Origin of the sequence: Microbaculum mangrovi, from assembly GCF_051390635.1 — a bacterium.
Lineage (GTDB): Bacteria > Pseudomonadota > Alphaproteobacteria > Rhizobiales > Tepidamorphaceae > Microbaculum.
Map to the genome: position 1 here is coordinate 460,719 of NZ_JBPODT010000001.1, position 222,467 is coordinate 683,185.

The 222,467-nt window shown below is 67.5% G+C and carries 211 protein-coding genes, 1 other RNA gene, 1 pseudogene and 1 riboswitch (2 of these 214 cut by a window edge); of the genes and pseudogenes, 88 read left to right on the forward strand and 125 right to left on the reverse strand.

Features of this window, described 5'->3' with window-relative positions; all coding sequences use genetic code 11:
• The 4 genes from ACSF9G_RS02190 to rpsD all read left to right on the forward strand — a co-directional run.
• Positions 1-414: the 3' portion of an RNA methyltransferase gene (locus tag ACSF9G_RS02190; RefSeq protein WP_436637843.1), read on the forward strand. It extends 339 nt beyond the left edge of the window; the window shows 414 of its 753 coding nt (coding positions 340-753); the start codon falls outside the window, past its left edge; the stop codon is at positions 412-414.
• Positions 415-417: 3 nt separating this feature from the next.
• The gene (gene murI / locus ACSF9G_RS02195; RefSeq protein ID WP_436637846.1) at positions 418-1,218 is read left to right on the forward strand and encodes a glutamate racemase; all 801 of its coding nucleotides are present in this window, start codon (positions 418-420) and stop codon (positions 1,216-1,218) included.
• 396 nt (positions 1,219-1,614) lie between these two features.
• The gene (locus ACSF9G_RS02200) at positions 1,615-2,466 is read left to right on the forward strand and encodes a sulfotransferase family 2 domain-containing protein (RefSeq protein ID WP_436637848.1); all 852 of its coding nucleotides are present in this window, start codon (positions 1,615-1,617) and stop codon (positions 2,464-2,466) included.
• 197 nt (positions 2,467-2,663) lie between these two features.
• Complete coding sequence (rpsD, locus tag ACSF9G_RS02205) at positions 2,664-3,281, forward strand: 30S ribosomal protein S4 (RefSeq protein WP_436637850.1); 618 nt, start codon at positions 2,664-2,666, stop codon at positions 3,279-3,281.
• 56 nt (positions 3,282-3,337) lie between these two features.
• On the opposite strand, the gene ACSF9G_RS02210 is transcribed toward rpsD, so the two are convergent.
• The gene (locus ACSF9G_RS02210) at positions 3,338-3,844 is read right to left on the reverse strand and encodes a paraquat-inducible protein A (RefSeq protein WP_436637852.1); all 507 of its coding nucleotides are present in this window, start codon (positions 3,842-3,844) and stop codon (positions 3,338-3,340) included.
• Between the two features lie 119 nt (positions 3,845-3,963).
• Between ACSF9G_RS02210 and ACSF9G_RS02215 the strand changes: the two genes are divergently transcribed.
• On the forward strand, positions 3,964-4,818 hold the full coding sequence (locus ACSF9G_RS02215) for a 50S ribosomal protein L11 methyltransferase (RefSeq protein ID WP_436639640.1): 855 nt from the start codon (positions 3,964-3,966) through the stop codon (positions 4,816-4,818).
• 99 nt (positions 4,819-4,917) lie between these two features.
• On the opposite strand, the gene ACSF9G_RS02220 is transcribed toward ACSF9G_RS02215, so the two are convergent.
• Positions 4,918-5,136, reverse strand: a complete 219-nt coding sequence (locus ACSF9G_RS02220; protein ID WP_261616178.1) for a hypothetical protein — start codon at positions 5,134-5,136, stop codon at positions 4,918-4,920.
• Between the two features lie 237 nt (positions 5,137-5,373).
• On the opposite strand from ACSF9G_RS02220, the gene ACSF9G_RS02225 reads away from it, so the two are divergent.
• Positions 5,374-7,188: an aminopeptidase P family protein gene (locus tag ACSF9G_RS02225; protein WP_436637855.1), complete on the forward strand. Its 1,815-nt coding sequence runs from the start codon at positions 5,374-5,376 to the stop codon at positions 7,186-7,188.
• 73 nt (positions 7,189-7,261) lie between these two features.
• On the opposite strand, the gene trxC is transcribed toward ACSF9G_RS02225, so the two are convergent.
• From trxC to mraZ, 27 genes are all read right to left on the reverse strand, one after another.
• Positions 7,262-7,699 carry a thioredoxin TrxC gene (gene trxC, locus ACSF9G_RS02230; RefSeq protein WP_436637857.1) on the reverse strand — a complete coding sequence of 146 codons (438 nt, stop codon included), beginning with the start codon at positions 7,697-7,699 and terminating at the stop codon, positions 7,262-7,264.
• A complete protein-coding gene (locus ACSF9G_RS02235; RefSeq protein ID WP_436637859.1) occupies positions 7,696-8,973 on the reverse strand; it encodes an NAD(P)/FAD-dependent oxidoreductase in 1,278 nt (425 codons plus the stop codon). The genes trxC and ACSF9G_RS02235 overlap by 4 nt, the downstream gene beginning before the upstream one ends.
• Positions 8,974-9,258: 285 nt before the next feature.
• Positions 9,259-9,576 carry an AzlD family protein gene (locus tag ACSF9G_RS02240; RefSeq protein ID WP_436637861.1) on the reverse strand — a complete coding sequence of 106 codons (318 nt, stop codon included), beginning with the start codon at positions 9,574-9,576 and terminating at the stop codon, positions 9,259-9,261.
• Positions 9,573-10,259: an AzlC family ABC transporter permease gene (locus ACSF9G_RS02245; RefSeq protein ID WP_436637863.1), complete on the reverse strand. Its 687-nt coding sequence runs from the start codon at positions 10,257-10,259 to the stop codon at positions 9,573-9,575. The genes ACSF9G_RS02240 and ACSF9G_RS02245 overlap by 4 nt, the downstream gene beginning before the upstream one ends.
• A 61-nt stretch (positions 10,260-10,320) precedes the next feature.
• Entirely contained in the window at positions 10,321-11,187 is an 867-nt protein-coding gene (locus ACSF9G_RS02250) for a helix-turn-helix domain-containing protein (RefSeq protein WP_436637865.1), read from the reverse strand.
• Positions 11,188-11,297: 110 nt separating this feature from the next.
• Positions 11,298-11,777 carry a DUF3828 domain-containing protein gene (locus ACSF9G_RS02255; protein ID WP_436637867.1) on the reverse strand — a complete coding sequence of 160 codons (480 nt, stop codon included), beginning with the start codon at positions 11,775-11,777 and terminating at the stop codon, positions 11,298-11,300.
• Positions 11,778-11,903: 126 nt separating this feature from the next.
• Positions 11,904-14,024, reverse strand: coding sequence for an NAD-dependent DNA ligase LigA (gene ligA, locus ACSF9G_RS02260; RefSeq protein ID WP_436637869.1), 2,121 nt, complete (start codon positions 14,022-14,024; stop codon positions 11,904-11,906).
• Between the two features lie 2 nt (positions 14,025-14,026).
• Positions 14,027-15,697: a DNA repair protein RecN gene (gene recN / locus ACSF9G_RS02265; RefSeq protein WP_436637871.1), complete on the reverse strand. Its 1,671-nt coding sequence runs from the start codon at positions 15,695-15,697 to the stop codon at positions 14,027-14,029.
• Positions 15,698-15,704: 7 nt separating this feature from the next.
• Positions 15,705-16,583 (reverse strand): outer membrane protein assembly factor BamD, encoded by an 879-nt coding sequence (locus ACSF9G_RS02270; RefSeq protein WP_436639642.1) that lies wholly within the window; start codon positions 16,581-16,583, stop codon positions 15,705-15,707.
• A 223-nt stretch (positions 16,584-16,806) separates the two neighbouring features.
• Positions 16,807-16,947, reverse strand: coding sequence for a hypothetical protein (locus tag ACSF9G_RS02275; RefSeq protein WP_436637873.1), 141 nt, complete (start codon positions 16,945-16,947; stop codon positions 16,807-16,809).
• Positions 16,948-17,091: 144 nt separating this feature from the next.
• Positions 17,092-18,036, reverse strand: a complete 945-nt coding sequence (lpxC, locus tag ACSF9G_RS02280) for a UDP-3-O-acyl-N-acetylglucosamine deacetylase (RefSeq protein WP_436637875.1) — start codon at positions 18,034-18,036, stop codon at positions 17,092-17,094.
• A gap of 317 nt (positions 18,037-18,353) precedes the next feature.
• Positions 18,354-20,087: a cell division protein FtsZ gene (ftsZ, locus tag ACSF9G_RS02285; RefSeq protein ID WP_436637877.1), complete on the reverse strand. Its 1,734-nt coding sequence runs from the start codon at positions 20,085-20,087 to the stop codon at positions 18,354-18,356.
• Positions 20,088-20,177: 90 nt separating this feature from the next.
• Entirely contained in the window at positions 20,178-21,503 is a 1,326-nt protein-coding gene (ftsA, locus tag ACSF9G_RS02290; RefSeq protein ID WP_436637879.1) for a cell division protein FtsA, read from the reverse strand.
• The gene (locus tag ACSF9G_RS02295) at positions 21,500-22,441 is read right to left on the reverse strand and encodes a cell division protein FtsQ/DivIB (protein WP_436637881.1); all 942 of its coding nucleotides are present in this window, start codon (positions 22,439-22,441) and stop codon (positions 21,500-21,502) included. Before ACSF9G_RS02295 ends, ftsA begins: the two co-directional genes overlap by 4 nt.
• Positions 22,442-22,461: 20 nt before the next feature.
• On the reverse strand, positions 22,462-23,382 hold the full coding sequence (locus ACSF9G_RS02300; RefSeq protein ID WP_436637883.1) for a D-alanine--D-alanine ligase: 921 nt from the start codon (positions 23,380-23,382) through the stop codon (positions 22,462-22,464).
• Between the two features lie 244 nt (positions 23,383-23,626).
• Positions 23,627-24,547 (reverse strand): UDP-N-acetylmuramate dehydrogenase, encoded by a 921-nt coding sequence (gene murB, locus ACSF9G_RS02305; protein ID WP_436637885.1) that lies wholly within the window; start codon positions 24,545-24,547, stop codon positions 23,627-23,629.
• Positions 24,544-25,992 (reverse strand): UDP-N-acetylmuramate--L-alanine ligase, encoded by a 1,449-nt coding sequence (gene murC / locus ACSF9G_RS02310; RefSeq protein WP_436637887.1) that lies wholly within the window; start codon positions 25,990-25,992, stop codon positions 24,544-24,546. Before murC ends, murB begins: the two co-directional genes overlap by 4 nt.
• Positions 25,989-27,125, reverse strand: coding sequence for an undecaprenyldiphospho-muramoylpentapeptide beta-N-acetylglucosaminyltransferase (gene murG / locus ACSF9G_RS02315; RefSeq protein WP_436637889.1), 1,137 nt, complete (start codon positions 27,123-27,125; stop codon positions 25,989-25,991). The genes murC and murG overlap by 4 nt, the downstream gene beginning before the upstream one ends.
• The gene (ftsW, locus tag ACSF9G_RS02320) at positions 27,122-28,300 is read right to left on the reverse strand and encodes a putative lipid II flippase FtsW (RefSeq protein WP_436637890.1); all 1,179 of its coding nucleotides are present in this window, start codon (positions 28,298-28,300) and stop codon (positions 27,122-27,124) included. The genes murG and ftsW overlap by 4 nt, the downstream gene beginning before the upstream one ends.
• Complete coding sequence (gene murD, locus ACSF9G_RS02325) at positions 28,300-29,709, reverse strand: UDP-N-acetylmuramoyl-L-alanine--D-glutamate ligase (protein WP_436637892.1); 1,410 nt, start codon at positions 29,707-29,709, stop codon at positions 28,300-28,302. The genes ftsW and murD overlap by 1 nt, the downstream gene beginning before the upstream one ends.
• A gap of 5 nt (positions 29,710-29,714) precedes the next feature.
• Positions 29,715-30,800, reverse strand: a complete 1,086-nt coding sequence (gene mraY, locus ACSF9G_RS02330) for a phospho-N-acetylmuramoyl-pentapeptide-transferase (RefSeq protein WP_436637894.1) — start codon at positions 30,798-30,800, stop codon at positions 29,715-29,717.
• A 26-nt stretch (positions 30,801-30,826) separates the two neighbouring features.
• Positions 30,827-32,263 carry a UDP-N-acetylmuramoylalanyl-D-glutamyl-2,6-diaminopimelate--D-alanyl-D-alanine ligase gene (locus ACSF9G_RS02335; protein WP_436637896.1) on the reverse strand — a complete coding sequence of 479 codons (1,437 nt, stop codon included), beginning with the start codon at positions 32,261-32,263 and terminating at the stop codon, positions 30,827-30,829.
• Positions 32,260-33,714, reverse strand: coding sequence for a UDP-N-acetylmuramoyl-L-alanyl-D-glutamate--2,6-diaminopimelate ligase (locus tag ACSF9G_RS02340; protein WP_436637898.1), 1,455 nt, complete (start codon positions 33,712-33,714; stop codon positions 32,260-32,262). The genes ACSF9G_RS02335 and ACSF9G_RS02340 overlap by 4 nt, the downstream gene beginning before the upstream one ends.
• Before the next feature lie 70 nt (positions 33,715-33,784).
• Positions 33,785-35,515, reverse strand: coding sequence for a peptidoglycan D,D-transpeptidase FtsI family protein (locus ACSF9G_RS02345; protein WP_436637900.1), 1,731 nt, complete (start codon positions 35,513-35,515; stop codon positions 33,785-33,787).
• Positions 35,515-35,865 (reverse strand): cell division protein FtsL, encoded by a 351-nt coding sequence (ftsL, locus tag ACSF9G_RS02350; RefSeq protein ID WP_436637902.1) that lies wholly within the window; start codon positions 35,863-35,865, stop codon positions 35,515-35,517. The genes ACSF9G_RS02345 and ftsL overlap by 1 nt, the downstream gene beginning before the upstream one ends.
• Entirely contained in the window at positions 35,865-36,914 is a 1,050-nt protein-coding gene (rsmH, locus tag ACSF9G_RS02355; protein WP_436637904.1) for a 16S rRNA (cytosine(1402)-N(4))-methyltransferase RsmH, read from the reverse strand. Before rsmH ends, ftsL begins: the two co-directional genes overlap by 1 nt.
• Positions 36,911-37,405, reverse strand: a complete 495-nt coding sequence (gene mraZ / locus ACSF9G_RS02360; RefSeq protein WP_436637906.1) for a division/cell wall cluster transcriptional repressor MraZ — start codon at positions 37,403-37,405, stop codon at positions 36,911-36,913. The genes rsmH and mraZ overlap by 4 nt, the downstream gene beginning before the upstream one ends.
• A gap of 620 nt (positions 37,406-38,025) precedes the next feature.
• Here mraZ and ACSF9G_RS02365 point away from each other — a divergent pair.
• The gene (locus ACSF9G_RS02365; protein WP_436637908.1) at positions 38,026-38,619 is read left to right on the forward strand and encodes a hypothetical protein; all 594 of its coding nucleotides are present in this window, start codon (positions 38,026-38,028) and stop codon (positions 38,617-38,619) included.
• 38 nt (positions 38,620-38,657) lie between these two features.
• Here ACSF9G_RS02365 and rnpB read toward each other — a convergent pair.
• From rnpB to ACSF9G_RS02385, 4 genes are all read right to left on the reverse strand, one after another.
• An RNA gene (rnpB, locus tag ACSF9G_RS02370) (RNase P RNA component class A) lies at positions 38,658-39,053 on the reverse strand.
• A gap of 114 nt (positions 39,054-39,167) precedes the next feature.
• A complete protein-coding gene (locus ACSF9G_RS02375) occupies positions 39,168-39,674 on the reverse strand; it encodes a DUF3124 domain-containing protein (protein ID WP_436637910.1) in 507 nt (168 codons plus the stop codon).
• 151 nt (positions 39,675-39,825) lie between these two features.
• Positions 39,826-40,293, reverse strand: coding sequence for a Crp/Fnr family transcriptional regulator (locus ACSF9G_RS02380; RefSeq protein ID WP_436637912.1), 468 nt, complete (start codon positions 40,291-40,293; stop codon positions 39,826-39,828).
• 147 nt (positions 40,294-40,440) lie between these two features.
• Entirely contained in the window at positions 40,441-41,037 is a 597-nt protein-coding gene (locus ACSF9G_RS02385; protein ID WP_436637914.1) for a winged helix DNA-binding protein, read from the reverse strand.
• Positions 41,038-41,155: 118 nt separating this feature from the next.
• Between ACSF9G_RS02385 and ACSF9G_RS02390 the strand changes: the two genes are divergently transcribed.
• The 3 genes from ACSF9G_RS02390 to ACSF9G_RS02400 all read left to right on the forward strand — a co-directional run bounded on the left by ACSF9G_RS02390 (position 41,156) and on the right by ACSF9G_RS02400 (position 43,979).
• Complete coding sequence (locus ACSF9G_RS02390) at positions 41,156-42,253, forward strand: LLM class flavin-dependent oxidoreductase (protein WP_436637916.1); 1,098 nt, start codon at positions 41,156-41,158, stop codon at positions 42,251-42,253.
• 101 nt (positions 42,254-42,354) lie between these two features.
• Entirely contained in the window at positions 42,355-42,894 is a 540-nt protein-coding gene (locus ACSF9G_RS02395; protein ID WP_436637918.1) for a flavin reductase family protein, read from the forward strand.
• A complete protein-coding gene (locus ACSF9G_RS02400) occupies positions 42,891-43,979 on the forward strand; it encodes an alkene reductase (RefSeq protein ID WP_436637920.1) in 1,089 nt (362 codons plus the stop codon). The genes ACSF9G_RS02395 and ACSF9G_RS02400 overlap by 4 nt, the downstream gene beginning before the upstream one ends.
• 87 nt (positions 43,980-44,066) lie before the next feature.
• Here the strand turns inward: ACSF9G_RS02400 and ACSF9G_RS02405 are convergent, their stop codons facing one another.
• The 4 genes from ACSF9G_RS02405 to ACSF9G_RS02420 form a co-directional block, all read right to left on the reverse strand.
• Positions 44,067-44,777: a lytic transglycosylase domain-containing protein gene (locus tag ACSF9G_RS02405; RefSeq protein ID WP_436637922.1), complete on the reverse strand. Its 711-nt coding sequence runs from the start codon at positions 44,775-44,777 to the stop codon at positions 44,067-44,069.
• 354 nt (positions 44,778-45,131) lie between these two features.
• Positions 45,132-45,884 carry an N-acetylmuramoyl-L-alanine amidase gene (locus tag ACSF9G_RS02410; protein WP_436637924.1) on the reverse strand — a complete coding sequence of 251 codons (753 nt, stop codon included), beginning with the start codon at positions 45,882-45,884 and terminating at the stop codon, positions 45,132-45,134.
• A 16-nt stretch (positions 45,885-45,900) separates the two neighbouring features.
• A complete protein-coding gene (locus tag ACSF9G_RS02415; protein WP_436637926.1) occupies positions 45,901-46,845 on the reverse strand; it encodes a DMT family transporter in 945 nt (314 codons plus the stop codon).
• On the reverse strand, positions 46,842-47,567 hold the full coding sequence (locus ACSF9G_RS02420; protein ID WP_436637928.1) for a TerB family tellurite resistance protein: 726 nt from the start codon (positions 47,565-47,567) through the stop codon (positions 46,842-46,844). Before ACSF9G_RS02420 ends, ACSF9G_RS02415 begins: the two co-directional genes overlap by 4 nt.
• Positions 47,568-47,711: 144 nt before the next feature.
• Between ACSF9G_RS02420 and ACSF9G_RS02425 the strand changes: the two genes are divergently transcribed.
• On the forward strand, positions 47,712-48,866 hold the full coding sequence (locus ACSF9G_RS02425) for a calcium:cation antiporter (protein ID WP_436637930.1): 1,155 nt from the start codon (positions 47,712-47,714) through the stop codon (positions 48,864-48,866).
• Here the strand turns inward: ACSF9G_RS02425 and ACSF9G_RS02430 are convergent.
• Both ACSF9G_RS02430 and ACSF9G_RS02435 read right to left on the reverse strand, forming a co-directional pair.
• Positions 48,863-49,150 carry a hypothetical protein gene (locus tag ACSF9G_RS02430; protein WP_436637932.1) on the reverse strand — a complete coding sequence of 96 codons (288 nt, stop codon included), beginning with the start codon at positions 49,148-49,150 and terminating at the stop codon, positions 48,863-48,865. The two genes, ACSF9G_RS02425 and ACSF9G_RS02430, sit on opposite strands and share 4 nt — an antisense overlap.
• Before the next feature lie 38 nt (positions 49,151-49,188).
• Positions 49,189-49,419 (reverse strand): hypothetical protein, encoded by a 231-nt coding sequence (locus ACSF9G_RS02435; RefSeq protein WP_436637934.1) that lies wholly within the window; start codon positions 49,417-49,419, stop codon positions 49,189-49,191.
• Here ACSF9G_RS02435 and ACSF9G_RS02440 point away from each other — a divergent pair.
• Both ACSF9G_RS02440 and ACSF9G_RS02445 read left to right on the forward strand, forming a co-directional pair.
• Positions 49,418-50,311: a DMT family transporter gene (locus ACSF9G_RS02440; RefSeq protein WP_436637936.1), complete on the forward strand. Its 894-nt coding sequence runs from the start codon at positions 49,418-49,420 to the stop codon at positions 50,309-50,311. The two genes, ACSF9G_RS02435 and ACSF9G_RS02440, sit on opposite strands and share 2 nt — an antisense overlap.
• A 144-nt stretch (positions 50,312-50,455) precedes the next feature.
• Positions 50,456-50,770, forward strand: coding sequence for a bacteriophage holin (locus ACSF9G_RS02445; RefSeq protein ID WP_436637937.1), 315 nt, complete (start codon positions 50,456-50,458; stop codon positions 50,768-50,770).
• Positions 50,771-50,899: 129 nt separating this feature from the next.
• On the opposite strand, the gene ACSF9G_RS02450 is transcribed toward ACSF9G_RS02445, so the two are convergent.
• Entirely contained in the window at positions 50,900-51,535 is a 636-nt protein-coding gene (locus ACSF9G_RS02450) for a winged helix DNA-binding protein (RefSeq protein WP_436637938.1), read from the reverse strand.
• 250 nt (positions 51,536-51,785) lie between these two features.
• Between ACSF9G_RS02450 and ACSF9G_RS02455 the strand changes: the two genes are divergently transcribed.
• Positions 51,786-55,556 carry a hydantoinase B/oxoprolinase family protein gene (locus ACSF9G_RS02455; RefSeq protein ID WP_436637940.1) on the forward strand — a complete coding sequence of 1,257 codons (3,771 nt, stop codon included), beginning with the start codon at positions 51,786-51,788 and terminating at the stop codon, positions 55,554-55,556.
• Positions 55,557-55,634: 78 nt separating this feature from the next.
• Here the strand turns inward: ACSF9G_RS02455 and ACSF9G_RS02460 are convergent, their stop codons facing one another.
• The 4 genes from ACSF9G_RS02460 to speB form a co-directional block, all read right to left on the reverse strand.
• Entirely contained in the window at positions 55,635-55,868 is a 234-nt protein-coding gene (locus ACSF9G_RS02460) for a hypothetical protein (protein WP_436637942.1), read from the reverse strand.
• Positions 55,869-56,015: 147 nt separating this feature from the next.
• Positions 56,016-56,696 (reverse strand): amino acid ABC transporter permease, encoded by a 681-nt coding sequence (locus tag ACSF9G_RS02465; RefSeq protein ID WP_436637944.1) that lies wholly within the window; start codon positions 56,694-56,696, stop codon positions 56,016-56,018.
• Between the two features lie 42 nt (positions 56,697-56,738).
• Entirely contained in the window at positions 56,739-57,572 is an 834-nt protein-coding gene (locus tag ACSF9G_RS02470) for a transporter substrate-binding domain-containing protein (protein WP_436637946.1), read from the reverse strand.
• 45 nt (positions 57,573-57,617) lie between these two features.
• Positions 57,618-58,634 carry an agmatinase gene (gene speB / locus ACSF9G_RS02475; RefSeq protein WP_436637948.1) on the reverse strand — a complete coding sequence of 339 codons (1,017 nt, stop codon included), beginning with the start codon at positions 58,632-58,634 and terminating at the stop codon, positions 57,618-57,620.
• A 116-nt stretch (positions 58,635-58,750) separates the two neighbouring features.
• Here speB and ACSF9G_RS02480 point away from each other — a divergent pair, with 116 nt between their 5' ends.
• Positions 58,751-59,662: a LysR family transcriptional regulator gene (locus ACSF9G_RS02480; RefSeq protein ID WP_436637950.1), complete on the forward strand. Its 912-nt coding sequence runs from the start codon at positions 58,751-58,753 to the stop codon at positions 59,660-59,662.
• Here ACSF9G_RS02480 and ACSF9G_RS02485 read toward each other — a convergent pair.
• Positions 59,659-60,381, reverse strand: a complete 723-nt coding sequence (locus ACSF9G_RS02485; RefSeq protein ID WP_436637952.1) for a TetR/AcrR family transcriptional regulator — start codon at positions 60,379-60,381, stop codon at positions 59,659-59,661. The genes ACSF9G_RS02480 and ACSF9G_RS02485 overlap by 4 nt on opposite strands.
• Positions 60,382-60,473: 92 nt before the next feature.
• Between ACSF9G_RS02485 and ACSF9G_RS02490 the strand changes: the two genes are divergently transcribed.
• Positions 60,474-61,778 carry a phenylacetate--CoA ligase family protein gene (locus tag ACSF9G_RS02490; protein WP_436637954.1) on the forward strand — a complete coding sequence of 435 codons (1,305 nt, stop codon included), beginning with the start codon at positions 60,474-60,476 and terminating at the stop codon, positions 61,776-61,778.
• A complete protein-coding gene (locus ACSF9G_RS02495; RefSeq protein ID WP_436637956.1) occupies positions 61,775-62,545 on the forward strand; it encodes an enoyl-CoA hydratase/isomerase family protein in 771 nt (256 codons plus the stop codon). Before ACSF9G_RS02490 ends, ACSF9G_RS02495 begins: the two co-directional genes overlap by 4 nt.
• 16 nt (positions 62,546-62,561) lie before the next feature.
• Here ACSF9G_RS02495 and ACSF9G_RS02500 read toward each other — a convergent pair whose 3' ends face one another.
• The 3 genes from ACSF9G_RS02500 to ACSF9G_RS02510 are packed head-to-tail and all read right to left on the reverse strand — an operon-like array spanning position 62,562 to position 65,897.
• Positions 62,562-63,506, reverse strand: coding sequence for an HlyD family secretion protein (locus tag ACSF9G_RS02500; RefSeq protein WP_436637958.1), 945 nt, complete (start codon positions 63,504-63,506; stop codon positions 62,562-62,564).
• Positions 63,503-63,940 (reverse strand): DUF3302 domain-containing protein, encoded by a 438-nt coding sequence (locus ACSF9G_RS02505; RefSeq protein ID WP_436637960.1) that lies wholly within the window; start codon positions 63,938-63,940, stop codon positions 63,503-63,505. Before ACSF9G_RS02505 ends, ACSF9G_RS02500 begins: the two co-directional genes overlap by 4 nt.
• A 37-nt stretch (positions 63,941-63,977) precedes the next feature.
• The gene (locus ACSF9G_RS02510) at positions 63,978-65,897 is read right to left on the reverse strand and encodes a DUF3604 domain-containing protein (protein WP_436637962.1); all 1,920 of its coding nucleotides are present in this window, start codon (positions 65,895-65,897) and stop codon (positions 63,978-63,980) included.
• A 232-nt stretch (positions 65,898-66,129) separates the two neighbouring features.
• On the opposite strand from ACSF9G_RS02510, the gene ACSF9G_RS02515 reads away from it, so the two are divergent.
• Positions 66,130-66,504: a hypothetical protein gene (locus ACSF9G_RS02515; RefSeq protein WP_436637964.1), complete on the forward strand. Its 375-nt coding sequence runs from the start codon at positions 66,130-66,132 to the stop codon at positions 66,502-66,504.
• A 58-nt stretch (positions 66,505-66,562) separates the two neighbouring features.
• Here ACSF9G_RS02515 and ACSF9G_RS02520 read toward each other — a convergent pair whose 3' ends face one another.
• The 3 genes from ACSF9G_RS02520 to ACSF9G_RS02530 form a co-directional block, all read right to left on the reverse strand.
• Positions 66,563-67,900, reverse strand: coding sequence for an MFS transporter (locus tag ACSF9G_RS02520; protein ID WP_436637966.1), 1,338 nt, complete (start codon positions 67,898-67,900; stop codon positions 66,563-66,565).
• Positions 67,901-67,992: 92 nt separating this feature from the next.
• Positions 67,993-69,327, reverse strand: coding sequence for an MFS transporter (locus tag ACSF9G_RS02525; RefSeq protein WP_436637968.1), 1,335 nt, complete (start codon positions 69,325-69,327; stop codon positions 67,993-67,995).
• A 170-nt stretch (positions 69,328-69,497) separates the two neighbouring features.
• A complete protein-coding gene (locus tag ACSF9G_RS02530) occupies positions 69,498-70,484 on the reverse strand; it encodes an AraC family transcriptional regulator (protein WP_436637970.1) in 987 nt (328 codons plus the stop codon).
• A gap of 288 nt (positions 70,485-70,772) precedes the next feature.
• On the opposite strand from ACSF9G_RS02530, the gene ACSF9G_RS02535 reads away from it, so the two are divergent.
• Together ACSF9G_RS02535 and ACSF9G_RS02540 are read left to right on the forward strand one after the other, a co-directional pair.
• Positions 70,773-71,030, forward strand: coding sequence for a hypothetical protein (locus tag ACSF9G_RS02535; RefSeq protein WP_436637972.1), 258 nt, complete (start codon positions 70,773-70,775; stop codon positions 71,028-71,030).
• A gap of 311 nt (positions 71,031-71,341) precedes the next feature.
• Positions 71,342-73,807: an arylsulfatase gene (locus tag ACSF9G_RS02540; protein ID WP_436637973.1), complete on the forward strand. Its 2,466-nt coding sequence runs from the start codon at positions 71,342-71,344 to the stop codon at positions 73,805-73,807.
• Between the two features lie 64 nt (positions 73,808-73,871).
• Here the strand turns inward: ACSF9G_RS02540 and ACSF9G_RS02545 are convergent, their stop codons facing one another.
• From ACSF9G_RS02545 to ACSF9G_RS02565, 5 genes are all read right to left on the reverse strand, one after another.
• Positions 73,872-75,374, reverse strand: coding sequence for a DUF992 domain-containing protein (locus ACSF9G_RS02545; RefSeq protein WP_436637975.1), 1,503 nt, complete (start codon positions 75,372-75,374; stop codon positions 73,872-73,874).
• Positions 75,375-75,482: 108 nt separating this feature from the next.
• The gene (locus ACSF9G_RS02550; RefSeq protein ID WP_436637977.1) at positions 75,483-75,821 is read right to left on the reverse strand and encodes a hypothetical protein; all 339 of its coding nucleotides are present in this window, start codon (positions 75,819-75,821) and stop codon (positions 75,483-75,485) included.
• 58 nt (positions 75,822-75,879) lie between these two features.
• Positions 75,880-76,857: a L,D-transpeptidase gene (locus tag ACSF9G_RS02555; RefSeq protein ID WP_436637979.1), complete on the reverse strand. Its 978-nt coding sequence runs from the start codon at positions 76,855-76,857 to the stop codon at positions 75,880-75,882.
• A 31-nt stretch (positions 76,858-76,888) separates the two neighbouring features.
• The gene (locus ACSF9G_RS02560) at positions 76,889-77,299 is read right to left on the reverse strand and encodes a hypothetical protein (RefSeq protein ID WP_436637981.1); all 411 of its coding nucleotides are present in this window, start codon (positions 77,297-77,299) and stop codon (positions 76,889-76,891) included.
• A 343-nt stretch (positions 77,300-77,642) separates the two neighbouring features.
• Positions 77,643-78,296, reverse strand: coding sequence for an extensin-like domain-containing protein (locus tag ACSF9G_RS02565; RefSeq protein WP_436637983.1), 654 nt, complete (start codon positions 78,294-78,296; stop codon positions 77,643-77,645).
• Between the two features lie 168 nt (positions 78,297-78,464).
• Here ACSF9G_RS02565 and ACSF9G_RS02570 point away from each other — a divergent pair, with 168 nt between their 5' ends.
• Positions 78,465-79,085 carry a CGNR zinc finger domain-containing protein gene (locus ACSF9G_RS02570; RefSeq protein ID WP_436637985.1) on the forward strand — a complete coding sequence of 207 codons (621 nt, stop codon included), beginning with the start codon at positions 78,465-78,467 and terminating at the stop codon, positions 79,083-79,085.
• Between the two features lie 55 nt (positions 79,086-79,140).
• Entirely contained in the window at positions 79,141-79,596 is a 456-nt protein-coding gene (locus ACSF9G_RS02575; RefSeq protein ID WP_436637987.1) for a hypothetical protein, read from the forward strand.
• Between the two features lie 21 nt (positions 79,597-79,617).
• On the opposite strand, the gene ACSF9G_RS02580 is transcribed toward ACSF9G_RS02575, so the two are convergent.
• The 4 genes from ACSF9G_RS02580 to ACSF9G_RS02595 all read right to left on the reverse strand — a co-directional run bounded on the left by ACSF9G_RS02580 (position 79,618) and on the right by ACSF9G_RS02595 (position 86,787).
• Positions 79,618-80,784 carry an extensin-like domain-containing protein gene (locus ACSF9G_RS02580; RefSeq protein WP_436637988.1) on the reverse strand — a complete coding sequence of 389 codons (1,167 nt, stop codon included), beginning with the start codon at positions 80,782-80,784 and terminating at the stop codon, positions 79,618-79,620.
• A 335-nt stretch (positions 80,785-81,119) separates the two neighbouring features.
• Positions 81,120-84,848 carry a methionine synthase gene (metH, locus tag ACSF9G_RS02585; RefSeq protein ID WP_436637990.1) on the reverse strand — a complete coding sequence of 1,243 codons (3,729 nt, stop codon included), beginning with the start codon at positions 84,846-84,848 and terminating at the stop codon, positions 81,120-81,122.
• A 35-nt stretch (positions 84,849-84,883) separates the two neighbouring features.
• Complete coding sequence (metF, locus tag ACSF9G_RS02590) at positions 84,884-85,783, reverse strand: methylenetetrahydrofolate reductase [NAD(P)H] (RefSeq protein WP_436637993.1); 900 nt, start codon at positions 85,781-85,783, stop codon at positions 84,884-84,886.
• Positions 85,783-86,787, reverse strand: coding sequence for an ArsR/SmtB family transcription factor (locus ACSF9G_RS02595; protein WP_436637995.1), 1,005 nt, complete (start codon positions 86,785-86,787; stop codon positions 85,783-85,785). The genes metF and ACSF9G_RS02595 overlap by 1 nt, the downstream gene beginning before the upstream one ends.
• 172 nt (positions 86,788-86,959) lie before the next feature.
• Between ACSF9G_RS02595 and tsaA the strand changes: the two genes are divergently transcribed.
• Complete coding sequence (tsaA, locus tag ACSF9G_RS02600; RefSeq protein ID WP_436637997.1) at positions 86,960-87,433, forward strand: tRNA (N6-threonylcarbamoyladenosine(37)-N6)-methyltransferase TrmO; 474 nt, start codon at positions 86,960-86,962, stop codon at positions 87,431-87,433.
• Positions 87,434-87,468: 35 nt separating this feature from the next.
• Here tsaA and ACSF9G_RS02605 read toward each other — a convergent pair whose 3' ends face one another.
• The 7 genes from ACSF9G_RS02605 to ACSF9G_RS02635 all read right to left on the reverse strand — a co-directional run bounded on the left by ACSF9G_RS02605 (position 87,469) and on the right by ACSF9G_RS02635 (position 92,048).
• Positions 87,469-88,245, reverse strand: coding sequence for an enoyl-CoA hydratase/isomerase family protein (locus tag ACSF9G_RS02605; protein ID WP_436637999.1), 777 nt, complete (start codon positions 88,243-88,245; stop codon positions 87,469-87,471).
• 8 nt (positions 88,246-88,253) lie between these two features.
• Positions 88,254-88,970, reverse strand: coding sequence for a B3/B4 domain-containing protein (locus ACSF9G_RS02610; protein ID WP_436638001.1), 717 nt, complete (start codon positions 88,968-88,970; stop codon positions 88,254-88,256).
• An 87-nt stretch (positions 88,971-89,057) separates the two neighbouring features.
• Positions 89,058-89,699, reverse strand: a complete 642-nt coding sequence (locus ACSF9G_RS02615; protein WP_436638003.1) for a DNA-3-methyladenine glycosylase I — start codon at positions 89,697-89,699, stop codon at positions 89,058-89,060.
• A gap of 54 nt (positions 89,700-89,753) precedes the next feature.
• Positions 89,754-90,386, reverse strand: a complete 633-nt coding sequence (locus ACSF9G_RS02620) for a LysE family translocator (RefSeq protein WP_436638005.1) — start codon at positions 90,384-90,386, stop codon at positions 89,754-89,756.
• 110 nt (positions 90,387-90,496) lie between these two features.
• Positions 90,497-91,396, reverse strand: a complete 900-nt coding sequence (locus ACSF9G_RS02625; RefSeq protein ID WP_436638007.1) for a dienelactone hydrolase family protein — start codon at positions 91,394-91,396, stop codon at positions 90,497-90,499.
• 103 nt (positions 91,397-91,499) lie between these two features.
• The gene (locus ACSF9G_RS02630) at positions 91,500-91,883 is read right to left on the reverse strand and encodes a DUF423 domain-containing protein (protein WP_436638009.1); all 384 of its coding nucleotides are present in this window, start codon (positions 91,881-91,883) and stop codon (positions 91,500-91,502) included.
• A 39-nt stretch (positions 91,884-91,922) separates the two neighbouring features.
• Positions 91,923-92,048 (reverse strand): hypothetical protein, encoded by a 126-nt coding sequence (locus tag ACSF9G_RS02635; protein ID WP_436638011.1) that lies wholly within the window; start codon positions 92,046-92,048, stop codon positions 91,923-91,925.
• Between the two features lie 144 nt (positions 92,049-92,192).
• Between ACSF9G_RS02635 and ACSF9G_RS02640 the strand changes: the two genes are divergently transcribed.
• On the forward strand, positions 92,193-92,858 hold the full coding sequence (locus tag ACSF9G_RS02640) for a hypothetical protein (protein WP_436638013.1): 666 nt from the start codon (positions 92,193-92,195) through the stop codon (positions 92,856-92,858).
• Between the two features lie 132 nt (positions 92,859-92,990).
• Here the strand turns inward: ACSF9G_RS02640 and cls are convergent, their stop codons facing one another.
• From cls to ACSF9G_RS02665, 5 genes are all read right to left on the reverse strand, one after another.
• Positions 92,991-94,472, reverse strand: a complete 1,482-nt coding sequence (gene cls, locus ACSF9G_RS02645) for a cardiolipin synthase (RefSeq protein ID WP_436638016.1) — start codon at positions 94,470-94,472, stop codon at positions 92,991-92,993.
• Positions 94,473-94,633: 161 nt separating this feature from the next.
• Positions 94,634-95,437: a COG3904 family protein gene (locus ACSF9G_RS02650; RefSeq protein WP_436638018.1), complete on the reverse strand. Its 804-nt coding sequence runs from the start codon at positions 95,435-95,437 to the stop codon at positions 94,634-94,636.
• Positions 95,434-96,768: a hypothetical protein gene (locus tag ACSF9G_RS02655; RefSeq protein WP_436638020.1), complete on the reverse strand. Its 1,335-nt coding sequence runs from the start codon at positions 96,766-96,768 to the stop codon at positions 95,434-95,436. Before ACSF9G_RS02655 ends, ACSF9G_RS02650 begins: the two co-directional genes overlap by 4 nt.
• 126 nt (positions 96,769-96,894) lie before the next feature.
• Entirely contained in the window at positions 96,895-98,190 is a 1,296-nt protein-coding gene (locus ACSF9G_RS02660) for an NnrS family protein (protein WP_436638022.1), read from the reverse strand.
• Positions 98,191-98,280: 90 nt separating this feature from the next.
• The gene (locus tag ACSF9G_RS02665) at positions 98,281-99,048 is read right to left on the reverse strand and encodes a hypothetical protein (RefSeq protein ID WP_436638024.1); all 768 of its coding nucleotides are present in this window, start codon (positions 99,046-99,048) and stop codon (positions 98,281-98,283) included.
• Between the two features lie 368 nt (positions 99,049-99,416).
• On the opposite strand from ACSF9G_RS02665, the gene ACSF9G_RS02670 reads away from it, so the two are divergent.
• Complete coding sequence (locus ACSF9G_RS02670; RefSeq protein WP_436638026.1) at positions 99,417-100,448, forward strand: cell wall hydrolase; 1,032 nt, start codon at positions 99,417-99,419, stop codon at positions 100,446-100,448.
• A 40-nt stretch (positions 100,449-100,488) separates the two neighbouring features.
• On the opposite strand, the gene ACSF9G_RS02675 is transcribed toward ACSF9G_RS02670, so the two are convergent.
• Positions 100,489-100,992: a DUF302 domain-containing protein gene (locus ACSF9G_RS02675; protein ID WP_436638028.1), complete on the reverse strand. Its 504-nt coding sequence runs from the start codon at positions 100,990-100,992 to the stop codon at positions 100,489-100,491.
• Between the two features lie 370 nt (positions 100,993-101,362).
• Here ACSF9G_RS02675 and ACSF9G_RS02680 point away from each other — a divergent pair, with 370 nt between their 5' ends.
• Complete coding sequence (locus tag ACSF9G_RS02680) at positions 101,363-102,382, forward strand: hypothetical protein (RefSeq protein ID WP_436638030.1); 1,020 nt, start codon at positions 101,363-101,365, stop codon at positions 102,380-102,382.
• Between the two features lie 63 nt (positions 102,383-102,445).
• On the opposite strand, the gene ACSF9G_RS02685 is transcribed toward ACSF9G_RS02680, so the two are convergent.
• Positions 102,446-104,230, reverse strand: a complete 1,785-nt coding sequence (locus ACSF9G_RS02685; protein WP_436638032.1) for an adenylate/guanylate cyclase domain-containing protein — start codon at positions 104,228-104,230, stop codon at positions 102,446-102,448.
• A gap of 262 nt (positions 104,231-104,492) precedes the next feature.
• Between ACSF9G_RS02685 and ACSF9G_RS02690 the strand changes: the two genes are divergently transcribed.
• Positions 104,493-104,882, forward strand: coding sequence for a hypothetical protein (locus ACSF9G_RS02690; RefSeq protein WP_436638034.1), 390 nt, complete (start codon positions 104,493-104,495; stop codon positions 104,880-104,882).
• Between the two features lie 233 nt (positions 104,883-105,115).
• Here the strand turns inward: ACSF9G_RS02690 and leuD are convergent, their stop codons facing one another.
• From leuD to katG, 3 genes are all read right to left on the reverse strand, one after another.
• Positions 105,116-105,721 (reverse strand): 3-isopropylmalate dehydratase small subunit, encoded by a 606-nt coding sequence (gene leuD / locus ACSF9G_RS02695; RefSeq protein ID WP_436638036.1) that lies wholly within the window; start codon positions 105,719-105,721, stop codon positions 105,116-105,118.
• A gap of 249 nt (positions 105,722-105,970) precedes the next feature.
• Positions 105,971-106,501, reverse strand: a complete 531-nt coding sequence (locus tag ACSF9G_RS02700; RefSeq protein WP_436638038.1) for a hypothetical protein — start codon at positions 106,499-106,501, stop codon at positions 105,971-105,973.
• Positions 106,502-106,773: 272 nt separating this feature from the next.
• Positions 106,774-108,945, reverse strand: a complete 2,172-nt coding sequence (gene katG, locus ACSF9G_RS02705) for a catalase/peroxidase HPI (RefSeq protein WP_436638040.1) — start codon at positions 108,943-108,945, stop codon at positions 106,774-106,776.
• A gap of 227 nt (positions 108,946-109,172) precedes the next feature.
• On the opposite strand from katG, the gene ACSF9G_RS02710 reads away from it, so the two are divergent.
• Positions 109,173-110,066 carry a hydrogen peroxide-inducible genes activator gene (locus tag ACSF9G_RS02710; RefSeq protein ID WP_436638042.1) on the forward strand — a complete coding sequence of 298 codons (894 nt, stop codon included), beginning with the start codon at positions 109,173-109,175 and terminating at the stop codon, positions 110,064-110,066.
• Between the two features lie 2 nt (positions 110,067-110,068).
• Here the strand turns inward: ACSF9G_RS02710 and ACSF9G_RS02715 are convergent, their stop codons facing one another.
• From ACSF9G_RS02715 to ACSF9G_RS02745, 7 genes are all read right to left on the reverse strand, one after another.
• Positions 110,069-110,857, reverse strand: a complete 789-nt coding sequence (locus ACSF9G_RS02715; protein WP_436638044.1) for an SDR family NAD(P)-dependent oxidoreductase — start codon at positions 110,855-110,857, stop codon at positions 110,069-110,071.
• A gap of 28 nt (positions 110,858-110,885) precedes the next feature.
• Positions 110,886-111,902 (reverse strand): cytochrome d ubiquinol oxidase subunit II, encoded by a 1,017-nt coding sequence (gene cydB / locus ACSF9G_RS02720; protein ID WP_436638046.1) that lies wholly within the window; start codon positions 111,900-111,902, stop codon positions 110,886-110,888.
• Complete coding sequence (locus ACSF9G_RS02725) at positions 111,903-113,309, reverse strand: cytochrome ubiquinol oxidase subunit I (RefSeq protein WP_436638048.1); 1,407 nt, start codon at positions 113,307-113,309, stop codon at positions 111,903-111,905.
• Between the two features lie 92 nt (positions 113,310-113,401).
• Entirely contained in the window at positions 113,402-113,992 is a 591-nt protein-coding gene (locus tag ACSF9G_RS02730; protein WP_436638050.1) for an ABC-type transport auxiliary lipoprotein family protein, read from the reverse strand.
• A gap of 52 nt (positions 113,993-114,044) precedes the next feature.
• Positions 114,045-115,373: an MlaD family protein gene (locus tag ACSF9G_RS02735; protein ID WP_436638052.1), complete on the reverse strand. Its 1,329-nt coding sequence runs from the start codon at positions 115,371-115,373 to the stop codon at positions 114,045-114,047.
• Between the two features lie 8 nt (positions 115,374-115,381).
• A complete protein-coding gene (locus ACSF9G_RS02740) occupies positions 115,382-116,188 on the reverse strand; it encodes an ABC transporter ATP-binding protein (protein WP_436638054.1) in 807 nt (268 codons plus the stop codon).
• 17 nt (positions 116,189-116,205) lie between these two features.
• Entirely contained in the window at positions 116,206-117,342 is a 1,137-nt protein-coding gene (locus ACSF9G_RS02745; protein WP_436638056.1) for an ABC transporter permease, read from the reverse strand.
• 157 nt (positions 117,343-117,499) lie between these two features.
• Here ACSF9G_RS02745 and dgcN point away from each other — a divergent pair, with 157 nt between their 5' ends.
• The 3 genes from dgcN (at position 117,500) to ACSF9G_RS02760 (ending at position 121,226) form a co-directional block, all read left to right on the forward strand.
• A complete protein-coding gene (gene dgcN / locus ACSF9G_RS02750; protein WP_436638058.1) occupies positions 117,500-118,513 on the forward strand; it encodes an N-acetyltransferase DgcN in 1,014 nt (337 codons plus the stop codon).
• The gene (gene dgcA, locus ACSF9G_RS02755; protein ID WP_436638060.1) at positions 118,510-119,493 is read left to right on the forward strand and encodes an N-acetyl-D-Glu racemase DgcA; all 984 of its coding nucleotides are present in this window, start codon (positions 118,510-118,512) and stop codon (positions 119,491-119,493) included. The genes dgcN and dgcA overlap by 4 nt, the downstream gene beginning before the upstream one ends.
• 542 nt (positions 119,494-120,035) lie before the next feature.
• Positions 120,036-121,226, forward strand: a complete 1,191-nt coding sequence (locus tag ACSF9G_RS02760) for a hypothetical protein (protein WP_436638062.1) — start codon at positions 120,036-120,038, stop codon at positions 121,224-121,226.
• 25 nt (positions 121,227-121,251) lie between these two features.
• On the opposite strand, the gene ACSF9G_RS02765 is transcribed toward ACSF9G_RS02760, so the two are convergent.
• The 3 genes from ACSF9G_RS02765 to ACSF9G_RS02775 form a co-directional block, all read right to left on the reverse strand.
• On the reverse strand, positions 121,252-122,244 hold the full coding sequence (locus tag ACSF9G_RS02765) for a threonine ammonia-lyase (RefSeq protein ID WP_436638064.1): 993 nt from the start codon (positions 122,242-122,244) through the stop codon (positions 121,252-121,254).
• Positions 122,245-122,360: 116 nt separating this feature from the next.
• A complete protein-coding gene (locus ACSF9G_RS02770) occupies positions 122,361-123,383 on the reverse strand; it encodes a glycosyltransferase family 4 protein (protein ID WP_436638066.1) in 1,023 nt (340 codons plus the stop codon).
• A 27-nt stretch (positions 123,384-123,410) separates the two neighbouring features.
• Positions 123,411-124,211, reverse strand: coding sequence for a UDP-2,3-diacylglucosamine diphosphatase (locus ACSF9G_RS02775; protein ID WP_436638068.1), 801 nt, complete (start codon positions 124,209-124,211; stop codon positions 123,411-123,413).
• Positions 124,212-124,418: 207 nt separating this feature from the next.
• Here ACSF9G_RS02775 and ACSF9G_RS02780 point away from each other — a divergent pair, with 207 nt between their 5' ends.
• Positions 124,419-125,198, forward strand: a complete 780-nt coding sequence (locus tag ACSF9G_RS02780) for an SDR family oxidoreductase (protein ID WP_436638070.1) — start codon at positions 124,419-124,421, stop codon at positions 125,196-125,198.
• Positions 125,199-125,223: 25 nt separating this feature from the next.
• Here ACSF9G_RS02780 and ACSF9G_RS02785 read toward each other — a convergent pair whose 3' ends face one another.
• A complete protein-coding gene (locus ACSF9G_RS02785) occupies positions 125,224-125,826 on the reverse strand; it encodes a manganese efflux pump MntP (RefSeq protein WP_436638072.1) in 603 nt (200 codons plus the stop codon).
• Between the two features lie 290 nt (positions 125,827-126,116).
• Between ACSF9G_RS02785 and ACSF9G_RS02790 the strand changes: the two genes are divergently transcribed.
• Positions 126,117-127,679 carry an oleate hydratase gene (locus ACSF9G_RS02790; protein ID WP_436638074.1) on the forward strand — a complete coding sequence of 521 codons (1,563 nt, stop codon included), beginning with the start codon at positions 126,117-126,119 and terminating at the stop codon, positions 127,677-127,679.
• Positions 127,680-127,831: 152 nt separating this feature from the next.
• On the forward strand, positions 127,832-128,674 hold the full coding sequence (locus ACSF9G_RS02795) for a fumarylacetoacetate hydrolase family protein (RefSeq protein ID WP_436638076.1): 843 nt from the start codon (positions 127,832-127,834) through the stop codon (positions 128,672-128,674).
• A gap of 215 nt (positions 128,675-128,889) precedes the next feature.
• Here the strand turns inward: ACSF9G_RS02795 and ACSF9G_RS02800 are convergent, their stop codons facing one another.
• The 4 genes from ACSF9G_RS02800 to thiM are packed head-to-tail and all read right to left on the reverse strand — an operon-like array spanning position 128,890 to position 132,270.
• Entirely contained in the window at positions 128,890-129,996 is a 1,107-nt protein-coding gene (locus ACSF9G_RS02800) for a TRAP transporter substrate-binding protein (protein WP_436638078.1), read from the reverse strand.
• The gene (gene thiD / locus ACSF9G_RS02805) at positions 129,993-130,814 is read right to left on the reverse strand and encodes a bifunctional hydroxymethylpyrimidine kinase/phosphomethylpyrimidine kinase (protein ID WP_436638080.1); all 822 of its coding nucleotides are present in this window, start codon (positions 130,812-130,814) and stop codon (positions 129,993-129,995) included. The genes ACSF9G_RS02800 and thiD overlap by 4 nt, the downstream gene beginning before the upstream one ends.
• A complete protein-coding gene (thiE, locus tag ACSF9G_RS02810) occupies positions 130,811-131,476 on the reverse strand; it encodes a thiamine phosphate synthase (RefSeq protein ID WP_436638082.1) in 666 nt (221 codons plus the stop codon). The genes thiD and thiE overlap by 4 nt, the downstream gene beginning before the upstream one ends.
• Positions 131,473-132,270, reverse strand: a complete 798-nt coding sequence (thiM, locus tag ACSF9G_RS02815) for a hydroxyethylthiazole kinase (RefSeq protein WP_436638084.1) — start codon at positions 132,268-132,270, stop codon at positions 131,473-131,475. Before thiM ends, thiE begins: the two co-directional genes overlap by 4 nt.
• A gap of 116 nt (positions 132,271-132,386) precedes the next feature.
• Positions 132,387-132,488, reverse strand: a riboswitch (TPP riboswitch).
• A gap of 88 nt (positions 132,489-132,576) precedes the next feature.
• On the opposite strand from thiM, the gene ACSF9G_RS02820 reads away from it, so the two are divergent.
• Together ACSF9G_RS02820 and ACSF9G_RS02825 are read left to right on the forward strand one after the other, a co-directional pair.
• Complete coding sequence (locus ACSF9G_RS02820; protein WP_436638086.1) at positions 132,577-133,395, forward strand: alpha/beta hydrolase; 819 nt, start codon at positions 132,577-132,579, stop codon at positions 133,393-133,395.
• A gap of 64 nt (positions 133,396-133,459) precedes the next feature.
• Positions 133,460-133,696: an Lrp/AsnC ligand binding domain-containing protein gene (locus ACSF9G_RS02825; RefSeq protein ID WP_261618480.1), complete on the forward strand. Its 237-nt coding sequence runs from the start codon at positions 133,460-133,462 to the stop codon at positions 133,694-133,696.
• 8 nt (positions 133,697-133,704) lie between these two features.
• Here the strand turns inward: ACSF9G_RS02825 and ACSF9G_RS02830 are convergent, their stop codons facing one another.
• Positions 133,705-134,652 (reverse strand): DMT family transporter, encoded by a 948-nt coding sequence (locus ACSF9G_RS02830; protein ID WP_436638088.1) that lies wholly within the window; start codon positions 134,650-134,652, stop codon positions 133,705-133,707.
• A gap of 137 nt (positions 134,653-134,789) precedes the next feature.
• Between ACSF9G_RS02830 and ACSF9G_RS02835 the strand changes: the two genes are divergently transcribed.
• From ACSF9G_RS02835 to ACSF9G_RS02845, 3 genes are all read left to right on the forward strand, one after another.
• A complete protein-coding gene (locus tag ACSF9G_RS02835) occupies positions 134,790-134,945 on the forward strand; it encodes a DUF5993 family protein (protein WP_261618481.1) in 156 nt (51 codons plus the stop codon).
• Between the two features lie 9 nt (positions 134,946-134,954).
• Positions 134,955-135,524 carry a disulfide bond formation protein B gene (locus ACSF9G_RS02840; RefSeq protein ID WP_436638090.1) on the forward strand — a complete coding sequence of 190 codons (570 nt, stop codon included), beginning with the start codon at positions 134,955-134,957 and terminating at the stop codon, positions 135,522-135,524.
• Positions 135,525-135,638: 114 nt separating this feature from the next.
• Complete coding sequence (locus ACSF9G_RS02845; protein WP_436638092.1) at positions 135,639-136,235, forward strand: hemerythrin domain-containing protein; 597 nt, start codon at positions 135,639-135,641, stop codon at positions 136,233-136,235.
• 108 nt (positions 136,236-136,343) lie between these two features.
• Here the strand turns inward: ACSF9G_RS02845 and ACSF9G_RS02850 are convergent, their stop codons facing one another.
• From ACSF9G_RS02850 to dctP, 4 genes are all read right to left on the reverse strand, one after another.
• Complete coding sequence (locus ACSF9G_RS02850; RefSeq protein WP_436638094.1) at positions 136,344-137,861, reverse strand: malonate--CoA ligase; 1,518 nt, start codon at positions 137,859-137,861, stop codon at positions 136,344-136,346.
• Positions 137,862-137,915: 54 nt separating this feature from the next.
• The gene (locus tag ACSF9G_RS02855) at positions 137,916-139,232 is read right to left on the reverse strand and encodes a TRAP transporter large permease (protein ID WP_436638096.1); all 1,317 of its coding nucleotides are present in this window, start codon (positions 139,230-139,232) and stop codon (positions 137,916-137,918) included.
• The gene (locus ACSF9G_RS02860; RefSeq protein ID WP_436638098.1) at positions 139,229-139,729 is read right to left on the reverse strand and encodes a TRAP transporter small permease subunit; all 501 of its coding nucleotides are present in this window, start codon (positions 139,727-139,729) and stop codon (positions 139,229-139,231) included. Before ACSF9G_RS02860 ends, ACSF9G_RS02855 begins: the two co-directional genes overlap by 4 nt.
• Before the next feature lie 90 nt (positions 139,730-139,819).
• Complete coding sequence (gene dctP / locus ACSF9G_RS02865) at positions 139,820-140,821, reverse strand: TRAP transporter substrate-binding protein DctP (protein ID WP_436638100.1); 1,002 nt, start codon at positions 140,819-140,821, stop codon at positions 139,820-139,822.
• A gap of 113 nt (positions 140,822-140,934) precedes the next feature.
• Here dctP and ACSF9G_RS02870 point away from each other — a divergent pair, with 113 nt between their 5' ends.
• Positions 140,935-141,609, forward strand: coding sequence for a GntR family transcriptional regulator (locus ACSF9G_RS02870; RefSeq protein ID WP_436638102.1), 675 nt, complete (start codon positions 140,935-140,937; stop codon positions 141,607-141,609).
• Between the two features lie 169 nt (positions 141,610-141,778).
• Here the strand turns inward: ACSF9G_RS02870 and tam are convergent, their stop codons facing one another.
• Both tam and ettA read right to left on the reverse strand, forming a co-directional pair.
• Complete coding sequence (tam, locus tag ACSF9G_RS02875; RefSeq protein WP_436638104.1) at positions 141,779-142,552, reverse strand: trans-aconitate 2-methyltransferase; 774 nt, start codon at positions 142,550-142,552, stop codon at positions 141,779-141,781.
• 925 nt (positions 142,553-143,477) lie between these two features.
• Positions 143,478-145,136 (reverse strand): energy-dependent translational throttle protein EttA, encoded by a 1,659-nt coding sequence (gene ettA, locus ACSF9G_RS02880; protein WP_436638106.1) that lies wholly within the window; start codon positions 145,134-145,136, stop codon positions 143,478-143,480.
• 182 nt (positions 145,137-145,318) lie between these two features.
• On the opposite strand from ettA, the gene ACSF9G_RS02885 reads away from it, so the two are divergent.
• The 8 genes from ACSF9G_RS02885 (at position 145,319) to ACSF9G_RS02920 (ending at position 152,232) form a co-directional block, all read left to right on the forward strand.
• Positions 145,319-145,681, forward strand: coding sequence for an ArsR/SmtB family transcription factor (locus ACSF9G_RS02885; RefSeq protein ID WP_436638108.1), 363 nt, complete (start codon positions 145,319-145,321; stop codon positions 145,679-145,681).
• On the forward strand, positions 145,678-146,211 hold the full coding sequence (locus tag ACSF9G_RS02890; RefSeq protein ID WP_436638110.1) for an arsenate reductase ArsC: 534 nt from the start codon (positions 145,678-145,680) through the stop codon (positions 146,209-146,211). The genes ACSF9G_RS02885 and ACSF9G_RS02890 overlap by 4 nt, the downstream gene beginning before the upstream one ends.
• A gap of 85 nt (positions 146,212-146,296) precedes the next feature.
• Positions 146,297-147,328 carry an ACR3 family arsenite efflux transporter gene (gene arsB / locus ACSF9G_RS02895; RefSeq protein ID WP_436638112.1) on the forward strand — a complete coding sequence of 344 codons (1,032 nt, stop codon included), beginning with the start codon at positions 146,297-146,299 and terminating at the stop codon, positions 147,326-147,328.
• Positions 147,329-147,544: 216 nt separating this feature from the next.
• Positions 147,545-148,300, forward strand: coding sequence for an ABC transporter ATP-binding protein (locus ACSF9G_RS02900; protein WP_436638114.1), 756 nt, complete (start codon positions 147,545-147,547; stop codon positions 148,298-148,300).
• Positions 148,293-149,039 carry an ABC transporter ATP-binding protein gene (locus ACSF9G_RS02905; RefSeq protein WP_436638116.1) on the forward strand — a complete coding sequence of 249 codons (747 nt, stop codon included), beginning with the start codon at positions 148,293-148,295 and terminating at the stop codon, positions 149,037-149,039. The genes ACSF9G_RS02900 and ACSF9G_RS02905 overlap by 8 nt, the downstream gene beginning before the upstream one ends.
• 46 nt (positions 149,040-149,085) lie before the next feature.
• On the forward strand, positions 149,086-150,279 hold the full coding sequence (locus ACSF9G_RS02910; RefSeq protein ID WP_436638119.1) for an ABC transporter substrate-binding protein: 1,194 nt from the start codon (positions 149,086-149,088) through the stop codon (positions 150,277-150,279).
• 76 nt (positions 150,280-150,355) lie between these two features.
• Complete coding sequence (locus tag ACSF9G_RS02915) at positions 150,356-151,243, forward strand: branched-chain amino acid ABC transporter permease (RefSeq protein WP_436638121.1); 888 nt, start codon at positions 150,356-150,358, stop codon at positions 151,241-151,243.
• The gene (locus ACSF9G_RS02920) at positions 151,243-152,232 is read left to right on the forward strand and encodes a branched-chain amino acid ABC transporter permease (RefSeq protein ID WP_436638123.1); all 990 of its coding nucleotides are present in this window, start codon (positions 151,243-151,245) and stop codon (positions 152,230-152,232) included. Before ACSF9G_RS02915 ends, ACSF9G_RS02920 begins: the two co-directional genes overlap by 1 nt.
• A 60-nt stretch (positions 152,233-152,292) precedes the next feature.
• Here the strand turns inward: ACSF9G_RS02920 and ACSF9G_RS02925 are convergent, their stop codons facing one another.
• Complete coding sequence (locus ACSF9G_RS02925; RefSeq protein ID WP_436638125.1) at positions 152,293-153,462, reverse strand: DUF3095 domain-containing protein; 1,170 nt, start codon at positions 153,460-153,462, stop codon at positions 152,293-152,295.
• Positions 153,463-153,644: 182 nt separating this feature from the next.
• On the reverse strand, positions 153,645-153,896 hold the full coding sequence (locus ACSF9G_RS02930) for a DUF6455 family protein (protein ID WP_436638127.1): 252 nt from the start codon (positions 153,894-153,896) through the stop codon (positions 153,645-153,647).
• A 232-nt stretch (positions 153,897-154,128) separates the two neighbouring features.
• On the opposite strand from ACSF9G_RS02930, the gene ACSF9G_RS02935 reads away from it, so the two are divergent.
• The gene (locus tag ACSF9G_RS02935) at positions 154,129-154,392 is read left to right on the forward strand and encodes a helix-turn-helix domain-containing protein (RefSeq protein ID WP_436639644.1); all 264 of its coding nucleotides are present in this window, start codon (positions 154,129-154,131) and stop codon (positions 154,390-154,392) included.
• 23 nt (positions 154,393-154,415) lie between these two features.
• Complete coding sequence (locus tag ACSF9G_RS02940; RefSeq protein ID WP_436638129.1) at positions 154,416-156,167, forward strand: SulP family inorganic anion transporter; 1,752 nt, start codon at positions 154,416-154,418, stop codon at positions 156,165-156,167.
• Positions 156,168-156,176: 9 nt separating this feature from the next.
• Here ACSF9G_RS02940 and ACSF9G_RS02945 read toward each other — a convergent pair whose 3' ends face one another.
• From ACSF9G_RS02945 to ACSF9G_RS02960, 4 genes are all read right to left on the reverse strand, one after another.
• Positions 156,177-157,457, reverse strand: coding sequence for an FAD-dependent oxidoreductase (locus ACSF9G_RS02945; protein WP_436638131.1), 1,281 nt, complete (start codon positions 157,455-157,457; stop codon positions 156,177-156,179).
• Positions 157,458-157,635: 178 nt separating this feature from the next.
• Complete coding sequence (locus ACSF9G_RS02950) at positions 157,636-159,267, reverse strand: FG-GAP-like repeat-containing protein (RefSeq protein ID WP_436638133.1); 1,632 nt, start codon at positions 159,265-159,267, stop codon at positions 157,636-157,638.
• A gap of 177 nt (positions 159,268-159,444) precedes the next feature.
• A complete protein-coding gene (locus ACSF9G_RS02955) occupies positions 159,445-160,347 on the reverse strand; it encodes a hypothetical protein (protein ID WP_436638135.1) in 903 nt (300 codons plus the stop codon).
• Positions 160,344-162,749: a Lon protease family protein gene (locus tag ACSF9G_RS02960; RefSeq protein ID WP_436638137.1), complete on the reverse strand. Its 2,406-nt coding sequence runs from the start codon at positions 162,747-162,749 to the stop codon at positions 160,344-160,346. Before ACSF9G_RS02960 ends, ACSF9G_RS02955 begins: the two co-directional genes overlap by 4 nt.
• 247 nt (positions 162,750-162,996) lie before the next feature.
• Here ACSF9G_RS02960 and pdhA point away from each other — a divergent pair, with 247 nt between their 5' ends.
• The 4 genes from pdhA (at position 162,997) to ACSF9G_RS02980 (ending at position 167,389) form a co-directional block, all read left to right on the forward strand.
• Positions 162,997-164,064, forward strand: coding sequence for a pyruvate dehydrogenase (acetyl-transferring) E1 component subunit alpha (gene pdhA, locus ACSF9G_RS02965; protein ID WP_436638139.1), 1,068 nt, complete (start codon positions 162,997-162,999; stop codon positions 164,062-164,064).
• Complete coding sequence (locus tag ACSF9G_RS02970; RefSeq protein WP_436638141.1) at positions 164,061-165,053, forward strand: alpha-ketoacid dehydrogenase subunit beta; 993 nt, start codon at positions 164,061-164,063, stop codon at positions 165,051-165,053. Before pdhA ends, ACSF9G_RS02970 begins: the two co-directional genes overlap by 4 nt.
• A complete protein-coding gene (locus tag ACSF9G_RS02975; protein WP_436638143.1) occupies positions 165,050-166,108 on the forward strand; it encodes a dihydrolipoamide acetyltransferase family protein in 1,059 nt (352 codons plus the stop codon). The genes ACSF9G_RS02970 and ACSF9G_RS02975 overlap by 4 nt, the downstream gene beginning before the upstream one ends.
• A gap of 174 nt (positions 166,109-166,282) precedes the next feature.
• Complete coding sequence (locus ACSF9G_RS02980) at positions 166,283-167,389, forward strand: Glu/Leu/Phe/Val family dehydrogenase (protein WP_436638144.1); 1,107 nt, start codon at positions 166,283-166,285, stop codon at positions 167,387-167,389.
• Positions 167,390-168,264: 875 nt separating this feature from the next.
• Here the strand turns inward: ACSF9G_RS02980 and phnF are convergent.
• The gene (phnF, locus tag ACSF9G_RS02985) at positions 168,265-169,083 is read right to left on the reverse strand and encodes a phosphonate metabolism transcriptional regulator PhnF (protein WP_436638146.1); all 819 of its coding nucleotides are present in this window, start codon (positions 169,081-169,083) and stop codon (positions 168,265-168,267) included.
• Positions 169,084-169,220: 137 nt separating this feature from the next.
• Here phnF and phnG point away from each other — a divergent pair, with 137 nt between their 5' ends.
• The 7 genes from phnG to ACSF9G_RS03020 are packed head-to-tail and all read left to right on the forward strand — an operon-like array spanning position 169,221 to position 174,441.
• A complete protein-coding gene (phnG, locus tag ACSF9G_RS02990; RefSeq protein WP_436638148.1) occupies positions 169,221-169,700 on the forward strand; it encodes a phosphonate C-P lyase system protein PhnG in 480 nt (159 codons plus the stop codon).
• Positions 169,697-170,311 carry a phosphonate C-P lyase system protein PhnH gene (gene phnH / locus ACSF9G_RS02995; protein WP_436638150.1) on the forward strand — a complete coding sequence of 205 codons (615 nt, stop codon included), beginning with the start codon at positions 169,697-169,699 and terminating at the stop codon, positions 170,309-170,311. The genes phnG and phnH overlap by 4 nt, the downstream gene beginning before the upstream one ends.
• Positions 170,312-170,314: 3 nt before the next feature.
• Positions 170,315-171,436 (forward strand): carbon-phosphorus lyase complex subunit, encoded by a 1,122-nt coding sequence (locus ACSF9G_RS03000; protein ID WP_436638152.1) that lies wholly within the window; start codon positions 170,315-170,317, stop codon positions 171,434-171,436.
• Complete coding sequence (locus tag ACSF9G_RS03005; RefSeq protein ID WP_436638154.1) at positions 171,433-172,299, forward strand: alpha-D-ribose 1-methylphosphonate 5-phosphate C-P-lyase PhnJ; 867 nt, start codon at positions 171,433-171,435, stop codon at positions 172,297-172,299. The genes ACSF9G_RS03000 and ACSF9G_RS03005 overlap by 4 nt, the downstream gene beginning before the upstream one ends.
• Position 172,300: 1 nt before the next feature.
• Positions 172,301-173,098, forward strand: a complete 798-nt coding sequence (phnK, locus tag ACSF9G_RS03010; protein WP_436638156.1) for a phosphonate C-P lyase system protein PhnK — start codon at positions 172,301-172,303, stop codon at positions 173,096-173,098.
• A 10-nt stretch (positions 173,099-173,108) separates the two neighbouring features.
• Positions 173,109-173,798, forward strand: coding sequence for a phosphonate C-P lyase system protein PhnL (gene phnL, locus ACSF9G_RS03015; protein ID WP_436638158.1), 690 nt, complete (start codon positions 173,109-173,111; stop codon positions 173,796-173,798).
• Positions 173,799-173,808: 10 nt separating this feature from the next.
• Complete coding sequence (locus ACSF9G_RS03020) at positions 173,809-174,441, forward strand: DapH/DapD/GlmU-related protein (RefSeq protein ID WP_436638160.1); 633 nt, start codon at positions 173,809-173,811, stop codon at positions 174,439-174,441.
• Here the strand turns inward: ACSF9G_RS03020 and ACSF9G_RS03025 are convergent.
• A complete protein-coding gene (locus tag ACSF9G_RS03025) occupies positions 174,438-175,202 on the reverse strand; it encodes a Stf0 family sulfotransferase (RefSeq protein ID WP_436638162.1) in 765 nt (254 codons plus the stop codon). The genes ACSF9G_RS03020 and ACSF9G_RS03025 overlap by 4 nt on opposite strands.
• Before the next feature lie 41 nt (positions 175,203-175,243).
• A complete protein-coding gene (locus tag ACSF9G_RS03030) occupies positions 175,244-176,596 on the reverse strand; it encodes an NAD(P)/FAD-dependent oxidoreductase (protein WP_436638164.1) in 1,353 nt (450 codons plus the stop codon).
• 238 nt (positions 176,597-176,834) lie between these two features.
• Here ACSF9G_RS03030 and phnC point away from each other — a divergent pair, with 238 nt between their 5' ends.
• The 7 genes from phnC (at position 176,835) to ACSF9G_RS03065 (ending at position 183,480) form a co-directional block, all read left to right on the forward strand.
• Positions 176,835-177,680, forward strand: a complete 846-nt coding sequence (gene phnC, locus ACSF9G_RS03035; protein ID WP_436638166.1) for a phosphonate ABC transporter ATP-binding protein — start codon at positions 176,835-176,837, stop codon at positions 177,678-177,680.
• 50 nt (positions 177,681-177,730) lie between these two features.
• Entirely contained in the window at positions 177,731-178,729 is a 999-nt protein-coding gene (gene phnD / locus ACSF9G_RS03040; protein WP_436638168.1) for a phosphonate ABC transporter substrate-binding protein, read from the forward strand.
• Positions 178,730-178,812: 83 nt separating this feature from the next.
• Complete coding sequence (phnE, locus tag ACSF9G_RS03045; protein WP_436638170.1) at positions 178,813-179,658, forward strand: phosphonate ABC transporter, permease protein PhnE; 846 nt, start codon at positions 178,813-178,815, stop codon at positions 179,656-179,658.
• Positions 179,659-179,665: 7 nt separating this feature from the next.
• The gene (locus tag ACSF9G_RS03050) at positions 179,666-180,808 is read left to right on the forward strand and encodes an alpha-D-ribose 1-methylphosphonate 5-triphosphate diphosphatase (RefSeq protein WP_436638172.1); all 1,143 of its coding nucleotides are present in this window, start codon (positions 179,666-179,668) and stop codon (positions 180,806-180,808) included.
• Positions 180,805-181,401 carry a phosphonate metabolism protein/1,5-bisphosphokinase (PRPP-forming) PhnN gene (gene phnN, locus ACSF9G_RS03055; protein ID WP_436638174.1) on the forward strand — a complete coding sequence of 199 codons (597 nt, stop codon included), beginning with the start codon at positions 180,805-180,807 and terminating at the stop codon, positions 181,399-181,401. The genes ACSF9G_RS03050 and phnN overlap by 4 nt, the downstream gene beginning before the upstream one ends.
• Before the next feature lie 191 nt (positions 181,402-181,592).
• Positions 181,593-182,480, forward strand: coding sequence for a DMT family transporter (locus tag ACSF9G_RS03060; RefSeq protein ID WP_436638176.1), 888 nt, complete (start codon positions 181,593-181,595; stop codon positions 182,478-182,480).
• Between the two features lie 118 nt (positions 182,481-182,598).
• Entirely contained in the window at positions 182,599-183,480 is an 882-nt protein-coding gene (locus ACSF9G_RS03065; protein WP_436638178.1) for an NAD(P)-dependent oxidoreductase, read from the forward strand.
• 3 nt (positions 183,481-183,483) lie between these two features.
• On the opposite strand, the gene ACSF9G_RS03070 is transcribed toward ACSF9G_RS03065, so the two are convergent.
• From ACSF9G_RS03070 to ACSF9G_RS03085, 4 genes are all read right to left on the reverse strand, one after another.
• Entirely contained in the window at positions 183,484-184,542 is a 1,059-nt protein-coding gene (locus tag ACSF9G_RS03070; RefSeq protein WP_436638180.1) for a 4-oxalomesaconate tautomerase, read from the reverse strand.
• An 8-nt stretch (positions 184,543-184,550) separates the two neighbouring features.
• On the reverse strand, positions 184,551-185,225 hold the full coding sequence (locus ACSF9G_RS03075) for a 4-carboxy-4-hydroxy-2-oxoadipate aldolase/oxaloacetate decarboxylase (protein ID WP_436638182.1): 675 nt from the start codon (positions 185,223-185,225) through the stop codon (positions 184,551-184,553).
• Positions 185,225-185,956 (reverse strand): PIG-L deacetylase family protein, encoded by a 732-nt coding sequence (locus ACSF9G_RS03080; protein ID WP_436638184.1) that lies wholly within the window; start codon positions 185,954-185,956, stop codon positions 185,225-185,227. Before ACSF9G_RS03080 ends, ACSF9G_RS03075 begins: the two co-directional genes overlap by 1 nt.
• A 109-nt stretch (positions 185,957-186,065) precedes the next feature.
• On the reverse strand, positions 186,066-187,028 hold the full coding sequence (locus ACSF9G_RS03085; RefSeq protein ID WP_436638186.1) for a catechol 2,3-dioxygenase: 963 nt from the start codon (positions 187,026-187,028) through the stop codon (positions 186,066-186,068).
• Positions 187,029-187,208: 180 nt separating this feature from the next.
• Between ACSF9G_RS03085 and ACSF9G_RS03090 the strand changes: the two genes are divergently transcribed.
• Entirely contained in the window at positions 187,209-187,676 is a 468-nt protein-coding gene (locus ACSF9G_RS03090) for a MarR family winged helix-turn-helix transcriptional regulator (RefSeq protein WP_436638188.1), read from the forward strand.
• A 61-nt stretch (positions 187,677-187,737) separates the two neighbouring features.
• Here ACSF9G_RS03090 and ACSF9G_RS03095 read toward each other — a convergent pair whose 3' ends face one another.
• Positions 187,738-188,913 (reverse strand): fumarylacetoacetate hydrolase family protein, encoded by a 1,176-nt coding sequence (locus tag ACSF9G_RS03095; protein ID WP_436638190.1) that lies wholly within the window; start codon positions 188,911-188,913, stop codon positions 187,738-187,740.
• A 186-nt stretch (positions 188,914-189,099) separates the two neighbouring features.
• Here ACSF9G_RS03095 and ACSF9G_RS03100 point away from each other — a divergent pair, with 186 nt between their 5' ends.
• Positions 189,100-190,443 (forward strand): alpha/beta hydrolase, encoded by a 1,344-nt coding sequence (locus tag ACSF9G_RS03100; protein WP_436638192.1) that lies wholly within the window; start codon positions 189,100-189,102, stop codon positions 190,441-190,443.
• Positions 190,444-190,449: 6 nt separating this feature from the next.
• Here the strand turns inward: ACSF9G_RS03100 and ACSF9G_RS03105 are convergent, their stop codons facing one another.
• Positions 190,450-191,352, reverse strand: a complete 903-nt coding sequence (locus ACSF9G_RS03105; RefSeq protein WP_436638194.1) for a helix-turn-helix transcriptional regulator — start codon at positions 191,350-191,352, stop codon at positions 190,450-190,452.
• 254 nt (positions 191,353-191,606) lie between these two features.
• On the opposite strand from ACSF9G_RS03105, the gene ACSF9G_RS03110 reads away from it, so the two are divergent.
• The 9 genes and pseudogenes from ACSF9G_RS03110 (at position 191,607) to ACSF9G_RS03150 (ending at position 201,750) form a co-directional block, all read left to right on the forward strand.
• The gene (locus tag ACSF9G_RS03110; RefSeq protein WP_436638196.1) at positions 191,607-193,058 is read left to right on the forward strand and encodes an aldehyde dehydrogenase; all 1,452 of its coding nucleotides are present in this window, start codon (positions 191,607-191,609) and stop codon (positions 193,056-193,058) included.
• Positions 193,059-193,113: 55 nt separating this feature from the next.
• Positions 193,114-194,313, forward strand: coding sequence for an amino acid ABC transporter substrate-binding protein (locus ACSF9G_RS03115; protein ID WP_436638198.1), 1,200 nt, complete (start codon positions 193,114-193,116; stop codon positions 194,311-194,313).
• A gap of 70 nt (positions 194,314-194,383) precedes the next feature.
• Positions 194,384-195,250: a branched-chain amino acid ABC transporter permease gene (locus tag ACSF9G_RS03120; protein ID WP_436638200.1), complete on the forward strand. Its 867-nt coding sequence runs from the start codon at positions 194,384-194,386 to the stop codon at positions 195,248-195,250.
• Positions 195,247-196,215 carry a branched-chain amino acid ABC transporter permease gene (locus tag ACSF9G_RS03125; protein WP_436638217.1) on the forward strand — a complete coding sequence of 323 codons (969 nt, stop codon included), beginning with the start codon at positions 195,247-195,249 and terminating at the stop codon, positions 196,213-196,215. Before ACSF9G_RS03120 ends, ACSF9G_RS03125 begins: the two co-directional genes overlap by 4 nt.
• Complete coding sequence (locus tag ACSF9G_RS03130; protein WP_436639646.1) at positions 196,212-197,000, forward strand: ABC transporter ATP-binding protein; 789 nt, start codon at positions 196,212-196,214, stop codon at positions 196,998-197,000. The genes ACSF9G_RS03125 and ACSF9G_RS03130 overlap by 4 nt, the downstream gene beginning before the upstream one ends.
• Positions 196,993-197,709 (forward strand): annotated as a pseudogene (locus tag ACSF9G_RS03135) (ABC transporter ATP-binding protein); the annotation flags it as partial. The gene ACSF9G_RS03130 and the pseudogene ACSF9G_RS03135, both read left to right, overlap by 8 nt.
• Positions 197,710-198,330: 621 nt before the next feature.
• Positions 198,331-199,791: an aldehyde dehydrogenase family protein gene (locus ACSF9G_RS03140; RefSeq protein ID WP_436638222.1), complete on the forward strand. Its 1,461-nt coding sequence runs from the start codon at positions 198,331-198,333 to the stop codon at positions 199,789-199,791.
• 163 nt (positions 199,792-199,954) lie between these two features.
• On the forward strand, positions 199,955-200,884 hold the full coding sequence (locus tag ACSF9G_RS03145) for a methylenetetrahydrofolate reductase (protein WP_436638224.1): 930 nt from the start codon (positions 199,955-199,957) through the stop codon (positions 200,882-200,884).
• Positions 200,885-201,021: 137 nt separating this feature from the next.
• Positions 201,022-201,750: an SIMPL domain-containing protein gene (locus ACSF9G_RS03150; RefSeq protein ID WP_436638226.1), complete on the forward strand. Its 729-nt coding sequence runs from the start codon at positions 201,022-201,024 to the stop codon at positions 201,748-201,750.
• 9 nt (positions 201,751-201,759) lie between these two features.
• On the opposite strand, the gene ACSF9G_RS03155 is transcribed toward ACSF9G_RS03150, so the two are convergent.
• From ACSF9G_RS03155 to ACSF9G_RS03175, 5 genes are all read right to left on the reverse strand, one after another.
• Positions 201,760-202,347: a GNAT family N-acetyltransferase gene (locus ACSF9G_RS03155; RefSeq protein ID WP_436638228.1), complete on the reverse strand. Its 588-nt coding sequence runs from the start codon at positions 202,345-202,347 to the stop codon at positions 201,760-201,762.
• A complete protein-coding gene (locus tag ACSF9G_RS03160; protein ID WP_436638230.1) occupies positions 202,348-202,764 on the reverse strand; it encodes a ketosteroid isomerase-related protein in 417 nt (138 codons plus the stop codon). It abuts the gene before it with no gap.
• Between the two features lie 78 nt (positions 202,765-202,842).
• Positions 202,843-204,066, reverse strand: a complete 1,224-nt coding sequence (locus ACSF9G_RS03165; RefSeq protein ID WP_436638232.1) for a hypothetical protein — start codon at positions 204,064-204,066, stop codon at positions 202,843-202,845.
• 465 nt (positions 204,067-204,531) lie between these two features.
• Complete coding sequence (locus ACSF9G_RS03170; protein WP_436638234.1) at positions 204,532-205,014, reverse strand: YtoQ family protein; 483 nt, start codon at positions 205,012-205,014, stop codon at positions 204,532-204,534.
• Positions 205,015-205,159: 145 nt separating this feature from the next.
• Complete coding sequence (locus tag ACSF9G_RS03175) at positions 205,160-205,768, reverse strand: TetR/AcrR family transcriptional regulator (protein ID WP_436638236.1); 609 nt, start codon at positions 205,766-205,768, stop codon at positions 205,160-205,162.
• Between the two features lie 223 nt (positions 205,769-205,991).
• On the opposite strand from ACSF9G_RS03175, the gene ACSF9G_RS03180 reads away from it, so the two are divergent.
• The 4 genes from ACSF9G_RS03180 to ACSF9G_RS03195 all read left to right on the forward strand — a co-directional run bounded on the left by ACSF9G_RS03180 (position 205,992) and on the right by ACSF9G_RS03195 (position 208,206).
• Positions 205,992-206,708 (forward strand): PspA/IM30 family protein, encoded by a 717-nt coding sequence (locus ACSF9G_RS03180; protein WP_436638238.1) that lies wholly within the window; start codon positions 205,992-205,994, stop codon positions 206,706-206,708.
• Positions 206,709-206,750: 42 nt separating this feature from the next.
• Entirely contained in the window at positions 206,751-207,011 is a 261-nt protein-coding gene (locus tag ACSF9G_RS03185; RefSeq protein WP_436638240.1) for a hypothetical protein, read from the forward strand.
• A gap of 226 nt (positions 207,012-207,237) precedes the next feature.
• Positions 207,238-207,501, forward strand: coding sequence for a YiaA/YiaB family inner membrane protein (locus ACSF9G_RS03190; RefSeq protein WP_436638242.1), 264 nt, complete (start codon positions 207,238-207,240; stop codon positions 207,499-207,501).
• A 102-nt stretch (positions 207,502-207,603) separates the two neighbouring features.
• Positions 207,604-208,206, forward strand: a complete 603-nt coding sequence (locus tag ACSF9G_RS03195; RefSeq protein WP_436638244.1) for a nucleoside deaminase — start codon at positions 207,604-207,606, stop codon at positions 208,204-208,206.
• 62 nt (positions 208,207-208,268) lie between these two features.
• On the opposite strand, the gene rpoD is transcribed toward ACSF9G_RS03195, so the two are convergent.
• The 3 genes from rpoD to ACSF9G_RS03210 all read right to left on the reverse strand — a co-directional run bounded on the left by rpoD (position 208,269) and on the right by ACSF9G_RS03210 (position 213,064).
• Positions 208,269-210,293, reverse strand: coding sequence for an RNA polymerase sigma factor RpoD (rpoD, locus tag ACSF9G_RS03200; protein ID WP_436638246.1), 2,025 nt, complete (start codon positions 210,291-210,293; stop codon positions 208,269-208,271).
• A 190-nt stretch (positions 210,294-210,483) separates the two neighbouring features.
• Positions 210,484-212,466: a DNA primase gene (dnaG, locus tag ACSF9G_RS03205; protein ID WP_436638248.1), complete on the reverse strand. Its 1,983-nt coding sequence runs from the start codon at positions 212,464-212,466 to the stop codon at positions 210,484-210,486.
• 145 nt (positions 212,467-212,611) lie between these two features.
• A complete protein-coding gene (locus ACSF9G_RS03210; protein WP_436638250.1) occupies positions 212,612-213,064 on the reverse strand; it encodes a GatB/YqeY domain-containing protein in 453 nt (150 codons plus the stop codon).
• Positions 213,065-213,306: 242 nt separating this feature from the next.
• Here ACSF9G_RS03210 and carA point away from each other — a divergent pair, with 242 nt between their 5' ends.
• Positions 213,307-214,539: a glutamine-hydrolyzing carbamoyl-phosphate synthase small subunit gene (carA, locus tag ACSF9G_RS03215; protein WP_436638252.1), complete on the forward strand. Its 1,233-nt coding sequence runs from the start codon at positions 213,307-213,309 to the stop codon at positions 214,537-214,539.
• Between the two features lie 130 nt (positions 214,540-214,669).
• Here the strand turns inward: carA and ACSF9G_RS03220 are convergent, their stop codons facing one another.
• Both ACSF9G_RS03220 and ACSF9G_RS03225 read right to left on the reverse strand, forming a co-directional pair.
• Positions 214,670-215,137: a ricin-type beta-trefoil lectin domain protein gene (locus ACSF9G_RS03220; protein ID WP_436638254.1), complete on the reverse strand. Its 468-nt coding sequence runs from the start codon at positions 215,135-215,137 to the stop codon at positions 214,670-214,672.
• A 158-nt stretch (positions 215,138-215,295) separates the two neighbouring features.
• Positions 215,296-215,820, reverse strand: a complete 525-nt coding sequence (locus ACSF9G_RS03225; protein WP_436638256.1) for a hypothetical protein — start codon at positions 215,818-215,820, stop codon at positions 215,296-215,298.
• A 394-nt stretch (positions 215,821-216,214) separates the two neighbouring features.
• On the opposite strand from ACSF9G_RS03225, the gene ACSF9G_RS03230 reads away from it, so the two are divergent.
• Together ACSF9G_RS03230 and rnk are read left to right on the forward strand one after the other, a co-directional pair.
• Complete coding sequence (locus ACSF9G_RS03230) at positions 216,215-216,748, forward strand: GreA/GreB family elongation factor (protein ID WP_436638257.1); 534 nt, start codon at positions 216,215-216,217, stop codon at positions 216,746-216,748.
• Between the two features lie 140 nt (positions 216,749-216,888).
• Complete coding sequence (gene rnk, locus ACSF9G_RS03235) at positions 216,889-217,305, forward strand: nucleoside diphosphate kinase regulator (protein WP_436638259.1); 417 nt, start codon at positions 216,889-216,891, stop codon at positions 217,303-217,305.
• Between the two features lie 18 nt (positions 217,306-217,323).
• Here the strand turns inward: rnk and ypfJ are convergent, their stop codons facing one another.
• Positions 217,324-218,229, reverse strand: a complete 906-nt coding sequence (gene ypfJ, locus ACSF9G_RS03240) for a KPN_02809 family neutral zinc metallopeptidase (RefSeq protein ID WP_436638261.1) — start codon at positions 218,227-218,229, stop codon at positions 217,324-217,326.
• A 482-nt stretch (positions 218,230-218,711) separates the two neighbouring features.
• Here ypfJ and ACSF9G_RS03245 point away from each other — a divergent pair, with 482 nt between their 5' ends.
• A complete protein-coding gene (locus tag ACSF9G_RS03245) occupies positions 218,712-218,987 on the forward strand; it encodes a helix-turn-helix domain-containing protein (RefSeq protein WP_436638263.1) in 276 nt (91 codons plus the stop codon).
• Positions 218,988-219,181: 194 nt separating this feature from the next.
• Positions 219,182-222,467 carry the 5' portion of a carbamoyl-phosphate synthase large subunit gene (carB, locus tag ACSF9G_RS03250; protein ID WP_436638265.1) on the forward strand. It continues 59 nt past the right edge of the window, so 3,286 of the gene's 3,345 nt are visible here — the first part of the coding sequence; its start codon is at positions 219,182-219,184; its stop codon lies beyond the right edge, outside the window.

Here is a 222,467-nt window from a genome sequence, read left to right on the forward strand (position 1 = left end):
GGCATCCTGTTCGGCGGCGAGCGCGCCGGGCTCGACAACGACGACGTGGCACTCGCCGACGCCGTCATCACCTTCCCCACCGCTCCGGAGTTCGCCTCCCTGAACCTCGCCCAGTCGGTGCTGCTGACGGGCTACGAATGGTTCCGCACGCGCGGGCTGGAAGGCGGCCGGCCGCGCCAGGCCGTTCCGCCGCTGGCGCCCAAGGCCGACATGCAGCGCCTGTTCGAGCATCTGGAAGGTGAGCTCGACGCCGCCGGTTTCCTGTTTCCGCCCGAAAAACGCCCCACCATGGTGCGCAACCTGCGCACGATCTTCCTCAAGGCCGATCTCACCGACCAGGAGGTCCGCTCCCTGCGCGGGGTCATCAGGGCGCTGAGCGAGCTGAAGAAACGGCGCGGAACCGATACGAACTAGGCCATGACGCACATCGTCGTCTTCGATTCCGGCCTCGGTGGCCTGTCTGTCCTGAAGGAGGTGCGCCGCGCCCGCCCCGGCGCAGACATCACCTATGTCGCCGATACCGGCGGCTTTCCCTATGGCGCCCTGTCGGAACAGGACGTGGTCCGCCGCGTGCTGGCCACGTTCGCAGGGGTCGCCGCGCGCCGCGCGCCGGATCTCGCGGTCATCGCCTGCAACACCGCCTCGACGCTGGTGCTGCCGTTCCTGCGCGCCAGCCACCCGTTTCCCTTCGTCGGCACGGTGCCGGCGATCAAGCCCGCCGCCGCGAGCACGAAAACCGGCCTCGTCAGTGTCCTGGCGACGCCGGGCACGGTGAAACGCGACTATACCCAGGCCCTGATCGCCACCTACGCCGCCGATATCGACGTCACGCTGGTCGGCGCCACCGGCCTTGCCACGCTGGCCGAGGCGGCCATGCGCGGCGAACCGGTCGACGAACAGGCGATCCGCGCCGAGATCGCCCCCGCCTTCGTCGAAAAGGGCGGTGAACGGACCGACACGGTGGTCCTCGCCTGCACCCACTATCCGCTCGTCCTGAACCACCTCGAGCGCCTGGCGCCCTGGCCGGTCGCCTGGATCGACCCGGCGCCGGCGATCGCCCGGCGGGTCGCCAGCCTGCTCGCCGATCGCCCGGACCAGCCGACAGCCGGCCAGACCGTCGTGCTGTTCACCGCGATGCCCGGCAACGCGGAAGCGATGACGACGCTCCTGAACCGCTTCGCGCTCTCATCGCCCGAAGCGCTGGCCCTACGGGTCTGATCGCCACGGGTCTGATCGCCGGGTCCGGTCGCCGGGTCCGGTCGCCGGGTCTGGTCGCGGGGCCCGGTCGCCAGCACGGCCCCGTCGCGCCCGCCCTCGGCGATTCCTTGACTCCGGGCCCGATGGTGCTAGGAGATTACGAGCAAACGGCGCCCGGCCCTCAAAATAGAACAATGCTTATCCGGCCGATATTCCAATAGATCCGCAAGCATATCTGGAACCAATACAGCGACCCGCACAATGAATTGGACAGAAGAAAGAAGAACCGGATGCAATGCGGCACGACATCGTGCCGCAGCCCAGTGCCGTGTCTGTCCCGATCGCCGTCCCCCCAGCAAGAGCCGTCCCCTCCGCAAGAGCGCCCGCCCGTCCGGGCCGCGGACCTAGGCTTTCGCGATGCGCAGGCTCCTGTCGCGGCTGGTCCGCACCAAGACGCCCGGGAAGCAAGAGAAGTCACCCCCGCCCGCACACCTGCGGGCGACGGTCCGGCGACACCTGACCTTCTATCCGGACCTGAACGTCGTCTATTTCCGGAACGCCAAATGCGGGACGTCGACCTTCCTCAAGACGCTCTGGACCGCGACTGACCGCAGGCTTGGAACCACCACGTTCGTGGAGGATGTCCGCGACCACGAAAACGCGCCGGCGCAAACCATTCGACAGGGCAACCTGCGGGTCCCGGATCCCGACGTCGTCCTGAACGCGGCGCACTTCACGGTGGTCCGTCATCCGCTGGTGCGGCTGGTGTCCGGCTACATCGAGAAGGTCAACCGGCCGCCGAAGCACGTCTGGCAGCTGTTCTGCGCCCGCCACGGGCTGCCGCTTGACGCGCAGATATCGTTTCCCGAGTTCGTCGAGCTGATCGCCGCCGATGACCCGCAGATGGTCGACAGGCACTTCCGGCCCCAGTCGATCAACATCGCGTGGGGCTATGTCCCCTATTCCCATATCGGCCAGCTCGAGGCCCTGGACCAGACGGCCCGGTTCCTGGCGGCGCACGACGTGCCCTCCGTTCTCGCCCACCGCCCCCACGCGACCGGCGCCGCGGAGCGCCTGCGCGGCTATCTCGGCGACCCGACGGTCCTGAAACGGGCGGTCGATTTCTTCGAGGCGGACTTCGAGACGCTCAACTATGCCCCGAGCCTCGAAAACCTTCTTCCCCTCAGCCCGATCGAGCCCCCCGAGGCGGACATCGGGCCGCTGCGCGCCATCCTCGCCATGGATGCGCGCCAATCGGCACCGGTGTGACCGCCGGCCGCCGTTTGACACAGGCCCCGCACACCTATATTTAACGGCGCGCGCGGGCTGTTGGGTCCGCGTATTTCTTTCCGCTTCCGTGGTTTCGGGGATTTCCTCCGGTGCCTGTCAGCCGTGCGAGCGGCAGAGGAGGAGCGGTTCATACTCGAACTGAACGCCCTTTCGAAGATACAGAGGTTACAAACACGATGTCGAAGCGCATCCAGGCAAAGCACAAGATCGATCGCCGCATGGGCGAGAACATCTGGGGCCGCCCGAAAAGCCCGGTCAACCGGCGCGAATATGGCCCCGGCGAACACGGCCAGCGCCGCCGTGGCAAGACGTCCGACTACGGCCTGCAGCTCAAGGCCAAGCAGAAGCTCAAGGGCTACTACGCCAACATTTCCGAGAAGCAGTTCCGCCGCATCTACGACGAAGCCCAGCGGCTGCGGGGCGACTCCTCCGAGAACCTGATCGGCCTGCTCGAGCGCCGTCTCGACGCGGTGGTCTACCGCGCCAAGTTCGTGCCGACCGTGTTCGCGGCCCGTCAGTTCATCAGCCACGGCCACGTCAAGGTCAACGGCCGCCGCGCCAACATCCCGTCCATGCGCCTGAAGGTCGGCGACGTGGTCGAGGTGCGCGACAAGTCGAAGCAGCTCGCCCTGGTCCTCGAGGCCATCGACAGCCCCGAGCGCGACATTCCGGAATATCTCGACGTCGATCACAAGAAGCTGACGGCGTCGATCTCCCGTGTGCCGGCCCTCTCCGAGGTGCCCTATCCGGTGATGATGGAACCGAACCTGGTCATCGAGTTCTACTCGCGCTGATCGTTCGGTCCTTAACCGAATCGCAGGGCCGCCCCATCGGGGCGGCCTTATGCGTTTCAGGACACCTTGTGGACGTCCAGAAGCCGCGCGGCGACGATCGACAGCACAGCCGATATGGCGAAGAACCAGATGCCCGGCAGCGCCGCGGCATCGGCCAGTCCCGAGCGCTTGACCGCGAAGACGACGAGCGCGAGCAGCACCACGTCGAGCATCGACCAGCGCCCGAAGATCCCGGCAAGGCGCGCCGCCCCCGCCCAGCCGTTCCGGCCGAGCGCGCGTCCGACTGCGATGCGTGCGAGCACGAGCAGCTTCAGCCCAGGAAACACAACGGAAAAGGCGCCGATCACGACGCCGAGGAAGTACTCGCCCTCGTCGAGCAGCGCGACCGTGACGCCGAGCAGCGAATGCTCCTCGGACAGGAAGAAGAACCGGTAGAACTGCAGGCTCGGCAGGGTCAGCCCGAGCACCAGGCAGACGGCCGCGGCCGCGACGACGCCGAGCGGCAGCCAGCGTCGCAGGTTTCCGCCTTCGCCGGCGGTTTCGTCAGGCAGTGTCCCGGCCATCGCTGCTCATCGTCGATTGAACGCCCCTATCCGCGCGAGCGGCATAGCAGTATGAGAGGCGGATTCCTATTCGCTGGCTCGCCGGTTCAGGTTGGAGGTTCGCCATTTACAGGGTCCGCATACCGGTCAGAAACGAGGCCGAGGCCGCAGTCCTCACGGATGCGCTCAGCTACGCGCTGGAGCCCGAGACCAACGCCGTCTCCATGATGGAGGCCGAAAAGGGCTGGCTCGGCGAGGCCTACTACACGGACACGCCGGACGAGGCGACGCTGCGCACCGTGATGGTCAATGCGCTCGGCAAGGGCGCGGCCAAATACAAGATCACGATCGAGGCGCTCGCCGACCGCAACTGGGTCAAGGAGAGCCTGGAGGCCCTCCCCCCGATCCGTGCCGGCCGCTTCGCCGTGTTCGGCAATCACGACCGCCACCGCATTCCTGCGAACGCCATCCCCATCGAAATCGAGGCCGGCCAGGCCTTCGGCACCGGCCATCACGGCACCACGCTCGGCTGCCTGATGGCGCTGGACCGGCTGTTGAAGCGGCGGCGCTTCTTTCGGCCCCTCGATATCGGCACCGGAACCGGCATCCTCGCGATCGCGCATGCCAAGGCCGCGCGCATCGCCGTGATGGCGACCGACATCGACCCGCTGGCGGTCACGGTGACGAAGGAGAACGCGGTCAAGAACGGCGTCGGCGGGCTGATCAAGGCGTTCACCGCCAACGGCGTCGACACCGCCGCCGTGCGCCAGGGCGCGCCTTACGATTTGGTTTTCGCCAACATCCTGGCCAAGCCGCTGGTCAAGCTCGCGCCGCAGGTCCGGCCGCTGGTCGCGCCCGGCGGCATCGTCATCCTGTCGGGTCTGCTGGTCGGCCAGCGCCGCGAGGTGGAAGCGGCCTGGCGGGCGCAGGGCTGCGTGCCGCTGTTCCGCATCGCCCGCGACGGCTGGGCGACCCTGGCGCTGGAGGCGCGGTAGCGCCCGGCCTGATCGGGGACCTTCCGGATAAAGAAATCCCCGGTCCGGGGACGCCGGACCGGGGATCGCAAGGTCAGGAGGAAATCTGCTGTCGACCGGTCAGTCGGTCGCGCCCGAATGCCAGCGGGCGAGTTCTTCGCGGGTAAGCCCCATGTTCTTCAGCGACTCGTCGCTGTAGGACCAGAGCGCACGCGCCGTCAGGCGCCGCGCCTCGGCCTCGCGGGCCTTCACCATGTGGTCGAACATGCGCCGGAGCACACTGCGGCGCTGCCGCGGCTCTACAGCGATGTGAGTGGGGGCAAAAATCGTCGTGGCCATCACAACCTCCTCGGCTGGAACTGAATTCGGTGCCGTTTCGAGAAGGAAGGTAAGCTACCCTGACCTTTTTAGAAGCCCGATCGCTACATGACAGGCCTGCATATTTCGCATGCGCAAAAATTTTGCTGCACTGCAAAATACTCAGGCATCCGGACGCCGAAAACGCGCACATTGTGCGCATATCGTCGTCCGAGAATCGCGATTGATCCGCCGATCCTCACCAATTAGTTAAGAGCGATGTTCCAGACCTTCGACGATGGTGCCGATCCAAGCCACGGTGCAGAGCGTCTGGCCCGACTCAGGGCCGAGCTCGAGCGGCGCGGCCTCGACGGCTTTCTGATCCCCCGTTCCGACGAGCATCAGGGCGAGTACGTGCCGCCCGGCGCCGAGCGGCTGAAATGGCTCACCGGCTTCTCCGGCTCCGCCGGCCTGGCCGTGGTGCTGAAGCACGCCGCGGCGATCTTCGTCGACGGCCGCTACACCCTGCAGGTCCGCGACCAGGTCGACACCGGCGCCTTCGAGCCGCTGCACCTGATCGATCCGGGCTGGCACGCCTGGCTGGAGGAGCAGCTGCAGGCCGGCGCGACGCTCGGTTACGACCCCTGGCTGCATACCGTCGCCGGTATCCGCAGGCTCGAGAAGATCGCCGAGAAGACCGGCGCCACGCTGGTGCCGACACCGGACAATCCGGTCGACGCCATCTGGACCGACCGGCCGGGCCCGCCGCTTGGCCAGGTCGTCGTGCACCCGCTCGACGTCGCCGGCCGTTCCGCCGCCGACAAGCTCGCCGATGTCCAGAAGACGCTGGCGAAGGCGCGGGCCGGCGCGACCGTGCTGACCCAGCCCGATTCGATCGCCTGGCTCCTCAACATCCGCGGCTCCGACGTGCAGCACACGCCGCTGCCGCTGTCCTTCGCCGTCGTTCCCGCCGAGGGACGGCCGACGCTGCTGATCGATTCGCGCAAGCTCACCAACACCTCGCGCGCCCATATCGAGGACGTCGCCGACATCGCCGAGCCGTCGGAATTCGGACCGGCGCTCGACGAGGCGGCGGGCGGCCAGGGCGCCATTCGCCTCGACCCGGCGACCACGGCGCGCTGGATCGCCGACCGGATCGAGGCGGCGGGCGGGCGCACAGTCGACGGCGACGATCCCTGCACCCTGCCCAAGGCGACCAAGAACGCGGCCGAGATCGCCGGCGCGCGCGCCGCCCACCTGCGCGACGGCGCCGCCGTCAGCCGCTTCCTCGCCTGGCTCGACCGCGAGGCGGCATCCGGCGGCGTCGACGAGATCGCCGCGGCCACGGCGCTGGAAGGCTTCCGCGCGGCCACGGGCCAGCTCAAGGAAATCTCCTTCGACACCATCTCGGGGGCCGGCCCCAACGGCGCCATCGTCCACTATCGCGTCACCACCGACACCAACCGGCCGCTGGAGCCGAATTCGCTCTATCTGGTCGATTCCGGCGCGCAATATGTCGACGGCACCACCGACATCACCCGCACGGTGGCGATCGGGGCGCCGACAGCCGACATGCGCCGCCATTTCACGCTGGTGCTCAAGGGCCACATCGCCATCGCCACGGCGCGGTTTCCTGAGGGCACGAGCGGCGCACAGATCGACACGCTCGCCCGCTACCCGCTGTGGCAGGCCGGCCTCGACTTCGACCACGGCACGGGCCACGGCGTCGGCAGCTTCCTGTCGGTGCACGAGGGCCCGCAGCGCATCGCCAAGACCGGCACCGTACCGTTCCGCCCCGGCATGATCGTGTCCAACGAGCCCGGTTACTACCGCACCGGCCACTACGGCATCCGCATCGAGAACCTGGAGCTGGTGAAGCCGCCCGAGCCGGTGCCCGGCGGCGAGAAGGCGCTTCTGTCCTTCGAGACGCTGACGCTCGCCCCGATCGACCGGCGGCTGGTCGACGTCGCGTTGCTGAGCGAGGCGGAAAAGGCGTGGCTGAACGCCTACCACGCCCGCGTCCGGGCCGAGATCGGGCCGCAGCTCGACGGCGACGACAGGGCATGGCTGGAGGCCGCGACGGCACCGCTCTGAGCCCCTCCGTCAGTGCCCGTTGCCCCGGTGGTCATGCCCGGAATACGGCCGGGTCGCGGGCGCTGAGCGCCGTTCACCCCAGGTTCTGCCGGGTCCAGTCGACGATGGTCTTGGCCGGCATGGCGCCGGCGGTGCGGGCGACCGGCCGGCCGCCGCGGAACAGGATCAGCGCGGGAATGCCGCTGACGCCGAGCTGGCGGGCGATCTCGCCTTCCTCGTCGGCGTTGAGCTTCAACAGCCGCACGTCGGGCTCCAGCTCTGCCGCCGCCGCCTCGAAGTTCGGCGCCATCGACCGGCACGGGCCGCACCACGGCGCCCACACGTCGACAAGCACCGCGATGTCGTTGGACGCGATGTGGCGCTGGAAGGCGGCACCGTCGACGTTGAGCGGCTTTGCGGCGAACAGCGGCGCCTTGCAGGAGCCGCAGCGCGCCGCCTTGGCCGGCTTGTCCTCGGGAAGGCGGTTGGTCGCCCCGCAGCCGGGGCAGACCACATGACGGCTGGCGCTCACTTGACCTCCTTGAGCTTGGTGATGTTCAGGCGCTCGAGCATGAACTTCTCGTAGAACGGCTCGGCGGTGCCGCGCCGGATCTTGTGCAGGAAGAACTTCTCGAACGCGATCTTGGCGAAGTGCACCCACTTGCCCTTCGACGCCCAGTTGACGTTGCGCGGCGGGATCTGCGGCTGGGCGACGAAGGCGACGCCGGAATCGCCGAAATCGGCCAGGCACACCGCGTTCCACGTCGCCTGCGTCTCCGGCGCCTGGCCCTTGAGCAGCGCGCCGATATTGTGCGCCGTCGCCGTCACCATGGATTCGATCATGAAGCCGGTCTTCGGCACGCCGCAGGGCACCGGCGTCGGCCCCGTCGGCGGGATCGCCACGCAGACGCCGACGCTGAAGATGTTGGGATAGGCCGGATTGCGCTGGTGCTCGTCGACCAGGATGAAGCCGCGCGGATTGGTGAGGCCCTCGATGTCCTTCACCGCCGGCACGCCGCGGAAGGCCGGCAGCATCATCGCATAGCCGAAGGGCAGCTCGTGGGTGGCCTTCGGCGAACCGTCCTCGTTGACCTCCTCGACGACCATCTTGCCGTCCTCGACCGTCTTCACCTTGGCGTTGGTGATCCACTTGATGTGGTGCTCGCGCATCTCGCTTTCGAGCAGGCCCTTGGTGTCGCCGACGCCGTCGAGGCCGAGATGGCCGATATAGGGCTCGGAGGTGACGAAGGTCATCGGCACCTTGTCGCGGATCTTGCGGCGGCGCAGCTCGGTGTCGAGGATGAAGGCGAACTCGTAGGCCGGGCCGAAGCAGGAGGCGCCCTGCACCGCGCCAACCACGATCGGCGCCGGGGCCTCCACGAAGGCCTGGAACGCGTCATAGGCCCTGGAGGCGTGATCGACGTGGCAGATCGACTGGGTGTTGCCCTCCGGTCCCAGCCCCTCGATCTCGTCGAACGCCAGGTCCGGACCGGTTGCGATGACGAGATAGTCGTAGGTGACCGAGTTGCCGTCCTCGAGCTCGATCCGGTTTTCCTTTGGATGCACCCGTTTCGCGCCCGCCCCGACATACTCGATCTTCTTGCGCTGCATGATGTCGGGCAGGCTGATCTCGATGTCCGACTGCTTGCGCCACCCCACGGCCACCCAGGGGTTGGAGGGCACGAAGTGATAGGTCGGCCCCTGCCCGATCAGGATGACCTTGTCTTCCTGCCGCATCTGGGGGATCAGCTCGTAGGCCATCAGCACGCCGCTGAGGCCCGCACCGAGAACGACTACGTTTGCCATCTGCCTGTTTCCTGCCTTTGGCGGCCGTCCTCCCAGCGTCACCGGACGCTCCGGCCGACTGCCCCACGATTATGCTCTCGAATAAACATATTCCAAATCTTGAATATATACAATTGCGACAAAAGTGCTTGGCCGCCTCATCACTACTAGCGCGGGCCAGGCCGGGCGCGCATTGCGAAATGGCAATGTCTCGAGAGCCCTTCGGCTCCGGACGGCATTAGCGGTGTCGGGACGTTTCAGGCCGGCGCCGGCCCCGGGGGCATCAGGCGGCATCCGGCGCGCGGGTCAGTACAGCACGGCCCGGAGGATCACCACGGAGACGACGCCGATGACGATCGCCGCGAGCTGCGGCAGCCGGAGCGCGGCGACGACCGTGATCGCCGCGGCGGCCGTCTCCGCCGGCCCTGTGGCCAGTATGGCGGGGGTGATCACGGCGGCGAGCACCGCGCCGGGCACCGCTTCCAGCGCAGCCCGCGCCCGGCCGGACACGACCAGCCGGCGGATCACCAGCCAGCCGCCGATCCGGCTCCCGTAGGTGACGAACGCCATGCCCGCGATCGCGGCAAGCGCCAGCGGATCGATCTGAAGCGCGTCCAGCGTCATTCGACCGTCTCCGTCACCGCTTCGTCCGCGGGGCCGATGACAGCGCCGGCGAGCGCCCCGGCAACGCCGCCGGCGGCAATGAACCAGGGGCCTTCGAAGCTCAGGTACACGAGCGCGGCGACAATCGCGCTGGCGGCTATGGCGACGCCGGTGCGCGGCCCCTGCCAGAGGCCGACCAGCAGGGTCAGGAAGATCGCCGGAAACGCGAAATCGGCGCCGTATCGCGCCGGGTCGCCGATAAGGCCGCCGAGCGCCGCGCCGAGCCCGGTCCAGCCGATCCAGTTGACGTAGAGGATCAGGCCCATGGTCAGGAAATAGGTCGCGGACAGTTTCGTGCGGGCGGCCCGGCGCTCGGCCAGCGCCCAGGTCTCGTCGACCATGGTGAACAGCGCGATCAGGCTCGTGCCGGTGCCGAAGTGCCCGATCTTTCCGGCGAGCGAGGCCCCCATCAGCAGATGCCGCAGATTGATCATCAGCGCGGTGACGGTGAGCAGCAGCCACGGCACCGGCTCGCGCCAGATGTCGACGGCGACGAACTGGGCGCTGCCGGCGAACACCGTCGCGCTCATCAGCACCATCTCGGGCACGCTGATGCCCTTCTGCGCCGCGAGCGCGCCGAGCAGGAGCGCGAAGGGAACGACGGCGACGGCGGCCGGCAGGACGTCGATCGCGCCGTCGCGCATTTCCGCCAAGGTCTCAGGCCCGGTCTCAGGCCCGGTCTCAGGCCCGGTCTCAGGTCGGGTCTCAGGCCGCATCCTTGCCCGCGATATCCAGGGCCGCGGCGCGGAATCGGGCGGGCGTCACCCCGACGCGCGCCTTGAACGCCCGTGTCAGATGGCTCTGGTCCGCGAAGCCGCAGTCGAGCGCGACCGCGCCCGGCGTCCGGCCGCCGGCGAGCAGACCGCGCGCCGCCTTGATGCGCCGGTCGGCGAGCCAGGCATAGGGCGTCAGGCCGGTTTCCTTGCGGAACGCGCGGATCAGGTGGAAGCGGCTGACGCCGGCGACGCCGGCAAGCGTCGGCAGGTCGATCGACTCGGCATAATGGGCGTCGAGATAGTCCTGCGCCCGCCGCACCGGCCCCCGCTCCGTGCCGACCGGGGCGGGATCGCCGAGGCGGGCGTGGCGCGACAGGATCATCGCCATTACCGAGACGAAGCGTTCGTCGCTGTAGAGCAGATCGCTGCCGCCCAGCCCCTTGTGGGCGGCCACGAAGCGCGCCGTCCCGTCGGGGTCGTTGACGACCGGCTCGGGGAAGAACGGCGTCGCGCACGTCTCGCGGCCGGTCAGCTCGCGGGCGATCTCGCGGAGAAGGTCGACGCTCGGATAGGACATTCGGTAGGCATATCCGTCTCCGTACGGCTCTCCGTCGTGCACATCGCCGGGATGGACGAAGCACAGGTCGCCGGGGCGGCCGTAGCGGCGCTCGCCGCGCAGCACGAAGGTCTCGCAGCCCGCCACGATCGCGCCGACGACATAGGTGTCGTGCGTGTGCGGGGCATAGCGGTGGGAAAAGAACCGGGCGGCCAGGCATTCCAGGCCGCCGTAGCGGGGCGCACGCCAGTAGCGTGCGCTGTCGCCCGCGTCGAGACCGCGCTCGGACAGCGCCGTCATCTGGTCTTTCACGTCCATGGCACGGAGACTAGCAGCCCCGCGCCTGTGCGTCTTGAACGAGATTGCGCCCCTTCGAGGGGGGCGCGGAGCGGTGGAACGGGCGCCGGACCTCAGTTCCCCGCCAGCAGCACCGACAGCGTCCAGGGCATGTCGTCGCTGACCGCGACGATATCGTCGATCCGCCAGGCGCCATCCTCCATGACGAGCAGGTAGCGGAACTGACGCAGCTGGCCGAAATTCAGAAGGCCCACCGCCACCTCGGCCTTGGCTCCGGAAATCTCGGGCGTGCCGATTTCGATGCCGGTGATATCGAAATCCTGCGCATCGACGAAGACGTCGAAATCGAGGTTGCCGATGCCGTCGCGGTCGATACGGGCGTCCTCCTCGGCAAGCAGCGCCCGCAGCCGCGCGGAGAAGCGCTCGCGCAGTGCCGGGTCGGAGGGCGAGATGCCGAGGCCGCCGTCTTCATAGCTGGAGTAGATCTCGCCGACGACGGCGTCCGGCCCCTGTTGCGCGAACGCCGAAGGCGCGGCGACCAGGATCGCGATGCACAGGAAGACTTGAGCGAATACTTGAGAGAAACTGCGCATGACACCCCCAGAAGCAGCAGAACCAAAGCAACACAGCCTATACGACCACCACTGTTGCACGGGAGTGGAGGCGCGAACAGCCGTTCTTGCCGATCCAGTGAACAAAGCCTTGAGGGAAAAACAAAATTAACCGGCTTCGACCAGATCGAACCAGGCGTTCTCGTCGATGACCTCGATGTCCAGTTCGGCGGCCTTCTTCAGCTTGGACCCGGCGCCCGGCCCGGCGACGACGAGATCGGTCTTTGCCGAGACCGAGCTGGCCACCTTGGCGCCGTAGCGCTCGGCCATCGCCTTGGCCTCGTCCCGGGTGAGCCGCTCCAGCGAACCGGTGAACACAACGGTCTTGCCGGCTACGGGAGACTCGGTCGCCTGCGGTACCTGCGCCTCCTTCGGCGTCACCTCGGCCAGCAGCGCGTCGATCTGGTCCTCGTTGCGCGGCTCGGCGAAGAACTCGACCAGCGCGTCGGCCACCGTCTCGCCGATCCCCTCGATCGACAGGAGATACTGGTAGGCCTCGCTGTCCGCCCCCTCGCCCGCCGCCTTCATCGCTTGTCGGAACGCCTCGAAGGTTCCGTAGTGACGGGCAAGCAGCTTGGCCGTCGTCTCGCCGACATGGCGGATGCCGAGCGCGTAGATGAACCGGTGCAGGTCGATGTCGCGGCGCGTGTCGATTGCCGCGAACAGGTTGCGGACCGACGTCGACCCCCAGCCCTCGCGATCCTTCAACCGCTTCAGCGACTGCGCGTCGCGCGCCTGCAGCGTGAAGATGTCGGCCGGCTTCTCGACCAGCCCGTCCTCGAAGAACGCGGCGACCTGCTTCGCCCCCAGTCCCTCGATGTCGAAGGCGTTGCGCGAGACGAAATGGATCAGCTTCTCGACCGCCTGCGCCGGACAGACCAGCGAGCCGGTGCAGCGCCGGATCACGTCCTCCTTGCCGGTGCGCGGGTTGACCTCGCGCACCGCGTGGCTGCCGCAGACCGGGCAGGTGTGCGGAAACGCGTAGGGCTCGGCGTCCTTGGGCCGTTTCTCGAAGACAACGCCGAGGATCTGCGGAATCACGTCTCCGGCTCGCTGCAGGATTACCGTGTCGCCGATGCGCACGTCCTTGCGGGCGATCTCGTCCTCGTTGTGCAGGGTGGCGTTGCGCACCACCACGCCGCCGACCGTGACCGGCGTCAGCTTGGCGACGGGGGTCAGCGCACCGGTGCGGCCAACCTGGATCTCGATATCCTCGAGCACCGTCATCGCCTTCTCGGCGGGAAACTTGTGCGCGATCGCCCAGCGCGGGCTGCGCGAGACGAAGCCGAGCCGGCGCTGCCAGTCGAGCCGGTCGACCTTGTAGACCACGCCGTCGATGTCGTAGCCGAGGCCCGCCCGGGTCTCCTCGATCTCGCGATAGAACGCCATGATCTCGGCGACCGAGTTCACCTGGCGCATCAGCGGATTGGTCGGCAGGCCCCAGTCGCGGAACGATTGATAGACGCCCCACTGGCTGTCGGACGGCAGCGCGCCGGCCTCGCCCCAGGCATAGGCGAAGAACTTCAGCGGCCGCGCGGCGGTGACGCGCGGGTCGAGCTGGCGCAGCGACCCGGCCGCCGCGTTGCGCGGATTGGCGAACACCGGCTTGCCGTCCGCCTCCTGGCGCGCGTTCAGCGCCTCGAAGTCGGCATGGCTCATATAGACCTCGCCGCGCACCTCGAAGACGTCGCCGAAGCCGTCGCCCTTCAGCCGCCTGGGGATGTCGGGAATGGTGGCGACGTTGGCGGTGACGTCCTCGCCCTCCTCGCCATCGCCGCGCGTGGCGGCCTGTACGAAGACGCCGTTCTCGTAGCGCAGCGACGCCGACAGGCCGTCGATCTTCGGCTCCGCGGTGAAGGCGATCGCCGTGTCGCCATCGAGCTTGAGGAACCGGCGGATGCGATCGACGAACCCGGCCACGTCCTCCTCGTCGAAGGCGTTGTCGAGCGACAGCATCGGCACCTTGTGCCGGACCTTGGCGAATTTCTCCGACGGCGCGGCGCCAACCCGCAGCGACGGACTGTCGGGTCGGACGAGCGTGGGGAACGCGGCCTCGATGGCGGCATTGCGCTGGCGCAGCGCGTCATAGGCGGCATCCGAGATCGACGGCTGGTCGTCCTGGTAGTACCGCCGGTCGTGCTCGCCGATTTCCTTGGCCAGGCGCTCGAGTTCCGCGGCCGCGTCCTCGGCCGTCAGGTCCGAAACCGGCGTCTTCTCCAGCCCAGCCATGCTCACTCCGTTCCCGCCAGAAGACGGCCCGCGGCCGCCCGTGCCTCCTCGGTGACCGTCGCCCCGGCCAGCATCCGCGCGATCTCCTCGCGCCGGTGCGGCGGATCGAGCGGTTCGACCCGGGTGACGACGTCGGTGCCCCGTTTCGGCGATTCCTTGCGGATCAGCAAATGCCGGTGCGCGCGGGCGGCGACCTGCGGCGCGTGGGTGACGGTCAGTACCTGAACCCGGTCGGCGAGCCGCTGCAGCCGCACCCCGATCGCATCCGACACGGCCCCGCCGACGGCGGTGTCGATCTCGTCGAAGACCAGCGTCGGCGCGCTGCCCTTGTCGGCGAGCGCGACCTTCAGGGCGAGCAGGAAGCGCGACAGTTCGCCGCCCGAGGCAACCTTCAGAAGCGGCCCCGGATGCGTGCCCGGATTGGTCTGCACCCAGAATTCGACGCGGTCGCGCCCGTCCGGACCGCCCCCATCGTCGTCGGTCTCGATACGGGTTTCGAAGGCGGCCCGCTCCAGCTTCAGCGGCGCCAGCTCGGCCATCACCGCCTTGTCGAGCGCCTTGGCCGCCTTCAGCCGTTTCTCCGTCAGTTTCGCCGCCGCCTTGTCATAGGCGTCACCGGCCGCTCTCGCCGCCGCTTCGAGCGCGCCCAGGCGCTCCTCGCCGGTCTCCATGTCGGATAACGCGGCACGCATGCGCTCGCGCAGGCCCGGCAGGTCGTCGACGCCGCACTGGTGCTTGCGTGCCGCCGCCCGGAGCGCGAACAGGCGCTCCTCGGTGGTCTCGAGCTCGCGCGGATCGAAGGCGATCGCGTGTTGCGCCTGCTCGACCGCCGCGCGCGCCTCCTCGATCGACTCGATGGCCGCCGTCATCGCCGCGACCACCGGATCGAGCAGGTCCGGCAGGTCGCCGGCGCGCCGTTCGAGCCGCCTCAGCGCCGCCGACATCAGCGGCACCGGCGAGGTGTGGCCCGCGACCGCCTCGCTCGCCTCCGTCAATTCGTCGGCGAGCTTCTCGGCCTGCATCATCACCTGCCGGCGTTCGGCCAGATGCGCCTCCTCGCCGGTCTCCGGCGCCAGCATATCGAGCTCTTCCAGCGCGTGGGCGAGATAGTCGCGCTCCGACGTCGACTTCTCCAGCGCCGCGCGCGCGTCCCTGAGCGCCGCCTCCGCCGCCCGCCAGGCGCCGTGGGCTCTCGCCGTCGCCGTGACCTCGGCTTCGAGGTCGCCAAAGCTGTCGAGCAGTTGCCGGTGGACCGAGGGATCGACCAGGGCCCGGTCGTCGTGCTGGCCGTGGATCTCGACGAGGCACGCCCCGACCGATTTCAGCAGTTGCACGCCCGCGGGCTGGTCGTTGATGAAGGCGCGGGTACGGCCGTCTGCGGCCTGCTGCCGGCGCAATATGATGTCGCCGTCCGCCTCGATGCCGTGGTCGGCGAGGATCTCGCGGGCGGGGTGGCGCGGCCCCGCGTCGAAAACGGCCGTGACCTGTCCCCGTTCGGCGCCGCGGCGCACGAGCGCGGCGTCGCCGCGCCCGCCGAGCGCCAGGGACAGGGAATCCAGAAGGATCGACTTGCCGGCGCCGGTCTCGCCGGTGAGCGCGCTCAGCCCCGCGTCGAACGTGATGTCGAGCTTGTCGATGATGACGATGTCGCGGATCGAGAGGGCGACGAGCATCGCCCGCTCACAGCGTACCGGAGGCCTTGCGGAACACCTGGCTCAACCACGACCCCTCGTTCTCCTGCGGCTGGTAGCCGCCCTTCGAAAGGAGCGCGTAGGAATCCTTGTACCAGGAGCTGTCCGGGTAGTTGTGGCCGAGGATGGCCGCCGCCGTCTGCGCCTCGGAAATCAGCCCGAGCGCGTAATAGGATTCGGTCAGCCGGTGCAGCGCTTCTTCCACGTGCCGTGTCGTCTGGTAGTCGGATACGACCGTCTTGAAACGGTTGATCGAGGCCAGGTATTGACGCTTGGACAGATAGTAGCGGCCGACGTCCATCTCCTTGCCGGCGAGCTGGTCGCGCGCCACCTCGAGCTTGCCGCGCGCCTCCACCGCATATTCGGATTCGGGATACTTCTCGATCAGCTCGCGATAGGCCACGGCGGCCTTCTCCGAGCGCGCCTGGTCGCGGCCGATGTCGACGATCTGGTTGTAGTAGGATTCGGCGACCAGATACTGGGCGTACGCCGCGTCATCGCTGCCCGGATAGAGAGTGACATAGCGCTTCGCCGCGGTGATCGCATCGGTATAGCGCTTCGCTTCGTAATTCGTGTAGGCCGACATGATCAGCGACTTGCGGGCCCACTCCGAATAGGGATGGATCCGCTCGACCTCGGAGAACTTTTCCGCCGCCGCCCTGAACGAGCCGGAATTGGAAAGCACCAGCCCCTCGTTGTAGAGGGACTCCGCCGGCTCCTCTTCGATGACGGCGAACTCGTCCTCGTCCTTGCCGAACAGGCTCTGGCAGGCGGTAACCGACAGGCCGAGGACTACCAGCGCGGCAAACCGCAGCGCCCTAGACCTCGTCGTCGTGTTCCCGGTGTCGCGCGTCGCGCGGAATGTCATGTCAGGCAAACGCTTACTCGTCATAGGATCGATCATAGCAATGCGCATCGGACGCCCGACGCACTCGGCGGCGGACTTTAGCCCAACGCCGTTTCCCAAGCCAGTTTGGCTGACCTCCGAATTGAGCGAATTTGTGGCGGCACCGGTAGCGAGGCGGTATCGGCGCAAAACCGCGTCCGGTTTCCGGCCGGAAGTCGGTAGGCGGGGACGGCCCGAACGGGCCTCAGCGCATCGGCTGGGCGGGGGCGTGATTCGGCAGGCAGGCCATACGGCACGCCTGCCCGTCCTGCGCCCGGGCCTCGAGCACGGCGGACAGGCTGGCGATGAACGCGGCGACCAGCACGATACGGAACAGGAACAACATGTCGCACCTCTGGCGGCGGACTATGGGTGCGGCGCGCAGGCGCCGCAAGCGCCGGAATGGGGCGATCACACAACGTCGTTACCCGCCGATTAGAAAAACCCGGCGAGTACCGATGCCGCTGTAAACCGGTAGGAAATCGGGCCGTCAGGAGACGTCAGGGCCGAACGCGGCGGCCGGGACCATGGCGCCCACCTGTGCCTGGCCGGCATCGCGGCGCACGGTGGCGGTCGACCATTCCCAGGCGCTGTCGTCGGACAGCAGGGCCTCGACCATGGCGGAGTTCAGCTTGTGACCACCGCGATAGCTGCGGTAGTGGCCGAGGATCGGCGCGCCGGCCAGCGTCAGGTCGCCGATGGCGTCCAGCACCTTGTGGCGCACGAATTCATCGGCGAAGCGCAGGCCTTCGGGGTTGACCACCTGGTCGTCGCCGATCACCACGGTGTTCTCCAGCGACGCGCCCAGCGCGTAGCCGTTGGCCCAGAGCTGCTCGACGCTCGACATGAAGCCAAAGGTGCGGGCGCGGGCCAGATCGCGGGCGAAGTCGCCCGAATCGGCGTCATAGACATAGGCCTGACGGCCGATCACGGTGTCGGCGAAGTCGATCTCGACCTCGACGCGACGACGGTCGCTCGGCAGGAACTCGCCGATGGCGTCGCCGATCCGCACCGTCACCGGCTTGAGAACCTTGATGTAGCGGCGCTGTGCCGACTGCTTGCGCAGGCCGGCCTGCTTGATGGCTTCGCAGAAGGCTTCCGCGCTGCCGTCCATGATCGGCACTTCGTCGCCGTCGATCTCGACGATCACGTTGTCGATGCCCAGGCCGCTCAGCGACGCCAGCAGATGCTCGACGGTGCCGATGGAGCCGGCCGTCTCGCTGCCGAGCACCGTGCTCAGCGCCGTGCCGACGACATAACGGTGCGACGCCGGCACTTCGATGTCGGCGGTGCCTTCGCTCGAATTCTTGAGGAAGATGATTCCGGTATCGGGCCCTGCGGGATGAAAGGTTACCGTGGAGCCGGCTCCGCTGTGTACACCGACTCCACTAAGCGATACGCGCTCTTTTATCGTCGTCTGCGACTGAGCTTTCATAGTCCCGCGCTTTACTGGCCCGAATGCGCCGCCCCCGCGACTGCTGTCATTCAGGCATTACGTCCAACACTGCAGGATCGCTTGTCTCGCTGTCCCGGCGGCACGAACATGTCGTCCGGCTACGGGCCGCGCATTGCGATGTCCTGCTGGCTGAACCCCCTATGTCCGCCCACATTTGTACCGGCGCGCCCCCGGCGGGCCAAATCACGCTTTTTTACCGTCTGTTACGCGAATAGCTCGCTTTGTAACAAAAAGGTGCCCGGCAGCTCGCGCCGCCGGGCCCTCAGCATCGTTGCAATCCCGTTCAACTGGCCCGCTCAGTTGGCCTGGCGGCGCAGAAATGCTGGGATTTCGTACTGATCGTCGTCGATCGAGGACGGCCGCCGCGGCGCGTTGGCGACCTGGGGAGCGTGCTTGGGCTGCTCCGGATGCGCCGGCCGCTGGGGCCGCCGGGCATATTCCGAAACCGGCTCCTCGTCCGCGTGCGGAACAACCATCGGCTGCTGGACCGTTCCGGATTCCTCCGAATCCTCGCGACGGCCGAGGCCGACGGAGGCGAGTCGCTGCAGCAGGCCCGGACGACGGCTCTCGTGTGCGCCATGATCGCCGGACCCCGATTTCGCCCGCATTTCCTTCTGGGCGATCAGCGGGAAGTCCTCGATGCGCGGCATCCGCGGCTGACGGCGCTCGGGATGCGAGGCGACCGGCGGAACGAACGGATCGCCGTACCCGGCATGGGTGTCTTCGGCGACAGGCGCCTCGACGGGCTGCATCGCCGGTGCCGCGGGCGGCTCCATACGGCTGATCTGCACGCCGGGATCGCGCGCCGCCATCGGGGCCGGCGCGGGCGCCGGTGCGGGAGCGGGCTGGTACACTGCCTCCTGCGCTTCGGGAGCCAGGGCGGCCTGCACCGCGGCCTCAGCGGCTTCCGTCGCCGCCGCGACCTGCTCGTGGGCCGGGGCCGGAGCCGGGATCTGGGCCTGAGCCGGAACCTGGGCCGGCGCGGCCTCCTGCGCCTTGCGGGCCCGCAGCCGCTCGGTGAGCGCGGTGATCGTGTCCTCTGCGGTACGCTCCATGACGGTGCCGACCTGATCGATGCCCGTCGCCACGACCGAAACCCGGATGATGCCCTCGAGGCTCTCGTCGAAGGTGGCGCCGAGGATGATGTTGGCGTCCGGGTCGACCTCCTCGCGGATGCGGGTCGCCGCCTCGTCGACTTCGAACAGCGTCAGGTCGTTGCCGCCGGTGATCGAGATCAGCAGGCCGCGCGCGCCCCGCATCGAGCTCTCGTCGAGCAGCGGATTGGCGATCGCGGCTTCGGCGGCCTGGATCGCCCGCTGATCGCCGGAGGCCTCGCCCGTGCCCATCATCGCCTTGCCCATGGCGCGCATGACGGCGCGCACGTCGGCGAAGTCGAGGTTGATGAGGCCTTCCTTGACCATCAGGTCGGTGATGCAGGCAACGCCCGAATACAGCACCTCGTCGGCCATGCCGAAGGCTTCGGAGAACGTCGTCCGCTCGTTGGCGATGCGGAACAGGTTCTGGTTCGGGATGACGATCAGGGTGTCGACGTGCTGCTGCAGCGACTCGATGCCGGCGTTGGCGACGGCCATGCGGCGCTTGCCCTCGAAGTCGAACGGCTTGGTGACGACGCCGACGGTAAGGATGCCCATGTCGCGGGCCGCCTGGGCGATGACCGGCGCCGCGCCCGTGCCGGTGCCGCCGCCCATGCCGGCGGTGATGAACACCATGTGCGAGCCGCCGAGATGGTCGTTTATCTCGTCGATCGTCTCTTCCGCCGCCGCGCGGCCGACTTCCGGCTGCGACCCGGCGCCGAGGCCCTCGGTGATCGCCACGCCCATCTGCACGATACGCTCGGCCGACGACATGGTCAGCGCCTGCGAGTCGGTGTTGGCGACGACGAACTCGACCCCCTTGAGGCCGGATTCGATCATGTTGTTGACGGCGTTGCCGCCGGCGCCTCCGACACCGAAAACGGTGATCTTCGGCTTCAGTTCGGTAAGATCCGGCATCTTGAGGTTGATCGTCATGGAACCCTCGCGTCCTTTACTAGTGTCCGTTGCGCCCGACCCCCGGGCAACTCAATCCACGCCTGCCGCCCCGCGGCCCCAGGTACGTCTCTAGAAACTTTCCCTGATCCAGTTTCCCACCCGGGCGAAATATCCGTCGCCGGCCGTGGCCGCGCCGAGCCGCCCGCCCGAGCGGTCGTGTCGTTCGATTCCCGCAAGCTGCGGATAGACCAGCAGGCCCACGGTCGTGGCAAACGCCGGGCCGCGGCCCGATTCCGGCAGGCCCGAGACCCCCAGCGGCCGGCCCATGCGCACCTGCAGGCCGGTGATCCGCTCGGCCAGGTCCGTGACGCCGGGCAACTGGCTGGCGCCGCCCGTCAGCACCGCGCGCTGGCCGGCGAGCGCGCTGAACGGGGTGGCCCGCAGCCTGTCTCGCACCAGCTCGAGGATCTCCTCGACGCGCGGCCGGATGATTTCCGTGACGACCGACCGCGGCACTTGGTTGGCGCCGGGATAGTCGCCCTCGCCCACCATCGGCACCGAGATCATGTCGCGGTGGTCGAGGCCGGAGCCGATGGCCGAGCCGTACAGCGTCTTGATGCGCTCCGCCGCCTCGATCGAGGTCGACAGGCCGCGCGCCAGATCCATGGTCACGTGATGGCCGCCGATGGCGATGGCGTCGGCGCAGACGAAACGGCCATAGGCGAACACGCCGAAGGTGGTGGTGCCGCCGCCCATGTCGATGCAGGCGGAGCCCAGCTCCAGCTCGTCGGCGGTCAGCGCCGCCAGGCCCGCGGCGTAGGGGCTCGCCACGACGGCCTCGACGTGCAGATGGCTGCGCTCCACGCACAGGACGAGGTTGCGCACGGGCGCGGCCTGCGCGGTGACCAGATGCATGTCGATGCCCAGTTCGCGGCCAACCATGCCGCGCGGATCGGAAATCCCCCCGGCCTGATCGAGCGAGAAGGCGATCGGTAGCGAATGCAAGACGACGCGGTCCGGCTGCACGGTGTGGGTCCGGCCCGCCTCGAGGACGCGGTGGATATCGGTGTCGCTGACGGAGTCGCCCGATACGGTGACGCGGGCGGCGTAGTGATCGCTTTCGAGCCGGCCGGACGAGACGTTGACGAGAACGCTCTCGACCGTCACGCCGGCCATGCGCTCGGCGGCATCGACGGCGAGGCGCACCGCGCGCTCGGCCTGCTCCATGTCGGTGATGGCGCCGCGCTTCACGCCGGTAGCGCGCTGGTGGCCGACGCCGACCACCTCGATCGAGTGGGTGCGGCCGGCAAGCTCGGATTCGGGACGCTGCGGACGCAGCCGCGCGATCAGGCAGCAGATCTTGCACGAGCCGATGTCGAGGATGGCGATCGTCTGTCCGCGGCCCGGCGGCAACGGACGGGCGCGCGGCAGCCAGTGGTTGCTACGTCCGCTCACGTGTCCTGCCCTTTCCGGCGTCCCGATGCGCCCTTTGATTTCGTGGCCGCCTTGCGCTGCACCGCCGCCTGGTCGGACAGCCTGACGACGACGCGATCGGCGAGGCGCAGGTCGACCAGCACGATGTCGCGGGCCATCAGCCCCTGCTTGGCGGTCAGGGTGTCGAGTTCGCTCAGCGCCGCGTCGGCGTTCTTTTCCGGCAGGCGGACCTCGACGCCGTTGTCGAGCATCAGGTTCCAGCGCCGGTCGGCGACGCGCACCGCGGCGCGCAGGCGCGTGGCGACGGAAGGATGCGGCGCCACCAGCGCCATCAGCTCGCCGGCCCGCTTGTTGGCGCCGGCGCCGACGACGAGCGGAAGGCTGGCGAAACGCTCGTCGGCAAGTTCGCCGATAACCTCGCCGTCGCGGTCGATCAGCGAGACGATGCCGGTGAGCTGCCACAGCGCGTAGGGCTCGCGCTCGACCAGATCGATACGCAGCGTGCCGGGGAACAGCTTCTGGACGGTCGCGCTCTTCACCCAGGCGATATCCGACAGGCGCTTGCGCGCCCAGTGGGCGTTGAACGTGAGCAGCGAGGTCGCGTCGCCGATCTCCAGCGCCCGCAGGACGTCGCCCTCGCCGACTTCCCTGTGGCCGGTGATGACGACGGACTGGATGCCGAAACCGGCCTTCGCGGTGACGTAGTCGGCGGCAACAAAGACGCTGCGCCGGACATCGCCCATATGGTCGCCGGCGATGGCGCCGAAGGCACCGGTCGCCGCGAACAGGGCGGCGACGCCGTAGAGGCCGGCCCGGCTGGGGATGCGGATGTCGTCGAGCGGGCCGATCAGGCGCGCGAACGCACCCGTGCGTGCGCGGCGGCGCGGCACCGTCTCGTGCAGGCGGGATTCGACGCTCCGCCGCCGGCCGTCCGGGCCGCCGCGGGACTGTCTTCCCATCAGATGTCGCAGGCTGTCGCCTAGCGATTGCACGATGCGTCCTCCACCATCCAACGCACGAGATCTCCAAAAGAGTGGCCCGCATGGGCCGCCATTTCAGGCACAAGGGACGTCTCGGTCATGCCCGGCTGGGTGTTGACCTCGAGACACACGAGGCCCGTCGTACCCTCGGCCCGGTCGTCGTAGCGAAAGTCCGCCCGGCTCACGCCGCGACAGCCGAGCGCCCTATGCGCCTTCAACGCCAGCTTCTGCACTTCTTGGTAAACATTCGGTTTAATTTCGGCCGGCAGCACATGTTTCGACCCGCCCGGAACGTACTTCGCGGCGTAGTCGTAGAAGCCCTGGGTGGGCACCACGTCGATGACGCCGAGGGCCACGTTCCCCATGACGGCGCAGGTTAATTCCTTGCCCGCGACGTAGCGTTCGGCGAGCACGTGGTCGCCGTATTTCCAGTCGGAAGAAAAAAGTTCCTGCGGCGGGTGCGCCTGGTCCTCGCGGACGATGAAAACGCCGACGCTGGAGCCCTCGGCCTCCGGTTTCAGCACGTAGGGCGGCGGGAACACATGTGATTCGGCCGCCGTCAGCCGGTGCACCACCTTGCCGTCGGCGATCGGAATGCCGGCGGCCTTGAAGATCGTGCGCGAGTGCGCCTTGTGCATGGCAAGGGCCGAGGCGAGCACGCCGGAATGGGTATAGGGGAGCCCCATGATCTCGAGCATCCCCTGCACCGTGCCGTCCTCGCCGTAGGGCCCGTGCAGGGCGTTGAAGACGACGTCCGGCTTCACCTCGGCGAGCCGGATCGCGAGATCGCGGTCCACGTCGATATAGGTGACCTTGTAGCCTTCGCCTTCGAGGGCCGCGCCGCACGCCTTGCCCGAGGCGAGGCTGACCTCGCGCTCCGCCGACCATCCCCCCAACAGAACCGCGACATGCTTGGTCATACTCGATTTCCCCTGTGCCGGTTCGTCGAAGTCCGGTTGTTTCCTACCACCAGGACCACCGCTGTATTCGGCCTCGTGCCCCGGACTAGATCCGGGCCCCAATCGGACGTCGCCGCCTGCGGCAACGTTCGGGAAAAACGTGCCTTCGGCAGATCGTCACGCTGGGTTCCGGATCGCATTCCGCTCACGGGCGTTCGCTGCATTTGTCCGCAACACGCGGTCCGTGAAACGGCACGTTGCTGCATCACGCCGGCACTCCGATCCGCTTGATTTCCCACTGGAGCTCGACGCCGCTCGTTTCCTTGACCCGCGCGCGCACTGTCTCGCCGAGCGTCTCGATGTCGGCGGCGGTGGCGTCGCCCGTGTTGATCAGGAAGTTGCAGTGCTTCTCCGAGACCTGCGCGCCGCCGACCGTGAGGCCGCGGCAGCCGGCCGCGTCGATCAGTTCCCACGACTTTCCGCCCGGCGGGTTCTTGAAGGTCGAGCCGCCGGTGCGGCTCTTGATCGGCTGCGAGGCCTCGCGCCGCTCGGTGATCGAGTCCATCTCGGCGGCGATCTCCTCGGGATCGCCGTCGCGGCCTTGGAACAGGGCTTCGGTGAAAATCCAGTTTCCGGGCGCGCCGGAATGGCGGTAGGTCATGCCCAGATCCCTGGCCGGCACCACATGGATGGTGCCCTGCCTGTCGACGGCGCGGACCTCGATCAGCACGTCGACGGTCTCGCCGCCATAGGCACCGCCGTTCATCCGCAACGCGCCGCCGATCGAGCCCGGGATGCCCCGGAAAAAGGCGAGGCCGGCAATGCCGGCGTCGGCAGCCGCGCGGGCGACCTTCACGTCCGGAACCGCGGTCCCCGCCCGCACGCGGAACCCGTCCTCGACGGTGATGCGGGAAAAGCCCCGGCCGAGCCGGATGACGACGCCCGGCACGCCGCCGTCGCGCACGATCATGTTGGAGCACAGCCCGATCACCGTGACCGGCAGGTCGGGATCGACGTGCTTCAGGAAATAGGCGAGATCGGCCTCGTCCTCGGGCGTGAACAGCACCTGCGCCGGCCCGCCGACGCGGAACCATGTGATCGGCGCGAGCTCCGCATTGGCGGTCAGCCGGCCGCGCAGCTCCGGCAGACGGGCGCGCAGGTCGGCCGTGATGTCCGCGAAACTCATGCGGAAACTCCTTCGGGATTGGTCTTGAGTTGCTGCGGCAGCGCATGCGCCCACTGGGTGATCGAGCCGGCGCCGAGGAAGATCACCAGGTCGCCCGGCCGGGCGATCGCCGCGATCTCCGCCGCCAGCACGTCCGGCCCGGCGAGTGCCCGCGCGTCGGTGTGGCCGCGCGCCCGGATCGCGGCGACCAGCGCATCGCGGTCCGCGCCTTCGATCGGGTCCTCGCCGGCGGCGTAGACGTCGGCGACATAGAGGGTGTCGGCCTCGCCGAAGCAGCCGGCGAACTGGTCGAACAGGTCGGACAGCCGCGTGTAGCGGTGCGGCTGCATGATCGCGATGACGCGGCCAGGTTTTTTGGATTCTGGCCCGGTCGAGTCCTCGACGGCCCCGCGCGCGGCCTTCAGCACCGCCGCGATCTCGACGGGATGATGGCCGTAGTCGTCGTAGATGCGCACGCCGTTCCACTCGCCGGTGAAGGTGAAGCGGCGCTTCACGCCCTCGAAGCCGGCGAGCGCCGCGACGATCGCCTCGCCGGCGATGCCGATGCGCCGCGCGATGGCGATGGCCCCGGTGGCGTTGAGCGCATTGTGATGGCCGGGCATCGGCAGGCGGATATCGCTGATCCGGTCGATCGCGCCGGAGACGCGGTCCGTTATCTCCACCGAGAACCGCGTCCCGCCGCTGTCATGGCTGAAATCGACCAGCCGCGCGTCGGCGTCCGCGCTCTCGCCATAGGTGACGACGGTGCGGTCGGTGATGCCGCCGGCGACCGCGCGCACGGTCGGGTGGTCGATGCACAGTGCCGCAAAGCCGTAGAACGGCAGGTTCATCACGAAGTCGCGGAAGCCCTGCTTCAGCGCGTCGAAGCTGTGCCAGTGGTCCAGGTGCTCGGCGTCGATATTGGAGACGAGCGCGATCTCGTTCGGGTACTTCAGAAACGTCCCGTCGGACTCGTCCGCCTCGATGATGAACCAGTCGCTCTGGCCCAGCCTGGCGTTGGTGCCCCAGGCGTTGATGATGCCGCCGTTGACGACGGTCGGATCGTAGCCGGCGCCCTCGAGCAGCGTCGCCATGATCGTCGTCGTCGTGGTCTTGCCGTGCGTGCCGGCAAGCGAGATACCGCGTTTGCCGCGCATCAGCTCGGCCAGCATCTCGGCGCGGCGGATCACCGGGATGTGCCGCGCCCGCGCCGCGACCAGCTCCGGATTGTCCGGCTTCACCGCCGTCGAGATCACCACGACCGCCGCCGGGCCAACGTTCTCGGCCGCATGGCCGACCGTGACGGTGACGCCCCTGGACCGCAGCCGTTCGACATTGGCGGACTCGGCCTGGTCACTGCCCTGCACCGTGTAGCCGAGATCGGCCAGCAGCTCGGCGATGCCGCTCATGCCGATGCCGCCGATGCCGACGAAATGGATGGGGCCGGTCTCGCGCGGCGGTCTCATGCGGTCGCTCCCTTGAGCTCCGGCGGGACCGCCCGGCCCTCCGCCAGCGCCTCGACGACGTCGGCCAGCGTGTCGGCGGCGTGCGGATTGCCGACCTTCCTGGCGGCGTCGGCGGCGACGGCGAGCATCTCCGGATGGTCCATGCGGCTCGTCAGCTCCTCGGCGAACCGGTGCGGCGTGAACGCCGGCTGCGGCATCAGCCAGCCGCCCTTGGCCTGCGCCAGCGCGGTGGCGTTGAGAAGCTGGTCGTTGTCGATGGCGTGCGGCAGCGGCACCAGCATGCCCGGCCGGCCGATGACGGCGAGCTCGGCCACCGTGCTGGCGCCGGAGCGCGACACGACGAGATGGGCATCGGCGATGCGCCTGGGCAGATCGGGAAAGAACGGCGCCAGTTCCGCGGTCACGCCGATCGCCTCGTAGCCGAAGCGCACCCGCTCCATGTCCTCCTCGCGGCACTGCTGAACCAGCCTGAGCCGGCTGCGGTGCGCCTCGTCGAGGCGGGCGATGGCGCCGGGCACCACGTCGGAGAAGATGCGCGCGCCCTGGCTGCCGCCGAACACGAGCAGGCGGAACTCGCCGCCCGCCTCGGGCGGATCGTAGGGCGTCGCCGCCTCGACCACGGCCGCGCGCACCGGCGCGCCGGTGCGGACCGCCTTGTGGGCGTTCTTCTCGCCCAGCATGTGCACCTTCGGGAAGCTGGTCGCGACAGCGTCGACCCGGTCGGCGAGCATCCGGTTGGCCCGGCCCATCACCGCGTTCTGGTCGTGGATGATGGTCCGCACCCCGCGCAGCGACGCGGCGATCACCGGGCTCACGGTCGGGTAGCCGCCGAAGCCGACGACGACGCGGGGCTTGAGCCTGCTGATCAGGAACCACGCCCGCATCACGCCGATGCCGAGCACGAATGCCGTCTTCGCGTAGGTCAGGATATTGCCGCCGCGCACCGTGGTGGCGGGGATGATGTGCATTTTCTGCGCCGGGAACTTGCCGCCGTAGCGGTCGCCGCGCTCGTCGGTGACGAGATCGACCCGCCAGCCGCGCGAAATCAGCACTTCCGCCAGCGCCTGCGCCGGGAACAGGTGGCCGCCGGTGCCGCCGGCCGAGAGCAGGATCAGGCCCTTTTCGCCACTCATGCCGGCCGCGCCCCCGCGTGCATCCCGGGATGCCGCTGATGCGGCGCGGGCAGGTCGTAGAGCACCGGTTCGGTCTGCGGCCGCCGGCGGGTCAGGCCGAGCACCATGCCCATGCCGTAGGCCAGCGACAGGATCGAGGAGCCGCCATAGGAGACGAACGGCAGCGTCATTCCCTTGGCCGGCATCAGTTGCAGGTTGACCGCCATGTTGATCACCGACTGCAGCCCGAACAGCACGATCAGGCCGGTGACCGCGAGCTTCACGAACGGATCGCTCTCCTTGAGCGCCTGCGTCAGTCCGCGCAGCACGATGAAGGCGAAGGCGGCGACGATGATCAGGCAGACGAGGATGCCGAATTCCTCCGCCGTCACCGCAAAGATGAAGTCGGTATGGGAGTCCGGCAGGCTCTGCTTCACCGTGCCCTCGCCCGGCCCGCGCCCGAGCCAGCCGCCGCGCACGAAGGACTCGATCGCCGTGTCGATCTGGAAGGTGTCGCCGGATTCGGGATCGAGGAACCGGTCGATGCGCCCGCGCACGTGCGGCACGAAGGTATAGGCGGTGACGAGGCCGCCGACGCCGAGGCCGCCCAGCGTCACGATCCACAGCCACGACATGCCGGCGGCGAAGAACAGCGCGCCCCAGACCAGCACCGCGAGCATGGTCTGGCCGAAGTCGGGCTGCGGCACCAGCAGGCCGACGAAGGCGGAGAGCAGCAGGATGGCCATCAGGTTGCCGGGCATGTCGGGTCGTTTCATCCGCTCGGAGAACGCCCAGGCGACCAGCACGACGAAGGCCGGCTTGACGAATTCGGACGGTTGCAGGGCGATGCCGCCGATCGAGATCCAGCGCCGCGCGCCCTTCACCTCCGGCCCGATCCACAGCGTCAGCGCCATCAGGACGATACCGACCGCGAAGACGACGAGTGCCGAGCGCCGGATCCGGCGCGGGCTCATCATCGACACGCCGATCATCACCGCGATCGCCGGCACCACGAACATGGCGTGGCGCTTGACGAAGTGGAAATAGTCGAGGCCCAGCCGCTGGGCGACGGGCGGGCTCGCCGCCAGGGACAGCACGAGGCCGCCGAGGATCAGCGCCAGGATCGCGCCAAGCAGCACCCGGTCGACGGTCCACCACCAGCGCGCGATCAGGCGCTCGTCGGTACGCGAGAACATCAGGCGGCCTCCCTTGATTTCAGCGTCACCCCGTCGAGCCCGGCGACGAGCCTGCGGAACGCATCGCCGCGCGCCTCGAAGTCGGCGAACTGGTCGAACGAGGCACAGGCCGGCGCGAGCAGCACCACGGGCTCGGCGGCATTGGACGTATCGTTCGCGGCGGCCTCGGCGGCGGCGGCGACGGCGGTCGCAAGATCGCCGCTCAGCTCGTGCGGCACCTGGTTGCCGAGCGTCACGGCGAAGTCTTCGGCGGCTTCCCCGATCAGGAACGCGCGCTTAACCCGTGGAAACAGCTCCTTCAGCGGCGCGATGCCGCCGGATTTCGCCCGTCCGCCGGCGATCCAGTAGATAGACTCGAAGCTTGCCAGCGCCCGCGCGGCGGCATCCGCGTTGGTCGCCTTGGAATCGTTGACGAACAGCACCTTGCCGCGCCGGCCGATCTCCTCCATGCGGTGGACGAGGCCGGGGAAGCTTTCGAGCCCCTCTCCGATCTGCGCCGGGTCGAGCCCGACGGCGAGCGCGGCGGCGACGGCGGCGACAGCGTTCTGCGCGTTGTGCTCGCCGCGCAGCGCGCCGATGCCCGAAAGATCGGCGATCGCGGTTTCGGCGCTGCCCGAGGCCGACAGGATCGTCGTGCCGCGCACGAAGACGCCGACGCCCAGCTTCTCGCGCGCAGAGACCCGGACCACCCGGTCGCCGTTGGCGTCCGCCGCATCGGCGATGCCGCGCGTCCAGTCGTCGTCGACCGCGATGACGACCGTCTCCGCCTTCTCGGCGATCCGCGCCTTCACGGCGGCGTAGTGTTCGAGTGTGCCGTGCCGGTCGAGATGGTCGGGCGTGACGTTCAGGAGGATGCCGACGGTCGGCGCCAGCGTCGGCGTCAGGTCGATCTGATAGGACGACAGTTCCAGCACATAGGCGCGATCGTCACCGAACGGCTCGAGCCCGAGCACGGCGGTGCCGATATTGCCGCCGACCGAGACCGCGCGCCCGGCGCTGCCAATCAGGTGTCCGACCAGCGCCGTCGTCGTCGACTTGCCGTTGGTGCCGGTGATCGCGACGACCGCGGACGCCGGATCGCGGGCGGCCCGCTCGCGGAAGAAAAGCTCGGTGTCGCCGATGATCTCGACGCCGGCCGCCCTGGCCTTCTCCACCGTCCAGTGGGGAACCGGATGGGTCAGCGGCACGCCGGGCGACAGCACCAGCGCATCGAAGCCGCGCCAGTCCATCTCCCGGAGGTCGCGCACCGGGAACCCCTGCTCGCGCGCCTGGTCGACGCGCGGCGCGGCATCGTCCCACGCCGCCACCCGCGCCCCGCCCGCCATCAGCGCGCGCACGGCGTCGAGACCCGACCGCGCCAGTCCGAAGACGGCGACGCTGCGACCCTCGAATGTGGTGACCGGAATCATGCCTCCTACCTCAGCTTGAGCGTCGACAGCCCGATCAGGGCCAGCACGAAGGCGATGATCCAGAAGCGCACGACGACCTGCGGCTCCTTCCAGCCGAGCTGTTCGAAATGGTGATGGATCGGCGCCATGCGGAAGACCCGCCGCCCGGTGAGCTTGAACGACACCACCTGGACGATGACCGACACGGCCTCGAGCACGAACAGGCCGCCGACGATCGCCAGCACGATCTCGTGCTTGATGGCGACCGAAACCGATCCGAGCATGCCGCCGAGCGCCAGCGATCCGGTGTCGCCCATGAAGATCGAGGCCGGCGGCGCGTTGAACCAAAGGAACCCGAGCCCCGCGCCGATCAGCGCGCCGCACAGCACCGCCAGTTCGCCGGTGCCGGGCACGAAATGAATCTGCAGGTAGTCGGAAAAGACCGCGTTACCAATGAGATACGAGAAGACGCCGAAGGTGCCCGCGGCGATCATCACCGGCACGATGGCAAGCCCGTCGAGGCCGTCGGTCAGGTTCACCGCATTGCCGGCGCCGACGATGATGAAGGCGCCGAAGGGAACGAAGAACCAGCCGAGATTGATGACGAAGTCCTTGAAGAACGGGAAGGCGAGCGAGGTCGAGAACGGCTGCGCGCCGATGCGCGACACCGCGTAGACGGCCAGTCCCGCGATGATGAATTCGAGCGCCAGCCGCTGCCGTCCGCCAAAGCCGGAGGCAGACGACCGCGTCACCTTGAGATAGTCGTCGTAGAGCCCGATCAGGCCGAAGCAGACGGTGACGAACAGCACCGTCCAGACATAGGGGTTGGTGAGGCTGCCCCACAAGAGCGTCGCCACCAGGAACCCGGTCATGATCATCAGGCCGCCCATGGTCGGCGTGCCCTGCTTGGCGATCAGGTGCGATTGCGGCCCGTCCTCGCGGATCGGCTGTCCCCGCCCCTGGCGCACGCGCAGGGAGCGGATGATCGCCGGCCCGAACAGGAACACGAAGATCAGCGCCGTCATCATCGCCGCCCCGGTGCGGAACGTGATGTAGCGGAAAACGTTGAACAGCGGCACCGTGTCGCCGTAGTTGGCCAGAAGCTCGAACATCTGTCAGTCCGTCCCCCTCGTGCGCGTCACGCGTCCGCCGCTTCGGCGGGCGCGAAATGCTCGCGCAGGGCTTCGACCACCGGTCCCATCCGGCTGCCCAAGGACCCCTTCACCATCACCACGTCGCCGGCCCGGACCTCGTCCGTGAGCGCGGCGACCAATCCCGTCGATTCCCGTGCGTAGCGACCGTGCCGCACGTCCGGCACCGCCTCGTACAACGCCTTCATGTGCGGTCCGGAGGCGAACAGGAGGTCGACCGAGGCATCTGCCAGCGGACCGGCGAGCTCCCGATGCAGCGCTTCGGACGCCTCTCCGAGCTCCAGCATGTCGCCGAGAACGGCGATGCGCCGGCCGCGGAACCCCGGCTCGGTCTGCGCCAGCAGCCCCAGCGCGGCCCGCATCGAGGCCGGATTGGCGTTGTAGCTTTCGTCGATCACGGTGATATCGCCGTCCTTGTCATGAAGCTGGAAGCGCGCGCCCCGTCCCTTCGGCGCCCGCATGTCGGCGAGCGACAGCGCGGCGAGCGCCAGGTCGCCGCCGGCGAGCTTCACCGCGCCGAGCACCGCCAGGCTGTTGCCGACCAGATGCCGGCCCGGCGCGCCGAACTTGTAGGTGACCTCGGACCCGAGGACGTTGGCGGACACGCAGGAGCACTCGGCATGCAGCGCGACGCGCTGCAGATGCACGTCGCAGCCGGCCTTCTCGCCGAACGACACGATGCGGATGCCCGCTGTCCGCGCCTTCCCGGCGAGCCGGTCGAACTGGGCATTGTCGGCGTTGAGCAGGACGCAGCCGTCCGGCTCGATGCCTTCGACGATCTCGCCCTTGGCGTCGGCGATCTTCTCGATCGCGCCGAAGAACTCCAGATGCACCGGCTCGACGGTGGTGACGATGGCGATCTGCGGGCGCACCTGACGCACCAGCGCGGCGATCTCGCCGGGTGCGTTCATGCCCAGTTCGAAGACGCCGAATTCGGTGTCCGCCGGCATGCGCGCGAGCGTCAGCGGCACGCCCCAGTGGTTGTTGTAGGAGGCAGCCGAGGCGTGGGTGCGGCCCGAGCGCGACAGCGCCAGCCTGAGCGCCTCCTTGGTGCCGGTCTTGCCGACGCTGCCGGTGATGGCGATGATTCGGGCGGTGGAGCGCGCCCGCGCCGCCTGGCCAAGCCTGCGCAGCGCCTCGAGCACGTCCGGCACGATCACCAGCGGTCCCGCCGCCGGATCGAACCGTGGCGCGTGCGCCTCGTCGATCACCGCGACGGCAGCGCCCTTCGCAAGCGCGCCGGCGACGAAATCGTGACCGTCGCGGCTGTCGCCGAGAATGGCGAAGAACGCATCGCCCGGCTCCAGCGTGCGGCTGTCGATGGAGATGCCGGTGACGGCACCGAAACCGGCGCCGGCGCTGCCATCAGCGGGCCGCCCGCCGGTGCCCGCGAGAAAATCGTCAGCGGTCCAAAGAACGCTCATGCCACCGCCTCCCGGGCGAGCGCGCTCGCCACCACCTCGTGATCGGAAAACGGCAAGATCGTCGATCCGACTGTCTGGCCGGTCTCATGGCCCTTGCCGGCGACAAGCAGGATGTCGCCCGGCTCCAGCGCGTGCACGGCGGTCTCGATGGCCTTGCGGCGGTCGCCGATCTCGATTGCGCCCGGTGCCTGCGCCAGGATGGCGGCACGGATGGCCGCGGGGTCTTCCGAGCGCGGATTGTCGTCGGTGACGTAGACCGTGTCCGCGTTGTCGACCGAAGCCTGGCCCATCAGCGGCCTCTTGCCGACGTCGCGGTCGCCGCCGGCGCCCACGACGATCGCGAGCCGGCCCGTGGCAAAGGGCCGTAACGCCTGCAGCGCGTTGACGATGGCGTCGGGCTTGTGGGCGTAGTCGATGAAGATCAGCGCCCCGGCCCGTGTCTGTCCGGCGAGTTCGAGACGTCCCTTGGCGCCCTCCAGCGTTTCCAGCGCCCCGAGCGCCGTATCGGCCGGCGTGCCGGTCGCGATCGCCAGTCCCGCCGAGACGAGCGCGTTGGAGACCTGGAAGCCGCCGACGAGGGGCAGCAGCACCTCGCGCTCGCCGCTTCCCGCGTCGAGCCTGAGTCGCTGGCGGAAGCCCTCGGGCGTCGCCGAGATCAAGCGGATCGCATCGCCCGCCGCGCCGACGCCAAGCACGTCGAGCCCGCACCGCCTGGCGACCGCGACGACGCGCGCCGATTCCGGCCGGTCTGCATCGACCACCGCCGCCGCGCCGGCCGGCAGCAGCTCGTCGAACAGCCGCAGCTTGGCGGCGAAATACGCCTCGACCGTGGGGTGATAGTCCATGTGGTCGCGGCCGAGATTGGTGAAGGCGCCGGCGGCGAAGCGCACGCCGTCGAGGCGGCGCTGATCGAGGCCGTGGCTGGAGGCTTCGAGCGCCAGATGGGTGACGCCGTCGCGCGCGAGCTCGGCCAGCAGCGCATGCAGCGCCACCGGGTCCGGTGTCGTCAGCGAGCCGTATTCGGTCTTCTTCGGCGAGACGACGCCGATGGTGCCCAGGCTCGCCGCCTGCCGGCCGGCGGCAGCGAAGATCTGCCGCGTGAACGAGGCGACCGAGGTCTTGCCGCTGGTGCCGGTCACCGCGACCACCGTCTCCGGCTGGGCGCCGGACAGGCGCGCGGCGGCAAGCGCCAGCGCCCGGCGCGGATCGGCCGCCCGGATCACGGGAATATCGACGTCGAGCACGGCGTCGCGCGCGGCCACGACCGCGACGGCACCGGCCCCCGCGGCGTCGCGGGCGAAGCGCGCGCCATCCGTCCGGCTGCCGGAAAGCGCCGCGAACACATAGCCGGGCCGCACCGTCCGGCTGTCGGCGGTGAGCCCGGTTGTCTCGATGGCGCGCCAGGCGTCCGGGTAACTGTCGACGTCGGCTAGAAGGGCATGAAGCTCCATGAAATCGGCCGGTTTCTGGTCATGTGCGAAGTCGTGTGCGTAGTCGTTTTCATTGTTGATGCGCGTCTTCTCAATAGGACACGCTGAGCAGTTCGTTCGGGTCGGCCGGCGCCATGTCCGGGACGACGCCGAGGATGGGGGCGATCCGGGCGATGATGTTTCGCGCCGTCGGCGCGACGTTCCAGCCCGAGGTACGGTAGCCGTGGGTTTCCTTGATGCCTTGCGGTTCGTCCAGCATGACGAAGACAAGGTATTTCGGATCGGTCGTCGGGAAGGTGCTGAGGAAAGTCGTCAAAACCTTGTTGCCCGAATAGCGTCCGTTGACGACCTTTTCCGCCGTCCCGGTCTTGCCGCCGACGTGATAGCCGGGCACGTCCGCCTTCTTCGCCGTGCCTTCTACCACGTTGAGGCGCATCAGGTAGCGCATCTTGTCGCTGGTCTGCGGCTCGATCACCCGGCGCGCCAGCTTGCGCGCGTCCGCCGCCGAACGCGGCAGGAAGGTCGGCGGGATCAGCTGTCCGCCGTTGACGAGCGCCGCGCCCGCCTCCACCGCCTGCAGCGGCGCGATCGACATGCCGTGCCCGAAGGCGATCGTCATGGTGTTCACCTCTTTCCAGCGTTGCGGGATGATGGGAGCGCCGGATTCGGGCAGTTCGGTGGTCAGACGTTCGAAAAAGCCGAGTTTCTTCAGGAATGCCTGGTGGCCGGGCACGCCGACGGCGAGCGCCATCCGCGCCGTGCCGATGTTGGAGGAATGAATATAGATGTCCTCCACGGTCATGATGCGGTTCTGGGCGTGGTAGTCGCCGATGGTGTTCCTGCCGACCCGGATCGGGGAGCGCGCGTCGAAGGTCGTGTTGACGCCGATCCGGCCGGTATCGAGCGCCATCGCGGTGGTGAACGCCTTGAACGCCGAGCCCAGCTCGTAGACGCCGGTCGTCATGCGGTTGATACGGTCGGGCTGCAGCGCCTCGGCCGGCCGCTCCGGATCGAAATCGGGCAGCGACACCAGCGCCACCAGCTCGCCGGTATGCACGTCCATGATCGCCCCGGCCGCCGCCGTGGCCTTGAACTTGTCCATTGACGCCAGCAGTTCGTCGCGCATGGCGTGCTGGGCGCGCAGGTCGATCGTCAGCTTCACCGGCTCCAGCGCGGCGTTGCGGGCCAGCCCCGCCTCATGCAGCGCGCCGAGCCAGCTGGAATCGAGATACTTCTCGAAGCCGGCGATGCCCTGGTTGTCGATGTTGACGTATCCGAGCACGTGCGAGGTGATGGCGCCGGCCGGATAGACGCGCTTGTTCTCCTCCAGGAACCCGACACCGGCGATGCCGAGGCCGAACAGGCTGGATTTCTGCGTCGGGGTGATCTCGCGCTTGACCCAGACGAACTGCTTGCCGCTGGTCAGCTTGGCGCGCAGGTCGCCGGCGTCGAGCTCCGGGAACACCGAGGTGATGTCCTCGATCGTCTCGTCGACATCGATGATCTTCGTCGGTTCCGCATAGACCGACGGCACGTTGATGTCGGTCGCCAGAACGTTGCCGGCCCGGTCGAGAATGTCGGGGCGGGCGTGGCTCACCTGCTGGCCGGGATCGAGATAGACCACCCGCGACTCCGGCGTCATCGTGGCCAGCATCATCAGCCGCCCGCCGATCACCAGGTAGATCGCGGAGAACGCGACCATCGCCAGCATCAGGCGGTTGCGCATCTGCCTGTCGCCCGCCTGTCTGTCGCGCCCGGCGGGCTTCGCCGCCTCGAAGCGCTGCTCCGCGGGTCTGGACCGGAAAAGACGCGGCATACGCATTACTGGACCGTCCTGTCGTCACCGCCGGCGAAACCGCCGATCGTGTTGTTGGCACCCGAGGGATCGATATCGAGCGGCCGCATCGGCAGGTGCTCGACAATGGAGATCTGCTCGACGTCGAGCCGGTTGAGGTCGAGATAGCGGTCCGACAGCTCCTGGATCCGGCTCGGCTGGTCGAGATAGTTCCACTCCGCCCGCAGCACCGAGATCATCTCGCGCTCGTCGTCGATATCCGCGCGCAGCTCGGAAATCTGGCGGGCAAGCTGCTGGGACTCGCCCTTGAAGCGATAGAGCCCGACGGCGGCGGCGACGATCAGCAGGACGGCCAACAGACTGACTAACCGGGTCATCACGCCCTTCCTCCATGTCCCTGGCCCCGGGACGGGTCCGCCAGGCGCGGCACGCCGAGGGCGGCGGGATCGATCGGCCGCGCCGGCGCGCCGGTACGTTCCGCCCCGCGCAACCGCGCCGACCGCGCCCGCGGATTGGCGGCGATCTCCTCTTCCGACGCGCCCACCGGGTGGCGCGTGATCAGCTTGAACGTCGGCGCCTCGGCGCGGACCTCCGGCATGTGCCGCGAGCCGCGCTGAACCTGGCTGCGCTCGGCCAGGAACCGCTTGACGATGCGGTCTTCCAGCGAATGGAAGCTGACCACCGCCAGGCGCCCGCCCTCCTTCAGTATCCGCTCGGCGGCGGCAAGCCCTTCGGCCAGTTCCGAGAGTTCGCCGTTCACATGGATCCGCAGGGCCTGGAAGGTGCGCGTGGCCGGATGCTTGCCGTCGCGCAACGGTCCCACCGCGCGGGCGACGATCTCGGCCAGTTCGCCGGTCGTCGCGATCGGCGTGTCGGCCCGCGCCCGGCCGATGGCGCGCGCCACCGCCCGAGACTTGCGCTCCTCGCCGAGCGTGAAGATCAGCCGGGCGAGATCGCCCTCCGCCATCGTGTTGACGATATCCGCCGCGCTCGGGCCATCGCCGCCCATGCGCATGTCGAGCGGACCGTCCTGTATGAACGAGAAGCCGCGCTCGGGCGTGTCGATCTGCATCGAGGAGACGCCGACGTCGAGCGCGACGCCGTCCGCGGCCTCCACGCCCGCGCCCGCCGCGAGCCGGTCGAGCTCGGAGAACCGCCCCTCGACGAGGCCGAGCCGGCCGCGATAGTCCGCCACCATCGCCTGCCCGGCCCGGATGGCGCTCGGATCGCGGTCGATGGCGATGACGCGGCAGTCGGCGGCGTCGAGAATGCCGCGCGTATAGCCGCCGGCGCCGAAGGTACCGTCGATATAGATGCCGCCCGGCTTCGGGGCGATCACATCGAGAACATCGGAAAGGAGAACCGGAATGTGGCGGGCCGGTCCGCCAGCGGTATCCTCAGAAGGTCCACCGCGACCCGCCATCATTCCGTCACTCCACTCGGGCCGCTCCCCGACATTGGGCCTCTCGGGGGCATGCCACTCAGCAATTGCTTCAACTCGCGCACTTTGGACCTGGCCTCTTCCTGGCGCGCGGCGAAGCGTTCCGGCTCCCAGAGCTGGAACTTGTGCCCGAGCCCCACGAACGCGACACGGTCTTCGATCTGTGCCCAGTCCTTGAGGCGTTCGGAGAGAACGATACGGCCTTCCGCGTCGAGCTTGAGGGTCTCGCTGTCGCCGTACAGAGACGTCGACAGGAGATCGTGCTCGTCGGAGTACCGGGGCATGCTGTCGAGCAGCCCGTTGATCTCCTCCACCAGCCGGCTCCCCCCGGCGTCGAGCGCCGACAATCCGAGAGCCGGATAGACATAGACACCGTCGAAACCGTCCCGCGCGAGTGTCGCCCGGAAGGTTGCCGGAACCGAGACGCGCCCCTTGGAGTCGATCCTGTTCGTGAAGGATGACACGAACCGGTCCATGGAGCTTCCCGCCTCCCGGCTTTACGCAAAAAAGACCCGCCCGACATTGGGCACCGACCCGGGCCTGAAACCGCTGCTGGGGCTGACGCAGCCATTCCCGGAAAACCACCCCGCGGCGCCGCCACGCCACAAGTCGGACGGACTTGCTGGAGCTTGTTCCGTGAGCCGTGCCGCGCCCCTGCGGCCTGGGTATCCCGAACCACTGGCTTGGGATGATTTGGGATACCATGGGCAGACATGGGGGTCAATTCACAAACCCGGTTCTAGGGCGATCGAATCGTTAACCTTGCCGGAGTGTTACCGACACGCATTAAGAACCGGTTGATTCAGCCGGATAATTTATTAATCGATTGAATATGAAGGGAATTCTTGGCTAACAGGAACCGGGGAACGACGCGGAAACCGCGCCTCTCACTCCGGCTGTCGTTGTCGGCCCCGTTCCGGCGATCCATGGCCACCGCCCGTGCGACGCGAGCGGCGGCTGGGGATATGGGTGCCCGGAACACGTCCGGGCATTAAAGACGAGCATGTCGCCCGCCCCATACCACTTAAAAAGTGTGCGATGCGGCCAAACGCAATCTATAAGAGAGCGACGTAACCTCTACACATTGGGGACCGCCATGACACTCCGCGAATTTGCACGCTCGATGCGGGAGACAATTCAACAAATCAAGGACCGCGGCCACCCTACCATCGAGGTCGATCATTTGATCGACTATCTGAACAAGATCGAGCGGTCAGACGATGCAGAACCAAGCGCAACCGAATTGAAACGTTATGACGCTGTCCTCCAGCAGCATGTCGAAGACCAGAAGCATGCGAATGCTCAATCTCTGGAGATGTTCAGGTCAGTGATTGTAGCCGGCCAGAACGCGAACCGGAGCATGGTTCTCATCAACGGCGGCGCCTCTGTCGCAATACTTGCCTTCTTAGGTCACCTTGCCCAAATCGGATCCACCGACATACCGAAATTCGCCAACGGTCTAGCATTTTTTGTCGGCGGCACCTTGCTCGCCGGTCTGGTATCCGGCGGCACGTATCTTTCGCAATGGCTCTTCGGACACAATAAGATCCGTACCGGAAATTTGATCAATTGGATCGTTATCATAATGGGTATCGGTGCGTACGTTACCTTCGCGGGCGGAGCCTGGATTACGTACGACGGTTTTATTGTGAACCCGCCTAGCGCAGGCCCGGCCCGATTGAACGATTAGGGTCTGCCCGAAAACGCACCGTCTCCGGAGAAGGGAAATTTGCCAGCTGGCCTGTAAGCCGGGTTCTGTACGACGGACCTGGGCCCGTGTGACGACCATTCATCTGGGACGCCCGTTGCCGGACGCCTCGTGCAACCAACCCGGACGGCGGCGCGGAGAACGCCTGGCCCGTATCCGAAGACACGCGCCGTGCCATCCCTATTCGGTCTTGCTCCCGGTGGGGTTTGCCGTGCCGCTTCCGTTGCCGGCCGCGCGGTGCGCTCTTACCGCACCCTTTCACCCTTACCGCTCGCCCGTCTCCGGGCGGATCAGCGGCGGTCTGCTCTCTGTGGCACTTTCCCTAGGGTCGCCCCCGCCGGGCGTTACCCGGCACCGTTTCTCCATGGAGCCCGGACTTTCCTCCCCCTTGCGGGAGCGGCCGTCCGGCCAGCTGGCAATGGGCAAGATAAGGGGGTTGCGAGGCAAAAGGTCAAGGGCGCGATGACGACAACCGCCGGCCCCCGGCCATAGGCCGTCGGCCATGCGGGCGGGGCGAAACGAATGCCGCCCTAGTCCAGCACCACGCCGCGGCTGGTGAAGGCGAAGGCCTGCGTCCCGCGCGCGCCCACCATGACGGCCTCGAACAGCGGCGGCGTCACCGCCGTCTCGGACGACCACTCGACGACGACGTTGGCGCCGACGTCGCCGCTGAAATCCTGCTGCCGGATCAGGATCTGCGCCGAGCCGAACGGCCCCAGCGTCGTCGGGCCGTCGAGCAGGTCCCGGATCTGCTTGCCGTCGCTGTCGTAGTAGACGGACGACCTGATCGTGATCGGCGCCGCCTGATCGAGATTGCGGAAGCTCAGTGTCACCGCGACGTCGAACCGCTCGGTCGAGACGAAGCCGATCGCCGAATAGACCGGCACGTAGACGGTCTGCCCGGTCGACGTCGCCTCCTGCGCGCTCGCCGTGCCCCCTGTCAGGACTGCGGCGGCGAATGCCGCCAGGAGCAATGACGACACCAGGGACGACACCACGGACGACAGGCGAACAAAAGATCGATTGAACCAGGACATTTCGCCGTTTCTCCGTCGCGCTTCACGCTCGGGCGCACTTTCACCGGAGTCGCCCGCCAGGCGCAAACGATTTGAGGCGGCGCAAACGGTTTGCGGCACCGGGCGGCGCCCCCTATCCGGGTCGCGGCGGGCCTTCCGCCGCCCCTCGCGTTCACAACGTCCGCAAGACGGCGTTGCGATAGGCCTCGTCGATCCGTTTGCGGGCGAGCCGCAGGCAAACCATGTCCTCGTCGAGGGATTTGAGGCGCGACTCCGCCCGGCGCAGGAGCCTGATCGACAGCATCGGAAATTCGTTGAGCAAGGCGACGAACGTCGCCCGATCGATCTCCGCGATCACGCAGGGCGTTAGCGTGCGCACGCTCGCCGTCCCCGGCACGCCGTGAAGCGCCGCGAATTCGCCGAAGCAGGAGACCGCTTCGAGGCGCCGCAGAGAGATGATCTCGCCCGAGCCGTCGCGCCGATGCACGTCGACCTCGCCTTCCGCCAGCACAAACACCCCGTGCAATGCCCCGCACTCCGCGTCGATCACCAACGTGTCGGCCTCGACGCGGTCCCAGCGGCACACGGCATCAAGACGCGCAGCCACGTCGCGCGGAAAGTCGTGAAAAGGATCGATCATCTCAAAGGTCCGGGTTATCAGGTCACCGCCGCGGATGGCTGTCACCAGCGGGTCGGTTCAAGGGGCCACGCTCCGGAGTCCTCGCCGAAGCCGATGACAGTTTTATGACCTTTATGACGCGAAACCGTGGCGAACGTCGCTACGGAGTCAGGTCGCCCAGCCGTCGCGCGGCCGCCGGTGCGTGGCCGCGACGCGCGAGACCTCCTCGTAGATGCCGGTGAGCAGGTTCAGGGTCCGCGTCGCATCCGCCAGCCGATCCGCGAAACCGGGCACGCTCTCGATCGCGGCGATCAGCAGCGCCCGGCGGATCTCGGCGAACGTCTCGGTCACCTCGTGGCCGAGCGGCGTCACCGAATAGCTGACCCCGGTGCGCGCCGTGCCGGATCGCTCGACGAGGCCGGCGGCGATCAGCTTGCGCAGGCTGTACTGGATATTGGGGATGTCGTCGCGGTTCATCAGCCGCGCCAGCTCCTTCACGCTCTTCGGCCGGTCGTTCATGCGGATGACATGCAGAAGCGCGTTTTCTGGGCCGCTCGCGGCGAAATCGATGCAGCCGGCCAGGCACTCCGACTGCCAGCGCCCGAAGGACTCGAAGGTCCGCATCACCGCGAACTCGAGCTCGGTCATATCCACCTCGGCCGGCGTCTCGGCGAGATGCCAGCGCCGGTCGAAGCCCGCCTGCTCGGCCGCGGCCTGCTTGCCCGTCATCTCGCGTTTGCCTGAGGTCTCGCGCTTGCGCGCCATGGTCTGCCGCCTCCCCTGATCGTGTCGCAAGACGATAGCGATCGGGACGCTTGTCACCAAATCGATTTTTAAATAGACTTTTTATTTGAAAATTAAACTGAATAAATCGAGGAAACCCATGTCGACCAGAACCAATCCGATGTTCGCCGAGAAACGCTTCAAGCTCGGCACCTTTTCCTCCAACTGCTCGAGCGGCATGAGCGTCACCAAGGTGCCGGAGCGCTGGGACAATTCTTTCGACAACAACATCAAGCTCGCCAAGCTGCTCGACGACGCCGGCATCGACTTCATGCTGCCGATCGCCCGCTGGATCGGCTATGGCGGCGAGACCGATTTCCACGGCAGCGTGCTCGAGACCATGACCTGGGCCGCCGGCCTGCTCGCCAAGACCGAGAACATCGCCGTCTTCGCCACCATCCACACCGCCGCCAACAATCCCGTCGTCGTCGCCAAGCAGATCGCCACCATCGACCAGCTCAGCCACGGCCGCGCCGGCCTGAACATCGTCGCCGGCTGGAACAAGCCGGAATACGACGCCCTCGGCCTCACCCTGCCCGACGACCACGAGACCCGTTACGGCTATGCCCAGGAATGGTTCGACATCGTCCAGAAGCTGTGGACCTCGACCGAGCGCTTCGACTGGAACGGCGACTACTTCAAGCTCAAGGGCGTCAAGGGCGATCCCCGCCCGGTCGACGGCCGCCCGCCGATCATCAACGCCGCCGGCTCGCCGCAGGGCCGCGACTTCGCCACCGAGAACGCCAACTTCCTGTTCACGCCGGCGATCGATCTCGACCGCTCGAAGGAGGAGATCGGCGAACTCAAGACCCAGGCGGACGCAAAAGGGCGCGAGGTCGACGTGCTGACCTTCTCGCACGTCGTCTGCCGCCCGACCGAGGAAGAAGCGAAGACCTACGCCGAATACTTCGCCCGCGAGAACGCCGACTGGGATGCCGTCGACAACCTGGTGAACCTCCAGTTCGCCCACGCCCACTCCTTCCCGCACGATCTGCTGGCGCTGATCCGCGACCGCATGGCGATGGGCCACGGCGGCTTCCCGCTGATCGGCACGCCGGAGCAGGTCGCCAACGGCATCCTGCAGCTCGTCGACGCGGGCTTCGGCGGCACCACCCTGTCCTTCGTCGACTATGTCGAGGAGTTCCCCTACTTCCGCGACACGGTCCTGCCGATCCTGAAGGAAAAGGGCATCCGCTGACGCCCGCGAACCGGGGCGGCCGGATATCCCGCCGCCCCGCCCGTTCCAAGACGCCAGCCTGTTCTGAAACGCCAGCCTGTTCCGAAACGACGGAGGTGCCCATGCATGCCGTCCTGCCCCGCGCGGCGGATCTGTCCGATCCGCTCGCCGAGGATTTCCGCCTTGCCATGCGCCGGCTCGCCGGCCATGTCGCGATCGTCGCGGCCGGCGCCGGCGACACGCTCACCGGCATGACGGTGACCTCGGTCGCCTCGCTGTCGGTCACGCCGCCGGCCGTCACCGTCTCGGTCGCCAAGACCGCCTCGCTGCACGCTCTGCTTGGCGAGGGCAGCCATTTCGGCGTCAGCGGCCTGACACACAGCCATCGCGACCTTGCCGACCGCTTCGCCGGACGGCACGGGCTGAGCGGGCCCCAGCGCTTCGCCGCCGGCAACTGGCGCGGTCTCGACGGGGGCGCGCCGACGCTGGCCGACGCGGCCTTCGCGCTACGATGCACCATCGAACGGATCGTCGACTGGCACACCCATTCGATCGTCGTCGGCCGGGTCGACGGCGTTGCCGTGGGCCCCGGCGACGGGGCCGACTGCGGCGGGCTCGTCTACCGCAATGGCAGCTACGCCGTGACCGATATCCTCGCATGAGCGACGATCCCCGCCCCCTGTTCGAGCCGGTGGCGTTCGGCGACCTGACCCTGCCGAACCGCGTCGTCATGGCGCCGATGACCCGCAATCGCGCCGGGCCCGGCAACGCGCCCGGCCCGCTGACGGCGACCTACTACGCCCAGCGCGCCTCGGCCGGCCTCATCGTCACCGAGGCGACGCAGGTGAGCCCGCACGGCCAGAGCTATCCGGCGACGCCCGGCCTGCACGCGCAAGACCAGATCGAGGGCTGGCGCGCCGTGGTCGACGCGGTGCATGCGGCCGGCGGCCGGATCGTCGCGCAGCTCTGCCATGGCGGGCGCATCTCCCACCCCGCCTTCCAGCCGGGCGGCGCCCGCCCGGTCGCCCCGTCGGCCATCGCGCCGGCCGGACACATCTACGGGCCGGACTGGAGCAAGCGCGCCTACGAGGTTCCGGTGGCGCTCGACCGCCTCGGCATCGAGGCGATCGTGCGCGACTTCGCCACCGCCGCCGCGAACGCGCGCGCGGCCGGCTTCGACGGCATCGAGATCCACGCCGGCAACGGCTATCTGGTCGACCAGTTCCTGCGCGACGGTTCGAACCGCCGCGACGACGCCTATGGCGGCCCGCCGGAGCGGCGCGCGCGGTTCCTGGCCGAGGTGGTGGAGGCCGTCGCGGACCGTGTCGGCGGGGCCCGCCTGGGCGTCCGCTTCTCGCCCTGGAACGGCTACAACGACATGGCCGACAGCGCGCCCGAGCGGCTATTCCCGATCGCCGGCAAGTCGGTCGCGCCGTTCGGCCTCGCCTATGTCCACGTGGTCGAGCCGGTCGGCACGGCCACGTCGATCGCCCGCAGGATCGCCGATGCGGCGGCAACGAAGCTGATCGTCAACGGCGGCTACGACGCGGCGACGGCGGCCTGTGCCGTCGGATCGGGGGACGCGGACGCGGTGGCCTTCGCCAAGCCCTTCATCGCCAATCCCGACCTGGCCGCGCGCATCGCCGCCGGCCGGCCGTTTGCCGAGGCCGACAAGGCGACGATCTACGGCGGCGGCGCCAGGGGCTACACCGACTATCCCGACTATCCCGGCGACGACGGCGCATAGCACCGGACGCAGCAAGACAAATGAAAAACGGGGCCCAAAGGCCCCGTTCCGGTCGTCACCATCGGTGAAACGACGTGGCCGCGGGCGTCAGGCCCACTTGCCGGCCATGTGGCGCTTCACCTTGGCGCAATAGCCGACCGCGACCCGCGACATGCGCTTGGCGTAGTGGCCGCCCTGGTAGCGCATGATCGTGCCGCAGGTGTCGCCGCCGGCCCGCTTGTAGGCGCCGGCCAGGTACTTCATGCCCCAGCGCAGATTGGTCTCGGGATCGTAGAGCGCCTTGGTGGAGCCTGAGAAGCCCATGCCGCGCGCGGTCTGCGGCTTGATCTGCATCAGGCCGACCTCGCCGGCACGGCCGCGTGCGCCCGGCCTGTAGTTGGACTCCACCCGCACGACCGCCAGTGCCAGCGCCACGGGCACGCCGTTGGCCTTAGCATGCTTCGCGATCTGCGCGTGATAGGGACGCGCCGACGTGGCCGCGGCCGCTTTCGCTTCCGGCTCCGTCTTGCCGGCGGACGGCGAGCCGGCCCCGACCGGCGTCGACGCCGCGTCGGCACGGCCATAGCGCGCGCCGGCCGCATTCGTCGACAGCCGGAAGGTCTTCGTTCCGGTCGAACCGGTGAAGCCCATAGCGGTGGTTTTCTTCGTCGTCGTGCCCGCGACCTTGCCGGCACGAATCTCGGTGGCATCGTCGTACCCGGCGAACGACTCGGCGCTGGCGAGACCCGGGGCCATGCCCACGCTCACCGCGATGCCAAGTCCGGCCAGTCCGCTTGCCAAACGGATATATTTTGTCATGCGTGTAATCCCCGCACTTGTTTCAATGTTCAACGCCCCAGCGCCGCAGACGCCGCTAAAGGGCGAATACGGCAAGAACCGGCGTCAAATACGGCAATTACGGGGAGTTTTTACGATCTTACACTTATTTACATTAATGACCAAAAGGCTGATCACGGATTATTACAAAAGGTTACATGAAGCGAGTCTACCCGAAAGGGCGTAACCAAATCGAAGGGTATACAAGAAAAAACTGCTTAACATGAATCGGGAGGCCAATGAATTGCTTACGGCTACTTAATCGATTCGGCAACAATATAGCGCTATTTCTACGCGGAAACCAAAGGCGCCAACAGGTTCAAACGCCGCTGCGGATCACCCCGTCGGCAGCGCGGCACGCAATCTGGCCAGCGTCTCGCGCGTCGAGGGATCGGCAACGCCGTCGACCAGGGCCGGCCGGAAATGGCGCTGGAACGCCGCCACGACGGTTTCCGTCTCGCCGTCATAGGCCTCCCCCGGTGCGAGCCCGTAGCCATAGGCCGACAGGTTGTGCCGCAGCGCCGCGACGGCATCCCCCGCATCCCCCGGCCCGAGCGATGGCCCAAGCGCCGGCCCGGATGTCACGGGCGCCGGCTCGACCCAGTGGCCGATGCCGGCTGCATGCAGGCGCCGCCAGGGAAAGCGCTCGCCGGGATCGGTCTTGCGATCCGGCGCCACGTCGGAATGGCCGAGCACGCGGTACGCCGGGATCGGGTGGCGCGACAGGATGTCGGCGCACAGCGCGATCACCGCGGCGATCTGGACGTCGGGAAAGTCGCGGTAGCCGAACTCGTGCCCCGGATTGACGATCTCGATGCCGACTGAGCGGGCGTTGATGTCGCGCGCGCCCGCCCAGCACGCCACGCCGGCATGCCAGGCCCGCCGCGCCTCGGGCACCAGGCGCACGATCCGCCCGTCCTCGTCGACCACCCAATGGCAGCTCACCTTCGCGGTGCGGTCGCACAGCCGCTCCAGCGCCGCCTCGGCCGTCCGCATCCCGGTGTAGTGCAGCAGCAGGATATCGACCCGCCCCCCCGCCGGGCGGGCGTCATGGTTGGGGCTCTCGCGGGTTTCGAACGCCACGGTCATCGCCGGATCCTACGGCTCACAGGCCCCGCTCGGCCAGCTCCGGGGCGCGTCGCCCGCGGCCCTCGCGCACGGTGATGATCAGCACACCCGCGAGCGTCATCGCGCCGCCGAGCACCATCCGCCAGGTGATGACGTCGCCGAGGAAGTAGGCGCCGCCCGCCGCGCCGAGGATCGGGGCGAGCAGCATGAACGGCGCCGTCAGCCCCACCTCGTGCCGCTGCATGATCCAGTAGTAGGCGGCATGGCCGATCAGGCTGGTGCCGAACACCACCCAAGCGAGGCCGGCGATCACGCCCCAGCCGAAATCGACGGTCGTGACAATGCCGAGCGGCGCGCCTTCGAGGATGAACGAGGCGGCCATCAGCGGCGGCCAGGCGAACAGCGCGATCCAGGCCTGCATCGAATAGACCGGCACCCCGCGCACGCGCCGCATGAAGATCGTGCCGACCGCCATCATGAAGGCGGCGAAGATGACCATCATCAGCGCGTCGCCATACTGGAACACGGCCGGGTCGAGCCCGACGACGAGCACGCCGGCGAACGAGATGGCGAGCGCCGCGATGCGCCAGACGCCCAGCCGCTCGTGCAGGACCAGGACGGACAGCAGCGTCGCGAACGGCGCGCCGAGCTGGACGGCGATCGCGACCGGGGCGACGTCGGCGGCCATCGCCAGCCCCTGGATCATGAACCCGAAGTTCAGCGACCCGGTGAACAGCGAGATCAGCAGGACATTCAGCATCTGGCCCTTGTGCCAGCGCAGGAACCGGATCAGCAGGATCGAGACGATCAGGAAGCGCAGCCCCATGAACAGCAGCGGCGGGATCTCGGCCACCGCGATCTTGCTGATGACGAAGCTGCCGCCCCACGCGATCTGCATCGCCAGCAGCACGATAATGTCGACCATCGACAGGCCGGGGGCGGGCGCGGCGACGCTGTCGCGATGCCCCGTTTCGGCCGTCACCGGCCGCGCTCCCGCTGGATCGCCTCGTAGGCGCCGTTGATCTTGGCCAGCTTGTCGGTGGCTATCCTGACGAATTCCTCGGGCAGGCCGCGCGAGATCGCCCGGTCGGGATGGTGCTCGGCGACGAGCTTGCGATAGGCGGCCTTCACTTCCGCGTCGCTGGCGGAGCGCTCGAGGCCGAGGACGACATAGGGGTCCTCGCCGTCCGGGCGGATGTGGCGGGCGCTGATGCGGGCGAAGTCGGCCTCGCTGAAGCCGAAGATCGCCGCGACGTTCTGGAGATACTCCAGCTCGCGCTCGTGCACCGCCCCGTCCGCCGTGGCGACGTGGAACAGGCCGTCGACCACGTCCTCCAGAATGTCGGGCTGGTTGGCGAACAGGCCGGCGAGCTGGCGGGCATAGGCCTGGTAGCCGTCCACCGAGCGGTTCGCCAGGTCGAAGACGCGGGCGACGTTGCCGGCCTCATCCTCCGGCACGTCGAAGACCTGCCGGAAGGCGCGCACCTCTTCCTCGGTGACCACGCCGTCGGCCTTGGCCATCTTGGCGGCGAGCGCGATGACGCCGATCGTGAAGGCGAGCTGCGCCTGCTGCGGCGACGGCGCCGACCGGCCGCGGTCGAACATCATGTGCCCGGCGACCGCCCCGATCAGCGCGCCAAGGGGACCCCCGAGCGCCAGCCCCGCGGCCGCACCGCCGATTTTCCCCCATATGCTCATGGCCATGACTTTAAGGCAGTCGTCACGCCGAAGCGATGCCCGGTTTCGGGCAACTCGGTCTTGAGCCCCGCGCGCAACGCATGCCATACCGGGCGGGCTCCCGCCGGGGGAAGATCATGGATACGAGCAAACCGAAGGGATGCGAACCGTATGCCGGGTACGCTGAGAAAGGAAATCCAGCTCGTCGTCGGCTGGGCATCGGTCGTTCTGGTCCTGATGTTCGGCAGCACCATGATGGCGCAGGAGGCGTTGGCGGTCCGGGTCGGCCTCTTCGTCTGGCTGTTCGGCGTGATCATGTGGGGCGCGTTCACCGTCGTCCGCCACGCCGAGGAACTAGCCCACAGGGTCGGTGAGCCCTATGGCACGCTGGTGCTGACCATGTCGGTCACCATCATCGAGGTCTCGTTCATCGTCGTGGTGATGCTGTCGAGCGACGCGGATTCGACGCTGGCCCGCGACACGATCTTCGCCGTCGTCATGATCACCCTGAACGGCATCGCCGGCCTGTGCATCCTGCTCGGCGGCCTGCGCCACAACGAGCAAACCTACAACCTCAATGGCGCCCGCGCGTTTCTCTCGGTCATCATGCCTTTGTCGGTGATCGTCCTGATCCTGCCCAACTTCACGACCTCGACCAGCGGGCCGACGCTCTCGACCGTGCAGGCGATCATTTTCGGCACCCTGACGCTGCTGCTCTATGGCATCTTCCTGGCGATCCAGACCATACGACACACCAGTTTCTTCACCGATCAGCCCGCCACGACCTCACCTCCCCAGGCGGTCGCCGACTCCGAAACCGTGGACGAACCGGCCTTCGTGCCGGAGGTCGAGGAACAGGCCCACGGAGACCGGACCTCGGCGCTCTATCACGCCGTCCTGTTGCTCGCCGCGCTGCTGCCCGTTGTCTTCCTGACCGAGGAACTGGCCCACCTCGTCGAGGACGGCATCGCCGCCGCCGGCCTGCCGGCCGCCGTCGCGGGCGTGCTCGTCGCCATCCTGGTGCTGTCGCCGGAAGCCATGGGCGCCTTGCGCTCCGCCGTCTCCAACCAGCTGCAGCGCGCGGTCAACATCGCGCTCGGCTCGGCGCTGGCGACCATCGGCCTCACGGTGCCGGCGGTCCTCCTGATCGGCACCCTGTCGGACCGGCACATCGTGTTCGGCCTGCCGGCGGAAGAGATGGTGTTGCTGACGCTGACGCTGGTCGTCGCCTCGCTCACCTTCAACGGCCCGCGCACCAACATCCTGCAGGGCGCCGTTCACCTTGTGATGTTCGTCGTCTACGCGGTGCTGCTGTTCAATCCCTAAGCGGGTTCGCCCCGAATGGGTTCGCCCCCAACCGGCTCACTTTGAGCGGGTTTGCAATAGGCAGGTTCTTGCGCCGCGTCCTCGCCGGTGTCCGTCGAGTCGATGAGCTGCTTCAGCCGCTGGATCTCCACGCTCTGTTCGGCGGCGATCTCCACGTACTGGCGCAGCCAGTCGGCCAGTGTCCGGCATGTTCTGATCAACTCGGCACGGTCGCGCCGTGCGACCGATTCGGAATCGACCAACGCCGAGACTGTGGACAATACGGCCCTGTGCTGACTTTCCATTCGTTCCGCTCCACGGTCCAGCCCCGAGAAGCCACAAATCAATAATACGGCCGGACGGAAATAAATTCGACGGCAAAGTGTTTCGAGGCGAAAATCGCTTCTAAATCAATCCCGATCGCCGCCGGCTTCGGTGCAGGATCGCCCCCCGAGACGCGGGGAATCAGAATTATTGATTCGCCAAAACGGCGTTTCGACGCTGTGATACTCCCTCTCGCAACGGACCCGTCCAGGTTCGGACCAGCCACGCAGTTCGCGGAGCGACCGGTCATGCCGATCTCCAGGGCATTGCTGGGCTATGCCCTCGGTTTTATCGGCGTCATCATCTTCGGCGCGACCCTGCCGGTGACGCGGCTGGCGGTCGAATCGCTCGACCCCTGGTTCGTCACCACCGCCCGGGCCATGTTCGCCGGCCTGCTCGCCGCGGCCATCCTGCTCGTGCTGCGCCGGCGATTTCCCGGCCGTCATCTGGCCGCCCTTTTGACCATCGCCGTCTTCGTCGTGTTCGGCTTTCCGCTGACGATGGCGCTCGCCATGCAACTGGTTCCCGCGGCGCATGGCGGCGTCGTACTTGGCATCCTGCCGCTGGCGACCGCCGCCTCCGCGACCCTGATCGCCGGCGAACGCCCCTCCCCCGCCTTCTGGATGTGGAGCACGATCGGCGCGGCGATCGTCGTCGTCTTCGCCCTGCGCGACGGCGGCCTGGCGCTCCAGGGCGGCGACCTGCTGCTGCTCGCCGCCACCGTCTGCGCCGCCATCGGCTACACCGTGTCCGCGCGCCTCGCCCGCATCATGCCGGGCTGGGAAGTGATCTCCTGGGTCGTCGTGCTGTCGTTGCCGGTCACGATCGTCGCGACCTGGTGGCTGTGGCCCGCGGATACCGCGGCCGTGCCGATCGACGCCTGGATCGCCCTCGGCTATCTCGCCGCCTTCAGCCAGTTCCTCGGCTTCTTCGCCTGGAATGTCGGGCTGGCGATCGGCGGCATCTCCCGGGTCGGCCAGGTGCAGCTGCTGCAGACCTTCGTAACCCTGATCATCGCCGCGCTCCTGCTCGGCGAGCACATCGACCTCGCCACGATCCTGTTCGCCGTGGCCGTCGTCGTGGTGGTTGCCCTGGGAGGGCACGCGAGGATCGGCACGCGCAACGAAGCCGGCGCGACCTGAGGGCCCGGTGCCGGGCCAAGCATGCCTTGCCTGGCATGCCGGGCATGCCGGTCCAGGCATACTGTCACACCCCCTTTAATTTCGGATGCGGCGACCTACGTCTCCTGCGTGTCCCACCGCAACAACAGGAGCGGGGATACTGCCATGAAAAACTCGCATCCCCTGGCCCTCGGCATAGCGATAGGCGTGCTGTGGGCCATCTATGTCTTCGTGGTCGGCATTACGGCGATATACGGCTGGGGCGATGTCCTGGTCGGGGTTCTGGCCTCGCTTTACATCGGCTACGGCCCGTCGCTCGCAGGCGCGATCATCGGGGCGATCTGGGCGTTCGTCGACGGCTTCATCGCCGGCATCGTCATCGCCTGGGTGTACAACTTCGTGGCTTCCGGACGCTTTGCCCCCGAGGGTCACGGACCCGAGGGTCACGGGACCGCCACGTCGCATCCCTCCGGCGCCTGAGAGCGCCTGAGGCCCCGCCGCAGGTCGGCACCGCCGAAACCGCGGCACTGCGCCGTCGCCCCTCCCGCCGCGGCGGCGCCATTCTTTGCCTGAATCCTGTATTCTTTGCCTGGCCCCTGTCCGCGCGTCCTATAGCGACGCCGCCGAACGGGCCGCCTGATCGTAGTGGCCCGACAAGACGCGCAGGAGCGCGGCGTTGTCGCTCAGGAGATCGGGCGCGAAGCCGACCCCCTTCACCGCCCGCACCAGCAGCGCCTCGCGGACCTCGTGATAGCGCTGCACCGCGCCCTCGCCCTTGGCGGTGATCTCGACGGTCTTCTCCTTACCGGCCCGTCCGCTTTTGACGAGCCCCTGCGCCTCGAGCTTGCGCACCGCGTAGGTGACGAGGTGGGTGTCCTCGACATTGAGCACCAGGCAGATGTCGGCGAGCTTCTTCGACCGGGCGCGATGGGCGACCGAATGCAGCACCATCACGTCGAGTGCCGACAGCCCGCTGATGCCGGCCGCCTCGATGCAACGCACCATCCACCGATGGAAGGCATGGGACGCGAGAATGAGGCCGAATTCGAACTCCGACAGACTCGCCATGCCCCCGGCGGCCAGATGCGCCGAGGAGACGATCGGTCCGGGTTCCCAGGTGGATGTCTGCTCGGCTTCCTGGCCGGATTTCGGGCCTGATTTCGTTGGCGATTTGGGCGGGGACTTCGGAGCCGGCTCCCGAGCGGCCGCCTGCTTCACCGTTCTCGACTTGCCGCGACCGGCCATGACCATTCCCTCGGAGCGTGGATTTCATCGACAATTTATCGACAAATCGTTGACGTTGGCAAGGGGCGGAGGGTATTGAATTGGAAAGGGAGCCGATGTCCGATCCCTGTCATGCCCGCGCAGGCGGGCATCCAGTATCCGCCCGGCAAAGCGATCCGCGTCAGATCGCCACCGGCACGGGATACCGGATCATCCGCCTTCGCGGATGATGACGCCGGGGGAACGAGGACGAGGAAGAGGACCAGACACCATGTCGGGCAAGTGGGATTTCTGGATCGACCGCGGCGGCACCTTCACCGATATCGTCGCCCGCGCCCCGGATGGCGCGATCGTCGCCCACAAGCTTCTGTCTGAAAATCCGGAGGCCTATCGCGACGCCGCGATCCAGGGCATCCGCGACCTGCTGGCCGTCGACGCGGGCGCCCCGATCCCGTCCGATCGGATCAACGCGGTGAAGATGGGAACGACGGTCGCGACCAATGCGCTGCTCGAGCGCAAGGGCGATCGCACGGCACTGGTCATCACCCGGGGCTTCCGCGACGCGCTGGAGATCGGCTACCAGGCCCGGCCCCGGCTGTTCGACCGGCACATCGTCAAACCTGAACTGCTTTATGAAGCCGTCGTGGAACTGGACGAGCGGATTTCCGTCAACGGGGACAAGCTCTTGCCGCTCGACCTTGAATCGGCCCGGCAGGCACTTGAATCGGTTTATCAGGACGGAATCCGCGCCTGCGCCATCGTGCTGATGCACGGCTACCGCTACCACGAGCACGAGCGGCAGGTGGCCGCGCTGGCCCGCGAGATCGGCTTCACCCAGGTGTCGGTGTCGCACGAGGTCTCGCCGCTGATGAAGCTCGTCGGCCGCGGCGACACCACCGTCGTCGACGCCTATCTCTCGCCGATCCTGCGCCGGTATGTGAACCAGGTGGCGGGAGAGCTGTCCGGGGCCGACGGCGCTGCGACCGCGCCCTTCGAGACGCACCCTGCGGGCGCTCCCCGGGACGAGGTCGAAGCCGGGACCTCCACCCCTCATCCTGAGGAGGCGCGAAGCGCCGTCTCGAAGGATGGCCACCCACACGCCCCGCGACTGATGTTCATGCAGTCGCATGGCGGCCTCACCGCCGCCGACCTGTTCCAGGGCAAGGACGCGATCCTGTCGGGCCCCGCCGGTGGCGTGGTCGGCGCCGTCGAGACGAGCCGCATGGCCGGCTTCGACCGGATCATCGGCTTCGACATGGGCGGCACCTCGACGGACGTCTCGCACTATGACGGCGCGTTCGAGCGCACCTTCGAGACCGAGGTGGCGGGCGTGCGGATGCGCGCGCCGATGATGCGCATCCATACGGTGGCCGCCGGCGGCGGCTCGATCCTCCACTACGACGGATCGCGCTTCCGCGTCGGCCCGGATTCGGCCGGCGCCAATCCCGGCCCGGCGTGCTACCGGCGCGGCGGCCCGCTGGCGGTGACCGACGCCAACGTCATGCTCGGAAAGATCAGCCCGGACTTCTTTCCGGCGATCTTCGGCCCCGGCCGCGACCGGCCGCTCGACGTCGAGGCGGTGCGCGCGGCCTTCGCCGAGCTTGCCGCCAAGATCGGCGACGGCCGCTCGCCCGAGGAGGTGGCCGAGGGCTTCCTGCGCATCGCCGTCGAGAACATGGCGAACGCCATCAAGAAGATCTCGGTCGAGCGCGGCTACGACGTCACCGAATACGCCCTGACCTGCTTCGGCGGCGCCGGCGGCCAGCACGCCTGCCTGATCGCCGACACGCTCGGCATGAAGACGGTGCTGATCCATCCCCTCGCCGGCATCCTGTCGGCCTACGGCATGGGGCTCGCCGACATCCGCGCCAACCGCCAGCAGGCGATCGAACGGCCGCTCGGCGACGAGGCCATGGCCGAGGTGCGCGCCGTCGCCGGCCGGCTGACACTGGAGAACGTCGCGGAACTGGAGTCCCAGGGCATCCCCGAGCCCGAAACCAGGACCTTCGCCCGCGCCCATCTGCGCTATGCCGGCACCGATACGCCGCTCGTCGTCGATCTCGATTTACCGGCCGCGATGACCGCCGCCTTCGAGGCCGCCCACCGCCAGCAGTTCGGCTTCGTGACGCCACAGAAGGCGATCATGGTCGAGGCGGTGGAAGTGGAGACCGCCGGCGGCGGCGCCCGTCGCGACGAACCCGACCATCCAACGACCGAGACGACGCCCGAGACGACGCCCGAGCCGATCGCCGGGACCCGCCTGTTTTCGCACGGTGACTGGCACGACGCCCCCGTCTACCGGCGCGAAACCTTGCAGCCCGGCCAGACCGTCGACGGCCCGGCCCTGATCGTCGAGGCCCACAACACCACCGTCCTCGAGCCCGGCTGGCAGGCCGAGATCACGCCGAAGCTGCATCTGGTCATGCGCCGCGTCGTCGCCCTGCCCCGGCGCGTCGCCATCGGCACCGACGCCGATCCGGTGATGCTCGAGGTGTTCAACAACCTGTTCATGTCGATCGCCGAGCAGATGGGCGTGACGCTGGAGAAGACCGCCTATTCGGTCAACATCAAGGAACGCCTGGACTTTTCCTGCGCGGTCTTCGCCGCGGACGGCTCGCTGATCGCCAACGCGCCGCACATGCCGGTGCACCTGGGCTCGATGGATCGCTCGGTGATGGCGGTGATCGAGCAGAACCCCGACATCGCGCCCGGCGACGTCTTCGTGCTCAACGCGCCCTACAACGGCGGCACGCACCTGCCCGACATCACGGTTGTCACGCCCGTGTTCGATGTCGGGGAGACCTCTCCCTCGTCATCCCGGACGGCCGAACGTGGGGGAGGCGAGATCCTCTTCTGGATCGCCTCGCGCGGCCATCATGCCGATGTCGGCGGCAAGGCGCCCGGCTCGATGACGCCGCGCGCCACCTCGATCGAGGAGGAAGGCGTCGTCATCGACAACTTCAAGCTGGTCGACCGCGGCACCTTCCGGGAAGACGCGCTGCGCGCGCTTCTGACCTCCGGTCCGTGGCCCTGCCGCAACCCGGACCAGAACGTCGCCGACCTGCGCGCCCAGATCGCCGCCAACGAGAAGGGCGTCGCCGAGCTTCGGAAGATGGTCGCCCATTTCGGCCTCGACGTGGTGCACGCCTACATGCAGCACGTGCAGGACAATGCCGAGGAAAGCGTGCGCCGGGTGATCGACGCCCTGCACGACTGCGAATTCGCATACGAGATGGACCAGGGCACGATGATCAGGGTCGCGATTACCGTCGACAAGGCGAAGCGCGAGGCGACCGTCGACTTCACCGGCACCTCGCCGCAGCAGCCGACCAATTTCAACGCGCCGCACCCGGTGACGCGCGCCGCGGTGCTCTATGTCTTCCGCTGCATGGTCGACGACGAGATCCCGATGAACGCGGGTTGCCTGAAGCCGATCAACATCGTCATCCCCGACGATTGCATGCTGGCGCCGAAGTTTCCCGCCGCCGTCGTCGCCGGCAATGTCGAGGTGAGCCAGGCCGTCACCGACACGCTGTTCGGCGCGCTCGGGGCGCAGGCGGCCGCGCAGGGGACAATGAACAACTTCAACTTCGGCAACGCGACGTACCAGTACTACGAGACGATCTGCGGCGGCTCAGGCGCCGGCCCCGGCTTCGACGGCACCTCGGCCGTCCACACCCACATGACCAACACCCGCCTCACCGACCCGGAGATCCTCGAGTTCCGCTATCCGGTGATCCTGGAGGATTTCCACGTCCGCCGCGGCTCGGGCGGCCGGGGCAAGTGGACCGGCGGCGACGGCACCCTGCGCACGATCCGCTTCCTGGAGACGATGGACGTCTCGCTGCTGACCGGTCACCGCCGGGTTCCGCCCTTCGGCCTGGAAGGCGGCGCGCCCGGCGAGTGCGGCGAGAACCTGGTGCGCCGCCTCGACGGCACGCTGGAGACGCTGGAAGGCTGCGACCAGACCGTCTGCGAGGCCGGCGAGGCGATCGTCATCAAGACGCCGAGCGGCGGTGGTTATGGCAAACCGACGGATTGAGCGTGCCAGACGACGATGCTGTGGCGCGGCGCTGCGGTACAGCCTCGTGGCCTTCGCAGCCCCGAGAACCCAGGCGTCCTAGCGCCGCGGGAACAGGCTGCTCGCGGTCATCAAGACGAGGGTGATCAGGACCATGAACGCCGCGGCGATGGCCGGGATGATGATGCCCGGATAGCCGAACACAACGCCTGCGAAGATCCACAGCATGATCATGTTGAGCATGAACCAGACGCGCGACTCGTCCGTGCCCTGCACGGCGTCGCGGAGCATCCAGCCCAAAAGCGGAATCGCGTAGATCATTCGAAGCAGCATCGCGTCGTAGCCTTCCTCTTGCACTGTCGCGACGGGATGGCCTCGTTGCGGACCGTTGACTTGGGTCCCGTCGCGTTGCCGTACATAGATAGGCACGCGCCGCGTCAGGGAACGCGGCAGAAGGTCACGGCAGCGGCTATAACCGGGCTACCGGCCGATCCAGGACATCCGACGCTCGTAGAAGGCCTGCACCACCATGAGCAGCAGCACCATGGCGACGTAGTAGATCAGCGCGGCGAGGTAGAACTCGGCGTACTTGTAGGTGAAGGCGACCGCCTGCTGCGTCACGGTCATCAGCTCGCGCAGCGAGATCACCGAAGCGATCGACGTCGCCTTCAGCAGCGTGATGAACTCGTTGACGGTCGGCGGCAGGGCGACACGCATCGCCTGGGGAACCTGGATCAGGAAGAAGATCTGCAGCCGGTTGAAGCCGAGCGCCTTGCCGGCGTCGACCTGGCCGTGGTGGACGGCGCCGAGCGCGGCGCGGTTGATCTCCACCTGATAGGCCGCCTCGGTGAGCGCGAGCCCGATCAACGCCGCCAGGAACGGCGTGAACCACTGTTCGCGGAAGATGGGGCTTAGCTGCGGAAGCCCGTTCCAGATGATCAGCAGCAGCAGCAGGATCGGCACGGCGCGGAACAGGGTCACGTAGACCTTGGTCGCGGCCTTGAGCGTCCTGTTCGTGCCGCGCAGCGCGATCGCCATCGGCAGGGACAGCGCGATGGCGACCGCGTGGGCCAGGACCGTGAGGGCGAGCGCGATAGCCGCCCCCTTGAAAAGCGAGGCCGAGAAAAGCGCCGAGACGAAGGCGGACCAGTCGAAAGCCATTTCGTTTCGCTCCCGGCGCTTCGGCTCGCCCGGCCTGACCGGTTACTGGCCGATCCCGTCCAGCGCGTCGGCGGGAATCCGCCACGTCTCCGCGATCGCCTTCAGACGGCCCGAAGATACAAGCTCGGCCACCGCCGCCTCAACGGCCGCCTGATCGCTCGCCGGCTCCTTGCGGAAATAGGCCGCGTACTGCTCCTTGTTGGGATCGGAGAAGATGACCTTCAGTTCGCCCGGCTTCTGCAGGTCGCGGAAGGCGAACTCGGAGTCAAGCGTGATGCCGCCCGTTACGCGTCCGAGCAACACCTGCTGGACCACGTCGGTGCCCTTCGGATAGGCCTGCACGTCGATCTCCGCCTTGCCGGCCGTTTTCAGCGCCGCGTTCACGTCGGCGACGATCTTCTCGTAGATCGAGCCGGACTGGTAGGACAGTGTCTTGCCGCTGAAGTCCTCGTAGCTGGAGAACGCGCCGTCCGCGTCCGACCGGCCGACGACCACGCTGCCGGTCTTCAGATACGGCACGCCGTTGAAGCTCTCCAGCCGTTCCGGCTTCAGCGTAGCACCACTGATCATCATGTCGCAGCGCTTGGCATCGAGCGCCGGCAGCAGGCCGGAGAAATCCAGGGTGACGATCTGCGGCTCCACCTTCCACGTCTCGGCGAGCGCGGTGATCACGTCGACGTCGAAGCCGACCGGCTGATTGGCGTCGGCGTTTTCCATGTACTCCATCGGCGGAAACGTCGGATCGAGACATACGAGCAGTTTTCCGCCCGAGACGAAGCTCGGCGCCGTCTCTGCCCCCGCCCCTGCAGGCGCCGCCGTGGCGAGCGCGGACAGTGCCACAAGTCCGATGAGGATATTCAGTCCATTCCTGCGCATATTACCAACCTCTGGATCGTTGTTATGGATGCGGTTTGGAAACGGTCAGGTCCACTCCTCCGGAAGGTCGGAGCGGAACGTGGAAGGGGCCGGCGCCTCGCGGTACTCGACGCCGGGCAGGACGCACAGCATCTCGAACAGGAGGTTGGCCGCGATCAGCGCCGTATTGCCGGAGGTGTCGTACATCGGCGCGACCTCTACGAGATCGCACCCGACGATGTCGAGACCGCGCAGACCGCGAATGATCTCAAGCGCTTGGATGAGACTGAGCCCGCCCGGTTCGACCGCGCCGGTACCGGGCCCGAACGCGGGGTCGAGGCTGTCGATGTCGAAGGACAGGTAGACCGGCTTGCCGGCGAGCCGCTTGCGGATCTCCTCCATCAGCGGCTCCAGCGAGCGGTGCCAGCAGCGCTCCGCGGGAACCACCCAGAAGCCCTGTTTGCGCGCCCAGTCGAGGTCGTCGGCGTGATAGCCGCTGCCGCGCAGGCCGATCTGCACCACGCTGCGGTTGTCGAAAAGCCCCTCTTCGGTGGCGCGGCGGAACTGCGAGCCGTGCGATATGCGCTCGCCGAACATCAGATCGTTCATGTCGGCGTGGGCATCCACATGGACGAACGCGACCGGCCCGTAGCGCTTAGCCATCGCCCTGAGGATCGGCAGCGACAGCGTATGGTCGCCGCCCATCGCCAGCGGTCGGCAGCCGGCCTGGACGATGCCGTCGAAATGCGCCTCGATATTCCCGACCGCGCGTTCGAGGCTGTAGGGGTTGGTCGCGACGTCACCGAGGTCCGCGACCGACAGGGAATCGAAGGGTGCCGCCCGTGTGGCCAGATTATAGGGGCGAACCATCACGCTCTCGTTGCGGATCTGCCGCGGTCCGAACCGGGTTCCGGACCGGTTCGACGTACCGATATCGAGCGGCACGCCGACGAAGCCGGCGTCGAGGCCCGACGGATCGGGGATCAGCGGCAGACGCATCATCGTGGTGACGCCGCAGAACCGCGGCATGTCGTTGCCGCTCAGAGGCTGATGATGCTGCTTGGTAGTGGTGGCTTCGCCCATGCGTTTCTCCTTATGCGGAAAGACTGATGAGACGGCTGTGCTCTATCCATAGCGGTCTGAAAAATGTTACTTTCAAATTCACAAATGTGATTGCACTTACATTGGGCTAGACGGGCGTGAATATAGCCGATGTCGATCTGCGCCTGCTGCGCGTGTTCATGACCATCGTCCGGTCCGGCGGCTTCACGCAGGCCCAGGCGGTGCTGAACCTCAGCCAGTCGACGATCTCCAACCACGTGAAGTCGCTGGAGGCGCGTCTCGGCGTCCGCCTGTGCGACCGCGGCCGCACCGGCTTCCGGCTCACCCGCGAGGGGCGCAGGATCTTCGAGGCGGCGGAACGGCTGCTGCATTCCATCGAGGCGTTCCGTACCGAAGCCCTCGCCCTCAAGGGCGAGCTCGCCGGCGAGATCCGCATCGGCATCGTCGACAGCACGATCGGCGACCAGTCCTCGCCGATCGTCAGGACCCTGTCGCGCTTCGTCGCGCTGGGTCCCGATATCCGGCCGTACCTGACGATTTCCGATCCGCCGAGCCTGGGCATGGAAGTGGCCCGCGACGGGCTCGACGTCGCGATCGGCGTATTCCCCAGCCCGATCGCCTCGCTGACGCGCCAGCCCTTCTACGACGAGCCGCAGGGCTTCTATTGCGGCGAGGGCCATCCGTTTTTTGACAGGCCCGAGGCCGTGACCATCGAGGAGATCCGCGCCGCCCCCGTGATCAGCCGGTCCTACTGGCAACTCGCCGATCTGGAGCGGCTGGAGATGCACGAGTTCGGCGCCATGGCGAATACGATGGAGGCGGCGCTGGCGCTGATCCTGACCGGCGGCTTCGTCGGGTTTCTGCCCAATCATCTCGCCGACCCGTTCGAGCGGCGCGGTGCCCTGCGGCGGCTGCTCTCGGAGCGGCTGAGCTATGACGCCAACATCGTCGTCATCAGCCGCAAGGGCCACGAGAAACAGCCCCTGCTCCAAGCCTTTCTCGAGTGCTGCGCGGCGGAAAACCGCGCGCGGGCCACCGCCGCCCGCTAGGCCCTGATCTCCCCGTACGCCCCGAGGCACCAGAGCTCGGTCAGCAGGTCGGCGACGGCGGCCTCGTCGTCGGCGAAATCGTCCAGCGCCGGGTCCTTGCGCAGGTAGAGCTGGGTCAGGAATTCATCGATCATGCCGCCCAATGCATAGGCGACAGGCAACAGCTCGGCCGGGGGCTGCGCACGCCCACCGAAACCGCCCGCCCGGCGCTTGGCGATCGAGGCGGCCATGCGCATGTTCCACTGCCAGTTCAATTCCTGCAGCGATTTGCTGACCGCGGTTTCCTCGCCACCCAGATCGAACAGGCAGCGCATCAACGGGGCGTTGGCGCGGAACACCCGGGTATAGATCAGCGTCGCCCCGCGCACCCGTTCCCGCGACCCCGGGTCACCCTCCCGCGCGCCTTCCAGCCGGTCTCGCACGAACGCGGCGAAGGCCTCGATTAGCGCTTCGGTCGCAGCCCGGATATCGGCGAAGTAGCGATAGAAGGTGCCGTGCGCGACGCCGGCGTTGGCGGTGACGACCGCGACCTTCAGCGCACTGCGCGCCACGCCCGACTGCAGCTCGGCCGCCACGCTTGCCAGGAGCTTCAGCCGCGTCCGCTCCGGCTTGCGCAGGTCCTCGGCCTGCGCCCTGGCCAGCAGGACCGCGGTGAAGTCCTGCATCGCCTCGTCGTCCGCGCCCCCCTTGGAATAGGCCGGGGCATAGGGCGTTTTCATCCCGGAACCCTCAAAATATCCGCCATTGACTCCAGCCTTCCATCGATCAAAAATGATACTGATATCACTATCGCTAATTGAGGCGAAAATCAATGCTGGTCGACCGCGCGGACTTCGCCGATCTCTCCGATCTCGCCGCTCACCGCCAGCGGCTGTGGGAAGTCCAGCGCGACTACGTCGCTGCGCAATCGCCGCTGCATCGGCGTGCCTGGGGCAAGACGTTCCCGCCGAAATCGCTCGACGGCCTGGCCGACCTGCCGTTCACGACCAAGGAGATGCTGCGCGCCAGCCAGCGCGATCATCCCCCCTTCGGCGACTACCTCGCCGGCGACGAGACGATGGTCGCCCGGGTCCACCGCACCTCCGGCACGACGGGCACGGCGATGAACCTGGCGCTGTCCCGGCGCGACGCGCACGAAACCGCCGTGGTCGGCGGCCGCGCGCAGGCGGCAAGCGGCCTCGGCCCGGGCCACCGCGTCGTCCACTGCCTGAACTACCGGCTCTGGATGGGCGGCTTCACCGACCACACCACCCTGGAGGAGACCGGCGCCACCGTCGTCCCCTTCGGCGTCGGCGAGACGCAGCTGCTGATCCGCACCATCCGCGACCTAGGCATCACCGCGATCTCCTGCACGCCCTCCTACCCGGCCGTGCTCGAACGGGTGATCGCCGAGCACTTCCCGGAGCTGAAGCCTCGCGACCTCGGGCTCAAGCTCGGCCTGTTCGGCGGCGAAGCCGGCCTCGACAACGCCGATTTCCGCGACCGCCTGGAGAAGACGTGGGGCTTTAGGGTACGCAACGCCAATTACGGCGTCTCCGACGTGTTCTGCAATTTCGCCGGCCAGACCGAGCGCGACACCGACCTGCATTTCATGGCGCTCGACATCCTCCACCCCGAGCTTGTGGAGCCGGCGACCGGAGATTCCCTGCCCTGGGCCGACGGTACGCGGGGCGAACTGGTGCTCACCCACGTGAGCCGGCAGTGCCAGCCGCTGGTGCGCTTCCGCACCGGCGACATCGTCGTGCTGACGGGAACGGACACGGCCGCCTGCGGGCGCACCGCGCCGCGCTTCCGCGTCGTCGGCCGGTCAGATGACATGGTGGTGGTGCGCGGCATCAACGCCTTCCCCACCCAGGTCGCAGCCGTCATCAACCAGTTCGCCGACCTGTCGGGCGAATACCGGATCGTCCTCGATGGCCCCGGTCCCTACGACGTGCTGCCGGTGGAAGCCGAGGTCGCGGACGGCGGCACGATCGAGGCCGCGCTGGCCTTATCGCTCGAACAGCGCATCAAGCAGGCGCTCGGCATCACCGCCAGGGTCGCCCTTCTTCCCTTCCATGCCCTGCCCCGCACCGAGGGCAAGACGCGCCGCGTCATTCGAAAGGACACGCCATGAGCCTCGCCACCGCGAACGGCACCGTGCTCGCCGAAGATATCGGCGACGGCGTTCGCCGGATATCGCTTAACCGGCCGGACCGCCTCAACGCCATCGTGCCGGACTTGCTCGACGATCTGGTCGAGGCGGTCACCGCTGCCGACGCCGACGAGGCCATCCGCGCCATCGTGCTGACCGGCGAGGGCCGCGCCTTCTGCTCCGGCGACGACCTCAAGGACTTCGACGCCCAGGTCTCCGACGTGCCCGGCACCACCGCCTATATCGAGCGCATCCAGGATGTGACACGCGCGATGGTGCTCGGAAACACGCCCGTCATCGGCGCGATCCGCGGCTGGGCCGTCGGCGGCGGCCTCGAATGGGTTATCAACTGCGATTTCGCCGTTGCCGCGGAGGGCACGCGCTTCTTCTTCCCGGAGATATCCTGGGGCGTCTTCGTCACCGGCGGCATCACCGACATCCTGCCGCGCATGGTCGGCCTGCAGAAGGCGCGCGAAATGATCCTGTTCGGCGAGAAGTTCGACGCGACCCAGGCGAAGGACTGGGGCATGCTGCGCGACGTCGTGCCGGACGACCAGCTGATGCCGCGCGCGTTGGACCTGGCGAGACGGATCGCGGCCCTGCCCGCCGGGCCCGTCCGCGACCTGCGCCGCAGCCTCGCCCGCCCGGACGGCGCCGGCCTGCGTCAGGCCCTGAAGGCGGAGACGGAGGCGACGGTTCGCGGCTTCCTCGATCCCGAGACGGCGAAGCGCGTCGCCGGATTCGGATGAGCCGACCGCCCGGCCGCTAAAGCACCGGATTCAGGTAGTTCAGGATCGCCTGCATCCGCAGCATCACCTTGCGGATGACATGGGTGGCGTTGGCGCTATCGGTGTAGATCGCCGCCGTACCGACCGCGCCGGGCCGCAACCGCGCCAGCGCCTCGGGATCGTCGAAGGCGATACGGACATAGAACGGCTCGGCCGAAACCTGCGTGGGTGTCGGGATCGTTCCGCCGATGACGGCCTGGCCCTGCGAGGCCACCTCGATGATCGCGTCGACCGTGCCGGTGACGATCTCGCCCGGCAGCGTCTTGAACGCGATCTCGACCGGCTGCCCGACCTTCACGTGCCGAAGGTATATCTGGTTGATCTGCGTCACGACGCGCTTCGTCGTGGTGTCGATGAACACCATGGCCGGCTGGAACGGCGCGCTGGTGACCCTCTGTCCGGGACGCAGCGCCAGAAATGTCACGTAGCCGTCGGACGGCGCGCGGACCGTCGTTTCGTCGAGATTCCATTCCGCCGCCTGCAATTCGGCCCTGAGCAGATCGACCTCGGTCTGGGTCTGCTCGACCTGGAACCGCGTGCCCGCATCGCGGGAGGCAAGCTGGCGGTATTGCTGCAACCGCAAGGTCTGGAACGACAGTTGCGCCCGTTTCGCGTCGGCGGTGGCCTGAAAGACCGTCGGATCGAGCTGGAACAGCACGTCCCCTTGCTTGAGCGGCACGTTCGGCTCCACCGGCACCTCCGTCACCACGCCGCTCACGTTCGGGATGATCTGCACCGAGTAGGTCATCGTCCGCGCCGGGCCGGCCGGCGCCCCCCATTGCATGGGAATGAACAGGACGACGAACAGCAGAACGATCCAGACGATCGTCGAAAGCCAGGTGCCGGGCTTGTTCGGCAGGACCTTCAGCTTCACCAGAATGGCAAGCAGCGCGACATAGACGAGCGTGAGAAAGGCGATCATTGGTCGGCCTCCGCCGTCTTGCCCGTTGGCGGCTTACCCGCCGCTTTCTTTCGTGCCGCTGTCTTGCCTGCCGATGTCTTGCCCGCCGATGACTTTTCCGCCGCAGTCTTGCCTGCTGGCGGCTTGGCCGCCGCAGTCATGCCTGCCGACGTACTGTCTGCTGGCGGCTCAGCCACTACCGCCTTGTCGGCTTCCGGCGTGCCGCCGACCTGCGCCGGCTCGGACCTGTAGAACGCCCAAACGAGGGCCAGCGGCCAGAAGATGCCGCCGAACAACGCCCCCAGCCAGCCGGCCACGTTCACCGCATCGGCCTGCGGATGCTGGCGCGCCCGCGCGATCCGACCGGGCAGCATGGCCAGCACGAACCAGATCACGAGTGCCGCGATCAACAGCACGCCCAGCACGATCCAGGCAAAGATGTCGAGACCGCTCATGCCCCCTCGCGAAACTGTCCCCTCGGCGAAGCCGGTCCTACGGAGTGTACCAGATCGGCGAGGTGTAGGCTCGCTCCTGACCGGTCGTTTCGGCCCCCTCGGGGATCTCTACCCCGAAGCGGAACGCATCGTAGACCACCCAGCGCGGCGTCGGGATCTCGAGAACCCGCGCGTAGTAGAAGGCCGATTGCGCCGGATCGAAATCGGGGTCGGTCCACACCGTTCCCAGTTCGGACGCGCCGATCGTGTTGGTCCAGTTCGCCGCCGCGATATCGACCGTGTTGCCCACCGCCGGCAATACGCCGTTCGCGTCGGGCTCGCGCCCCGGCGACCAGGCGACGTCATAGACCCGCTCGTGGGTTTCGCCGTCGGCGTCGATCCAGCCCTTGACGATCTGGATGCGGTCGAGATTGGCGCCGATCGGGTCGCGCAGCGCATAGACCATGAACGTCGGGGCGCCATCGCCGTCGCGCGGGCGAAGGTCCTCGCCCATCGGCACGCCCTTCTCGTAGCCGCGGAAGGCCGGCTGGCGGCTGTTCATGTCGGCGTCCTCGAAGTTCCACCCGCCGAAGAAGCGCACGATCATGCGCGGTCCCGTCGTCGCGTAGACCTCCTTGCGCGCCATCGCATCCCAGATCGCGGTGCGCGTATTCTCCGTCGCCCACACCCCGGTATAGCCCGAGGCGACGAGCTGATAGTCCTCGTAGACGCCAAGGTCGGTCTCGATGAAGGCATGCCCCATGCGCTGCGGCGACGGCTCCACGTTGGTCGCCTTGCCGAAGAAGTTGTCCTCCTCGATCGCGGTCAGCGATGTATGGGCATCGGTCGAGCCGACCGCCCCGAACTTGTAGGGATTGGTCCCGAGCGTCTGCTTCAGCGCCAGGCCGTTCTTCAGTGCCTCGCGGGCATACTCGAACTGAAGCATGTCCTGGGTCTTGGCCTGGGTCAGGTCGAGGTTGCCGACATCCCAGGTCTCGTAGTCGGCGAAGGTGTCGTCGGGCGACAGGAACGGGTGCGCCTCGCCATCGCCCTTGATCTGGGTCCATTCGTAGAGCGGCTCCCACTTGCCGCGCGCCTCGACATAGGCCGCGTCGATGGCCCGGCCGGTGTACTGGGCGTCGACCGGGAACATCAGGCCGTTCGACAGGTTGCCGTTATGAGCGATCGCCAGCGCCGATCCCCCAGTATTCTCCTCGTAGGTCTCGAGCCACTTGTAAAGCTCCAGCGGGTCGGTCGAGCCGACCGGCGGCTGCGTGACCATGGGCACGACCTGTAGCGCGCGATTGGCATTGTCGCGCAGCAGTACGTTGCGGTGCAGGTTGTTGCCGGCCACCAGTGACGTCCACTCGAAGCCGATGATCGTCGTGAACCGGCCCGGCTCGTTGTAGCGCTCGGCGGCATCCACCACCCGCTCCCAGACGGACGCATAGGTCTTCGCGCCGGGCGAGTAGTGATCGAGCATGCCTTCCGGCATGGTTCCCTGCGAAAAATTGGTGATCAGGTCGATCGCGGCCGCGGCGGCGGTCTGTCCACCGGTCTGCAGGGCCTCGTACCACTCCTTGCCCTTGTCGTAGGCGAGAATATTCGGCGCGCCCTCGGCGAGGTCCTCGGCAAAGCCCATCGCGTCGGAATGATCGGCGATCACCAGCCAGTCGAGCGGTCGCGACAGTTTCGCCGGCTGGCCCGAGGAGGCCGTCACCTGTTCGCCGCGGGCGAACCGGTAGGCCTCGTCCAGTCCGAGGATATTGCCGAACAGCCCCGCATCCGCGGACAGCCGGGTGTGCAGGTGCGTATCGCCCCAGAAAACCTGATCCGGAAAGCTGCGCTCCGCGTAGGGAGAGTAGGCTTTTCCGGGATAGAGACCGGATAGGGACTCTTCGGAAGGGATGATCTGGGCCGTTGCCGGAACGGCAAAACCCAATGCGATCAACGCGCTGAAGACAAGGTGGCGCTTCATGGTGATCTCCTCCCTTAGTGGGGTCGCTCCAACGCCAAAATAGTTTTGCTTCAAATTCGCCGACTACACTTATTAGACATCGACCGGCGGAAAGCTTCAACTCGCAAAAGGGTTTTATTTGCTCGGATCTGCCCACTGCATCGACTTGCGTCGCCCTGTCGGCGCCCTATAGCTGAAGCCGGATTCCTGACCGCAAACTGTCTGACACGCTGTTGTTACGAGGAGAGGATCCATGAAATATTTCGCACTCGCGGCGCTCGCCCTGGCCCTCGTGCTTCCCGACCTTGCCCTGGCGCAGGGGCCTGGCAGCTACGCCCGCCGCACCGGTCCCTACGGCGGGGCCATCCAGCTGACCGCGAACTATGTGGCACGCGACACCTGTCAGGCGGCCCTGTCCGCCCGGCGCGGCGCGCCGGCCGGCCAGACCGTCGAGACGTTCACGATTCCCGTCACCATCATTATCGGCCCGAATCCCAAGGGCTGCGGCGACAGCCGCGTGGTGACGCGGATCATGACCGTCGGCGGACCGGGCGATCGTCCGCTGATCCAGATCTTCTTCGTCGATCCCTCCGGGCGGATTCTGAAGGTCGAAAAGGTCGCGAGTTGAGGCCCGGCGCGCCGCCAACGCGTATGGCAAAAAATAAGACGCGCCATGCGCCCGGACGTCAGCGCGTAACCGGCCAGGACGTGTGCAGATCGTCGATCACGTAGAGATGCGCGTGGCGGCGCCCGCTTCCCTGATATTCGCGCAGATGCGGATGATCCGGATCGAGCTCGGCATGCGTGTGCTCGATCTCGTCGGGGTCGTGCGCCGGCCATAGCACGACCGAAAGACCGGCGCCGAGAAGCGTCAGGACGCCGAGTACGGTCAGGGTGACGGGCGCGCCGGCAATCACGCCCAGCCAGCCGGCGATCGGATAGGTCACGAGCCAGCAGGCATGCGACAGCGCGAACTGGGCGGCGAACACCGCGGGCCGATCGGCGGGCTGCGCCGAGCGGCGCAAAAGGCGCCCCGTCGGCGTCAGGACCGCGGAATAGGCGAGCCCGGCCACCGCCCAGACCGCCAGAAGAACCGGCCACATGCCGGTATCGACCGTCGTAATGATCCACGCGAACCCGAGCAGGAGCGCGCCCAGAAACACCGCCGCCGGCACCATCACCGCCCGGTCCGGCGTCCGGTCGAGCACCCTCGGCAAGGCCAGGGCCGCAATCATCGAGCCGCCGCCGAAACACGCCATCGCCAATGCCACGTCGTCGTCCGTGCGGCCCAGCCAGCCGCGCACCAGCACGACCGTGTTGACGATCACCATGGCGCCGGCGGCCGCCGCCGACAGGTTGAGGGCGAGAAGCCCGCGCAGCCGCGGCGTCGCGAGATAGATCCGGATGCCGCGCGTGATGGTGTCGTAGAGTCCCTTGCCGCTGTCCGTCGGAAGCGGCTGCGGCAGCCGCACCGAGATCACCAGCACCGCCGCGGCGAGGAACCCGAAGACCGTTCCGCCGAACAGCCAGTGAAAGTCGATCACGGTCAGAAGCACGGCCGCGAGCATCGGGCTCAGCAGGTTTTCCAGGTCATAGGCGAGGCGCGACAGCGACAGCGCCCGCGTATAGTCCTTCTCCGCCGGCAGAACGTCGGGAATGGTCGCCTGGAAGGTCGGTGTGAAGGCCGCGGACGCCGACTGGAGGAAGAAGATCAGCACATAGATGTGCCAGATCTCGGAAACGAAGGGCAGCAGCAACGCCACGCCAGCGCGCGCCAGGCTCATCGCGACCAGAAAGGCGCGCCGCGGCAGCCGGCTGGCATAGGCACCGACGATCGGCGAGACGCCGACATAGGCGATCATCTTGATGGCCAGCGCCGTCCCCAGCACCGCCCCGGCCTCCTCGCCCGCCAGATCGTAGGCGAGCAGCGCCAGCGCGACCGTGAGCAGGCCGGTGCCGATGAGGGCGATGACCTGGGCGGCGAAGAGGTGGCGGTAGGTGCGATCGGCGAGGACGGTGAGCATGGCCGGACGCTACCACGCAGCCTTCCGTGGCTTAAGGCGACAAAACGCCCATAGGCCCTAGCGATGAACGAAGATGGCCTCGGTGAGCGCGGCTAGGCGGTGGATTCAGCGATCCGCGCGCGCCTGGCTGCCTGACCGGCGACGAGGCGGACCCGGCGCGGGGCGGCCGCCCAGATGCAGGCGGCCGAGACCAGGCTCATCGCCAGGCACAGCAGGAAGGCCGGGTTGTAGGACCCGGTGGCATCGTAGATCACCCCGGTGATCCACGGGCCGACGCCCGCGCCGATGTTTCCGCACACGGTCATCACCGAGAAGATCGTGGCGAACCGCCTGCCGGCGAAGATCTCCGCCGGCACCGCGCCGAACAGGGACGCCAGCCCGTAGCCCGCGAGCCCCTGCCCCGCGACCATCACGTAGACGAGCCAGTGCGTCGGGCTCTCGCCGAGCGCGATCAGCGCGACGTAGGACACGGCGAAGCCGAGACAGGCGATCGTCCAGCCCCACTCCCGCCCGATCCGGTCCGACAGCGCGCCGACGCCGATCTGCCCGCCGATGCCGAACAGGCCGACAAGGCCGAGCGCGAAGGCCGCCTCGGTCGCCCCGAAGCCGATGTCCAGCAGATAGCGGGTCTGATGCACCTGCACCGAATACCAGGCGAACAGGCCGGCGAAATAGCCCGCCGAGATCCACCAGAACCGCCCCGTGGCGAGTGCCTTGGGCAGGGTCCATTCGGTCTCGGCCCAGGCCCGATCCACCACGGTGTCGACGGGTTTCGCGGTGGTCCCGTCCTTGAGCCGCTGCGCGCCGCCATCCGGCTCGAGCCCGACATCGCCGGGGGCGCGGCGCTGCAACAATGCGTTCAGTGGAATGATGACGACGGCGATCGCGATGGCGATCGCCAGGCAGGCCGCGCGCCAACCCGCCGTTTCGATGTAGCCCTGCGTCAACGGCAGCAACACGATCGCCCCCACGCCGACGCCGGCAAAGGCGATGCCGATCGCGAGGCCCCGTCTGCGCACGAACCAGTTGGGCAGGAACATCGAGTGGCCGATATAGCTCATGCCGACCGAGGCCCCGACCACCATAAGCCCGAGGCTGAGATAGAGCATGACCGGCGTCGCGATCCACGTCGCCGCGACGAAGCCGGCGGCCACGATCGTCGCCCCCACCGGGATGACGACGCGCGGTCCGGCCCGGTCCATCAACACGCCGAACAGCGGGGCGAACCCGGTCGCGGCCAGAAAGCCGATTGTAAAGGCGCCCGCCGTCTCGCCGCGCTGCCAGCCGAACTCGTCGAGGATCGGCGGATACAGCAGCGAGAATGCCGTGCGGGCGTTGACCGAAATCGCCATCGTCACGAAGGCGACGGCGACGACCACCCAGCCATAGAAGAACGGTACGCGCAGTGGCGGTGAGGACGACGACATTGCGACCGAACTTGAAGGCCCCGGAGCGCGAAGTCTCGACGATTATCGCGGGCGGGGCAAGCATCTGCGCGGCGATCGTGCAACCCGGGGGCGGGCGGCAAGCGCGGGCCCTGCCGGGTGCGCGTTATGGGCCAACGCGGCATCCGAGTTATCGGAGGCCCCGACCCTCGCTACGACAGGGATCGTGTCACGACGCGGGAATACTCTCGCGGCGCCATTCCGGTCCATCGGCGGAACGCCCGGGTAAAGTGCGCCGCATCCGAGTAGCCGAGCAGGAATGCGATCTCGATCGCGCTGTGCTCACGAGAGCGGACGAGTTTCAAGGCCTCTGTTCGGCGCGTGTCATCGAGGATTTCCTCGAAAGCAAACCCCCAGTTCCGCAGTCTTCTCTGCAGGGTCCGCTTGCTGACATTCAGCTTAGCCGCAACGGTCGGGAGATTGGCGCGCTCGTATGGCAGAAGCTTTCGGATGAGCGCCCCCACCTGTTCGGCGGTTTCCGGGGGCTCGTCCGCCCCCCGACCATTCGGCTCGGCCGGGACGTCGAGGCGCATGCCGAGCAATTCCCGATCGACGACGATGGCATCGGTGTCGCAGCCGAACGTCAGACGCTCCCCATGCGTTTCCTCGAGGCAATCCGCCCCGATCGAGTACGGTATCGAGAAATGCACCCCGACCGCTTCGGGCACGTTCGCCAGAAGCGCGATTTTTCGGAGAACAGCGAGCGTTCCCATCAGGTGTTGGCGCGGATCGGCCTCAAGGCGTCCGCGATAGGCGAACCTGAGTTGCGCCTCATCGCGAGAAACCAGCACCTGGAGGTTCGAGCCCCGGTGCAAAAGCCCCACGCCCTTGATCGCAACGGAGAAGGCGTCGGCGACGGTTTCCGCACCTTCGATGGTCTGGCCCCAGACGCCGAATTCGGCGAGTTGGAACGATTTGCCTATCCTCGAAGCGAAGAACGGATCGCCGGAAACCGCGGCGACCTCCTGACTGAGCGCAAAGCAGAGGGCCCGCGGAATCCAACGATCCCCGTCCAGAAGCCTCGCTGGCGAGAGGCCTGCGCGCCTGAAAATCTCGACGGGCGAGATGCCGCACTTTCGGAGTTCCGCAGCAATATGCAGCAAGGTTCTGGGATTGTGCGCGAACTCGTCGTTCGACATCGATCAACCGTCCATTGGCACCAAATGGCAAGAAAGGCGGCTTTTCAGTTGATAATATTTATTCGATCGAAAAGAGTCCAAGATGATCCGGCCTCGCCCCCGGCAGGGCGCGCGTGCCCGCTTCGCCTGACGCGAGAGGAGCAAACGACGAAAGAGATGCGCACGGGTCGACTGCCGTCCCTTTCGAAGAAGATCGACGAACCATCGAAGCGGACCAGACGCCGGTATGGAACAGAAAGCACCGTGACGTGAGCACGCTGCTCAACGCAATCCACAAGGGAGAGCACCATGAGAATTCTTCGCCGGACCAGCCTTCTGGTCTTCACTCTCGTCGTCCTCGCGCTTCCCGCCGCTCCGTCCTACGCGCAGGATTGCAACGCGATGGTCGCTCAGATCGACGAACTGCTGAAGACCGTCGAGCTGACGGATGCCGAGAAGGAACAGGTCTACCGGCTCCGTGATCAGGGAATGGAACACAGCTCCCAAGCGGACACGGACTGCAGCGAGCCGCTGAGCGAGGCCCTGCAGATCCTCCAGAGCAAATAGCCCCCGAGCAAACAGGCGGCCCGGAGCAGATTCGCGGTCCACAGCAAATGCGCGACATAGAGGAGAACCGACGAATTCTCTGATCGATCCGCTTCGGATCGTGTTGTCGATCGCTGGCCCGCCGGCACGGCGACGGCGGGCCATTCTGGTGGACGGCCGGCGAATAGCAACAACCGACGCCCAAACCGACAGAGAAGCGACAGCGAACGGCCGAACGGATAAGCTGCCGCTAACATCGGATACTGGAGATTACGATGCGACCGTATTGGACGAGCTTGCTGGGTTCGATCCCAGTTGTTGTTTGCCTTTCCATGGCGACTCCGGTTCTTGCCGCCGAACAGCAGTCCTATACAGATTTCGGCGCGCCGGACGCGACGATGTCGATCGACGGATTGCAGCTTCCGCCGCCGGACCTGCCGTTCGGGGGCGTCATCAAGGACGACGCCCTGCAATCGACGCCGTGGTGGTCGCCACGCGTGATGCCGCCGAAAGGTGCGCCGAACGTCCTGCTAATCATCACCGACGATGCCGGGTTCGCCGTGCCGAGCACGTTCGGTGGCGTCATCCCGACACCCGCTCTCGACCGCATCGCCAACGAGGGACTGCGCTACACGCGCATGTTCTCCACGGCGCTGTGTTCGCCCACGCGCGCGGCCCTGATCACCGGCCGCAACCATCACTCGGCCGGCTTCGGCGTCATCTCAGAGCAGTCGACGGGCTTCTCCGGCTACAACAGCATTATCGACAAGGACAAGGCGACGATCGGCCGGATCCTGCTCGACAACGGCTACAACACATCGTGGTTCGGAAAGGATCACAATACGCCCGCGTTCGAGGCGAGCCAATCGGGTCCCTTCGACCAGTGGCCGACCGGAATGGGCTTTGAGTATTTCTACGGCTTCGTCGGCGGCGACGCCAACCAGTGGCAGCCGAACCTGTTCCGCAACACCACTCAGATCTATCCCTTCAAGGGCAAGGAAGGCGAATGGAACCTGGTCACCGCGATGGCCGACGACGCCATCGACTGGATGACGCGGATGCACCAGACCGATCCGAGCAAGCCGTTCTTCATCAAGTACGCCCCCGGCGCGACCCACGCGCCGCATCATCCGACCAAGGAGTGGGTCGACAAGATCCACGACATGCACCTGTTCGACGACGGCTGGAACACGCTGCGCGAGACGATCTTCGCCAACCAGAAGCGGCTCGGCGTGATTCCCGAGGACGCCCAGCTGTCGGCTTGGCCGGACAAGGTTCTGAAGAAGTGGGACGATCTGACGGCCGAGGAAAAGAAGCTCTTCATCCGCCAGGTCGAGGTCTTCGCCGCCTACGCCGCCTACAGCGACCACGAGATCGGGCGCGTCATCCAGGCCGTCGAGGACCTGGGCGTTCTCGACAACACCCTCATCATCTACATCAACGGCGATAACGGAACCAGCGCCGAAGGCGGTCCGCTCGGCACGCCCAACGAGGTCGCTTTCTTCAACGGCATCAACATGATGCCGGTCGAGACCCAGATGAAATGGTATGACGTGTGGGGCACCGAGGAGACCTACAACCACATGTCGGCCGGCTGGTCCTGGGCCTTCGACACGCCGTTCTCCTGGTTCAAGCAGAACGCCTCCAAGCTTGGCGGCATCAACCAGAACATGGCCGTCTCCTGGCCGGCGCGCATCAAGGACAAGGGCGGCATCCGGCATCAGTTCACGCATGTCATCGACGTGATGCCGACCATCCTCGAGGTCGCCGGCATCCCGGCTCCGGCGGTGGTGGACGGCATTCCGCAGAAGCCGGTCGAAGGCACCAGCTTCGCCTACACCTTCGACGAGGCGAACGCCGACGTCCCGTCCCGTCATCAAACCCAGTACTTCGAGATGATGGGTCAGTGGGCGCTGTACAACGACGGCTGGTTCCTCTCGACCGAGGTCAACCGGGCGCCCTGGGAGGCATTCGGACCGGCGAACCCGGATCCGCTCAACAACCAGGTGCTCGAGCTCTACAATCTAGACTCGGACTTTTCCCAGACCGCCAACGTCGCCGACCAGCATCCCGACAAGGTGAAGGAGCTGAAGGCGATGTTCATCGCGGAGGCCCAGAAATACCAGGTGTTCCCGATGGACGCCTCGGTCGCCGCCCGCATCGTCGCGCCGCGCCCGAACATCACCGCCGGGCGGACGGAGTTCGTCTACACCAGACCGATGATCGGCCTGCCGCAAGGCGACTCGCCGTTGCTGCTGAACACCTCCTACACCGTCACCGCCGAGATCGAGGTGCCCGAGGGCGGCGCCGAGGGCATGATCCTGACCTCCGGCGGCCGCTTCGCGGGCTACGGATTCTACCTCTTGAAGGGCAAGCCGGTGTTCCTCTGGAACCTGGTCGATCTCGAACGGATCAAGTGGGAAGGCCAGGAGGCGCTCACGCCTGGCAAGCACACGGTGGAGTTCGACTTCCAGTATGACGGACTCGGTACCGGGACGCTCGCCTACAACGACTTCAGCGGCGTCGGCCGATCCGGAACCGGCACGCTGAAGGTCGACGGAAAGGCGGTCGATACCAAGAAGATGGAGAAGACCTTGCCCATGATCCTCCAATGGGACGAGAGCTTCGACGTCGGATCCGACACGCTCACCGGCGTGAACGACGCGGACTACACGCCGCCGTTTGCGTTGACCGCCAAGCTCGACAAGCTGACGATCAAAATGGACCGTCCGGTACTGACCGAGGACGACAGGAAAAAGCTCGAAGCGGCGATGAAACGCGCCTCGGACGCGAACTAGTCCCGTCGGCGTAGCAAGCTAAACGGACGGGAGCCCGCCGGGTCGCCGCGTTTCATCGAGCGGGCTATCGTGCCGGCGGCGGTATCGTTCGTCCCGGCATCGGCGCGCCGGCGTCTCGCACGCCGGCGCTGTCATCGCCCGCGAACGACAGGTCTGTCACCACGCCGTCGTTGGACGCCACACAGCGCCAGGGCGCGCGCCGCGGGCCGACGCCGACCATCACCGTCGAATCGGCCTGCGAGACCGCGTTGCCGAGAACGGCGATGGCGCGGTGCCCACCGGCCTGCCGGCGAACCGCATCCATGCAGGCCCGCTCCACCAGACTGCCGGAGTTGGAACCGGCACCGGAGGCCGAGCTCGGGGGCGAGCTGGTCACGCGCACCGGGATCATCCGCCGGGTGCCGCGCACGGTATAGGCGCGATCGACCTCGCAGGCCGCCCGGGTGCCGTCGGCATAGAGATAAACGAGCGCATCGCCGGTGCGCCCGACATCACGACTGGTCACCCGTACCCGATCCCTGTCAATTCCGAGCGTTTCGGCCAGTTCGTCGGCGCAGGCCTGTTCCTGCCCCGGCGTGCCCCTGGTTTGACGCGTCCGAGACATGATCCGCGCCGGACCGATCTCGGCGAACTGCAGGTCGCGCGCCACGGGTTCGAGCAGAATTTCGTTCGCCACATAACGCACCGGCGGGGCCAGGGGCGGCGCCACCCTCGCCGGGACGACCATGACCTGGCCGGGCCGCACCGTCGCCATGTCCCGCACGGACGGATTGGATAGGAACAGGGCGTGCTGGGTGATGCCGCACCGCCACGCGAGGTCGTCGAGCGCCTCGTTCTCACGCACGATCGCCCGATTGCCGCAAGGACTCGCGGCAGAGAGGCCCACATGGGTCGGCAAATGGATCAATGCGCCAGTGCCGATGTCGCCGCCGTTGGTGATCTGCGGGTTGGCGTCGAGCAAGGCCTCGACCGTCACGCGGCACGCGCGGGCAAGTCCGTCGATCGTCTGGCCTTGCATCAGGTGGGTATAGGACCCGCAGCCGGAGTGCGGAGCCTGCCGCGCGGACGGCACCAGGTCATAGCGATGGCCGCCGGCCGGCACCCGGGTCGGCGCGGTACGGGCCGTGGTCTCGGACAGCGGATGCAGCTCCATCGCGGCGATACCGACCGCCAGGTTCAGTCCGGAATTGCCGCCGACGCGCAACGGCTGCAGCGTTACAGCACGGCGCGGACCGCCGACGAGGCCGCGCCCCTCGCCGTCCTCCTCCATGGTGGCGCCGGATTCCGCTCGCGCGTAGATTCCGGTCAGCGCACCGGATGGCCCGTCGGTTCTGTCCGCGACCACGCTCCAGGCGATCACGCCGGCGCCGGTGGCGCCCAGATTGCGCCCCACCGCGCGCAGGCGACCGCCATAGGCTTCCGTCAGGCCGTTCGCCTTATGAAACACGCAATACAGGTCGCGCGGCGAACTGAGGATCAGCGAGAATCCGCCGCTGTCCTCGCAGGTCAGCATGCCGGCCTCCACCCACGCCTCCGCTTGCTGTGGCGGTCCGATCAGACCGGCCACAGCGATGGCGGCGAAGATGGTTCTCTTCGAGAATGAGAGCATCCGTTTCCCTGACGTGTCGCTGGGGTCGAAACGGCTCCCCCGAGACCTCGAGTACGCTTCAGGGCCTTACGAGCGTCCTTCGCTGCCCGTGTAGATGACCTCGGTCACCCGGCCGCCGGAGACCAGGCAACGCCACGGCGCCTGCGCCGCCGGGAACCCGACCATGACCTGCGTCGCCGCCTGCGAGAATTCGCTATTGATGACCCCGACGCCCGACGCGTTGGTCTGCTGCTGCACCGCCTTGACGCAAAGGTCTTCCGCGACCGCGTTCGGTCCGCTCGGCGCGCGCGTCGGCCCGTTCGCGGTCATCGCGGCGCTCGACGCCGTCGGCGCCGTTGACGGATCGGAATTGCACCCGGCGAGTGCCAGAACGACCGGCACCGCGGCCACTAAGAACTTTCTCATTTCACCTTCCTCTTGTCGGTCCTGGTTCCAACACCCCTGAAGCGCCCCTCAGGCGAGGTCAAGACATGATAACGAAATCCTGCCCGGATCGCGTGTCGGGATGTAGCGGCGCCTCTGTCAGGATCATGACGAGGCCCGGATGCATCCGCTTGCGCATCCGGGCGACGAATTCGTCGCTCGTGCGCAGCCGCGTAATCGCCGTTTCCTCCGCCGAGACCGGCCCGTCGCCGGGCTGATGGCTGATCGCCTGCCAATGCAGCCCCCGCGCCCCACTGTCCGGGCCGCGCAGCACGAACACGTGGTTGCCGATCGCACGGCTCCCATCGATCGAGAGTTCGCCTTCCATCAGGACGTTTCCGTTTTCCAGCAGCATGATCCGCCGTTCGCGCGACGACGCGATGACCGAGGTGATGGGCGCGGTCTCTGATTCGATCCAGTCCTTTGGATGCTTCTTGTCCTCCAGCGCGGCTTCCACGTTCTCGAACTCGTGTTCGGCATAGCCGCTCAGCACCATGCCCGGGTGCTTCAGCTCCCACGGATCGGTGCTCTTGCCGGAGATGATGACCGGCGTGCCGAGATGGGTGACCTCGAAAAGGTTCTCGGAGAACGCCAGTGGCAGCCGCACGCAGCCGTGCGACGCGGGATATCCGGGCAGATTGCCGGCATGCAGCGCGATGCCAGACCACGTCAGCCGGTTCATGTTGGGCATCGGCGCGTTGTTGTAGGTCGACGAGCGGTGGTGCTTGTCTTTTTGCAGCACCACGAACACGCCGGTCGGCGTCGAATGGCCGGGCTTTCCGGTGGAGCAGGTCGAGACGGCGATGCGCACGCCGTTGCGATAGACATGGACGAGCTGCTCGGGAATCGAGACGACCACGGCAACCGGCCCGGTCGGCTGCCGGTCCGGATGCCAGGTGAAGTCGCCGGGCTTCAGCTCGCTGATGTCCTTGAGCTGCTCCGCAAAAACCTCGAACCCCAGCGCGGACATGCCCGCGACGCCGGCGCCGAGGACGAAATGACGTCGGTCGATCGTCATCATCGCCTGTCTCCCGGTCCTTCAGCGGCAATCACATGATGGCCATCGAGACCATGAACGGCACGGTCTCGTTGCTGTCGCGGGCATTGCCCATCAGATAGACGCGGATCGTGTAGTCACCGTCGGATGTCAGCTTGATGCTGGCGTTCTCGCCGTCGATCGAACCGTTGTAGATCGCCACCCCGTCGCTGCCCGGCGGCAGGATGTTGAAGTAGGCGTTGCCCTCCGTGATCAGCGAGACCGACATGGTCTGCCCGGCGCGCGCGCCGAGTACGTAGTCCTTGTATTCGTCGCCTGTGACCGTGCCTTCGACGGCGGCATTGTCGTTGCCGGGCGAAAACCGCACCTCCTCCCGCGATTGCGCCGCGGCAGGCCCTGCAAGGCTCGCCGCGAGAACGAGGAACGCGAAAACGGCCACGGCACGAGAGAAAACACGCATCATGATCACCCCTCCATCGAATTCGACGGCACAGCCCGGGTCCGGGCCGATCATGTCCGCCAACGGATCGGAAACGATCCCGTCGACGTTTACGCCCCCGTCCCGCGACCGGATCACGCTGACGGCTGGAAGCCGGCGGCGCCAGCCGGTGTACGGTCCGTCTTTTTAATTGCCGGAGGTTTCCGGTCCAGCGGAATTTTTAGGCAACGAACAATTCCGGACCCGCCTTCGGCCGCATCCAGCGGCGGCAATCCTCACCAGTCGGCGCCAGGACCATTGGCTGGCCCAATGCCGGCGCAACCGCCCGCCGCAGCCGCCGAAATTAGGGCCGACAACCGTGCCCCCGCTATTTGCAGTAGCGATAGCTGTTGTCGGCGTTGTGCCGGGCCAGATCGAGATGGAAGTGATCGTAATGTTGCCGGTCCCCGTTCGGGCCGATCACGGTGGTGAACGTCTTGCAGGCGCCGGAATGGGCTTCCCGCAGGAATACGCGATCCTGCGGGCTTCCGCGCCAGCCGTCCTCGACGGTGACGGTGCGCCCGTCGGAGAGCTTGAAGGCGGCGATGTCGATGGCGTTGCCGAAGGAATGCTCGGAGACCTTGCCATAGGCCTTGCTGTTGCGCGTGCGGCAGGAATAGGACGAGAGCACCTGGATTTCGCGCACATAGGCGCCGTAGGTGCGCGCCGCCGCCGGTTCCACCACGTGATAGAGCCAGCCGTCGAGGGCCGACGTCAGCGGGCAGTTGAGCGTCGCGCTGCTCGATAAGCCGACATAGCCCGACAGTGCCGCCGACACCTTCAGCGGATACCAGACGCCGCAGGCGCCCTTGTCGTTGATCCGGTTCAGGCGCTGGACGAACGCGCTCGGCTCGTAGCCGCCCTTGGCCAGGCAGATGGCCTCGGCGTCCTTGCGCCAGGCCTGGTCGCGCCACGAATAGAGCGACCGGTCGGCGCAGCCGAACAGGAAAACGAGCGAAAACACGAATAAGACGGCGGTCATGCGATTCATGCCGCCGATCATTCGAATTTGAGGCAAATGCCACGTAAACAGACACGGTTAATTTGGCCTTAACCGGCCCGGCCCGCGCTGCGCCTGCGGCAAGGGGACTTGCGGGCCCGCAGCCCGCACGGTATCTAACTGCCTTATTCTGCTACACAGGTTAGTTCTATGACATTTTCCTGGACGCAGCGACAGTTCGTCGGCGGCGCCTTGTGCCTCGATTTCGCGAATACGGTCTTCTACGCCAACGACGCCGAGCGCCGTGGCGATCGCCTGCGTCACGCAAGCGACATCGCGAGCTGGCTGGAGGCGGCCTGTCGGTTCGGCGCGGCCGGTTGCTACGCGCCGATGCTGGCGGTTGCCGCTGATGCGTTCGACGTCGCCGCGGTCGCCGACATGCTGACACTGCGCCAAGCAGTTGACGATTTGTTCCGCGCCGTCGCAATCGAGCATGCGCCATCGTCGCTCGCCATGCGGCGCGTGCTTTTCGAACTTGGCAGCGCCCTGTCGCAGACGGAAATCGCCACCGGCCCGGACGGCCTGTTTCCGACCCTTGCGGCGTCCCGACCGCAGACACCGGTCACCGCGCGCGCCGCGATCGCCCATTCGGCCATCGCGCTATCCGCCTCTCCTCTGTCCGGCCGATTGAAGACCTGCCCGAACTGCAGCTGGATCTTCGTCGATCGCTCGCGGAACGCCAGCCGCCTGTGGTGCGACATGCTCACCTGCGGCAACCGGGCCAAGGCCCGCCGCTACCACGAGGTGCATCGCGAGCCCGCGAAGACCTGACTCGCAAAACCGATTTTGACGGTTATAATACACGGCCTCGTGTCCGGATGGCCCCATGCTTCGACGTCTCGCAATCCTGATCGGTCTGGCGGTTTCGCTCGCTGCCTGCGAGGAGACGACCGGCGACTATGTGACGGTCACCGGCGGCGGCTTCCTGTTCAACTACCGGCTGGCCGAGGCGACCTACGGCCTCGTCGCCACCGCCCGCCGCACCGTGCCACCGGGGACCGTGTTCATCGCCGATTTCGAGAACCCGGAGGGAGGCCCGCCGCTGACCGTGGAACTGGTCTCCCGCGAGAAACAACGCCGCTTCGCCCTGAATTCGCCACCGATCAAGAACGTCGTCGCCGACACGCCATACACCGTGACGCTGACGCTCAAGACGCCCGAGGGCGCGGTCATCGAGACCCACGAGACGACCTACACCTCCAAGATCGGCTCCAGTGTCCTGCCGGAAAAGCCGCTCACGATCGGCCCGGGCTACACCAAGAACCCGGACCTGAAGGAGTAGGCGAACGCCCGCTGCCCCCGCCTACTGGCAGAAGGTCGTCTGTCCGCCCTTGCCGCGCGGCTGAAGATCCAGGTGAAAATGGTCGCGATGATACTCGTCGCCGTCGGGACCGATCACGGTCGTGAACGGCCCGCAGGCCTTCTCGTGCACCGCGCGCAGGAACTCTCCGTCCGGCCCCTCGTCGGCCCAGCTTTCCGCCACGGAGATCGACCGCCCGTCGGCGAGCACGAAAGCGGCAATGTCGACGGCGTTGGCGAAACCGTGCTCGCTCTGCTTGGCGCCGTCCAGGCCGTTGCGCGGCCGGCAGACATAGGACCCGGCGATGCGCAAACCCACGATATCGCTGTCGAGGGTATCCTTCGCCGCTGGCTCGATGACCTCCTCGACGAACGTATCGAGCCGGTCGACCATGGCGCAGTTGAGTTCGGCTTCCGGCGTCAGCTCTACCGCGCGCTCGCTGCCCACCGAGGAGACCGCATAGATGGCCCGCACGAGGCAACCGGAAAGATCCTCGACCGGCTTGAGCGGCCGCCCGGAGACGCGCCCCTCCTCGATCGCCGCGCAGGCGGGCGACATCGCGTCGCCGGCGAAGACAGGTGGCCCCTGCGGCGGCCCAGTCCGGACAGGTGGTGGCGGGGGTGGCGGCGGGGCCGCGTCGACAGCCTCGCCTTCCGTCGTCGCCGAGGTCGGCTCTTTCTTGTCATCGCCGGAGACGTTGGCGTCGCCCGTGGCCGGCGTCACGGCCGAAGCAGCCGGTTTCTCGGCGGGAACTGGCACCTCCGCGCCCGTGGGCTCGGCCTCGGGAGCCGCTTCCGGCTTTGCCTCGGGCAACGGAACGCCTGGCGAGGCGGCTGATTCGGCGGCCGCTGGCTTCTGCCGCGGCTGTGGCGTCGGCGGCGGTTTCGGCGCCTCGGCCTCCGGCTCGGCGGCGGCAAGACGCGGCTTCTCGCGCGGCAGCGGAACCCCGGCCTCGGCCGGCTTGGTCTCGGCAGGCTTTGTCTCGGCAGGCTTTGTCTCGGCAGGCTTTGTCTCGGCAGGCTTTGCCTCCGGGAGGGGCGTCGCGACCGTCTCCGGCCTCTGCCTCGGCAACGGCACCAAATCGCCCGTTTCCGTTGCTGCCGTAACGGCAGTAACGGCGCCGAATATCAGCGCCGAGGCAACAATTGGCTCGAGTACGCGAAGTTTCATGGCATATGTGCCGTCGCCGATTTGCCTTGCGTGCTAAGAGGATGCCCGTATTCCTCCACAGCTTCTAGCGAAATCGACAGGCGATATTGCAGCGCAGCGACGAAACCGCTTCGTGGATCGGCCCGCTCAGGCTAATATTTTGGTACTGGGGGAAGCCAAGGGAGCGGGACCATGACCATTGCAAGGCAGGTTCAATTGGTCGTCGCAGGCGCGGCGTTCCTGTTCGTAGCGGCGATCGTGTTCGGGGCGATTTGACACCCGACCCCTTTCTCACTGGTATTGCGTAGAGACGCCTGAATGGAAGCCGGCCCCTCTCGTATTCGAGGGGCCGGGTATCAGGCCGCTTTTGCTTTCGCTTTCGGCTGATACGCAAGCACCGGCGCCAGCCAGCGCTCGGTCTCCTCGACGCTCCAGTTCTTGCGCACCGCGTAATCCTCCACCTGATCGCGCTCGATCTTGCCGAGGCCGAAATAGCGCGCATCCGGGTGCGAGAAGTAGATTCCGGACACCGACGAGGCGGGCAGCATCGCGCACGACTCCGTCAGTTCGACGCCCGTCGCCGCCTCCGCATCGAGAAGGTGGAACAGCGTGCGCTTCTCGGTGTGATCGGGCTGGGCGGGATAGCCCGGCGCCGGGCGGATGCCGCGGTAGTTCTCCGAGATCAGCTCCTCGTTGGTCAGCGTCTCGTCGGGCGCATAGCCCCAGAATTCTTTGCGTACCCGCGCGTGCATGTGCTCGGCGAAGGCCTCGGCGAGACGGTCCGACAACGCCTGGAACAGGATCTTCGAGTAGTCGTCGTTGGCCCGCTCGAACCGCTGCACCGTCGCATCCTGCTTGTGGCCGGCGGTGACGATGAAGCCGCCGACATGGTCGGCAAGGCCGGTGCCGCGCGGCGCGACGAAATCGGAAAGCGCCACGTTCGCCCGGTCCGAGCTGCGCCGCGACATCTGCTGGCGCAGCGTATGCAGCGTGGCCAGCGGCGTCTGCCGCGTCTCGTCGGTGAACAGGGCGATGTCGTCGCCCTCGGCGTTCGCCGGCCAGAAGCCGATGACGGCACGCGCCTCCAGGAGGTCTTCCTCGATGATCTTGCGCAGCATCGCCTGCGCGTCGTCAAAGAGCTGGCGCGCGGCCTCGCCCTGGCGCGGATCGTCGAGGATTTCCGGATACCGCCCGGACAGTTCCCAGGTCTGGAAGAACGGCGTCCAGTCGATGCACGCGGCGAGCGTCTCCAGGTCGTAGGCCGTGAACGACTTGGTGCCGAGAAAACCGGGCTTCGGCGGCTGGTAGTCCGACCAGTCGATCGCCAGCCTGTTGGCGCGCGCGTCTTCAAGCGAGAGCCGAACCTTGTTGTCCTGGGCGCGCGAGTGCCCCTCGGCGATCCTGGCGTAGTCGGCGCGCGTCTCCGCGTAGAGCCGCGCCCTGCTCTCCGGCGACAGCAGCGTCGAGACGACTCCGACGGCGCGGCTCGCATCGGTGACGTAGATCGCCTGGCCGGTATGGTAGTGCGGGTTCACCTTGACTGCGGTATGCACCTTGCTGGTCGTCGCCCCGCCGATCAGCAGCGGCAGATCGAAGCCCTGGCGCTCCATCTCGGCAGCCACGTTGCACATCTCGTCGAGCGACGGCGTGATCAGGCCCGACAGCCCGATCAGGTCCGCGCCCTCGGCGCGCGCCGTCTCCAGGATCTTCTGCGCCGGCACCATCACGCCCAGGTCGACCACCTGGTAGTTGTTGCACTGGAGCACGACGCCGACGATGTTCTTGCCGATGTCGTGGACGTCGCCCTTCACCGTCGCCATGACGATCTTGCCGGCCGGCGGACGGCTGCCGCCCGCCTCCTTCTCCTCTTCCATGAACGGCTCGAGATAGGCGACCGCCCGTTTCATCACCCGCGCCGATTTCACCACCTGCGGCAGGAACATCCGGCCCGAGCCGAACAGGTCGCCGACGACGTTCATGCCGGACATCAGCGGGCCCTCGATCACCTCGAGCGGACGGCTGGCGGCCTGTCGGGCCTCCTCCACGTCCTCTTCGATGAAGTCGGCGATGCCGGCGACGAGACCGTGCTCGATGCGCTTGTCGACCGGCAGCGAGCGCCATTCGAGCGTCTTTTCCTCCCGCGCCTCGCTACCGTTGCCCAGCCACCTGGACGCCGAGTCCACCAGGCGCTCGGTCGCATCCGGGCGCCGGTTCAGCACCACGTCCTCGCAGAGCTCGCGCAGCTCCGGATCGATCTCGTCGTAGACGCCGAGCTGCCCGGCATTGACGATCGACATGCCCAGCCCCGCCTTGATGGCGTGGTAGAGGAACACCGAGTGCATCGCCTCGCGGACCGGCTCGTTGCCGCGGAACGAGAACGACAGGTTCGACAGGCCGCCGGAGACCTGCGCGTGCGGCAGGTTCGAGCGGATCCACCGCGTCGCCTCGATGAAATCGACGCCGTAGTTGTCGTGCTCGGCGATGCCGGTGGCGACCGCGAAGATGTTCGGGTCGATGATGATGTCTTCCGGATCGAAACCCGCCTTCTCGACCAGCAGCCGGTAGGAGCGCTCGGCGATCTCCGTCTTGCGCGCCAGCGTGTCGGCCTGGCCGGCATCGTCGAAGGCCATCACCACCACGGCGGCGCCGTAGCGGCGCACCTTCTCGGCGTGCTCCAGAAAGGCGGCCTCACCCTCTTTCAGCGAGATCGAATTGACCACCGGCTTGCCCTGCACGCATTTCAGGCCGGCCTCGATCACCGACCATTTCGACGAGTCGATCATGATCGGCACGCGGGCGATATCCGGTTCGGCGGCGACCAGATTGAGGAACGTCGTCATCGCCTCTTCTGATTCCAGAAGCCCCTCGTCCATGTTGACGTCGATGATCTGCGCGCCGTTCTCGACCTGCTGGCGGGCGACTTCGAGGGCCGTGGCGTAGTCGTCCTCCTTGATCAGCTTGCGGAAGCGCGCCGACCCGGTGACGTTTGTGCGCTCGCCGATGTTCACGAAATTGGTCTCGGTGGTGAGCGTGAACGGCTCCAGCCCCGACAGCTTCATGAACGGATTGGCTTCCGCGATGCGCCGCGGCGGATGGCTCGACACCGCCTCGCGGATCTCGGCGATGTGCTCCGGCGTCGTGCCGCAGCAGCCGCCGACGACGTTGAGCAGGCCGGCCTCGGCGAACTCGCCGAGCAGCGCGGCGGTTTCCTTCGGCCCCTCGTCATAGCCGCCGAAGGCGTTCGGCAGGCCGGCGTTCGGATAGGCGCAGACGAGCGTATCGGCCACGCGCGATATCTCGGCCAGATGCGGGCGCAGTTCCTTGGCGCCGAGGGCGCAGTTGAGACCGATGGTGAAGGGCCGCGCATGGCGCACCGAATACCAGAACGCCGTCGGCGTTTGCCCGGACAGGGTACGGCCGGAAAGATCGGTGATCGTGCCGGAAATCAGGATCGGCAGCCGGCGCCCGATCTCGGCAAACACCGTTTCCAGCGCAAAGATAGCGGCCTTGGCGTTCAGCGTGTCGAATATCGTCTCGATCAGGATCAGGTCCGATCCGCCCTCGATCAGCGCCCGCGTCGCCTCGGCATAGACCTCGGCGAGCTGGTCGAAGGTGACGGCGCGATACCCCGGATCGGCGACGTCGGGCGAGATCGAAGCGGTCCGGTTGGTCGGGCCCAGCGTGCCCGCCACGTAGCGCGGCCGGCCGTCCTTCCGCGCCGCCTGGTCGGCGGCCGCGCGGGCAAGCCGCGCGCCGTCCCGGTTGATCTCGGCAACCAGGCTCTCCGCGCCGTAGTCGGCCTGCGCGATCGCGTTGGCGTTGAACGTATTGGTCGAGACGATGTCGCTGCCGGCCTCGAAATAGGCCTGGTGGATGTCGCGGATCGCCTCAGGCTGCGACAGGTTCAGGATGTCGTTGTTGCCCGCCAGCGGCTTGGTCCAGCCGGCCAGCCGCTTGCCGCGGAATCCGGCCTCGTCGAGCTCGAGCGTCTGGATCTGCGTGCCCATCGCCCCATCGAGCAGGAGGATTCGGTCGGCGGCGAGACGGCGCAACGCGCGCTCGGTCTCGGACTGGTACTCTGACATTACTGGCCTCTTGCTTTGGTTCGGTCGGACGGCGCTCAGGCCGCCTCTTTTGTCAAGGGACGCATGCCGAGCATGTGGCACGTCGCGTAGACGAGCTCGGCCCGGTTGAGCGTGTAGAAATGAAAATCGGTGACCCCGTTTGCCGTGAGGTCGAGCACCTGATCGGCGACGACGGAGGCGGCGACCAGCCGGCGCGTGTCCGGATCCTCGTCGAGCCCGTCGAAATGGGCCGCGAACCAGTCCGGGATCTCCGCGCCGCACTGCCCGGCGAAACGGGCCGCCTGGGCGAACTTGGTGACCGGCAGGATGCCGGGGATCACCGGGATGTCGACGCCGCGTTTCTGGAGCCGGTCGCGGTAGCGGTAGAAATGCGCGTTATCGAAGAAGAACTGGGTAATCGCCCGGGTCGCTCCGGCATCGACCTTGGCCTTCAGCACGTCGATATCGGCGTCGAAGTCGCGCGATTCCGGATGCTTCTCCGGGTAGGCGGCGACGGAAACCTCGAAGTCGCCGGCCCGCCTGATCGCCGCGACCAGACCGGCCGTCGTCTGAAACCCCTGGGGATGCGGCACGTAGGCCCCGCCGACGCCGTCCACCGGATCGCCACGCAGGGCCACGATGTGGCGCACGCCGATGTTCTGGTAGGCGAAGATCACATCCTCCAGGGCGGCCCGGCTCGCGTCGACGCAGGTCAGGTGCGCCGCCGGCTCCACATTGGACTCACGGCGAATGCGGCCGACGATCTGATGCGTGCGATCGCGCGTCGAGCCGCCGGCGCCGTAGGTCACCGACACGAATTTCGGCCCGAACGGCACCAGCCGCTGGAACGTGTTCCACAGGGAGGCCTCCATCTCCGCCGACTTCGGCGGAAAGAATTCGAAGGACACCGACAGGCTTGGTGAAACCTGTCGCGTTGGGGGTAACGACACAGCCATCAGGCCGCCTCCTCGGAAACGCCGCGGCGGACGCGGCTGTCGGTGTCCTTGCCCAGCCATATCGAAACCGTGAGCCGGCCGACCTCGGCGATGTCGACGTCGTCCGGTGGGAAATCGATGTGACTGGCAAGCTCGATGCCCGCCGCCTTCATCCACTCGGCGATCTGCTCGCGCGAGAATCCGAGGCGGCGGTGCGCCTGATCGGCGCGCAGAAACTCAAGCCCGTGCGGGGCAAAATCTATGATCAGCAGCCGGCCGCCGGGCTTCAGCAGATAGGTTGCCTCCTCGATCGCCCGATCGGGGTCGTCGAGATAGTGCAGCACCTGATGGATGATCACGAGATCGGCCGAACCGTCCTCGATCGGCGGGCTGTATATGTCGCCCTGGCGCACCTGGCAGTTGCGCAGGCCCTCGCGTTCGAGCCGCGAGCGGGCGTAGGACAGCATGTCGTGCGAGACGTCGATGCCGATGCCGCTCTCGATATGCGGCGCCAGCAGCTCGAGCATGCGGCCCGTGCCGGTGCCCAGATCGACCACGAGGTCGAGCGGCGTGTCGCCGACAAGCTTCAGCACGCCCGCCTCGATCTCCCGCTCGTTGGCATGCAGCGAGCGGATCTGGTCCCAGTGGCCGGCGTGTTGCCGAAAATAGGCGGTCGCCTCCTCGAGGCGCGCGCGGCGCACGGCCTCGAGCCGCGTCCGGTCGCGGACCATGACCGGATCGGACCGGTTCAGCCGATCGACGAGATCGCGCGACAATTCGGCCGCCGGACTGGAATCGGCGAGCCGGAAGAAGGCCCACGCCCCCTCCGCATAGCGCCGCACGAGACCGGCTTCGACGAGGAGCTTGAGATGCCGGCTGATGCGCGGCTGGCTCTGGCCGAGGATGTCGGTCAGATCCTTCACGCTGCGCTCACCCTCCGCCAACAGCGCCAGGATGCGCAGCCGGGTCGGTTCTCCGGCGGCGCGCAGGGCGGTCAGCATGTTCTCGGCCGAGATCGGCAGCATCGGGCTCTCCATTCGGCGAATAGCGATATAAAGATATCTTTATACTGTCAACTCCTTATGAAGACAGCAAGTACCGTACGATCCGCACATGATCCGCCCTGTGTCGAAAACCGCTCGGCCAGCAAAAACTTTGCTGGAAACCGCCGCGAGCATCGCTAAAACGGCAAGCACCATGCCCGAGCTCACCTATATCGGCCGGATTCGCACGCCTTGGACACGCGCGGAGGATTGCCCGCGCAACGCCATGGAAACCGACGTGGTCTGCCGGGTGGAGGTCGACGCCCCCTATCGGGCCGGTCTCGCCTCGCTCAAGACCTGCACCCACGCCATCCTGCTCTACTGGCTCGACCGCGCCCCGCGCGACGTGGTGACCCTCACGCCGCCGAGCGACACCGTCACCCACGGCGTCTTCGCCCTGCGCGCGCCCGGCCGTCCGAACCCGATCGGCCTGGCCGTCGTCGATATCGTCGCGGTCGAGGAAGACGGACTGACGGTACGCCATGTCGACTGCTTCGACGGCACGCCGCTGCTCGACATCAAGCCCTATTTCGCCTCGGTCGACTCCAAGCCCGACGCCCGCGTCGGCTGGCACGAGACGCGGGCAAAGCCGCTGCCCCCGCAGGGCGGGCGATCGAAAGAAAGCTGACGACCGGAAACGAACCGGCGGCGACGCCGGCCGCGTCACCCTCCCCGCTTGCCGAACCGCTCCAGCGCCGCGCGGAAATCCTCCGACAGCCAGGTCAGCGCGTGCTGGTCCATGTCGGTGGCGCTCGCCATGAGATCGAGGCCGTGGGCGGTGGCATCGATCTGGCGCTTGACCATCCGCGTCGCCGTGGCCGGCCGGCTAGCCAGCGTCGCCGCTATCTCCAACGCCGCGTCGAGCGCGTCCCCGTCTCCGGCGATTTGGTCGGCGAAACCGAGGCGCAGCGCCTCCCCGGCGTTCCATTCCTCGCCGATCAGCAGCAGCCGCCGCGTCGCCTGCGCCCCGACGAGCGCGACCAGGCGCGGAACCGAATGCCAGCCCATGTTGACGCCGACGGCGACCTCCGGCGCGCCGAACCGGGCGCCCTTTCCCGCCACGCGGAAATCGCACATCGCGGCCAGCGCCATCCCGCCGCCCAGGCACGGGCCCTCGACCGCCGCGACGGTCGGGACCTCGATCCCGGCCCAGGCCCGCGCCATGCGCGGCCCGTGCCCGGCGAACGCCCGCAGCTCCGCAAGCCCCATGTCGTCGAGGCGGGCGAAGGCCGGATCGCGCAGGTCCATGCCGGCGGAGAAGACATCCGCCGAGCCTGTCAGGATCACCGCGGCGAGGTCCGTGTCGGTCTCCAAGCTGCGCGCCGCCTCGGTCAGCGCGTCCATGATGGCGAAGGACAGCGCGTTGGCACGGCCCTTCCGGTCGAATTTGACGATGGCGACCCGGTCGCGGCGTTCGACGGAAACGGCGTCATGCGGCATGGCGGTCCTCAGGGCATGGCGAGATCGACAGCGGGAGCAGCCGCCGACGCGAGCGTCACGGTCGTCTTCGCCGAACAGAAACGGCCCAGCAGATCGGTGAGATCGGTGACGGCCGCATCGAGATCGCCCCAGCCGTTGGCCTGAACGGTGACGACGGCACGGCTCGTCTCGGGCGAGACCAGCGAGCGCTGGTCCTGGCGCCAGTTCCAGCGCCGGCACAGCACCTTTTCGGCGTCGGCGTAGACGACCTCGCCGGGCTTCGGCGGATCGTTCATCTGACCTCCGGCGTCGTCCGCGCCCATGTCGAGGAAGCTGTCGTCCGGTCGCGAATAGCGGAAGGCGAGATCGCCGGCGACCCTGTCCAGATCGTCGGCGCCGAGCGGAAAGACATGGGCCAGAGACACGGTGTTGTAGCAGTCGACGAACGGGTTGATCGCCGGCAGCGGCCGGTCCGCCATCGCGTTCTTGACGAGGCGCTCGACGGCGGAGCGATAGCTTGTCTTCTTGATGCCGAAGGCCCGATAGGCCTTGCGCCAGGCAGTGACGCCGGGGATTTCGGACAGCTCCAGCCCCGCCCAGCGGGCGCGCACTGCTGCCTCCCGCTCGCCGATCAGCGCGTCCAGCGCCGAAGGCCGGCTAGCGGGAATGGCGAGATCCGTCGCCACCACGGCGGCGACACGGAAATCGGGAAAGTCGGCGGCGATGTCCGAGATGTCGAGGCGCATGGCGCCGTGATGCCGGATTTCGGCCCGATTGTCACGGGCCGGCGCGCGAGGGACGTCCGGAGCGCGCCCCGTCAATCCCGCACCTGCTCACGCCGGCCGTGCGAACCGCTGCCGTGCCTCCTCGACCCGCTCGCGGCAATGACAGCCCTCGAGGTGATCGTTGACCAGGCCCATTGCCTGCATGAACGAGTAGACCGTCGTCGGCCCGACAAAGCTCCAGCCGCGCCGCTTCAGTTCTTTCGACAGGGCGGTCGATTCCGCCGTCTTCGCCATCTTCGACAGCGTCGCGTGATCGCATGTCTCCGGCCGATCCTTCGCAGCCGGCTCGAAGCGCCAGACGAAGCCGGCGATGGAGCCCGCCTCCGCCCTCAGGTCCAGCGCCCGCCGGGCGTTGTTGATGACGGATTCGATCTTGCCGCGATGGCGCACGATGCCGGCGTCGCCGAGCAGCCGCGCCACGTCGTCCTCGCCGAAGCCGGCGACCGTCTCGATGTCGAAATCCGCGAAGGCTTTGCGGAAGTTCTCCCGCTTGCGCAGGATCGTGATCCACGACAGCCCCGACTGGAAGCCCTCCAGGCACAGCTTTTCGAACAGCAGCCGGTCGTCGGCGGCGGGCCGCCCCCACTCGCGGTCGTGGTAGTCGACATAAAGCGGATCGGCGCCGGGCCACCAGCACGACACCACCCCGTCCTCGCGGCGCATCAGGCCGGCTGCAACAGCGTTTTCCATGATGCGATAGGACCGGATATCCGCCCCGGCGTCAAGAACAAAATGAGAACATTATCATGCCGTCTCCGGCCGCCGCGCGAGCGCCAGCAAGACGCCCGCGCCGATCAGCGCCGTCCCGGAGACGCGGTTCACCCAGCGCATCCGTGCCGCCGTCCCGGCCAGCCGGCCCACATGGCCGCCGGCAAACGCATAGACCCCGATCGAGATCGCCTCGAAGGCGATGAAGGCCGCGCCCATCAGCGCGATCTGGGTGATGTAGTCGCCGCCCGGCGTCAGGAACTGCGGGAAGAAGGCGGTGAAGGTGACGATCGCCTTCGGGTTCGTCGCCGCCACCAGGAATTCGCGGCCGGCCAGGCGCCCGACCGGCTCGCGTGCGGCGGCATTGGCCAGCGCGGCGATGTCGACGGGCGCACGCACCATCTTGACGCCGAGCCAGACGAGGTAGGCGGCGCCGACCCATTTCAGCGCGGAGAAGAAGATTTCAGAGGCCGACAGCACCACGCCGAGGCCGACGGCCACCAGCGCGATCATCAGCGCAAAGGCCGGCAGCCGTCCCAGCGCGGCGACGAAGGCATGGCCGAAGCCGAAGCGCGCCGCGTTACCCAGCGCCACCATGTTGTTGGGGCCGGGATAGATGTTGATCGCGAAGCAGGCGGGCACGAACAGGAGCCAGATATCGAGCGGCATGGCGGATCCTCCAGGGACCCGGCATGACTAACGTGGCGCGCGGCGGCTCCGCAATCCGGTTTCCCGCGCCCCGGCCATGCTCGCGCGCGTCCCCTGGCCGAGTATCCGCCCTAGCCGAGTGTCTCCTTGAAGAAATCGATGGTCCGCTGCCAGGCGAGCGCGGCCGCCGCCTCGTCGTAGCGCGCCGCCGAGGTGTCGTTGTTGAAGGCGTGGTTGACGCCCTCGTAGGTATACATCGCGTAGTCGACGCCGGCCGCGTCCAGCGCCGCCCGGAAGTCCGGGATACCCGCGTTGATTCGGTCGTCCAGCCCGGCATAGTGCAGGAGCAGCCGCACCTTGATCCTCGGCACGTCGGCGGCGTCGGGCACACGCCCGTAATAGGCGACGGCGGCGGCCAGGTCCGGCGCATTGACCGCAAGCTCGTTGACCATGGCGCCGCCCCAGCAGAAGCCCACCGCGCCGACCTTGCCGTTGGTCTCGGAACTGCCGGCGAGGTAGCGGACCGCGCCGAGGCCGATGTCGAGCACGGTCGTACCGGTCAGGCCGGATATCATCGACCGCGCCTGGTCCTCGTCGGACGGCGTGCCGCCGCTGGTCGACAGGAAATCGGGCGCCAGCGCCACGAAACCGGCCAGCGCGGCGCGCCGCGCCACGTCGCGGATATGCTCGTTCTGGCCCCGGTTCTCGTGCACCACGACGATGCCCGGCAGCGGCCCTGCCTTGTCCGCCGGCATCGCCAGATAGCCGCTCGCCTGCCCGGCCGCGGTCTCGAACGTGACAGTCCGCGTTGTCAGCCGCTCGTCATCGGCCGCGACGATCGCCGCCTTCGCCGAATTCGCCGCCAGCATCGGCGCGATCGCGGCCGCCGCAGCCGACGATCCGGCGAGTTTCGTCAGCTTTTCCATGAAGCCGCGCCGGTCGAGCGTCAGGTGTGTGTACTCGTCATAGGCCGCGATCATTGCCCGGTTGATCGGAGTCGTGCTCGTTGGCGTCGTCCCGTCTTCGTTCATCGCATATCCTCCCTGCCGGTTCGCGGCGTCCTCCACTCTTGAGCTACCTAGCGCGCGCTGTCCGTCCGGCCACGGCGCCGGTTCGGTCCGCTTGTCACCGGCGCTACGGGTTCGCCGCCGGCCGCCGCATCGTGACGGCGGACAGGGCGACGGCCAGCCAGCCGGCCAGCATGACGACCCCGCCGGCCGGTGCCGCCATGAAGAAGAGCCGCCCGTAGGCGAGCGCCCGCATTCCGACATCGGTGGAAAACAGCGCCGCGCCGGCAAACAGCAGCAACGCGGCCACACGCAGCACGACGTGGCGCGGCGCGAACAGCGCGAGCGCCAGCAGCGCCGGCGCATGGGCCAGGCAGATCGTCGCGACCGCATCCAGCATCCGGGGGTCGCTGCCCACATGCGAACTCGCCGCGGCCGCCGTGACACCGGCAAAGCCGAGAATTCCGGCACCAACCAGGGCCGACCTGTTCACGCCAACCTGTTCCGTCATGGGTGTTCCCCCGTACCCGATGCGCCCCGGCGGCGTCCGTCAGGATGCCGCGTCGATCGTGGCCGGCAATGCCGTCCCGCTGTTCAATGACTGATACACCACGCAGTCGCGTTCGGTAAGCGACACAAGCTGATCCATCGTGTCCGGCGGAACGACGACGCTCATCAATCCCGCCGAACCCACACAGGCAATTCCGTCCTGTACGGGTCACCCCACGGAATAGCGCCGACTTACAAAATTTGATAAGCTGATTAAGTTCGAACCGCGTCCACAAGGAGGGCGCTAGCGCTAGCAAGGGAATTTTCAGTCATGACAAAGATTATTGGCACGACCGGCCTTTTGGCCGCCGCGATGGTAATGACCGGCGGATTTGCCTTACCTTTCGCGCTACCCGGAGACGCCTCCGCCCAGACCGCCACCAATCTTGTATGCCGGGGCTGCGTCGACACCCGAGACATCCGCAACAAGGCGGTAACGTCCAAGAAAATCAGGAACGGGCAGGTCAAACCGATCGACCTTCACAGAAGTGCGAAGCCCGCGGCGGCCAACTTCAGCAGCGTCAACGGTGAAGACGCCGGCACTCTTCCGACGACCGATACCGTCGTTGCCCAGGTCACCATGGAGCTTCCGGCCCCCGGCGTCGTTATCGCGAATGCCGGCGGCTGGGCCGTATTCAACGACAACCCTTCAAGCATTCTGTGCGCGATCAGTAAAACGCCTACGACCTCTGGCCAACCCTTTATCATCGCGCAGAACCACAACGAGGCGAACGCGCGCCGGATGCCGACGCCCGTGACACGTGGCTTCGTGGAGGACACCGCCGGCAGCCACACCTACTATTTCGTCTGCCGCACGCATCTGGGAAGCTCGGGCCATAACGATGCTATGCTGACGACTGTTTACGTTCCGCAGCTTTCCGGCCCTGTTCCCGCATCGGCGTCGGCCGAAGGGGCGGCAGGCAGCTCTGTGGACTGACGTCCGTCCGCCCGGATTTCTCCGGCGGAGCAATGCATCAGTGATATCGACCGGTTCGCCGGTTCGGATCGCAACAAGGGCCAGGTCTCGACAACCTGGCCCTTTGTTCTTGGGTCACGCCGGACCAACGCCTCACAGCAGCGGGCTGACAAGCCGGAACGTGTTGTCGATGAAGCGCTCGCGGAACGGGCGCGCGGCCCAGGCGTCGGCGTCCAGCGGGTCGGAATCGGCGATGTACTGATGCTGCAGGTGGCGTAGCCGCTCGGTGAACTCGCTGCCATAGACGAACAGCGATACCTCGAAGTTCAGCCACAGGCTGCGCATGTCGAGATTGACGGTGCCGAACATCGCGATCTCGCCGTCGACCGTGATCGACTTTGTGTGCAGCAGACCGTCCCGGTAGAAGCGGATTTCCACGCCCATGCCGAAAAGCTCGTCGAAGTAGGTGCGGCTGGCGTGGCGCGACAGGAAGGAGTCGATCTTCTCCGGCAGGACGAGGACGACCTTCACCCCCCGCCCGGCCGCCCCGCGCAGCGCCCGCAGCAAAGCCTCGTCGGGCACGAAATAGGGCGTCGTCAGGACCAGTTCCTTCCGCGCCGCGTTGATCAGCGCGAGCAGCATCAGAAGCAGTCCGTCGTCTGTCTCGCCCGGGCCCGAGGCGATTACCTGGATGTCGGTGTCGCCCTTCGGCGCCGCGAGGTCCAGCTTGGAATCGCGGATCAGGTCGTCGATGGAGGCCGCAACCTCCATCGCCCAGTCGCCGACCACGACGGCCGCCAGCAGCGTCACCGCCCGGCCCTCGACCCGCACCATCGCGTCGATCCACTCGCCGACGCCCGCGTCCTGCTTGAAAAAGCGCGGATCGACGAGGTTCATGCTGCCGGTCCAGCCGACCTTGCCGTCGATCACGACGATCTTGCGATGCAGCCTGAGATCGGTGCGCCCGAAGATCGCCCGCCAGGGGCCGACGGGCAGTGCCGGCAGCACCTCGATGCCGGCCGCCGTCATCTCCGTGGGCTGACGCCCCTTCCACCACGGCCGCCCGCCGAGCGCGTCGACCAGGACGCGGCAGGTCACGCCGCGCGCCACCGCCCGCTTCAGCGCCTCCAGGACGAGATCGGCGTCCCCGCCCTGGTTCCAGATGTAGAACTCCATCAGCACGCTCGTCTCGGCCGCGTCGATGTCGGCGGCGATCGCGTGCAGGATCTCGTTCGGTTTGGAATGAAGCGTCAGCTCGGAACCGGCGATCGCCGAAGCCCCGGCGATCGACTGGCCGAGCCGATGGATACCGGCGGCTTTCGGGTCGTGGCGCGACCAGTCGACCGCGGCTCTGCCGTCGCGCACCAGCCGCTCGCTCAGGCGATGCATGTCGGCGCGCAGATGGCCGAGCTCGGCCGCGCGCCGGCCGCCCGTGCGCCGCTCCCCGATCAGCAGATAGATCGCCGCGCCGCCGAACGGCACGGCGAACACCAGGAAGAGCCAGGCGAGCGCTACGCCGGTCGCCGGCCGCTTCATGATCACGCGCACGGCGATCACCGCCACCAGCGTCATGTGCAGGATGGCCGTGTAGGTCAGCGACTGGGCGAGGAAAGCGACGGTCGACTGGGCGATCATCGCCGGCGCGCTCCGCAGCCGGTATGGGGAAAGGATTCGCTCACGGCGCACAGATTCCGTCGCCGACGGCACTTATGCAAGGCCGAATGCGGCGCTGAAGAGCCGTAAGGGTCACGCCCCGCCGCCAGGCATCCGATCCGCCACCACACCGATGGACGCCCCTAGCCCGCCTTGTCGATCCGGGTGGCCAGCTTCAGCTCGATGAGCTCGTCGGGCGTGAAATAGAACAATTCGTCCTTCGGTGTTTCCATCGCATGGATCCAAACGCGCGGATCGACGCCCATCTCCATGAGGAACCGCTGGCACTCGGCCGAGACGGCCTGCGCGTTATCCATGCCCGAGGCCGGGGTACCGGCCGCCTCGTCGGCGGCGAACACGCGGTGCACGCCGATCGAGGCGGTCGGTGCGGCCACCCGTTCCCTGCCGCCGGCGAAAACCAGCGGGCAGGACGAGGCGCAATAGCTGCCGGGCCCGATCTCGGTGTTGAAGCCCGCCTCGCGGATCAGCGTGGCGATTACCAGCGCATCGGCGACCGAGCCGCCCGGCGAATTGAGTACCACGGTGTCGATATAGCCGCCGCGTCTCTCGATTTCCTCGGCGAAACGGCGGGCCGAGCCCGGCTCTATCGCGCCGTCGAACAGGAGCTTGCCGCCGTCGACCAGCTCGAACGTCGCCGGGTTGCGCAGCGTCGCCGCCGTCTTCGGGTCGGTGACGACCGGCCCGGTCTTGCCCTCGCGGATCGACGGCAGATAAGGCACGTCGTCGGGGGCCATGAGCCCCGGAAACACCGGATCTGCGTCCGTCGGGATCTGCTTCTGCAGGTCGGCGAGATCGAGGCCGAGCACCACGAACGTGGCGACCAGAAGCCCGCGGAACGACCACAGCAGGACGTGCTCGTCCGGCCGGCCGTTCAGCCAGCGCCGGAATCGGCCCTCGGGCTCGCGGATATGCGCGTTCTCACTCAATCCTTCTTCTCCGGCCGCCCCCCGAACGGCGTGGTGGTGAACGGCGTGACCACACCGACGGGCACCGGCGTGTCGGCGTCCCAGCCTTTCGCCGGCGGGGCCAGCGGCAGCTCCGGCTCGTCCACTCTCTCCGGCACGCCCTGCGGCACCGCCTTCGCCTTGCGGCCCTCGTCCTCCACCTCGCGCAGGATGCGCATGGCGGTCAGCAGGTCGGCGGCCGACATGGTGGAGGCGCCGGCGGCCGGCTCGCCCTCGCGGCGAATGCCGGCATGGACGACACACAGGATCAGCACCAGCACCGCCGGCAGCAGGTCGATGGAGATGGCCCCTGCCCAGCTCGGTAGGAAGTCGGGGGCGTAGCGCAGCACCGCTTCCGCCGTCGTCAGCGGCTCGAAGCGCTCCGGCCGCACCGGCTGCGTCGACAGGATCTGCTCGGCGGCGGCGGCAAGCTGTTCGGACTGCGCCGCGACGGCGGCCTCGACATTGCCGACGACCACGCTCTGGCGCTCGGCGAGATCGGCGCTACCGCCGTCGGCGATCGGGGCGATGAAGCCGCGGGCGAGATCCTCCGCCGCCCGCTTCACCGCCGGCGCGACCGAGGTCTGTTGCAGCGACGCGATGACGCCCATCAGGGCCATGGATTCGCCGGCGAAGGCGTCCGCGCGCGGATTGATCGGCCCGCGCGCCGAAACCAGTTCGCGCATGCGCGCGATGTGCTTGCCCCCCTGCTCGTAGAGCTGGTTCACGCGGCCCGCCGACGCTTCCACCTCATCGCCGAGCTGGTCGATCTGCCGCGACATCTGGGTCAGGAGCTGCACCACGGTGCCGGACCCGGAAGTGCCGGTCAGCGAGCCCTGCCGCCGCTCGTCCTCGGCGAGCTGGGCGAAGCGCAGCGAGGCCATCTGGATGTCGGGCAGCAGGCTCTGTGCCGACAACGCGTTGGTATGGGCCTGGTCGAGATCGGTGACGAAGGTCTCGAGCTTGTTGGCGAGATGCTGCTCCAGTGCCGCCGAGCCCGCCAGCGCCGCCGCATTCAGCCACGACGACATGGCCACGATCATCACCGATCCGAGCCCCATGGCGATAAACAGCAACAGCCGGCTCACGCCGTCTCGCACATGCGGCATGAAGCGCATCAGGAACGACCAGAACGCGTAGATGCCGACCGAGACGGCCGCCGAATAGATGATTGCGGCGAAAAACACGAGCATCGCCGAGCCGTCGAGCAGCTCGCGCACGCCCAGATAGGTGTAGACTCCGCTCGCCAGCGCCAGGACGGCGAGCGTCAGTCTGGTGGTTAGATCAAGACTGGAGACTGCCTGACGCAGCATGACGGCCAACCCCTCGCCCGCAAGAACGGGTTTCCCTCCGACGCCGCATCATTAACAGAGGTTAATGGTGCCAGATTGTGGCGGCCCGCGCGAGGGAGGCGTCACGGCATGGTTAACTGTGGAAAGTTAGGTTCCGGGCCCGGCCCCAGGCCCCTCCGGTGAACCTGCCCCAGGACCTGCAGTACGGGCCCGTCCGGCGCGCGAAACCAGCGGGCCGTAGCGTAAGACAAAGCCGCAGAACGCCAGGATCCAGACTGCCGCTGCGGCGATCAGCAGTTCGGATCTGGCGGCGTCGATCATCCCCGCCAGGACACGCAGGATCGCGGCCGCCGCCACGCCGGCGTAGATCGCCACGGTCGCCCGATCGGCGACGAGCGCCAGGCCCGCATGGCCGAGCGCTCCGCGCGTCATCACCGCCAGCGTCATCAGGCCAATTGCCCCCGTCATCCACAGATGCACCGCGGTACCGGTCGCCAGGACGTCGGGCCTCAGGATCGAGATTCCGACCGCCAGGAACCCCATCGGCACGAAGGCATAGGCCGCGTGCAGCACAAACAGCAGCGGCTCCGCCCGTGTCCGCAGCCCGGCCCAGCGCGACAGGCGCACGGTGTGGGCGAGGCCCGCGACACCCAGTGCCGCCCCGCTCGCCGCCGCCGCCGGCGCGACGACCCAGGCGCCGAGCGCACCGGCGGTGAGAAGCAGCGTCGCGGTGTCGAACCGGCCGTAGGGCGCCGGCCCGGGACCGGTCCCGAGGGCCGCGAGCCAGTCGCGCGTGAAGCGCGGCACGATACGCCCGCCGATCATCGCGATGAGACCGACCACCGCCGCCAGCCCGAGACGCAGGAACCGGTCGGGCGCACCGGTCGCGATCGCCTCCGCGTGGAAGCCGGCATTGGCGACCGCGATCACCGCCACCAGTCCGACCGTCTTGAGGTTACGCCAGTTCCGCCCCATTACGATCTCGCGCAGGATTACAAATCCAAGGGCAACCAGGAACAGGCTGTCGGTCGCCGCCGCCGCGGTGGCGCCGGTCGTCCCGCCACCGGCGGCGAGCGCCAGGCGGCCGGCGAGCCACAAGGCGAACAGCGCGACCAGCACCGGCTCCGCGACGGGCGGACGGGACGCCCAGTTCGGAACCGCCGTCAGCAGGAAACCGGCGACGACGGCGCCGACATAGCCGAACAGCATCTCGTGGGCATGCCAGGAGACCGGCCCGTGGAGCGGGCCGTGGCTGCCTGCGAGCATCGCGGAACCGAGGCCGGCGTCAAAATTCAGGGGACCGCCGGCATCCGCCAGCGCACCGACCGAGAGCGCCATCGCCAGCGCCGCCCATGCCGCCCCGCCAAGGAAAAACAGACGATCCGCCGGCCGCCGACCGGCGCTGAAGAAGGATGTTCTGTCCGGCGACGTCCTGTCGGCCATGCGATTGTCCCGCCTCGCGCGGGATCAATACAGCCGGCGGCCTGTCGTCCAATGCGACCAATGGTCTGTGCTGCAATCCGCAGCGGGCAATCACTCCCCCGCGAGGAACCGTGCGTGCAGCGCCTCAGCCTCGTCCGCCCGCGCCCGTAGCGCCGTATCCTTGTCGAGCGACGCCACCAGCGCCGCCGCAATCTCCCGCTTGACGGTGTCGCGCAGGGGATTGGGCATCGACCGGAAGCCGAACCGGCGTTTGCGCGATCGCGTCGTCTCCGCGCTCTGGAAGTCCGTGCCGAAACGCGCGTTCACCGCCTCGATGACGTCGGCAATGTCGCCCGTGGCCTGTTCGAACGGGACGACGACCATCGCTCCACGAAGGGGCAGCAGCGGGCGATAGAACCCGGTCCACCAGCGCAGGGCGCCCTCGAAATCCGGCCCGTTCTCGATCAGCACACCGCCCGCGATCCCCGCGCCCTCGCGCTGCGCACCGCCGGCCGGGTCGGCCTCGCCCGCGGCCCGCCGTTGGCGCGCCTCCTCCAGCATGGCCAGCAGCGAGACGACGGCATCGCGCGGCGGGCGGACGAGCGCGACCGCCGGAATGCCCCAGTCGGCGGCGCGGATGAGCTGGGCGGCGTGGTGCTTGTGATGGGCGATGGCGACCGGCCGGCTCTGGCGCAGCCGGAAATGGGTCACGGTGGTGGAATTGGCCGAGCGCGGAAAGCCCTCGATGACGATGTCGGTGTCGCGGCCGACGCAGAGCCGGTCGTGGGTGCCGGTCAGCCGGCGCAGGCCGAAATAGAGTCTTGGCCGCGCCGAGGCCGCCAGGACCGCGCGATGACGCAGCCGTCCGAACCCGCTCATCGGCTCACCATCCCTCTCGATACACCCGACGATACGGCCGACTGGATAGCCGTGCGGAAAACCGGGCGCAAGGAAGCGGGCACCGGCCCCCGCCACATCCGTTCATGCATCTGCCGGTCCGGCATGGTGAATACCGGCCACCCCGTCCGCACGTAGAGCCGCCACGATCGAAGGCGCGGCCGAAATCCTCTGGTCATTACTTGAATTGCGCGACGTCGACAAGCCAAACCTCGGAATCCCCAAGGATCAGATTAGTTAAAAACCTAGTCTTTCGCCTCACGAAATCCACAGACCTTCCGGGTTACTCATCGCCCCGCCGGATAATGGCAGGCCAACCTGCCGCGTACCGGACAGAGGGAAGGTTAGTCATGTTCGCGTATGCCCATCTCTTGATGGCGTGCGTCGGCGGCTTTCTACTTCTCGCCGCCACGAACGCCACCCCGGCGTGGGCCTCGACGACGATCATCGTCTGCAAGGGCTGCGTCATTGTCCCGGATCCGGACGAGTGCCTCGGCTGCGTCGTCGTCTCCGATCCGCCGACCATAACCGAGACCTGTCGCGGCTGCCGGTGGGCCGAGACGGTTGCCCGGCGGCCACGGCCGATCCGCGCGGCCCCCGCCCCCGACGAAAAGGCGCCCCACGAAGCCGCAGCCAATGATACGGCGCCCGACGAGACATCGTCCGACGGCGCGCGCGCCTATGGCCCGTTCGCGTCCGGCCCCCACGCGGAGGCCTGGCGTGCGGCGGCGATCCCCAGTCCGGCGGCGTCCGGCACGGAACCCGCCCCGGCGACCGTTCTCGCGGCGCTGGCCGTCCCGTCAGGCGACAGCCCACCCAGCGACCGCCCGCCTGATCTCGGCCCGTCTGATCTCGCCCCACCAGGTCTTGTTCCGGCCGACCTCGGTCCGTTCGCCGACAGCCCCTATGCCGGCGCCCGGCCGGCGGTGGCCGCCGCGCTCGCCGCCATGCGGCTCGATCGGGACATCGCGCGCGAGCGCCGGTGCCTTGCGACAGCGATCTATTTCGAGGCGCGCGGCGAACCGGCCAGCGGCCAGCGCGCGGTCGCCCAGGTCGTGCTCAACCGGGTGTCGGACCGCCGCTATCCCGCGACCGTATGCGACGTGGTGTTCCAGAACCAGGAGCGGCAGAACCGCTGCCAGTTCTCCTTCGCCTGCGACGGTCGGCCGGAAGATATCGTCGACCAGCGCGCCTGGAGGCGCGCCCTGCTGCTCGCAGGCGAGGCGCTGATGGGGCGCTATTTCGACGGCGCGATCGGCGCGGCGACGCACTATCACGCGACGAGCGTCGAGCCGACCTGGAGCCGCCACCTCTTCCGGATCGCCCGGATCGGCGCGCACGTGTTCTACCAGACCGGACAGCGCAGCCAGCAAACGCATTGACAGGCCGGGGCTCGTGCCCGGCCGCCCGAATGGCGCGCCGCTAGCGTGTGGCTTCGGCGACGATTTCGGTCAGCAGCGTGTCGACGGCGGAAAGCGCCTTCATCGAGGCTTCCGACACCGCCGTCCCGGGCCGGCGGTAGCCGACATGGATCGTGCCCGGCGATGCGGCAAGCTCGTAGACGACGATCGAATAGGGGCAATAGCCGACGTTTCGCGGATCGGCGGCGATCATCGCCTGCGACAGGCGGGCGGAGCAGAACTGGAACCATTCCGCCTGGGCCAGCACCGTCGCGCCGCCCGTGGCCTCCGACGTGCGCTCCAGCATCTTGGACAGGAAGCCGTGGTAGTCGACCACCAGCCCGCGGTTGACGATGGCGTCCTCGACCGCGAGCGTGACGTCGCCGAAGTCGCCCTGGACCGTCTGGTAGACAAGATCGCCGGCATCTTCAGCCATAACCGGCGCATCCGAACCCCGCGCACCGAGGCCGGCGACCATCACCGCGCCAACGACCAGCGCCGCGGCAAATCCGTTCCTGAACGTCATGGCGTCTCTCCCTTTGGCTTTGCCATCCCTGCCGGGCCTGGCCCGGCGCGCCTCTTGCCAAGGGTCTCTCGAAGCCCGCGATCTGCTCCCGCTCGCGGCCTGAAACGGCCCGCGCGGTTCCGGCTACCGCGAAATTAAAGCCCGGCGCGGTGTCCGCGGCATTGCGGTGTGTCAAGCCGTGTCACTGACCACGGCATGTCGCCCCCGGTGACCGGTTGCCCCAGAGAACGGGTGCCTTTGAGCGAAGGGGTCACTTGGGGCGACGGGTTGACCCGGGGCCGGATGGTCGTCAGGGTCCGGACACATGTCCCAGGATACGTCGAATGCGCCGCAACAGCGGCCGGCCAACCGGCCGGAAGCCCCTGTGCGGATGAACGGCGGGCGCGTCCGCCCGCGCCTCGCCTTCGTTTTCGTCGCCGTGGCGCTGGCCGCACTGGCCCTGGCACCCGATCTCAAGGCGTTCCGCTACGCCTCCAAGTACAAGGCCTATGCGGCGTCGGTCTTCTGCCGCGACGGAGACCTCGATGTTCTCTTCCTCGGGTCCTCGCGCATGGCCCGCGCGGTCAACGCGCCGGAGATCGCCGATGCCTACACGGACCTGACCGGCGAGCCCATCTCGATCGCCGACATGGCCAGGCCCGGATTGTCGGCCTTCGTCTGGAACCGGCTGCTCGCCGATCAGCTCGAACGGCGCGACGTCGGGCTGGTGATCGCCGAACTCAGCCGGTCGATGAAACCGCCGACGGCGAGAAACCTGGGAAAGCTCGGCAACGTCCTGCCGAACGAAGACTATGTCCGCACGGCGCTGCGCAACGAGCGGGCGGGCTTTCCCCTGAACCTTCTGCTGGCCGCCGAGGCGCGCCTCGGATCCCTCGAAGCCGGCCTCGGAAATTTGTGGATGGGATGCGGAGCCGCCCGGGCAAGTGCGCTCCACGACACGACCGTGGCCCGCCGGACGAAGGCGAGCGACGCCCTGCGACCAGGCAGGATCGGTCCCGCGCGGACCAACCGCGTCGACCGCGAGATCGATACCGAGGCGTTCGCCTATATGGCCGAGATCGCCCGCGATCTGGTCGCCCAGGCCCACCGCCACGACACCCGTATCGTCTTTGTGAACCTCAACAGCCTCCTGGAAAAGCCGGTTGGCGCACAGGCACGCAAGACGTTCAGGAACCGCGTCGGCGCCGAGCTGAAACCCCTGCCGCCGAAACTGAACCAGGCGCTCCGGGCGGACATGATGTACGCCGACACCCAGCATCTCGACGAGACCGGCGCCGCCCTCCTCGCCCCGTGGCTCGCGGCGATCATAGACGAGCAGCTTTCGGCCGCCCCCCAAGGACAGGGAAGCGGACAGGGCCGCGGACAGGCCCAAGAACAGGGGCAGGGATAGGACCGGGACAGGTGCCTGTGTCGCTCGCCGGCGAAAGCCGCGTCGGCGGATTGCCTGCCGCGGTCAGTCCGCCAGGCCGGCCTGGCGCAGGCTCTCCACGATGTGGCCGAGCACGGCTCGATCCTTGTAGGGCTGGCTTTGCGCGTACCGGTCTATCGAGAATGCCGGGTCTGCGGCGAGGATCTGCCCGGCGGCCGCCCGGGCCGCCTTCGGCATCGCGCAATAGCCGTAGTCGCAACACAGGGTCACCAGCACGTCGATATTGTCCGGGAACAACCGCGCGGCCTCGTTGGCGACGGAAATCGACGCCTTGACCTGATCGTTGTCGCGCAGCGACGCGGCCAGGTTGTCGATCATCCAGGGCGGGAAGGTCCTGGCGAGCTTCATCGCCTCCTTCATGCGCGCGATCGAGCCGCCCGGATTGCCGCAATAGCGCAGGACCTCGGCAAGCAGGCCGTTCGACAACGGGCAACTCGGCCGCCGCGAGAGCGCCTCCACGCACAGGGCCATCGCCGCCTCGTGCCGGCGCCGATGCAGCTCGACATAGCCCAGGACGACGTGCCCGAGACCCTCCGAATCGCCCAACTCCACGGCCCGGCGGGCATAGTCCGCCGCCTTTTCCAGCGACGCCTGCGGGTCGGCGGACCATCCGAACCGGGCGTCCCGCCAGTGCGTCATCGCGATCATGCCCACGCAGGTCGCCAGATCCGGCTCCACGCGCTCCACGGTCTCGAGCAGTTGCCGCGCTTTCGAGGTGTTGTCCCTGTCACCCCGATAGAGATGGCTGACGCCGCGGTGCAGATACTCCCGCACCGACGGGTCCGAGGTCGCCTCGAAGAGGATCCGCCCCACGTCGCCAGCGCGCAGCGTGACATCCAGCGCATTCACGATCTCGCGGGCGATTTCGTCCTGCAGGCGGAACACATCGTCGAGGACGCGATCGTAGGTCTCGCCCCACACCACTTCGCGCGCCCGGGTATCGGTCAGTTCGACGATGACGCGGACGCGGTCACCCGCGCGCTGGACGGCCGCGCCGACCACGTATCGCACGTCGATCTGGTGGCCCACGTCGACGGCGGAATAGGCCTGCCCCCGATAGTCCTCCACGGCGCCCGTATGCAGCAGGAAGAAGCCGGGCAGCTTGATCAGTACGGAATGCAGGCTGAGCCGCAGCCCCTCCGCCAGCGCGCCCTCCTCCGCGCCACCAAGGTCGCGAAACGGCATCACCACGATGGAAAGCCGCTTGAACTTGTCGAAATCGAACGCGGCGCCGGCTTCCTTCGACGAGACCGCCGCGGCCCTGCCATTCGGATGCGCCTCGGCATCGTCCAGCAGCGCATAGGCGCGAACCGGCCGCTCGATGTTCTTCAGCCTGAGCTCGCCCAGGTCGACGAAATCGAGCGCCAGCTTGCCGGCGATCTGATCGTGCACCGCCGCGCTGACGCAGAGGCTGCCCGGTTCGGCCGTGGCCTCCAGCCTGGCTGCCACGTTGACGCCATCGCCGAGCAGGTCGTCGCCCTGAACGACGACATCGCCGACATTGATGCCGATGCGGAACTCGAGACGGCGATCGGTCGGCACGTCGGCATTGCGGGCGGCGATCTCCCGCTGCATCGCGGCGGCGCAGCGCACCGCGTCGACCGCGCTGGCGAACTCGATCAGAAGGCTGTCGCCGGCGGTGTTGGCGATCCGCCCGCCATGCCGGCGAAGCAGCGGCTCGATGATCCCGGCACGATAGGTCCGCAGGGTCGCGATGGTGCCGTCTTCGTCCGCCCCGACAAGCCGCGCGTATCCCACGACGTCGGCGGACACGATGGCCGCCAGCCTGCGTCCCGTGCTCTTCGACATGCCGTCATTTTAGACGGTTTACAATCGACGAGCCACACGATTGCGGATGCCGGCGCTCGGCGACTGGCGGATGGTACGCGGCAATCGGCGGAGAACCGGCGCGGCCCCACGCGACCTCAGAGCACCAAGCAAGGCCACAACCGGCCTCCGCCACGCCCCGCAATCATAAGTTGAATAAATCGCATGACGACGTAGAGGGCACTTTATGTTGCAACCACGGAACGATACGTGCTCTGATTGTGCATATGCTTGGGGGGACAGCATGCGATCAGTAGTATTTATTGTCGCCGCCGGTGCGGTGCTATCAGCGACAGGCTGTGCGAAACGTGCCGACCAGATCTCGGCATCATATGTGTCGCCAATCGCCTACCAAAACTACACCTGCGAGCAGATCGCTCAGGAGTCGCTTCGCATTTCAGCGCGAGCACAACAGGTAGCCGGCACACAGGACAAGAAGGCGAGCCGGGATGCCGTGGCGATGGGCGTCGGAATTGTGATTTTTTGGCCGGCCCTTTTCGCAATCAACGGTGACGATCAACAAACGGCGGAACTCGCGCGCCTGAGAGGCGAAATGGAGGCTCTGGAACAGGCCTCAATCCAGAAGAACTGCAATATAACCTTCGAATCCGAGCCAGCCGACCGGACTAGCTAATCAGCAGAACAGCGCACTCAAGCGCGGGCCGCACTTTCTCGCAGGAACGCAAGGTTGGAGCGGAAAGGCCTTTCGTGGCTCCGAGGGGCCGGCGCCGAAGATCACGAAACCCGGTCTACTCCAACCTCCGCCACGTCCTTGCCGGCCTTGCCCTGGCAATCCCCGGGCGTACAAAACGAAATGCCCGGGTCGGGCCCGGGCATGACGTCGAAACACAAGTGTTCAGCGAAAGGTCACAACCACGGCCGCTGCTCGGCTTCCTGCGTCTCGAAGCGGCCGATCTTGGCTTCCTTCTCCAGCGTCAGGCCGATGTCGTCGAGGCCGTTGAGCAGGCAGTGCTTGCGGAAGGGATCGACGTCGAAATTGATCGTGCCGCCATCGGGGCCGGTGATGGTCTGGCTCTCCAGATCGACCGTGATGGTGGCGTTGGCGCCGCGGCTGGCGTCGTCGAGGAGCTTGTCGATCTCCTCCTGCGGCAGCTTGATCAGGAGCATGCCGTTCTTGAATGAGTTGTTGAAGAAGATATCGCCGAAGGACGGCGCGATGACGCAGCGGATGCCGAAATCCTGCAGCGCCCAGGGGGCGTGCTCGCGGCTCGAGCCGCAGCCGAAATTATCGCCGGCGATCAGGATCTTGGCGTTGCGATAGGCCGGCTTGTTGAGCACGAAGTCCGGGTTCTCGCTGCCGTCCTCGTTGAAGCGGCGCTCGGAGAACAGCCCCTTGCCGAGCCCCGTGCGCTCGATCGTCTTCAGATACTGCTTCGGGATGATCAAGTCGGTGTCGACATTGACGATCGGCAGCGGCGCGGCGACGCCGGTGAGCGTGGTGAACTTGTCCATGGGGCCTTTAAAGCGTCCGTTCGCTTGAAGTCTGATGAAGGTTCGCCCTGTTTTGGGGCGGCGCGACCGGGAAATCAAGCCCCGTGCCCGCGTTTGCCCGTTGCCCGGTGACCGGCCTGCCCCTCCTGCATCATTGCCGGGCCCGACCCGGCAATCTGGGGACGGCGACCCGAGACGCCCGAATCCGATCCGGGAATGACCGGGACGCGCGGCAAGGACGAGGAAGTAACCGGAGCGCCGCCCGGCCGCCTAGCGCATCGTGCGCTGGGTGTTGCCGCTGCCCGAGCCCGAGCCCGACACCTGGATCGGCGACGACTTCGGCGCGGTCGAACCGGCATAGCAGGCCTTGATCGCGGCGCAGCGGTCGGTCCGGTCGGCGTGGTCGGGGCTCTTCGACTTGTGCGGGAAGATGCGGCACACCTGCTCGATGTCGGCGGGCCGGAGCCAGCCCTCCGCCTTGCCGCGCTTGGCGGCATAGCAGTCGGCGCGAGCCTCGCCCGGGCCGTAGAGCTGGTGGGAGCATTCGTGGGTATAGACGAACAGGCGGGTGGCCGCCGACAGCCGGTCTAGCCGGACCGGGTTGAGCACGATGAACGCGCCGATCGAGGCGCCGTAGTCGCCGAGATCCGCGGTGAGGATGGTACGGGTGCGCCCGCAGGCCGGAACCCGGCCGCCAAGCTCGTAGTCGCCGGCCTCGTAGAGCGTGCCGCGCAGGACGATCTCGTCGCCCGCGCCATCGCTGTCGTCGGCATGGGCAGGCGCGATGCCGGTTGCCGCCATCGCAAGTCCCGCAACCACAAATCCCGCAACCAGTCCGAACAAGCGCCGCATCGCGTTCTTATTACCCTAATTCGGGTGGCCCGGGCGGACCCGGACCGTGCCTCCACGCCACGACCATAGCAACCCGTCGGCGCCGGTTGGAAGTGGAATCACGGTCTCTCAAGCCGAAAATTTGGGCAGCGCCGCGCCGGGCGACGGCAAGCCGCGGAAACGCAAACGGGCCGGGGATTTCTCCCCGGCCCATCGCGATTCTTACGCTGAAATGACCGAAATCAGGCCAGATCGAAGCGGTCGGCGTTCATCACCTTGGCCCAGGCCGCCACGAAGTCGTTGATGAACTTCTCCTTGGCGTCGTCCTGTGCGTAGACCTCGGCATAGGCGCGCAGGATCGAGTTGGACCCGAACACGAGATCCAGGCGCGTCGCGGTCCACTTGACCGCGTCGGTCTTGCGGTCGCGGATCTCGTAGATGCCGTTGTCCGCCGGAACCCACTTGCTGGCCATGTCGGTCAGGTTGACGAAGAAGTCGTTCGTCAGGGCGCCTTCGCGATCGGTGAACACGCCGTGCTTGGTGCCGCCATGGTTGGTGCCCAGAACGCGCATGCCGCCGACCAGAACGGTCATTTCCGGCGCGGTCAGGCCCATGAGCTGGGTGCGGTCGAGCATCAGCTCTTCCGCGCTGACGACATAGTCCTTCTTCAGCCAATTGCGGTAGCCATCGTGGATCGGCTCCAGCACATCGAAGGATTCCGCGTCGGTCATCTCGTCGGTGGCATCGCCACGGCCCGGAGAGAACGGCACGGTGACGGCGTGGCCGGCGGCCTTCGCGGCCTGCTCGACGCCGACATTGCCAGCGAGCACGATGACGTCGGCGATGCTGGCGCCGGCTTCCTTCGCGATTGGCTCGAGAACCGACAGCACCTTGGACAGGCGCGCCGGCTCGTTGCCTTCCCAGTCCTTCTGCGGGGCCAGGCGGATGCGGGCACCATTCGCGCCGCCGCGCATGTCGGACCCGCGATAGGTGCGGGCGCTGTCCCAGGCGGTGGCGACCATCTCGGCGACGCTCAGGCCGCTCGCGGCGATCTTCGCCTTCACCGCGTCCACGTCATAGTCGGTGGCGCCGGCCGGGATCGGATCCTGCCAGACCAGATCTTCCGCCGGAACGTCCGGGCCGACATAGCGCGCCTTCGGCCCCATGTCGCGGTGGGTCAGCTTGAACCAGGCGCGGGCGAAGGTGTCCTTGAAGTACTCGGGATCCGCCATGAACTTTTCGCAGATCGCCTTGTAGGCCGGATCGAACCGCATCGCCATGTCGGCATCGGTCATGATCGGGTTGTGGCGGATCGAGGGATCGCTGGCATCGACCGGCTTATCCTCTTCCTTGATGCCGATCGGCTCCCACTGCCAGGCGCCGGCGGGGGATTTCTGCAGCCACCAGTCATAGCCGAACAGCAGCTTGAAGTAGCCCATGTCGAACTGGGTCGGATGGGTCGTCCAGGCGCCCTCGATGCCGGAGCTCACCGCGCGGCTTGCCAGCCCGTTCTGCTCGGCGTTGGCCCAGCCCAGGCCCTGCATCTCGGGGCCGGCGGCCTCCGGAACCGGGCCAAGGGCCGCCGCATCGCCGTTGCCGTGGGTCTTGCCGACCGTGTGGCCACCGGCGGTGAGAGCGGCGGTTTCCTCGTCGTTCATCGCCATGCGCGCGAAGGTCTCGCGCACCTGGGCGGCGGTCTTCAGCGGGTCGGGCTTGCCGTTCACCCCTTCCGGGTTCACGTAGATCAGGCCCATCTGCACGGCCGCCAGCGGGTTTTCCATCGTCGCGGGATCGTCGACGCTGCTATAGCGTTCGTCGCTCGGCGCCAGCCATTCCTTCTCGGCGCCCCAGTAGGTGTCCTTCTCGGGGTGCCAGATGTCCTCGCGGCCGAAACCGAAGCCGAAGGTCTTCAGGCCCATGGATTCGTAGGCGACGTTGCCGGCCAGGATGATCAGATCGGCCCAGGAGATCCGGTTGCCGTATTTCTTCTTGATCGGCCACAGCAGACGGCGGGCCTTGTCGAGGCTGACGTTGTCCGGCCAGGAGTTCAGGGGCGCGAAGCGCTGGTTGCCGGTGCCGCCGCCGCCACGGCCGTCGGCCAGGCGGTAGGAGCCGGCCGCGTGCCAGGCCATGCGGATCATCAGGCCGCCGTAGTGGCCCCAGTCGGCCGGCCACCACTCCTGGCTGTCGGTCATCAGCGCGTGCATGTCCTTCTTCAGCGCCTCGACGTCCAGTTTCTTCAGCTCTTCGCGGTAGTCGAAGTCCTTGCCCAGCGGATTGGTCTTGGTGTCGTGCTGGTGCAGGATGTCCAGATTGAGCGCATTCGGCCACCAGTCCACGTTCGACTGTCCGACCTCGGTAATCGCGCCGTGCATTACCGGGCAGCCGCCCTTCTTTTCGACCTTCGCATCCATGTCTCTCTCCGTGTTCTGCGATCTTATTCGCGTTGATCCGTATCGAACGATTGTGACGCCCGGGCGTCGCCGCCGACGAAATCCCGGGTCCCTCGCCTCCAACCGCCAGGATCGAATCCCGGCGATCAGCGTCCGCATCGATTTTGAAGCGTTCTAAACTGATATTGACCCACGAGGCCAATCAGCGCAAATTAGTTTTGCATTCGATTTCATAAGGCAGGCTTATATTGCCGACCCTGAAGCAGCTCAAGTACCTCGACGCGCTGGCCCGCGAGCGGAACTATGCCCGCGCCGCGTCATCCTGCCACATCAGCCAGCCGGCGTTGTCGATGCAGATCAAGGAGCTCGAAGCCGAGCTCGGCCTCGTCCTGGTCGAGCGCGGCCGCGGCACCTTCGCCATGACCGAGGCCGGCGAGGAAATCGTCCGACGCGCCCGGTCGATCCTGCGGGCGACCGACGACCTGGTCGACTATGCCCGCCATGCCGACCGGCCGCTGTCGGGCACCTTGCGATTCGGCGTCATTCCCACGATCGCGCCCTACCTGCTGCCACGCGCGTTGCCGCTGATCCGGGCGCGCTTCCCGGACATCGCGCTCGAACTGCGCGAGGCCCAGACCGCAGACGTTGTGGACGACCTGTCGCGCGGCGTGCTCGATCTCGTGCTGCTGTCGCCGCCGATCGACGCACCGGATATCGAGACCTTCCACATGTTCGACGACCGCTTCCTGCTCGTCACCCAGGCCGACGCCACGCTGGACGAGCGAAAGCGCATCGACATATCGAGTATCAGCGGGCGCCGCCTGCTCCTGCTGTCTGAAGGCCATTGCCTGCGCGAGCAGGCGCTGAGCGTCTGCCGCACGGCCGACCGGGACACACTCGGCGAGCTCGGCGCGACCAGCCTGACGACCATCGTCCAGATGGTCGCCAACGGCTTCGGCGCCACGCTGCTGCCGGAAATGGCCATCGAGGCGGAAATACGCGACGATCGGACCGCGCTTTTGCGGTTCCGCGACCCGGAACCGAGCCGGAAGATCGGGCTGGCCTGGCGGCGTACCTCGGCCCGCAAGCAGGACTTTGTCGCGATCGGCGAGGCATTGAGCGAACTCGCCCCGGCCGCCTGACCTCACTCGGCGAAGGCAAGCGTCGGCAGGTCCACGACGGTGGCGCCGCCATCCACGGTGACGATCGAGCCGTTCATCATCGCCGCCTCGTCGCTGGCGATGAAGCAGATGACGTTGGACACCTCGTCCGGGGTCGCCGGCCGGCCAAGCGGCACGTCCCGGGTCACCAGGCGATAGGCCTCCTCCACCGAGGACAGTCCGCGCTCGCTGACCAGCATCTGCATTTCCTCGCTTGCCATGGCGGTGGCGACCCAGCCCGGGCAGACGGTGTTGGTGCGCACCCCCTTGCGGCCGTAGTCGCGGGCAAGCGATTTCCCCAGCCCGATGACCGCGTGCTTCATCGTCACGTAGCCGGCGGCGTCCGGAGCGGCGAAAAGCCCCGCGATCGACGAGACGATGACGATGTTGCCCTGCCTGTCGGTCAGGTCGGGCAGGCATTCGCGGGCGCAAACGAAGGCGGTATCGAGATTGGCCCGAGCCGCGTCCGCCCAGATTTCGTCGGTCATCGTCACGGTCGGGCCGATGCCATGACCGCCAGCATTGGCGACCAGGATGTCGATCGGCCCGTGGCTGTCGCGGATGCGCGAGATCGCGGCACGAACGCTTTGCGTGTCGGCGGCATCGCCGGCAACGACCAGGCCGCCGACCTGATCGGCGACCGCCTCGAGCGGCTCGCGCCGCCGCCCCATCAGCGCAACCCGCGCGCCTTCGGATGCCATCCTGCGCGCAACAGCCGCGCCGATGCCCGTGCCCCCGCCGGTGATCAGAACCGATTTCCCTGAAAAGCGCATCGGTTCCCTCCCATTCGGCGTGACGACGTCAGTGGTAGCCTTCGCCGGGTCGCACCTTGCCGCGGAACGTCCAGTACACGAACGCCGTGTACGCGAGGATGATCGGCAGCATGAAGAGCGTCCCGATCAGCGTGAAGATCTGACTCGCCGGCACGGCCGCCGCCTGCCAGACGGTGACGCTCGGCGGCACCATCAGCGGGAAGGTCGAGATCGCAAGGCCGAGATACGACAGCAGGAACAGGCCGAGCGTCGCCAGGAACGGCGTCGCCGTGTGGTTGCGCTCGAGCGCGGTCCACAGCAGCAGCGCCAGCCCGGCCGTCACGAGTGGCACCGGCCACAGATAGTAGATGTTCGGCGTGGAGAACCAGCGCTCGCCGATCCGGTCGATGGCATACGGCGTCCACAGGCTCACGAGCGCGATGAACGCCAGCACGATCAGCAGAATCGTGCGCGCCTGGCGCCGGCCGCGCTCGGCGACCTCGCCCTCGGTGCGCATGATCAGCCATGTCGCGCCCAGCAGCGCGTAGCCGCAGACCAGGCCGACGCCGCACATCAGCGAGAACGGGGTCAGCCAGTCGAACGGACCACCGGCGAAGGCGCCGTTCTCGACCTTGATGCCCTGGATCAGCCCGCCGAGGATCAGCCCCTGGCAGAAGGCCGCCACCGTGGAGCCGGCCGCGAACGCGAAGTCCCAATGCCCGTGCCTGGGCTTGGCCACGAAGCGGAATTCGAACGACACGCCCCGAAATATCAACGCCAGGAGCATGATGATGACCGGCAGGTAGAGCGCCGGCATGATGATGGAATAGGCCTTGGGGAACGCGACCCAAAGGCCGCCGCCGCCGAGAATCAGCCAGGTCTCGTTGCCGTCCCAGAATGGCGCGACGGAATTCATCATCTGGTCACGCTCGGCTTCCTTGCGGGCGAAGGGAAACAGGATGCCGATCCCCAGGTCGAATCCGTCGAGAATGACGTACATGGCCACGGCGGTGGCGATCAGGCCGGCCCAGACCACCGGAAGATAGAAGTCCAAGGTCAGGTCCATCTAGGGTCTCCCGCCGCCATAGGCTTCGCGGCCGCCGGGGCCGACCGCCGCCAGCGTCCGGCTTGGCCCGGCCTCCTCGTCCTCCCGCGACACGTCGACGGGACCGCGCACCAGCAGCCGGTTCATGTAGTAGATGCCGTACGAGAACACGACACCGTAGACCACCACGAACAGGATCAGGCTGGTCAGCACCACGCCCGCGGAGACCGGAGACGCCGCGTCCGCCGTCCTAAGGATTCCGGTGGCCACCCACGGCTGGCGGCCCACCTCGGTGACGATCCATCCCGCCAGCACCGCGATGAAGCCCGCCGGCCACATCCACGAGGCGATCCTGAGGAACGCCCGGTTGGTCTCAAGCCGGCCCCGCAACCACAGGATTCCGCCCGTCCAGGCGACGAAGATCATCAGGAACCCGAGGCCGACCATGATCCGGAACCCGAAGAACGGGCCCCACAGCGGCGGCCGGTCCTCGGGCGGGAATGCCTTGAGGCCCGGATAGGAGCCCGTCAGCGAATGGGTGACGATCAGGCTGCCGAGATAGGGGACGGCAATCTCGTAGTCGTTCTTCTCCCCCGCCTCGTCGGGCCAGGCGAACAGGACCAGCGGCACCGGCCCGGGGGCATTGGCATCCCAATGCGCTTCGATCGCGGCGAGCTTGGCCGGCTGGTGTTCGCGCACCGACAGGCCGCTCATGTCGCCGATGACCGCCTGCAGCGGCGCCAGTACGATCGCCATGCCGAGCCCCATCTTCAGCATGATGCCGGCATAGGGCTTGTGCTTGCCCATCAGCATGTAGCGCGCCCCGATCGCCAGCACCACGAACGAGGTGGTGAGGTAGGCGGCGGTCAGCATGTGGGCCAGGCGCAACGGGAATGTCGGCGAGAAGATGATCTTCAGCCAGTCATCGGGATAGGCGATGCCGTCGCGGATGACGTGACCGGTGGGAACCTGCATCCAGCTGTTGGCCGACAGGATCCAGAAGGCCGAGATCGAGGTTCCCACGGCGACGCACACGGCGGCGAAGACATGCAACCAGGGCGGCACGCGGTTCCAGCCGAACAGCATGATCCCGAGGAAGGTCGCTTCCAGGAAGAAGGCGGTCAGCACCTCGTAGCCGATCAGCGGCGCGACGACGTTGCCGACGACGTCCGAGAACCGGCTCCAGTTGGTGCCGAACTGGTAGGACAGCACCAGCCCGGAGACGACGCCCATGGCGAACGAGACCGCGAACACCTTGGTCCAGAACCGGGCGAGTTCGCGATAGCGTTCTTCGCCGGTGCGCCGCCACACCACCAGCAGCGTGGCGATCCAGGCCGAAAGCCCGATCGTGAAGCTCGGGAAAATGATGTGGAATGCGACGGTGAACCCGAACTGGATCCGCGCGAGCAAGACCGGGTCGAAATCCATTGCGGAGTACCTCGCGGAGCTTTCGGCGATTCGGTCGAAAGCTTAGCACGCGACCGGGTGATTTTCAGATGACGGCGGCGCGGTCTGCCGCGTCAGATCTTCGCAAGTGTCCACACGACGATTTCGGTGGCGACAGTTTCGAACGCGCCGTTCATGGCCGCGACCATGCTTTCCACCGAACCGTCGGCGACCGGCTGGCGCGCCTCGAAGGTCTTCGAGGCGACGACGCGGCCCGACTGGTCCCCGACGATCCGCACGTTGATCGCCACGATCGCCGTGTTGGTTTCGGCGTCGACGTGGAAATCGCGCAGATCGGTGACCAGGCCGACATCGCTGACCACGGCGCTGCCGGGAACGCCGACCGAGCGGACCCTGTCGGTGTTCTGGAAGGCGTCGATCAGCCGCGCCTGGACGAGCTTCGGCGCCCGGTCGCTCCATTGCGCCTTACCCAGATAGGTGATTTGCGTCGGCGCCGGCCTGACGACGATCCGCTCGCTGTCCAGCGCCCCCACGACGGTCGGCTCGGTGACCGCGAACTGCACCGCCGTCGACCCGATATTGGCGGGAAAGCGGGTCGGCGCGGTAAGATCGTAGGTGGCCGGCGCGGGTTTCGCCGCGAGCGCGCAGCCGCCGACCAAGGCAGCCAGCGCCAGTACGACACCTTGTCGCCACGCACTCAGCACGAAATCCCCCTGCCCCCTGCTTCCCTGTCCAACTGCTTTGTCGGATCAAACACTAGAAACGCCGGCCCGGATTGTATTCGGGCACCGCCGAACGTCCAGTCAGAAAACCCGCCGGATTCTGCTCGAGATTGGACAATGCGCGATCGATATTCGACATCGTCCGCCGTCCCTCGGACATGAAAGCCTGGAAATCCTTCAGGCCACCGACGCCATAGCGCTGCACGTCCGCGGTAATCGTGTCGAGCCGCGAATTGAGGTTGTCGGCAAGCTCGCGGAACGATTTCGCCGCCTCGTTGATGTTGCCGATCATGCTCTGGCCCTTCTCGTCGCCGAGCATGCCGTCGACCTTCGCCATCAGCCCGTCGAGCCGCGCCGAGGCCTTGCGGAACTCCGCCGCCGTGGCGGTGGCGTCGTCGATGAACTGGGAGATTTCCTGGTCCTTGCCGGCGATCGTTGCCGTGACCTTGTCGAAATTCTCGACCGTGCGCGAGATCGCCGCCGGATCGACCGCGGCAACCACCTTCTTCACGTCCTCGGCGACGCCGCTGAGCTGCTCGGTGAACTTGTTGATTCGCTCCGCCGCCTGGCCCGCATTCTCCGCGAGCACGGTCACCTTGTCGGAATTGGCCGCAAGCGCGTCGGCGAACGTGCGCACGTCGCCGACGATCGCCCGCACCTCGTCCGGCTTGATCGCCTCGACCACCGTGTTGAGGTTGTCGGCCAGGACCTCGATACGGGCGCCGACCTCGTTGATCCGTTTGGCCGCCCCGCTGGCGTCCTCGATGAAGCTCGCGACCTTGTCCGAGTTCTGCGCCAGTGCGTGCGAGAACGTCTGGATGTTGCTGACCGTGTTGGTAATGGCCGTCTCGTTGTTGGCGATCAGCGAATTGATGCGGGTCGCCACCGAATCGACCTTGGTCAGAAGCGACTTCGCCCCTTCCAGCAGGTCCTGGAAGGTCGATTTCTCGGCATAGATGATCGGCGGTTCCTCGGATGCGCCCCAGGCATCCCTGAGCGGGCGCGCGTCGGCCTTGCTGGTCTTGAGCTGGACGAAACCGACACCGGTGATGCCGGTGAACTGCAGCTGCGCGGTGGTGTCGACGTTGATCGGATAGCTCGGGTCGATCTGGATCAGCGCCACGACCTGCGCCGGATCGTCGGCTGCCACCGAAAGGCTGACCACGTCACCGGCCTTGATGCCGTTGTAGAGGACGGAGCTGCCCTTGTTCAGGCCGGTCACCTCGTCGGAGAAGACGACGCGGTACTGGACCCGGCCCGATGAATCGCCATAGGCCCCGATCCAGTAGATGAATCCGAACGCGCCCGCGATCACCGCGAGCGTGAAAAAACCGACGATAAGTGGGCTGGATCGGATTTCCATACCCGCCGCTAACTCCGACTTATCCTGGCGGCAACGCCGCGTGCCCGCTTGCCGCGGAAATACTCCTGAATCCAGGGATCCGGGTTCTCGATCACCGTCTTCAGATCCCCCGCCACAAGAATGCGCTTGTTGCCGAGGGCCGCAACCCGATCGCAAATCGAAAACAGGCTATCGAGGTCGTGGGTTACCATGAAAACCGTCAGACCTAAAGTGTCGCGCAGTTTCGAGATCAGATCGTCGAATTCCGCCGCGCCGATCGGATCGAGACCCGATGTCGGCTCGTCAAGGAAGACGAGATCGGGATCAAGCGCAAGGGCGCGGGCGAGCGCGGCGCGCTTGATCATGCCGCCGGACAGCTCTGAGGGATACTTGTCGGCCGCGTCAGGCCGCAGGCCCACCATGCCGATCTTCAGCTCGGCGAGCTCGTCCATCAGCGATTGCGGCAGGTGCAGATGCTCGCGCATCGGCACCTGGATGTTCTGCTTCACCGTCAGCGACGAGAACAGCGCGCCCTGCTGGAACAGGATGCCCCAGCGCCGCTCGACGGCGCGACGCTCCTCCCGGCTCGCCGTGTCGATGTCCACGCCAAACATCTCGACGGAGCCGGCGCGGCGCGGCAGAAGCCCGATCAGCGTGCGCAACAGCACCGACTTGCCGGTGCCCGATCCGCCGACCACGCCGAGGACCTCGCCGCGATAGATGTCGATGTCGAGGCCGTCCAGGATGTTGGCCTCGCTGAAGCCGACGGTGATCCCGCGCGCGCGGATGATCACGTCGGCGGGTTTCCCGGGTCCGTCGGCGACAGGCCGTTCCATTTGTCCCACCTCGGCCATCAGTAGTCGATCGCCGCGAAGAACATGGCGAACATGCCATCGAGCACGATGACCATGAAGATCGCCTTCACCACCGAAGCGGTCGTCTGGCGACCCAGTGATTCGGCGCTGCCCTTCACCTGCAGGCCCTCCAGGCAGGCGATCATGCCGATCACCAGCGCCATGAACGGCGCCTTGATCAGGCCGACCATGAAGGTGTTTATCTCCACCGCGCTGCGCAGGTACGGGATGAAGCTGGCCGGCGGCATGTCGATATAGATCCAGGCGACCAGCCCCGCCCCCGTCAGCGCCGAGATGTCGGCGACGAAGGTCAGGAGCGGCAGCGCCATCACCAGCGCGATCAGGCGCGGCACGATCAGCACCTCGACGGGATCGAGGGCCAGCGTTTTCAGTGCGTCGATTTCCTCGCGCATCTTCATGGAGCCTATTTCGGCCGTGATCGCGCTGCCCGACCGGCCCGCCACCATGATCGCGGTGAGCAGCAGGCCGATCTCGCGCAACACCAGGATACCGGCCAGATCGATCGACAGGATCTCGGCGCCGAACTGGCGCAGCTGATAGGCGCCCTGCTGTTCGATGATGCCGCCGATCAGGAACGAGATCAGCGCGATGATCGGCACCGCGCGCACGCACATGTATTCCAGATGATAGGTGATCGAGGTCAGCCGGAACCGCCAGGGGCGGACCAGGAAACCCAGCATGATCACCATGGAGGCGCCGAGCAGCTCCGTCAGCCGGGTGAGATCGCGCCCCGATTCGATCACCGCCTCGCCGGTGTCGCGGACCAGCTGCAGCACCATCGGCGACCGTTCGCGTGGCGGCACCGGCTTGTGCTCGGCCTTCTCCACCTCCCCGATCAGGATCTCGCGCGCCGGCCCGACGCCGGTGTAGGCGACCTCGATGCCGGCGCCCATCAGGCTGCGGGCGGTGCGGTGGATAAGCCACGCGCCGGCGGTGTCGAACCGGTCGATTCCGGACAGGTCGATCGAAACCCGGCGCACGCCGGCGGGCAGTTTCGCCGCCTGGCTGATCTCACCGTCGAGCCTCTCCGACTCGACGACGGTCCAGTTCCCCGCCGCGGAAAAAACGAGCGAATCGCCGGAACCCGTAACGATTATCGCCGGACGCTGGTCCATATCGTCAGATTGCCCACCCTCTGCGAGCGGACGCTTGCGTCAGCCCGCTGGCCTTCCATAATACGGCGCATCTTGATGGCCGCTGACCTTGGCAGCAACCCCCCGGCAGCGATCCCCGTAAGCGAAACGACTCTTCACCCTTCAGGATCTAGATAGCATGGAAATCGCGCGTCCCTACCTGCTGTTCCTCGGCGACGTCCACGACGATCTGGCCGCCAAAACCGCCTATGGCATCGTCGACTGGCGCCGCGACTGGTGCGTCGGCCAATTGCGCCTGCCCGGCTGCAACGCGGATGCGGAGCTGCCGGAGACCGACATCCAGGGCGCCGTCGAAGCCGGCGCGAAGACCATGATCGTCGGCGTCGTCAACCCCGGCGGCGTCCTTCCCGACCACTGGGTCGAGACGATCGTCGCCGCGCTCGATGCCGGCATGGACGTGGCCAGCGGCCTGCACATGCGGCTCGGCGAGGTCGAGGCCATCGCCGAAGCGGCCGCGCGCAACGGCCGCCAGCTCTTCGACGTGCGCCACAGCTCCCAGCGTTTCGCCACGGGCAAGGGCACCAAACGCCAGGGGCTGCGGCTCCTGACGGTTGGAACCGACTGCTCGGTCGGCAAGAAATACGCCGCGCTGGCGCTCGAGAAGGGCATGCGCGGTCGCGGCCTCAACGCCGACTTCCGCGCCACCGGCCAGACCGGCATCTTCATCTCGGGTCGCGGCGTTTCCGTCGACGCGGTGGTGGCCGACTTCATCTCCGGCGCCGCCGAATGGCTGACGCCCGCCAACGAGCCCGATCACTGGGACGTCGTCGAGGGCCAGGGCTCGCTGTTCCACCCCTCTTTCGCCGGTGTCAGCCTCGGCCTGCTGCATGGCGCCCAGCCGGATGCCTTCGTCGTCTGCCACGAGCCGACCCGCACCCAGATGCGCAACGTCCAGCACCCGATCCCGATGATCCGCGAGGTCATCGACGCCACCGTCTATTGCGGCAAGCTGACCAACCCCGCGATCATCTGCGTCGGCATCGCGGTCAACACCGAGAAGCTCGACGAGGCCGAGGCCAAGGCCCTGTGCAAGGAGATCGCGATCGAACACGGCGTTCCCACGACCGATCCCGTGCGATTCGGCGTCGAGGGCATCGTCGAACGCATGATCAGGGAGTTCCACGCGCAATGAAGGGCGATCTCACGGTCTCAGTCGAATCCTGGCCGATCGCCGGCGGCTTCACGATTTCCCGCGGCACCAAGACCGAGGCGACCGTCGTGGTCGCCGAGATACGGACGGGCGCCCATCTCGGCCGCGGCGAATGCCTTCCCTATGCCCGCTACGGCGAAACCGTCGAGGGCATCCGTGACGAGATCGCCGGCCTCGCCCACACGGTCGCCCACGGTCTGAGCCGCGAGGAACTGGCGGAAATCCTGCCGGCCGGGGCGGCGCGCAACGCGCTCGATTGCGCCCTCTGGGACCTGGAAGCCAAGGAAAAGGGCAAGAGCGTTCGCGAACTCGCGGGCCTTACAGAGCCGAAACCGCTGGTGACCGCCTATACGCTGAGCCTCGGAACGCCGGACTCGATGCGCGAGGCCGCGCGGAAGGCCGCCCACCGCGAGCTTCTGAAGGTCAAGCTGGGTGGCGACGGCGATGCCGAACGGATCGCTGCCGTGCGCGAGGGGGCGCCGGACTCGCGCCTGATCGTCGACGCCAACGAGGGCTGGTCTCCGGCCGATATCGAGTCGCTGCTGGCGGCCTGCGCCGACGCCCGCGTCGAGTTGGTCGAACAGCCGCTTCCCGCCGATGCGGACGAGGTCCTGGCCGATATCGACCGGCCGATTACGGTCTGCGCCGACGAAAGCATTCATGACCGCGCCAGCCTTACCGGACTGTCGACGCGCTATGATGCGATCAACATCAAGCTCGACAAGACCGGCGGCCTGACGGAGGCGCTCGCCCTGTCGAATGCCGCCCGCCAGGCGGGCATGAAGGTCATGGTTGGGTGTATGCTGGCGACCTCGCTTGCCATGGCCCCGGCGATGCTCGTCGCCCAGGGCGCCGAATGGGTCGATCTCGACGGCCCGCTCCTGCTCGCCCGCGACCGCCAGCCCGGCCTGCGCTACGAGGACAGCCTGGTCTTCCCCCCCGAACCGGGGCTGTGGGGGTGAGGGACGATCCGCGCTAGCGGATGAAACGCATTGCGTTTCAAGTCCCGAGCGCGCGAGGCCCAAAGCCGAGCGCCGGAAAGGCGATCCGTCGCTAGCGGATGAAACGCATCGCGTTTCAAGTCCCGAACGCGCGAGGCCCAAAGCCGAGCGCCGGAAAGGCGATCCGCGCTAGCGGATGAAACGCATTGCGTTTCAAGTCCCGAACGCGCGAGGCCCAAAGCCGAGCGCCGGAAAGGCGATCCGCGCTAGTGGATGAAACGCATTGCGTTTCAAGTCCCGAATGCGCGAGGCCCAAAGCCGAGCGCCGGAAAGGCGATCCGCGCTGGCTGGCAACGTCGTCACCGGCATCGCTCCGAGACGAACGACCATGGAAATCGCGAGAATCACGCTAGTCTGCGTGGCGGAAAGGCCGCGAGATTCGATCCACGGCGGTCGATAGGGACGTTACAGGCCGAGTATCAGAATCAGGGTCGTGCAGTAGAGCGACAGGCTCCAGATGAAGCGCTTCCGGTCCATGACAACGACACCGCGGGCAGCCATCCATGACGACATCCGATGACAAGCCGGACGTGCCGGACAAGCCGTCCGTGCCGGCCACCAGATCGGGCGCGGGACGGGAAATAGCCCACGTCCTGGATCCGGACTACGAGGCAATTCTCGCCGCGGTGACGGAAACCGCGCGCGGTCGCTGGTTCCTCGACGAATATGCCCGCCGCAACCGCACCGCCGACACCCGCGCGCTGCTCTCCGCGCTGCAACGCCTGGAAAAATCGATCGCCCGTCCGGCGGCACAAGCGCCCGCGCCAGAGCTGGACGCGATTGCGCGGGAGCTCGAAGGCCTCAGGGACATCGTCGGCCGCGCCCGCGTCGAGATCGCGGCGGTGCCTCGCTACAACGAAGACGGCGCGCTGCGCCGCAGCGCCGACGGCGTCGACTTCGTGAGCGAGTCCGAATGCGGCAAGTCGGCTGCCCTTCAGGCGCACGAGGCCGCCGAGCGCATCCAGGAGACCGTCTGGAGCCTTCGCGAAAGGCAGGTTTCCGCCGAGCTTTGCGACATGATCGACCGCCACGCGGTCGATATCCAGGCCGCTTGCCGGGACGTCACCGTCGCGTTCAAGGGCATGGACACGATGGGCCGCGCCCTGCGCCAGCTCGACATCGGGATCGCCGGCCTCCTCGATACGGTCTCCCTGCAAGCCGAACCGCAGGCGGAGCCGGACACGCCCGACATCTTCGCCGAGGACCCGGCCGTCGGCCGCTTCCTGGAAGACGTCGAGGATATCGAGATCGTCGATGTGACCGAGGTCGAATGGCACGCCGACGACGGCCTGGACGAGCCCGCGCAGCCGCCGCCCGAACGTCCTGGCGGCACCATGGCCGCTCAAGCCGGCGACCTGGCGTTCGACGACGCCGATCCGGCCGCGCCGGCAGGCAGCACGGACCACGGCGAACATGCCGACCTGGAGGCCCCCGCCCCGGAGGGGCCCGCCGCCCCGGAAGTACCCGCCGCCCTGGAAGTACCCGGCGCCCCGGAGGGGCCCGCGGCCCCCATCGCGGAAGACCCCGCTTTGTCGGAACCGGCCGAAGGCGGACACGGCGCGTCACCTGGGACGGGCGTCGGCAACGTCCAGACGATACCCGCTCAGCCCGGCCCGAAGGCGCACGGGCGCACCGACCCGCCGGCCGATCTGACCGGACTGACCTTCGATCAGAAGATGATCCTCTTCAGCTAGGGCCCGGGGCCCGCCGGCCGGATGCTCACGAGACGCCGACGGCGCGGGCGAACACGGTCGGATCGGCGTTGCCGCCGGACAGCACGACCGCGATCGTCCTGCCCTTCGTCTCGACCTTGCCCGACAGGACGGCGGCGAGCGCCACCGCGCCGCCCGGCTCCACCACCAGCTTCAGTTCGCGCCAGGCGAAGGCCACCGCCGCCAGCGCCTCGTCGTCGCTGACCGCGAGGCCGCCGGCAACGCGCGACCGGTTGACCTCGAAGGTCAGCGCGCCGGGCTGGTTGGCGAGCAGCGAATCGCAGATCGAGCCGGATTTCTCCGGGTTGCGTTCGCGATGGCCCGACCGGAACGAGCGGGCGTGGTCGTCGAACCCTTCCGGCTCCACGGTGATCACGGACGTCGACGGCGACAGGCTCTTCACCGCCAGCGACACGCCCGCCGTCAGGCCGCCGCCGCCGCAGGGGACAAGGACGGTGTCCGGCTCGAAGCCCATCTCGCCGGCCTGGCCGACGATCTCGATGCCGGTGGTCCCCTGCCCGCAGATCACGCCGGCGTCGTCATAGGGCGCGACGAACACGCCGCCGGTCTCCGCCACGACGTCGGCGGCGATCGCGTCGCGGTCGCCCGTCGCCCGGTCGTAGGGCACGACGCGCGCGCCGTAGGACTCGGTGCGCTCGCGTTTCAGGCGCGGCGCGTCCTCCGGCATGATGATCGTCGCCGGCACCCCGAACAGGGCGGCCGCGGCGGCGACGCCCTGCGCGTGGTTGCCCGACGAGCACGTGACGATGCCCTGCTCGCGCTGCGCGCTGTCGAGGCCGGCAATGGCGTTATAGGCGCCGCGGAACTTGAACGATCCCGTCCGCTGCAGCGTTTCCGGCTTCAGCAGCACCGTTCCGCCGGTCAGTGCGTCGAGCACCGGCGAGCGGATCAGCGGCGTCTTGATGGCAACGCCCGCAAGCCGCTCGGCGGCGGTCTGGAGATCGTCGAAGGACGGTATCGATGTGATGCCCGGGTTCATGGCCGATGGCTCCGTGCAGGCCCCGACCGGGAGCCTACACCAACGCGCTCGGGCGGCAAGCCGCCCCTGTAGCCCTCTCGGCAAGCCGCCTCGGTGGGCCGCCTCAGCAAGCCCCCTCAACAAGCCTCGGCCAGCGATCCGTTGGCGGCCTCGATCCGGTCGACGAAGGCCGCCGCGCTCTTACTCCAGTTGAAGTCGAGCGCGCGGGCGCGGCAGGCCTCGCGCGGGATGTCGAGCGCGGCAAGGGCGGCGGCCCTGAGATCCTCGTCCAGGACCCCGGCCCCGGACTCGCCGATCACGTCGATCGGCCCCAGAACCGGGAAGGCGGCGACCGGCACGCCGCACCCCATCGCCTCGATGGAGACGAGGCCGAGCGTATCGGTGCGGCTCGGGAACACGAACACGTCGGCGGCCCGGTAGAGCTTCACCAGGTCCTCGCCGAGATGCACGCCGAGGAATTTCGCGTCCGGGTAGCGCCGTTCCAGCTCGGCGCGCTGCGGCCCGTCGCCGACAACCACCTTGGTCCCCGGAAGATCGAGCGCCAGGAACCTGTCGATGGTCTTCTCCACCGCGATACGGCCGACATACAGGAAGATCGGTCCGGGGAACCCGAGCCGCGCCGGCTCGCCGGGGCAGAAGACGTCGGTGTCGATGGCGCGCGGCCAGATCGCCGTCTTGGTGAAGCCGCGCCGCTTGAGCTCGTCGGCCAGCCGCGGCGTGGAGACCAGCGTCGCCCGGCCGGCGTTGTGGAAGCGGCGCAGCCACGCATAGGCGAGATCGGGCGACACCGGCAGGCGCCGCGCCAGATATTCGGGGAACCGCGTGTGGAAGCTCGTCGTGAAGCCGATGCCCTCGCGCCGGCACCAGCGCCGCGCCGCCATGCCGATCGGCCCTTCGGTGGGAATATGGACGTAGTCGGCATCCGCCGCCGCGATCCGGCGGCCGACCTCGCCGGGCGCGCACAACGCCAGCTTGATCTCGCTGTAGGTCGGCAGCGGCAAGGTCGGGAAGCCCTCCGGCGAAACGACCGCGATCTCCAGCCCGAAGGCCGGCGTTTCCCGGCGCAGCCGATCGAGCACCCGGACCACGCCGTTGACCTGCGGATGCCAGGCATCGGTGGCGAGAACGAGACGTTTCATGGATGACGCCGCAGCATGGACCATACCTCAGGCCGCCGCCTGCTCGGTGCCGATCTCGGCGGCGGTCATGGTGCCGAGGACGACCGGCCAGTGGATGATCTCCAGGGTGCCGTCCTCGCGCTCGGCGAGCGCCGTGCAGCTTTCCACCCAGTCGCCGCAGTTGAGGTAGCGCACGCCGTCCATCATGCGGTCGGCGGGATGATGGATGTGGCCGCAGACGACGCCGTGGACGTCGATGCTCGCGGCTTCCGCCGCCAGCGCCTGCTCGAACTCGCCGATGAAGTTGACGGCGTTCTTCACCTTCAGCTTCAGCCAGGCCGACAGCGACCAGTACGGGAAGCCGAGTTTCCGCCGCACGTAATTGAAGTGGGTGTTGCAGGTCAGCGCGAAGGCGTAGCCGACATCGCCGAGCATCGCCAGCCAGCGGGCATAGCGGACCACCACGTCGAATTCGTCGCCATGGATGACCAGCAGCTTCTCGTCGTTGGCGGTCGTGTGGATGGCCCGGCGCATCACCTCGATGCCGCCGAAACGGGTGCCGATATATTCGCGCAGGAATTCGTCGTGGTTGCCGGGCACATAGATCAGCCGGGTGCCCTTGCGCCCCTTGCGCAGCAGCTTCTGAATGACGTCGTTGTGCTGCTGCGGCCAGTACCAGGTGCGCTTCAGGCGCCAGAAGTCGATGATGTCGCCGACCAGATAGATCGTCTCGGCGTCATGGTGCTTGAGGAAGTCGAGGAACAGTTCTGCCTGGAAACCCTTGGTTCCCAGGTGCAGATCAGAGATGAATAGGCTCCGGTAGGTCCTGGCCTTGAGCTGCCGGCTCACGGTAACACTCGCCCCGTTCTCGTCGCCCCACTAGCTTGCCGCACCAATAATATGATTCACTTGGCATGATTATGACGGGGCGTCACCGTATCGCAATATAGCGGAAATCCGGAGTTCGTGAAATCCGCAGCTCCCCGCATACCCCCTTGCGACCGGTTCCGACATGGCCGAAAACCCCCGGGAACGAAAAACAGGAAGGATTGCGGCATGGATTTGGGTATTGCGGGCAAGCGCGCCATCGTCTGCGCCTCGAGCCGGGGACTCGGACGCGCCTGCGCCGAGGCGCTGGCGGAAGCGGGATGCGAGGTCGTCATAAACGGTGTCGATCGCGAACGTCTGGAGCGCGTCGCCGGCGAAATCGCGCAAGCCACGGGCGCCACGGTGGTCCCGGTGGCCGGCGACGTCAGCCTGCCCGAAACCCAGGCAGCCCTGCTCGCCGCCTGCGCGGATCCCGACATCCTGGTCAACAACAATGGCGGCCCGCCCCTGAAGGATTTCCGCGAGCTCGACCGCGAGGCGATGCTGAAGGGCACGGTCATGAACATGGTCACGCCGATCGAGCTGATTCAGAAGGTGATCGATCCGATGGCCGAGCGCGGCTTCGGGCGCATCGTCAACATCACCTCGTCCTCGGTGCTGGCCCCGATTCCCGGCCTCGATCTGTCGAGCGGCGCCCGCGCCGGCCTCACCGCCTTCGTCTCCGGCGTCGCCCGCAAGGTCGCCGACCGCGGCGTCACCATCAACAACCTGCTGCCGGGCATGTTCGACACCGACCGGCTGCGCTCAACCCACGGCCCGCGCGCCACCGCGGCGGGCAAGTCCGTCGACGAGATCGCCGCCCAGCGCATGGCGACGATTCCCGCCGGCCGCTTCGGCGATCCCGCCGAGTTCGGACAGACCTGCGCGTTCCTGTGCTCGGTCCACGCCGGCTACATGACCGGCCGCAACATCCTGCTCGACGGTGGCTATTTCGACGGAACGTGGTAGCGGCGCAGGTCCTGCCTTGCTCCGCTCAGGCCGCGAGATGATCCATCAGGATCATCCCACCGAGCCCGACCAGGGCGATGCCGCCGACGACCTCGGCGGCTCTGCCGACGCGCTGGCCGAGGAATCCGCCCGCATAGGTGCCGATGGCGGTCATCGCCATCGTCGTCAGGCCGACGGCGATCACCACGACGACGATCTGCACGTCCAGTAGGGCCAGCGAAACGCCCACCGCCATCGCGTCGATGGAGGTGCCGACGGCGGTGGCGAACACGGTCCATCCGGTCCGCCGCGAGGCGCCGGACGGCCCGGCGCCTGGCCCAGCGCTTGGCGCAGTGGCCGGCCGCGCGAGCGCGTGGAACACCATCCGCCCGCCCACGCCGGCGAGCAGGCCGAACGCGATCCAGTGATCGATGGCGCTGATGTATCGGTGGGCGACCAGGCCGAGGCCCCAGCCGATCAGCGGCGCGACCGCTTCCACGCCGCCGAAGATCGCGCTGGTGCGCAGAACGCGCGTCCAGCCGGACCGGGCGCCCGGCAACGCGCCCGGCGTCGCCCCCTGCCCGAGGCTCGCGACGAAGGCGTCGATGGACATCCCGATGGCGAGTATGCCGATGGAGATCGGGGACATGGAAGGCTCCGGACGGTGGTGGAAGGCTGGCGGCGGGAACTGCCCCCGCCGACATAGGGAAATTCTCAAAAACGTCAACAAAAACAATGCGCTAGCTATTGATACTTATTATCATTCAAACGGCGACCGCCGATCGGAACCGCGCCATCGGGATCGCGGCACGTCCCGCCGCTTGCGCACCGTCGCTCCGGTGCTACTGTTTAACCGATTGAATAACGCCGGGCGGCGCTTTCCCGACCGTCGTCGCGGCGATGGCCGCGTCCATCCGGCGGACCGATGGGAGGGCGACGATGAAGGCGCATCTGGTCGGCAGCGGCATCGCCTCGCTCGCCGCGGCCGCCTATCTCATCAAGGACGGCGGCTGCCTCGCCAACAACATCACCGTCTACGAAGCGGGCCCGTCGCTGGGCGGCGCAATGGCGATGTCCGGCGGGCCGGACACGGGCTACGTGCTGCCGACCGGCCGCGTCTTCGAACGGGAATACCGCTGCGCCTTCGAGCTGTTCTCCCTCGTCCCCTCCGCCAGCGACCCGCAGCGGTCCATCCAGGACGAGATCCTGGAGTTCAACGAACGCTACGGATACGACGACCGCCTGCGCATCGTCGACCGCGACGGGGCCGTCGTTCATTCCGACCGCTTCGGCCTCAGCGTCCGCAACCGGGCCGACATGCTCAAGCTCGCACTGACGCCCGAGCCGTTCCTGGACGGCAAGTCGGTCTCTGATTTCTTCACCGACGACTTCTTCGAGACCGAGTTCTGGATCCTCTGGACCACCCTGATGAACGCGCTGCCGCAGCACAGCGCTATCGAGTTCAGACGGTTCATGTACCGGTTCCTGCACATCCTGCCGGAACTGTCGACGATGAAGACGATCCTGCGGACGCGGTACAACCAGTACGACGCGATCATAGGTCCGATCACCGACTGGCTGCGGAAGCAGGGCGTGACCTTTCTCACCGGCGCGACGGTGACGGACGTCGAGTTCAAGTCGTCGCCGGCCGAGATCACCGCCAACTGGCTGGAATACCGCTACGACGGCAAGGATCTGAAGGTCGAGATCGGCGAGCAGGACGTGGTCCTGGTGACCAACGGCTCCCAGGTCTCCGACATGGCCGTCGGCTCCATGTCGCGACCGCCCGAACTGGCGCTCGCCGACAACTACTGGGCGCTGTGGAAACGGCTGGCGCTCGGCCGACCGGAGTTCGGCCGGCCGCAGACCTTCTTCGGCGCCGCGCACGTGCCCGACACCAAGTGGTTCACCTACACGGTCACCACCAGGGACGCGACGTTCTTCGAGCTGATGACGGCGCTGACCGGCAGCGAGCCCGGGCGCGGCGGCCTGCTGACGTTCAAGGACTCCAACTGGCTGATCACGGTGGCGATCTTCCACCAGCCCGAATTCCTGAACCAGCCCGCCGACGTCATGGCCTGGTGGGGCTACGCGCTCTACCCGGACAGGGTCGGCAATTTCGTCGAGAAGCCGATGACGGCCTGCAACGGCGCGGAGATCCTGGAGGAGACGCTTCGCCACGCCGGCTTCGGCGATCACGTCGAGACGATCGTCGGCACCTCGACCTGCATTCCCTGCCTCCTGCCCTACGCCGGCAGCGTCTGGATGGCGCGCACGCATGGCGACCGGCCGGCGGTCGTTCCAGAGGGATCGACGAATTTCGGCTTCATCGGGCAGTTCTGCGAGATCCCCGACGAGGCCGCCTTCACCATGGAATACGCGGTACGCTCCGCCAGGCTCGCGGTCGCGACCCTGCTGCGTCTCGACGACAGGCCGCCGCCGATCTACCAGGCCCATCACGACCCGGCCGTGCTCGAACGGGTGATCGGCGTTCTGTCCTGACGCCGCCTGTACCGGCAGCGAAAAGCACATTTTCCGACGCAAGGGCACGTTAGCGGGCCGGAACGCCGACCTGCTGCTTGCGGCGGGCGGGCCGATCACCGATGATCCGGCCCGATTTTCACAAAAGACCACGTCTTAAGAGGAATACACCTATGAAACTCGTCCGCTTCGGCCCCTCGGGCAGCGAAAAGCCCGGTATCGTCGCCGCCGACGGCTCGATCCGCGACCTGTCTTCGGTGGTCGACGACATTTCCGGCGCCGTGCTGTCGCCGGCCGGGCTCGACCGCCTGCGCGCTGTCGACCCGACGACGCTGCCCGCCGCGCCCGCCGGCGCGCGCTTCGGTTCCTGCGTGCCGATGCCCCACAACTTCCTCGCCGTCGGCCTGAACTATGCCGACCATGCCGCCGAATCCGGCATGCCGATCCCCAAGGAACCGATCCTGTTCAACAAGGCGCCGACCTCGATCTGCGGCCCCGACGACGACGTCGTGCTGCTGAAGGATTCGGCCAAGTCGGACTGGGAGGTCGAGCTCGCCTTCGTCATCGGCACCGAGGCCTTCAACGTGCCGGCCGAGAAGGCGCTCGACCACGTCGCCGGCTACTGCATCTGCAACGACGTCTCCGAACGCTTCTGGCAGCTCGAGAGCACCGGCCAGTGGGTCAAGGGCAAGAGCGGCCCGACCTACGGTCCGGTCGGCCCCTGGCTGGTGACCGGCGACGAGATCGCCGACCCGCAGGCGCTGGCGATGACCCTCGACCTCAACGGCAATCGCATGCAGACCGGCTCGACCGAGACCATGATCTTCGGCGTCGTCGAGCTGATCGCCTACATTTCGCGCTTCATGAAGCTGGTGCCCGGCGACATCGTCACCACCGGCACCCCGCCCGGCGTCGGCATGGGCATGAAGCCGCCGGTCTTCCTGAAGGCCGGCGACGAGATGGTTCTCACCGTCGAGGGCCTCGGCCAGCAGCGCCAGAAGGTTGTTGCCGCCTAACCGACGGCCTCCGGCCCCTCCACGTCATGCCCGGGCTCGACCCGGGCATCTCGTGCCATACGCCCGGGATCGCCGGGTCACGCCCGGCAATGACGAGACGGGGCAGGCCAGCGGCTCCGCCGTGCCGCTTCCGCCGTGCCGCCCAGGAAAGCGGGTCTCCGGGCCCCGCCCCTGGCATTAGTCCGCGGCGCGGGGTGGCGAGCGGGACGTGTCCCCTACGCCACCCGGCCCGTCAGATACGGCCCGGTCGACAGTTCCGACCAACCGCCGAGCTGCGTCACAGCCGACGCATAGGACTCGGCGATCTTCGCGGTCTGCGGCGATTGCGCGGCCAGATCGGCGACGACGGCCGTGGCCGCCTTCTTCGCCGCCTCGATCACCACGGGCGGCCAGCGCGTGAACGTGACGTGGTCGGTCTTGCGCAGTTTCCGGACCGCGGCGCCGTTCATCCAGTCGGCTTCCGCCAGCCCCGCCGACGCCTCCGCCGCGCAGGCCGTGGCGACGATCGCGCGCAGGTCCGGATCGAGCCTATCGAGCGCCGCCGTCGACACCAGCGCCTCGCCCGTGCCGTTCGGCTTGTTGAAGCTCGGCCACAGGTAGTACGGCGCGACCCGGTCGAAGCCGAGCGCGACATCGGAGAACGGGCCGAGGAACTCGACCGCGTCGACGACGCCCGATTCCAGCGCGCCGAAGATCTCGCCGGGCGGGATCGCCACCGCGTTCATCTTCAGTCGCCGGAACACCTCGCCCCCGAGGCCGGCCGACCGGATGTTGAGACCGGCGAGATCGTTGAGCGTCTTCACCGGCCGCTTGAACCAGCCGCCCATCTGGAACCCGGTGTTGCCGGCCATGAACGGCTTAACCCCAAACGGCGCGTAGAGCTCGTCCCACAGCGCCTGCCCGCCGCCATGGTCGACCCAGGCGACGTGCTCCGGCGGCGTCAGGCCGAACGGCACGGTGGTGAAGAACACCGCGCCGGGCACCTTGCCCTGCCAGAAGAACGCGGCGGTGTGGCCCATCTCGGCGACGCCCTGCGACACCGCGTCGAACACGCCGAAGGCCGGCACCAGCTCGCCCGCGGCGAAGAGGTCGACGGTCAGTCGCCCGCCGCTCAGGCTCGCGATCCGCTCGGCAAGGCGCGCCGCGCTGACGCCCGGCCCCGGCAGGTTCGCCGGCCAGGAGGTCGCCATCTTCCATTTGACGAGCCCCTGCGAGAGGGCGGGTGTCGAAAGCGTGACGGCGGCGCCGGCGGTGGCCGCCCCGGCCGCGACCACGCCCGCGGCGCCGAGCGCCTGGCGGCGCGTGAAGGTCTGTTTCGTCATGGTTGCACTCCAGTCCTGGCGCCCCACACGGCATGGAAGTGGTGGACCGGCCCGTGGCCGTGGCCGATGGAAATCCGGTCCGCCGCCTTGAGCGCGTCCGTGAGATAGGCCTTTGCCCCCTCGACGGCGTGTTCCAGCGTCAGACCGCGCGCGAGGCCGGCGGCGATGGCCGACGACAGCGTGCAGCCCGTGCCGTGCGTGTTCTCGGTGGCAATCCGCGGCGCGGCCAGGCGCGTGACGCCCTCGCCCGTCACCAGCAGGTCGACCGACTCCGCGCCGGTGCCGTGCCCGCCCTTCATCAGCACGGCCTTCGGTCCGAGCCCGAGCAGGCGCTCGCCCTGGTCGCGCATCTCATCCTCGGTGGCCGCCTCTTCGCAGTCGAGGAGCCGGGCCGCCTCGGGCAGGTTGGGCGTGATGACGAGCGCCATCGGGATCAGGTCCGCGCGCAGGACGGCGATCGCCTCCTCGCGCAACAGCACGTCGCCGCTCTGGGCAACCATCACCGGATCAAGCACGATGGTCTCGACTTTGTGGGCGGCAAGGCCGTCGGCGACGGCGCGGATCGTGTCGGGCAGGCTCAGCATGCCGATCTTCACCGCGTCGACGGCGAGGTCGGAGAACACCGCGTCGATCTGCGCGCGCACGAACTCCGGCGGCACATCGTGGATGCCCGTCACCCCGCGGGTGTTCTGCGCGGTCAGCGCCGCGATCACCGAGGCGCCGTAGACGCCGAGCGCCGAGAAGGTCTTGAGATCGGCCTGGATGCCGGCGCCGCCGCCGGAATCCGAGCCCGCGATGGTGACCGCGATCGCCGTCATCTGGATTGCCCCGCTGAAACCGCCGTATCGACCGTGGCCCTCAGGGCGCGCGCGGCCGCTTCCGGATCGTCGGCCATGAAGATCGCCGAGATGATAGCCACGCCGTCCGCGCCGGCCCCGATCACCGGGGGAACGCGCTCTTCGGTGATGCCGGCGATGGCGCACACCGGCATGTCGGCCTTGCGGGCGCGCACGCGCGCCACGAGCGCCGTGAGCCCGTCGATGCCGACCGGCGGATCGGGATTGTCCTTGCTCTCGGTCTCGAACACGCCGCCGATGGCGACGTAGTCGATCGCCCCGATCGGCGCGGCGTCGACATGCGCCGCGTTCTTGATCGTCAGCCCGATGATCGCATTGGGGCCGAGCTGGCGGCGGGCATCGCGCGCGTCCATGTCGTCCTGGCCCAGATGCACGCCTTCGGCTTCGGCCGCCAGCGCCACGTCGACCCGGTCGTTGATCAGCAGCGGAACGCCGGTGCCGCGCAGGGCGGCGTGGATCGCCCGCGCCTCGGTCACGAAATCCCGTGTCGATCCGGTCTTGTCGCGAAGCTGGATCAGCGTCGTGCCGCCCCTGGCCGCGGCGGCGGCCAGGCCGGCGAGATCGCGGCCGGCCGCGCGGGCGGGATCGACGAGGCCGTAGAGTCTGAGATCGAGCGGTATCATGAAATCCTCGTAGAAGCGCCGATGTCCTCCGGCGTCAGCCGGTTCAGCGCGTCGATGAACAAAGGTGAGAAGGTGCCCGGTCCGGCCGCATCGGCGCCGGCCCGCTCGGCGGCGGCGGAGACCAAGGCGAGGCAGGCGGCCGCCGCGACGACGGCATCGTGTTCCACGGCGAGGAACCCGGCCATCAGCGCCCCGGTGGCGCAGCCGGTGGCGGTCACCAGCGTCGTCAGCGGATGCCCTCCGGCAACGCGGACCGCCCTGCTCCCGTCGGTGACGTAATCGACGTCGCCCGTGCGCGCGACGGTCGACAGCGACGACAGCGCGTAGGCATCGGCGCTCGCCTCGTCCCCGGCGGTAGCGTCCCCGGCGATATCGTCTGCACCAGTTCCGGTAAGGGCGGCGAGCTCGGGCCGGTTCAGGCGGATTACCGTCGGTTCGGCCGCGGCGAGCCGCCTGGCCAGCGCGAGCCGGACCGGCGACCGCTCGACGAACACCGGATCGAGCACCCATGGCGTGCCGGCCTCCGTCGCCACCTCGACGGCCGCGTCGATCGCCGCCTGGCGCTGCGGGTCGAGCGTACCCAGGTTGACGAGCAGCGCATCGGCGCCGGCGACGAAATCGGGCACCTCTTCCGGGTTCACCGTCATCGAGGGAACGGCGCCGGCGGCGAGCAGCACGTTGGCGGTGAGCGTCACCGCCGCCGCGTTGGTGATGCAATGGACGCGCGGCCGGCGCGCGCGCAGCCGCGAGACAGCGCCGACGATGCCGTTCGGATCGATGGAGAAAGCCGTCATCGCAGGTGTCCCCGAAGCAGGCAACCCTGAAGCAGGCAACCCTGAAGCAGGCGTCCCTGAAACAGGCGTCCCTGAAAGCGCCGCGCGGCAATGACGAATGAGGAGAAAAGATCTGCGTTCGGCTTCATCCCATATCCCTCCGCCGGCATAATCCGGATCAGGTTCAATGGGTTGGCGAACCGCCTCTCAGTCCCCTAGGGACACCCCAATGAGATCGTGCTAGTCACGTAGCGGACATACGGGGCACTTTCAAGAGCCGACATAGGGGCCAGGGCTCGCATCAGGGGCCAACACCAGGGAATACGCATGAGCGGGATCGACTACGAGGCGGAATACAACAACCGGGCACGGGTCCCCGGGCATCCGGCGATCATCGAGGGCTGGGCGGCCGACGCGGCGGCCTTCCGCGAGGCCGCGGCGATGGAGGCCGATTTCGCCTACGGGCCCGCCGCCCGCAACCGCATCGACCTGTTCTTCCCCGCCGACGAAAGCCGGGTCGAGCGCCTGGTGATGTTCATCCATGGCGGCTACTGGCAGGGCCTCGACAAGAGCTTCTTCAGCCACTTGGCCGCCGGCGCCGTCGCCCACGGCGTCGCCGTGGCGGTTCCCGGCTACACCCTGTGTCCGGACGTCGGCATCGGCGACATCGTCGAGGAGATGCGGCTGGCGACCCGCGTGCTGTTCGACCGCTTCCGCGTGCCCGTGGCGGTTTCCGGCCACTCGGCCGGCGGACACCTCGCCGCCGCCCTGCTGGCGACCGACTGGGGCGCCAGCGGGCCGGCCGTGCCCGGCGCCCAGCCGATCTCGGGCCTGTTCGAGCTCGAACCGCTCATCCACACGAATCTGAACGCGGCGCTCCGGCTCGACGCGGCGGAAGCCGCCCGCCAGAGCCCGCTGTTCTGGCCGGCGCCCGCTGGCCGCCGCCTGCACGCCTGGGTCGGCGGCGAGGAAAGCGGCGAGTTCCTGCGCCAGAGCCGGGTGATCGCCGAGGAATGGGCGGCCGCCGGCGTCGAAACCGCCTGGCACGCCGTCGACGGCGCCAACCACTTCACCGTCATCGCCCCGCTCGCCGATCCCGACAGCGCGATGACGCGCGATCTGGTCGACCTGGCCACCCCGGCATAGTCGCGCGGGCTTGCCGCCGGCCCGCGCTTCTGGTCACATCCATCCGACTCATCCGGAGATGCCAATGATCCCCTTCTTCGTCCAGATCAAATGCCACCTCGGCCGTTCCTACGAGGTCGCCAACCAGATCGCCGACGCGGAGATCGCCTCGGAAATCTATTCGACCGCGGGCGACTACGACCTGTTGGTGAAGTTCTATGTCGACGCCGGAACCGACATCGGCCATTTCGTCAACGAAAAGGTCCAGTGCTTCGAAGGCATCCGCGACACCTACACGATCATCACCTTCAAGGCGTTCTGAGGCAGGCTCTAGACCGGCGGCGGTGCAGCCTTGCGTTGGCGCTCCCGCTTGATGCCGAGCTGGTGCTCGCGCCAGATGACGAACAGCCCGGCGCCGATGACGACCGCGGAGCCGACCAGGACGATCGGATAGGGCACCTCGCCGAACACCAGGAAGCCGATCAGCAGCGACCAGATCATCGCGGTGTAGTCGAACGGCGCGATCACCGAGACCGGGGCGTAGCGATAGGCGAGCGTGAGCAGGATCTGGCCGACGCCGCCCACGGTCCCGATCGCCACCAGCAGAAGCGCCGTGCGGCCGTCGGGAACGACCCAGCCGAACGGCAGCGTGAGCAGGGAGAACAGCGTGGCGGTGACGCTGAAGTAGAAGACGATCGCCGCCGTCGTCTCGGTTCCCGTCAGTTGCCGCACCTGGATCATCGCCAGCGCCGTCAGCGCCGCCCCGGCGAACCCGATCACCGCCCCGATCGCCGCGTCGTCGGCGGCCGAGAGCCCGCTGCCGAGATGCGGCGACAGGATCAGGATCACGCCGAGGAAGCCGATCCCGACGGCCGACCAGCGCAACAGCCCGACCGTCTCGCCGAGCATCACGGTGGCCAGCGCCAGCGTCAGCAGCGGCGCCACGAACCAGATCGCGGTCATGTCCGGCAGCGGCAGATAGCTCAGGCCGACGAAATACCCGGCCATCGCGGCCGCCCCGAACGCGCCGCGCAGCATGTGGCCCTTGAACCGGCGCGTCTTGAGCGCAAACGGGAACTCGCGCCGGAACGCCATCCAGACCACCAGCGGCGGCAGCGCGAAGAAGCTGCGCGCGAACATGAGCTCGCCGATCGGAACGGAGGTGGTGAGATATTTCACCATCGCCGCCATGACGACGAGGACCATCGCAGACGCGATGCGAAAGCCGATTCCGATGAGATGTTGCAGGGCGCCCTCCGATCTCCAACGGAGAACCACGAAACGCCGCCCGGCACAATCGCCTAAATCGCAGAGGAGCGTTGCTTCGGCTACCCGGGCGGCAGCTTTCCTGTAGGCTGCGCCACGTCCGTCGCGATTCGCGTCGAACAGACGACACGATGTGTGGAGACCCGACGATGATGGCCCTGCCCTTTCTTGTTCCCTTTCTGGCGCTTCTGGCCGCCTGGCGGGGCTGGCGCGGCGCCGCTACGGGCCTGTGGGCGCTTTCCGTCGTGGTGTTGCTGGTGCTGTTCAGGCTGCACGCTTCCGACGCCATCAACATCGATCTGTGAGGCATCGCGATGACCCCGTCCCTTGCCCGCGCCCTGAACGCGCTCGGTCTGCTCGCGATCTCCGCCGCCCTGCTGATGGCCTTCGCCGATCAGTTCCTGAAACATGACCTGCCCTGCCCCCTGTGCCTGCTGCAGCGCGCCGGCATGGTGATCGCCGGTGTCGGCATCGCCATGAACGTCGCCATCGGCCCGCGCCCGGCGCATTACGCCATGGCGATCATCTCGGCGGTCGTCGGCGCGGCGGTCGCCCTGCGCCAGATCGCCCTGCACGTCGTGCCCGGCACCGGCGGCTATGGCGATCCCTTCCTGGGCCTGCACTTCTACACCTGGGCCTTCGTGGTGTTCGCGCTGATCATCCTCGGATCGGCGGCCATGCTGTTCTTCGAGGGCCAGTTCGAAGCCGAAGCCGAACCTGCGCCCCGCCGCCTCGCCGGCCTGTCACTCGCCGCTTTCGCCCTGTTCGCGCTGCTCGCGCTGGGCAATACGGTCTCGACCGTCGCCGAATGCGAGCTCGGCCCGTGCCCCGACGATCCGACGACCTACCAGCTGTTCGACAAGGCCGCGCCGACGCCGCAGTGACGCCAGAGTGACGCCGGAGTGACGCCGGAGTGACGTCGCGGCGGCTTGCGTCCGGGATCCGGCGTCCCAGATAGTGGGGCTCACCGAACCGCGGACCCCGAGCAATAGCCACCCATGACCGACGCCGACGGACCTGACGCTGCCCTGGACCTGGACCGCCGCACCGGCTGGCCGGACGACCTGCGCCTGCTGATCGCGCGCTATCCGCGCGAGGTCTGGCCGACCCATCCCAATCTTGGTGAGCTATCGAAGTTCTGGCTCGGCCGCCATGACATGTTCCGCGAGCTTAACGGCGCGCTGCTGTCGGCCTCCGACCAGCTCAAGGCCGGCACCGTCCCGGCCGAGGCGTTCCGCCAGTGGTTCCTGCCGCGCATCCGGTTCTTTCTCCAGCAGCTCGAAAGTCATCACATGATCGAGGACCACGAGTACTTCCCGCTGCTGACCCGGACCGAGCCGAGGCTCGCGCGCGGATTCGACATCCTGGAGAACGACCATGAGGCGATCCACGCCGGCCTGCTGGCGCTGCAGGAGGCCGGCGGCGGCCTCGCGCAGGCGCTCGCCGGCCCGCCCGACCGCATCGGCTTCGCCGCCGAGGCGATGTCGGACACGCTGTCGGGTTTCCTGACGCGCCTCCACCGCCACCTCGACGACGAGGAGGACCTGATCATCCCGATCCTGCTCGATCGCGGCGAGATGGCGCTGGGGGGATAGCCCCCTCGCGCTCCGCTCATTCCCGCGAAAGCGGGAATCGCCCTGCCGCTTATCAGGCTCGCCTTTGGCGAACCCGTTTCCCGCCTCCACGAGAACCAGCGGACGCCCCTAGCCCTCGTAGGTCTTGGCGTAGGTATCGCGCAGGACGTTCTTCTGCACCTTGCCCATGGTGTTGCGCGGCAGCGCGTCGACGAAGAACACCCGCTTGGGCAGCTTGTAGGCGGCGAGCCGCTGCTTCAGCTGCGCCTGCACGTGCTCCTCGGCGATCACGGCGCCGCTCTCCAGCACGACGACGGCGGTGACGCCCTCGCCGAAATCGCGGTGCGGCAGGCCGATGACTGCGGATTCGAGGACGCCCTCCATGGCGTCGATCTCGCTCTCGACTTCCTTGGGATAGACGTTGAAGCCGCCCGAGATGATCAGGTCCTTGGCGCGGCCGACGATGTGGACGTAGCCGTCGGCGTCCACCATCGCCACGTCGCCGGTGATGAAGAAGCCGTCGGGGCGGAACTCCGCCTGCGTCTTCTCCGGCATCCGCCAGTAGCCCTTGAAGACGTTCGGTCCCTTCACCTCGATGATACCGATCTCGCCCTGCGGCAAGTCCGCCCCACTGTCCGGATCGACGATGCGCAGGTCCACGCCCGGCAGCGGGAAGCCGACCGTGCCTGCGCGTCGCTCCCCGTCATAGGGGTTCGAGGTGTTCATGTTGGTCTCGGTCATGCCGTAGCGCTCGAGAATGCGGTGGCCGGTGCGCTCCTCGAAGGCGCGGTGCGTCTCCGCCAGGAGCGGCGCCGATCCGGAGGTGAACAGCCGCATGGTCTTCGTGACCTCGCGGGTCAGCCCCGGATGGTCGATGAGGCGCGTGTAGAAGGTCGGCACGCCCATCATCGCGGTCGCCCGCGGCATCAGCGCCAGCACCGTGTCGGCGTCGAACTTCGGCAGGAACAGCATCGTGCCGCCGGCCATCAGCAGCGTGTTGGTGGCCACGAACAGCCCGTGGGTGTGATAGATCGGCAGCGCGTGGATCAGCACGTCGTCGGCGGTGAAGCGCCAGGCGTCGACCAGCACCTCGGCGTTGGAGGCCAGGTTGTCCTGGGTCAGCATGGCGCCCTTGGAGCGCCCGGTCGTGCCCGAGGTGTAGAGGATCGCGGCGAGGTCGTCGCCGGCACGGTCGACGTCGGCGAACGTGTCCAACTGGCCCGCCGCCTTGTCGGCCATCGTGCCCCGCCCCGCGCTGTCCAGCGTCTCGACCGCGGCGACACCCTTCGCCTCGGGCAGCGCGGCCACCGCCTCGCGCACGGCCGGATCGCAGACGACGACGGTCGGTTCGGCATCGCCGATGAAGTAGCCGAGCTCGGCCAGCGTGTAGGCGGTGTTGAGCGGCAGGTAGACCGCGCCGGCGCGCAGGCAGCCGAGATAGAGCAGCAGCGCCTCGGCCGATTTCCGCACCTGCACCGCCACCCGGTCGCCGGGCTTTACGCCCAGCTTCATCAGCGCGCCGGCCATGCGCGCGCTCTCGGCGTCGAGGTCGCCATAGGTGATCGTGCGGCCGTCGTGCGTCTCCAGGAAAACCTTCGAGGGATCGGGAAAACGCGCGGCGAGCCGGGCGTAAAGCGAAGTTGTCATGGTTCAGGCGTCTTTTCTTTGGTTGGCAGGTCTTCGGTTGGCAGGCATCGGCATCTAGCCCCCCGGCCCCATCAGCGCGGTAGGCAGCCAGGTGACAATCTCGGGGAAGATGCACAAGATGACGATCCCGACAACCATGCACAGCACATAAGGCAGCGAACCGCGCAGAATCGTCTGCAGCGGGATGTCCGGCGCGATCCCGTTGATGACGTAGAGATTCAGCCCCACCGGCGGCGTGATCAGGCCGATTTCCATGTTGATCGTCAGGATCACCGCGAACCAGTAGGGGTCGAACCCGGCCTGCGTGATGATCGGCAGCAGGATCGGCGCCGTCATCAGGATCACCGCGACCGGCGGCAGGAAGAAGCCGGCGACCAGCAGGAACACGTTGATCAGCGCCATCAGCACCCAGCGGTTCACGTCCAGGTCGCCGATCCAGCCGGCGATCGACTGGGTGATAAACATCGACGACAGCGTGAAGGCGAACAGCTCCGAGGCGCCGATGATCATCATGATCATCACCGATTCCTTGAGCGAGGAGCGGAAAACCTCGATCAGCGGGCCGGGCCTGAAGATCCGGTAGATGACGATGACCAGGACGATGCAGAACAGCGCGCCGGCACCGGCGGCCTCCGACGGCGTGGCGACGCCGCCGTAGAGGACATAGAGGATTCCGGCGATGATCAGCAGGAACGGCAGCACCCGCGGCAGCGCCTGGAAGCGCTCCTTGAAGGTGAAGCGCTGCGCCATCTGCTCGAAGCTGTAGCCCGCGAGCCGGCAGGAGATCAGCGTCCAGGTCATGAACAGCACGGTCAGCAGCAGGCCCGGCAGCAGCCCGGCGATGAACAGCCGGCCGATCGACGTCTCCGTGGCGATACCGTAGACGATCATCGTCACCGACGGCGGGATCAGGATGCCGAGGGTGCCGCCGGCGGCGATCGAGCCCGCCGCGATCGATTTGGGATAGCCCCGGTTCACCATCTCCGGGATGCCCATCTTGCCGATGGCCGCGCAGGTCGCCGGCGACGACCCCGACAGCGCGGCGAAGATGGAACAGGCGCCGAGATTGGACAGCACCAGCCCGCCGGGCACCCGGTTCAGCCAGCGGTCCAGCGCGATGTAGAGGTCCTTGCCGGCGGGGCTCGAGGCGACCGCCGATCCCATCAGGATGAACATCGGGATCGACACCAGCGCGAAGCTGTCGAGCCCGCCGAAGAAGGTCTCGCCGATAATGCCGAGCGCGCCGAAGCCGTCGGTCAGGATCAGCGCGCCGATCGAGACGAAACCGAGCGCGAAGGCGATCGGCATCCCGGTCGCCAGCAGGCCGAGGAGCACGCCCAGTACCATAAGTCCCATGGTGAGCGTCGTCATGCCGGCCTCTCGCCCAGTCCGGGATTGGTGAGCTTCATCAGCTCGGCGACATATTGCAGGCACAACAGGCCGATGCCGACGGGCATCGGCAGCAGCGGGATCCACAGCGGCAGCGCCCAGACCGTCGCCGTCTTCCAGCCGCGCGTCAGGGCCTCGTGGAAATAGATCCAGCCCGACCACGCAAGCACGGCGCAGAACACCAGGCTGGCAACGCCGGCGATGATTTGCAGCACCAGCCGGCCGCGGCCGTGCATCGCCTCCGGCAGCAGGTCCACGCCGACATGGCCGCGATCGATCAGCACGGCGGGCGAGCCGAGCAGCGTCGCGGCGATGATCGAGTAGATCACGAACTCCGTCTGCCAGATGGTGGAGCCGTTGAGGACGTAGCGCACGAAGATCATCTGCGAGACGACCAGCACGGCGGCGGCGAGCAACAGCATCGAGAAAATGCCGAACGCGCGGGAGACGGAGCTCACGACGCGGATATAGGTCTGCATGGCTTACGCTCCCCCCGGACCGGGCCCCACGCTACAGGGAAGCGGACGGCGCCGGGCGTGTCCCTCCGGCGCCGCCGCGAACCGACGGACTTACTCGACGGCGAGCGCCTTCTCGATCAGCTCCTTGCCGCCGGGAACGTCCTTTTCGAAGTTCGCATAGGACGACTTCTTGGCGACCTCGAGCCACGCATTGTAGTCGTCGCCCGACATCTCGACCACCTCGACGCCGTTCTCCTTGAACGTGTCGATCATCTTCTGGTCGATCTTCTTGGCTTCCTCGAAGAAGTAGTCCTCGGCCTTCTGGCCGGCGGCCATCACGGCGTCCTGCTGCTCCTTGCTGAGCCCTTCCCAGGTCTTCTTCGACATCAGGATCGGCTCGTACATGAACCACAGCGCGTTGGCGCCCGGCGCGGTCAGGCACTTCACCTGCTCGTAGAGCCGGTACGACACGAACGAGCCGGACGAGGTATTGGTGGCGTCGAGCACGCCGGTCTGCATCGCCGAGTAGATCTCGGAGGACGGCATGGAGGCGATCGAGGCCCCGGCGTCGGCCAGCATCTGCTCGAAGGCCGGGCCGGCGGCGCGCGTCACCTGGCCCTTGATGGACTCGGGATTGGTGATGCAGTTCTGCTTCGAGGCGAAGGCGCCTGCGAGCCAGGCGTCGGAAACGACGACCACGTCGTTTTCCTCGATCAGCGCCTTGATGTCGGCCATGAAATCGGAATCGTTCATCCGCTTGGCGCGGTCATGGTTGCGCACCAGACCCGGCATCAGCGTCGCCGAAAACTGCGGCACGCGGCCGGACGCGTAGTCGAGCGGGAAGGCGGCGATATCGAGCTGCCCCTTCGACAGCGCGCCCCACTGGTCGCGTGGCTTGAACAGCGAGGCGCCCGGATAGACCTGCACCTCCAGCCCGACACCGGCGTTGCCGATCTCGCGGGCGATGATCTGCACCATCTCGTCGCGCACGTCGCCCTTGCCGCCCGGCCACTGATGCGAGGCCTTCAGCGTCTTTTCGGCGGCGCCGGCGCCACCCGTCAGCGCGATCGCCAGCCCGATCGCGGCCACACCGCTCTTCAGCATCTTGCTCATGCCTGTAGTCCTCCCTTGGTTTGTTTCGCTTTGTATTTCCCCCAGCGCATCATGGAATAAGTGGCGCGTCAACTTTGTTGTATACAATCGATCAATCCTTGTACGCTGACGGAATGAGTGAACGAACCGCCTCCCGTCTGCGCGACACGCTCGAGCAGGACATCGCCACCGGCGCTCTGGCGCCCGGCACCCGGCTGGACGAAACCGCGCTGGCCGAACGGTTCGGCGTGTCGCGCACGCCGATCCGCGAGGCGCTGCTGGAGCTGGCCGGGTCCGGCCTCGTCGAGCACAGGCCCCGCCGCGGCGCGGTGGTCGCGCGGATCGGCGCCGGCCGCCTGTTCGAGATGTTCGAGGTCATGGCGGAGCTGGAAGGCATGTGCGGCCGCCTCGCCGCCCGCCGCATCACCGACCGCCAGCGCGCCGACCTTGCCGACGCCGGCAAAGCCTGCGCCGAGGCCGCCTCCGGCGGCGACACCGATGCCTACTATTACGAGAACGAGCAGTTCCACTATGCGATCTACGCGGCCTGCGGCAACGGCTTCCTCGCCGAGGAGGCCCGCCGCCTGCACAGGCGGCTGAAGCCCTATCGCCGCCTGCAGCTTCGCGTGCACGACCGCATGAAGACGTCCCTGGCCGAGCACGAGGCGATCGTCGAGGCGATCCTGTCCGGCGACCCGGACCGCGCCGAGGCGCTGCTCAAGGCGCATGTGGTCGTCCAGGGCGAACGCTTCAGCGATCTCGTCGCCAGCCTGAACCTGTTCGAGGAAACCGCCGCCACCGCGCGCTAGGCGACCCGGCCCCCGCTGCCCCGGACCGCTCATCCCCCGCGGCCCCAAACCGCTCACCCCCGCGAAAGCGGGGATCGCCCTGATGGGGCCACGACCGCGTATCCTGGCAGCCGGCGTCCCGACTTCGCGCGACTGAGCCGACGGGCATCGGCCGGAAGAGAGCCGTCCGCTAGGCCTTCACCGCGACGATGAACAGCCGCGGGAACCACAGCAGCACCTTGCCGTCGGCGCGCGCCGGATAGGCATTGGCGATCCGCGCCGTATAGGCGTCGAGATAGCCCGCGCGCTCCGCCGCGTCGAGCGGGTCGAGATAGGGCCGCAGGCCGGTGCCCTTCAGCCATTCGACGATGCCCTCGGGGCCGGCCTGCGGATGGGTGTAGATCGTGTGCCAGATATCGAAGCTCCGCGACATGGGCGCCAGCCGGTCGTAGTAGACGGGCTTCGCCGGCAGCGGATCGCGGGCGAGGCCGGCCGAGGCGAGCTTTCCGGCCCACGGCCCCGCGCCCGCCGCCGCGTCCATCGCCACGTGGCTCGGCTCGCCCAGGTTGTCGGGCATCTGCACCGCCAGCACGCCGCCGGGCTTCAGCGCACCGAACAGCCTGACGAGCACGTCGAGATGGTCCGGCACCCACTGGAACGTGGCGTTCGAGTAGATCAGGTCGGCATCGGCGTCCGGCATCCAGCGCGCCGCGTCGGCCTTGAAGAATTCGGTCTCCGGCAGCCGCTTGCGCGCCGCCTCCAGCATGGTGTCGGCGGTGTCGAACCCGGCGACCGCCGCCGCCGGCCAGCGCCGGACGAGCAGTTCGGTCGAATTGCCCGGCCCGCAACCGATGTCGACGATTCGCCCCGGCGCCTCAAGCGGCACCCGCGCGACCAGCTCCGCCGCCGGGCGCGTGCGCTCGTCCTCGAACTTCAGATACTGCGAGGCTGACCAGGTCGGCATGGATCACCCCTGTTTTTGACTCGCGGGCAGACCGCGCCGGCGTCGACACTCCTACTGTCATTGCCGGCTGTCATTGCCGGGCCTGTCCTGGCAATCCATGGCCACCATACGCCCGGGGTGTTCATGGATGCCAGCAACGAGTCCGGGCATGACACCGCAGGAATAACACAGACTCTTCCAAGCCCTCGTCAGCCGCTTGTACCGGATCCGCACGGATCACCGCATCGGGACTTCAAGCGGCACCCGCGCGACCAGCTTCGCATGGAGCGTGGCTCTCGCGGTGCGTTCGCCCGAGGGAATCGATGCAATGGCCGGCGACCGTCGCACTCGCCGAATGGGCCCTGGATCAAGTCCAGGGCACGAGGCTGTTCGGGTGGCACGGCTATACGCCAAACAGAAACCGCGTGTCCCGGCCGTGATCCGGGACCCATGGGCGGCAGGCAAGACGGCGACGATGTCACCCCGGCCCTCGACCGTATGCACGACGCCGCGATCAGGTTCAGCCGGTTCTTCACCTCGCGCAGATGACGCAAGAGGGCTCTGCTCCGGCGCCTCAAGCGGTAGCCGCGCGACCAGCTTCGCATGGAGCGTGGCTCTCGCGGTGCGTTCGCCCGAGGGAATCGATGCAATGGCCGGCGACCGTCGCACTCGCCGAATGGGCCCTGGATCAAGTCCAGGGCACGAGGCTGTTCGGGTGGCACGGCTATACGCCAAACAGAAACCGCGTGTCCCGGCCGTGATCCGGGACCCACGGGCGGCAGGCAAGACGGCGCCCCGGCCCTCTACCGTATGAACGACGCCGCGATCAGGTTCAGCCGGTTCTCGATACGCTCCACGCGCATATCCTGACGCACGAGGGTCTCCGCTTCGGTCATCGGCATAAAGACGACCCGGATAGGCCGATCCGTCCAGCCGCTGACCGCGTCTACGCCCGCGTCAGCCGCTTGTACTTGATCCGCTTGGGCATCACCGAGTCGGGGCCGAGGCGGCGCTTCTTGTCCTCCTCGTAGTCCTCGAAGTTGCCCTCAAACCATTCGACATGGCTGTCGCCCTCGAAGGCGAGGATGTGGGTGGCGAGGCGGTCGAGGAACATGCGGTCATGGCTGATCACGACGGCGCAGCCGGCGAAATCCTCCAGCGCGTCCTCGAGCGCGGCCAGCGTCTCGGTGTCGAGGTCGTTGGTCGGTTCGTCGAGCAACAGCACGTTGGCGCCGGACTTCAGCACCTTGGCCAGATGCACCCGGTTGCGCTGGCCGCCCGACAGCGAGCCGACCTTCTGCTGCTGGTCGCCGCCCTTGAAGTTGAACGCCGAGGTATAGGCGCGCGAGTTCACCTCCCGCTTGCCCAGTTCCAGCACCTCGCTGCCGCCGGAGATTTCCTCCCACACGGTCTTGTTGGGATCGAGCGCGTCGCGGCTCTGGTCGACATAGCCGAGCTTCACCGTATCGCCGAGGGCGATCTCGCCGGAATCCGGGGTTTCCTGTTCGGTGATCATGCGGAACAGCGTCGACTTGCCGGCGCCGTTGGGGCCGATCACGCCGACGATGCCGCCGGGCGGCAGATTGAACGAGAGATCGTCGATCAGCAGCCGGTCGCCGTAGCCCTTCGTCAGGTGCTCGACATTGATGACGACGTCGCCGAGGCGCGGCCCGGGCGGGATCACGATCTGCGCGGCGCTCGACTTCATCCGCTCGTCGTTCTTCTTGAGCAGGTCGTCATAGGCCTGGATGCGCGCCTTCGACTTGGCCTGGCGGGCGCGCGGCGACGCGGCCATCCATTCGCGCTCGCGCGACAGCGCGCGCTCGCGTGCATCGTCCTCGCGGCCCTCCTGCGCCAGCCGCTTGGCCTTCTTCTCCAGATAGCCCGAGTAGTTGCCCTCGTAGGGAATGCCGCGGCCGCGGTCGAGCTCCAGGATCCAGCCCGTGACGTTGTCCAGGAAGTAGCGGTCATGGGTGACGATCAGGATGGCGCCGGGATATTCGCGCAGGTGGTTTTCCAGCCAGTGCACGGTCTCGGCGTCGAGATGGTTGGTCGGTTCGTCGAGCAGCAGCAGGTCGGGCTGCTCGAGAAGCAGCCGGCACAGCGCCACGCGGCGGCGCTCGCCGCCCGACAGCTTGGAGACCTCGGAGTCCGGCGGCGGGCAGCGCAGCGCGTCCATCGCCTGCTCCACCTGCGAATCGAGATCCCACAGGTTCAGCCGGTCGATGTCGTCCTGCAGCTTGGATGCCTCCTCCGCCGTTTCGTCGGAGTAGTTCATCATCAGTTCGTTGTAGCGGTCGAGGATCGCCTGCTTCTCGGCGACGCCATCCATGACGTTGCCGCGCACGTCCTTGGTCTCGTCGAGCTGCGGCTCCTGCGGCAGGTACCCGCAGGTCGCCCCGTCCGCGAGCCAGGCCTCCCCGGAGTACTCGGTATCGAGCCCGGCCATGAGGCGCAGCAGCGTCGACTTGCCCGAGCCGTTCGGGCCCAGCACGCCGATTTTGGCGTCCGGGTAGAAGCTCAGGTTGATGTTTTCCAGGACCTTCTTGCCACCCGTGTAGGTCTTTGTCAGGCCCTGCATGTGATAGATGAACTGGCGCGCCATATCCGCCCTTAACCCGTTCTGAGATTTCGGAGAATTCGCCGCCTATCTAGGCGAACGGGGCAAGGGGCGCAATGGGGAGGCGGGCGGCATTGTGTCCCGTGGCCCCGCCCTGCTCGACCGCGGCGGTACCGAGCGGCGCTGTTGGCCCATTGACATTTCAACAATTCTTGTATCATTGAACTATGGATCACGAACGCGCCGTCACCCGCCTCGCCGCGCTGGGACAGACCCACCGCCTCGCCCTGTTCCGCACGCTCATGCGGGCCGGCCCGTCGGGCATGCCCGCGGGCGCGCTCGCCCGGGCCTGCGACCTGCGGCCCTCGGCCTTCACCTTCCACGTCGCCCAGCTCGAGCAGGCCGGCCTCGTCACGAGTTGGCGGCGCGGCCGCAACATCTTCTACGCGGTGGCGATCGAGGAGATGCGGCGGCTGATGGTGCATCTGACCGAGGACTGCTGCGGCGGCCATCCCGAGATCTGCGGCGGCCTGTCCGACGCGATCGCCCAAAGCTGCGCCGACGCCCCCGCCTGCGAGGTATCCGAATGAGCACCGATCGCTACACCGTGCTGTTCCTGTGCACCGGCAATTCCGCCCGCTCCGTCATCGCCGAGGCGATCCTGAACCGGATCGGCAACCCGCGCTTCACCGCCCTGTCCGCCGGCAGCCATCCCAAGGGCGCCGTCCACCCCTACACGATCGATCTGTTGAAGGGCCTGAACCATCCCGTCGACGACCTGCGGTCGAAATCGTGGGACGAGTTCGCCGGCCCTGGCCCTGGCACTGGTACCGGCGCGCTGCGGCTCGATTTCGTCTTTACCGTCTGCGACGACGCGGCGGGCGAAGCCTGCCCCATCTGGCCCGGCCAGCCGATGTCGGCGCATTGGGGCCTGCCCGATCCGGCCGCGGCCACCGGCAGCGAAGCCGTCAGGCGCGCGGCGTTCGCGGAGACCTACCGGATGCTGCACCAGCGCATCTCGATCTTCGTCAACCTGCCGTTTTCCTCGCTCGACCGGCTGACTCTCCAGAAGCACCTGCACGACATCGGCAAGCCGGGCGCCGACGAAACGGCAGCCTGAACCGCCCCCCGAACGACGATCGCCCGAAAAGACCATCGCCCTACCGACCATCGCCCGCTCGAACATTCCACCGGACGCAGCCGCCATGACGCTCTTCGAACGCTACCTGACCCTCTGGGTCGCCCTGTGCATCGTCGCCGGCGTTGCGCTCGGCCACGTCTTTCCCGATTTCGCGCGGGCGCTCGGATCGATGGAGATCGCGCACGTCAACCTGCCGGTGGCCGCGCTGATCTGGCTGATGATCATCCCGATGCTGGTGAAGATCGACTTCGCTGCCCTGTCCGGGGTCGCCGAGCACTGGCGCGGCATCGGCGTCACGCTGTTCATGAACTGGGCGGTGAAGCCGTTCACGATGGCCCTGCTGGGATGGCTGTTCATCGGCTGGCTGTTTCGCCCGCTCCTGCCCGCGCATCAGGTCGACAGCTACATCGCCGGGCTCATCCTGCTCGGGGCGGCTCCCTGCACGGCGATGGTCTTCGTCTGGAGCAACCTGACCAGGGGCGAGCCGCATTTCACCCTGTCCCAGGTCGCGCTGAACGACACGATCATGGTGTTCGCCTTCGCGCCAATCGTCGCGCTGCTGCTCGGGCTGTCGGCGATCATCGTGCCGTGGGACACGCTGGTTCTCTCGGTGGTCCTCTATATCGTCGTGCCGGTGATCATCGCCCAGGTGCTGCGCCGTGCCGTCCTGCGCCGCGGCGAGGCCGCCTTCGCCGCGTTCCTGGCCCGGCTTCAGCCGGTGTCCGTGATCGCCCTGCTGGCGACGCTGGTGCTGCTGTTCGCCTTCCAGGGCGAGCAGATCCTGGCGCAGCCCTTCATCATCGTGCTGCTCGCCGTGCCGATCCTGCTGCAGACCTATCTCATCTTCGGCCTCGGCTACTTTCTCAATCGCGTCACCGGCGAGGTCCACTGCATCGCCGCCCCCTCCGCCCTGATCGGCGCCAGCAACTTCTTCGAGCTGGCGGTCGCCGCCGCCATCAGCCTGTTCGGCTTCGGCTCCGGCGCCGCGCTCGCCACCGTCGTCGGCGTGCTGATCGAGGTGCCGGTGATGCTGTCGCTGGTCGCCTTCGTCAACCGGACCGCGCACTGGTTCCCCCAGCGGCAGATGTCGACCTGACGCCTTGGAATAGATCGCCGGTTAAATTAATCAGCCCAACGGGTTGCCGATGCCGGCCGCGTCTTTCTGCGGCCTTGCATAAGCCACCCGCTCATGCATTCATTCAGTCAATAAATGCGCTTGGACCAAGGTGCGGCACGAAGGGTGGGCCGTAAGTCGGCCTGAATAAGCCTGTGCCTCTCCGCAACCGGAGCGTTGAGGAGGAACGGCATTCGCATGACAGATGCCATTATTCTGTCGGCGCGCGACCTGACGAAGGAGTTCAAGGGCTTCTTCGCGGTGGACGGCGTCGACCTGAGCGTGAGACGGGGCACGATCCACGCGCTCATCGGGCCGAACGGGGCGGGCAAGACCACCTGCTTCAATCTTCTGACCAAGTTCCTGTCGCCGACCCGCGGGACGATCACCTACAAGGGTGAGGATATCACCGCGATGTCGCCGGCCGACATCGCCCGCATGGGCCTCGTGCGGTCCTTCCAGATCTCGGCCGTCTTCCCCAACCTCACCGCGCTGGAGAACGTGCGCATCGCGCTGCAGCGCAAGCGCGGCGATTCCTACGATTTCTGGCGCTCCGAGCGGGTGCTGAGCAGCTTCGGCGCCCGTGCCTTGGATCTGCTCGGCGAGGTCGGCCTGTCCGAATTCGCCGACGTCCATGCCGGCGAGCTGTCCTACGGCCGCAAGCGCGCGCTGGAGATCGCCACCACGCTGGCGCTCGATCCGGAAATGCTGCTGCTCGACGAGCCGATGGCCGGCATGAGCCACGAGGACGTCGACCGCATCTCCGCGCTGATCAAGCGCGTCGCCGCCAACCGTACGGTGCTGATGGTCGAGCACAACCTTTCGGTCGTCTCCTCGCTGTCCGACACGATCACCGTGCTGGCGCGCGGCCGGGTGCTCGCCGAGGGCGACTACGCCAGCGTCTCGAAGGATCCCGACGTCGTCGAAGCCTATATCGGAGCCGGCCATGGCTGATGCTGAACGCGCCGCCCGGCCGCAGGCGCGCCCGGCGCAGGCGCCGCTTTTGTCCGTGCGCGATCTCAACGCCTGGTACGACGAAAGCCACGCGCTGCACGGCGTCACCTTCGACGTGCACGAGGGCGAGGTCGTGACGCTGCTCGGCCGCAACGGCGCCGGCAAGACGACCACGCTGAAGGCGATCATGGGCATCCTAGCCAAGCGCACCGGATCGGTGACCTTCGAGGACAGGGAAACGATCGGCCTGCCGGCGCGCGCCATCGCCCGGGCCGGCATCGCATATTGTCCCGAGGAGCGCGGCATCTTCTCCTCGCTGTCGGTCGAGGAGAATCTAATGCTGCCGCCGCAGGTCAAATCCGGCGGCATGGCCATCGAGCGCATCTTCGAGCTCTTTCCGAACCTGCAGGAGCGGCTGTCAAGCCAGGGCACGAAGCTGTCCGGCGGCGAACAGCAGATGCTGGCCATCGGCCGCATCCTGCGCACCGGCGCCAAGACCCTGCTGCTCGACGAGCCGACCGAGGGCCTGGCGCCCGTCATCATCCAGCAGATCGGCAGGACGATCGAGCGGCTCAAGGCGGAAGGTTTCACGATCGTCCTGGTGGAGCAGAATTTCCGCTTCGCCGCCACCGTCGCCGACCGCCACTACGTCGTCGAGCAGGGCAAGGTCGTCGACCAGATCCTGAACGACGAACTCGATGCCAACATCGAGAAACTGCACGCCTATCTGGGCGTCTGAATCAAGAAAGGCGTTTCACGCGCCGCACCAAGGAGGAGTGAAAGACATGACGTACAAGGGGATACTTCTGGGCGCCGTTGCCGTCGCCGCATTCGCTATTCCGGCCTATGCGGTGGACGTCAAGATCGGTGTCCTCAACGACCGCTCGGGCATCTACGCCGATGTCGCCGGCGAGGGATCGGCGGTGGCCGCGCGCATGGCGGTTGAAGACTTCGACCCGGCGGCCAACGGCCTCACTGTCGAGATCGTCTCGGCCGACCATCAGAACAAGCCGGACGTCGGCTCGACCATCGCGCGGCAGTGGTACGACACCGAGAATGTCGACGTCATCGTCGACGTGCCGACCTCGTCGGTGGCGCTCGCCATCAACGATATCACCCGCGAGGCCAACAAGGTCTTCCTGAACTCCGGCGCCGCCACCTCCGACCTGACCGGCACCGCCTGCTCGCCCAACACGATTCACTGGACCTACGACACCTGGCAGCTCGCCAACGGCACCGGTCGCGCGGTCGTGGAAAGCGGCGGCGACACCTGGTTCTTCATGACCGCGGACTACGCCTTCGGCCATGCGCTCGAGCGCGATACCTCGGCCGTCGTCGAGGCCAGCGGCGGCAAGGTCGTCGGTTCCGTGCGCACGCCCTTCCCCGGCACCGACTTCTCGTCCTTCCTGCTCCAGGGCCAGGCGTCGGGTGCCAAGGTCATCGGCCTGGCCAATGCCGGCGGCGACACCATCAACTCGATCAAGCAGGCCTCCGAGTTCGGCATCACCCAGGCCGGCCAGTCGCTCGCCGGCCTGCTGGTCTTCATCAGCGACATCCATGCCCTCGGCCTCGACCAGGCGCAGGGCCTGCTGCTGACCTCCAGCTTCTACTGGGACCTCAACGACGACACGCGCGCATGGTCGGCGCGCTTCGAGGAACAGACCGGCAAGAAGCCGACCATGATCCAGGCCGGCGTCTATTCGAGCGTCCTTCACTACCTGAAGGCCGTCGCCGCGCTCGGCGACAAGGACGCCGGGGCCGTCATCGCGAAGATGAAGGAAATGCCGAGCAGCGATCCCGTGTTCGGCGAGGGTCAGGTGCGCCCCGACGGCCGCCACATCCACAACTCCTATCTGTTCCGCGTGAAGACCCCGGCGGAATCGAAAGGTCCGTGGGACTACTACGAGACCGTTTCCACGACGCCGGCGGAACAGGCGTTCCGTCCGCTCGAGGAAGGCGGCTGCCCGCTCGTCAAGTAAAGGCGGAACCGGCCGGGGCGCGGCGGCGCGCCGCGCCCCGGCTGCAACCAGGCGTTCGCGACCGGGAAGACATGTCATGTTCGAGCTCCTAGGCATCCCGCCACAAGCCCTCTTCGGCCAGCTCCTGCTCGGCCTCATCAACGGCTCGTTCTATGCGATGCTGTCCCTGGGCCTGGCCATCATCTTCGGCCTGCTCAACATCATCAACTTCACCCACGGCGCGCAGTACATGCTCGGCGCGTTCGTCGCCTGGATGCTGCTCAACTTTCTCGGCATCGGCTATTGGTGGGCGCTGCTCCTGGCGCCGCTCATCGTCGGCGCCACCGGCATCGTCATCGAACGGCTGCTGATCTCGCGGCTCTATCACCTCGACCATCTCTACGGGCTGCTCCTGACCTTCGGCCTGGCGCTGATCCTGCAGGGCGTGCTGCGCAACGAATACGGTATTTCCGGCCTGCCCTACGGCATGCCGTCGGCGCTCTCCGGCGGGCAGAACCTCGGTTTCATGTTCCTGCCGAACTATCGCGGCTGGATCATCGTCGCCTCGCTCGTCGTGTGCCTCGGCACCTGGTTCGTCATCGAGAAGACGCGGCTGGGCGCCTATCTGCGCGCCGCCACCGAGAACCCGACCCTGGTCGGCGCCTTCGGCATCAACGTGCCGCTGATGATCACGCTGACCTACGGTTTCGGCGTGGCGCTGGCCGGCTTCGCCGGGGTGCTGGCGGCCCCCATCTACTCGGTCAATCCCAACATGGGCGCCGACCTCATCATCGTCGTCTTCGCCGTGGTGGTGATCGGCGGCATGGGTTCGATCATGGGCTCGATCGTCACCGGGTTCGGCCTCGGGCTGATCGAGGGCCTGACGCGGGTGTTCTACCCGGAGGGCTCCGCGGTCGTCATCTTCGTCATCATGGCCATCGTGCTGATGATCAAGCCCGCCGGCCTGTTCGGGAGGACCGCCTGATGGTTTCCGTCACCGACAATCAGCCCGCCCCGGCCGGTGCCGGCGCCGCGGCCAGGTTGATGGGCATGCCCGCCTACCACATGGTGATATTCGCCCTGCTCCTGGTCGCCGGCATCGCCGCGCCCTTCCTGCTCTACCCCGTCTTCGTGATGAAGGTCCTGTGCTTCGCGCTGTTCGCCTGCGCCTTCAACCTTCTGCTGGGCTTCGGCGGCCTGCTGTCCTTCGGCCATGCCGCCTATTTCGGCTCGGCGAGCTACGTCTCCGCCTATGCCGCCAAGGCGTGGGGCCTGTCGCCCGAGCTGGCGATCCTGGCCGGGACGGCGACCGCCGCCGTGCTGGGGCTCGCCTTCGGCTCGCTGGCGATCCGGCGGCAGGGCATCTACTTCGCCATGGTCACGCTCGCCTTCGCGCAGATGGTCTTCTTCTTCTCGCTGCAGGTGCCGTTCACCGGCGGCGAGGACGGCATCCAGGGCGTGCCGCGCAACGATCTGTTCGGCTTCGTGCCGATCGACGACCACCTCGCCACCTACTGGATGGTGCTGGCGATCTTCTTCGCGGGCATCCTGTTCATCTACCGCGTGGTCCATTCGCCCTTCGGCCAGGTCCTCAAGGCGATCCGCGAGAACGAGCCGCGCGCGATCTCGCTCGGCTACCGCGTCAATCGCTACAAGCTGACCGTCTTCGTGCTGTCGGCGACGCTCGCCGGGCTGGCCGGCGCCACCAAGACCTTCGTCTTCCAGCTCGCCTCGCTGACCGACGTGCACTGGACGATGTCGGGCGAGGTGGTGCTGATGACGCTGCTCGGCGGCATGGGCACCGTCTTCGGGCCGATCGCGGGCGCGGCGGTGATCGTCACCATGCAGAACTATCTGGCCACCTTCGGCGCCTGGGTCACGATCATCCAGGGCACGATCTTCGTCATCGCCGTGATGCTGTTCCGCGAAGGCATCGTCGGCGTCATTCAGAAATGGGTGAAGAAGCCGCTCTGAGCCGGTCCCGGCATCGGTTCGGTCCGGTCCGGCCCAACGGCACCCGCCTGATCGGCTGGCTCACGCGGCCTCGGCGCGCGCGGCGATCCGCCCCTTGAGCGCGACGGCTGCCTGCGCGTAGCCACCGGCCGCCCCGTCGATGAAATGCATGTGGTCGTCGGTCAGCGCCGAGGGCACCAGGCAGGTCATCAGCGCGGCGTCCTGGGTATGGATGCCGTAGTCGGCGATCCCGTCGGCTTGCGCCGCGTCCAGCGCCTGGCGGATCCTGGCTTCCACGTCTGCATTGCAGTCGAGCGTCATGCGCAGGCCGTCGTCGAACTTGCGGAAGTCCGAGTTCACGACGCTCATGTCCTTGTAGGCGTCGGGATCGAAGCCGCCGAAGCGCCAGTGGTTGCGGAACAGCACCCAGACGAAGGCGGAGAACGCCGCCAGCTTGAGATAGGCGAGCGCCGTTCGGATCGACCCGCGGGCGATCCGCGCCTCGATCGCCAGGCCCGACGAGAACACCTTCGGCACCATTTTCTCCGCCGAAACCGGCACGGCCCGGTCCGGCGCCGCCTCGGCGATCTCGGAAATGCGCGTCACCAGGGCCGCGAAATCGGCCTCGCGCGCGCCGGGCGCCGGCACCGCGATCAGCGACAGGATGCGGCCGTTGCGCGCCGCGATCGGCTCCCAGCGGCACGACAGGCCCGCGAGGTCCGGCCAGGCCTCGTCCGCCGCCTCCGGCAGCGCGATCCGGCCGGCCTTCAGCTCCTGCTCGGCCCAGTGCACGCCGCCGCCGGAGAACAGCGCGAACGAGAGATGCGGCGACACGCCGAGCCGGGCGACGCGGACGTCGTGCCCGGCCGCGCGGATGGCCTCGACCGACAGCAGTGCGACCCGCAACTCGAGATCGAGCGATTCCCTGGCGAACCGGCGCACGCGGGCCAGCGCGTCCGCCGCCGTTTCGGCCGCCTCCGGCGGCACCGCGATCGCCGCGCCGTCGCCGCCGAAGGCGAAGGGATAGTCGCGTGTCTTCAGCGCGTTCATCGTCGCCGCGATCACCGCGGCGCCGACCATGTTGACCGCCTTGTAGCCCCCCGCCGCGATCGCGCGGGTCGAGTTCTCCACGTCGGCGACGCCGACATGCCAGCCGTCGGGCAGCGGCACATAGCGCGCCGTGTCGCCGACGGTCTCGAACCGGTCGATGAGCGGGATGCGGTCGTAGAAGGCGTGAAGGGCTTCGGCCATCGGATCGTCCGGCGTTTCAGCAGCGGCATATTGGCATAATCTGCCGATATCTGCTTGCTGCCTACGCGGCGGGCAAGATGGCGGACGTGATCCGGCCGGTCACGATTGCGTGCGCGGCGCGCGCACCGGCGGGCGGATCGTGGCCGCCCGCGGCGTATGGTTCGTGGCGATCCGCCGTCCGGTCAGGCGGCCAAGTCGGCGAACAGACGGACATTGGGGCAGAACGCGTCGGCGCCCTCCGTGCCCGAGGTCGTCGCCATCCAATGCTCGCATTCCTCGAGCGAACGGCATCCCATGCAGCGGCGCGCGGCGCCCTCCAGGGCAAATGCGTCGTTCATGCTGAGGGCGTCGCCCTCCAGCGCCCCGAAGCGGCGCATCATCTCGCCCATCAGCTTGGCGTGACGGTCCTGGTTCCTGATCAGGCGTTCGAACATGGCGTCCTCCGTTTCGCGGCGCCGCCCCACGCGGGTTCGGAGCGTCTGCCGCCTCGGGACAAGTGTCTCAACCGGCGAAACCAGTTTCAATTGCAACTAATACGGATCGTATTTCTACGTACGCGGCGGGATTAAACGGCATAGATGATGGTTTAGACATCAATATAGCTAGACAGAAGCCAATTATTATGGTTCCATGCAGCATCGAAAATCGCACCTCCGGCTCAACCGCATGATCTCCTCCGGCCAACTGCGCGCCGCCAGGGCGCTTCTGGGCATCGACCAGAGGACGCTGGCCGAGCGCTCCGGCGTCTCGCTCGCCACGATCCAGCGCATGGAGACGAGCGGCAATGTCGTGCGCGGCGTCGTCGACACCCTGACCAAGGTGGTCGCGGCGCTGGAGGACTCGGGGATCGAGTTGATCGGCGAGAACGCCCAGAGCCCGGCCGGCGGCCGCGGCGTCCGCCTCAGGCCGAAGCACCCGGAGGCCGGCTGACGCCCGCAACCAACCGTTCCGCCATGATCGACAACGCTGCCCGTGGATTGCGCCACCTCGACTGGCGCCTGTTCGTGCCCAAGCTGGTGACGACCCTGCGCGAGGGCTACGACCTCGTCGCCTTCCGCCACGATGCCGTCGCCGGCCTGACCGTCGCCATCGTCGCCCTGCCGCTCGCCATGGCGCTGGCGATCGCGTCCGGGGCCTCGCCGGCGCAGGGACTGATCACCGCGGTCGTCGCCGGTTTCCTGATTTCCGCCCTCGGCGGCAGCCGCTTCCAGATCGGCGGGCCGACCGGCGCCTTCGTGGTCGTCGTCTACGGCGTCATCGACCAGCACGGCTACGACGGCCTGCTGCTGGCCACCCTGATGGCCGGCGTCATGCTGATCGTCGCCGGCCTCGCCCGCTTCGGCACCTGGATCAAGTACATCCCCGACGCGGTGGTGACCGGCTTCACCTCCGGCATCGCCGTCATCATCTTCTCCAGCCAGATCAAGGACATCTTCGGCCTGCAGATGGCCGACGTGCCCGCCGAGTTCCTCGACAAGTGGCACGCCATGTGGGCCGCCCGCGCCACCGTCGATCCGGCCACCGTGGCGATCGCCGCCGGCGCACTGGCGCTGATCCTGGCCCTGCGCCGCTACGCGCCCAGGGCGCCGGGCTTCCTGGTCGCGGTGGTGCTCGCCTCCTTCGTCGTCGCGCTGGCCGGCCTGCCGGTCGACACGATCGGCTCGCGCTTCGGCGGCATTCCCAGCGAGATCCCGATGCCGCGGATGCCCGAGCTCGGCCTGGCGCGGATGGCCGAGCTTCTGCCCAGCGCCTTCACCATAGCCTTCCTCGCCGGCGTCGAGTCGCTGCTCTCCGCCATGGTCGCCGACGGCATGACCGGCCGCCGCCACCGCTCCAACTGCGAGCTGGTGGCCCAGGGCGTCGCCAACACCGCGTCGGCCTTCTTCGGCGGCCTGCCGGCGACCGGCGCCATCGCCCGCACCGCCACCAACATCCGCTCCGGCGCGCGGTCGCCGGTTGCCGGCATTCTGCACGCCGCTTTCCTGCTGCTGTTCATGCTGGTCGCCGCGCCGCTCGCCGCCTTCATTCCGCTGGCCAGCCTCGCCGCCGTGCTGGTCGTCGTCGCCTGGAACATGAGCGAGGTCGAGCGCTTCCGCCAACTCCTGTCCGCCCCGCTCGGCGACCGGCTGGTGCTGCTCGTCACCTTCGGGCTGACGGTGCTGGTCGATCTCACCGTCGCCATCGAGGTCGGCGTGGTGCTCGCCGCCGTCCTGTTCATGCACCGCATGAGCGAGGTCGTGGCGATCGGCCGCCCCGGCACGACGATCATCGAGCGCGACGAGGACGACGAAACCGTGCACGCCCACCGCCGGGGACTGGTCGATCTCGACGCCCTGCCCCCCGAGATCCAGGTGCTGCAGATGCGCGGCCCGCTGTTCTTCGGCGTCGCCAACCGCCTCGCCGACGTCGTCGACCGCATCGGCACGCCGCCGCGCGTCTACATCATGCGCATGCGCGAGGTGCCGATCATCGATTCCAGCGGGGCGTCGCGGCTGCGCGAATTCCTCAACCGGGCCAGGCGCCACCACGCCACGGTGATCCTGTCGGGCCTGCAGCGCGAGCCGAAGCGCACGCTGATCGCCATGCGCATCCTGCATCCCGGAGACGGGGTCCGGCTGGCGCCGGATTTCGCCACCGCCATCGCGCTCGCCGGCACCCTGATCCCCGACAAGTCGATGACCACAAAGCCGCCGGCGGCCGAATAGCCGGACGGCTCAAGCCGCCGCCGACGCACCCCCGCCGCGCGCCGCCCCAATGCGTGCTGCCCCGACGCGCGCTGCCGGGTCCTCGGCGGTCTCGATGTGCTCCGGCCGCACCCCGACGCCGATCAGCCGGGCGGGAAGCCGCCGCAGCATCGGCACCCGGTCGGCCAGCCGCACCGGCAGCGGCGGCTTCAGCGCACCGCGCTTGCCCAGCAGCGGGCGGATGACGTGGTCCTGGATCATCAGCTGCATCTTCTGCGTCACCCGCACCGGAAATTCGCGGCGCTGCTGGACGGCGGCGAGATCCTCTTCCCTCACCGCGCCGGCGCGCAAGGGCCCGGCCAGGATGTTGGCCGCGGCGACCGCGTCCTGGATCGCCAGGTTCACGCCGACACCGCCGATCGGCGACATCGCATGCGCGGCATCGCCGATCAGAAGCAGGCCCGGCCTGTGCCAGCGCCCGAGCCGGTCGACCTGGACGGACAGGAGCTTGACGTCGTCCCAGTTGGCGAGTTCCGAGGTCCGGTCGGCGAGGAACGGGGCGATACGCAAGAGCTCGGCGAAGAACGGGTCGGTGCCGCGCGCCCTGATCCGGTCGAAGCCGCCCTTCGGGATGATGTAGGCGACCTGCCAGTAGTCGCCCCGGTCGAGCAGGATGACGACGTGGCCGGCCTCGAAGAAGAACGTCGTCGTCTCCGGATCGTCGGGCTTGTGCGGGAGCCGGAACCACAGGACGTCCATCGGCGCGCCAAGTTCCTCGACATGGAGGCCGCTGGCGTCGCGGATCGTCGAGTGGCGCCCGTCGGCGGCTACCACCAGGTCGGCGCGGATCTCGACGTCGCCCTCCGGCGTCCGCGCCGTGACGCCGGTCACCTTGCCGCCCTCCTCGATCAGGCCCGTCGCCTCGGTCTCCATGCGCAGGTCGAAGGTGCGGTAGCGCCTGCCGAATGCGGCGATGAAGTTCAGGAAGTCCCACTGCGGCATCATCGCGATGAACCTGCACTGGGTAGACAGGTGCGTGAAATCGGCGACCGTCGCCTCGTAGTCGCCGAACCGCGCGTTGATCTTCGGGGTCTTCTGGTGCGGCAGCGCGAGGAAATCCTCCAGCACGCCGAGCTCGTGCATCAGCTCCAGCGTCGATGGATGGATGGTGTCGCCGCGGAAATCGCGGAAGAAGTCCGCATGCTTCTCCAGCACCACGACCTCGATGCCGGCGCGCGCCAGCAACAGGCCGTGCATGACGCCGGCCGGACCGCCGCCGACGACGCAGACCTGCGTGCGAACCGATTGCATTGTTCCGCCGCCTCCCTGCCGTTTGCCGGTTTCCACCGACATCTGGGCAGACGGCTTACCACGGCAACCGTTTCCGCCCCGTCAACGGGCCCGGGTCATCGCGACAGGGTCATCGGGACAGGGTCACCGGGATCGGGTCACGCGGGCCGGCGAACGGACCGTCGTCCGGGTCGGATCGCTATCGCACCCGCACCCGGACCGAACGGCTCGCCACCGTACCGGTGTCGTTGCTGACGGTGACCCGGTAGACGCCGGCATGCCGCTTCTTCGGACGCTTGATCGTCAGCACCGGGCCGTCGGACGCCACCGGATTGCCGTTGTGCGTCCACGCGTAGGACAGCGGACGGCCGCCCGTCGCGGCGATGGAAAGCCGGACCGTCTTCCTGTCCGTCCGCTTCACCGTCGCCCTGCGCGGCTGGCGCACGATCGTCGGCACCGTCTGCGCACCGGTCGGACCGGTGTTGAGGTAGGTGGCGGTGCCGAAATCGCCCCCGCCGAACGACATGTTGATGATGTCGCTCAGTCCGTCGCCGTTGACGTCGGCGGGCAGCGCCATGCCGTGATAGAGGTAGTCGTCCTCTGGCGGCATGAACAGGCCCTTGTCATGGCGGGCGAAGAACCCGGCGCCGTCGTTGATGTAGAAGACCGGCGGCGCGCCGTCGCCGACGCCGCCGAAGGTGACGAAGTCGGGATGGCCGTCGCCGAAGAAGTCGGCCGGCATAACGTGGTTGAGGAACTGCCCGTCGCTGTCCTTGATGGGACCGCCGAACCGCTTTTTCGTCTCGTCCCGGAACCGGCCGTTGCCGCGATTGATCAGGACCTGGATGCCGTAGCCGTGGAACGTCGGCACGTTGCCGTGCTGGGCCATGATCAGGTCGGTGAAGCCGTCGCCGTTGATGTCGGCGGTACGGATGTCGACGGTGTTGGTGCCGTCGCCGTAACGCCCGCGCGGCAGGACGACGTCCGGCGTGTCGGACCGGAAGATCGTCTTCCGGCCCGTGTTGAAATAGATCACGTTGCGCTGCAGCCGGTCGCGCTTGCCGTTGCCGTTGGTTCCCAGGATCAGGTCGTCGCGGCCGTCGCCGTTGACGTCGGCCAGCGCCGCCGACGAATAGTAGGTGTCGGGGCCGAGCACGTCGTCGGCGAGCTTGCGCGAGACGCCGACGGCGTTGCCGCGTCTGCCAAGCAGCAGATAGGGCCGCGACTTGGGCGACTTGCCGAAGCCGTTGCCGACGAAGACGTCGCCGCGCCGGTCGCCGTTGACGTCGCCGAGCGCGGCGCCGTGGGTGAAGTCCTTGAACTTCGGGAAGCCCCTGGTCACCTTGGTGTGCTTGCCGCCGGCGTTCGACATCAGCAGTGCGTTGCGCTCGCCCGGGAACGGGTCGGTGTCGTAGCCGTGCCCGGCGATGAACACGTCGGCGCGTCCGTCCCGGTTCAGATCCTTCATCTGGATCGAGCGCGGATGGGTGAAGGACGGGGGTGCACCGACCAGGTCCGTCGTCCGCTCGACCAGCACGCCGTTGGCGTCGGGCGAGAGCACAACGATCCGCTCGCTGCGGTTCGTCTGCGGCGGATAGTGGCCGAGCCCCACCACCAGTTCGTCCCGGCCGTCGCCGTCCATGTCGCCGACGGCCTGGGCCAGGATGCCGGCGTCGTCGGGCCGCGCCGGCTGCGCGCCCGGGATGATCGGGCCGAAGCCGGGTCGGTCGCCGGTCGCCGCGACCTCCGGGGCCTGCTGGGCATGGGCCATGCCGCTCGTGATCGTGGCGAAAACGACGGCGAAACCAGCCAATACGCGCCTGGCCTTCATGGACATCTCCGAATGCGTGCTGTCTGGGGACGAATCGTCCCGCGGAAGTGGAACCCGCGGCATATTACGTATCGTCAGGGAGGTCGGGAAGCGGTGCTTTTCGACGGGCTATTTCGTGCTTAACGCAGGGAAGTCTCGCGATGCGCGATCCCCATGACGCGACGCAAACGGGAACCGCTACGCCGTCTTCGTCTCCGTCTCTGGCTCCGGCGCTGGCCCCAGCCCCGGTTCGCTCGCCGGCTCGCCGGCCGGCTCGACCAGAAGCACCGGCACGGATTGCAGCGCGGCCAGCTCGGCGGGCCTGTCGCCGTCGCCCGCGCCGACGGCGCCGCGGGTCACCACGATCATCCGTTCGTGGAGGCCCCCGATCGCCGAGGACAACGACCGGATGTCGCCGAGCGCGGACCGCGCCACGCTCAGCCGCGCGGCCGGGATGCCGGCCGCGCCGGCGATGCCCGGCGCCGCCTCGTCCTCGCGCTTGAAGGACTCGATCACGATCAGGCTTTCCTGCGCCGCGGCGGCGATCGACTCGGCGATGGCAAGGCTGGGGTCGTCGGGGGACGTCGCGATCGCCACCACCGGCCCGCGCACCCGGGCGATGCGGCGCGGCAGATAGAGGACCGTGGCCGCCGACTCGAAGGCCGCCTTCACCAGTTGCGGAAACGGCGCGATGGCACGCTCGGCCGGATTGCGTGGCTCGGCGATGATGACGATGTCGCTTGCCTGCGAGACCGCCGTCATCGCCTCGCGGAGCGCCGCCCGCACCACCTCGAAGCGGCTCGGCACGCCCAGCGTCTTCGCCGTCTCGTCCAGCATGCGCCGCGCCGACAGCGCGCACAGCTCGATGTCGCGCGTCAGGTTCGCGGATTCGAGCGGCCGCCAGCGCCGGCCCAGAAGCTGGAACTCGCGCGCGCCCGCGCGCTGCGCCGGCGCGAACATCCCGGGGTCCTCGATGAACAGGCCCATGAGATCGAGGCGCAACAGACCGGCGAACTCCGCCGCGAGCCGCACGGTCGCCCGGTCCGGGGTGCTCTGGTGCAGCCCCATCACCACCCGCTTGTAGGCGATGCGCGCCGTCATGGCTTCGTCTCCGCCCCGCCCTCGCCCCCGCGCCCGAAGCTGCGCCGGATCTCGGCGAACCGCTGCAGGCGGTCCTCGACGGCCCGGTAGACGCTGCCGTCGGGATAGCGCCCGTCGGCGCCGCGCGTGCCCGCCGGCCTGCCGGTCAGCAGCGCGATCCCCTGGTCGATGCTGGCGATCGGATAGACCGCGAACCGGCCCGCCTTGCAGGCCTCGACCACGTCGTCGCGCAGCATCAGGTGGCGCACGTTGGATTCCGGGATCAGCACGCCCTGGTTTCCGGTCAGCCCGCGCGCGTTGCAGATGTCGAAGAAGCCCTCGATCTTGTCGTTGGCCCCGCCGATCGCCTGCACGTCGCCGTGCTGGTTGACAGAGCCGGTCACCGCCAGGTCCTGGCGCAGCGGGATCTCCGCGATCGCCGACAACAGCGTGTACAGCTCCGCCGAGGAGGCGGAATCGCCCTCCACCCCGCCATAGGACTGTTCGAACACGAGGCTGGCCGACAGCGACATCGGGATATCGAGGGCGAAGCGCCCGGACAGGAAGCCCGCCAGGATCAGCACGCCCTTGGAATGGATCGGCCCGCCGAGCTCGACCTCGCGCTCGATGTCGACGACCTTGCCGCTGCCCGGCGTCACCTGGCAGGTGATGCGCGACGGCCGCCCGAACGCGAAGCCGCCGAGCGACAGCACGCTGAGCCCGTTGAGCTGGCCGACGCGCGCGCCGTCGGTGTCGATCAGCGCCACCTTGTCCAGGATCATCTCCTGGCTGCGGTCGCGCAGGCGCGCGGCCCGGCGGATGCGCTCGTCCAGCGCCTTACGCACGTCCGCGCGCGCGATGATCTCGCGCGTCTCCGCCTTGGCCCAGTAGTCGGCCTCGGTGAGGATGTCGCGGATCTCGTCGACCATCAGCGTCAGCTTGCCGGCGTTCTCGGCCAGCCGGGAGGCGTGCTCCAGCACCAGCGCCACGGCATCGCGGTCCAGCGCCTTCAGCTCCTCGCGAGCGAGGATCGAGGCGACGAAGCGGGCGAGGATCGCCTCGTTCTCCGGCGAGCGGTCGAAATCGTCCTCGAAGTCGGCGACCACCTTGAAGTGCTCGCCGATTTCCGGGTCGATCGACGACAGCATGTAGTAGAGGACGCGGTCGCCGAACAGCACCACCTTGACGTCGAGCGGGATCGGATCGGGCTCCAGCGAGATCGTGCTGCTCATCCCCACCAGCCGGCTCACGTCCTCGATGACGATCTTCTTCTGCCTGAGGGCGCGCTTCAGCGCCTGATAGCTGAACGCCTCTGAGAGCAGGCTGCGCGCGTCCAGCATCAGGTAGCCGCCGTTCGCCATGTGCAGCGCGCCCGGCTTGATCAGCCGGAAGTTGGTGATGAGCATGCCCTGTCGGGCGATATGCTCGATGCGGCCGGTCAGGTTGGGCAGGGTGGGATGCAGTTCCTCGATCACCGGCGCCTGGCCGTCGCCGGCGGCCTCGCTGACCAGCACGTTGACCTCGTAGCGGTCGAACGCGCCGCCGATCGTGTCGCCGGACTCCGACTGCTCGCCGCCGCCGGCCTGGCCGACGAAGATGCTGATGTTCTCGATCAGGTCCGCCTGCACCGCCTTGAGATGCTCGGCGACGCGGTCGATATCGCCCATCTTCTGCACCGCCTCGGCGATCGGCTGCTCGACGGCGACCTGCGCCGTCTCGGTGTTGACCCGGCGGATCTCGTCGCGCCGCTCCTTCTCCCATTGCGGGATCTGGTGGATGATGTGCTCGAGGTCCTTCTCCAGGGTCTCGATGATCGCCTGGATCCTGTCGCGTTCCTCCTCGGGCAGCGCGTTGAACTCGTTGGGCGGGATCACCTCGCCCTCGTGCGCCGGCATCAGCGTGAAGCCGAGCGGCGTGCGCACGATGACGATGCTCTGCGCCGCCGCCTTCTTCTGCAGTTCGGCGAAGGCTTCCGACTGCTGCTTCTGGAACGCCTCGTCGATGGAGCCGCGCCGGGTCTGGTATTCCTCGCTCTGGAACACCGCCGGGATCGCCGTCTTCAGGGCCTCGATCAGCTCGCGCATGGCGTCGCGGAACTGCACCGCGCGGCCGGCCGGCAGGGCGATCGCGATCGGCTTCTGCGGCTCCTTGAAGTTGTTGACGTAAACCCAGTCGCTCGGCGCCGGCCGGTCCTCTGCGGCCTCCTTGAGGACCTGTTCCACCGCCTTCCGGGTGAGCGCGCCTGCCGGACCGATGGCGAACAGGTTGAAGCCCTGCCTGACGATGCCGGTGCCCACCGTGATCGCGTCGAGCGCCCGGCTCTGGCCGATCAGCCCTTCGACCGGCTCCAGATCGGCGGTCGTCTTAAAGTCCAGTTTCGACAGATCCGCCGCCCTGTAGAGCCGTTCTACGGCGAGTGGCATCGCGTTTTCGCCGGTTTCGGGCACGTTATCCGCCATTTCCAGATCCAGTCCCTGCCGTTCGGGTGGGTGTGCGTGCATTCTGGCAAAGCCGCCCGGCCCCGTCGATAGCCGTACACGGCCCGCGACAAGCCGTCCTACCGCGACATCGCGCTAAAACTGTGTCGCAGCGCCATCGCCCCCGTTCCCGTGGTATAGGAGATCAAATCCGCAGGAGCGTCGACCAGGGGCATCGGCCAGGAGCATCGGCATGACGACAATCGCCGAGTTCAGCATCGACTCGACCCGCATCCTCGATCCGTCGGGCGCGGTCGTCGGCGACCTTCCGGAATTCGCCAGCGACAGGGACGACCTCGTCGCGCTCTACCGCGCGATGGTGCTGACGCGCGCCTTCGACGCCAAGGCGATCGCCCTGCAGCGCACCGGCCGGCTCGGCACCTACGCCTCCTCGCTCGGCCAGGAGGCGGTGCCGGTCGGCCTCGCCGCCGCCATGCGCCCCGACGACGTGCTGGTGCCGAGCTTCCGCGAGCACGGCGCCCAGCTCTGGCGCGGCGTCACGCTGGAAGAGCTGTTCCTGTTCTGGGGCGGCGACGAGCGCGGCAACGACTTCGCCGGCCCGCGGGAGGATTTCCCCACCTGCGTCCCGGTGGGTACCCACGCGCCCCATGCGGTCGGCGTCGCGCTGGCCATGAAGCTCAGGCAAGAGCCGCGCGCCGCCGTCTGCGTCTTCGGCGACGGGGCGACGTCGAAGGGCGACGTGCTGGAGGCCCTCAACATGGCCGGCGTCTGGCAGGCCCCCGCCGTCTTCGTCGTCAACAACAACGGCTGGGCGATCTCGGTGCCGCGCGCGCGCCAGAGCGCCGCCGAGACGCTGGCGCAGAAGGCGATCGGCGCCGGCATTCCCGGCGAGCAGGTCGACGGCAACGACGTCATCGCCATGCGCCATGTCACCGACCGCGCGCTGGCGCGTGCCCGTTCCGGCGGCGGCCCGACGCTGATCGAGGCGGTCACCTACCGGCTGTCCGACCACACCACCGCCGACGACGCCAGCCGCTACCGCGACGACACCGACGTCAGCCCGCACTGGAAGCGGGAGCCGCTCGTCCGCCTGCGCACCTACCTGACCGCCGCGCACGGCTGGACCAAGGCGGACGAGGAGGCGCTGCTGCGCGCCTGCGACGACGCGGTCGACACCGCCGCCGAGACCTATCTGGCGACGCCGCCGATGCCGCCCGACGCGATGTTCGCCCACACCTTCGCCGCGCTTCCTGCCGACCTCGAGGCCCAGAAGGCCGCGATGACCGGAGGCGACGAATGAGCGGGACCGGCGCGGAAACCAGCCTCGTCGGCGCCGTCAACCTGGCGCTCAGGCGCGCCATGGCCGACGATCCCGCGGTGCTCGTGCTCGGCGAGGATGTCGGCATCGACGGCGGCGTGTTCCGCGCCACCGAGGGCCTCTGGCAGCTTTACGGCGAGACCCGGGTGCTCGACACCCCGCTCGCCGAGGTCTCGATAGCCGGCGTCGCCATCGGCCTCGCCGCCCAGCGCTTCCGGCCGGTCGCCGAGATCCAGTTCACCGGCTTCGGCTATTCCTGCGTCGACCAGATGATCAATCACGCAAGCCGCCTGCGCACCCGCACGCAAGGCCGCCTCTCCTGCCCGATGGTGCTGCGCTCGCCCGGCGGCGGCGGCATCCGCGCCATCGAGCACCACAGCGAAAGCCCGGAAGCGATCTTCGCCCACATGCCCGGCCTGCGCGTGGTGATGCCATCCTCGCCCGCGCGCGCCTACGGCCTGCTGCTGTCGGCGATCCGCGACCCCGATCCGGTGGTGTTCATCGAGCCGACCCGGCTCTACCGCGCCGCCCGCGAGGCCGTGGCCGATACCGGCGAGGGCCTGCCGCTCGACACCTGCTTCGTCCTGCGCGAGGGCCGCGACCTGACGCTGGTCAGCTGGGGCGCCATGCTGAAAGAGACGCTGGAGGCAGCCGATTTGCTTGCCGATCAGGGCATCGCGGCCGAGGTGATCGACGTCGCCACGCTGAAACCCCTGGACGCGAAGACGATCCTGGACTCGGTCGCCCGCACCGGCCGCGTCGTCGTCGTCCAGGAGGCGCCGATCACCTGCGGCTACGGCGCCGAGATCGCCGCCCGCGTCGCTACCGGCGCGCTGACGAGCCTGCTGGCTCCCGTCGAGCGCGTCGCCGGCTACGACACGGTGATGCCCTATCCGCGCACCGAGCAACACTACATGCCGTCGGCGGCACGCATCGTCGCCGCGGCGAACCGCGTGATGGCCTACGCATGAAGACCTTCAACCTGCCCGATCTCGGCGAGGGACTGCAGGAGGCGGAAATCGTCACCTGGCACGTCCACGAGGGCGACCATGTCGTCGCCGAGCAGCCGCTCGTGTCGGTGGAGACCGAGAAGGCGGTGGTCGAGATCCCCTCGCCGCAGTCCGGCCACATCGATAAGCTCCGTGCCGAGGAAGGCGCGATCGTCGCCGTCGGCGCGCCGCTGGTCGATTTCGCCGAGGGACCGCGCGCCGATACCGGCGCCGTGGTCGGCGAGCTGGAGGAAGCGGCGCCGGAGAAACCCAAGCCCCCCGCCGCAAAGCCGCCGGCAGCGGCGCCCGGACACGTCCGCGCCGCCCCCGCCGTGCGGGCGGCGGCACGCGAACGCGGCATCGATCTTTCCGCCGTTACCGGCACCGGCCCGGACGGCGCGATCACCCTCGCCGATCTCGGCCCACCCCAAACAGGCGTGCCCCTACGCGGCGCGCGCCGCGCGATGGCGCTCAACATGGCCAGGGCCTGGGCCGAGGTCGCCCACGCGACGATCCACGACGCCGTCGATATCGATCCGTGGCCGGCCGCTCCCGACGTCACCGGCCGCATGATCCGCGCGCTGGCGACGGCGTGCCGGGCGGTGCCGTCGCTGAACGCCCGGTTCGATCCGCGCGGCCCGAGCCTGCAGCCGATGGAGACGATCGACATCGGCATCGCCATCGACAGCCCGGACGGCCTGTTCGTTCCGGTTCTGCGCGACGCGGCACGCCTGAGCCCCGCCGATATCCGCGAGAAAATCGAAGCCTTCAAGGACGGCGTCGCCCGGCGCACCCTGCCGCCGGACGCCTTCCGCGACCCGACCATCACGCTGTCGAATTTCGGCACCATCGCCGGCCACCACGCCGCGCTGATCGTCATGCCGCCGCAGGTCGCGATCCTCGGCGTCGGCCGCATGATCACGCGGCCGGTCCGCGCCCTGCCCCTGTCGCTGTCCTTCGACCACCGCGCCGTCACTGGCGGCGAGGCGGCCCGCTTCCTGCGCGCCGCCATGGACGACCTCGAGAAACCGACGTGAGGGCGTCGAAATGGAATGCCAGCGTTCCCGGCCCATCCTGCGAGACGGGGTCCCGGCCCCGCCTCGGGATGAGGTCTGGAATCGGTGCACCATGCGCCTCATGCTGAGGCGCGCTCGTCAGGGCGCGTCCCGAAGCATGGGCAACACCGCAGACCCAGAAGACCAGGAAACCCGATGCAGGACATGTTCCGCTTCGCCGATGCCTACGGCCCGGCCAAGATCATCCACATCTACCGGCCGAAGCTCGGCCTCAAGGCGATCCTCGTCGTCGACAACGTCGCCGCCGGCCCGTCGATTGGCGGGGTGCGCATGGCCCCCGACGTCTCCGTCGAGGAATGCTTCCGGCTGGCCCGCGCGATGACCTGGAAGAACGCCGCCGCCGGCCTGCCGCATGGCGGTGGCAAGTCCGTGATCTTCGCCGACCCGCACATGGACGAGGCCGCGAAGGAAAACCTCATCCGCGCCTTCGCCGTCGCCATCGGCGAGGTCACCGACTACATCGCCGGGCCCGACATGGGCACCAACGAGCAGTGCATGGGCTGGGTCAGGGACGAGATCGGCCGCGCCGTCGGATTGCCTTCGGTGATCGGCGGCATCCCGCTCGACGAGATCGGCGCGACCGGGTTCGGCGTCGCCGCGGCCACCGAGGTCGCCGCCCCGTTCGCCGGCGTGCAACTGGACGGCGCCCGCGTCGTGGTGCAGGGCTTCGGCGCTGTTGGCAAGCATTCGGCCCGGTTCCTGGCCGAGAAGGGCGCGATCCTGGTCGCCGCCAGCGACAGCCGCGGCACCGTGTCCGATCCCGACGGCCTGGACATCGAAGCGCTGATCGCGCTGAAGCAGTCCGGCGGACACCTCACCGACTTTTGCGCGGGCGAAAAGGGCGACACCGACGCGGTGCTCGACGTGCCCTGCGACATCTGGATCCCCGCCGCGCGGCCCGACGTGGTGCGCGCCGACAATGTCGGCCGGCTGAACTGCAAGCTGGTGCCGCAGGGCGCCAACATCCCGTTCACGAAGGAGGCCGAGTCGATCCTGCACGAGCGCGGCGTCGTCGTGATCCCGGATTTCGTCGCCAATGCCGGCGGCGTCATCTGCGCCTCGGTCGAATATCACGGCGGCAACGAGCGCTCCGCCTTCGACGTGATCGACATCCGCATCCGCAACAACACCCGCCTCGTCATGGAGGAGATGCGCGACGACGCCATCGCCCCGCGCGCCGCCGCCCTCAACCTCGCCCGCCGCCGCGTCGAGGCCGCAATGACGACGCGGCGCTGGGGCTAGGCGCCACCCGCCTTGCGTCGGGACAGGGGTGGTTTGGGCAGCCCGGCCCTCCTACGTCATTGCCAGTGGGCCTTTAGCCCCCGGACGTGTTCCGGGGGTCGGACCCGGCAATCCCGGGCGTGTGCCACGCGATGCCCGGGTGACGCCCGGGCACGACGTGAATGGAGGGGAACGGCGATACGGCCAAGGCCCCTGGGCTCCGGATCAAGTCCGGAGCACGCGGCCGTGCTGTTGGACACGGCCATGCCCCCCTGAACAGCCGCGTGTCCCGGACCTGATCCGGGACCCATGCAGCCCATCGGCGCGGGTGCTGCGGTGGATGTTGCGATCCGGGTTCGACGAGCGCCTTATCGGCCTCGCCCCTTCGACATCATTGCCGGGCGTGTGGCACGCGATGCCCGGGTCACGCCCGGGCATGACGTGAATGGAGGGGAACGGCGATACGGCCAAGGCCCCTGGGCTCCGGATCAAGTCCGGAGCACGCGGCCGTGCTGTTGGACACGGCCATGCCCCCCGAACAGTCTCGTGTCCCGGACCTGATCCGGGACCCATGCAGCCGAACCGGCGGGTACTGCGACGGATATCGCGAACTGACGGCCGGCAAACGCCCGAACGGCCTCACCCCCCTACATCATTGCCGGGCCTGACCCGGCAATCCCGGGCGTGTGCCACGCGATGCCCGGGTGACGCCCGGGCACGACGTGAATGGAGGGGAACGGCGATACGGCCAAGGCCCCTGGGCTCCGGATCAAGTCCGGGACACGCGGCCGTGCTGTTGGACACGGCCATGCCCCCCTGAACAGCCGCGTGTCCCGGACCTGATCCGGGACCCATGCAGCCCATCGGCGCGGTGATGTCGCGGGACCGGTGCCCGCTCAGCTCTCGACCACGATCTGCACCCGGTCGGCGGCGAAGCGGGCGAGCGAAAACTGGATCGGCTTGCCGTCCGGATCGGTGTTGACGCTTTCGGTGGCGAGCAAGGCGCTGCCCGGCGGCAGTTGCAGCGCCAGCGCGTCGTCGGGATCGGCGATCCGCGCCGTCACCCGCGTCTCCCGGCGCCGGTAGTCGGAAATGCCGCAGCGCCGCAGCGCCTTGGTGATCGACCCGGTTTCGGCGTAGTGCGCGACGAAGCCGGGCAGCCGGTCGGCGGGGAACCAGCTCGTCGCCACGTTGAGCGGCACCCCGTCGGCAGCGCTCAGGGTGTCGAGCCGCAGCACGCGCGCGCCGCGTGGCAGGTCAAGCGCGGCGGCGACCTCCACATCGGCTTCGGTCTCGCTCGCCGAGACCAGCCGCCCCGACGGCGCCCGCGCCTGCCCCGAGACGATTTCCGAAAACCGCGTCCGCGCGCCGATGGGATAGTCGATGGGCCGGCTGGTGACGATGGTGCCGCGCCCGCGCTCGGCCTTCACCAGCCCGTCCTGCGCCAGCGCCGCGATCGCCTGGCGCACGGTGTGGCGGTTGACGCCGAAGCGGTCGGCCAGCGTGGCCTCGGAGGGGATGCGCTGTCCTGGCGGATGGGCGCCGGCGGCGATCTCGCGACGCAGCACGTCGGCGATCCGGCGCCACAGCGCGATGCCCTCGCCGCGCGGCGCCGCCCCGATGCCGGCACTGGTGCCGGCACTGGTGCCGGAGCTGGGGCCGGCCCCGGAACCGTGCCCCGAACCGGTCGTTGCGGCTGTCGTCGCGCCTGTCATCGGGATGTCACCTGCCGTGTCTATAAGGTTATGCAGTTGTCTAGATTAATAGACAACTTTGCACCCCGGGTCCAGCCGAAACAACGGAGGGCCCGCGAGCGGGCCCGAAGACGACGCGAGGCGACTTGAGAACGACCATGACGACGGCCGAGACGACCGAGAACAGACCATCCGAGGAGGCCCGGCGCAGGGCGATGGACGCCGTCGCGTCCGCCGACCGCGCCGTCCTCGAAGCCGCCTGGAACCGCCTCGAGTCACGCCCCGACTGGGGCTGGCTGCGCAAGCCCGAAGCCGGGCTCGTCATGGTCCGCGGCCGCATCGGCGGCGGCGGCGCGCCCTTCAACCTCGGCGAGGTCACCGTCACCCGCTGCGCGGTTTCGCTCGACAGCGGCGAGGCCGGGTTCGCCTGGATCATGGGCCGGGACGTCGAGAAGGCCCGGTTCGCCGCGCTTTTCGACGCTTTGTGGCAGCGCGGCGACCGGCGCGCCGAGGTGGAAAGAACGGTCGTCGATCCGGCGATCCGGGCCCGAGAGACCGAGGACGGCACGGTTGCCGAGCGCACGGCGGCGACCCGCGTCGACTTTCTCACCATGGTGCGCGGCGAGGACGAGTCATGACGGCTCACGCGGCAATGACGGACGTGCTTTCGGGCGGTTTCGCGCGCCCGGTCTTCGACTCCCAAGCCGTGTTTCGCGCGGTGATGGCCGCCATGGCGAGTCCGGGGAAAGTCGTTGAACTGACGGCGGAAACCGCCCCACCACCACCCTTGTCACGGGCCGCCGGCGCGCTCGCGCTGACCCTGTTCGACCACGAAACGCCGGTCTGGCTCGACCGCGACCTCGCCGCCGCGCAAGCGGTATCGGACTGGCTGCGCTTCCATACCGGCGCGCCGATCACACAGGTGCCCGACGAGGCCGCCTTCGCGCTCGTCTCGGACTCCGCCCGCATGCCCGCCCTGTCGGCCTTCGGCCAGGGCACGGCGGACTATCCGGACCGCTCGACGACGCTGATCGTCGCCGTCGAAACCCTGACAGATCAGTCGCTTATCACCCTGCGCGGTCCCGGCATCGCGACCACGGCGACGCTGGCGCCCGGCCCGCTTCCCGTCGGCTTCGCCGATCAGCTTCGCGCCAACCACGCGCAGTTTCCCCGCGGCGTCGACCTCGTCTTCGTCTGCCGCGACACCCTCGCCGCCCTGCCCCGCTCGACGCGCACAGAAGGAGCCTGACTCATGTATGTCGCTGTAAAAGGTGGGGAATCGGCGATCCGCAACGCCCACCGGCTGCTCGCCGACGAACGGCGTGGCGACCGGTCGGTGCCGGATGTCACGCTCGACCAGATCGCCGGCCAGCTCGCCCTCGCCGTCGACCGGGTAATGGCGGAAGGCTCCCTCTACGACCGCGATCTCGCCGCGCTGGCGGTGAAACAGGCCCGCGGCGATCTGATCGAGGCGATTTTCCTGATCCGCGCCTATCGCACCACCCTGCCCCGCTTCGGCGCGTCCGAGCCGGTCGACACCGCCCGGATGCGCATCCGCCGCCGCATCTCCGCGACCTACAAGGACCTGCCCGGCGGACAGCTGCTCGGCCCCACCTTCGACTACACCCACCGGCTGCTCGAGCCCTCGCTGGCCGAGGACACCGCGCCGCCGCCCCCGGAGACCGCCGCCGCCAGCGACGCCCCGATCCCCCGCGTCACCGACCTGCTCGGCGGCGAAGGCCTGATCGAACCGGATCCGGAGGCCGATCCGGACACGCCGGTGCGCGATCTGACCCGCGAGCCGCTGGAATTCCCCGCCGACCGCTCCCTGCGCCTGCAGGGGCTTGCCCGCGGTGACGAGGGGTTCCTGCTCGCCCTCGGCTATTCGACCCAGCGCGGCTATGCCCGGTCGCATCCCTTCGTCGGCGAGATCCGCATCGGCGAGGTGGAGATCGAGGTCATCCCCGAAGAGCTCGGCTTTCCGGTCACGATCGGCCGCATCACCGTCACCGAGTGCCAGATGGTCAACCAGTTCAAGGGCTCGGCCAAGGCGCCGCCGCAGTTCACCCGCGGCTACGGCCTCGTCTTCGGCCAGTCCGAGCGCAAGGCCATGTCGATGGCGCTCGTCGACCGGGCGCTGCGCTGGAACGAACTCGGCGAGGAACCGACCGCGCCGGCGCAGGACGAGGAATTCGTGCTGTCGCACGCCGACAACATCCGCGCTACCGGCTTCGTCGAGCACCTGAAACTGCCCCATTACGTCGATTTCCAGGCCGAGCTGGAACTCGTCCGCCGAATGCACCGCGAAGCGGCGGCATTTTCGGGCCAAACAGACGAGAACCTCGGCACCGAGCACCAGGAGGCCGCGGAATGAACGCGCACGCCGCCACGACCGATACCGCCTACAACTTCGCCTATCTCGACGAGCAGACGAAACGCATGATCCGCCGGGCGATCCTGAAGGGCATCGCCATTCCCGGCTATCAGGTTCCGTTCGCCAGCCGCGAGATGCCGATGCCCTACGGCTGGGGCACCGGCGGCGTGCAGGTGACTGCCGCGATCCTGGGCCCCGACGACACGCTGAAGGTGATCGACCAGGGCTCCGACGACACCACCAACGCGGTGGCGATCCGGGGCTTCTTCGCCCGCACCGCCGGGGTGCAGACGACGACGCGCACGGCCGAGGCGACCGTCATCCAGACCCGCCACCGCATCCCCGAGCGGCCCCTGGGCGAAGACCAGATCCTCGTCTTCCAGGTGCCGATCCCGGAGCCGCTGCGCTTCCTCGAACCGCGCGAGACCGAGACCCGCAAGATGCACGCGCTCGAGGAATACGGGATCATGCACGTCAAGCTCTACGAGGACATCGCCCGCCACGGCCACATCGCCACCACCTATGCCTATCCGGCGCTGGTCGACGGCCGCTACGTGATGGACCCCTCGCCGATCCCCAAGTTCGACAATCCGAAGCTGAACCGGTCCGACGCGCTGATGCTGTTCGGCGCCGGCCGCGAGCAGCGCATCTACGCGCTTCCCCCGCACACCGACGTGCACAGCCTCGACTTCGAGGACCATCCCTTCGCGGTCCAGACCTTCTCCGAACCCTGCGCGCTGTGCGGTTCGAGCGGCATCTACCTCGACGAGATCGTCACCGACGACGCCGGCGGGCGCATGTTCGTCTGTTCCGATTCCGACCATTGCGAGGAGCGGCGGGCCGAAATCCCCGCCGAGACCTGACATGACTCACCCAGGCGATATCGACGACGACCTGCCGCTGTTGCGTGCCAGTGGCGTCTCGCACTTCTATGGCAGCCGGGTCGGCTGTCACGACGTGTCCTTCGAACTGTGGCCCGGCGAGGTGCTGGCGATCGTCGGCGAATCCGGGTCCGGCAAGACCACTTTGATGAACTGCCTGTCGGGCCGCCTGACGCCGACGGCCGGCGTCGTCGAGTACCGGATACGCGACGGCCAGGCGCGCAATATTTTCGCCATGAGCGAGGCGGAGCGGCGCTTTCTGGCCCGCACCGACTGGGGCTTCGTCCATCAGGACGCCCGCGACGGCCTGCGCATGACGGTCTCGGCCGGCGGCAATGTCGGCGAGCGGCTGATGGCGGTCGGCGCGCGCAACTACGGCGCCATCCGCGCGGAGGCGCTCGACTGGCTGGGAAGGGTCGAGATCGCCGCCGACCGCATCGACGACCGCCCCGACACCTTTTCCGGCGGCATGCGCCAGCGCCTGCAGATCGCCCGCAACCTGGTCACCGGCCCGCGCCTCGTCTTCATGGACGAGCCGACCAGCGGCCTCGACGTCTCGGTGCAGGCGCGCCTGCTCGACCTGCTGCGCGGCCTCGTCGCCGACCTGGGCCTCGCGGCGATCGTCGTCACCCACGATCTGGCGGTCGCGCGCATGATCTCGCACCGGCTGATGGTGATGCGCCGCGGCGCGGTCATCGAGAGCGGCCTCACCGATCAGATTCTCGACGACCCCCGCACCCCGTACGCCCAGCTTCTGGTCGCGTCCGTCCTGCAGCCGTGAGGAAAACCCCATGACCATGCGTTTGTGTCTCTCCGGCGTCGGCAAGACCTTCGTCATGCACCTGCAGGACGGCATCGAAATCCCCGTCCTGCACGGCGTCGAGCTCGCGGTGAAGGAGGGCGAATGCGTCGCCCTCACCGGCCCCTCCGGCACCGGCAAGAGCACGGTCCTGCGGATGATCTACGGCAACTACGTCGCCGATGAAGGCCAGATTCTGGTGGTCGACGGCGCGCGCATCGTCGACATGGCGTCGGCGGCGCCGCGCCGGGTGCTCGATCTGAGGCTCCGCACCATCAGCTATGTCAGCCAGTTCCTGCGGGCTGTGCCGCGCGTCCCCGCCATCGACGTGGTCGCCGAACCGCTTCGTTCGCTCGGCGCATCCGCCGCCGAGGCGCGGGACCGCGCCGCGACCCTGCTTGCCAGGCTCAACCTGCCCGAACGCCTCTGGTCGTTGCCGCCGGCAACCTTCTCAGGCGGTGAGCAGCAGCGCGTCAATATCGCCCGCGGCCTCGTCGCCCAGCGGCCGATCCTGATCCTCGACGAGCCGACCGCCTCTCTCGACGCCACCAACCGCGACATCGTGGTCGAGCTGATCGACGAGCGGAAGAAGGCCGGCACCGCGGTTCTCGGCATCTTCCATGACGCGATCGTCCGCGATGCGGTCGCCGACCACTGCGTCGACGTCCAGGCCTTCACGTGAGGACATGACGATGCCCCGCCTCTCCGAAAAGTCGCTGGTCCACGCCAGCGCCGTCGTCACCGACTCCACGCTCGGCCGCTATACAGAGATCGCCGAGCGCTGCCATGTGAGCGAGAGCACCGTCGGCGACTATTCCTACATGATGCGCGAGTGCGAGGTCTGGGCCGCCCGGATCGGCAAGTTCGTCAACATCGCCAGCCACGCCCGCATCAACGCGACCAACCATCCGGTGTGGCGCGCCACCCTGCATCACTTCACCTATCGCGCCGGCGACTATTTCGAGGACGCCGGCACCGAGACGGCGTTCTTCGACTGGCGCCGCGACAACGCGGTGACCATCGGCCACGATGTCTGGCTCGGCCACGGCGTGACCATCCTGCCGGGCGTTTCGATCGGCAACGGCGCGGTGATCGGCGCCGGCGCCGTGGTCTCCAGGGACGTGCCGGCCTATGCGATCGTCGGCGGGGTTCCGGCGAAGTTCATCCGCTGGCGGTTCCCAGAGGAGATCGGCAACCGCATGGACCGGCTCGCCTGGTGGGACTGGCCGCACGCGCGGCTGCGCACGGCGCTTGCAGACTTCCGCACGCTCGACGCCGAAGCCTTCCTCGACCGCTACGAGGTCGAGGCCGCGCAAAGCGCTTAGGACCGGGCACCCGCCCTAATGTCGGCGCGGTAGCGGCGCATCCATTCAAGGCTCATCTCATCGGAGAGCTTCGCCACGCCGGGCTGGACCTCCGAGACGTTCGGCGCCGCGATCCCGAGCGCCCCGCAGAGGCGCACCAGCGTCGCGGCGGGATCGGCCGACAGGCGCTCGTAGCCGATCCGCACCGGGGTGATGCCCTGCCCCGCGAACCACGTATTCCAGGCCGTATCGTAGCTTTCGAGCTCGGCGAGTTCCTGTCTGATCCGTTCGAAATCGTAGACGGGGTCCTGCGGCGGAGCGAGCCGCTCCAACTCACTTCCATCGGGCGCGACATGCCAGAGACCGGTTTGCTGCGCCTTCACCAGGGAGACCGCCTGGGCGAGCTTGTTCTCGCGCGACAGATGGATGTAGAGCGTCTTGCCGAAGGCCCGCTCGAACCGTGCCGCGTCGGACGGCAGGCCGGGATAGATCCGGTCGAGGATCGCCGTCAGGTCGTCGAGGTTCTCCCGCATCAGCCGAAGCCCGAAGATGGGTGTACCGCCCTTCCCGACTTCGATCGCCGCTGCGAGATAGGCGATGTCGTAGTCCCTCTCGCCCATCGAATCCGAGCTCGGCAGACCCCACTCCTCCGCCCACGCCGGCATGAACCGGCGGCTGTAGAACGAGTCCGGATCCCCCGCCGCCTGTGTCGACGCGAGCAGGCCGCACAGCAGCGTGCTTCCCGTTCGCGGCGTGCCGCAGAGGATATATGCGTCGTACATGGTACGGGTTCCGCTCGTCGTTGAAAAAAATCGGCCGCAGCCTAGAGAACTTCGTCCATCAGCCAATAGGCGACATAGGCCCCGCGCAGATAAAGCGGTCTCAGGCCCGGCAACGGAAAGCGCGGCAGGGGCTGGCCGGCCGCCGCCGGCACGATCTCGTGGTCGGGCCTGTCGCGAACCGCGAGCCGCGCCGCAGCCCGGCCCGACCAGGTTCCCATCGCGACGCCATTGCCGTGATAGCCCAGCGCGTGGATGACGCTGCCGTCGTCGGGCAACCGGGCGACGTGGGGCACGAGATCGGCCGTCATGCACACGAAGCCGCGCCAGAAATGGCTGATTTCGACATCGGCCCAGGCGGGAAACATGCGCACGAGCCGCTTGCGCATGTCGTCCTGCATCCGCTCCGTTCCGTCGGGAGCCGCAGACACGCCGCCGCGCGCGCCGAGCAGGAAACGCCCGTCCGGCAGCAAACGGAAATAGTGCAGCAGATTGCGGCTGTCATACGCCATCGTATGCGTCGTCCAGCCCTGCGCCTCGCGCTCGGCCTCCGTCAACGGCCGCGTGGTAATGACGTTCGACAGGGCGGGCAGCACGCGTCCGGCGAGGCCGGGATGCAGATCCTCTGCCGTGTAGCCGTTGGTGGCGACGATCACCGTCTTCGCCCGCAGACGCCCGCCCGGCGTCGACAGCACGTGCCAGCCGTCCGTCTTCTGCCACGCCTCGACCGGGCTTTGGCCGTGCACCCTGGCGCCACGATTCACCGTCGCGGCGGCAAGGCCGCGGGCGTATTTCATCGGATGCAGGCCGAAACCGAGCGGAAGGTGCAGCGCTGCTTCCGCCCCCTCCATCACCATGCCGGCCTGTCGCAGCTCGGCCTTCCGATAGAGCGTGCAGTCGAGGCCGTATACCTCGCGGATGTGCGAGACGGTGGCTTCAAGCTCCCGCAACGCGCCCTTGTCATGGGCGACTTCGATGTCGCCGTCGCCGATCGCCTCGATGTCGAAGCCTTCGCTTTCGGACAGGTCCCGAACGAGCGCGATCGCCTCGCGCTGGGCGGCGGAGAACCGTCGCGCCTCGGCGTCGCCATGGCGCTTCACCAGCGTCGAATGCGACACCTTGGTCCCACCCAGACAGCAGAACCCGCCGTTTCGGCCCGACGCGCCCCAACCCGGATGCGCCTTTTCCAGAACGCGCACATCGACGCCATGGTCGCGGGCCAGATGCAGCGCCGCCGACAGGCCCGTGTATCCCGCCCCGATGACGGCCACCTCGCAGGTTTCGTCGCCCGACAGAGCGGGCGTGTCGACCGTCAGCGGCTCGGCGGTCGCATCCCAGTAGCTGCCGACGGGACGGGACGGATCGAAGGCCGCCGGATGATAGATGTGCTGTGCCAAAACGCGCGCTCCCGATCAATTCGGCGACGGTCGGTCTGATGCGACCCGAAAGGCCGTCACGTCAAGCGCATTTTGCACAGGCAACTGCCTCGAAAAACCCCATGAATCCTTTGCGTTGCGGGGCCTGGGGATTGTCATCGAACCGACAACCAAGCGCAAAACAGCCGTCATGTACGACCGCTAAGCCTCGTCCGCAGTTCACAGTCTGGATCATAGACAAACCAGCGGGGTAATCGTCATGGCGACAGTCGTGGTCGAAGGGCTTTCGAAGACGTTTCGCGGTGGCAAGCGCGCGCTGAAGGACGTTTCCGTTTCGGTCGATCGTGGCGAGATGGTCGCCCTGATCGGCGCATCCGGATCCGGCAAGTCGACGCTCATCCGCCATGTCGCCGGCCTCGTGCAGGCGGACCGGAATGACGGCTGCAAGGTCATGGTCGGAGACCGGCCCGTGCAGACAGACGGCCGCCTGACAACCGATGCGCGCGACATCCGCCGCGACATCGGCGTCATCTTCCAGCAGTTCAATCTCGTCGGCCGGCTTTCGGTGCTGACCAACGTGCTGACCGGCGTGCTGGGTCGCGTACCGGCCGTGCGCGGCACCCTCGGCCTGTTCAGCCGCGACGAGAAGATCGTCGCCATGCAGGCGCTCGCCCGTGTCGGCATTGCCGAGACCGCGCGTCAGCGCGCCTCCACCCTGTCAGGCGGCCAGCAGCAGCGTGCCGCGATCGCCCGCGCGATGGTTCAGGGCGCGCAGATCGTGCTTGCCGACGAGCCGATCGCCTCGCTCGATCCGGCCTCCGCCAAGCGCGTCATGGAGGCTCTGTCGGAAATCAACCGCAACGACGGCATCACCGTCGTCGTGTCGCTGCACCAGGTCGAATACGCCCGCCGCTACTGCCCGCGCACCGTAGCGCTGCGCGACGGCGAGGTCGCATATGACGGGCCGAGCGAGGCCCTCACGCATGATTTTCTGCGCGAGCTCTATGGCGATGCCAGCGAGGAACTCGTGCTCCCAGACGTCCCGGAAAGGGCTCCCCGGCCGCAGATCGCGCTGCAGCCGGCCGTCGCCTTCGCCGGCGCGTGACCGCCTGACCAGTCCAGACGGTCCCAATCCCAGTTCATACGGAGGACTCCATGAACGCTGTCGTTAAGGGCCTTGCCGCCGCGGCGATTTCCGCCTCGCTGCTGGGCGCCGCCCATGCTGAGACGGCCGAAATCAATTTCGGCATCATCTCGACCGAATCCACCCAGAACCTGAAGACCCAGTGGGAACCGTTCCTCGCCGCCATGGAGGCCCAGACCGGCCTCAAGGTGAAGCCGTTCTTCGCCTCGGACTATGCCGGCATCATCGAGGGCATGCGCTTCGGCAAGGTGCACGTCGCCTGGTACGGCAACAAGTCGGCCATGGAAGCGGTCGACCGCTCCGACGGCGAGGTCTTCGCCCAGTCGGTCGATGTATCCGGCAATCCGGGCTACTGGTCGTTGCTGCTGGCGCCGGTCGACTCGCCGATCAATTCGCTGGACGACGTGCTGAAGTGCGACGCCTCGCTGAACTTCGGCATCGGCGACCCGAACTCGACATCGGGCTTCCTCGTCCCCACCACCTTCATCTTCGCCAAGAACGGCGTCGACCCGAAGAAATGCTTCAAGACGGTCCGTAACGCCAACCACGAAACCAATGCGATGGCGGTGGCCAACAATCAGGTCGACGTCGCCACCAACAACACCGAGAACCTTGCCCGCATCGAGGAGAACAATCCCGAGGCGTTCAAGAACATCAAGGTCGTCTGGAAGTCTCCGCTGATCCCGTCCGATCCGCTGGTCTGGCGCAAGGACCTGGATCAGGCCGCCAAGGACAAGATCTACACCTTCATGATGTCCTACGGCCGTCTCGGGGCCCCCGACGAGGTCGCCAAGGCGCGCGAGGTGCTCGCCGGCCTGAAGTGGGCGCCGTTCAAGCCGTCCTCCGACGCCCAGCTCTATCCGATCCGGATCATGGAGATCACCAAGCAGGAGTTCCAGGTCCAGGCGGACGACAAGATGGCCGCCGACGAAAAGGCCAAGGCGCTCGAAGAGCTGAAGGCGGAGAAGACCAAGTACGAAGGCCTGATGGCCAAGGTCCCGCAGGCCTGATCGGCCGCCCCCCTCACAAGGCGGCGCCGGCAACCTGACCGGCGTCGCCTCTTTTCGTGGAAAGACCGCTCGCGAGACGCCCGATGACATCAGTCTCCCCGATAACACCTGGCCCGATGACACCAGCAACGCCCGCCGCGCCCCGCCCGGTCGAACTGCCCCGCGCGTCTTTCGGCGACATGCTTTACCGGCTGCTGGTCTGGGGCGGTCTCGCCCTGGTGCTGGCATGGAGCTGGGGCCCGGCCGAAATGTTCCGGCTGGTGAACCTGTTCACCGATGCCAGCAACATGGCGGACTACGCCTCGGGCTTCCTGTCGCCGAATTTCCGCGACTGGGAATACTACGTCACCGAGATGATCCTGACCGTGCAGATCGCCATCTGGGGCACGGTGCTGGCGATCGTCTTCGGCATTCCCTTCGCACTCCTGTCGTCCAACAACATCGCCCCGGCCTGGGTTGTCCAGCCGGTGCGCCGGCTGATGGACGCCTGCCGGGCGATCAACGAGATCGTCTTCGCGGTGCTGTTCGTCGTCGCCGTCGGCCTCGGCCCGTTCGCCGGTGTCATGGCGCTGTTCATCCACAACATGGGCGTCGTCTCCAAGCTGTTTTCCGAGGCCGTCGAGGCGATCGACCCGCGCCCCGTGGAAGGCATCCGCGCGACCGGCGCGACCCGGCTGCAGGAGGTCATCTACGGCGTCCTGCCGCAGGTGCTTCCGCTCTGGATCTCCTTTTCGCTCTACCGTTTCGAGACCAACGTGCGCTCCGCCACGGTGCTCGGCATCGTCGGCGCCGGCGGCATCGGCCAGATCATGTTCGAGTCGATCCGCGGCTTCTACTACGCCGAGACCGCCGCGATCCTGATCATCGTGGTGATCACCGTGTCGATCATCGACATCGTGTCGCAGCGCCTCAGAAAGCTGGTGATCTGAGACCATCATGCACGACACGATCCTAACCAACGCCCGCCTCGTCCTTCCCGGCGAGGTCGCCGCCGGCAGCCTGTCCATCGCCGACGGGACGATCCGCTCCGTCGATCCCGGCACCACGTCCCTCGCCGCCGCCGAGAACCTCGAGGGCGACTACCTGATCCCCGGTCTGGTCGAGTTGCATACCGACCACCTGGAATGCCACTTCTCGCCGCGTCCGGGCGTCGCCTGGAACCCGATCGCCGCCGTGCAGTCGCACGACGCGCAGATCGCCGCCTCCGGCATCACCACGGTGCTCGACGCGCTGCGTGTCGGCTCCGACAACGACAAGAGCGACGCGGCCAGCCATATGCACACGCTCGCCGACGCGATCACGGCGGCCGGCAGGGCGGGCCGGCTGCGCGCCGAACATTTCCTGCATCTTCGCTGCGAGATCGCCTCGCCGAACGTGGTGCCGGAAGCCGAGCCGTTTCTCGACCATCCGGCCCTGAAGCTCGTCTCGGTGATGGACCACACGCCGGGCCAGCGCCAGTTCGTCAGCCTCGACAAGTTCCGCGAGTACTACAAGGGCAAGGTCGGCATGTCGGACGCCGAGCTGGACGCCTTCATCGCCGAACGCCACGCCCTGCACGAGCGCCACGCCGCGCCGAACCGCGCCTCGCTCTACCAGCAGTGCCGGAATTCCGAGATCGTCCTGGCCAGCCATGACGACGCGACCGAAGCCCATGTCGTCGAGGCGATCGAGGCCGGCGTCGTGCTGTCGGAGTTCCCGACCACGGTCGAGGCCGCCGGCGCGGCCCATCGCGCCGGTCTGGCCGTGCTGATGGGGGCGCCCAACATCGTGCGCGGCGGCTCGCATTCGGGTAACGTGTCCGCCATCGACCTTGCCGAACAAGGCCTCCTCGACGTGCTGTCCTCGGACTACATCCCTTTCAGCCTGCTGCATGCCGCCTTCGTGCTGCCGCGCAGGGTCGACTCGATCACGCTGCCCGAGGCGATCCGCCTCGTCACCGCCAATCCGGCCCGCTCGGTCGGTCTCGACGATCGCGGCGAAATCGCGGAAGGCCTGTCGGCAGATCTGGTCCGCGTCCGCTTCGAGGACGATGTGCCGGTGGTGCGCGCGGTCTGGCGCAAGGGAAAGCGGGTCGCATGAGCGGCAGTCAGCGGATCGGCCCGGGCACGTTCGTGCCCGTCGTCGGCCCCTCGGGGGCGGGCAAGGATACCCTGATCCGTCTTGTCGCCGACACCTTCGCCGATCATTCCGGCGTCCGCTTCGTGCGCCGCCTCGTCACCCGGCCCGCCGATAGCGCCACGGAAGACCACGACAGCCTGAACGAAGCGGCGTTCGCCCGGATGATCGGGGCCGACGATGTCGCCCTGCACTGGCGCGCCCACGGGCTCGGCTACGCGATCCCGCTGATCGTCGACGACTGGATCGCGGCCGGCGCCGTCGTCATCGCCAACCTGTCGCGCAAGGCGATCCCCACGGCGGCGGACCGCTACAGTACCGTGGCCGTGGTCAACGTCACCGCCTCCCCCGATATCCTGCGCGCGCGGCTCGAAGGGCGCGGCCGCGAGACCGGCGCAGATATCGAGGAGCGGTTGACGCCGGTTCCGATCTCCGTCCCCGATGGCGTGGAACTGGTCGAGATTGTCAATGACAGAGAACCGGAAGCCGCCGCCCGGCTGCTGCAAGGTGTCGTAGAACGCCACATCCGGGAGGCCGTTCGCCAGCCCGCGGAATAGGCGGGACCGCCGACCTGCGCGAACGAGTCGACCATCGCCAGCCCGGCCCGACAGTCTCAAGTCTCCCAGAAACAGGCCGAATTCCTGTATCGGCGGGGCTCATGCGGGCCCGCACCCAAATCGCCGGTTGACCCGGGCGCTCGGCGGGGCTCTCGTACGGCAGACGGTTTGTCGCGCCGACGAGGGCCGCCATGACGACAGCTACGACCGGTCACATCACGACGCGCACCGCGCTCCTTACGGGGACGGCGATGCTGGCCTTCGCCGCCAACTCGCTGCTCTGCCGGCTCGCCCTGGCGCCGAAGCTGATCGATGCGGCGAGTTTCACCAGCGTCCGCCTGATCTCCGGCGCGGCGACGCTGGCGCTGATCCTGTTCCTGCGGCACGGGACCAAGGGCCGCCCGGAGGCGAACTGGCGGTCGGTGGCCGCGCTGTTCGCCTACATGATCTTCTTTTCCTTCGCCTATCTGTCGCTGAGCGCGGGAACCGGCGCGCTGGTCCTGTTCGGCGCCGTGCAGCTCACGATGTTCATCGTCGCGCTGCGGTCGGGCGAGCACTTCTCGCGCCTGTCCTGGGCGGGGCTGACGCTGGCGATCCTGGGGCTCGTCTATCTCGTCTCGCCCGGGGTCACCGCGCCCGATCCTCTGGGCGCGGCGGCGATGGCGGTCGCCGGCATCTCCTGGGGCGTCTATTCCCTGATCGGCCGCGGCGCGCGGGATCCGCTGGCCGCGACGGCGGGCAACTTCATCTACGCCGTGCCGTTGACGGTGATCGCCAGCCTCGGCTTCATCAGCCAATACAGCGTGAGCGGACACGGGTTCGCGCTCGCCGTCCTCTCCGGCGCCCTCGCCTCGGCCTGCGGCTACGTCATCTGGTACGCCGCGCTGCCCGGTCTCACCGCGACCCGCGCCGCGACGGTGCAGCTCTCGGTTCCGGTCATCGCGGCCGTCGGCGGTGTTTTCCTGATCTCCGAGCAGCCGACGCTGCGCCTTCTCGTCGCCTCGGCGGCCACTCTCGGCGGTGTCGCGATCGTGCTCGCCCAGCGGGCGCACCAGCGGGCGCAACGGCCCCAGCGCTGAGCGCAGCAAATTGCTGAGCGCAACCTGTTGCCGAGCGCGCCAATTCCTGGCCGCGCCCTATTTGTGACACGCCCGGCGGGTGCGATGTAGGATCGTGTTGGCAGAAGGAGCCAGGTCGATGCGTATCGGATTCATCGGTTTCGGCGAGGCGGGCCGGGCCTTCGCCGACACGCTGGCAGACAAGGGCGTCGAGCACTTCGCGACCTACGACATCCTGTTCGACGCCGAAGGCATGGACGGGCCGACCGCGAACATCGCCCGCCAGCGCAACGTCCACCCGCTGGCGCACCCCTCCGACGTCGCCGCCGAGTCCGACTGGGTGATCTCCGCCGTCACCGCCGCCTCCAGCCTCGACGCGGCCCGCGAATGCGCGACCTGCCTCGAGGGTCGCCACGTCTTCATCGACATCAACTCCGTCTCACCGGGCCGCAAGCGCGTCTCGTCTCAACTCCTCACAAGCAGCGGTGCCGCCTATATCGACATGGCCGTGATGGGCCCCGTGCACCCGCGCGGCCACGCCACGCCGGTGCTGCTCGCTGGTCCCGCCGCCCGGTCGATCGAACGGGATCTCGACCGTCTGGGCTTCGAATACGAGATCGTAAGCGACGATATCGGCGAGGCGACGGCGATCAAGATGGTGCGCAGCCTGTTCGTGAAGGGTCTCGAGGCGATCACCGTCGAAATGCTGCTCGCCGCCCGCGCTTCGGGCTGCCTCGACCGCGTCGTCGCCTCGCTCGCGGCAAGCTTCCCCGGTCTCGGCTGGGAGAAATTCGCCGATTACGAACTGGAGCGGGTCGCGCGACATGGCATTCGCCGCGGCGCGGAGATGGAGGAATCCGCCGTCACACTGCGCGAACTCGGCCTCAACGGCGATATCGCCGCCGCCATCGCCGCCACGCAAACCCGGATCGGCTCGCTCGGCCTCATGCCGAAGCGCAAGAACACCAAGGCGGATATCGATGCGTTGCTGGCGGCACTGAAGCCCGGGGTGAAGCGCTAGGGCCTAGTCGGCGAACACCACCCCGTCGAACAGCTTGCGCGCGGTCCTCAGGATCGCCGCGCGCTGCACCGCGCCGGCGTCGTCGAGCATCACCACCACGGTCATCTCGCCGGTCGGATGCTCGATCGACACCGTCTTCTCGCGGCCTTCGGGGATCGCGGCAAGCTCCGCTGCCGGACTTCCCGGCAGCAGGCAGGCGGTCGCCACGCTGACGGCACCGAGCACGCCGATGGAGGAATGGCAGCGGCGGGGAATGAAGGTGCGCGTCGAGACCGCCCCGCCGGCCTTCGGCGGCGAGACCATCGTCAGCTTCGGTACCGACGTCTCGGCGACGTCGCCGAGAGCCATCATCGGCCCGGCCTTCAGACGGATCGCCTCGAGCCGTGCCCGCAAGTCGGCGTTTTCTTCCAACCGCGCCGGCGTCTCCTGGCCGGTGATGCCGAGGTCGTGGGCCCGCATCACCACGGTCGGCATGCCGTTGTCGATCAGGGTCGCCCCGACGCCTTCGATCACATCGACGGCGTTGCCGGTCGGCAGCAGCGCGCCGCAGGAGGAGCCGGCCGTATCCTCGAACGCGATGGGGATCGGCGCCGCCGTGCCAGGCACCCCGTCGATGCGGGCTCCGCCGTCGTAGCGCACACGGCCATCCGGCGTCTCTACGGTCGCGACCGCGACCTGGCCGGTGTTTTCCATGAAGATGCGCACGTCGGTCCGCGTCTCCCGCGCCGTCACCAGTCCCCGTTCGATGGCGAAGGGACCGACAGCGGCCAGGATATTGCCGCAGTTCTGCGCGTCCGTGACGATCGGCCGGTCGACGAAGACCTGCAGGAACAGATAGTCGACGTCGATGTCCGGTCGCTCCGACGGCTTCACCACGGCGACCTTGGAGGTCAGCGGATCGGCGCCGCCCATCCCGTCGATCTGGCGGGCGTCCGGCGAGCCCATGACACGCAGCAAAAAGGCGTCCCGCTCGTCCGGGTCGGACGGCAGGTCGGCGGCAAGGAAATACCCGCCCTTCGAGGTGCCGCCGCGCATCCACATGCAGCGGATGCCCTCAGACATGGGGCCCCTCAGACATATTTCAGGCCCTTGGCCTTCAGGCGATCGCGGAAGCCGTAGATGTCGAGGCCGAGCTCGCCGGCCATCAGGCGCTTGCGCGTCTCCGCCTCTTTCGCTTCGCGCGCCCGCGACCGGGCGACGGCGTCGGGCACGGCCTCGCGTGTCACGACGCAGACGCCGTCATCATCGGCGACGATCGCGTCGCCGGCATTGATCAGCGCCCCCGCGCAGACGACCGGCACGTTCACCGAGCCCAGCGTCTCCTTGACGGTGCCATGCGCCGAAACCGCCTTAGACCAGACCGGGAAGCCGATCTCGGTGAGATCGCGCACATCGCGGCAGCCAGCGTCTATGATCAAACCCTGGACGCCGCGCGCCATCAGCGAACGGGCAAGCAGCTCGCCGAAATAGCCGTTGTCGCAGGGGCTCGTCGGCGCGACGACGAGGATGTCTCCCGTCCGGCACTGCTCGACGGCCACATGGATCATCCAGTTGTCGGCGGGCGGGATCGACACGGTCACCGCGGAGCCGGCGATCCGCGCGCCGGCATAGATCGGCCGCATGTAGGACGCCAGCATGCCGGCCCGCCCGATCGCCTCGTGAACGGTGGCGACGCCGCAATCGGCGAGTTCGGCGAGCTGGGCCGGGTCGGCGCGCTCGATGGTCTGGACGACGATACCGGACATCACAGTTCATCCACGGTTCGCGGGAATATCGACTGGAAGGCTTCGGCGTATTTCGCCTCGCGCCCGCCCGACTGTCCGCCGGAATTGCGACGAAACTGGTTGGCGCGGTTCTGGGCCACGTTGGTGTAGTAGTCCCAGAGATGCTGCTGGCCTTCCATGCACTCGATCGCCCGGCGCTTCCGGTCCCAGACCGGGGTGATGTCGAGGATCGTGTCGGGCTTCCAGCCGCACTGCTCGGTCTGGTGCGGCTCGAACAGGTAGAGCTGCGGCGCGCCGAGAACCGTCTCGCCCGGATTGTGCCCCCAGGCCTGCGCGATCATCCGGCACTCCAGCGCCATCTTCGTCGCATAGGGGTGATCGGTGTTGTAGGGATCGTCCATCGAATGCGACAGCATGAACGCCGGCTGCACCTTGCGGATGACGTCGACGAGCCGGTACTTCGCCTCCCGGTCCATCTCCAGCGGATAGTCGCCGAGGTCGAAGAACGCGATGTTATGGGCCTCGAGCGCCCTGGCGGCGGCTTCCGCCTCATTGCGGCGCGCGGCCTTCACATGTTCCAGCGTTGCGCCGTCCTGCTTCCACAGCTTGGCGCTCTCTCCCCGCTCGCCGAATGACAGGCAGACGATGGTGACGTCGTAGCCGCGCTGCTGGTGCAGGGCGATCGCACCGCCGCAGCGCCAGACGAAATCGGCGGAATGGGCGGAAATGACGAGGGCGGTCTTGCTGGCCATCCATGGCTCCCGGTGTCGACTACGCCGATATCTTCGCTCGCACGATCAGTTTGCAAAAGACGGAAACCCCATTTCCCGCCTGACGATCAGGGCATGTCCCGCACCTGCCCTACTCGACCGCCTCCGCCGGCGGCGTGCCGTGCGTGTGGAAGGACTCGATGGTCTTCAGGCCCCAGGCCTGGCCCTTCCTGCGCTCGGCTTCCGTCCACACGACCGGCTTCCAGTCCGGCCGCAGGATCAGCCGCGCGCCGGCATTGGCGACCTCCACGCGATTGCCGGCGGGCTCGTAGACATAGAGGAAGAAGGTGCCTTGGATCGCGTGCTTGTGCGGGCCGGTCTCGATGAAGACACCGTTCTCCAGGAAGATGTCGGCGGCGCGCAGCACGTCCTCGCGCTGGTCGACGGCATACGTGATGTGATGGAAACGCGCCGGGATGCCGGTGTGATCCTCGGTGAAGGCCACGTCATAGGACTTGTTGTTGACGGTGAACCAGCAGCCGCCGAGCCGGCCGGTGTCGAGCTGGATTATTTCGGTGACCCGGCTGCCGAGTGCCGTGACCATGAAGTCGCGGATCTTCGAGACGTCGGTCGCCAGCAGATTGAGGTGATCGAGCCGGCGCACGGCCACGCCGCGTCCGTGGTAGCGCTGGGCGATATTCTTCAGCGCCGGCTTCTCGGCCTCCGGCGGCACATAGTCGTTGGTATCGTAGTAGAGCTCGAAGACGTGGCCGTCCGGATCGTTGAAGCGAAACGCCCTGCCATGGCCGAGGTCGCCGTCGATCCAGCCGATACCGCAGCCCATGTCCTCGATCACCTTAACGCGCCGCTCCAGCGCCTGCGGCGAAGACGTGCGGTAGGCCACGTGGCCCATGCCCGTCGCCTTCGAGGCGGTGAGCTTGAGCGTGTGGAACTCGTAGTCGTCCCAGGCACGCAAATAGACGGAATCGCCGTCGCGGCCGCTTTCGGTCAGACCGTAGACGTTGACGAAGAAATCGAGACTTTCCTCGGGCTTGTTCGTGAAGAGCTCGACATGGCCGAGATGGGCGACGTCGAAACAGGGTTCGGTTGCCATGGGCGTTTCCGTCATCTGATCGTCTTCATTCGCGTTCGCCGTCGTCGCGGGCCATACCCGGTCGAACGTGCGCGCTAGTAGGATAACCCAACTATCGCGACCGCGGGCCTCTCCGGGCAAGCAAATTTACAAAGCAAACAATACATTTTGCAAAGCATACGCCTTTGCTAAACTGCACCGATGAAATTCGAACGCAGCGAATCCGCCGGCTATCTCGCCAACCTGATGGGGCGCCTGTTCACCAAGGCTCTCCAGAAGGCCGTCGAGCCCTATGGCCTCGCCCCGGCCCAGTTCACCACCATGGTGGAGATCTGGCGCGATCCCGGCGTCACCCAGCGCCTGCTGGTCGAACGCCTCGGCGTGGAACAGGGGACGATGACGAATACCCTGTCGCGCATGGAGCGGGACGGTCTTATCCTCCGCCGCCCGCACGAGACGGATGGCCGCGCCCAGACACTGCACCTGACCGACAAGGCGAAGGCCGTGCTCGAGCCGGCGATCATGGGCGCCATCGACGCCAACGAGGCGGCACTGGGTTGCCTGTCGGCGGACGAGCGCGAACGGTTTCTCGCCATGATGATGCGGGTGATCGACGCTCTGCGCGACCACGTCGGTCAGGATACGAGCGTCCAGTCTCGCCCACGGTGAAGCCGACTGCACCACCGTCGCGGCCGCCGATCCCGGCGGTCTGCACGCCGGGCCACCGTTCCTAGAGCAGCCGCCGCTTCGCCAGATTGCGCATCAGCGCGGCCGTTCCGAATGTCCACGGCTCGGCGTCCGCGCAGTGCACCACCCGGTTCGACAGCCGCCCGAGCCGCGCCGCGCCGATCGTGACCACGTCGCCGATCTTGTGCGTGAAGCCCTGGCCGGGCCGGTCGCGGTCCTCGATCGGCGCGAACATGGTGCCGAGATAGAGCACGAAACCGTCCGGATACTGGTGGTTCTCGCCGATCGTCTGGCCGACGATATCGGCCGGGTCGCGGCTGATCCGGCTCATGTCGCTCATCCCCTCGAGACGGAACCCGTCCTCGCCGACCACCTCCAGCGAGATGGTCGCCGAGCGGACGTCGTCGAGGCTGAAGGATGCGTCGAACAGGCGGATGAAGGGCCCCAGCGAGGCGCTGGCATTGTTGTCCTTGGCCTTCGACAGCAGCAGCGCCGAGCGGCCCTCGAAATCGCGCAGATTGACGTCGTTGCCGAGGCAGGCGCCGACGATCCCGCCCCGGCTGGAGACCGCCAGCACCACTTCCGGCTCCGGATTATTCCAGGTGGAGCGCGGATGGATACCGATCTCGGCCAGATGGCCGACCGCGGACATCGGCTGCGCCTTGGAGAAAACCTCGGCGTCCGGGCCGATTCCGACTTCCAGATACTGCGACCAGGCCTGTTTCTCGATCAGATAGGCCTTCAGCGCCATCGCCTGCTCGGAACCGGGCTGCAATGTCGACAGATCCTGCCCGATCGTTTCGGTGATCATGGTACGGATCTCGGCGGCGCGTTCGGGCTTGCCGGCGGCCTGCTCCTCGATCACCCGTTCCAGCATGCTGACGGCGAAGGTGACGCCGGCCGCCTTCACCGCCTGCAGGTCGACCGGGGCGATCAGCCACGGCTTGGCGGGATCACGCCGGTCGCGCGGCGCGTTGGCTAGGACGTCGGCTAAGTCGCCAAGACGTTCACCTTGGGTCGCCTTCGCGAGCGCCGCCGGGTCGGGGTCCTCGCAGAGATCGCGCATCGTCGCCGCGGACGCCGAAATATCCACGACCGCCCCGTCGCGAACCACCACCACCGACGGTCCCCCGACATCGGGTCGCCAGACACGCCCCACCAGAACGGCGCTGTCGGCGTCCTCCGGCAGGGCGAATATCGTTGACGTATCGAGGCTCATCTGTCCCTCCCCCATTTTCTTCTGGGACTACCGATAGCATCGGCGACGCGGCGCGGCGAGCCGTCCCGATCCGGCGCGGGCGGGGGACCGTTTCGAGTCGAGCATGGCGACAGCGGCGCCAAAACCGGATATAGAAACTCGCGCGCCGACTAAATTGTCCAGGCTCCGGCGGCGGGATCGCGTTGCATGTTTTTTGGTTCGAGTTCGCAGAAAGCACCGTTCGCACGGCCCTTCGGCGGCGTCGCAGTCGTGCTGGCGCTGACGGTGCTGGCGGCCGGCTGCGACAGGCGCGCGACCGGCGTTCTGGAACCGTTTCCCGAGCCGGTCTACGGGACCGAGCGGGTCGAAATCCTCGTCGCCACCACCCGCAGCGCCGAAGATACGCAACCCGCGCTGATGTTTTCGGGCAACCGCGGCGACCAGATGGCCTATGCCGACCTCACCATCTCGATCCCGCCCGACGACAACCGCACGGTCGGCGAGGTTCAGTGGCCGCGACGTCTGCCGGGCGATCCGCAGCGCGATTTCGTCACTGTCGGTTCCGAATACATCGATCAGGAAACGGCAAGAACCCGGTTCAACGACAGGGTGGCGAAAACCCCGGATCGCCACGTGCTGGTCTTCGTCCACGGCTATAACAATCGTTTCGAGGACGCCGTCTACCGCTTCGCGCAGATCGTCCACGACTCCGACGCCGACGTGGTGCCGGTGCTGTTCACCTGGCCGTCGCGCGGCAACCTGCTCTCCTACACCTACGACCGGGAGAGCACGAACTACTCGCGCGACGCGCTGGAGGACTTTCTGGCCCGGCTCGCCCGCGACAAGTCGGTGTCCAGCATCTCGATCCTCGCCCATTCGATGGGCAACTGGCTGACGCTCGAATCCCTGCGCCAGATGGCGATCCGCAACGGCCATATCACGACCAAGATCGGAGACGTCATGCTGGCAGCGCCGGATGTCGACGTCGACGTGTTCCGCACCCAGGTCGCCGCCTTCGGCGAGCCGCGCCCGCGCTTCACCCTGTTCGTCTCGCAGAAGGACCAGGCGCTGAAATTCTCGCGCCGCCTATGGGGCAGCACCGACCGCCTCGGCGCCATCGATCCGAACGACCCGCGCTATCGCGACGAACTCTCCCGCGAACGCATCGCCGTCGTCGACCTCACCAACGAGAAGACCAGCGACCGGATGAACCACGCGACCTTCGCCGAGAGCCCGCAGGCCGTGCATCTGATCGGCCGGCAGCTCGCCGCCGGGCAGGATCTCAACACGTTCGAGCCCGGCGTCGGCGACCACATCGGGCAGTTCGCGACGACGACCGGCGCAAACATCGGCGCCGCCGCCGGCCTGCTGGTCACCGCCCCCGTCGCCGTCTTCGACCAGAGAACGCGGGAGACCTACGACGACCGCGTCAACGATTTCGGCCAGTCCGTCAGCGACAGCCTGCAGATAGACGGCGACCCGGCCGATGTCGCCGGCACGCCCGACAAGACGACCGGCGACGCCGAGCAGACGACAATCTCCAGCCAGTGAGGCCGATCACGGCCAGTCGGCGAAGCTCGCCGGCGATCCGGCGATCGTCTCCGGATCGGACGAAGCCATCATCCTTCGGTATTGGCCCGGCGTCAGGCCGGTGGTGCGCTTGAAGAAGTGCGAGAAATGCGCCGGATCGCGAAACCCGAGTGAGTGGCTGAGTTGCTCGATGGTCAGCGTCGAGCGCTCGAGCCGCAGCCCCGCCTCGCGCGCCAGCCGCTCCGCGATCAGCGCCTTCGGCCCCTTGCCGAGCGACGCGGTGCACATGGCGTGCAGCCGGTCGCGCGAGATACCCAGCGTCCCGGCATAGCGGGCGACCGTCCAGTGGTCGCGGAAATGCATCTCGACGAGCTGCCGGAACCGCTGCAGCACCCCGGATTTCTCGCCGCGACCGCGCATTGCCGGCGCCTCGACGCCGGAGATCCGCAGCATCGAGACCAGCACGATCCGCACATGGGCCGCGATCAGCATCGGCGACCCGCTCTGCGGCTGGCGCAACTCGCGCAGGATCGCCTCGAAGGCGCGCACGATGTCCACGGAAAGCGCGCGCTGACCGGCGAGCGAAAGCTGGAAGTTGCGGTCGACCATGTAGCGCAGGCTGACCGACTCCGGCTCGTCGCCGATCGCCTCGACCAGCACCGCATTGCCGATGCCGCCCAGGAAGCCGGTGGCGCCGGCCCCCGCCCTCAGCCGCGCGGGCCGCGCATTGCCGAGCCACAGGATCGCGGGCGCGGAGAACGGGTAAGCCGTGCCGTCCGTCTCGGCCTCGCCTTCGCCGTCGGCCAGCAGGACGATCTGCCGGGCCGCCGCCGCGGCCTCGCGGTTCAGCGACCAATGCCGTGCCTGCAGGCCGCTTTCGATGCGTTCGGCCCGGATCGGGACGGAGGCTGATGCCGCTTGCAGCGCCATGCTCGGCTCATTTTGCAAGTTTAAGGTCGTTTTTTATAGATCTGTCCGGCCTCAATTGCCAGATATTCGCAAGAGATCCCGACATATCTGCATTTTAAACCAGCTAACGCCTTCTATGGTTGAAGATAAGGCGACACCGGCACAAGCGGCACGAGACCGCACTGCTGAAAAGATCACGAAAAACGCCTGCCCCGGACTATGCGACGACGAGACAATCGCGGCCGGGATCGGGAGACCGGGAGGACAGACGGGAGATGCTCGACGCGGCCCTCCTCATCCGCAACGAAAGCGTCGCGGCCTCGGACGCCGCGACCTTCGAGCGCGTCAATCCGATCACCGGCGCGGTCGCGACCCGCGCCGCCGCCGCCAGCGTCGAGGACGCCGTCCACGCCGCCAATGTCGCTGCCTCCGCCTTTCCTGCCTGGTCCGGCCTCGGCCCGAACGCGCGCCGCGAGACGCTGAACCGCGTCGCCGACCTGATCCTGACCCGCATCGACGATTTCGCCGGGGCGATGACGGCCGAGACCGGCGCGACGCGCGGCTGGGGCGAATACAACTGCCGCCTGGCGGCGTCGATCGTGCGCGAAGCCGCCGCCATGACCACCCAGCTCGCCGGCGAGGTAATCCCCGCCGACAAATCCGGCTCGTTCTCCATGGCGGTTCGCCAGCCCTGTGGCGTCGTGCTGTCGCTGGCGCCCTGGAACGCGCCGATCGTGCTCGGCGTGCGCGCCGCCGCCTGGCCGCTGGCCTGCGGCAACACCGTCATTCTCAAGGCCTCGGAGCTGTGCCCGCGCACCCACGGCCTGATCGGCGCGGTGTTCCAGGAGGCGGGCCTGCCGGCCGGCGCCCTCAACGTCGTCAGCAACGCGCCCGACGACGCCGACCGCATCGTCGAGGCACTCATCGCCCATCCCGCCGTCCGCCGCGTCAATTTCACCGGCTCGACCCGCGTCGGCCGCATCATCGCCGAGACCTGCGCCCGCCACCTGAAACGCTGCCTGCTGGAGCTTTCCGGCAAGGCGCCGCTGATCGTTCTCGACGACGCCGATCTCGACGAGGCCGTCGACGCCGCCGTGTTCGGCGCGTTCTTCCACCAGGGCCAGATCTGCATGTCGACGGAGCGCATCATCGTCGACGAGACGGTCGCCGAGGCGTTCCTGACCCGTTTCAAGGCGCGCGCCCTGGCCATCCGCGCCGGCGATCCGTCCGATCCCGCCTGCCAGCTCGGTTCGATGATCACCGAACAGGCCGCGATCCGCGTCAAGGGGTTGATCGACGACGCGGTGCGCAAGGGCGCCCGGCTGGTCGCCGGCGGCAGCCAGCACGGCGTCTTCGTCGATCCGACGATCCTCGCCGACGTGATCCCGACCATGCGCATCTACTACGAGGAATCCTTCGGCCCCGTCGCCTCGGTCATCCGCGTCGCCGACGAGGCGGAGGCCGTGTCTGTCGCCAACGACACCGAATACGGGCTCGCCGCCGCCGTCTTCGGCCGCGACATCGCCCGCGCGCTCAAGGTGGCGCAGAAGATCGAGTCCGGCATCTGCCACATCAACGCGCCGACCATCCACGACGAAGCGCAGATGCCCTTCGGCGGCATCAAGGCGTCCGGCTACGGCCGCTTCGGCGGCAAGGCCGGCATCGACGAGTTCACGGAACTGCGCTGGATCACCATCCAGACGGAACCGCAACACTACCCGATCTGAACGGTCGGATCGGGCAACGAAAACGGAAAAGCCGTTTACGACCAGGGAGGACATCATGAAACGCAGAGACATCCTCAAGATCGCCGGCGCCGCGCTGGTGGCCGGCGGCCTGGCGGCCGGGAACGCCGCCGCCCAGGACGCCATCAAGATCGGCGCCAGCGCCCCCAAGACCGGCCCGCTCGCCGGCGGCGCCGCGGTCACCCATTGGCCGGCGCTGCAGCTCTGGGTCCACAACGTCAACGAAAAGGGCGGCATCAAGGTCGGCGACAAGCAGATGAAGGTCGAGCTGATCGAGTATGACGACCGCACCTCGGGCGAGGAGGCGGTGAAGAACATCCAGCGCCTCGCCACCGTCGACAAGGCCGACTTCATCGTCGCGCCCTATGGCACCGGCCTGAACCTCGCCACCGCGCCGCTGTTCGCCAAGTACGGCTACCCGCAGATCGCCGTCACCGCGGTGTCCGACAAGGTCGACGAGTCGGCCGCGCGCTGGCCGAACTCGTTCTGGACGCTGGGCACCTCGACGGCCTTCGCTGAGTCGGTCGCCGACGTCCTGACCACGCTCAAGGACGCCGGCGCCATCGGCAACAAGGTCGCCGTCGTCAACGTCGCCGACGCCTTCGGCATCGAGCTCGCCAATGCCGGCAAGCCGGCGCTGGAGAAGGCCGGTTTCGAGATCGTCTATGACTCCTCCTATCCGCTCGGCACCCAGGACCTCGCCCCGGTCATCAGCGAGGCCAAGAACGCCGATCCGGACGCCTTCATCGCCTTCTCCTATCCGCCCGACACCTTCGGCCTGACGGACCAGGCCAAGATCGCCGGCCTCGACGTCGGCGCCTTCTATGTCGGCGTCGCCACCGCCTTCCCGGCCTATGCCGGCAAGTTCGGCGCCTCGGCCGAGGGCGTTCTCGGCGCCGGCGGCGTCAATCCCGACACCGAGGCGATGCAGGCCTGGTACAAGCAGCACCAGGAGGTCACCGGCGTCGGCGCCGACTACTGGGCGAGCCCGGTGATGTATTCGAGCCTTCAGGTCCTCGAGCAGGCCATCGAGCGCGCCGGCACGCTGGACAAGGCCAAGGTCATCGAGCAGCTCACCAACGGCTCGTTCGACACGATCATGGGCGGCATGACCTTCGACGGCAACGTCAACCGGACGTTCTGGACCGTCGGCCAGTGGAAGGACGGCCAGTTCCACGGCGTCGCCTCGACCGGCCTCGACGGCGCGGTCGCGCCGGTGGCCAAGACGGGCTGGTAAGCGCCTTTAACACTCCCTCATCCGGCGCGGGGTATACTCCGCGCCGGGTGTCCGGAACCGGAAAGGCCCGATGGAAATCGTTGTAACCGGCGTACTCCTGAGCGGGACCTACGCGCTCATCGCCCTGGGGCTGACGCTCCAGTACGGCGTCGCGCGCATCATGAACCTGGCCACCGGCGAGACGCTGGTCGCCGCCTGCTTCGGCGCGTTCTGGTTCTTCTCCGCCCTGCACATCAATCCGATCGCGAGCCTCGGATTCGTCGCCCCCGCCGCCTTCGTGATCAACTGGTTCGTCTATGCGCTGCTGCTGCGCCCGCTGGTGACGCGCGCCAGCAACCGCGGCCAGCTCGAGGTCGACTCGATCCTGGCCACCTTCGGCCTGATGTTCCTGTTCCAGGGCCTGATGCTGCTCGGCTTCGGCGGCGAATACTTCAGCTACGCCTTCCTCGCCGAGCCCTTCGACATCTTCGGCAGCCCCTTCGGGCTCAACCGCGTCGTCGCCTTCGTCGCCGCCGTGGCGCTCGCCGGCGCCCTCTACCTGTTCCTCTACCACACCCGCTACGGCACCGCCGTGCGCGCCGTCGCCGTCGATCCGGTCTCCGCCGGCCTCGTCGCCATCGACGTCGCCAGGGCCTCGGCCTTCGCCTTCGCGCTCGGCGGCGCGCTGACCGCGGCCGCCGGCGGGCTGTTGTCGACCTTCTATACGTTCAACGCCTCGATGGGCGTGGTCTTCACCATGAAGGCGCTGATCATCGTAATCATGGGCGGCGTCGGCGACGTCCGCGGCGCGGTGCTCGCCGCCCTGATCCTCGGCGTCGCCGAGACCGCGGTGGCGAGCCTGATCGACCCCGGCCTGACGCTGGCGGCGACCTACTTCCTGTTCGTCCTGACCCTGCTGTTCCGGCCGCAGGGCATCTTCGGAAGGAAGCAGGCATGAGCCGGCCGGAGCCCCACGAGATCGGCATCGGGCTGCTGGCCGCGCTGGCATTCGCCGGCATCGCCTGCCTGCCGCTGTTCGACGACGGCTACTACCTGTCGCTCGGCGTCAACATCGTCATGTACGCGGCCCTGTGCACCGCCTGGACGCTGTTTTCGGGACCGACCCACTACATCTCGCTCGCCACCGCCGCCTTCTTCGGCATCGGCGCCTACACCGTCGGCATCGGCGTCGAGTCGGTGCCGTTCTGGATGCTGGTGGCGATCGCCGCCGTCCTGTCGGGTTTCGTCGCCGCCCTCGTCGGGCTGGCGACGCTCAGGCTGTCGGGCGTCTATTTCGTCATCTTCACCCTCGGCCTGGCCGAACTGATCCGTCAGATCGTCACCTGGGTGCAGACCAACTTCACCACCGGCATCGGACTCTACGTCTTCACCGAGTTCACCGAGACGCACATCTTCTGGATGCTGTTGGCGCTCACCGCCGCGATCTTCCTGACCGGCTGGGCGATCAACCGCTCCCGCCTCGGCTTCGCCATGCGCATCATCGGCAACGACGAGACGGTCGCCGCCCATGTCGGCATCGACACCGCGCGGGCGAAGGTGCTGCTGTTCGTCGTCTCGGGCGCCTTCATCGGCGTCGTCGGCGCGATCCTCGCCCCGCGCTTCGCCTATATCGAGCCGCCCTCGGCCTTCAATCCGATGATCTCCTTCCAGGTGGTGATCATGGCGCTGCTCGGCGGCACCAGGCGACTTTGGGGCCCGCTCGTCGGCGTCATCCCCTTCACCATCGTCTTCGACGCGGTCTCGGCGCAGTTTCCCAACCACACGTCGATCCTGATGGGCCTCGCCTTCCTGGCGGTCGTCTACCTGATCCCCAACGGCATCACCGGCTGGATCGAAACCGCCTACGCCCGGCTCAGGGGCGGCGCGGCGCAGCCGGCCGGAAAGACGCGGTGGATCGCATGACGCCCGCGCTCGCCCCGAAGACCAGCCCGAACACCGGCCCGAACGCCGGCCCGCGTCCCAAGGCGCTACTCGCCATCGCCGGTGCCCGCAAGGCGTTCGGCGGCCTCGTCGCCGTCAACGACGTCAGCTTCGACGTCATGCCCTGCGAGCTGCTCGGCCTGATCGGCCCGAACGGCTCCGGCAAGACGACCATGCTGAACCTGATTTCCGGCGCGCTGAAGCCCACCGCCGGCGCGATCACGCTCGACGGCAAACGCATCTCCGGCCTGCCCGCCCACGCCATCGCCCGGGCCGGCGTCGCCCGCACCTTCCAGCTCGTCCGCGTCCTGCCCTCGCTCAGCGTCGAGGACAACGTCGTCGCCGGCGCGGTGTTCGGCCACCGCCAGTCCTGGGGCGGGGAGGCTCGCGACCGCGCCCGCCACCTGCTCGACCGGGTCGGTCTCGCCGGACGCGGCGACACACCGACGACGGCGCTCACCTATATCGACCAGAAGCGGCTCGAGCTCGCCCGCGCGCTCGCCGGCGACCCGCGCGTGCTCCTGCTCGACGAATGGCTCGCCGGCCTCAACCCGAGCGAGTTGAAGACCGGCATCGAGCTGGTCGCCGCGCTGCGCGAGGAAGGGCGCACCATCGTCATGGTGGAGCACGTGATGGACGCGATCCGATCGCTCTGCGACCGCTGCGTCGTCATGAACACCGGCAGAACAATCGCCGACGGCAGCGTCGAGGACGTTCTGTCGGATCCGGAGGTCGTCCGCGCCTATCTGGGGGAGTCCGATGCTTGAGACCAAGGCCCTGTCCGTCTTCTACGGCCGTCACAAGGCGCTCGAGACCGTCTCGGTGCATGTGCGCAAGGGCGAGATCTGCGTCGTGCTGGGGGCCAACGGCGCCGGCAAGTCGACGCTGTTGAAGGCGATCGCGGGCATGGTCGTGCCCGCGCCCGGCTCGGCCATCGCGATGGACGACCGGCCGATCGCCGGACTGAGTCCCGCCGAGATCGTCGAGCGCGGCATCGCGCTGGTGCCGGAAGGCCGCGGCATCTTCGGCGACCTGACCGTCCTGGAGAACCTGACGCTGGGCGCCTATGCCCGCCGCGCCCGCGCCGAGGAAAGCGCCAATCTCAGCCGCGTTTTCGCGCTGTTTCCCCGCCTCGCCGAGCGCCGCGGCCAGATCGCCCGCACCATGTCCGGCGGCGAGCAGCAGATGGTGGCCATCGGCCGCGCGCTGATGAGCCGTCCCGACATCCTGATGCTGGACGAGCCCTCGCTCGGCCTGTCGCCGCTTCTGTGCACGGAGCTGTTCAGGACGCTCAAGGCCATCGGCGAGACCGGCGCCGGCATCCTGCTGGTCGAGCAGAACGCCAGGCAGAGCCTCGCCATCGCCGACCGCGGCTACCTTCTGGAAAACGGCCACATCGTCGGCGAGGATGCGGCGGCCGCGCTCGCCGGCGATCCCGCCGTGCGCCGCGCCTATCTGGGCGGGGCGGCGGAAGCCGAACCGGCAGTGCAACCGCGCGGAGAACCCGTCGCCATCGCCCCCTCGCCGACGGCGCAGGACCTGTCGCGGATGGCCGGCGACCTCGCCCGGCGCGCCGCCGACATCCAGTCCGCCCATATCGCCAGCCTACGCGCGGTGAGCGCCGCGGCCGCGCAGCAAAATCCGGACGCGAAGGCCCTCGCCGGCATGGCCGCCGACCTGGCCAGGCGGGCCACCGAGATCCACGCCGCCCATATCCGCGCGCGGCGGGCGGCGGAGACGGACAAGACCGCAGATCAGGCGCCGGCCAGCCCACCGGCCGCCCCACCGGGCAACCAACCGGGCGCCCCGGGCGACGTCAGCGCGCTGAGCCGCATGGCCGCCGAGCTGGCCGACCGGGCCAGCGAAATTCACGCGGCCCACATAAGGGCGCGCAGGGCCAAGGGATGAAGACGCTGGCCACGAGCACGCGAGACGGCCCCATGGGTCCTGGATCAGGTCCAGGACGCGCCTTTGTTTTCGAGGCGCGGCCAAGCCTCACGAACAGCCGTGTGTCCTGGACCTGATCCAGGACCCATTGCAACCGCAGCCGGGAAGAAGGCGGCGGAAACCAACGAAACACGTACCAGGGAGACGACGATGGCGAGAGTATTCGAAGGCATGTACATCGCGGGCGGTTGGTCGACGGCCCCGTCGACCTTCGCCGACTACAACCCGTCCGACGGCGCGGTCTGGGCCCAGGTGCCCGATGCCGGCGTCACCGAGGCCCGCGCCGCGATCGAGGCCGCCCAGGCCGCCTTTCCGGCCTGGTCCGAGCTGCCCTTCACCAAGCGCGCCCACTACATGCTGAAGGTGGCCGAGGTCTTCGAGAAGCGGCAGATGGAGATCGTCGAGGCGCTGCAGGCCGAGGGCGGCGGCTGGTTCGGCAAGGGCATGTTCGAGACCGGATACGTGCCGGAGATCTTCCATGCCGCCGCGGCCGCCAACTACCAGTCGGTCGGCGAGGTGCTGCCGTCGGAATACGGCAAGATGTCGATGGCGGTGCGCCGCGCCATGGGCGTCGTCTCGGTGATCAGCCCGTGGAACTTCCCGGTGCTTTTGACCGCGCGCGGCCTGGCCTTTCCGATCGCCGCCGGCAACACGGTGGTGCTGAAGCCCTCCGAGGAAACGCCCTATTGCGGCGGCCTGCTGTTCGCCGAGGTGTTCGAGGAAGCCGGCGTGCCGGAAGGCGTCCTCAACGTCGTCACCTGCTCGCGCGACAAGGTGCGGGAGGTCGGCGACGAGCTGATCGAGAACCCCTACGTCAAGGGCATCTCGTTCACCGGTTCGACCGCCGTCGGCCGCCAGGTGGCGGCCAAGGCCGGCGCGCACCTGAAGAAATGCTGCGTCGAGCTCGGCGGCAAGGATTCCCTCATCGTCTGCGACGACGCCGACATGGAACGCGCCACCCAGGCCGCCAATTTCGGCGCGTTCATGCATCAGGGCCAGATCTGCATGTCCGTAGAGAAGGTGCTGGTCCACGAGAAGATCTTCGACCAGTTCCTGGCGAAGTTCGTCGAGCGCGCCGCCAGGCTCGGCGTCGGCGATCCGACCAAGGACAAGGGCAACATCATCGGTCCGCTAATTAACGACAAGCAGGTCGACAAGGTGCGCGCGCAGCTGGAGGACGCGCTGGCCAAGGGCGCCGAGATCGCCCTCGGCGGCAAGATCGAGGGCCGCTTCGTCGAGCCGACGATCCTGACCGGCGTCACGCCCGGCATGAAGATCTATGACGAAGAGACCTTCGGCCCGGTCGTGCCGGTGATCCCGTTCCGGACCGACGAGGAGGCCATCCGCATCGCCAACGATACGGAATACGGCCTGTCGGCGGGGGTGATGACCGGGGACGAGAGCCGCGGGCTCGCGATCGCCGGGCGGCTCGACACCGGCAACTGCCACGTCAACTGCTCCTCGGTGAACGACGAGCCGCACGTGCCCTTCGGCGGCCTCAAGGCCTCGGGCGTCGGCAAGCACGGCGGGCGCTGGTCGATGGAGACCTTCACCGAGACTCGCTGGATCACGCTCGATCGCGGTGGCCGGCCCTACCCGCCGATGTTCTAAGCACGAGCGGCGATCGGTATCCGCCCGGTGATCGCGAGGTCGCCGGGCGCTTTCTTTCCGGGACAGGCTTGATCGAACCGCTGCCGCGGGCTTGGTTAGTCACATCCAAGACGCGCCGGCGGACCGGTCGCAACGACACCAGAACTGGAAGGGACCCGCCGGCATGGCCGAGGCAGCAGACCACAAGAGCAATCTCCAGGCCGTGCTGGAGGCCGGCCATTTCGCCATCACCGCCGAGCTGGTTCCCCCGGCGGCGACGGACCCGCGCCTGCTGCTCGACAAGGCGATGCCGCTGAAGGGGCTCGCCGACGCCGTCAACGTGACCGACGGGGCCGGCGCCCGGTCGCACATGTGCTCGCTCGCCTCCGCCGCGCTGCTGGCCGGCGCCGGCATCGAGCCAGTGATGCAGATGACCTGCCGCGATCGCAACCGCATCGCCATCCAGAGCGACCTGATGGGCGCCGCCGCCCTCGGCATCCGGAACCTTTTGATCCTGCGTGGAGACGATCCCACGGCCGGCGACCAGCCGGACGCCAAGCCGGTCTTCGATCTCGATTCGCGCGGCCTCACCGAGACCGTCATCAGCATCCGCGACCGCCACCAACTGCCGTCGGGCCGCGAGGTGAAGGGCGACGCCCGGTTCTTCATCGGCGCCGCCGACATGCCGATCGACCCGGCCCCGGACTGGACGCCGGACGGCCTGGCGGCGAAGGTCGCCGGCGGCGCCCAGTTCGTCCAGACACAGTTCTGCATGGACCCCGAGGTCGTGCGCCGCTACGTGACCCGCCTGGCTGACCACGGGCTGACCGAGAAAGTGCATGTCCTGATCGGCGTCGCCCCCCTCGCCTCCGCCCGTTCGGCCATCTGGATGCGCGACAAGCTGTTCGGCGTCACCATGCCGGAGTGGATCGTCGAGCGCATGGAACGGGCCGCCGACCCGAAGGCCGAAGGCCGCACGATCTGCGTCGAGCTGCTGCAGCAGCTTGCCGGGATCGACGGGGTCGCCGGCGCCCATATCATGGCACCGCTCAACGAGGCCTCGATCCCAGAGGTGATCGAGCGGTCCGGCCTGATCCGCGGCCGCGCGGCCTGATCCGGTCCGAAACCGTGCCCAATCGACGGATTTAACGCTTCGTTAACCACAGTTTTCCGATAACGGCGCCGTATTGCGGTCTCAATTAGGTGGGCAAGGTCGCCGCCAACATTGAGACCCGCAACGGAAAGGATCCGATGCATCTTACCGTCATCCTGAGGGCCGGCCTGGTCGCCGGCGCGATCGCCACCGCCGCGCTGATGGCCCGCCCGGTGCACGCCGAAGAAGCCCCCCGCCCGACCCTGTCGCTGGCCGGCACCGGCGAGATCCTCGCCACGCCCGACATGGCCTTGATTCAATCCGGTGTCGTCACCGAAGCGGAGACCGCCCGCGCGGCGCTCGACGCCAACAACGAAGCGATCGCCGCCGTGATCGCGGCAATGAAAGAGGCCGGCATCGAGGCCAGGGACATCCAGACCTCCGGGTTCAGCGTACAGCCCCGCTTCCACTTTCCGAAGAACGGCGACGACACGGAGTCGCCGAGGATCATCGGCTACTCGGTGACCAACGCGGTTACCGTCAGGGTGCGCGATCTCGACACGCTCGGCAGCGTACTCGACAAGGCCGTCACCGTCGGCGCCAACCGGATCAACGGTATCAATTTCGTCGTCTCCGACGCCGACAAGCGCCTCGACGAGGCCCGCGGCCTCGCCATTGCCGATGCGACCCGCAAGGCCCGGATCTATGCCGACGCCGCCGGCGTCAACCTGTCGCGTGTCCAGTCGATCTCCGAGGCCGGCGGCTACGCGCCGGCGCCGCGCAAGGCTATGATGATGCGTGCCGAATCCGCCCCCGCGGTACCCGTGGAGGCCGGCGAGCAGTCGCTCAGCGTCAATGTCAGCGTGACCTGGGAAATCAACGAGTAAGGCGCGGCGCTACAGCGCCCGCGTCCAGAACTGCATCGGCTTGTCGGTCTCGGCCTCTGCGCCGATATCCGTCCAGGAGAACCGGCCGACAAGACCGTCGACCTTGCCGTAACCACGTTTCGTCCAGAACGCGTCGAGCGGGCTGTAGCCCGCCGGCCGCATCGGATGCTCCTCGGGCCGGATAACCGCGCAGAAGGTCGCGTAGTCGAGCCCGAGCGCGCGGGCATGCGCCTCCCGGCCATCGAAGAACCGGTGCCCGATGCCCAGCCCGCGATAGGCCGGGTCCAGCACGGACTCGCCGAAATAGCAGAACCGCGAGACATCCATTCCGGCGTCCTCGAAGGGCTTGCGGAACGCCGCCACCTCGCCGGCGAGCGGGGCGCAGGTTGCCGCGCCCACCAGCTTGCCGCCGTCCGTCGCCGCCACGACGGCGGCGCCGGGGATCGCGACGAAATCGCCGATATAGCGCGCCTCGTAGGCGCGATCGCCCGCGTAGAGATAGGGAAAGTCGCGGAAGACCGAGATCCGCAGGCGGGCCAAGCCATCGACGATCGGGGCGACGCCCGCTCCCGTCAGCGTCGTGATCTCGACGCACACCTACGCCTCCACCTGGGCGATCCAGTCCTTCAGGTTGTAGTAGGCGGTGACGCGGACGATACGGTTGTTCTCGATTTCGAAGAAGGCGCCCGCCGGCAGCCGATAGGTCTGGCCCCGCGCCTCCGGCAACCCCTCGTCCGTCACCTGATAGGCGCCGAGGACGGTGAACTCGGCGGCGGCGCGCGCCCCGTCGTCCGTGGCCATCACCAGGAGATCCACAGCCTGCTCACTGTAGCAGCGGTTTATGTGGGCGAGGAATTCGCGAAACGCTTCCCTGCCCACGCGCCGCTGCCCCTGGTTCACGTCGTGGACGACGTGATCGCCAAGGCAGTCGAGCATCCCATCGACATTGCCGGTGTTGAAGGCCCTGTAGTAGCGGGCGACGAGATCCACGGTCTTGGTCTGGGCATCGGTCATGGCGCTGTTAGGCCGCAATCGGGACGCGCCGTCAAGCGCGCCGCTCCGCGCGGCGATCCGCCATGACCGACAGGGCGGCTAGTGCCTGAACAGGCGATCCAGAGGCGCTTCCTCGGCGGCCGCCTTCGGCCGCGACAGGTGGAACTCGGCGTGGTACCAGCCCTCCGCCTCCTTGCCGCTCGGATCGACGTTGATCGCGGCGAGATTGTCGAGGACCCGGGATTCTTCGTCGGCCGAGGCGAACCGCCTCTGGCGGAAGGTGCCGGACAGCTTCTCGGTGACGTAACCGTACTCACTGAGCAGGTCGTCGTACGGCTCGTAGGGGAACATGCGAAGCACGAAATGCGCCATCCAGGGCGGATTGCCGTTGCCGGCCTCGATGATCTTCTTCAGGGTCGGCTGCCTGGCATAGCCGATACACCCGGTCGAGATGACCAGATCGGCCTCGGCGACCGGGTCCGCCGCGGTTTCCGGCAGGGCGCCCGTCTCCAGGTTCGCCGCGATGCCGCCATCCAGCATCTGCGTCTCAACCGCATAGTCGATCGCCTTATCGGCAACGTCCAGGCCGAAAATCTCCAGGTCGGGATCGGCCGGGTTGTCCGTATAGAAGTTCCGGTCGCGCGCGATCAGGATGTCGCGGTCGAGATCCGCCGTCCCGGCGCCCGCATACCGGCTGTAGAGATCGTCCATGCTGAGGCCGTGCTTGAGGATGGCGGCGTTGACGCCATAGGAGCAGCCCAGATCGACGAGGTTCAACGGCTGGGTTTCGCCGGTTTCGCGCAGGGCCGCGATCACCTGCCGGAAGACGGGAGCCGCCTCGCCGGGGATCGAATAATCGAACGCTTGAAGTGCAGAAAAATACGGCCTCGGGTCCGGCTCGTTATAGACATGATCAAGTACAATTTTTCCTGTCTTATCTAATTCTACCATTTTATCCCCCATAATAATTCGTTTTACCTCCTGATTGATAGACAAGAATCTCCCCCGCGGAGAGCGATAACACTCCGCGCCGAGACAGAAATCTTTGGTTGGACGCACCTCATATAGGCCGATCGTGACACGATTGCAAATCACGACAGGAATTGTCCGGATTTCGACATCCGCGGCCGCGCGCAAGGTGCGGGATTCCGGCTTTGTGGGCGCGAAAAACGCCAGCGGCGTCCGGACCGGGGAAATCCGGGACGCCGCTGCGAGATCCGGTTCGGCGCCGCGTAGGAGGAAGGGCGGCAACGAACCCGTCGGCGTCAGCGGAAGCGTTTGGCGAGACGAGAACGCGGGGGACAGCGGGGTGTCAGTCGACACCGCCGGTTCCGACCGGGATTGGATCCCAGCGACGGACAACGAGGTTGGGGGCCCTCGTCGCCCTACGGAAACCGGCGGCGCCTTCTAAAGTCCCGTCTGCGACGCTAATACCGCGACCGACGGGAGTTACTTTCGCTGCCATACGTTTCAGCTGCACGGCCGGCAGCAAAAAAAAGTGTTTCGAATGTTTCAGATCGTCACAAGGCGAAAAAAACGGAATGCAGCGTTCCCCTCAGGGGAACTATGGCCGACCCAAGATCGCGGCTTGATGACCGATGGTTCCGGCACGAACGCAAAATCGGCCCAAAATACAGCGAATCCAGCGTGATTTCCGGCTTATCCGGATCAACACCCCCTTGCCCCGAGGGAAGAGGTCTCGCTGGTTTTTGGTAATACGAGAACAATTCGGAGCCGCCTTCGCGCCCTCACGCCCCCCGCATGCGCGGATCCGGAATGGCCCGACGGCTATTCGGCCGCCTGCTGCTGGTCGGTATAGCCGTCCAGGGCACCGTCGATAACGTAACGAAGCAAGGCCACCACCTGCTCCGGCGTCTCGGCGACGGCTGACGCCGCCGCGTCGATCTCCTTCAGCGCGTGCTGGTGCTCGGGCGGGTGCACGATGATCAGCGGCTTGCCCAGCGCCGCGGCGTAGCCCGCGTCGAAGGCCGCGTTCCACTGCTTGTACTTGTCGCCGAACCGCACGACGACGACATCGGCGCCGCCGATCAGGGTTCGGGTGCGGATCGCGTTGAGCCGCGCGCCCTTCTGGTCGTGCCAGAACTTGTCGGGCTCGCTTCCCAGGATCGCCACGCCGCAATCGTCGGACGCCTCGTGATCGGTCACCGGCGCGGTGAAGGCGACGTCGAGGCCGGCGGCCTGCGCCCCCTCGACGATGCGCTCGCGCCAATCGGTATGGATCTCGCCGGAAAGATATACGCGCCAGGTCATGGAAAGCCTCCTTTGATAGACGTCAGGGGGTAGCACGGGCGCGGGACCGGCGACAAACCGCGCCGACGTCAAAGGTGCCGTTCGCTTTCGTGGTGCCTGTGGGTGGGGCAGTCGTTCCAGCCTTTTTCAGGTCCGGCCAGCCCCTTCAGGCCCTGTCCAGCCCCTTCAGAAACGTGCTGATCAGCATGTCGACCTGCCGCCAGATCTCCGTCTCCCCGTCCAAGCGGCCGCGCCGCGCGTAGCCGGCGGTGACGATGCCGTGCACGCTCGCCCAAAGGGCGTGCGCGGCGACGTTGCGCCGTTCATCGTCGCCGCCGAGCGGCGTGGCGCGCAGCACATCGCCGATGATCCCGAACAGGAGATCGAAGCGGTCCGCGTACCAATCCGGCTGGTCGGAAAGCGGAATGCGGGCGTTCAGGGCAAGCAGCGCCTGCCAGTGGCGGGTGTTGGCTCGGACGAAGTCGAAATAGGTGCGGGCCAGGCCGATCAGAAGCGCGCGCACATCGGTAACCCCGGCTTGCCGCATCTCGGCCATAACCGTCTCGCTGGCCGCGCCGAGCGCGTCGAGCAGCTTCAGATTGACCGCCCTCTGAAGATCGTCGAGGTCGCCGAAGATATTGTAGATCGTACCGACCGAGACCCCGACTTCCTTGGCGACGGCGCGGGCCTTGAGCCCCTCGCCGCCTTCCGCCGCCATCAGCTGGCCGGCGACCTCAAGGGCGCGCTCGCGCACCTCAGTCTTGTTCAGTGTCATGTTCTGCCTCCCGGCTCCGCCTCCGGATGCCGCCGCTCAAAACGACGCCCGCCGGGGGCGCGAAGAGCCCGGAGCGGTCCGCCGCGATTCGGTTCCGTAACCGTTCATTAATCATAACCACCAGTCTTTGAACATAGTTCAAAACAGTTCTTGAACGACATTCAAAATAGGATATGGTGCATTTGTGAACATTGTTCAAATCTATGAGCCAAGGGAGGCAATCATGTTGAACCTGTTCAAGACGCTGATGTCCGGCGCCGGTGCCCGGGCCGAGGCGAAACTGAAAGACCACTACGCGGTCGATCTAATCGGCCAGAAAATCCGCGAGGCGGAGGCCTCGCTCTCGGCCGCCAAGGAGACCCTCGCATCGATCATCCTGCGCGAGCGGGCGCAAAAACGGTCGGTTGAAACCTTGAACGGCCAGATACGGGATCTGGAGGAACGCACGCGCCAGGCCCTGGACGCCGGCGACAAGAAGCACGCCCATGACGGCGCCGCGGCCATCGCCGAGCTTGAGAACGAGCGCGAGGTGCGTGTCGTCACACACAGGAGCCTTGAAGAGAAGATCAAGCGGATGCGCCTTTCCATCGAAAAGGCTCACCGCCGCGTCGTCGACCTCAAGCAGGGACAGATCACCGCACAGGCGATCGATGCCGAAAGGAAGGCGCAGCGCAAGCTGAACCGGTCGATCGGCAACACGACTCCGATCCGTGAGGCAGAGGACCTGATCGAGCAGGTCATCGCCCGCGACGACCCGTTCGAGGAGAGCGGCATTCTCGACGAGATCGAGGCGGAGCTCAGCCACGACGGGGTCAAGGACCGCATGGCCGCCGCCGGCTTCGGTCCGCAGGACAAGGTCCGGGCCGACGACGTCCTCGCCCGTCTCAAGGGCAAGGCCGGGAAGGCCCCTGAAGCAAAGGCCGGCGAGACGGCCGCCTGATCACAACCAGATCCATCGAACCAAGACACGAGGACTGAAACGATGAACCGCAATCAGATCTATATCACCTTCAACGGCGCCGCCGTGGTCGTTGCCTACTTCATGCTGGCCCTGTCGGTCTGGCTCGCCCCGGTCGACCTGTCCACCAAGGGCTACTGGGGCATGGGCGTCCTGCTCCTGACCGCCGCCCTCGTCAACTTCGTCAAGCTGCGCATCGACGAGGTCGTCAGCGATGACGTCGCCACCAAGCTGGAGAAGGCGCGCAACGAGAAGCTGATCAGCGAGTACGTCGCAAAGGCGTAGGCCCCCGCTTCGCCGGCACTCCCCGCGCGGGCGAAGTAGAAGGCTCCCCGCGCCCCATCATCGCGCGGGGAGCCGTTTTCCACTCCCCCGTCGTCCCGCCCCCGGTAGGACGTCATTAACCAGATTGCACGCAAAAGCTGCAATTCCCGTAATTAGTAACAAATTCTTGCTACACGTATAGCGATCATCCACGACACGCATATGCTGCATATGAGGAAAGCACCCGATGTCCAAGAACCATGCTTACATCGTGTTCAATGGCGCAGCGGTCGTCGTTGCCTACTTGATGCTCGCCTTGTCGGTCTGGCTCGCCCCGGTCGACCTGTCCACCAAGGGCTACTGGGGAATGGGCGTTTTGCTCCTGACCGCCGCCCTGGTGAACTTCGTGAAGTTCCGCACGGACGACATGGTCGCCGAGCAGCTCGCCTCCAAGATCGAGAAGGCGCGCAACGAGAAGCTGATCAACGAGTACGTCGGCAAGGAGGCCTGACCGTCGCCCTACCCCAGCGATGACGAAACAGAAAGCCCTCCGCTCCTGAACGGGGGGCTTTTTGCTATCGTGTCGGCAAGCACAACGCGGAGGCCGACCGACATGACCGGCAAGACCGACCACACCTGCTGCGGCCCGACCCGCCGGCAGCTCGCTCGCATCGTCACCGGGGCGGCGGGAACCGCCGCGACTCTGGCTCCTGCCCTGCTGGCCCCGGTCCTGCTGAAGCCGCGATCCGCCAGCGCCGGGGCCGTCGAGCAGCCGGCCCGGCCGGAGGACGAAACCTTCATGCGACAGGCGGTCGACCTGGCCGCGAGCAACAAGAAGCGGTTTGCCGCCGTGATCGCAAAGGACGGCACGGTGATCGCGCGCGGCTTCAATCCCGGTCGCAGCGCCGGCGTCCCGCGCGACCCGACGGCGCACGGCGAGATGGTCGCAATCCGCACCTGCATCGCCGAGCACGGCGCCGAGGCGATGCGCGGCGCGACGCTCTATACGACGGGCGAGCCCTGCCCGATGTGCATGGGCGCGATCGTCTGGTGCGGCTTCGGCCGCGTCGCCTACGGCGTCTCTATCGACTGGCTGTCGACCAGGATGCACCAGATCATGGTCCCCTCCGCCGAGATCGCCGCGCAGGCGCCGTTCCGCACGATCGAGATCACCGGCGGCGTTCTGCTCGACGAGACGAAGGCGCTGTTCGGGTAGGGAAACGACAAACGGCGGGCACTTGGCCCGCCGTCTTCTAAGTCCGGTCCTGGAAGCCCGCCTCAGTTGTCGAGGAAGCTCCGGAGCTTCCGCGAGCGGCTCGGGTGCTTCAGCTTTCTGAGCGCCTTGGCCTCGATCTGGCGGATGCGTTCGCGCGTCACCGAGAACTGCTGGCCGACTTCCTCCAGCGTGTGGTCGGTGTTCATGCCGATGCCGAAGCGCATGCGCAGCACGCGCTCCTCGCGCGGGGTAAGCGAGGCGAGCACGCGCGTGGTGGTCTCGCGCAGGTTCGCCTGGATCGCCGCGTCGATCGGCAGGACGGCGTTCTTGTCCTCGATGAAGTCGCCGAGATGGCTGTCTTCCTCGTCGCCGATCGGCGTCTCGAGAGAGATCGGCTCCTTGGCAATCTTGAGAACTTTCCGCACCTTTTCCAGCGGCATGGCCAGCTTTTCGGCCAGTTCCTCCGGCGTCGGCTCGCGGCCGATCTCGTGCAGCATCTGGCGGGAGGTGCGGACGATCTTGTTGATCGTCTCGATCATGTGCACCGGGATGCGGATGGTGCGCGCCTGGTCGGCGATCGAGCGGGTGATCGCCTGGCGGATCCACCACGTGGCGTAGGTGGAGAACTTGTAGCCGCGGCGGTACTCGAACTTGTCGACCGCCTTCATCAAGCCGATGTTGCCTTCCTGGATCAGGTCCAGGAACTGCAGGCCGCGGTTCGTGTACTTCTTGGCGATCGAGATGACGAGGCGCAGGTTGGCCTCCACCATCTCCTTCTTGGCGATGCGGGCCTCGCGCTCGCCCTTCTGCACCATGTGGACGATGCGGCGGAACTCGCCGATCTCCAGGCCGGTCTCGGTGGCGAGCTGCTGGATCGCCGAGCGGATGTCCTTCGCCGTGTCCTTCTCGGAGGCGATGAAGTCCTTCCAGCCCCTGGCGCCGAGATTGGCGACGCGGCGGATCCAGTGCGGGTCGAGCTCGTGATCGCGGTACTGCTTGAGGAAGTCCTCGCGGTCGACGCCGTAGGATTCGGCGAGACGCAACAGCCGGCCCTCGTAGCCGAGAAGGCGCCGGTTGATGTCGTAGAGCTGCTCGACCAGGGCGTCGATGCGCTGCTGGTTCAGCGACAGGCTCTTCACCTCGACGACGATCTCTTCCTTGAGCTTCTTGTAGCGGCGTTCCTGGCTCGGCGAGAGATTGGCGTTCTTCAGCCGGTTCTCGACGTGCTGGTCCTGCAGCTTGCGCAGCTTCTTGTAGTTCGAGGCGATCGTGTCGAAGGTCTCGACCACCTGAGGCTTCAGCTCCGCCTCCATGGCGGCCAGCGACATGTTGGCCTCGTATTCGTCGTCGTCGTCGTCGCCGTCGCCCTCGCCTTCGGAGCTCTCGGTCGCCTCGCCGTTGGCCACGGCCCCGCCGTTGCCCTTGGCGGCGGGCTTTTCGGTTTCGTCCTTCGCCGCGTCCTGGACGTTGTTGTTGTCGGCGGCCGGCGCCTTGGCATCCGGGCCGGCATAGGTCGCTTCGAGGTCGATGATGTCGCGCAGCAGGATCTTGCCGTCGTTGAGCTCGTCGCGCCAGATGATGATGGCCTGGAAGGTCAGCGGGCTCTCGCAGAGACCGGCGATCATCGCCTCGCGGCCGGCCTCGATGCGCTTGGCGATAGCGATCTCGCCCTCGCGTGACAACAGCTCGACCGAGCCCATCTCGCGCAGGTACATGCGGACGGGATCGTCGGTGCGGTCGGCGGGCTCGGACTTCGCGGCCGTGGTGGCGACCGCGGTGCGCGGGGCTACGACCAGCTCTCCGCCTTCCTCCTCGTCGCCCGAGTCGTCGTTCTCCTCGGCTTCCTCGTTCTCGATGACGTTGATGCCCATGTCGGAGAGCATCGCCATCGTGTCCTCGATTTGCTCGGAGGTGACTTCCTCGGAAGGAAGCACCTGATTGAGCTCTTCATAGGTCACGTAGCCGCGCTTTTTGGCGGCCTTTATCATCTTCTTGACCGCGGCATCCGAAAGGTCGAGCAACGGGCCGTCCGGCGCGTCTGCCTGCTGTTCCGGAGCCTCTTCCGCCTTCTTCGCGGTAGTCGCCATGTAGTTGTCTCCCGACAAAGGGTCCCGGATGACAAAGGGGACCGGACGATTGCCTTGTCGGCCAGGGGCCGTAAAATCGCGGCCTTGCTGCGCCTAGTCGATCATCCGTGCTACTGCGTGCCCCTTAATCCGTGATTAAAGTTAACCCGATTTCGTTCCTGGTTCGCTCCGGCCCGCTCAATTCGCGGGTTCAGAAAGCCCGCATCGGACGGCCTGACGCCTGACCGAATCCGTCCATCAGCGCCTCGGTACCCTCGGCGTTGGCAAGCTGTGCTTGAATGTCGTACAGCCGTGCCAGATTCTCGTCGCTCGGCTCTGCCTGGAGCGCTATCTCGGCTGCCTTGAGTTCTCTATGTAACGTGACGAGCTTGTGATGCAAGGCCGCCGTATGGTCCCAAGCGCGTTCCGCGTCAACTGTCGCGGCATCCGGCGCGACCCACCATTCGGCCCGCCCGGCCCCCGTCCAGAGCAATTCCAGCCGTTCCACCAGCTCTCCATGGCCCTTCGCCACGAGCCTCTCGCGGGTATCCGCCGGATCGGTGTCGTGGTGCGCCGCGATATCGAGCAGCGCCCCGCGCAGCCGATCCAGATCGCGGTGCGACAGCTCCATGTGCGCGACCGCTTCGGCCCGTTCCCGCAGCAGTTCCGGGTGGTTGAGCAGCGTCAGCAGCAGGATCGCCTCGCGGCGGGGCAGCGTCTGCCGCGCAGCCAGACGCCGCACCAGATCGGAGCTGGCCCGGCCGCCCGCCACTTGTCCCGAAAAGCCTCCCGATGCGCCCGCCGCCGCCCGGTCGGCACCGCGTTGCCAGGGCGCGCGCCCTCCGGACCGCCGGTCGTTGCCTTGGTGTCCGCCACCCGCCCGGCCCCCCGCCCGGCCACCCGCCCAACCACTGCGGTCGGTGCGGCGGCCGAAGAACTCGGCCAGCCGGTCGCGGAACAATTCGCCGTAGTGCCGGCGAACGCGGACATCGGGAATGCGGCCGACGGTCTCGGCAAGCCGCTTCTCAAACGCCGCGCGCCGCTCAGGCGTGTCGAGCGGCATCGCCTCGATTTCGCGCGTCCACAGCATGTCGGCCAGCGGACGGGCCTTGTCGATCACCTCCCCCAGCGCGGCGGCACCTTCCTCGCGCACCAGGTCGTCGGGATCGCTGCCGTCGGGCAGCAGCGCGAACCGCAGGCTCTTGCCCGCCTGCAGATGCGGCATCGCCAGATCGGCGGCGCGGAACGCGGCGCGCAGGCCCGCCGCGTCACCGTCGAAACACAGGATCGGCTCGTCGGCGACGCGCCAGAGGAGCGCGAGCTGGTCCTCGGTGAGCGCGGTGCCGAGCGGGGCGACCGAATTGCTGAAACCGGCCCTGGTCAGCGCCACCACGTCCATGTAGCCCTCGGCGACGATCACCGAGGCCTTTTCCTGGGCGGACCGGCGGGCGGCCGCCATGTTGAACAGCACCCTGCCCTTGTGGAACAGCTCGGTTTCCGGGGAATTCAGGTATTTCGGCTGATGATCGGACCGCAGCGCCCGGCCGCCGAAGGCGATGACCCGATCCCGCAGGTCGGTGATCGGGAAGATCACGCGGTCGCGGAACCGGTCGAACGGCACGGCGATGTCGCTGCCGGTGATCAGCAGCCCCGCCCTGGCCATCGCCTCGTTGGCGATGCCGAGCTTGCCCAGGTGTTCCTTCAGCGCATAGCGCCCGCCCGACGCATAGCCGATGCGGAACCGCTTGCACGTCTGTTCGTCGAGGCCGCGATTGACCAGGTAGTCCCGCGCCTCCCGGCCTTCCGGCTGCCTGAGGCTCGCCTCGAAGAACGCGGCCGCCGCCTCCATCACCTCGGCTAGGCCGGCACGCTCCTTTTCCCGCTGCTCGGCGTGCCGGTCGGGCTTGGGCATCGGCACGCCCGCCTCGCCGGCCAGCCGTTCGACGGCCTCGGGGAAGCTCACCCCCTCGGTTTCCATGAGGAAACGGAAGATGTCGCCATGCTTCCCCGACGAAAAGCAGTGATAGAAGCCCTTCTGGTCGTTGACCGTGAACGACGGCGTCTTCTCGGCGTTGAAGGGGGACAGGCCGATGAACTCGCGTCCCTGCCGACGCAGCTTCACCTTCCGGCCGACCACGTCGGAAACCGGCAGTCGGGCACGGATCTCGTCGAGCAACGAGGGCGGAAACTTCATCGGGACCAAAGATCGTGAGCGGTGGCAGTGAATATAAGCCCGCGAATCGGTTGAAGCGAATCGATTCGCGATTCGGCGGCAGAAACGCAAAAGGTCCCGGCGGTTGCCGGGACCTTCCGTTTCCGAATCAGTTGCGCCGGCCGGGTCAGGCCAGCATTTGCTTGACGACGGTGGAGGCGCGGCCGAAGTCGATCTGGCCGGGGAAACGCTCCTTCAGCGTCGCCATGCACTTGCCCATGTCACGCAGGCCGTTCGCGCCGATGTCCTTGACCACCGCCTCGCAGGCGCAGCGCACCTCGTCCTCGGAGAGCTGACGCGGCAGGAAATCGCGGATGATCGTGATTTCCTCGCGCTCCTGCTCGGCAAGCTCGGTGCGCCCGGCCTCGGCATAGACCGTCGCCGATTCCTCACGCTGCCGAACCATCTTCTGCAGGAGCTCGCGAATCTCGTCGTCGCTGACGCTGTCCTTGCCGCCCGTCCGCGCCGCTATGTCGCGGTCCTTGACGGCCGCATTGATCAGGCGGAGCGTCGCCATGCGGCGTTTGTCCTGGCTTTTCATCGCCAGTTTGAGCGCATCGTTGATCTGGTCGCGCAACATCTGTTGTCCGTCCTTTTGCCCGACAGATTGCAGAATACCCTAGTGTGCGCCGGTGGCGCAACCGAGAGGAATCCCGCAAGTCATTGATATTTCAGCGATAAATTCTGACCCTCGTTCCTTGACGAGGATTTGCCTGTGTCCTAGCTTCCGCTTGGATCCCTAATGGCCGACACATCAGCCGCCAAGTCGCCGCTCGAACGGCGGGGCGGCCCGTCTCGGCGCGGATATGTAAGGAGCTTTCTATGGCTGCGCAAGGTCCCGTGGAGGCTCTCGCCTCCCGGCATGGTGAGGGCTGGACTGACCCCGTCGCGACGGCGCTTCTCGTCCTCGCCGACGGAACGGTGCTGGAAGGCATGGGGCTCGGCGCCACCGGCCACGCGGTCGGCGAGGTCTGCTTCAACACCGCCATGACCGGCTATCAGGAGATCCTGACCGATCCCTCCTACGCCGGCCAGATCGTCACGTTCACCTTCCCGCATGTCGGAAACGTCGGCACCAACGACGAGGACATCGAGACGGTCAACATGGCCTCCGCCTCGGGAGTGCGCGGCTGCATTCTCCGCACCCCGATCACCGAGCCGTCGAACTGGCGTTCGGCCCGGCACTTCGGCGAGTGGCTTAAGAATCGCGGCATCATCGGCCTCAGCGGCATCGACACGCGGGCGCTGACCGCGCGGATCCGCGAAACCGGAATGCCCAACGCCGTCATCGCGCACAGCCCTGACGGCAGCTTCGACATCGAGGCGCTGAAGGCCCAGGCCGCCGGCTGGCCGGGCCTCGTGGGCATGGATCTGGTTCCCGACGTCACGACCGCGCAGACCTATGTCTGGGACGAGACCCCGTGGGTATGGGGCGAAGGATACGGCAGGCAGGAATCGCCCGAGTACCACGTCGTCGCGATCGACTACGGCGCGAAGCGCAACATCCTGCGCCAGCTCGCCGGGCTCGGCTGCAAGGTAACGGTGGTGCCCGCCACGACCGACGCCGCACGGATTCTCGAGATGAAGCCCGACGGGATCTTTTTTTCGAACGGCCCCGGCGATCCGGCGGCGACCGGCGAATACGCCGTGCCGGTCATCAACGCGCTGGTCGAAACCGGCCTGCCCGTCTTCGGCATCTGCCTCGGCCATCAGATGCTCGGTCTGGCGCTGGGCGGACGCACCGTGAAGATGCATCAGGGCCACCACGGCGCCAATCACCCGGTCAAGGACCACACCACCGGCAAGGTCGAGATCACGTCCATGAATCACGGCTTCGCGGTCGACCGCGAAAGCCTGCCGGATACCGTCGTGGAGACCCACGTCTCGCTCTTCGACGGATCCAATTGCGGCATCCGGGTCAAGGACAGGCCGGTCTTCTCGGTGCAGTACCACCCCGAGGCCTCGCCCGGGCCGATGGACAGCCACTATCTGTTCACCCGCTTCGTCAACCTGATCCGGGAAAACAGGAACGAGCCGCCGCTGGCCGAGCGCTGAGGCGGCGGCGCCGCGCCGGACGTCGGCAATCGCGTCCCCCCACCCAACTTAGCGGGCAAGCCCCGCAAAAAAATCGCGTCCGGCTCTCTGGGAACCGGACGCTTCAATATTCGATACGGATGTCGGCGTGTTACGGCGTGGGAACGTCGATGCGCTGCGCCGTCACGTGCGACAGGTGGGTGCGGAACCGGAACAGGCCGACCATGGTCGAACGATCCTCGCTCAACTGCGTCTCGACCTTGAACTTCCCGTACTTTCCATTCCCCTTGCCCTTCAACTTCGAGAGGCGGATGGGGTCGCCGTCGTGCCTTACGGCGCAGGTCGCATCCAGCACGAGCTTCCCGCTCATCTCCGCGCGCAGGGGCCTGCCCTTCCGCGAATAGCAGGTCGCATCGGTGATGAGTCCGGTTTCGTCGAGCGTCAGCTTGCAGTATTCCGCCTGGCGAAGCTGATACAGCACCAGCCATTCACCGGCCAGTTCGTCTCCGTCGCACGGCGTCAGCACGACGGGCGCGGCGCCCGCGACTGCCGACCAGCCGAGAGACAATGCCAGGGCGGCGCCCGCCGCGGACAGTGACTTTCGGGGTGAGAATGTCATCTTCTTGGTGATCTCCTCTCTTGGGTCACGAAACGCTGTTCGTTTTCGATACATTTGCCAGATAAATAAAACAATGCGGCAGAAAGCGGTATTGTCCCTAGGTTTTTAGGAAAGCGGTAAGGATAATGGCCCTGACCTTACGGCCCCGGCGCCTGGGCTCACTTCCAGAGCTCGGTCAGGAGGCCCCCCGATCCGTTCACCGGGTCGCAATCGGGCAGCGGAACACGGTTGATATTCTCGTCCGCCAGCGGCCGTTCGCCGCGATCGCCCTTCAAAAGGTCCCAGTCCCGGCCGGGAGGATAGGCGCCCACGACCTCGAAGTCCGGGCTCGAGGACAGCCGTTTGTGGCCGACGCCAGCCGGAATGACGATCGCGTCGCCGGCGGCGATATCGAATTCCCGGCCGTAGTCGCCGCCGACCAGGATGCGAGCAGACCCCGCGGCGACGCCGAGGGCCTCGTGCGTTGTCGAATGGAAGTGATGATACGGGAAGATCGTCGACCGCCACGCCGGCGCCCAGCCGTTTTTGGCAAACAGCGCCTCGAACGCTTCGGCACTTGCCAGGCGCGGGTCGATGGCGGCGTGGAAGATCAGCAGCGGCAGGCGGCTGTTGGGAATGCGTCCGTCATCGGCGAGATGGACGGCCGTGATCGGCGGCAACGCGACATAGTCCTGAACGGCCATCGAGCGGATCCTAGCGCATTATCAATGATGCGACAGTATGCTGCACCGCAGCAACACCCGGAGTCCAGCCCTCATATCGTATGTCGCCGGCCGGACACCGCAGAACCGCCGCGAAGGCTCCGCCTTTACGTAGGCAATCGACACCTATGCTCTCCCGACACGCGCCCGCCCCGGGGAGCATGGTTGACACTGTCACTGGTGATCACCATTATTGTTGCATGACATACAATGTCAAAAATTACCGATTCCTGCTATTCGCAGGGTCCCTGCTCGCAGGCTCCTAGCCCCGAGCGGGCAGGTTAGCGCTCGCGCTACACCCGCTTCGGGGGTTTCCAGCAAAATCAGATTGGATAACCGAGGCCGGATGACCGCACGGTCCTCCGGAGGGAGCACTATGCGTGCATTCACGTCACCGTGCGTCGAAACGGACGAACAGCTTCTGGACAAACTGGAAATGGGGTTCGACCCGCTCGGCGGCGCGGCGGATTCCCCCCGTCTGGAATTGTTGAGACCCATCGAGTGTCAGATGACCATCAAGGACTACACCCTGGTGGAAGGACACCTGCTGCAATTGCCACGCGGAAGCGCGACCGACGACCGCCTGCTGCTTCGCCTCATTCGCACCAAGCTGGCGGACGCGCGGATCGTGCTGAGCGACGACATCGCGTCCGACGTGGTGACCGGAAACAGCCGCGTGGCCTACTCGGTCAACGGTGAACCGGACTCCACCTGCGTGCTCCGCCACTGGGAGCACAAGGACGACGAGTCGACTGCCGTCACCGTCCGATCGCTCCTGGGCATGACGCTCCTCGGGATGACCGCGGGGCAGCATGCACCTCTGGTGCAGGACGACGGCAGCATCGGTCACGTCACTGTACTGGACGTCGCGTTCCAGCCCGAAGCCGCCCGCCGGGCGCTGCGGGACTGAATGTTCCGGACAGCCACGAGGAGCGGTCCGCGCCGCCCTCGGGTGTCCGCGCCGCTTCTTCAAATTCGCTAGCAACTCTCGAACGCCGTGGCGCCCGAATGTCGTGCCGCGGCGCTATTCGTCATAGGAGACCAATAGAAATGTCGCCAGAAAACAACCACATCCCCCCGAAGGACGAACCGCCTGTCTTCTTCGATGCCGACCATGCCACCCGGCTTCAGGACCTCGCCTTCGCCGTTTCCGAACGGATCCCGGAGATCTCGGACCGGATCTTGCGCGAGATCGAACGCGCCACGGTGGTGCCGGCCGGCTCGCTGCCGGCTCATGTCGTCAACATCGGTTCGCTCGTGACCTATCGCGACAACGCCCTCGACCGCGTCCAGTCCGTGACGCTGGTGATGCCGGCGGACGCCGATATCGGCGCCAAGCGCGTCTCCGTGCTCACGCCGATCGGCGCCGCGCTGATCGGACTGACGAAGGACGCCGAGATCTCATGGGCGACCCGCGGCGGCGAAGTCCGCTGGCTGACGGTTCTGGAAGTTACGCCGCCGGCCTGAACGGCCGGCGCGTAGCCGTCACACCCGCCCGGGGCTGAACGTGTCGCACGCGTCCATGCGGCCTTCGGTCAGGCCGATTCGGAACCAGCGCTGGCGCTGCGCCGAGGTGCCGTGATTGAAGGCGTCCGGCACGACATAGCCCTGGGTGCGCTTCTGGATGGCGTCGTCACCGATCTGGGTGGCGGCGTTCATCGCCTCCTCGATATCGCCCTTGTCCAGCAGGCCCTTCTGCGCGGTGTCGTGCGCCCAGACCCCGGCATAGCAATCGGCCTGTAGCTCGACGCGAACGGACAACTGGTTGGCTTCGGCCTCGGGCAGGCGCCGGCGCATCTCGTCGAACTTCGGCAACACGCCGGTCAGGTTCTGGATGTGGTGGCCGACTTCGTGGGCGATCACGTAGGCCTGGGCGAAATCGCCCGGCGCCTGGAAGCGGCGGCGAAGCTGATCGTAGAAGGCGAGGTCGATGTAGACCTTGCGATCGCCCGGACAGTAGAACGGTCCGGTCGCCGATTGGGCGAAGCCGCAGGCGGACCGGATCGCTCCGGTGAAGAGCACCAGCCTCGGCCGCGGATAGTCGGCGTCGAACTCGCTTTGGAACGTCTTTTGCCAGGTGTCTTCCGTATCCGCCAGGACCACGGAGACGAACTGGGCCATCTCGTCGCTCTCCGGCGGCGCCGGCGCCTCGCCCTGGGGCTGGACCGGCATCGACCCGTCCACGCCCTGCAAAAGCGTCAGCGGATTGATGCCCAGCAGCATTGCCACGACAACGATGACGATCAGGAAGCCGATGCCGCCGAAGCCCGCCCGGCCGGCCCCGCCGCGCGGCATGCGCATGCCGCCGCCAGGTATGCCGAACCCGCCCGACATGCCGGCTCCGCGCCTGTCCTCGACGTTATCGCTACGCCGCCGGCCTCGCCACCGCATGACTGCTGTCCCCTTCGCCGCTCCGATTGGCGGCACCGATCGTAGGACGGGATTGTTCAGCCGGCAACGCGAAGACGCGGCATTGCGCTCGGTAATATTCGCGCCGGATGTGTCCCGGAATCAAAACGGGGCGCGGAATGTATCCTCGCGCCCCGTCTTGACGTTTGGTGCCGGACCTAGCCGAACAATCGCCCTGCGCGACGCAGGAGCGCATGTAGTCGACAGTTGAGTGTCGCCGACCGATGCATGTCCACATGCCTCGGCCCCATGGCTGCCCTGGCAATGAGCAGATCGACCAGCATGTTGTTATCCTTTCTTCAGTCTCTTGGTGTTCCGATCTAGAATTGGTCTTGATCGAAAGCACCAAGTGCGCTTTCGTGAATGAACTATGTGCACTGTGTGCGATTCAGTCAAGGATAAACCGCACTTTGTGCATGTCAGGTTAATGAATATTTCGTGACGGAAACGGGGACCGGCGCGGCATGCCGAATTCAGGAAAATACAATGGCGCCATGACGTCGAGCCAGTTCCGCGCCTGGCGCAAGGCGCAGGGGCTGCGTCAGAAGGAGGCCGCCGACCTGCTCGGCCTCAAGAAGCGCATGATCCAGTACTATGAGAAGGGCGAACGCGACGGCAAGAAGGTGGAGATTCCCAAGACCGTCCGGCTGGCGTGCTACGCCCTGACCCAGGGCATCGCCGATTTCGACGGAACCGAGATCAGTACGCTGCCGGAGCCCGAAGGCCAGGATTCCGCCTGAGACGAATTCCGCCTGGGACGCGTCCCGTCCGACACCATTTCCGCCTTAGGTGAATTCCGCCCGATACCGGGCTTCCTCACGCGCGCGTTTTCCCCTATGTATCGCGCCCGGCCAACCCATAGTAGACCCCAGCGAGCGAAGCGCGCCCCCGAATGTGGCGCGGAGCGCCCGCTCAAGCCAGCGCGCCGACAGATATGCCCAAACGCACAGACATCAAATCGATCCTCATCATCGGCGCCGGCCCGATCGTCATCGGCCAGGCCTGCGAGTTCGACTATTCCGGCACCCAGGCCGTCAAGGCGCTGAAGGAAGAGGGCTACCGGGTCATTCTGGTCAACTCCAATCCGGCCACCATCATGACCGACCCGGAGCTGGCCGACGCGACCTATATCGAGCCGATCACGCCGGAGGTCGTCGCCCGCATCATCGAGAAGGAACGGCCGGACGCGCTCCTGCCGACGATGGGCGGCCAGACGGCGCTGAACACCGCGTTGTCTCTCAACCGCGACGGCGTGCTCGACAAGTTCGGTGTCGAGATGATCGGCGCGCGCGCCGAGGTCATCGACAAGGCCGAGGACCGCGAGCTGTTCCGCGAGGCGATGACGGAGATCGGGCTCGAGACACCGCGCTCGATGCTCGCCCATTCGCTGGTCGAGGCGTTGCCGGCGCTGGACGAGATCGGCCTGCCGCTGATCATCCGTCCCTCGTTCACCCTCGGCGGCCAGGGCGGCGGCGTCGCCTACAATCGCGAGGAGTTCCTCGAAATCATCGAGCGCGGCGTCGACGCCTCGCCGACGAACGAGGTGCTGATCGAGGAATCGATCATCGGCTGGAAGGAGTATGAGATGGAGGTCGTCCGCGACAAGGACGACAACTGCATCATCATCTGCTCGATCGAGAACATCGATCCGATGGGCGTCCACACCGGCGATTCCATCACCGTCGCGCCGGCGCTGACGCTGACCGACAAGGAATACCAGATCATGCGCAACGCCTCGATCGCGGTGCTGCGCGAGATCGGGGTGGAGACCGGCGGCTCCAACGTCCAGTTCGCCGTCAATCCGAAGGACGGCCGGCTCATCGTCATCGAGATGAACCCGCGCGTGTCGCGCTCCTCGGCGCTCGCCTCCAAGGCCACCGGGTTCCCGATCGCCAAGGTCGCCGCCAAGCTCGCGGTCGGCTACACGCTGGACGAGCTGGAAAACGACATCACCGGCGGCGCGACGCCGGCTTCCTTCGAGCCGACCATCGACTACGTGGTCACCAAGATCCCGCGCTTCGCCTTCGAGAAGTTTCCCGGCGCCGAGCCGCTGCTGACCACCTCGATGAAGTCGGTCGGCGAGGTCATGGCGATCGGACGCACCTTCGCCGAATCCCTGCAGAAGGCCCTGCGCGGCCTGGAGACCGGGTTGACCGGCCTCAACGACGTCGAGATTACCGGCATCGGCGAGGGCGACGACAAGAACGCCATCCGCGCCGCGCTCGGCGAGCCGACGCCCGACCGGATCCTCAAGATCGCCCAGGCGCTACGCGCCGGCGCGACCGAGGAGGTCGTCCACAATTCCTGCAAATTCGATCCCTGGTTCATCGCCCGCATCAAGGAGATCGTCGACATGGAAGCCGAGGTGCGCCGCCTCGGCCTGCCGCAGACCACCGGTCCGCTGCGCCGGCTGAAGGCGATGGGCTTTTCCGATGCCCGCCTGGCCGAACTCACGGGCACCGACGAACGCGCGGTCGCGGACTTGCGGACGCAGTTGGGCGTGCATCCCGTCTACAAGCGCATCGACACCTGCGCCGCCGAGTTCGCCTCGCCGACCGCCTACATGTACTCGACCTACGAGACCCCGTTCATCGGCGCGGCCGCCGACGAGGCCGATCCGAGCGAGCGCGACAAGGTGATCATTCTGGGCGGCGGTCCCAACCGCATCGGCCAGGGCATCGAGTTCGACTATTGCTGCTGCCATGCCGCCTTCGCGCTCGACGACATTGGGCTGGAGTCGATCATGGTCAACTGCAACCCGGAGACCGTCTCGACCGACTACGACACCTCCGACCGGCTCTATTTCGAGCCGCTGACCGCCGAGGACGTGCTCGAGATCATCCGCAAGGAGCAGTCGAAGGGCACGCTGAAGGGCGTCATCGTCCAGTTCGGCGGCCAGACGCCGCTGAAGCTCGCCCAGGCGCTGCAGGACGCCGACGTGCCGATTCTCGGCACCTCGCCGGACATGATCGACCTCGCCGAGGACCGCGACCGCTTCAAGCGCCTCCTCGACAAGCTGCGTCTGCGCCAGCCCAGGAACGGCATCGCCTATTCGATCGAGCAGGCCCGGCTGGTCACCGCCGAGCTCGGCTTCCCCCTCGTCGTGCGCCCTTCCTATGTGCTCGGCGGGCGGGCGATGGCGATCATCCACGATGAGAAGATGTTCGACGCGTACCTGCTTGGCACCCTGCCCGCGCTGGTGCCCGAAGACATCAAGACGCGCTATCCCAACGACAAGACCGGCCAGATCAACACGGTACTCGGCAAGAACCCGCTGCTGTTCGACAGCTACCTGGCCGACGCCATCGAGGTCGATGTCGACGCCCTGTGCGACGGCAAGGACGTGTTCATCTGCGGCGTGATGGAGCACATCGAGGAAGCAGGCATCCATTCCGGCGATTCCGCCTGTGCCCTTCCGCCCCATTCGCTGTCCGACGAGACCATCGCCGAGCTGGAGCGCCAGACCCGGGCGATGGCGCTCGGGCTGGAGGTCGGCGGCCTGATGAACGTCCAGTACGCGATCCAGAACGACGACATCTACGTGCTGGAAGTGAACCCGCGGGCGAGCCGCACCGTGCCTTTCGTCGCCAAGACCATCGGCCTGCCGATCGCCAAGATCGCGGCGCGCGTCATGGCCGGCGAGCCCCTGGCCAGCTTCGGCCTGCAGTCCAAGCCGCTCGACCATATCGCGGTGAAGGAAGCCGTGTTCCCGTTCGCCCGCTTCCCCGGTGTCGACACCGTGCTCGGCCCGGAGATGCGTTCGACCGGCGAGGTCATGGGTCTTGCCCGCGACTATGCGCTCGCCTTCGCCAAGTCACAGCTTGGCGGCGGCACCCGCGTCCCCGTCGAAGGCACCGTGTTCGTCTCGGTGCGCGATTCCGACAAGGCCAGGATCCTCAAGGCCATCCGCATACTCTCCGACTGCGGCATGAAGATCGTCGCCACCAGCGGCACCCAGCGCTATCTGGAAAACGAGGGCATCGTCTGCGCCAAGATCAACAAGGTGCTGGAAGGCCGCCCGCATATCGTCGACGCGATCAAGAACGGCGAGGTTCAGCTGGTCTTCAACACCACGGAAGGGTCGCAGGCCCTGGCTGATTCCCGCTCGCTCCGGCGCACCGCGCTGCTTCACAAGGTTCCCTACTACACCACCGTTGCCGGTGCCGTCGCGGCGGCCGAAGGCATCCGTGCGATGAAGACCGGGACTCTTGAAGTGGAGC

Bases quoted from the DNA above. Each gene is read 5' to 3' on its own strand.
- murI (WP_436637846.1), top strand. From the start codon at position 418: ATGACGCACATCGTCGTCTTCGATTCCGGCCTCGGTGGCCTGTCTGTC.
- ACSF9G_RS02200 (WP_436637848.1), top strand. From the start codon at position 1,615: ATGCGCAGGCTCCTGTCGCGGCTGGTCCGCACCAAGACGCCCGGGAAG.
- rpsD (WP_436637850.1), top strand. From the start codon at position 2,664: ATGTCGAAGCGCATCCAGGCAAAGCACAAGATCGATCGCCGCATGGGC.
- ACSF9G_RS02210 (WP_436637852.1), bottom strand. From the start codon at position 3,844: ATGGCCGGGACACTGCCTGACGAAACCGCCGGCGAAGGCGGAAACCTG.
- ACSF9G_RS02220 (WP_261616178.1), bottom strand. From the start codon at position 5,136: ATGGCCACGACGATTTTTGCCCCCACTCACATCGCTGTAGAGCCGCGG.
- ACSF9G_RS02225 (WP_436637855.1), top strand. From the start codon at position 5,374: ATGTTCCAGACCTTCGACGATGGTGCCGATCCAAGCCACGGTGCAGAG.
- ACSF9G_RS02235 (WP_436637859.1), bottom strand. From the start codon at position 8,973: ATGGCAAACGTAGTCGTTCTCGGTGCGGGCCTCAGCGGCGTGCTGATG.
- ACSF9G_RS02240 (WP_436637861.1), bottom strand. From the start codon at position 9,576: ATGACGCTGGACGCGCTTCAGATCGATCCGCTGGCGCTTGCCGCGATC.
- ACSF9G_RS02245 (WP_436637863.1), bottom strand. From the start codon at position 10,259: ATGCGCGACGGCGCGATCGACGTCCTGCCGGCCGCCGTCGCCGTCGTT.
- ACSF9G_RS02250 (WP_436637865.1), bottom strand. From the start codon at position 11,187: ATGACGGCGCTGTCCGAGCGCGGTCTCGACGCGGGCGACAGCGCACGC.
- ACSF9G_RS02255 (WP_436637867.1), bottom strand. From the start codon at position 11,777: ATGCGCAGTTTCTCTCAAGTATTCGCTCAAGTCTTCCTGTGCATCGCG.
- ligA (WP_436637869.1), bottom strand. From the start codon at position 14,024: ATGGCTGGGCTGGAGAAGACGCCGGTTTCGGACCTGACGGCCGAGGAC.
- recN (WP_436637871.1), bottom strand. From the start codon at position 15,697: ATGCTCGTCGCCCTCTCGATCCGCGACATCGTCATCATCGACAAGCTC.
- ACSF9G_RS02270 (WP_436639642.1), bottom strand. From the start codon at position 16,583: ATGACATTCCGCGCGACGCGCGACACCGGGAACACGACGACGAGGTCT.
- ACSF9G_RS02275 (WP_436637873.1), bottom strand. From the start codon at position 16,947: ATGTTGTTCCTGTTCCGTATCGTGCTGGTCGCCGCGTTCATCGCCAGC.
- lpxC (WP_436637875.1), bottom strand. From the start codon at position 18,036: ATGAAAGCTCAGTCGCAGACGACGATAAAAGAGCGCGTATCGCTTAGT.
- ftsZ (WP_436637877.1), bottom strand. From the start codon at position 20,087: ATGACGATCAACCTCAAGATGCCGGATCTTACCGAACTGAAGCCGAAG.
- ACSF9G_RS02295 (WP_436637881.1), bottom strand. From the start codon at position 22,441: ATGGGAAGACAGTCCCGCGGCGGCCCGGACGGCCGGCGGCGGAGCGTC.
- ACSF9G_RS02300 (WP_436637883.1), bottom strand. From the start codon at position 23,382: ATGACCAAGCATGTCGCGGTTCTGTTGGGGGGATGGTCGGCGGAGCGC.
- murB (WP_436637885.1), bottom strand. From the start codon at position 24,547: ATGAGTTTCGCGGACATCACGGCCGACCTGCGCGCCCGTCTGCCGGAG.
- murC (WP_436637887.1), bottom strand. From the start codon at position 25,992: ATGAGACCGCCGCGCGAGACCGGCCCCATCCATTTCGTCGGCATCGGC.
- murG (WP_436637889.1), bottom strand. From the start codon at position 27,125: ATGAGTGGCGAAAAGGGCCTGATCCTGCTCTCGGCCGGCGGCACCGGC.
- ftsW (WP_436637890.1), bottom strand. From the start codon at position 28,300: ATGTTCTCGCGTACCGACGAGCGCCTGATCGCGCGCTGGTGGTGGACC.
- murD (WP_436637892.1), bottom strand. From the start codon at position 29,709: ATGATTCCGGTCACCACATTCGAGGGTCGCAGCGTCGCCGTCTTCGGA.
- mraY (WP_436637894.1), bottom strand. From the start codon at position 30,800: ATGTTCGAGCTTCTGGCCAACTACGGCGACACGGTGCCGCTGTTCAAC.
- ACSF9G_RS02335 (WP_436637896.1), bottom strand. From the start codon at position 32,263: ATGAGCGTTCTTTGGACCGCTGACGATTTTCTCGCGGGCACCGGCGGG.
- ACSF9G_RS02340 (WP_436637898.1), bottom strand. From the start codon at position 33,714: ATGGAGCTTCATGCCCTTCTAGCCGACGTCGACAGTTACCCGGACGCC.
- ACSF9G_RS02345 (WP_436637900.1), bottom strand. From the start codon at position 35,515: ATGCGTATGCCGCGTCTTTTCCGGTCCAGACCCGCGGAGCAGCGCTTC.
- ftsL (WP_436637902.1), bottom strand. From the start codon at position 35,865: ATGACCCGGTTAGTCAGTCTGTTGGCCGTCCTGCTGATCGTCGCCGCC.
- rsmH (WP_436637904.1), bottom strand. From the start codon at position 36,914: ATGATGGCGGGTCGCGGTGGACCTTCTGAGGATACCGCTGGCGGACCG.
- mraZ (WP_436637906.1), bottom strand. From the start codon at position 37,405: ATGGACCGGTTCGTGTCATCCTTCACGAACAGGATCGACTCCAAGGGG.
- ACSF9G_RS02365 (WP_436637908.1), top strand. From the start codon at position 38,026: ATGACACTCCGCGAATTTGCACGCTCGATGCGGGAGACAATTCAACAA.
- ACSF9G_RS02375 (WP_436637910.1), bottom strand. From the start codon at position 39,674: ATGTCCTGGTTCAATCGATCTTTTGTTCGCCTGTCGTCCGTGGTGTCG.
- ACSF9G_RS02380 (WP_436637912.1), bottom strand. From the start codon at position 40,293: ATGATCGATCCTTTTCACGACTTTCCGCGCGACGTGGCTGCGCGTCTT.
- ACSF9G_RS02385 (WP_436637914.1), bottom strand. From the start codon at position 41,037: ATGGCGCGCAAGCGCGAGACCTCAGGCAAACGCGAGATGACGGGCAAG.
- ACSF9G_RS02390 (WP_436637916.1), top strand. From the start codon at position 41,156: ATGTCGACCAGAACCAATCCGATGTTCGCCGAGAAACGCTTCAAGCTC.
- ACSF9G_RS02395 (WP_436637918.1), top strand. From the start codon at position 42,355: ATGCATGCCGTCCTGCCCCGCGCGGCGGATCTGTCCGATCCGCTCGCC.
- ACSF9G_RS02400 (WP_436637920.1), top strand. From the start codon at position 42,891: ATGAGCGACGATCCCCGCCCCCTGTTCGAGCCGGTGGCGTTCGGCGAC.
- ACSF9G_RS02405 (WP_436637922.1), bottom strand. From the start codon at position 44,777: ATGACAAAATATATCCGTTTGGCAAGCGGACTGGCCGGACTTGGCATC.
- ACSF9G_RS02410 (WP_436637924.1), bottom strand. From the start codon at position 45,884: ATGACCGTGGCGTTCGAAACCCGCGAGAGCCCCAACCATGACGCCCGC.
- ACSF9G_RS02420 (WP_436637928.1), bottom strand. From the start codon at position 47,567: ATGGCCATGAGCATATGGGGGAAAATCGGCGGTGCGGCCGCGGGGCTG.
- ACSF9G_RS02425 (WP_436637930.1), top strand. From the start codon at position 47,712: ATGCCGGGTACGCTGAGAAAGGAAATCCAGCTCGTCGTCGGCTGGGCA.
- ACSF9G_RS02430 (WP_436637932.1), bottom strand. From the start codon at position 49,150: ATGGAAAGTCAGCACAGGGCCGTATTGTCCACAGTCTCGGCGTTGGTC.
- ACSF9G_RS02440 (WP_436637936.1), top strand. From the start codon at position 49,418: ATGCCGATCTCCAGGGCATTGCTGGGCTATGCCCTCGGTTTTATCGGC.
- ACSF9G_RS02435 (WP_436637934.1), bottom strand. From the start codon at position 49,419: ATGACCGGTCGCTCCGCGAACTGCGTGGCTGGTCCGAACCTGGACGGG.
- ACSF9G_RS02445 (WP_436637937.1), top strand. From the start codon at position 50,456: ATGAAAAACTCGCATCCCCTGGCCCTCGGCATAGCGATAGGCGTGCTG.
- ACSF9G_RS02450 (WP_436637938.1), bottom strand. From the start codon at position 51,535: ATGGCCGGTCGCGGCAAGTCGAGAACGGTGAAGCAGGCGGCCGCTCGG.
- ACSF9G_RS02455 (WP_436637940.1), top strand. From the start codon at position 51,786: ATGTCGGGCAAGTGGGATTTCTGGATCGACCGCGGCGGCACCTTCACC.
- ACSF9G_RS02460 (WP_436637942.1), bottom strand. From the start codon at position 55,868: ATGCTGCTTCGAATGATCTACGCGATTCCGCTTTTGGGCTGGATGCTC.
- ACSF9G_RS02465 (WP_436637944.1), bottom strand. From the start codon at position 56,696: ATGGCTTTCGACTGGTCCGCCTTCGTCTCGGCGCTTTTCTCGGCCTCG.
- ACSF9G_RS02470 (WP_436637946.1), bottom strand. From the start codon at position 57,572: ATGCGCAGGAATGGACTGAATATCCTCATCGGACTTGTGGCACTGTCC.
- speB (WP_436637948.1), bottom strand. From the start codon at position 58,634: ATGGGCGAAGCCACCACTACCAAGCAGCATCATCAGCCTCTGAGCGGC.
- ACSF9G_RS02485 (WP_436637952.1), bottom strand. From the start codon at position 60,381: ATGAAAACGCCCTATGCCCCGGCCTATTCCAAGGGGGGCGCGGACGAC.
- ACSF9G_RS02490 (WP_436637954.1), top strand. From the start codon at position 60,474: ATGCTGGTCGACCGCGCGGACTTCGCCGATCTCTCCGATCTCGCCGCT.
- ACSF9G_RS02495 (WP_436637956.1), top strand. From the start codon at position 61,775: ATGAGCCTCGCCACCGCGAACGGCACCGTGCTCGCCGAAGATATCGGC.
- ACSF9G_RS02500 (WP_436637958.1), bottom strand. From the start codon at position 63,506: ATGATCGCCTTTCTCACGCTCGTCTATGTCGCGCTGCTTGCCATTCTG.
- ACSF9G_RS02505 (WP_436637960.1), bottom strand. From the start codon at position 63,940: ATGAGCGGTCTCGACATCTTTGCCTGGATCGTGCTGGGCGTGCTGTTG.
- ACSF9G_RS02510 (WP_436637962.1), bottom strand. From the start codon at position 65,897: ATGAAGCGCCACCTTGTCTTCAGCGCGTTGATCGCATTGGGTTTTGCC.
- ACSF9G_RS02515 (WP_436637964.1), top strand. From the start codon at position 66,130: ATGAAATATTTCGCACTCGCGGCGCTCGCCCTGGCCCTCGTGCTTCCC.
- ACSF9G_RS02520 (WP_436637966.1), bottom strand. From the start codon at position 67,900: ATGCTCACCGTCCTCGCCGATCGCACCTACCGCCACCTCTTCGCCGCC.
- ACSF9G_RS02525 (WP_436637968.1), bottom strand. From the start codon at position 69,327: ATGTCGTCGTCCTCACCGCCACTGCGCGTACCGTTCTTCTATGGCTGG.
- ACSF9G_RS02530 (WP_436637970.1), bottom strand. From the start codon at position 70,484: ATGTCGAACGACGAGTTCGCGCACAATCCCAGAACCTTGCTGCATATT.
- ACSF9G_RS02535 (WP_436637972.1), top strand. From the start codon at position 70,773: ATGAGAATTCTTCGCCGGACCAGCCTTCTGGTCTTCACTCTCGTCGTC.
- ACSF9G_RS02540 (WP_436637973.1), top strand. From the start codon at position 71,342: ATGGCGACTCCGGTTCTTGCCGCCGAACAGCAGTCCTATACAGATTTC.
- ACSF9G_RS02550 (WP_436637977.1), bottom strand. From the start codon at position 75,821: ATGAGAAAGTTCTTAGTGGCCGCGGTGCCGGTCGTTCTGGCACTCGCC.
- ACSF9G_RS02555 (WP_436637979.1), bottom strand. From the start codon at position 76,857: ATGACGATCGACCGACGTCATTTCGTCCTCGGCGCCGGCGTCGCGGGC.
- ACSF9G_RS02560 (WP_436637981.1), bottom strand. From the start codon at position 77,299: ATGATGCGTGTTTTCTCTCGTGCCGTGGCCGTTTTCGCGTTCCTCGTT.
- ACSF9G_RS02565 (WP_436637983.1), bottom strand. From the start codon at position 78,296: ATGACCGCCGTCTTATTCGTGTTTTCGCTCGTTTTCCTGTTCGGCTGC.
- ACSF9G_RS02570 (WP_436637985.1), top strand. From the start codon at position 78,465: ATGACATTTTCCTGGACGCAGCGACAGTTCGTCGGCGGCGCCTTGTGC.
- ACSF9G_RS02575 (WP_436637987.1), top strand. From the start codon at position 79,141: ATGCTTCGACGTCTCGCAATCCTGATCGGTCTGGCGGTTTCGCTCGCT.
- ACSF9G_RS02580 (WP_436637988.1), bottom strand. From the start codon at position 80,784: ATGAAACTTCGCGTACTCGAGCCAATTGTTGCCTCGGCGCTGATATTC.
- metH (WP_436637990.1), bottom strand. From the start codon at position 84,848: ATGTCAGAGTACCAGTCCGAGACCGAGCGCGCGTTGCGCCGTCTCGCC.
- metF (WP_436637993.1), bottom strand. From the start codon at position 85,783: ATGGCTGTGTCGTTACCCCCAACGCGACAGGTTTCACCAAGCCTGTCG.
- ACSF9G_RS02595 (WP_436637995.1), bottom strand. From the start codon at position 86,787: ATGCTGCCGATCTCGGCCGAGAACATGCTGACCGCCCTGCGCGCCGCC.
- tsaA (WP_436637997.1), top strand. From the start codon at position 86,960: ATGCCCGAGCTCACCTATATCGGCCGGATTCGCACGCCTTGGACACGC.
- ACSF9G_RS02605 (WP_436637999.1), bottom strand. From the start codon at position 88,245: ATGCCGCATGACGCCGTTTCCGTCGAACGCCGCGACCGGGTCGCCATC.
- ACSF9G_RS02610 (WP_436638001.1), bottom strand. From the start codon at position 88,970: ATGCGCCTCGACATCTCGGACATCGCCGCCGACTTTCCCGATTTCCGT.
- ACSF9G_RS02615 (WP_436638003.1), bottom strand. From the start codon at position 89,699: ATGGAAAACGCTGTTGCAGCCGGCCTGATGCGCCGCGAGGACGGGGTG.
- ACSF9G_RS02620 (WP_436638005.1), bottom strand. From the start codon at position 90,386: ATGCCGCTCGATATCTGGCTCCTGTTCGTGCCCGCCTGCTTCGCGATC.
- ACSF9G_RS02625 (WP_436638007.1), bottom strand. From the start codon at position 91,396: ATGAACGAAGACGGGACGACGCCAACGAGCACGACTCCGATCAACCGG.
- ACSF9G_RS02630 (WP_436638009.1), bottom strand. From the start codon at position 91,883: ATGACGGAACAGGTTGGCGTGAACAGGTCGGCCCTGGTTGGTGCCGGA.
- ACSF9G_RS02635 (WP_436638011.1), bottom strand. From the start codon at position 92,048: ATGAGCGTCGTCGTTCCGCCGGACACGATGGATCAGCTTGTGTCGCTT.
- ACSF9G_RS02640 (WP_436638013.1), top strand. From the start codon at position 92,193: ATGACAAAGATTATTGGCACGACCGGCCTTTTGGCCGCCGCGATGGTA.
- cls (WP_436638016.1), bottom strand. From the start codon at position 94,472: ATGATCGCCCAGTCGACCGTCGCTTTCCTCGCCCAGTCGCTGACCTAC.
- ACSF9G_RS02655 (WP_436638020.1), bottom strand. From the start codon at position 96,768: ATGCTGCGTCAGGCAGTCTCCAGTCTTGATCTAACCACCAGACTGACG.
- ACSF9G_RS02660 (WP_436638022.1), bottom strand. From the start codon at position 98,190: ATGGCCGACAGGACGTCGCCGGACAGAACATCCTTCTTCAGCGCCGGT.
- ACSF9G_RS02665 (WP_436638024.1), bottom strand. From the start codon at position 99,048: ATGAGCGGGTTCGGACGGCTGCGTCATCGCGCGGTCCTGGCGGCCTCG.
- ACSF9G_RS02670 (WP_436638026.1), top strand. From the start codon at position 99,417: ATGTTCGCGTATGCCCATCTCTTGATGGCGTGCGTCGGCGGCTTTCTA.
- ACSF9G_RS02675 (WP_436638028.1), bottom strand. From the start codon at position 100,992: ATGACGTTCAGGAACGGATTTGCCGCGGCGCTGGTCGTTGGCGCGGTG.
- ACSF9G_RS02680 (WP_436638030.1), top strand. From the start codon at position 101,363: ATGAACGGCGGGCGCGTCCGCCCGCGCCTCGCCTTCGTTTTCGTCGCC.
- ACSF9G_RS02685 (WP_436638032.1), bottom strand. From the start codon at position 104,230: ATGTCGAAGAGCACGGGACGCAGGCTGGCGGCCATCGTGTCCGCCGAC.
- ACSF9G_RS02690 (WP_436638034.1), top strand. From the start codon at position 104,493: ATGCGATCAGTAGTATTTATTGTCGCCGCCGGTGCGGTGCTATCAGCG.
- leuD (WP_436638036.1), bottom strand. From the start codon at position 105,721: ATGGACAAGTTCACCACGCTCACCGGCGTCGCCGCGCCGCTGCCGATC.
- ACSF9G_RS02700 (WP_436638038.1), bottom strand. From the start codon at position 106,501: ATGGCGGCAACCGGCATCGCGCCTGCCCATGCCGACGACAGCGATGGC.
- katG (WP_436638040.1), bottom strand. From the start codon at position 108,945: ATGGATGCGAAGGTCGAAAAGAAGGGCGGCTGCCCGGTAATGCACGGC.
- ACSF9G_RS02715 (WP_436638044.1), bottom strand. From the start codon at position 110,857: ATGCGCTTTTCAGGGAAATCGGTTCTGATCACCGGCGGGGGCACGGGC.
- cydB (WP_436638046.1), bottom strand. From the start codon at position 111,902: ATGGACCTGACCTTGGACTTCTATCTTCCGGTGGTCTGGGCCGGCCTG.
- ACSF9G_RS02725 (WP_436638048.1), bottom strand. From the start codon at position 113,309: ATGGATTTCGACCCGGTCTTGCTCGCGCGGATCCAGTTCGGGTTCACC.
- ACSF9G_RS02735 (WP_436638052.1), bottom strand. From the start codon at position 115,373: ATGGAAATCCGATCCAGCCCACTTATCGTCGGTTTTTTCACGCTCGCG.
- ACSF9G_RS02740 (WP_436638054.1), bottom strand. From the start codon at position 116,188: ATGGAACGGCCTGTCGCCGACGGACCCGGGAAACCCGCCGACGTGATC.
- ACSF9G_RS02745 (WP_436638056.1), bottom strand. From the start codon at position 117,342: ATGGACCAGCGTCCGGCGATAATCGTTACGGGTTCCGGCGATTCGCTC.
- dgcN (WP_436638058.1), top strand. From the start codon at position 117,500: ATGGAAATCGCGCGTCCCTACCTGCTGTTCCTCGGCGACGTCCACGAC.
- dgcA (WP_436638060.1), top strand. From the start codon at position 118,510: ATGAAGGGCGATCTCACGGTCTCAGTCGAATCCTGGCCGATCGCCGGC.
- ACSF9G_RS02760 (WP_436638062.1), top strand. From the start codon at position 120,036: ATGACGACATCCGATGACAAGCCGGACGTGCCGGACAAGCCGTCCGTG.
- ACSF9G_RS02765 (WP_436638064.1), bottom strand. From the start codon at position 122,244: ATGAACCCGGGCATCACATCGATACCGTCCTTCGACGATCTCCAGACC.
- ACSF9G_RS02770 (WP_436638066.1), bottom strand. From the start codon at position 123,383: ATGAAACGTCTCGTTCTCGCCACCGATGCCTGGCATCCGCAGGTCAAC.
- ACSF9G_RS02780 (WP_436638070.1), top strand. From the start codon at position 124,419: ATGGATTTGGGTATTGCGGGCAAGCGCGCCATCGTCTGCGCCTCGAGC.
- ACSF9G_RS02785 (WP_436638072.1), bottom strand. From the start codon at position 125,826: ATGTCCCCGATCTCCATCGGCATACTCGCCATCGGGATGTCCATCGAC.
- ACSF9G_RS02790 (WP_436638074.1), top strand. From the start codon at position 126,117: ATGAAGGCGCATCTGGTCGGCAGCGGCATCGCCTCGCTCGCCGCGGCC.
- ACSF9G_RS02795 (WP_436638076.1), top strand. From the start codon at position 127,832: ATGAAACTCGTCCGCTTCGGCCCCTCGGGCAGCGAAAAGCCCGGTATC.
- ACSF9G_RS02800 (WP_436638078.1), bottom strand. From the start codon at position 129,996: ATGACGAAACAGACCTTCACGCGCCGCCAGGCGCTCGGCGCCGCGGGC.
- thiD (WP_436638080.1), bottom strand. From the start codon at position 130,814: ATGACGGCGATCGCGGTCACCATCGCGGGCTCGGATTCCGGCGGCGGC.
- thiE (WP_436638082.1), bottom strand. From the start codon at position 131,476: ATGATACCGCTCGATCTCAGACTCTACGGCCTCGTCGATCCCGCCCGC.
- thiM (WP_436638084.1), bottom strand. From the start codon at position 132,270: ATGACGGCTTTCTCCATCGATCCGAACGGCATCGTCGGCGCTGTCTCG.
- ACSF9G_RS02820 (WP_436638086.1), top strand. From the start codon at position 132,577: ATGAGCGGGATCGACTACGAGGCGGAATACAACAACCGGGCACGGGTC.
- ACSF9G_RS02825 (WP_261618480.1), top strand. From the start codon at position 133,460: ATGATCCCCTTCTTCGTCCAGATCAAATGCCACCTCGGCCGTTCCTAC.
- ACSF9G_RS02835 (WP_261618481.1), top strand. From the start codon at position 134,790: ATGATGGCCCTGCCCTTTCTTGTTCCCTTTCTGGCGCTTCTGGCCGCC.
- ACSF9G_RS02840 (WP_436638090.1), top strand. From the start codon at position 134,955: ATGACCCCGTCCCTTGCCCGCGCCCTGAACGCGCTCGGTCTGCTCGCG.
- ACSF9G_RS02845 (WP_436638092.1), top strand. From the start codon at position 135,639: ATGACCGACGCCGACGGACCTGACGCTGCCCTGGACCTGGACCGCCGC.
- ACSF9G_RS02850 (WP_436638094.1), bottom strand. From the start codon at position 137,861: ATGACAACTTCGCTTTACGCCCGGCTCGCCGCGCGTTTTCCCGATCCC.
- ACSF9G_RS02855 (WP_436638096.1), bottom strand. From the start codon at position 139,232: ATGACGACGCTCACCATGGGACTTATGGTACTGGGCGTGCTCCTCGGC.
- ACSF9G_RS02860 (WP_436638098.1), bottom strand. From the start codon at position 139,729: ATGCAGACCTATATCCGCGTCGTGAGCTCCGTCTCCCGCGCGTTCGGC.
- dctP (WP_436638100.1), bottom strand. From the start codon at position 140,821: ATGAGCAAGATGCTGAAGAGCGGTGTGGCCGCGATCGGGCTGGCGATC.
- ACSF9G_RS02870 (WP_436638102.1), top strand. From the start codon at position 140,935: ATGAGTGAACGAACCGCCTCCCGTCTGCGCGACACGCTCGAGCAGGAC.
- tam (WP_436638104.1), bottom strand. From the start codon at position 142,552: ATGCCGACCTGGTCAGCCTCGCAGTATCTGAAGTTCGAGGACGAGCGC.
- ettA (WP_436638106.1), bottom strand. From the start codon at position 145,136: ATGGCGCGCCAGTTCATCTATCACATGCAGGGCCTGACAAAGACCTAC.
- ACSF9G_RS02885 (WP_436638108.1), top strand. From the start codon at position 145,319: ATGGATCACGAACGCGCCGTCACCCGCCTCGCCGCGCTGGGACAGACC.
- ACSF9G_RS02890 (WP_436638110.1), top strand. From the start codon at position 145,678: ATGAGCACCGATCGCTACACCGTGCTGTTCCTGTGCACCGGCAATTCC.
- arsB (WP_436638112.1), top strand. From the start codon at position 146,297: ATGACGCTCTTCGAACGCTACCTGACCCTCTGGGTCGCCCTGTGCATC.
- ACSF9G_RS02900 (WP_436638114.1), top strand. From the start codon at position 147,545: ATGACAGATGCCATTATTCTGTCGGCGCGCGACCTGACGAAGGAGTTC.
- ACSF9G_RS02905 (WP_436638116.1), top strand. From the start codon at position 148,293: ATGGCTGATGCTGAACGCGCCGCCCGGCCGCAGGCGCGCCCGGCGCAG.
- ACSF9G_RS02910 (WP_436638119.1), top strand. From the start codon at position 149,086: ATGACGTACAAGGGGATACTTCTGGGCGCCGTTGCCGTCGCCGCATTC.
- ACSF9G_RS02915 (WP_436638121.1), top strand. From the start codon at position 150,356: ATGTTCGAGCTCCTAGGCATCCCGCCACAAGCCCTCTTCGGCCAGCTC.
- ACSF9G_RS02920 (WP_436638123.1), top strand. From the start codon at position 151,243: ATGGTTTCCGTCACCGACAATCAGCCCGCCCCGGCCGGTGCCGGCGCC.
- ACSF9G_RS02925 (WP_436638125.1), bottom strand. From the start codon at position 153,462: ATGGCCGAAGCCCTTCACGCCTTCTACGACCGCATCCCGCTCATCGAC.
- ACSF9G_RS02930 (WP_436638127.1), bottom strand. From the start codon at position 153,896: ATGTTCGAACGCCTGATCAGGAACCAGGACCGTCACGCCAAGCTGATG.
- ACSF9G_RS02935 (WP_436639644.1), top strand. From the start codon at position 154,129: ATGATCTCCTCCGGCCAACTGCGCGCCGCCAGGGCGCTTCTGGGCATC.
- ACSF9G_RS02940 (WP_436638129.1), top strand. From the start codon at position 154,416: ATGATCGACAACGCTGCCCGTGGATTGCGCCACCTCGACTGGCGCCTG.
- ACSF9G_RS02945 (WP_436638131.1), bottom strand. From the start codon at position 157,457: ATGCAATCGGTTCGCACGCAGGTCTGCGTCGTCGGCGGCGGTCCGGCC.
- ACSF9G_RS02950 (WP_436638133.1), bottom strand. From the start codon at position 159,267: ATGAAGGCCAGGCGCGTATTGGCTGGTTTCGCCGTCGTTTTCGCCACG.
- ACSF9G_RS02955 (WP_436638135.1), bottom strand. From the start codon at position 160,347: ATGACGGCGCGCATCGCCTACAAGCGGGTGGTGATGGGGCTGCACCAG.
- ACSF9G_RS02960 (WP_436638137.1), bottom strand. From the start codon at position 162,749: ATGCCACTCGCCGTAGAACGGCTCTACAGGGCGGCGGATCTGTCGAAA.
- pdhA (WP_436638139.1), top strand. From the start codon at position 162,997: ATGACGACAATCGCCGAGTTCAGCATCGACTCGACCCGCATCCTCGAT.
- ACSF9G_RS02970 (WP_436638141.1), top strand. From the start codon at position 164,061: ATGAGCGGGACCGGCGCGGAAACCAGCCTCGTCGGCGCCGTCAACCTG.
- ACSF9G_RS02975 (WP_436638143.1), top strand. From the start codon at position 165,050: ATGAAGACCTTCAACCTGCCCGATCTCGGCGAGGGACTGCAGGAGGCG.
- ACSF9G_RS02980 (WP_436638144.1), top strand. From the start codon at position 166,283: ATGCAGGACATGTTCCGCTTCGCCGATGCCTACGGCCCGGCCAAGATC.
- phnF (WP_436638146.1), bottom strand. From the start codon at position 169,083: ATGACAGGCGCGACGACAGCCGCAACGACCGGTTCGGGGCACGGTTCC.
- phnG (WP_436638148.1), top strand. From the start codon at position 169,221: ATGACGACGGCCGAGACGACCGAGAACAGACCATCCGAGGAGGCCCGG.
- phnH (WP_436638150.1), top strand. From the start codon at position 169,697: ATGACGGCTCACGCGGCAATGACGGACGTGCTTTCGGGCGGTTTCGCG.
- ACSF9G_RS03000 (WP_436638152.1), top strand. From the start codon at position 170,315: ATGTATGTCGCTGTAAAAGGTGGGGAATCGGCGATCCGCAACGCCCAC.
- ACSF9G_RS03005 (WP_436638154.1), top strand. From the start codon at position 171,433: ATGAACGCGCACGCCGCCACGACCGATACCGCCTACAACTTCGCCTAT.
- phnK (WP_436638156.1), top strand. From the start codon at position 172,301: ATGACTCACCCAGGCGATATCGACGACGACCTGCCGCTGTTGCGTGCC.
- phnL (WP_436638158.1), top strand. From the start codon at position 173,109: ATGACCATGCGTTTGTGTCTCTCCGGCGTCGGCAAGACCTTCGTCATG.
- ACSF9G_RS03020 (WP_436638160.1), top strand. From the start codon at position 173,809: ATGCCCCGCCTCTCCGAAAAGTCGCTGGTCCACGCCAGCGCCGTCGTC.
- ACSF9G_RS03025 (WP_436638162.1), bottom strand. From the start codon at position 175,202: ATGTACGACGCATATATCCTCTGCGGCACGCCGCGAACGGGAAGCACG.
- phnC (WP_436638166.1), top strand. From the start codon at position 176,835: ATGGCGACAGTCGTGGTCGAAGGGCTTTCGAAGACGTTTCGCGGTGGC.
- phnD (WP_436638168.1), top strand. From the start codon at position 177,731: ATGAACGCTGTCGTTAAGGGCCTTGCCGCCGCGGCGATTTCCGCCTCG.
- phnE (WP_436638170.1), top strand. From the start codon at position 178,813: ATGACATCAGTCTCCCCGATAACACCTGGCCCGATGACACCAGCAACG.
- ACSF9G_RS03050 (WP_436638172.1), top strand. From the start codon at position 179,666: ATGCACGACACGATCCTAACCAACGCCCGCCTCGTCCTTCCCGGCGAG.
- phnN (WP_436638174.1), top strand. From the start codon at position 180,805: ATGAGCGGCAGTCAGCGGATCGGCCCGGGCACGTTCGTGCCCGTCGTC.
- ACSF9G_RS03060 (WP_436638176.1), top strand. From the start codon at position 181,593: ATGACGACAGCTACGACCGGTCACATCACGACGCGCACCGCGCTCCTT.
- ACSF9G_RS03065 (WP_436638178.1), top strand. From the start codon at position 182,599: ATGCGTATCGGATTCATCGGTTTCGGCGAGGCGGGCCGGGCCTTCGCC.
- ACSF9G_RS03070 (WP_436638180.1), bottom strand. From the start codon at position 184,542: ATGTCTGAGGGCATCCGCTGCATGTGGATGCGCGGCGGCACCTCGAAG.
- ACSF9G_RS03075 (WP_436638182.1), bottom strand. From the start codon at position 185,225: ATGTCCGGTATCGTCGTCCAGACCATCGAGCGCGCCGACCCGGCCCAG.
- ACSF9G_RS03080 (WP_436638184.1), bottom strand. From the start codon at position 185,956: ATGGCCAGCAAGACCGCCCTCGTCATTTCCGCCCATTCCGCCGATTTC.
- ACSF9G_RS03085 (WP_436638186.1), bottom strand. From the start codon at position 187,028: ATGGCAACCGAACCCTGTTTCGACGTCGCCCATCTCGGCCATGTCGAG.
- ACSF9G_RS03090 (WP_436638188.1), top strand. From the start codon at position 187,209: ATGAAATTCGAACGCAGCGAATCCGCCGGCTATCTCGCCAACCTGATG.
- ACSF9G_RS03095 (WP_436638190.1), bottom strand. From the start codon at position 188,913: ATGAGCCTCGATACGTCAACGATATTCGCCCTGCCGGAGGACGCCGAC.
- ACSF9G_RS03100 (WP_436638192.1), top strand. From the start codon at position 189,100: ATGTTTTTTGGTTCGAGTTCGCAGAAAGCACCGTTCGCACGGCCCTTC.
- ACSF9G_RS03105 (WP_436638194.1), bottom strand. From the start codon at position 191,352: ATGGCGCTGCAAGCGGCATCAGCCTCCGTCCCGATCCGGGCCGAACGC.
- ACSF9G_RS03110 (WP_436638196.1), top strand. From the start codon at position 191,607: ATGCTCGACGCGGCCCTCCTCATCCGCAACGAAAGCGTCGCGGCCTCG.
- ACSF9G_RS03115 (WP_436638198.1), top strand. From the start codon at position 193,114: ATGAAACGCAGAGACATCCTCAAGATCGCCGGCGCCGCGCTGGTGGCC.
- ACSF9G_RS03120 (WP_436638200.1), top strand. From the start codon at position 194,384: ATGGAAATCGTTGTAACCGGCGTACTCCTGAGCGGGACCTACGCGCTC.
- ACSF9G_RS03125 (WP_436638217.1), top strand. From the start codon at position 195,247: ATGAGCCGGCCGGAGCCCCACGAGATCGGCATCGGGCTGCTGGCCGCG.
- ACSF9G_RS03130 (WP_436639646.1), top strand. From the start codon at position 196,212: ATGACGCCCGCGCTCGCCCCGAAGACCAGCCCGAACACCGGCCCGAAC.
- ACSF9G_RS03140 (WP_436638222.1), top strand. From the start codon at position 198,331: ATGGCGAGAGTATTCGAAGGCATGTACATCGCGGGCGGTTGGTCGACG.
- ACSF9G_RS03145 (WP_436638224.1), top strand. From the start codon at position 199,955: ATGGCCGAGGCAGCAGACCACAAGAGCAATCTCCAGGCCGTGCTGGAG.
- ACSF9G_RS03150 (WP_436638226.1), top strand. From the start codon at position 201,022: ATGCATCTTACCGTCATCCTGAGGGCCGGCCTGGTCGCCGGCGCGATC.
- ACSF9G_RS03160 (WP_436638230.1), bottom strand. From the start codon at position 202,764: ATGACCGATGCCCAGACCAAGACCGTGGATCTCGTCGCCCGCTACTAC.
- ACSF9G_RS03170 (WP_436638234.1), bottom strand. From the start codon at position 205,014: ATGACCTGGCGCGTATATCTTTCCGGCGAGATCCATACCGATTGGCGC.
- ACSF9G_RS03175 (WP_436638236.1), bottom strand. From the start codon at position 205,768: ATGACACTGAACAAGACTGAGGTGCGCGAGCGCGCCCTTGAGGTCGCC.
- ACSF9G_RS03180 (WP_436638238.1), top strand. From the start codon at position 205,992: ATGTTGAACCTGTTCAAGACGCTGATGTCCGGCGCCGGTGCCCGGGCC.
- ACSF9G_RS03185 (WP_436638240.1), top strand. From the start codon at position 206,751: ATGAACCGCAATCAGATCTATATCACCTTCAACGGCGCCGCCGTGGTC.
- ACSF9G_RS03190 (WP_436638242.1), top strand. From the start codon at position 207,238: ATGTCCAAGAACCATGCTTACATCGTGTTCAATGGCGCAGCGGTCGTC.
- ACSF9G_RS03195 (WP_436638244.1), top strand. From the start codon at position 207,604: ATGACCGGCAAGACCGACCACACCTGCTGCGGCCCGACCCGCCGGCAG.
- rpoD (WP_436638246.1), bottom strand. From the start codon at position 210,293: ATGGCGACTACCGCGAAGAAGGCGGAAGAGGCTCCGGAACAGCAGGCA.
- dnaG (WP_436638248.1), bottom strand. From the start codon at position 212,466: ATGAAGTTTCCGCCCTCGTTGCTCGACGAGATCCGTGCCCGACTGCCG.
- ACSF9G_RS03210 (WP_436638250.1), bottom strand. From the start codon at position 213,064: ATGTTGCGCGACCAGATCAACGATGCGCTCAAACTGGCGATGAAAAGC.
- carA (WP_436638252.1), top strand. From the start codon at position 213,307: ATGGCTGCGCAAGGTCCCGTGGAGGCTCTCGCCTCCCGGCATGGTGAG.
- ACSF9G_RS03220 (WP_436638254.1), bottom strand. From the start codon at position 215,137: ATGACATTCTCACCCCGAAAGTCACTGTCCGCGGCGGGCGCCGCCCTG.
- ACSF9G_RS03225 (WP_436638256.1), bottom strand. From the start codon at position 215,820: ATGGCCGTTCAGGACTATGTCGCGTTGCCGCCGATCACGGCCGTCCAT.
- ACSF9G_RS03230 (WP_436638257.1), top strand. From the start codon at position 216,215: ATGCGTGCATTCACGTCACCGTGCGTCGAAACGGACGAACAGCTTCTG.
- rnk (WP_436638259.1), top strand. From the start codon at position 216,889: ATGTCGCCAGAAAACAACCACATCCCCCCGAAGGACGAACCGCCTGTC.
- ypfJ (WP_436638261.1), bottom strand. From the start codon at position 218,229: ATGCGGTGGCGAGGCCGGCGGCGTAGCGATAACGTCGAGGACAGGCGC.
- ACSF9G_RS03245 (WP_436638263.1), top strand. From the start codon at position 218,712: ATGCCGAATTCAGGAAAATACAATGGCGCCATGACGTCGAGCCAGTTC.